Raw genomic sequence first — 218,839 nt, 5'->3', positions numbered from 1 at the left:
TATGTCAGGGGGTTGCCGAAGAACGTGCCGCTGAGGGCGGCCAGAATATTTCCCTTGATCAGCCGCGCACCAAGTGCCGCAACCAGAAAGTGCAGCCCGTAAAACGGCGTGAAGGATGCGAAAACGCCCGCCCCTATGCCACGGGCGATCCGGTCAGGGGAATCCGGAAGGCGGCGGACACGGTGTTTGACATAGTGGAAGGCGCGGGTCCATCCGCCACGCGGATAGACGAGTTCCGATGCGACCTGAACAGGAGAGCGTCGGTCTCGGCGCTTGAATACCACCCGTGATCACCCCTTCTCAGCCAGCCGCAGTCGCGGTTTTGGTCCGGTCCCGATAACGCTCGACCGCTGCAACGTCGCTTTCAGCCTCAAGCATCAGCATCAGCGAATGCAACTGTTCAAGGTCGCGCAGTTCGACATTGATCAGCAGGCGGTAAAAATCCGGTTTGCGGTCCACAAATTCCAAGTTTGAGATATTGGCCTTTTTCTCGCCGATCAATGTGCAAATGCGCCCCAGAACCCCGGCATCGTTGCCGATGGTCAGATCCAGTGTCGCCCCATAAACGGCCGGGTGCGTGCCCGAGTGCCAATGCAGATCGACCCAGCGTTCCGGTTCGCTTTCATATTGGCTGAGCTTGTCGCAGTCGATGGCGTGCACCACAACACCCTTGCCCCGGTAGGTGATGCCGACGATCCGTTCCCCCGGCAGCGGTTGGCAGCAGGGCGCGCGGTCGAATTTCTGGCCGGGCTCAAGCCCGATCACCGCGCGCCGCAGCGGGATGGCGTCGCCTTCATCCTTGGCCAGTTCGGGATAGACGGCCTCGACCACCTCATGGGCAGTCAGTTCGGCACTGCCTAGACGGGCCAGCAATTCATGCCGGTCTTTCAAGCGCAGGTGCTTGGCGGCGGTATCAAGCGCCTTGTCCGTGGCCTTGCGCCCCACATGGTCAAAGCCCGAGCGCGCCAGTTCCTTGCCCAGCTTGATGAACCGTTCGCGATCCACCTCGCGCAGGGCGCGGCGAATGGCGGTGCGGGCCTTGCCGGTGACGGCGATCTCAAGCCATGTGACCTGCGGTGTCTGCCCGTCAGCGGTGATGATATCCACCGACTGGCCGTTCTTCATCCGCGTCCAGAGCGGCACGCGAATGCCATCGACCTTGGCCCCCACGCAGGCATGGCCGATCCGGGTGTGGATGGCATAGGCGAAATCGATCGGGGTCGCGCCCCGCGGCAGTTTCACCACGTCGCCCTTGGGGGTGAAGCAGAAGACCTGATCCGAATACATCTCGAGCTTGACGGCTTCGAGGAAATCTTCGTGATCATCCTCGGTGTCGAACTGTTCGGTCAGGTTGGATATCCATTTGGCCGGATCGACGGCAAAGGGGTTTTCCGTGCGCACCCCGTCCCGGTAGGACCAATGCGCCGCAACGCCGGTTTCGGCCACATCGTGCATCTGGCGGGTGCGGATCTGAACCTCGACCCGTTTGCCATCGCGGCCTGAAACGGTGGTGTGAATCGAGCGGTAGCCATTCGATTTCGGCTGGCTGATATAGTCCTTGAACCGCCCCGGCACCGCACGCCAGCGTTGATGAATGGCCCCAAGCGTGCGATAGCAGTCTTCTTCCGTCTGGGTGATGATGCGGAACCCGTAGATATCGGACAGGCGCGAAAAGCCCTGATCCTTTTCCTGCATCTTGCGCCAGATCGAATAGGGTTTCTTGGCGCGGCCAAAGACTTCGGCTTCGATGCCCGCCTTTTCCAGCTCGTGGCGCATGTCGCCGGTGATGCGGTGGATCACATCGCCGGTTTCACGTTGCAGCGTGATAAAGCGACGGATGATCGACTGGCGGCCTTCGGGGTTCAGGACGCGGAACGCGAGGTCTTCCAGTTCCTCGCGCATCCATTGCATCCCCATGCGGCCCGCAAGCGGCGCGTAGATATCCATCGTCTCGCGCGCTTTTTGAACCTGCTTTTCGGGCCGCATCGCCTTGATGGTGCGCATGTTGTGCAGACGGTCGGCCAGCTTGACCAGAATGACCCGCAGGTCCTTGGACATGGCCATGAACAGCTTGCGGAAATTCTCGGCCTGCTTGGTTTCGCGGCTGGACAGTTGCAGGTTGGTCAGCTTGGTGACGCCGTCGACCAGCTTGGCGACCTCATCCCCGAACAGATCGGACACCTTGCCGTAATTGGCCTTGGTGTCTTCGATCGTGTCATGCAGCAATGCGGTGATGATCGTCGCATCATCCAGACGCTGTTCGGTCAGGATGGCGGCAACGGCAACAGGGTGGGTAAAGTAGGGCTCGCCTGAGTGGCGGAATTGCCCTGCGTGCATCTGCTGGCCAAACTCATAGGCCAGCGCGAGACGTTCAGCATTCGTCTTGGGATTGTAGTTGCGGACCAGCGCAATCAGATCGTCAGCAGAAATCATCCGGTCCGCACCTTCGTCTTTGGAGCTTACCCCTGCCCTTGAGCCTCCATCAGAGCGCGCAGGAGCTTTTCTTCGGACATGTCGTCCATCGCAGGCTTGTCCGACTCGGCACCCATCAGCAGCGCCATCTGATCTTCTTCCGGCTCATCAACCTCGATCTGGGTCTGGTTGGCCTCGATCAGGCGTTCGCGCAGGGCGTCCGCGCCTTGGGTTTCGTCGGCGATTTCACGCAGGGACACGACAGGGTTCTTGTCGTTGTCACGGTCAACGGTAATCGCGGCACCGGCAGAAATCTCGCGCGCCCGATGGGCGGCCAGCATCACCAGTTCGAACCGGTTTGGAACCTTGTCTACGCAATCTTCAACCGTCACGCGGGCCATTGGGCGCTCTCCGTTTCTGAGTCCATGTCAGGAAGGGGTTTATCTAAGCGCGATTCCGCGCCTTGACAAGCAGGAAATGCTGCATTTGCAGGGATCACAGCGGCGTAACCGCTGCAACCTCGGGCGGGGGCAGGTCGGCAACCATCTGGGAAACCGTGCGATCAAGCACGGGGTGGCGCCAGTCGGGCACAATATCCGCCATCGGCACAAGCACAAAAGCGCGGTCCTGAAGGCGCGGATGCGGAAGGATCAGCTGATCCGGTGCCTCTTGCCGTTGCGCCTCGGGCGGCAGGGTCAGCCAGCGGTCGAACAGGGCGCGGTCGGGCAGAATCTGATCGCCATAGCACACAAGATCCAGATCCAGCGTCCGCATTCCCCAGCGCTGCACCCGTTCACGGCCGAACTGGTTTTCAACCTCGTGCAGCAGGCGCAAAAGCTGGGCCGGGGATTTGTCGGTTTCGATCAGCACAGCCGCATTCACGTAATCCGGACCAGCGCCAGCGGGGAAGCAAGGCGTCGCAAAAAACCGGCTGACAGAGCGAATCACTACGCCCTGCTGCGAAAGTGCGTCAATTGCGCGCTGTAGCGTTACAGCGGGCCCATTTCCTCTCAGATCGAGATTTGCGCCCAATGCCACAACAGCGTTTGGCAATGAATTGTGCATATGCTACCCTATATTCGACACATTGCATACTTGCGATAACGGCCAAAAGTTCTAACTATAAGCCCACCAGATTGCGTCAATTTATAAAACACCCACTCACTCACGTAACGCGGCGCAGTCTGGATTATACCGGAAGGACCTATTTATGTTTTATAAGGACGAACGGCTAGCGCTGTTCATCGACGGCTCGAACCTTTATGCCGCGGCAAAAGCACTCGGTTTCGACATAGACTACAAACTTCTGCGGCAGGAATTCATGCGCCGTGGCAAGTTGCTTCGGGCTTTCTACTATACAGCGCTGCTTGAAAACGACGAGTATTCACCGATCCGCCCATTGGTTGACTGGCTTCATTACAACGGCTTCACCATGGTCACAAAACCGGCCAAGGAATACACCGACAGCATGGGGCGTCGGAAAGTCAAAGGAAACATGGATATCGAACTGACTGTCGATGCCATGGAACTGGCACCGCGTGTGGATCATATCGTGCTGTTCTCGGGTGACGGGGATTTCCGCCCGCTGATCGCCAGCCTGCAACGTCAGGGCGTTCGCGTGTCGGTCGTGTCAACGATCCGCAGCCAGCCGCCAATGATTTCGGACGAGCTGCGCCGTCAGGCCGACAACTTCATCGAGTTGGAGGATCTGCGTGACGTGATCGGTCGCCCGCCGCGTGAAATGCCGGCAGAGCATCGCAGCGTCGCGGTTGCAGGCGGCAGCTGATCCGGCACCACTGCCTGTTGATGGGAAAAATTCGCGCGGTCAGGACCGGGGTCCTGGCCGCGCTTCTTTAACTAAGGATTGGTGCTGAAACATCCTCTGACTAACAACGATTCGTGTCAGATGAATGACAATGTCCTGTCTGGACCAAGGCCGGGAAAAGACTTACCTGTGCCCTAAGGAGACAGCCGAATGACCAAGCCGCCACTGACACTTTATCTGGCCGCCCCCCGCGGGTTCTGCGCCGGTGTGGACCGCGCCATCAAGATCGTTGAAATGGCCCTGCAGAAATGGGGGGCACCGGTCTATGTGCGCCACGAGATCGTGCATAACAAATTCGTGGTCGACGGGTTGCGGGCCCAAGGTGCTGTGTTTGTCGAAGAACTGCATGAATGCCCCGATGACCGCCCGGTGATCTTTTCCGCCCATGGTGTTCCTAAATCGGTACCAGCCGAAGCCGCGCAGCGTGAGATGATCTATGTGGATGCCACCTGTCCGCTAGTGTCGAAGGTTCATGTCGAGGCGCAGCGCCATGCGGATGCGGGATTGCAGATGATCATGATCGGCCACAAGGGCCATCCCGAAACCGTTGGCACGATGGGACAGCTGCCAAAGGGTGATGTGCTGCTGGTCGAAACGGTCGAGGATGTGAGCACCGTGCAGGTGCGCGACCCCGACAAGCTGGCCTTTGTCACCCAGACCACCCTGTCGGTGGATGATACCAAGGACATCATCGCAGCCCTTCAGGCCCGGTTCCCGGCCATTGTCGGCCCGCATAAGGAAGACATCTGTTATGCCACCACCAACCGGCAGGAGGCCGTGAAGGCCGTGGCCCCCAAGGCCGATGCGCTGCTGGTTGTGGGGGCTCCGAACTCGTCCAATTCCCGCCGTCTGGTCGAGGTTGCATCGCGCGAGGGGTGCAAATACGCGCAACTGGTCCAGCGCGCGACCGAAATCGACTGGCGCGCTTTGCAGGGCATCAAAAGCGTTGCGGTGACCGCTGGCGCATCGGCCCCGGAATTGCTGGTGAACGAGGTGATCGACGCCTTCCGCGATCACTATGATGTCACTGTCGAGCCGGTCGAGACCGCAACCGAAAACGTCGAGTTCAAAGTACCGCGCGTGTTGAGGCAACCGGCGTGATCGGCGTGCCGAAGGCGCCGCTCTATCTGGGGCTGGCGGGACTGGTCCCGTTTGTCTGGGGCGCGCTGACCTATCTGAACGGTGATCTGAACGCCTGGGGCACGCGCAGCTTTGGCCCACGCTTTGTTGGCCCTTATGTGCAGCTGTTCTATGGCTCGGTCATCCTGAGCTTTATGTCAGGTGTGCTGTGGGGCTTTGCCACCAAGACCTCGGGCAGCAAGGCGGCGCTGTGTTATGGGCTGTCGGTCCTGCCTGCGCTGTGGGCCTTTGCCATGACAGGCGGCGGGCCGGTCACTGCAGGCACCAATCTGATCTACGGGTTCACCGGCTTGCTGCTGCTGGACGCCCTGTTTTCATACTGGCGGCTGACGCCGGTCTGGTGGATGCAGCTGCGTATCCTGCTGACCGCAATCGTTCTGGCCAGCCTAGCCGTAGGAGTGTACCTGTGAGCGACAAACGCACGATTGATGCCTATACGAACAGAGTAAACGAATATCTGGCCATTCCTCTGCCAGCCGAACAGCTCAAGACCCGTCAGGATTTTGCCGATGCGGTCGGTGCGGGCGGCTATGTGCTGGATCTGGGGTCAGGCCCCGGATCGGACAGCGGTTTCCTGATGCGTCAGGGGCTGAAGGTGCGGGCGCTGGATGCCACCCCCGCCTTTGTCGAACATGCCCGCCAGAACGGGGTGGACGCGCATCTGGGTACGTTCGACGATGTTACCGAAACCGCCGAATATGATGGAGTTTACGCCAGTTTTTCCCTGCTGCACGCGCCGCGTGCGGATTTTCCGCGTCACCTGAAAGCGATCCACACGGCCCTGAAGCCCGGCGGCCAGCTGTTTCTGGGCATGAAGCTGGGCACGGGCGAGCATCGTGACGATCTGGACCGCTATTACACCTATTACTCGGAAGCCGAGATCCGAGAGGCGCTGACCCAGGCCGGGTTCACGGTTGACCGCACGGTCGAAGGGATGGGCAAGGGTCTGGCCGGGTCGTACGACGGGTTTATTCTGGTGTTCGCCCATGCCTGAGTTGTTTGCCTATACAGATGGCGCCTGTTCCGGCAATCCCGGCCCCGGAGGCTGGGGCGTGCTGCTGCGCGCGATGGACGGGGACAGCGTTCTGAAAGAGCGGGAACTGAACGGCGGCGAGGCCGAGACCACCAACAACCGGATGGAGTTGCTGGCTGCCATCAGCGCGCTGGAGACGCTGGAGCGCCCGTCAAAGATCACCATTGTCACCGACAGCGCCTATGTGAAGAACGGCGTCACCGGCTGGATATTCGGCTGGAAGCGGAATGGCTGGAAAACCTCGAACAAGAAGCCGGTCAAGAATGTCGATCTGTGGCAGCGACTGGACGAGGCACAGGGTCGCCACGACGTGACGTGGGAATGGGTCAAGGGCCATGCGGGCCATCCCGAAAACGAAAAGGCCGATGAACTGGCCCGCGCAGGCATGGCGCCCTTCAAGCCGAAAAAGGCGCAGGCGTGAGCGCGCTGACGCTGCTGGATTATGCCTCGGTTCTGATCTTTGCGCTGACCGGGGCGCTGGTGGCCAGCCGGGCTCAGCTGGATCTGGTGGGCTTTGCCTTCATGGCCTGCCTGACCGCAGTTGGCGGCGGCACGGTGCGCGACCTGCTGCTGGACCGGCACCCGATCTTCTGGGTCGGCCAGCCGGATTACATCCTGATTGCCGTCGCGGCGGCGGTGTTTGTGTTCTTTACCGCGCATCTGGTGGAAAGCCGCTATAACTGGCTGGTCTGGCTGGACAGTTTCGCGCTGTCGGTCGCCGTTGCGGCCGGAACCGGTGCCGCGCTGTCACTGGATCAGCCCGGTATCATCGTCGTGCTGATGGGAGTGACGACCGGGTGTCTGGGCGGGCTGATGCGCGACGTGGTCTGCAACGAGGTGCCGCTGGTGCTGAAACAGGGCGAACTTTACGTCTCGTGCGCATTTGTGGGGGCGTTGACGGCGGTACTTGCGGTCAGGCTGGGGCTGGAGCCTGCCTTTGTGCTGGGCCTGTGCGCCCTTGTGTGCTGGGCCTTGCGGGCCGGGTCGCTGGTGTTTGGCTGGCAGTTGCCCGTCTACAAAAGCCGCCCGCCCCGCAACTGAACCTGTCGGTGGACGCGACCGGGGCGGGCTGATAGCTGTTTGGAACGCGCAGCCCGGAGGCCAAATGCCGTTCAGACTTACATCGATTGCGGTCTCACTGGCTTTGCTGGCCTCCTGCGGCGCATATTATGCGCCTGTCCACTTTGTTGCCGAGGGTGACCGGATCATCGCCTCGGGCACGATTGACGAAACGACGCTGTCCGCTTTTGAAGACGTCACCGCCGAAAATCCCGAAGCGCGCACGCTGGTGCTGCAATATATCGAGGGATCGGTGGATGACGACGCCAATGTCATCTTCAGCCGCGAGGTGCGCAAGGCCGGGTTCGATACCATCGTGCCCTCGGACGGTCTGGTTGCCAGCGGCGGCACCGATCTGTTTCTGGCCGGACATCGCCGTGTTTTGCAGCCGGGGGCCTGTGTCGGTGTTCACAGCTGGGCCGGGTCGGGGCTGGTGGCAACGGAGCTGCCCGAGGATGACCCGGAACATGACCGCTATCTGGATTATTTCAGGGACATTGGCGTCGATGAGTCGTTTTACTGGTACACGCTGTATGCGGCCCCGGCCGACAGCATCCACTGGATGACTGCCGCCGAGGCGAACCGGTTCGATATGACGACGAAAGCCGCCCCGGCGCTTGGTTCAGCGCTGGAGTGCGACGAGCGCTGATCTGCTGCGCTATCTGTCGAGTGAAGGTTTGCGGGACGGAATGCGCAGCCAAGGAATATGCTAACGGCGCAGGTAGGTCTGCCAGATCCAGATCACCAGCAATGCGCCCAGAACCGCGCCCACAAAGCCCGACATCCAGCCAGCGTCGGGTATCAGAGACCACAGAAAGGGCCCACCGATCATAGCCCCAACAATACCGATCAGCATCGTCGCCGGGAGCAACCTGGCGAGCAAAACTTCAAGCGCAGCTTGGATGATGATCAGAGCGACGATGGGCATGTCACTTCCTCCAATGCGTCGGCACGATGATCAGGGCGCCGACAGACGAGATCACCGCATCCAGACCGGGAGGGCCAAAGCTGATCCCGAACATGATGCGGATGAAGTAGAACAGGAACGCCCCGCCCACGCAGATGATGATCGACTGAAGATAGCCGTTATGAGTGAACCCGGTCTGTTCGGACAGATATCCGACGATCCCGGCAATCACGACGGTCCCCATCATCACCATGAACATCGGGCTTCTCCTAGGTCAGGCGGGTGCCGGTGGGAATGGGCCAGCCCCGCAGGAAGGTTTCCCTATCCTGCGCGCCTTTGCCCGCCCGTTGCAAGCGCAGCAGTTCGACCGCGCCCTGACCACAGGCCACGTGCAGGTCGTTGTTCAGAACCTCACCCGCTGCGCCCTGCCCGTCTGCCAGCCGCGATGCCAGCAGCTTGACGCGTTCGCCATTCATTTCGGTCCATGCGCCGGGAAAGGGTGACAGCCCGCGGATTTGCCTGTCGACCTCGACCGCCGGGCGTGCCCAGTCGATGCGGGCCTCGGACTTGTCGATCTTGGCGGCATAGGTCACGCCATCCTCGGGCTGCGGTTCGGGTATCAGGTCCGGCAGCTTGGCCAGCGCCTCGACGATCAGCGCGGCCCCCATGGCCGAGAGCCGGTCATGTAGATGCGCGGTGGTTTCTTCAACCTCAATCGCGGTTGCCTGTCGCAGCAGGACCGGGCCGGTGTCCAGACCGGCCTCCATCTGCATGATGCAGATCCCGGTTTCGGCATCGCCTGACAAGATCGCCCGGTGGATCGGGGCGGCACCGCGCCAGCGCGGCAGCAGGCTGGCGTGGATGTTCAGGCAGCCGTGTCGCGGCGCGTCCAGAATGGGTTGCGGCAGGATCAGGCCATAAGCGACGACGACGGCGATATCGGCGTTCAGCGCGGCAAATGCGGTTTGTTCGTCAGCAGATCTCAGAGAGGTTGGGTGGCGAACGGGCAGGCCCAGCGCCTCGGCCCGGGCATGAACCGGTGTCGGGCGGTCTTTCTTGCCGCGTCCGGCGGGGCGCGGGGGCTGACAGTAGACGGCGACGATGTCGTGCCCGGCCTTGACGAGTGCGTCCAGAACCGGGACCGAAAAATCGGGAGTTCCCATGAAGATGATGCGCATCGTTGGCTCCGGCAGTTGGGACGGGTGCCGGGCTGAAGCCCGGCCTACGGACGTCAGGGTTGTTTGCGTGCCTTGCGCAGCAGCATGTCACGTTTGACCTTGCTGAGCCGGTCGAAATACATCCGCCCGTTCAGGTGGTCGATCTGATGTTGTACGCTGGTCGCGTCGATCCCGACGAAATCGCGGCGATCCAGCATGCCATGTTCGTTCCGGAACTTCACGGTCACCGCGCGCGGGCGTTTGATTGTGGCCGAGACGCCGGGCAGGTTCGGGCTGGCCTCTTCATGTTCGCGCAGTTCGATCGAGCTGTGCAGGATTTCCGGGTTTGCCAGACGCACGGCCCGGCCCCGTTCGGCAGAACCGTCAACAACGGCCAGCCGCAGCATCACCCCGATCTGTGGCGCGGCAAGACCGACGCCGGGCATCGCCTCCATCGTGTCGATCATGTCGTCCCAGATGGCGCGGACCTCATCAGTGATCTCGGGCACCTCATCCGCCTTGGTGCGCAGGCGTTTGTCAGGCCATGGCAGGCAGGTACGAACGGTCATGCACGGGCCCGTTCGCGTTTGAGCTTTTGCATCTTGCGGGTGATCATCTGCCGTTTCAGCGGCTTGAGATAGTCGATGAAAAGCTTGCCGTCCAAATGATCGATCTCGTGCTGAACGCAGGTGGCCCAGAGCCCGTCAAAGGTTTCCTGTTGCAGGTTTCCGTCGCGGTCCATCCAAGTCACATCGACCACTTTGGGGCGCGTCACCTCGGCGTATTGATCGGGGATCGACAGGCAGCCTTCCTCGTAGACATTGGTTTCTTCCGAGGCCGCGATGACCTGCGGGTTGAACATGATCAGGGGGCGCGGAGCCTCGCCTTCTTCCTTGACGCAATCCAGCACGATCAAGCGATCCAGCACGCCGATCTGTGGCGCGGCAAGGCCAACACCGGGGGCGTCATACATCGTTTCCAGCATGTCATCGGCCAGCGCGCGCAGGTCGTCCGTGAGGTCGGCCACGGGGGCGCAGACCTTCTTGAGACGGGGGTCGGGATAGATCAGGATGTTACGTTTCATGAGGCTGATTTAGGCCATCCCGCCCCGCGCCGCAACGCCCCCCTTGCACCTGCCTGAATTGCGGTTAGCTTTCGGTCGAGAAAATGGAGCAGACATGACTTTCAACGACCTGATCGACCGCCGGGGCACCAACAGTTCCAAATGGGACAAGATGGAGATGCTGTACGGCGTCTCGCCCGAAGACGGGCTGGCCATGTGGACGGCCGATTCCGATTACCCGACAGCCCCCTGCGTGATCGACGCGGTGCGCAAGGCCGCGGATCACGGCGTGTTCGGGTATTCCTGGGCGCACCCGGAGTATCTGGCCTCGGTCCAGTGGTGGATGAAAACCCGCCACGACTGGGAGATTGACACGGACTGGGTTCTGACCACTCAGGGCTTGGGCAATGCAATCGCCCTGTCGCTGGATGTCTGGACCGATCACGGTGATGGCATCGTGATCTTTACCCCCGTTTACCATGAGTTTGCCCACAAGGTGAACAAATCGGGCCGCCGGGTCGTGGAATGCCCTTTGGTGCGGGACGGGGAAAGTTATGGCCTTGACCTGGACGACGCCCAGTCGCGGCTGGACGGGTCCGAGAAGATGTTGCTGTGGTGTTCGCCGCAGAACCCGTCGGGCCGCGTCTGGACGCCGGAGGAACTGCGCGCTGTGGCCGCATTTGCCGAGAGCAACGGGCTGATCCTTGTGTCAGACGAGATTCACCACGATCTGGTCTATCCCGGCGCCAAATTTGTGCCGATGGATGTGGCAGCCCCGGATGCACGCCCGTGGACAGTGACGCTGACTGCGGCATCGAAGACCTTCAACATCGCCGGGCAGCGGACCGGCAACATGATCATTCCCGACCCCAAACTGCGCGAGGCGATGAAGCATCGGCTGGCAACGCTGGATTATGGCCCTAGCGCGTTGGGTGTGGCGATGATCACCGCCGCCTACAGCCCGGCCGGCGCGGATTGGGTGGATGCGCAGATCGCGCATCTGCAAGGAAACCGGCGTCTGTTCGATCAGACCATCGCCGAAATTCCGGGCCTGTGGTCGATGCCCTTGCAGGCGACTTATCTGGCCTGGGTCGACTTTTCCGGCACCGGCATGGATCACGCTGAATTTGTCCGCCGATTGCGCGAGGATGCGCGGATTGCAACCTCGTCCGGGCCGGGCTTTGGCACTGGCGGAGAGACCTTCGAACGGTTCAACCTGGCCACGCAACGGGCGCGGGTCGAGGAAGCTTGCGCGCGGCTGAAACGGGCCTTTGGTGACCTGCAATAATCCAAGCGGTGGCTGGGTTGGCTGGCCTCACAATGGACCGCGCCTGTTGGCCGGGCGCGGACCTGAATGGCGAAATCCATAGCGATAGCCAGCCTAACGGCCTGTTGGGCGTTACCCTGACCTAACCCGGTACTACGATAGAACTCCGATCCTAGTCTTCGTAGCCCAGCAACGCGATGGGCGCATCCGGGGCGCGGTAGAAATCCAGCGGTGCCTTGTCATGGGCGGCGGTGCTGCGTTTGAATTCATACCGCATCTCGCCGCCTTCATCCTGATCGGCAATGATCAGGCATTGATACAGAAGGTTGGCCCCATCATAGATATCGACCAACCCGCGCAGGCGCGGTGTTGTTTCCGCCTCAACCGTGAAACCATCTTTCCACAATTTGAGAATTTTATAGGTATTGTCACCCATCTGGACACGAAGGCGACTGGCCTTTTTCAATGTGGCGATTCGAGCGGCGTCCAACTCGGCGCGTATTTCCTTTGAAACATAAGTACTCATTAAATCATTCCCCCGCTAATGACCTCTATTGTGCGGGAACTGTTGTAAAAATCCAGTGAACGCGTTCACGCAACAGGCTGTGCCTGCGGTTTGTTGCACAGAAATCCCATCATTGCCTGTGCGCGCATGCAGGTCTTGTGCGCGGGCAAATGCATAGGAACAGGCGGGGCTTGGACCTATCTTTGGCCAAACGCCTATGCGGAGGATGAGATATGGGCCTGCTGGTCGATGGAAAATGGCAAGACACCTGGTATGACACCAAATCCACGGGTGGCGCATTCAAACGCAGCGCGGCGCAGTTTCGCAACTGGCTGACCGCCGATGGCCGCGCGGGACCGTCGGGCAAAAGCGGGTTCCGGGCCGAAGCCGGGCGGTATCACCTGTATGTCAGCCACGCCTGCCCCTGGGCGCATCGCACCCTGATCTTTCGCGCGTTGAAGGGGCTGAGCGATCTGGTTCCGGTTTCGGTCGTACATCCCGACATGCTGGATCACGGCTGGACCTTTGAGGCGGATGATCACGGTGCCACGGGTGACCGTCTTTACGGGCTGAGCTATGCACATCAGATCTATACCAAAGCGGATCCGTCCTATTCCGGTCGCGTCACAGTGCCGATCCTGTGGGACAAGGCGCAAGAGACCATCGTTTCGAACGAAAGTTCGGAAATCATCCGCATGTTCAATTCGGCCTTCAACGACATCACTGGCAATACGGACGATTACTGGCCCGAGGCGATGCGGGACGAGATCGAGGAGGTCAATGCGCGCATCTATTCAGATGTCAACAACGGCGTCTACAAGTCGGGCTTTGCCACCTCCCAAGCGGCCTACGACGCCGCCGTGGGCCCGTTGTTCGACACGCTGGACTGGCTGGAAGGGCGTTTGGCGCGGAACCGGTATCTGATGGGGGACCGGATCACCGAGGCCGATTGGCGGTTGTTCACAACCTTGATCCGCTTCGACCCGGTCTATCATCTGCATTTCAAGTGCAACAGGCAGCGCCTGATCGATTATCCAAACTTATGGGCCTATACGCGTGAGCTGTATCAATGGCCCGGTGTCGCCGAGACCGTGAACATGGATCACATCGTGCGCCACTATCACTACAGCCATGACAGCATCAATCCGCACCGCATCATTCCGGTGAACCCGGTGCTGGATCACATGGAGCCGCATGGGCGCGATCAGCGCCCGGCGGCGTAATGCTCGACCATCGCCGCCAGATCCTCTGGCGGCGTTTCGCTTTGAACATAGGCACAGGCATTGGGACTGTGCGCAAAAATCGACCCGTCGGAAAAGAAGGTGGTGTTGGTGACAAATATCACCCGCGCCTCGGGGCGGCGATAGCTGGCAAAATCGGCCACAGCCAATGCGCTTCCGGTTTCCAGAACCAGATCCAGCACGATGATATCAAAATCCGTGCCATAGAGCGCCAGAATGGCGGCCTCCTGAGCGTCAACCAGCGTGACTTCGGCGTCTTGCCGCTCCAGATGTCTTTTCCAGACCCGACCAAGGTCGGGGTTACTCTCAACAATCAGAACTTTCATTTGCAACAACCTCGGCACTTGGTATGGTGAGTGGTGCCGACCCCCGTGGTCCGTGATCTCGTTATTTCCTTAACAAAGTGTTAACAGCAGCCGCACGCTTGCGTGTTCGGGCGGATTTGCTTGTGTAAATGGCAAAAATCCGCTTGAAGCACCCCGAAACCGGTCAATCCCCGCAGAGAGAGCAGATGAGTACACTTGATCACGGCTTGGACCCCCGCGCAGTTCGCGACCACGGCGGGGGGCTGGACAGGGCGATTGTCAGGTATGGCGGAGCGCGTGCAGATTGGATCGATCTGTCGACCGGAATCAATCCGCATCCTTACGCCGTTGCGGGCCTGACCGCCGGGGATTGGGCCGAATTGCCGGATCACGGTGCCTTTGAACGGCTGAGTGATGCGGCCCGCAGGTTCTGGAACGTGCCGCAAGGGGCTGCAATCCTGCCGGCACCCGGTGCATCGGCTGTCATCTCTCGCATTCCGGCGCTGGCCGCGCCAGGGCGTGTCCAGATCACACCGCCTACCTATAACGAACACGCCGCCGCCTTTTCGGCGCAGGGGTGGCGTGTTCAGCCTGAGGGCGTGGCTGACGCCCGCGTGATCGTGCATCCCAATAACCCGGACGGGCGCATCTGGCAGGAACGCGATGTCTCGGCCCCGCTGACCGTGATCGACGAGAGCTTTTGCGATGTCACGCCAGAGGCATCGTTGATCCATATGGCGGAACGTCCCGGCGTGATCGTGCTGAAGAGTTTTGGCAAGTTCTGGGGGCTGGCCGGGATGCGGCTTGGGTGTGCCATCGGGCGGCCTGAGTTGATCAACCGCCTGAACGACCTGACCGGACCCTGGTCGGTGTCCGGCCCGGCCCTGCGGGTTGGAACGCAAGCCCTGTCGGACGATGACTGGGCCGATGCCACACGCGCGCGACTGGCGGATGAGGCGGCCCGGCTGGATGCGCTGATGCTGACCAGGGGCGCGGAAATTGTCGGTGGCACCAGCCTGTTTCGTCTGTATCGGGTTGATGACGCCTTGGGGTGGCAGGACCGGCTGGCCCGCGCCCATATCTGGAGCCGTATCTTTCCTTATTCAACAACCTTTCTGCGTCTGGGTCTGCCACCGGAAAAGGGGTGGGACAGGCTGGAGGCCGCGCTGTGAGCCCTGCCCTGATGCTGGTCTGCGCCATGTGTCTGGACGCCACTCTGGGAGAGCCCGACTGGCTCTGGTCCCGCGTCAAACACCCGGCGGTGATGATCGGCAACCTGATCGGATGGCTGGACAAACGCCTGAATTACGGGCGCGGTCGGCGGTTGAAGGGGGTGGCGGTGCTTGCCCTTCTGATCTGCGGCGCATGGGGCCTTGGGTGGGGTCTGTCCCTACTGGGGCCGGTGGTTGAAATTCTTGGCTGCGCGATTCTGCTGGCGCAAAAGTCGCTGGTTGCCCATGTCCGCGCGGTTGGTGACGGGTTGCAAACCTCGCTGGAAAACGGGCGGGCGCAGGTGGCTATGATCGTCTCGCGCGACACGCAGGATATGACCGGGGCACAGGTGGCGCGTTCCGCCATCGAAAGCGCGGCTGAAAACCTGAGCGACGGGGTCATTGCCCCTGCATTCTGGTTTCTGGTCGCCGGGCTTCCGGGGTTGCTGGTGTACAAGGCGGTGAACACCGCCGACAGCATGATCGGCTATCGCACCGAAACGTACCGTGATTTTGGTTGGGCTGCGGCCCGGTTCGACGACCTGCTGAACCTGATCCCTGCCCGCCTGACCTGCGTGATGATCGTGGCACTGTCCGGCCAATGGTCGCGCTGGGTTGAGATGGTGCGGGATGCGCGGCGTCATATCTCGCCCAACGCTGGCTGGCCCGAAGCCGCCATGGCCCGCGCCCTGAATGTCGCGCTGGCAGGGCCGCGCAGCTATGACGGGCAGGTGCGCGATCTGGCCTGGGTCAATGGCGACGCCCCGCGCGAGATCGGTGCATCAGAAGTTTTTCGCGCATGTGACATGCTCTGGCGGGTTTGGGGGCTTGCGCTTGCGCTCGTGTCAGTGTGGGTTGGGGCCGAACTGATATTCTGACGGACCCTTTCATGCGTATACTCTCTGGCCTGATCGCCGCCGCCCTGTTTACCTCACCTGCGCTGGCGCAATGTGGCGGTGGATTTAACTCCTTTGTCAAAGGGCTGAAGACCGAAGCCGTGCAGCAGGGTTTGGACAAATCAGCGGTGAACGGGTTTTTTGACGGGGTGCAGCAGGACAGCGCTGTGCTGAAGGCCGACCGGGCGCAGGGCGTGTTTCAGAAGCCCTTTATTGAGTTTTCCCGTCGTCTGATTTCGCAAAACCGGATCGAACGCGGGCAAGCGATGTCGCGCAAATACGATGCGGTCTTTGATCGGATCGAGCGCGAGTATGGCATTTCCCGCGGGGTGCTGCTGGCCTTCTGGGCATTTGAAACCGATTACGGATCGTTTCAGGGCGACTTCAACACCCGCAACGCCTTGGTGACGCTGGCCCATGACTGCCGCCGCCCGGAGTTGTTCCGGCCGCAGATATTCGCCGCCATCGAGCTGTATCAGAACGGTGATTTCGACCCGGCCCGCACCACCGGCGCATGGGCCGGAGAGATCGGCATGGTGCAGATGCTGCCGCGTGACATACTGGAAAACGGCGTCGATGGTGACGGTGACGGGCATGTCCGCCTGAAGAGCTCGGCCCCTGATGCGCTGATGTCGGGGGCCAGAATGCTGTCTCATCTGGGATGGCGCGCGGGTGAGCCTTGGTTGCAGGAGGTCACCGTGCCCGCGCAGATGGACTGGTCCCTGTCCGGCCCCGGCAAACCGCGTTCGGTGGCGGAATGGCAGGCGATGGGCGTTCAGGCGCGTAGCGGGTCCTTGGCCAACCTGCCCGCCTCGCTGATCCTGCCACAGGGGCGCAACGGGCCTGCCTTTCTGGCCTACCCCAATTTCGACGTCTATTTCGAATGGAACCAGAGTTTTGTCTATGTTCTGACCGCCGCATATTTCGGAACACGGCTTGAGGGCGGCCAGATCTATGACGCGGGCAATCCCGCGCAGGGCCTGAATGGCGCACAGATGAAACAGTTGCAGACCAAGCTTCAGGCCAAAGGATATGATGTAGGCAAGATCGACGGGATCCTGGGGGCCGGAACACGGGATGCAACGCAGGCCGAACAGAACCGTCTGGGCCTGCCTGCGGATGCGTGGCCAACGATGGAGTTGCTGGAAAAACTCTGAGCCAGCGGCTCGCACTGCTGCGGTATGGCGCAAAACCCCAAGATTATTCGACGATATCGGCACCGACGCCGCTGATTATGTGACCGGATATTTCTCGGGGTCAATTCCATGTCTTTGACAAACAATATCAATGTAACTTCCCTTTGGAGGAATACCGCCGAACTTGCTGCGAATACCACTGCGGGTTTCGCCCTGGAAGTGGTGAAACCGGGCCCAATCGGGTTCGTAGTCTTCAATGTTCTCGACCGGGTCCAGAAACCCGCGACGCGGCCAATACAAATGCCAATGCTGGCCTCGGTCGATTTCACCGGTGACCCCCAGCGCCCAGCGGGTCACACTTGGGCCGGTTGTCGTCCACGGAAGATCGTAGAGCGTGATTGTCTCGCCCGCCTCATAGCGTTTGACCAGTTTTTCGATGTGATCACTGCCCAACCAAAACGGGATCGGGACTTCTGATTCAAGGAAATTCAGGATCAGCTTCAAGGCCAGAGATGTCTTGGGAAGGCGCAAGACGCAATTGTTCATCGCCTTGTTGCGCCAGACGACACCAAACAGATAGTCCGGTGGAACATCCAGCGGCCGGACGCAGTAGATATCCAGATCAACCCACACATAGTCGGTTTTTTGCAACATGTGGATCCGGAAGATGTCTGAATAGACCGCCATCCGTCTCCGGCCACCGGTCAGGTTTTCCGTGGTTTCATCTGTATAGATTCCGCGGGCATCATGAACGACGACGCCGTCGGGAACATCTATGTTCATATCCAGCACGTACAGGTTGAAGACATAGCCATGATCCAGAAAGGACTGAATGCATACTCTTTCAACGCAAGATAACGGCGCACCAAACCAGAAACTTGCAACTTGAAAATCCAAAACAGCACCTCTTGCCCAAAGCCGAAACGGGATCGCTGCTGCACTAACGAAGCGGTGCGTGGGTCGTCAACCGCGGCTGCTGTTTTGGCGCGACTTACCCTGCCTTGCGTCAGCGCGTTGTGTCGAGGTGCCCACAGTTTGGTTCTGGCCCCTCATTGGGCGCGCAATTTTAGGCTGGTGTTCCCAACAAAGCCGTTGACGTCTGCCGCGGGTTCAGATTGCTGCGCGGGTTGGTCCGTTGCCAACATGGCCGGCCCAAATTGTGACTTCTTTATTTGGGCCGCACCGGGTACCTATCCCCTTTCTGATCGATCAGGATCAGCCGCTCGCCACTGTGGACATACAGGTCGCAGCGGCTGAACCCGTTGCGATACGCGATGCAGACGGAACCGTCATCGGCGATGGAGTAGGTTCCGAATGCAGACCCCCCGCCCGCGTAGGTATAGGAATAAGCGCCCCCCGCCGAAAACTTGGCCTGACCATCATCGTAGAAGGTCAGCGTCTGGCCCGCGAGGGCGTCAAGCTCGGCCACTGTCAGCGGGACATCGCCAGATTTGACGGGCCAGTCAGCGGCGACAACCGGAGTGGCGGCGATGAGGGCGGGGATCAGGAAACGCGTCATGAGGCCAAGGTAGCGCGTTATGCCTGCAATCATCATAACGTTGCAGTGAGCGGTCAGGCCACCATCTGCTCGGCCTTCTTCAGGTCAACCGAGACCAGCTGGCTGACGCCCTGTTCCTGCATGGTGACGCCGAACAGACGATCCATGCGCGCCATGGTCACCGCGTGGTGGGTGATGATCAGGAAACGGGTGTCGGTCTGGCGGCACATCTCGTCCAGCAGGTCACAGAAACGGGTGACATTGGCATCGTCCAGCGGCGCGTCAACCTCGTCCAACACACAGATCGGGGCCGGGTTGGCCAGGAAAACGCCGAAGATCAGCGCGGTCGCTGTCAGGGTCTGTTCGCCGCCCGACAGCAGGCTGAGGGTCGACAGTTTCTTGCCCGGCGGCTGGCACATGATTTCCAGCCCCGCATCCAGCGGGTCGTCGCTTTCGACCATGACGAGATTGGCCTCGCCACCGCCGAACAGGTGCTTGAACAACATCGCGAAATTCGAGTTCACCTGTTCAAACGCGGTCAGCAGACGTTCGCGGCCTTCGCGGTTGAGGCTGGAGATGCCGCTGCGCAAGGCTTTGATCGCCTCTTCCAGATCGGCCTTTTCACTGCTGAGCGTGTCGAATTCTTCCTGAACGTCCTTACTGTCTTCCTCGGCCCGCAGGTTCACTGCGCCCATGGCGTCACGCTGGCGCTTGTGGCGGTTCACTTCGGCCTCCAGCGCATCCGCGGCGGGCATCTGGTCGGGGTTTACGTCCAGCTGGTTCAGCAGCTGGTTCGGGGTCAGTTGCTGGTCTTCGGCAATTCGTTCTGCTGCCGCAAGCACGCTTTCCTTTGCCGCGTCACTACGCGCCTCGGCTGCGGCGCGGTTTTCGCGAGCTTCCGAGGCCAGGCGTTCCGCCTCACGCTCGGCCATCACCACTTCGCGCAACTGTGTTTCTGCTTCGGCCAGCTTGTCGGCGGCATCGGCCCGCCGGGCTTCGGCGGCTTCGATCAACTCGTTGAGCTCTTCCCGTGCCTCGGCGATTTCGCCGGGGGCGGCCATGGCCTCGGTCAGTTCCTCTTCCGAGCTTTCCTTGCGCTCGGCCAGTTCCGAAATCCGTTTCTCGGCCGTTTCCAGACGGTGCCGCCAGCCGCTGAGATCCTTGGTGACCTCCTGCGTGCGGCGGGTGCGGGCGTCGCCTTCACGGCGCAGCTCATCATGGGTCGAGCGGTGGGTCAGCATGGTGATCCGCGCCGCCTCGACTGTCTGTTTGATGTCCTCAACCTCAGCGCGGGCGCTGTCGAGGTCACCCAGATCGTTCAGCGCCGCCTCGGCCTCGCGCAGCTGCACGCGGGCGGACATGGCGTCTTCCTTGTGACGGTCCACGGCAAGGGTCAGGGTTTCCAGCTTGCCCTGCGCGAGGTTGCGATCCGCCTCGGCGCGGCTGAGCTGGCGTGCGGTTTCGGCCATGCGCTGATCAGCGGCGCGGCGGGCTTCGCGCGCGCGGCGGTCGGCCTCGGTCACGTCCGCCAGTTGCTGCGACAGGGTTTCATGCGCGGCGCGGGCGCCATCGGCCTGCGCCTCGGTGCGGGCCAGTTCCTGTTTCAGCGCCTCAAGTTTATTGAGCTGCTCCAGCCGCAGCGCCGCCGCACTTGGCGCATCCTCGGCCCAGGCGCGGAACCCGTCCCAGCGCCACAGGTCGCCCGAGCGGGACACAAGACGCTGGCCCGGCTTCAACGACGCCTGCAGCCGCGCGCCCTGATCCGCATCGACCAGCCCGATCTGCGCGATGCGACGGCTGAGCCTGTCCGGCCCCGACACGTGCAGCGCCAGCGGGTCGACCCCATCGGGCAAGGGTTGATCGCTGTCATACCCTGCCACCTGAACCCAGCCGGACGGGCCGTCACCTTCGACCAGCGGTGCACGGAGGTCATCGGCAAGCGCAGCACCCAGAGCCTTCTCAAAACCCGGTTCCACGCGCAGCAGGTCCATCACCTGCCCGCCTTCGGCCGTGTCGCGTTCCACCAGCTTGGCAAGCGCGGTGGTTTCGGCGCGGATTGCACCCAATTCACCTTCGGCCTCGGACCGTTGCGCGCGTGCCTCGGCTTCGCGGGCCTGCGTTTCATTGCGCAGCTCATCTGCGGCGGCCAGCGCCTCTTCGGCGGCCTCGGCGGCTTCGCGGGCTTCTTCCTCACCCTCCTGCGCGGTTTCAAACGCCTCGCTGGCGCGGGTCAGGGCTGTTTTGGCCTCATCCACGGCCAGCCGGGCTTTTTCCTCTTCCCCCTCAGAGCGCGCCAGTGTCTTGCGGCTGTCTTCGACCAGACGCTGCGCCGACTGGTGACGGGCGACAAGACGCGCCATATCTTCGGTCTGCTGCGACAGGTGGTCTTCGCGGTCCTGAAGGATCGAAGCCGCTTCGCGGGCAATTTCTGCGGCTTCCGCCACCTTCGCGTCATGCCCTTCTGCAGCCTTGGCCAGTTCGCGGGCTTCCCATTCCAGCCGTTCGATCATCTGGCCCGCATCGCGGTTCAGGCCGGTTTCCCGTTCGATATCCTTGCCGAGCTGATGGATGCGGCTGGTCAGCGTCTCAATGGTCTGGCGCGCGCGGGTTTCCTGATCGGTCAGTTGATCGCGCTGCACCTGCTGGCGTTGCAGGACAGCGGCGGCGATGGCCTCTTCCTCGCGCAGGGGGGGCAGGGTTTCTTCGATCCCGGCCCTTTTTGCTGCGGCGGCGCGGGCTTCGGCCTCGGCGCGGGAGGCCTCGGAAATCCGGTCCCTCAGCTTGTCTTCGGCCTGCTGGCGGGCCATGTCGGCCTCTTTCCAGCGGCGATAGAGCAGCATCCCCTCGGCCTGACGCAGCTGTTCGCCGATTTCGCGATAGCGTGCGGCCTGACGGGCCTGACGGGCCAGTTGCGCAAGCTGCCCGCCCAACTGCTCGAGCACGTCATCGACGCGGGTCAGGTTGGACTCGGTCGCTTTCAGCTTCAGCTCGGCCTCATGCCGGCGTTGGTACAGCCCCGAAATCCCGGCGGCCTCTTCCAGAATGCGGCGGCGGGCGCGGGGTTTGGCGCTGATCAGCTCGGCGATGCGGTTCTGCCCTACAAGCGCCGGGGAATGGGCACCGGTCGAGGCATCCGCGAACAGCATCTGCACATCGCGCGCGCGCACATCCTTGCCGTTGGTCTTGTAGGCGCTGCCGACATCGCGGGTGATCCGGCGCACGATTTCAAGCTGGTCGGTGTCGTTGAACCCCGCAGGCGCCAGACGTTCGGAATTGTCCATGGTCAAGACAACTTCGGCGAAATTGCGGGCGGGCCGTGTGGCGGCACCGGCAAAGATCACATCCTCCATCGCGCCGCCGCGCATGGATTTGGGGCGGTTTTCACCCATCACCCAGCGCAAGGCTTCCAGAAGGTTGGACTTGCCACAGCCGTTCGGACCCACCACACCGGTCAACCCGTCCGCGATGATCAGATCGGTCGGATCAACAAAGCTTTTGAAGCCGGTCAGTTTGAGCTTGCTGAAACGCAATGGCCGCGTGTCCCGTGATTCCTATGAATTGAAAGTCTGCGCAAGGGATGGGGTCCGAGTCAACGCAGTTGCGCAGGATATGGGAGATCAGTGCAAGTTATCCACAACATCTTGCCGAAATGCGCAGGAACACGCGTATGTCAGTATGGGCTGCATTCGAAGACCTGATAGCCGCTGTCGCCCCCGACATTTTCATAGATACCATAGTCGATACATTCATACCGGGGCGTCGAGACAGCGGTCAGCAACAGCCGTTCCCCCGCCTCGCGGTCACACCCCAGTACACCAACCGTGACAGCCGCGTCACCCAGCACGTCGAGGATCGGGCAGCCTGAAACCTGCGCCATGGCCAGCGCGGCGCGATCCCGAACAGGGCCAAGCCGCGGGGCGTATTGCGCGTTGATCCGCACCGCCTCGGCCAGATCGCCGCGCACGCGCACGTCGAACACACTACCGTTCACCGCCACGCGGGTGGCCGGAACGTCGCGGAAATGCGGGGTCCCGGCGGCGCAGGCGGCCAGCAGGAGCGGAGCGAGAAACCGGATCATGCCGCAGAGTTGCAGCAATTTGGTTAACAGAACCTTTCTGGACGTCAGGCGCGCAGAACTTCGCCTAACCGGCGGATACCTTCGCGGATCGTCGCCTCGTCCGAGTTCGAGAAGCTGAGCCGGATCGTGTTTGCCCCGCTGCCGTCTGGGAAAAACGCCTGCCCCGGCACAAAAGCCACTTTCACCGTATCCAGCGCATGCGCCAGCAGGTCAGACCCACTGATCCCGGCGGGGAGTGTCACCCAGACGAACATGCCGCCTTCGGGGCGCGTCCACGCCACCCCGTCAGGCATGTGCTGTTGCAGCGCATCCAGCATCGCATCACGGCGCGCGCGGTAAGTGTCGCGCACTTTCGGGATATGGGTGTCAAAGCACGCTTCCGCCACCTGATGCACGGCCATCTGGTTGATGGTCGCCGAATGCAGATCCGCCGCCTGTTTCAGCAGAACCATCTGCGAGATGATCGGCTTGGCCGCAACCACCCACCCCATGCGCAGACCCGGTGACAGGGTTTTCGAGAAGCTGCCACAATAGATCGTCCGGCAGTTTTCGATCGACCCCTTTCGTGCCTGTTCCAAAGCCAGGATCGGCGGGATCGGATCACCGTCATAGCGCAGTGCCTGATAGGCGCCGTCTTCGATCAACGCGCAGTCCAGTTCGTCGGTCAGTTCCAGCAAGGCCTCACGACCCGGGCGGGTCAGGGTTTCGCCTGTCGGGTTGGCAAAATCGGGCGACAGATAGGCGAATTTCACGGCGCCATCCCCTGCCGCAGCTCTGAATTCATCGGCCCCCTTGTTGCCATTAAGCCGGTCAAAGCGCGGCTCATACGCGTTGAACGCGGCAAGAGCACCCAGATAAGTGGGCCACCCGACCAAGGCCGTGTCGCCGGGGGACAGGAACAGCTTGCCCAGATAATCCAGCGCCTGCTGCGAGCCCGAGGTGATCAGGACGTTGTCCATGTCACATTCCACTCCGATCTCGCGCATGTGCTGCACCAGCCACCGGCGCAGGGGGGCATAGCCTTCGCTGACCGAATATTGCAGCGCCTGCGCCTGCATGTCCGGCCCCAATGCCTGCTGAAACGCTTGCGCGAAAGCCTCGGCGGGAAAAAGCGCGGGGTCCGGAATGCCCCCGGCAAAGGAAATGATGCCGGGCTGATCGAGCAGTTTCAGCAGCTCGCGGATTTCTGACGCCTTCATCCGGGAAGCCCGGGTGGCAAACAAAGGGTGATGGGACATGAGGCTCCTCCGATCTCATTTCGGCGCAGCCTATGCTTTCTCAAATTAAAGTCAACACTTCTGACCTAATATTTCAGCGGATGTGACCGGGTATTCTTGAACAGCCCCCCTGTCCATGGTCAAATGAGTTGACCAATTTCGGAACGGACCATGCCATTTCAGAAAGTTCAGACGGAAAAACTGTCACTTGCGGTCGTTCGCCAGATCGAGCTGTTGATCCTGCGCGGCATCCTGCGCCCCGGGGAGCGCCTGCCGCCCGAGCGTGAGTTGGCCGAACGGATGGGTGTGTCGCGCCCGTCCCTGCGCGATGCGGTGTCCGAGCTTCAGGAACAGGGGTTGCTGACAACAAAAGCCGGCTCCGGGATCTATGTGGCCGAGGTTTTGGGCTCGGCCTTTTCGCCGGCGCTGATCCGGTTGTTCAGCAGCCATGACGAGGCCGTATTCGATTACCTGTCCTTTCGCCGCGACATGGAGGGGCTGGCGGCGGAACGGGCCGCGCGGCTGGGATCAGAAAGCGACCTGAAGGTTGTTCAGGCGATCTATGACAAGATGCGGGCGGCCCATGACCGGAACGCTGCGGACCAAGAGGCGCAGCTGGATGCCGAGTTTCATATGGCCATCATCGAAGCCAGCCACAATGTGGTGATGCTGCATATGATGCGGTCAATGTATGACCTGCTGGTGCAGGGTGTGTTCTATAACCGGCGGACAATGTTCCGGCAGCGCGCGACCCGCGAGGCCATTCTGGACCAGCACAGCACTATCAACGCAGCCCTTCAGGCCCGCGATCCGGCAGCCGCACGTCAGGCCGTCGAAACGCATCTGAGCTTTGTCGAACGCTGCATGATCGATCAGCAGAAGGCCGAGCGGAACGAGGCTGTTGCGCAGCAAAGGTTGCAGCACGAAACCCGTCAGGCCTAGCGCTTTCCAAGTGCCCTCAGGGATCAGGCGGCCCCGGTCTCGGGCTGGATCAGGTGTGACGGGAAAGGTGCGCCGCTGCCTTCGCCCAGATCGTCATTCGGGGCGATGGTTGTCAGGGCCGGGTCGATGAACAGCCGCGCGCCCCGGTCCCTGAGGTGTTTGTGCAGCATCACATGTTCGCACACGAGGTCGCCTTTTTCATCCCGGCAGGAATAGCGCAGGCCACGCAAGGCGCGGGTCTTGTACAATCCTGCACCGCCAAAGGCGCTGTCGACCGGTATCAGGGGCATATCGGACGGAATGTGGTACTGCCGGTCGAAAACCGCTGATTTCAGAAGAACTTTCCGCCACTTTCGGCGCCCGAACAGCGGTTTGCGCGTTGTCCGAATTCTTTGCCAGACGTCTTCGTCGCACCAGCCTGCGCAGCGCAGGGCATAGATATCGTAATAGGCCGGTTTGGAATTGGCGAAGACACCTTCCCAGCGTGGTACGGAACGTTGTGCGGCCGTCAGAACCGTCTGAGCGTCCAGACAGACATTCGGCCCGTTCAGATCAAGCACCAATGTCAGGTCGTGACCGCTGTCGCGTTCTTCCAGCCTGTTGAGGACAGCGTTTCTGGCCGCCGTGATCCGCTCGACCCGGCCCGGCAGTCTGGAGGCCAGACCATCCATGCGGACAAGGTCCACATTCGGGTCGCGGCGCGCGAATTCGGACAGAACCCGATCCGTACGATCGGTGTTGTCGTTTGTCGCAATGGTCACGGAATAGCGGTACAAGCGGGTGGTCAGGTCTTCGATCCTGTTGATGCTTTCGATCAGCGCGGCCCCGCCGTTTCTGACCACCCCAACAATATTCATCGAAACGTTTTCGCCTGCCACGGCCCGTCTTTCCCTGTTCTTTTTGCACCCGTCGGCCCCGAGCGGGACATTCCGACCCAAAGACGGGTACAGAATCCGGGTGATGTTCCGGTCAATACAATCAGCCCCGCCCCCAAAACAAAAGACCCGACAGCGCAATGCTCTCGGGTCATCTGCGTTTTTTACCTGTCGGTGTCCCCGTCAGTGCAGCTTGGCGCCCACATCTGCGATCGAGACCTCGATCAGCTTGTTCGCCTGCGCGGCTGTCATCTGCTTGGCCAGAACCGAGCCGGCAGCGGCAATCGCAACCGAAACGGCCTGATCGCGCACGTCTTTCACAGCCGAGGCTTCGGCCGAGGCAATCTGGTCCTGCGCAGCAGCCAGACGGCGTTCGATCGACTTTTCGAGATCGACCTTCGCCTGGTCCGCAGCCAGAGCCGCGTCCTGTTTGGCCGCCTCGACAATCGCATCAGCCTGTGCCTGCACTTCACGCTGCTTGCGCTCGTACGAGGCCAGCAGGCTGCGTGCTTCTTCATGCAGGGCGCGGGCTTCGTCCAGCTCGGCCTTGATGCCTTCGGCACGGTTGTCCAGCGCACCGCCGATCATGCCCGGCACCTTGAAGTAGAACAGGACCGCGATGAAAACGATGAAGCCCAGAAGGACCACAAAGTCGGTGTTGCCAAGCGAGAAGAACGGGCCGCTTGCAGCCAGCGCGGGGCTGGCGGCACCAACGATCAGGATAAGGGCAAGAGTGTTCCGCATGTCACTTATCCTTTCATCTGCGTGTCAATGGCACTGTCGATGGCTTTGGCATCCGCCTCGCCGCCCAGCGCGGTGACCAGTTCAGCCGCCGTATCCTTGGCGACCACTTGAATGCTTTCCAGCGCACCGGCACGGATTTCGGCAATTGCCTTTTCCGATTCAGCCGCCTTTGCAGCGATTTCCGCATCCGCCCTGGCAATCGCGTCATCCAGACCAGCCTGGATTTCAGCACGGGCTTCGGCCGCGATACGCTGCGCTTCGGCACGGGCATCGGCCAGCGCCTTGTTATAGGCCTCTTCGGCCTCGACCGCTTTGGCCTTCAGATCTTCGGCCGCAGCCAGGTCATTTGTAATGGTCCCCCGGCGCTCGGCCAGGATCGCCGCGATGCGGGGCAGAGCCACGCGAGACAGGACCAGAAAGATGACGACCAGCGTAATGACCAGCCAGAAAATCTGGTTGGGGAACCAATCGAAGCAGAGCTGCGGCATCCCGATGGCAGAGCCATGCGAGTCGACGCACGCGCCAACTACTTCTTCGCTAATGGGTTCAGTCGCCATGATGTCCTCCGTCGGAACGTTGTCTTTACAACAGGTGGGCCGCTATGGCTTGGACCCACCTGCGCGTAAGGATCAGGTTCCGCAGATTAGACGGCGAACATCAGCAGCAGCGAGACCAGGAATGCGAAGATCCCCAGGGCTTCTGCGAATGCGATACCGATGAACAGGGTTGCGGTCTGCGAAGCAGCCGCCGAAGGGTTGCGCAGGGCGCCGGCCAGGAAGTTGCCTGCAACGTTGCCCACCCCGATTGCGGCTGCGCCGGAACCGATTGCTGCCAGGCCTGCGCCGATGTGTGCGAGATCGCCTTCCATGATGTTTCTCCTTACGAATTGGAAGTTTCGATGTTGGGTTATCGGACCTTAGTGCGAAGGATGCAGCGCATCTTTCAGATAAACACAGGTCAGAATGGTGAATACGTAGGCCTGAATGAAGGCCACAAGGACCTCGAGACCATACATTGCGGTGATCGCCAGAACTGACACAGGCGAAATCAGGGAAATTGCGGCAAAGCCTGCAAACACCTTGATCACCGCGTGGCCTGCCATGACGTTACCGGCAAGACGAATGGAGTGGCTGACGGGGCGTACGAAGTACGAGATCAGCTCGATGATCGCCAGGATCGGGCGCAGCGCCAGCGGCGCGCTGGAGACCCAGAACAGGCCCAGGAACGCGGCACCGTTCTTGACGAAACCCAGAATGGTCACGGTCAGGAACACGGCCAGCGCCAGCGGGATTGTCACGGCGAAATGCGATGTGGTGGTGAACGAGGTTGGGATCAGACCCAGGAAGTTCGCGGTCACAATGAACATGAACAGGGTCATGACATAGGGGAAGAACTTGACGCCGTCCTTGCCGCAGATGTCTTCCAGCATCTTGTAGATGAAGCCATAGGCCAGTTCCGCAATCGACTGCATCCGGGTCGGGACGATGGCGCGCTTTGACGTGCTGAGAACCAGCAGGCCAAAGATCGCCACGATGGCCAGGAACAGCCACAGGGTCACGTTGGTGGGCGTGTACCAGGCAATCTCGCCACCGAACAGCGGCTTGACGATGAACTGGTCCATCGGGTGAAACACCAGGCTGCTGGCTTCTACTGCGTGGTCTGCGCCTTCGGCGCCGTGTGCTGCGGTGGTCTCGCTTGCCACGTTCAGTCCCTCTCGTCCTTTTCGGCCTGCATATCGGCCGCTTGTTTATCTTGAACCTCTTGCGCGCTGCGGAGCATAACCTTCACGCCCGCGACAAGGCCCAGCAATGTGAACAGCACCAGAAAGATCGGGATCGTCCCGAGCAGGCTGTCCAGCCCGTATCCGATGCCAAATCCGATCCCAAGACCGGAAACCATTTCGATGACCATCCTCCAGGCAAGCTCGCCCCCGGATATGTCACTGTCAGCGCGGGCAGCCGGTTTTCTGGCCTTTTTCGCCGCCTCGATCTTGGCCTCAAGCTGCGCCATACGCTGCTTTTGGTCGTCATCGGTCACGGACGGAATCCTCGCGCTGTCTTGCGCATGGTGCTAAGGCGCGAAAGGCGCAGAGTCAACGGCGTTGATGGTGTGAAATGACGCAGGCTAATAAATTGTTTTTAAACAGTTATTTTTGGCTTGATCGCCCGATCGAATTGCCTGCCTTTGGCCTGAGCGGCAGTAATCGCCCCAAAACCCATATTCAACCTTTTGGTTGATCTTTGCGCGCTAGCTGCGGCCACAGGCGTCGAACGAGACGTCCATCGATCAGCAAGAGCCCGGCAAAAATCGCCGCCATGCCCATCATATGTTCGGGTTGCAGAGTTTCCCCCAGAACCCAGGTTCCAAGTATCAGGGCGGAAACCGGTGCGATCAGCGTTACGGTCGAAATGTTGGTTGGCCCGACTCTGGGCAGCAACCAGTAGAAGGCAATGAAAGCGGCCGAGGTCAGCACAAATCCGATCATCAACAACGAAAGCCATGTTTCAGTGCGCTCGATCATCGGCAAGCCTTCACGCCAAAGTGCCAAGGGTAAAATTGCCAAGGCCGCCCCTGTCAGTGCCAGGGCGACCAGCACCACCGGCTGCATGTCGCGGAAAGCCCGCGCAATGTTGACAGAAAACGCGTAACATATGGGTGCGCACAGGGTCAGCAGAACCGCCCAGAACTGAGATGTTTCGCCATTGTGCAAAATCGGGACGGACAACACGACAATCCCAATGAAGCCGCACACTACGCCAAGGGATTTCAACAGCGTCGCACGCTCACTTCCGGGCCAAAAATGCGAAACGATGACGGCAAAGGCCGGTGTTGTCGCATTCACGATCCCTGCCACGCCGGACGCGATATGCTGCTGCCCAAGCGCATAGAACGCAAATGGAGCGGCATAGCTGAGCGCCCCGAACCCCAGCAGTCCAATGGCGCGCCCGAGTGTCAGGTGAACCGGCATGCGGGCTGCAATCACATAGATCCAACAGCCCAGCGCCCCAAATGCAACGCGTCCCAACGATACGGATAGCGGCCCAAGTTCGCGCAGCAATATGGCGTTGAACATGAAAGACATGCCCCACCCGATGCCAAGGACGCAGATCACCAGCCAGTATTTCAGCGCCATAGCCGCCCCCTTTGCGCATCGCCGCTGCACAGTGACGTGATGGGGGAAATTGTCAAACGGGTTCTCGCCCATTAGGAAAGACCCATGTCCAACGATCTCGACACCGTGTTTGCGGCCCTTGCCGACCCCACCCGCCGCGCCATTCTGGCGATGCTGCTGGAGGACGATATGGCCGTGACGGATGTGGCCGAGCCGTTCGAGATGTCGCTGGCGGCGATCTCGAAACATCTGGTCATCCTGACCAAAGCCGGGCTGATATCACAGGAAAAGCGCGGCCGGGTGAAATGGTGCAAGCTGGAACCCGACGCGCTGCGCACCGCTTCGGTCTGGATGCAGGGGTTCGGTCAGTTCGAACCCATCAACCTGGATGCGTTCGAACGGTTTCTGGAAGTCGAGCTTCCGATCTCGGACGAGACCTAGCGCACCACAAAGACCGACATGCTGGCATGTTTGGCCAGATATCCGGCGTGGCTGGAAAAGATGTAGTCGGTGATCCGGGGCGCATGGGTGCCCACGATGATCAGATCTGCACCGATCTCTTCCGCTGCGCGGGTCAGGTCGCTGTCCACTTCGGCAGCAACATCGACCGAGTGTATCTTGCGCACCGCAACTTCGGCCGCGCCTTCTGATGCAAGCTGTTCGGTGAAGTCGGCCAGTTGCTTGTCTATCTCGGCCTCGGTTTCCGAGGATGCACCCATATGGGCCCCGCTGACACTGACCAGAGTGATCTTGGCGCCCTGCCATTTTGCCACCTGCGCGGCGACATCTGCGGCCTTGCGAACCTCGGGCGGCAGGTGGCGGTCAATCGGCAGCATGATATGTTTGAACATAATCTCCTCCTTTTGTCCGCCTTCCAAGGTAGTCCTGAGACCAAGGGCCTGCCTTGATCTGGCTCAACAGATTTTGCCTTTGGAATTCGTGGGCAATCCGTTCCGGTTTCAGACCGGAAGCGGCCTTATTCAGCTGCCCGGCGTTGAGGGCTGGGGCGCGGGGCCTCTTCTTTCAGCAGCATCAGCAGGGCGATGACCGTCAGCGCCACACCGCCCAGGATCAATCCCGTCGGGACAGGTTTGCCCAGCGCGATTTCCCACAGGATCACCCAGCTTGGCACCAGATAGGTGTAGGCCATGACCTTGGCCGACGGCAGCCGAAGCGAGGAGAATTGCACCAGGACGAAACTGGCCGCTGTTGCGAAGAACGAGATATAGAACAACCCGATCCAGACGATGGCGGGAAGGGCTGCCCAATCGGTCGCTATCAGGTCGGACCAGCCGAACAGGACCAACAACAGGCACCCGGCGACCAGCGTTCCAAACGTGAACACGACGGCAGGTTCTCCGCGGTTCAGCCTGCGGATCATGGGGGTGTAAATCGCGTGCGCGACGCATCCCCAGAAATAGATGATCTCGCCCCCGCCGATCTGGAAGGCGCGGAACATCTGCCAGTCGGCCCGAAAGATCACCCATAGCGCCCCAATCGCACCGATGGTCAGGGCCATTGCCATGCGCGGCGTGGTGATCTGGCGCAGCAGGACCCAGCCCGCAATGGCCGAGACAACGGGGGTCAGGGTGAAAACCGCGGCAGCGCTGACCGGCGGGGCGGTTTGCAACCCGTAAAACATCAGGACAAAGTATGTGGCGAACAACCCACCCAGCACCAGAAACCGCCAGGGCGCCTGCGCGGCACTGCGGGGCAGACCGGTTGTCGCCAATGCCGCCACACCAATCACCACAGCCGCGATGGCAAAGCGCACCGCGTTCAAGGCAGCAGGGGCAATTTCGTTGGCAATCATCGACCCAAGCGAGAAACTGCCTGCAACAAGGGCCGAAAAAGTCAGCATGGCCAGATGGCCGCGCATCTGCGGATTCATGGGCACCAGCCTTTGGAGGCCTCTTTCAAAAAACTCAGGAACGTTTGCACCTTGGTGGTTCGGTGCAGGTCCACATGGGTCACCAGCCACAGGTTGCCGAACCATTCCGGAAGCGGGTCGATCACTTCGACCAGAGTGTCATGACGGGCGGCCTCCCAACGGGCCATAAAGCCGATACCGGCACCGGCCAGAACGGCCTCGCGCATACAGAAATTGTTGGTGCAGCGAAAGGTGATGCGGTCGGCGGATACCGTGTTGCGCAGCCACCGGGTGAACGGCGCGCGGCTGCTTTCATCGTCAGAGCTGACGAAGTGGTGGTTTCCGAAATCCTCGATGCCCGAAGGTTTGCCGTGCCGTTCGATATACGAGATGCTGGCATAGAGGCCGACTTCTTCCTGCCGGAAGGGCTGCACAACGTTGTCGGGTTGATCCGGGGCCGATCCCGCACGGATTGCAACATGCGCCTCGCCATATTCCAGCCGGAACAGACGGTCTCCGGTCAGGTAGCGCACGATCAGCTCGGGGTGCATCTTTTGAAATTCGGTCAGCGTCGGCACCACCAATGGCGCGATGGAGCCCAGCGACGTCACCACCAGTTCGCCGGACACATCGTCACCGCGCCCCTTCATCCGGCCGACAAGCTGGTTGAACTGGTCTTCGGTAGCCTGCGCCACGCGCAGCAAATCGTCGCCCGCTTCGGTCGGGGTGTATCCCCGCGCATGGCGCTGGAACAGTTTGACACCCAACCGGGCCTCGATCGCGTCGATGTGGCGGATCACCGTGGCGTGGTGCACGCCCAGAACCTCGGCGGCACCGCTGACGGTTCCCATGCGTGCCACCTGATAGGCGGTCCTCACCTCATCCCAATTGTCCATCGTCACACCGTTCTGTGCAATTTCCAACAATAACTGTTGATGTATCCGAGTTTTGTTCGCAAACGCAACAGCCATATTGGGATCAGAACAAGATTACCCTGACCTTAAGGACCCAGAAAATGGCTAAAACCATCCTACATATCGACGCCTCTGCCCGCCGCGTGGCTTCGACCACCCGCGACCTGTCTGACAGCATCGTCCGGCAGTTGGGTGCGGACCGCATCATCCGCCGCGACCTGGCTACCCCCCTGCCCCTGCTGACCGAAGACTGGATCGCCGCCAACTTTACCCCGGCCGAGCAGCGCGACGACCTGCAGCGCGACCGGCTGGCCCTTTCGGACGCGCTGGTGACCGAATTGCAAGAGGCCGATACCATCGTTATCGGCCTGCCGATCTACAACTTCTCGGTCCCCGCTGCATTCAAGGCCTGGATCGACCTGGTCGCCCGCGCGGGCCTGACCTTTTCCTATTCGGAGAACGGCCCAAAAGGGTTGCTGGAGGGGAAACGCGCCATTCTGGCAATCGCGTCGGGCGGTACTGCCGTCGGATCCGAGATCGACTTTGCCACCAACTATGTGCGTCACGTTCTGGGCTTTATCGGCATCCATGATGTAGCGGTCATCGCTGCGGATCAGATGGCGGTGAACCCCGAAGCCGCGTTGGAAAGCGCCAAAAAGGCGGTGACAGAACTGGCGGCCTGATCGCCTCTGGTCATTGAGCCCTGAAACGTCCAGTCTGCTGGTCAGATGGAACTGGCGGACTGGATGGCGCGCATGAAAAAGATCGGAATTCTGGGCGGTGTGGGTTGGGCCTCGACCGTGGACTATTACCGTGCCATTGCCGAGGGTGCCGGGCGTCACTTTGCGGCGCGCGGCCACGGCGCGCCCCTGCCGATCCCTGCCATGACCATCGAGTCCGTCACACAGGCCAAGACCCGCGCCTTGCGGGGTGTCGCCGGGGACGAAGCCAGCTGGGCGGCGTTTGATGCGGTGTTTCGCGACGCGCTGCTGACGCTGGAGCGCGCAGGATGCGATTTTGGCATCATAGCGTCCAACACCCCGCACGCGCGGCTGCACGCGATCAGACAGGGTGTTTCCATGCCCATCCTCAGCATTTTCGATGCAACGGCAGAGGCCACGGCCAGCACAGGCGTGTCAAACGCATTGGTGCTGGGAACAACCGTGACAATGCAGGCCACCAACTATGCGGATCGTCTGGCGGCCGAGGGCATCACCGCAAATGCGCGGCTGCCCGACCCCGAGATTTCCGAGATGCAGGCGATGATCGACAGTGATTTCTACGGTGGTGCCTCTGATGCGGCGCGCGCAAGGCTGCTGGCCTTTTGCAACAAACACGCCCGTCCCGGAACCGCCATCCTGCTGGCCTGTACCGAACTGCCGCTTGCCTTTCCAAAGCATCTGGATGACCCGGTATTCGAGGCCGACGGGCACCTGTTCATCAACCCGTCCGCCGCGCATGTCGCCGCCGCGCTGAAACTGGCGCTAGAGTGATCAGGGCAGCCACGTAACGGTGCAACCGATGCGATCGAAGAACGCCATCACGTCGGATTGATTCATCAGAACGGTACGGTCATTGACCAACGGGTGCATATAAATCATCTCGGCCCCTTGGGCGGCGGCGTCCATGAAGAACTGCACATCGTTCTGCACACCGTTGATCATCGCCAGCGGGCTGACCGCGCCGGGGCGAATACCTAGGTTCTGCAACAGCCGGTCTGCCGACCCAAAGGACAGGGCGCCGACACCCAGTTCTGCGCCCAGCGCCTTGAGGTCAATCTCGCGGCTTTGTTCCAGCGTCACCAGGTAGTTGCGCTTTTTCTTGTCGCGCAGATACAGGTTCTTGACCCGCAACGCGTTCTCGCCCGGCACCATGAACTGGCCTTCTACGGCCTTGGAGTCCTCGACCGTGCGCAAGGGAACATGGGTATGCAGGCGGTAGGGCAGCCCCCAATCATCCAGCTGCGCCAACAGCGCGTCAGAACTGAGCGGCAATGTATCCTGAAATGTGGATGATGCGTCCATGGGGCCCTCCTGTTTGTAGCGCTCATCGCGCAACATGGCGGCGAATTCAAGCTGGGGCAGAGCAGAAAACGGTGCTAGCGTGCCGCCATGAAAGTCACACGAAACACTCCGACCCAACTGATCCTTGCCGACACGCCCTGGTTCATCGGAATCATGCTGGTCTTTTTCATACTGGCCTTTGTCGGCGCAGGGCTGGTCATGGTCAGTGACGGCGGCGAGAATATCTGGTTCGGGCTGTTCTTTGCACTAATCGGCGGCGGGCTAGGTGTCGGGGCGTTCTGCGTTTTCGTGCGGCGGGTTCAGGTCATTCTGGACCGCACAAAGAACCGCATTCTGATCCGCAGGCAGTCTGTCTTTGGCTATGAAGCGGTCGAGCATCAGCTGTCCAGCCTGTCCCATGCCGAAGTTGAAAGCTCGACTTTCCGCAGCGACAGCAGCAGTTCGACGCTGTATCGCCCGGTTCTGGTGCTGGACAAGGGAATGAGCGAAGGGCGTCATCCGATTGTCGATGCGTTCTCGAACGGGCGCGGCGCGCATAAACTGGTTGACGCGGTCAATGCATGGCTGCCCGCGCAGCAGGAAGACACGAAGGAACAGGCCTGACGATTACAGGACTTGTCCGTGCTCCAGCCAGGCTCGATCGGCCGGTGTCACCATTTCGGACAGGCGCGCGTCGTATCGGGCCATGTCATCGGCGGTCAGCTTGCCCTCCCATTTGTTGCTGGTCCCGGACGAGAAGAACTGCGCGTAGTCCTGAAACGCGCTTTTGAAACCAGGCTGCTGCGAAGCGCGCCGGGCGTTTTCCTTCATTGAACCAAAGCTTGCGGCCTCAGCGATATCGTCGATCATTTCTGGCGCGATCTCGGTCCCCAAGATGTTTGCGATCCGCGCCACCTGCCCCGGCAAATCGCGGCTGAGTTCGGCGTAGTGCAGGAAATGGATGTTTGGCAGATGCCGGAACGCGCAGAATGAACGGTAATGGTGGACGTATGAGGCCAGCGTCAGATCGTCGGTGCCCTTTGACGAGGCGGGCCGGTCCAGAAACATCGCGAAGGCTTCGGAAAGATCATCGGGAAACAGGTAGTCCAGCCAGTCGTCTTTCATGTTTTCCACATGGCGGCGCAGCGAGAAATGCACGTCAACCGGATGACGATGCACCACCAGATAGGTCGCATCCGGGGAATAGGTGATCCCGTCCAATGGCGTGTGGGTCTTGATGCATCGCCTGTGCGTTTGTGCGGCAAGTATTCTGTCCTGCTCCTCACGATTTCTGAAACCGCAATCCAGCCAGGGTGAGACCGCGTTGTTGTACACGGCTGGATCCGCGGTTTTGGTGATCAGCATTCGTACCAGCGTCTGCGTCCACGTGGTGCCGCATTTGGGAGGCGTGCAGACAAAGATGTCGTCGGGACGGATTATGAAGTCGGACCAGATATCGGTATTCGTGACTTCACCGACATAATCCTTGGTGCGCTGCGGCAATGGTTGACTCATGACCAAACTCCAAAACTGACCCCGACCTTTGGACGCTACACCAAGTGGCCAGATGCTCAAAGCGTTTGCCTTGACTCGCAGCGCCCAGAGGCGTAGATGACCTCCAAACATCCGGAAGCGTCTTGATCTTCCGGTCCCTTGAGTCGTTCAGGGATCGCCCCCCACCAGCGAGTTTCGCCCGTGGGGGCGTTTGTGCATTTAACCGACGCATCCTATCTAGGGCGCGCCATCAGATAACCGGCTAAGGAGGCCGAAGGCATGTTTGAAAATCTATCCGAACGCCTTTCCGGCGTCTTTGACCGGTTGACCAAACAGGGTGCTCTGTCTGAAGAAGACGTCAAGACCGCCCTGCGCGAGGTCCGTGTTGCCCTGCTTGAGGCCGACGTCTCGCTGCCGGTGGCGCGTGAATTCGTCAAGAAGGTGCAGGACCAGGCAACCGGTCAGGCGGTGACCAAGTCGATCACCCCCGGCCAGCAGGTCGTCAAGATCGTGCATGACGCGCTGGTCGATACCCTGCGTGGCGAGGAAGACCCCGGCAAGCTGAAGATCGACAACCCGCCTGCCCCGATCCTGATGGTCGGTTTGCAGGGTTCGGGTAAGACCACCACCACCGGTAAGCTTGCCAAACGCCTGAAAGAGAAAGAGGGCAAGAAGGTCCTGATGGCCTCGCTCGACGTTTATCGCCCGGCGGCGATGGACCAGCTGGCGGTTCTGGGCGCGCAGGTCGGCGTTGATACGCTGCCGATTGTACCGGGCCAGAAACCCGTCGACATCGCCAAGCGCGCCAAGCAGCAAGCCACTTTGGGCGGCTATGACGTCTATATGCTGGATACCGCCGGTCGCCTGCATATCGACGAAGTGCTGATGGACGAGGTCGAGCAGGTCCGCAATGCGGTTGACCCGCGCGAGACCCTGCTGGTGGTTGACGGCCTGACCGGTCAGGTCGCCGTTGAAGTGGCCGAAGAATTCGACGCCAAGGTCGGCATCTCGGGCGTGGTCCTGACCCGGATGGACGGGGACGGGCGCGGTGGTGCGGCGCTGTCGATGCGCGCAGTGACTGGCAAGCCTATTCGCTTTGTCGGTCTGGGCGAGAAGATGGACGCGCTGGAGACCTTCGAGCCGGACCGGATCGCCGGACGTATTCTGGGCATGGGCGACATCGTTGCCCTGGTCGAAAAGGCCCAGGAAACGATGGAGATGGAACAGACCGAGCGCATGATGAAGCGCATGGTCAAAGGTCAGTTCAACATGAACGACCTGAAGATGCAGCTGGAACAGATGATCCAGATGGGCGGCATGCAGGGCATGATGGGCATGATGCCGGGTATGGGCAAAATGGCCAAGCAGATGGATCAGGCGGGTCTCGACGACAAGATCCTGCGCCAGCAGATCGCCTTGATCCAGTCCATGACCAAACGCGAACGCGCCAACCCGCAGCTGCTGCAAGCCAGCCGCAAGAAACGGATTGCAGCTGGTTCGGGGATGGAGGTCAGCGACCTCAACAAGCTGCTCAAGATGCACCGGCAGATGTCGGACATGATGAAAAAGATGGGCAAGATGGGCAAAGGCAAGATGCTGAAACAGGCCATGAAGGGCATGTTCGGCAAAGGCGGCCCAAGCCCCGAAGACATGGCAGCCGGCATGGACCCCAAGGCACTGGAACAGGCGGCCAAGGCGATGGGCGGCAAGATGCCCGGCGGTCTGCCCGGCCTGGGCGGTGGCATGGGGCTGCCACAGGGCCTGAGCGGGTTTGGCAAGAAGAAGTAATGAACGCCATCGCCCAACATATCCCCCGGCTTGAAACCGAGCGCCTGATCCTGCGCGCGCCGTCCGAGGCTGATCTGGACGCCGATACCGCGTTTTTCGCCAGCGATGCGGCGAAGTTCGTCGGCGGGCCACTGCGCCGGGATGAGGTCTGGCGACTGATCGCTTCGCTGCTGGGCCACTGGTCCCTGCGCGGTTACGGGTTCTGGAGCGCCGAGGAAAAAGCCTCGGGCAGTTATGTCGGGCGGATCGGGCTTTGGTGCCCCGAAGGCTGGCCCGAACCCGAGATCGGCTGGACGCTGATGAACCATGCCACCGGCAAGGGGTACGCGACCGAGGCGGCACTGGCCGCGCGGTCTTATGCGTATGATGTTCTGGGGTGGGAGACGGCGATCTCGTTAATTGATCTGGACAATCATGCCAGCAAGGCGGTGGCGAAACGGCTGGGCGCGCAGTTCGAGTATCACTATGACCACCCCAAATTCGGCAGGTCCGAAATCTGGCGGCACCCCGCGCCTGCCGATCTGGTGAATGGCGGGATGGAGGCCTACGCATGACCGCGTTCACCATCCCCACCGTTGAAACCGAACGTCTGATCCTGCGCGCGCCGCATCTGGATGATCTGCCTGCGCTGACCGCATTCTTTGCAACCGAGCGCAGCCATATGGTAGGCGGCCCCCGGGACGCGCTGGAAAGCTGGGGCATGTTGGCCAGACGCCTTGGGCACTGGGCGTTGAAAGGATTTGGCCTTTGGCACCTGACCGAGAAATCCAGCGGTCGGTTCGCAGGCGGCGTCGGCCTGATTGACGCCCCCGGCTGGGACGAGCCTGAACTTGGCTGGACCGTGATGGAAGATTTCGAAGGCAAAGGCTTTGCCTACGAGGCGGCGCTTGCCGCCCGGTCCTATGCGGCGCGGCATCAGGGCCTGAACGGGGTGATTTCGTATATCGCCCACGAAAACGACCGTTCGCGCGCTTTGGCCGAGCGGTTGGGTGCAACGCTGGAGCGTGACAATGCCGAACTGCTGGGCCAGTCCTGCCAGGTGTGGCGGCACCCCAAGATTGACGTTTCGACAGCCGAAAGGACCGGCCAATGAACAACCCCGTGACACGCGCGGCTGCATTGCTGAAAGAGCATCGCGAAAGCATCGACCGGCTGGATGCGATCCTTGTCTATACGCTGGGCGAGCGGTTCAAACACACACAGGCCGTTGGCAAGCTCAAGGCCGAACACAACCTTCCCCCGTCCGATCCCTCGCGTGAGGCCACGCAGATCGCACGGCTTGAAGACCTGGCGAAAGAGGCCGATCTGGACCCCGATTTCGCCAAAGCTTTTCTGAATTTCATCATTCAGGAAGTCATCCGACACCACAGGAAACACCAAGGGTGAACCAGAGGTTCAGCAAGTTGAAAGTGAACCAGAGGTTCAAAAAACACCAGAATTAACCGGAAAAGACACCGGCCAATCAAATACACGCCTCCGGCGTGATGCCATTCAAAGGAGATACCACCATGGCAATGAAAATTCGTCTCGCCCGCGCAGGCTCGAAAAAACGTCCGTTTTACCGCATCGTGGCGGCTGACAGCCGGATGCCGCGCGACGGCCGTTTCATCGAGAAACTGGGCACCTACAACCCGCTGCTGCCGAAAGACAGCGAAGAGCGTGTGAAAATGGACATGGAACGCGTTCAGCACTGGCTGGATCAGGGCGCCCAGCCCACCGATCGTATCGCGCGTATGCTGGAAGCAGCCGGCACCCGTGACAAAGCCGAGCGCAACAACCCCAACAAGGGTACCCCGGGCAAGAAAGCTCAGGAACGCGCGGAAGAGAAAGCTGCAAAGGCTGCGGAAGCTGCCGAAGCGGCTGCTGCACCGGCTGAAGAAGCGGCTGCAGAAGAATAAGCAGGCCGAAGCGTGCGGGATCAGACCTTTACTGACGCATTTCGCACGCAGTTCGATCTGTTGTTGCGGCTCCGACGCGATGTGCGCCGGTTCCGCGGCGACGCGGTAGACGAGGCAGTGCTTTCGCGCTGCCTCGACGCGTTTCGGCTGGCCCCGTCGGTGGGGTTGAGCGAGCCGTGGCGCGTGATCCGCGTCGAAAGCGCGGCGGCCCGGGCTGCGGCGCTAAGGAATTTCCAAACCGCCAATGATGACGCCCTGGCGGGATATTCCGGCGACAGGGCGCAGCTTTACAGCCGCCTGAAACTGTCAGGGATGCAGGAAGCGCCGGTGCAACTGGCCGTCTTCTGCGACGACAGCACCGACAAGGGATTGGGTCTTGGCGCGGGCTCGATGCCCGAGATGCGGCGTTATTCCGTAGTCTCTGCCATCACCCTGTTCTGGCTGGCCCTGCGGGCCGAGGGGCTGGGGCTGGGCTGGGTATCCATTCTGGACCCCGAACAGATGGCGCGCGATCTGGATGTGCCGGGAAACTGGCGTCTGATCGGGTATTTCTGTGTCGGATGGCCGGAACAGATATCTGACACCCCCGAACTTGAACAGGTTGGCTGGGAAAACCGGGCCGACAGCCTGAAGATCGAAACAAGGTAGGGCCGCATGTTCGGATTGATACGCCTTCCCATTCTGCTGCTGATCGCCTTTATTGTGGGCGTGTTCTTTGAGCGCAACAATCAGCGCGAAGCCTGCGAAGGGCTTGGCGAGTGGAGAAACGGGATCTGTTTGACGACGGGGGCTGCCAATGAATGATCTGATCTGCGTCGGCAGCGTCGCGGGGTCTTATGGTGTACGCGGTGAAGTGCGCCTGAAAAGCTTCTGCGCCGTTCCCGAAGATATCGAGACGTATTCGCCACTGACGGATGAAACCGGCAAGGAACGCTATCCGGTGGTACTGACGCGTACGATCAAGAACGGTTTTGCCGCCCGTCTTGGCGGGGTTGAAACCAAGGAACAGGCAGATGCCCTGAACGGTTTGCGCCTGTTTGCGCGGCGCGATCAGTTGCCCTCGTTGCCCGATGACGAGTTTTACCACACAGACCTGATTGGGCTTGATGTCTATGACACCGGCGGCACCCTTCTGGGCAAGGTCAAATCCGTGCAGAACCACGGGGCCACGGACCTGTTGGAACTACACGGGCCGGGCCTGAAGGCGACGGTTCTGCTGCCGTTCACGATGCAGGTGGTGCCAACCGTCGATCTGGAACAGGGCCGCATTGTGGCCGACCCGCCCGAAGGCCTGATCTGATGCGACGTGTTCTGCTGCATCTGGGTTTTCACAAGACCGGCATGACGGCAGCACAGTCCTTTCTGCATGAAAACCGCGAGCTGATCTGGCCTCATTTCGCTCTGGTCCTTCCGTATAAGACCCGCAAGGCCGGTTTGAGCGAAGCGGCCACGCGCCATTCGATCTATCGACTGGATGACACGCTGGCGGGTTTTGGCGGTCAGCTGCACACTTTTTTCGGCGGTCTGGATTTCGGAGCACGCCGGGGATTGATCCTGAGCGAGGAGAATTTTCTGGGCCTACGCCCCAGCAGGAACAAAATCGAAGGATACGGGGCCGCACCCGAACTGGCGGAAACGGTCGTCAGCGTGCTGCGCCGCCGTCTGGTGGGCGAAGAAACCGACATTACCGTCTACCTGTCGTTGCGCAATCGCGATGTGTGGTTGCGCAGCCTTTGGGCCCACGATCTGCACCTGTCGCGCATGGTTCAGGACCTGGACGGCTATTGCGCTGATCTTGCGCACCTGCCATCGCTACAGAACACGGCAGACCGGATCAGGGACCGGTTGCCAACTGTCACGGTACGGACCGCGTGGATGGAAGCGCTGAAAGGCCACCACCTTGGATTGGGCGCACCATTTGCCGAATTTCTCGCCCTGCCACCCGGGAAATCTGCGCAGCTTGTGAAGCCCGTGCATGAAAGCCCTCAGCTGTCCGACGACGTTCTGAGGGAAATGCTAGCCCTGAACCGATCATCGCTGGACGAAGCGGCATTGATCACTCAGAAAAAGGCCCTGATTCGAACCGACCAACATGAACTGGCCCGCCAGAAATGACTGACAAACCCGGCAAATCCCATGGTCGCAAGGCGATCCGGGCCACGCTGAAACCGCGTGAGCTGATGACACCCACCCCGGACCTGCACGGCGTCTGGAAAGCCAAGGTTATCACCCTGTTTCCAACTGCCTTTCCGGGCGTTCTGGGGGAAAGCCTGACCGGCAAGGCCCTGCAGGAGGGGTTGTGGCAGCTGGAAACCGTGGATTTGCGGCAATTCGGCGTCGGCAGGCATCGCAACGTGGACGACACGCCCGCCGGGGGCGGCGCGGGTATGGTTTTGCGGCCCGATGTGTTGGGCGAAGCCATCGAGCACACCATGGCGGGCATTCAGGGCGACTGGCCGCTGATTTACCTCAGCCCGCGCGGGCGGCGCATGGACCAGCGCATGATGCAGACCCTTGCACGCTGCGATGGCATGACCCTGCTGTGTGGCCGGTTCGAAGGCGTGGATGAGCGCGTGCTGGAGCATTACGGTGTGCAGGAGGCCTCGTTGGGGGATTTCGTGATGACCGGCGGTGAGATTGCAGCACAGGCCCTGATTGATGCCACGGTGCGCCTGATCCCCGGCGTTCTGGGCAATCAGGCCTCGACCGAAGAGGAAAGCTTTTCCTCGGGCCTGCTGGAGCATCCGCAGTACACCCGTCCTGCGGATTGGAAAGGCCGCCCGATACCCGAGGTTCTGATGTCGGGCCACCACGGCCGCATCGCCGAATGGCGTCACAAGATGGCTGAGGACGTTACCCGCGAGCGGCGCCCGGATATCTGGGCCGACTATGTAATATCCCGATCGGATTCGTCTGATTAGAACGCCCGAATGTTGCAGACATGCCGCAGGTTCTGTATTTGCCGGAATTCTATTTGCAGTTGATCGTCCTCCAAAATATGCACGTTTGAAAGCCCTGCTTTTTCAGGACCTTAAAACGAAAGACTAATTGCATAATGAAGAAGTTATTGCTTGGCGCTTTTCTGGTTGCCTCTGCCTGTGCGACCAAACCACTGGGGATGTCCGTTCCAACACAAGCCGGTCACAATCTGCATTCGGCGCGGGTAGCGGTCGATTCCTGTTCTCTGGAAGCTGACGAAGGCGGAAACAGCGCCGTCATCGGGGGATATGCAACGAATATCCTTTTATGGGGTATCCTCATCGGCCCAGCGATTACCGCCCCGATCCAGGACGAACTGCGCACGCAGGGCGAAATCGATCAGGTGGACCGCTGCCTGCAAGAGCGCGGTTTCGAACGCCGGGAACTGAGCGCAGGTGAATCGTTCTGGGTGCGCAACGCCTTTGGGGAAGAGCGTGAGCGCCGGTTGGACCATCTGGTTAGCGGCGGCACCATTGAAACCTACGGCGCACCAAAGACCTAACCCCCGGCCTTCCATCTGGCCCAGACGTCTGGCGTGCCATTGAAAGTGTTGATGTCCACCCGGCCCTGAACGCCCGGCACCAGACCAGTGCCGGTATATTGCCAGAATCGCCAGACCGCGCGGGGATAGACAGTGCGTGGGTGGCCTGCGACCGATCTCAGCCAGAACTCGGTCTTGGGCAGGCGCCCGATATCGGTGTCTTCATAGAAATCCACCGTGGTATAGACGATCGGGCGGCGGCCATAATGTCGTTCGAGAATGTCCAGAAAATGCTGCGCCTCGGCCCGGACGGTTCTGCCATCGGGGCGCAGCGTACAGGTCTTGGAATGCGGCGTCCATTCCATATCCAGCACATGCGGCAGGTCTGCCCCTTTGGGCACGTTCTGGATGAACCAGCGGGCCTGTTCCCGGGCCGAACGGCAGAAATAATAATAGTGGTAGGCGCCCCAGGGCACACCGGCCGACTGCGCGCCGCGGCGGTGATCGTCGAACAGGGGATCTGCCACGTCACCGCCTTCAGTGGCTTTCAGAAACACAAAGCTGACACCTGATGCCCGGGCCGTGCGCCAGTCAATCGGCCCCTGCCAGCGTGACACGTCAAGGCCATGGATCGGGTATTGTCCGGGGTGGCTCCCTTCCCAGTCATGGGGATCCGCGTCGCCAAAATCGGGGTAGATCACAAGTGGTGCTGTCCTGTCCACGCCCGGAACGGGTTCGACGGCCTGAGGTTTCGGGCCGCCTCGCCCGCAAGACATCAGCGCAACGGCCGTAATGGCCAGCATGAATGCCAATCGCATCATAGGGTCCTGTCTGAAATATCTGCTCATATTATTTGCCTCAGAATGCCTGATCTGGGCCGCTTGGCAACGCCTTAGTTTCAGGCTGGCGGATTCCTACCGGCCCGTTGGGCAAGACAGGGCGTTTTTCCCTTGATCCCTGCCTGCAATACCCTTAAACGACCGCAATCCGGTGCCGCGTTCTGCGACTCCGGTGTTTTGGTTTGCACCATGGCGTGATGTCCCGTTTTCTTCGGCAGGGATGCGCCGGGTCAGGCCAGACCAAAGGAACATTCGATCTGACCTCTGGCGGGCTGTACGCAGGACCCGGTGAAGACCAAGAGCTCTCAGGCCGTGCCCAACTTCGTGGACCAACCACGAGCAGATAGGAGAAAATGCGATGGACCTGATCGCACAGCTTGAGGCGGAACAGATTGCCGCCCTGGGGAAAGACATCCCCGATTTCAAAGCCGGTGACACTATCCGTGTCGGCTATAAGGTGACCGAAGGGTCGCGCACCCGTGTGCAGAACTACGAAGGCGTCTGCATCGCGCGCAACAACGGCAGCGGCATTGCCGGTTCGTTCACCGTTCGCAAGATTTCGTTTGGCGAAGGCGTGGAGCGTGTATTCCCGCTGTATTCGACCAATATCGACAGCATCACCGTTGTCCGCCGCGGCCGCGTTCGTCGCGCCAAACTGTACTATCTGCGCACCCGTCGCGGTAAATCCGCGCGTATCGCAGAGGTTTCCAACTACAAGCCCAAAGCTGGCGCCGAAGCGTAAGGAGCGGAAAGATGAAAAAAGACATCCATCCCGATTATCACGTCATCGACGTCAAGATGACCGATGGCACCATCGTTCAGATGAAATCCACCTGGGGCAGCGAAGGCGACCAGCTGGCACTGGAGATCGACCCTTCGGTACACCCTGCATGGACCGGTGGTTCGTCGCGCCTGTTGGACGCTGGCGGCCGCGTGTCGAAGTTCAAGAAGAAATACGAAGGTCTGGGTTTCTAAACCTTTGCCAAAGTCTTTCAAAGGAAGGTCGCCAACGGGCGGCCTTCTTTCGTTTCAGGCCCCTGTTTTCCCCGGTTTCTGATCCTTTGGTTTTGTAAGTTCAGCCGCGTCGTGCAATGGCGGAACCGGACCGCGCAACAGCAGCAGCGCGATCACCAGCCCTATACTGGCGGCGATCGCGGCCATGAGCATCGCCGCATCAAAGGCATTATCCCGCAGATCACGCAGCGCCCCGGCCAGCGCTGAACCAGTTGACGGGTCAAGCCCGGCAATCAGCTGTTCCACCTGTGTTGCCGTGCCATGTGTCAGGGCGCGCGCAAGGTCGTCGCGCTGCGTCGATCCGGCGGGCAGCGCGGTGATGACTTCTGACAGGCCCGAGCGGATGGTCAGAGCTTCGGCCAGACCGCCGACAACCGATCCCATCGTGGCCCCGAAATACAGGAATGCGTTGATCACTCCGGACCCCTGTCCGACATGTTCGTCGGGCAGCAACCGAAGCCCAAGACGGGGCAGCAACGAAAAACAGATGCCGATGCCAACCCCCACAATGATCAGTTTCCACCAGATTTCAGCATAGCTGTCGATATTCGAGGTTGTTGTCAAAAGCAGGAAGCCGCAGGCCATCAACCCCATTGCAGCACTCACCGGCCATTGGAAACTGTAAGGTGCAAGCAGGCGCGGCGCGGTGACGGAAATGACAAACATGCTCAGGCTCAGCGGCAGGATTGCCACGCCCGCCTCAACCGGTGAATAGCCGAACGCATCCGGGGACTGGACGAACACGTTGAAGTAGACAAAGAAACAGAACAACGCAAATCCCGCAAAGAACATCCCCGTTGCCGCCATAAGATAGCGCGGGTGCCGGAAGTACCGGAACTCGACCAGCGGATCGTCGCTGCGCCGCGAGGTGTAGACCAGACCGACAACTGCCAAAGCGGCGACACCCAAAGGAACGATGGTCAGGGCATTGCCCCATCCGTGTGCCTCACCGTTGCTGAGTGCGAAAGACAATGGACCCAGCAGCAACACAATGGCAATCGCCCCTGCGGTATCGAATTTCGCACCCTGAAGGCGCGTATCCGGGACATAGTTTTTCCTGCTGACCTGCAGGCCGATCACAAACGCAATGGCAAGCAGCACAAGGTCTGTGGCGAATACCCCGCGCCAGCTTAGAAAGTTGGCAAAGCTTCCTCCGACTATGGGCCCGACGCCTATCGCAAGGCCCACGATTGCGCCCCACACACCGGTCACACTGGCCCGTTGTTCCTCGGGTGTTGCGGCCGTCAGCAGGGACAATGAGGTGCCGAACAGGGCCGCAGCCCCTGCCCCCTGCGCGCCACGCCCAATCAGCAGCATCGCCGCGTTCTGTGAAAACAGCACAGAAGCAGAGCCACAGGCAAATACGATCATGCCAAAGAAAAAGACACCCATCTTGCCCGTGATATCCCCAAGCCGGCTTACAATCGTCACAAGGGTCGCACTGGCCACCGTATAGATCGCCATCACCCATTGCAGACCCGAGGGCGTCAGATCGAACTCGGCCTTCAGATATGGAAGGATGGTCGCAACAGCAGTTGTGTTGAAGCCAACGACCATCATGCAAATGGCCGTCATTGCAAGAACAACGCGTGAACCGCCTGAACTGTCCGCAGCAGTGTCCGGCATGCCTATGCCCCTTTCACCTGCTTTGAAGATGAACCAAAGAGGACCTGCGCAAAGCCTGCGAGGTTATTCGATGTAAATCTGTTTGGTATTTAATCAAATTTTCCGTCCCCCGCATAGTTTTCACGATCCGGCCCAACCGGCGCCACCGCGAAAGGACCCATTGGGCGGGCGATCTGTGCGTGTATGAATCAGGCAAAAGGCGCGATTGATTCCGACGCGGATCGTTGCAGGCAGCGGTTGGTGTATGCGTTCGGAAACAGGCACTGACGCGGCGATTTCGCCGCCAAAACCGCGATCGGCTAGCCGATCAAGGCAGATCACTCGACAGGCGCCTTCGTGTAACCCGCGCACGGCGCTGTGTTTTCCAAAATAGAGTCCGATAATGCCTAAAAGCGCCGCTTGAGGTTCTTTTCATCGCAGGCGACACAACATATAGTGGGTGCCAACAACGTGTAGTCAAACACGGCAAGACTTGGGAATACAAGCATGGCACATATCATTGTGGTCGGTAACGAAAAAGGCGGCGCTGGAAAATCGACCGTGTCGATGCATGTGGCAACCGCACTGGCCCGACTGGGGCACAAGGTCAGCACGCTGGATCTGGACCTGCGGCAGCGCAGCCTTGGACGGTATTTCGAGAACCGGAACAACTTTCTGAAAAGCGCGGGCCTGACGCTGCCCGGCCCCCGCCATCACGACCTGCCCGAGATCGATGCCAGCACGCTGAAGCCGGGCGAGAATATCTATGACCACCGCCTGTCTGCTGCCGTGTCGCAACTGGAAAGCGACAGTGACTTTATCCTGATCGACTGCCCCGGCTCTCATACCCGGCTGAGTCAGGTGGCCCATTCGCTGGCCGACACGCTGATCACCCCTTTGAACGACAGTTTCATCGATTTTGACCTGCTGGCGCGGATTGATTCAAAGGGTGAGAAAATCCTTGGCCCGTCCGTCTATTCCGAGATGGTCTGGAACGCCCGGCAATTGCGGGCGCAGGCCGGGCTGAAGCCCATCGACTGGGTCGTTGTGCGCAACCGCGTCGGTACCCAGCGCATGGTCAACAAGGAAAAGATGCAGCGCGCGATCGAAATGCTGTCGCAGCGCATCGGCTTCCGCGTCGCTTCGGGCTTTTCCGAACGGGTGATCTTTCGCGAACTGTTTCCGCGCGGCCTGACCCTGCTGGACCTCAAGGATATTGGCGTCAAACAGCTGAACATCTCGAACATCGCAGCACGGCAGGAACTGCGCGACATGATGCGAGAGCTGAACCTGCCGGGTGTCGAAGTCGATTTCTGATCAGTTGTATTGGAGGCAGGTCTGAGGGGAAAACGGGCAATTCAAAACGCGAAACTCTCAGCCCCTAAGCCAGTCAGTGCTGGGTAATGTCGGGGCCATAACTGACTGATTGGTCCGAAAAGACTACGTGACCACGTCTTTTCAACTCATCAACCAGCCTTTCCAGCTCTTCCTGCTCCAAGGTCTTTAAAAAAAGGGCGTTCATCGTTCCCTTAAGGGTTTTGATCTTCCTAGGACGCGAAGTTCCTCTAGACTTCAAGCTGTCAACAATCGCATCAATTTTTTGATCCAGCGAGCTTGCATTCGAGATTTTGACGAATGGAATCTCGGATAGGTCTGCATGACGGAAAGCGGGGAGCTTCCTTTGTCGCAGATGTGCAATCAATGGGTCGAAGCCTTTGTCACGAGAAATAACATGGAAGTACGCATTGGCGTCTTTAGCAGAGAGTTCTCCTAAGTAGAACGCAATATGAAAGTCCAAGGCGTTCGAGCCATTCCCTGCTATCTTCTGATAAACAGCATTTTCTCCCAAGCTTTGCAGTGCTTGTGCAAAGTCATAAGGTATGCTTTTTTGATTGGCTCCTACGAAAACAATCAAGGTGCAAACATGTCCCCGAAGGAGTTCGAGGTTCTTGGGTTGAACATTTTCAAAGTCGATTAGTATGTAGTTGTTTTTGAAAGGCTGCACTCCGATTCGAGCTCAATGCAAATACAGGACGCCGGATCAGGTCAATATGAAGGTTTCCCTGATTACCCTGCTTAAAACCGCATTGTCGGCAATGGCCTCAAACCAGTTATTCGTTCAAATCCTCACCATTCTCGAACATTCGCTCCAACCCGCCGCTCGTACCCAGCTAAACAAAGGTGTTCCTTCACGACTTTCAGTTTCGGAATCGCTGAACAGAATAGCCTCGGTTTCACCCGGAATCTGATGGCCCGCCGGAACTGTATACCGTGAACAGCTCTTTGGGTTCGTTCACCCCGCGCAGCATGTAACGCCCGACCGAGATGAGGTCTTGCGCGCAGGGGCGTGCCGCGACCGCGACGTCGTCCGAGATCAGGATTCGCTGACCCAGCGACCGGTGCATTCCCGCGATGCGGGCGGCCTGATTGACGGCGGGGCCGATCACCGTGAAATCCAGCCGTGTTTCGGACCCGATATTGCCATACAGGATTTCGCCGGAATGCAGGGCCAGCGTGAAATTCGCAACCGGCAGCCCCTGCGCCTGACGTCTGGCGTTCAATTCATCCATACGGGCTTGCAGCAAGGGCACCGCGCTGAGCGCGGCACGGGCGTCCTCGTCGATTTCGCCGACATCGAACATGGCCATCAGCCCATCGCCCATGAATTTCAGGATATTCCCACCCTTGTCGTGCACAACGCCCACGGCCACGGCCAGGTAATCATTGAGCATGTCGATGATTTCGTGACCCGGCAGGTCTTCTGACAGGTTGGTGAACCCTTCCAGGTCGAAATTCCAGATCACCGCATCGATCTGCTGCAATGATCCGCGACGAATCTCACCCGACAGGACGCGGCGCCCGGCATCACGACCCAGATAGACCCGCATCAGGTCTTCGGTCAGGTTCTGGTTCTTGGCGGATTTAAGCGCCAGCCCCAGATGCGGCAATACCGCATGAATGTGCCTGAGATCGCTGTCATCAAACCCGGACGGCGCATCGCTGGCCCAGGACATCAGGACGCCATCACTGACTTTTTTGGTACCGTCGGGGTGCATCTTCCCCGACCCCTCATACGAGATGCCGGTGGCATAATAATCGGTCGCCCCAACCTCTCTCAGGTCGTTCAACAACGGAAATCGGCTGGGTTCATTATGGTCCACCAGTTTGACCCGGATTTCATCCAGATCCTCGTTCAGCAGCGCATAGAGCGGGCTTTGTTGCCACATCGGGCTGGGCGTATCCGTGTTTTCAAACTTCTCGGACTCACCGCCGGTGCTTTTGTACCAGCTATATCCGGTTCCGCCATAAACCGGGTGCAAGGTCGACTGCGCCGCATGAAACCGCATCAGCGGAATGCCCATATCGACCAGGCTGGTGCAGAAGCCTTCCAGCAACTCTTCCTGCCCGGCACCCTCAAGCCCCTTCTGGACCAACCAGTCAATCAGGGTGTGTGTGGATACCTTGGCAGGTTCGAATGACGTCATTTCAAATTCCGTATCAAGCATGAAACACATCTGGGGACGGCAGGTGCTAATTACCAGTGGTCAATCCACGCCAGCCAACCGTCGCAACATCTGGCGCAGCAAGGCGGCCTCTTTTTCGCTGAACAGGTCCGACAGCCTTGCGTCATAGCTTGCAGCCACCCCGTACAAGTCACGATACACGGCTTGCCCGGCGGGTGTCAGTGTCAGCCATTCCGCCCGACGATCAGCCTCGTCCCGTGTGCGTTTCAGGTATCGGCGCTCCTCGAGCTTGGCAACTGCACGGCTGATCTTGGTCTTGTGCATTCTGGCCCGTTCACCAATTTCCTTGGCGGTCATTTCGCCAAACAGCCCCAGATGGAACAGCACTCGCCATTCGGTTCTGAGCATTCCGTACCGCCCCTTGTAGACAGCCTGAAATTCCAACGAGGCGCGCTCGGCCGCCTGGTTCAGCAGGAACGGCAGAAAATTCTGCAGGAAAAAGTCATCATTTTTTTCAGATTCGTCATGTGTCATGCTTGTTAGTTACAAAATCAACTATTAACCGACAAGCAGCAAACGGAGGAATACGTAATGAACCGTCCGACGGATCCGCATTCATTGACGCAAGCAGCAACGCCTGTTGGTACCCACGCCGGTTACATGCCCGGCTTTGGCAACGACTTTGAAACCGAGGCGCTGCCCGATGCGCTGCCGCAGGGGATGAACAGCCCGCAAAGGTGCAACTACGGGCTTTACGGTGAACAGCTGAGCGGCACGGCCTTTACCGCCAACCCGCCTGAACGCACCTGGTGCTATCGTATTCGCCCGTCGGTAAAGCATTCGCACCGTTACGAAAAAATCGACCTGCCCTATTGGAAATCGGCCCCCTGCATCGACCCGGATGTGATCAGCCTGGGCCAGTATCGTTGGGATCCGGTGCCGCATTCCGACGAAGGTCTGAACTGGATGACCGGGATGCGGACCATGACGACGGCGGGGGACGTGAACACCCAGGTTGGCATGGCCTGCCATATCTATCTGGTCACCGAATCCATGGTCGACGACTATTTCTTCTCGGCCGATTCCGAGTTGCTGGTGGTGCCACAGGAAGGACGCCTGCGCTTTGCGACTGAACTGGGAATCATTGACCTTGAGCCCAAAGAAATCGCGATCATCCCGCGTGGACTGCTGTACCGGGTTGAAGTTCTCGAAGGCCCTGCACGTGGCTTTGTGTGCGAGAATTACGGCCAGAAATTCGAACTGCCGGGTCGTGGTCCGATCGGGGCCAACTGCATGGCCAACCCGCGCGATTTCAAGGCTCCGGTCGCTGCCTATGAGGATCGTGAAACCCCGTCGACCGTGACGATCAAATGGTGTGGGCAGTTCCACACCACCAAGATCGGACACAGCCCGCTGGATGTGGTGGCGTGGCATGGCAATTATGCGCCCTACAAATACGACCTGCGCAACTATTGCCCGGTTGGCGCGATCCTGTTTGACCATCCAGACCCGTCGATCTTTACCGTTCTGACGGCGCCCTCGGGCCAGCCCGGCACCGCAAATATCGACTTTGTCCTGTTCCGCGAACGCTGGATGGTGATGGAGGATACGTTCCGCCCGCCCTGGTATCACAAGAACATCATGTCGGAACTGATGGGCAACATCTATGGCCAATACGATGCGAAACCGCAGGGCTTCATTCCCGGTGGCACCAGCCTGCACAACATGATGATTCCGCATGGTCCCGACAGGGAAGCGTTTGACAAGGCATCCTATTCCAATCTGGGGCCGGAAAAGCTGGACCAGACGATGTCGTTCATGTTCGAAACCCGGTTCCCCCAGCACCTGACGCCGTTTGCCGCCAATGAGGCACCGTTGCAGGACGACTATATCGACTGCTGGACATCGCTTGAGAAGAAGTTCGACGGCACACCAGGCAAGAAATGACCCTCAGACTGGGTTACCCAGACGGCACTCGTCCTGATGGCGAGGAACATTCCCATTCCGGTTGCAGGCGTACTGCCGCCGCAACCGGAAAACAAAGGCGGGGCCTTGGCAGCCAACCTGCTGCAACCGCGCCCGCTCTGGGCTTTGGCGCCTGTCTATTCGGGGTTATGATCGTTTCGAACTACGTACCAAATACAACAAAATAGGGGCAAAATATGCCTTTGATGAAATCCTGGGTGGCCTCGGCCAACGACGCGGCGCATCCGTTTCCACTGAATAACCTGCCTTACGGTGTTTTCTCGACCGAAGGAGATGATCCGCGCTGCGGCGTGGCCATTGGCGACATGATCCTCGACATGGCCGCGGCCGAGGCCGAGGGTCTTGTCGCGCTGAACGACTATCCGCTGTTCGACGTGCCCTATTGGAACGATCTGATGGAAGAAGGCCCCGCCGTCTGGGCCGCCCTGCGCGAGCGGCTGACCGCGCTTCTGTCCAAAGGGTCGAAAGAGCAGGAGACTGTTGAACCGCTGCTGGTGCCGATGGCCAAAGCCACGCTGCATATGCCGCTGGTTGTCAGCGAATACACAGACTTTTACGCCGGCAAGCAACACGCCCAGAACATGGGCGCCATCCTGCGCGGCTCGCCCGATCTGCCGGCAAACTGGCTGCATATCCCGATCGGGTACAATGGACGAGCCTCCTCGGTCGTGGTGTCGGGCACGCCGATCCACCGCCCCAATGGCCAGACCAAGGCCTCCGATGCCGAGATGCCGTCCTTTGGCCCCTCGAAACGGCTCGATATCGAGCTGGAGATGGGCGCCATCGTCGGCACCGGGTCGGAGTTCGGCCAGCCGATCACGGTGGACGAGGCCGATGCGATGATCTTTGGCTATGTGCTGCTGAACGACTGGTCGGCGCGCGATATCCAGGGCTGGGAGTATCAACCGCTGGGGCCGTTCCAGGGCAAGGCATTCGGCACCTCGATCTCTCCGTGGATCGTGACGGCTGCCGCGTTGGAGCCGTTCCGCGCGCCCACCCCCCCGCGTGAGAAAGAGCTTTTGCCCTATCTCAAGGGCAGCAAGGACGGGCTATACGACATCGAGCTTGAGGTTCTGATGCAGCCCGAAGGCGCCGACCGCGCCTCGGTCATCGCCAGGACCAACTATAACCGCATGTATTATTCGGCGGCTGAGCAGCTGTGCCATCACGCCATTGGCGGCTGCGCGATGAACCCGGGCGATCTGTTGGGCTCGGGCACCATCTCGGGGCCGGAACGCAGCGAATTCGGCTCGCTTATGGAACTCAGCTGGGCCGGGCGCGAGCCATTTACGCTTGAGACCGGCGAGACCCGCAGCTTTATCGAAGACGGCGACACAATGACCCTGACCGGCGCTGCCAGGGGCGATGGCTATACCATTGGCTTTGGCGATTGCACCGGCACCGTTCTGCCTGCACTCAATTCCCCATTCGGGCGATGACGCACTGAGCTTCATCTTTTTCCAAATACTCCCGCCGGAGGCATCCAACCTCTGCCTTCCGCGCAACCGCAAAAGGACAAAACCAAGATGGCCAAAGCATTCGCGTCCCAGGGGGACATGTCGGAAAAGAAAATCTCGTTCACTGAAGTGGGCGAAGGGCTTTATGCTTTCACCGCCGAGGGTGACCCGAACTCGGGCGTGATCATTGGCGATGACAGCGTGATGATCGTCGAGGCACAGGCGACCCCGCGCCTGGCCAACAAGGTGATCGAATGCGTGCGGTCTGTGACCGACAAGCCGATCACCCATGTGGCGCTGACCCATTACCACGCAGTGCGGGTTTTGGGTGCCAGCGCTTTTGGCGCGCAACAGATCCTGATGTCCGACATGGCCCGCGCCATGGTGGTGGAACGCGGTCAGGAAGACTGGGACAGCGAATTCCAGCGCTTCCCGCGCCTGTTCGAAGGGCATGAAAGCATCCCCGGCCTGACCTGGCCCACCACCACATTCAGCGACACGATGACCGTTTATCTGGGCAATCGCCGGATCGACCTGATGCATCTGGGGCGCGCCCATACCGCCGGCGATATCGTCATCCACGTGCCAGACCAGAACGTGATGTTCACCGGCGACATCGTCGAATATCACTCGGCCTGCTATTGCGGTGACGGGCATTTCAACGACTGGGGAGACACGCTGGACGAGATCAAGTGGTTCGATGTCGACGCCATCGCACCGGGTCGCGGCGATGCGCTGGTTGGCAAGGACATGGTCAATGCCGCCATCGAAAACACTCGCGATTTCGTCGAAAGCACCTACCGCCCGGCGGCCAGGGTTGCGGCGCGCGGTGGCAGCCTGAAAGAGGCATGGGATGCAGTCCGCGCCGAATGTGACCCGAAATTCGCCAGTTACGCGATCTACGAACACTGCCTGCCGTTCAACGTCGCCCGCGCCTACGACGAAGCCCGTGGCATCGACACACCCCGCATCTGGACCGCACAGCGCGATCTTGAGATGTGGGAGGCCCTGCAGGGGTAAGGAAAAACGACCCAGTTTGATCCAGATCGTTTTAGGCGGCGGGATTCAATGAAACCATATGCCAAAGGCTTCGGCACATGTTGCCGGGGCACAGGACATGCAGCACTTTGGCGCATCTGCTTGGGGGGAAGCCCATGAACAAGATCTTTGAAACTCCGCTTTACGGCTATGAACGCAGTCCGGATCAGGACAGCCCGACGCCAGTTCGGCGCAAGGTTATCGTGATCGGCGCGGGCCCGGTTGGTCTGGCCGCCGCGATTGATCTGGCGCAGCAAGGGGTTGACGTCGTGGTTCTGGACGAGAATGACAAGGTCAGTTTCGGCAGCCGCGCCATCTGTTTCTCGCAACGCACGCTGGAAATTGCCGACCGGCTGGGATGCGGGCGCCGACTGGTCGACAAGGGCGTCCTGTGGGATCGGGGCAAGGTCTTCTTCGATGATCGGCAGGTCTATGACTTCAACCTGCAACCGGATGAAGGTTATGCCAACCCTGCCTTCATCAACCTTCAGCAATACCATTTTGAGAACTATTTCGTTGAACGGGTCCGCGAGTTGCAGGCAGAAGGCGCACCGATTGAGATACGCGGGCGCAACAAGGTCGAGGCGATTGGCACGCATGACGATCACGTGCGGCTGGAGGTCGAGACGCCTGAAGGACCTTACACAATCGAAGCCGATTGGCTGATTGCCTGTGATGGCGCGACATCGCCCGCCCGGCGGATGTTGGGCATTGATTTCGAAGGACGGATATTTGAAGACAACTTCCTGATTGCAGACGTGATCATGGATGCGGATTTTCCGTCTGAACGCTGGTTCTGGTTCGATCCGCCGTTCAATCGCGGGCAATCCGCGTTGTTGCACAAACAGCCCGACAATGTGTGGCGCATCGACCTGCAACTGGGTTGGGACATCGACAAGGAACGCGAAAAGCGCCCCGAGAACGTGATCCCCCGCCTCAAGGCGATGCTTGGGGATGATGTCGAATTTGAGCTGGAATGGGTCTCGATCTATACGTTCCAGTGCCGTCGCATGGAAAGCTTCCGCAAGGGCCGTGTCCTGTTTGCGGGCGACAGCGCGCATCAGGTCAGCCCCTTTGGCGCGCGCGGGGCCAATTCCGGCCTTCAGGACACCGACAACCTGTGTTGGAAACTGAAGCTGGTTCTGGACGGGAAAGCACCTGAAACTCTGCTGGACAGCTACAACGCCGAACGCGTGTACGGGGCGGACGAGAACATCCTGAATTCCAGCCGGTCGACCGATTTCATCACCCCGAAATCCGAGATGTCGCGGATCCTGCGCGATGCGGTACTGGACCTGAGCGAGCATTATGACTTCGCGCGCCCGCTGGTGAATTCTGGCCGCCTGAGCCAGCCCTGCACCTATGATGGATCTTCGCTGAATTCTGCGGACGCGCTGAACGGCCCCGCCGGAACGCGCCCGGGTTCGGCCTGTCCAGACGCTCCGCTTGGTGACGAGTTTCTGCTGCCCAAGCTTGCAGGCAAGTTCACGCTTTTGACTATTGATGCAGACGCCCCAGATACCCTGGAAGAAGATGGGATCGAGGTCACGCGACTGGCGCTGTCGGTCAAGGATGATATGACGCTGGCCCTCAAACGCCGCTATCTGGGCGACGCGACCAGCGCAGTCTACCTGATCCGCCCGGACCAGCATGTGGCCGCCCGGCGTGACAGTTACGAAGAAAACACCTTCCGGCACGCGATCCGCAGAGCCTGCGGTAAGGAGTAAGCCCCATGTCAGACCTGATCCTAACCCCGAACATCAAAAACGCCGATGACTTCTATGCCGAACTTCTGGCCGCGCATGAAGGCCTGGAAAAAGCAGACAGCGACGCGCTGAATGCGCGGCTGGTACTGGTGTTGGCCAACCACATCGGTGACAGTACGGTGCTGACGGACGCCCTTCGCGCTGCCGCTTTGACTGACAGTTGACAGGCCCGGACGTGAGCGACGTCGTCCTTTATGACTATTGGCGATCCTCGGCCAGTTACCGGGTGCGGATCGCCCTGAATCTGGCCGGGATCGCGTATCGCCCGGTTGTTGTCGATCTGGTGGGCGGCGCACAAAAGGGCGATGAACATATCGCGCGAAACCCGCAGGGCTTTGTGCCGGTTCTGGATATTGACGGGCTGCGGTTGACGCAATCGCTGGCCATCCTCGACTATCTGGACCGGACCCGGCAGTTGAACCTTCTGCCTGATGATCCGGCGGAACGCGCGCGTGTTCAGGCGCTGGCTTATGCGATCGCCGTCGACATCCACCCAGTCTGCAACCTGTCGGTTGCGCGCTATGCCACGACCCTGAGCCATAACGCCCCCGACATGCCCGGCGACTGGATGCGGAATTTCATCAAACCCGGGTTGCAGGCGTTCGAAACCATGTTGGGTGATTTCGAACAGGCCCCCTACTGTGTTGGGTCAAAGCCCGGTCTCGCCGACCTCTGCCTGATCCCGCAGATCTATAACGCGCGCCGGTGGCAGGTTGATTTGTCGGATATGCCCCGCCTGCTGCGGGTTGAAGAGGCCTGCGCCAATCACCCGGCCTTTGTCGCGGCACATCCCCACGCACATGCGCCGGGTTAACATTGCACAGACCCTGTGTGCATGCGCAGCTAGGTTTTTTTCCTTTTAGGCCTTAGCTTTGAGCCAACAAAGCAGACGAGGTTCCTATGCCCGAGATCACCGGCTATCACGCCCATGTCTATTTCGACGCCGACACGCAGGACACCGCGCGGCAGGTCTGTGAAGAGGCGGCCCGCCTGTTCCATGTTCAAATGGGCCGGATGCACGCCCGAAACGTCGGCCCCCATTCGCGCTGGAGCTGCCAGCTGGGCTTTGCTGCCAGCGCATTCGACCAAGTCATCCCATGGCTGATGCTGAACCGGCAGGGCCTGACGGTCTTCACGCACCCGGAAACCGGTGAACATCTGGAGGATCACCGCGACCGCGCGATCTGGATGGGTGAGATGCTGGCGTTGGACCTGTCGATCTTCGACAATCTTTAACCCAGCGCCCGTGCCTGATCCCGCAGAACGAATTTCTGCACCTTGCCGGTAGATGTCTTGGGCAGAGTGCCGAACACAACCGTTTTGGGTGCCTTGAAATGGGCCATCCGGTCTCGACAGAAGGCGATAAGCTCTGCCTCGGTTGCGGCTGCGCCGGGTTTCAATTCGACAAAGGCGCAGGGCGTTTCGCCCCATTTCTCATCGGGACGGGCCACCACGGCGGCCTCCATCACCGCCGGATGCTTGTAGAGGATACCTTCGACCTCGACAGATGAGATATTCTCGCCGCCCGAGATGATGATGTCCTTTGAACGGTCCTTGAGCGCGATATAGCCATCGGGGTGCATGACACCCAGATCACCGGACGCGAACCAGCCGCCGTGAAAGGCCTTGTCGGTAGCGTCGGGATTCTTGAGGTATCCTTTCATCACCACGTTGCCCTGCATGAATATCTCACCCATGGTTTCGCCATCCGCCGGAACCGGTTCCAGAGTTTCCGGGTCGGCCACCATCAGTCCGGACAACGCGGTATAGCGCACGCCTTGCCGCACCTTAAGCGCGGCGCGGTCTTCAGGTCCTTTGCTGTTCCATTCGTCTTTCCATGCGCAGACAACCGAAGGCCCATAGGTTTCGGTCAGGCCATAGACATGCGTGACCTCGACACCCATCGCCTCCATCGCTTCGATCACGGCCGCAGGCGGCGGGGCACCTGCCGTCATCACCTTGATCTGGTGGTCAAAGTCCTTCAACTCATCCGGAGCGTGGGCCAGCATGTTCAGAACGATCGGCGCACCGCAGAAATGGGTCACTTTCTCGTCCCGGAAAGCAGCATAGATCGGTTCGGCCCGCACCGCGCGCAAGCAAACGGAAACACCTGCATTGGCTGCCATGGCCCACGGGAAGCACCAGCCGTTGCAGTGGAACATCGGCAGGGTCCACAAATAGACCGAATGCTTGGGCATATCCCAGTCCAGCAAATCGGACTGCGCATTCAGGGTCGCGCCGCGATGGTGGTAAACCACGCCCTTGGGGTTGCCCGTGGTGCCCGAGGTATAATTCAGGGTGATCGCGTCCCATTCGTCCGCTGGCAGTGACCAGTCAAACGCGGGGTCGCCTTCGGCCAGCAGGGCATCATAGGTCAGGCGGCCCAGCTTTTCACCGCCGTCGAAGGTGGGGTCTTCGATATCGATGACCAGAATGTCATGATCGACCTGTTGCAGCGCATCTTTCACCACATCCGAAAACTCGGGGTCGACCAGCAGCGCCTTGGCTTCGGCATGGTTCAGGATGAATGCGACAATCGGCGCATCCAGCCGCGTGTTGATTGCGTTCAGAACAGCGCCCGTCATGGGCACGCCAAAATGCGCCTCGTACATTTCCGGGATGTTGGCCGCGATTATCGAAACGGTATCGCCCCGTCCAATCCCACGCGCTGTCAACGCACTCGCCAGACGCCGGCAACGGGCATAGGTTTCAGCCCAGGAATACCGGCGATCCCCATAAACCACGGATGGATAATCCGGGTAGACCTGCGCCGTCCGTTCAATGAACGTAAGGGGCGACAGGGGTGTGTAATTTGCCCGGCATTTGTCCAAATGACGCTCGTAGATATGTGTCGCTGCCATCCGCTGTCCTCCCGAAACGCAGTTTGGGCGAATTGAGCACAAAGTTCGCGTTCTGACAAACCCGTAGAAATACGGCGGCAAAACTGACTGGCGATACGGGATGATACGATCTGGCCCTATCTACATCCGGGCTTTCGCGGTGATCTGAAGCATCTTAAACACATGCCGGGATGAGGCATTTCCATATCCCGTGCACCGCTTCCTCACTGAAAGGACATGTCATGGACGGCACGTTCAACGAAAACGATCTTTCCCGCGTGGTCGAGGCCGACCGCGCCCATATCTGGCACCATCTGATCCAGCATAAACCCTTTGAAACCAATGACCCACGCATCATTGTCGAGGGCAAGGGCATGCGTGTCTGGGACCAGAAAGGCAAAGAGCATCTGGATGCGGTTTCCGGCGGCGTCTGGACCGTCAACGTCGGCTATGGCCGCGAATCGATCTGCAAGGCGGTTTACGACCAACTGATGAAGCTGTGCTATTTCGCCAATTCGGCCGGTTCGATCCCGGGTGCGCTGTTTGCCGAGCAACTGATCGACAAGATGCCGGGCATGAGCCGGGTCTATTACACCAACTCAGGTTCCGAGGCGAACGAGAAGGCGTTCAAGATGGTGCGCCAGATCGCGCACAAGAAATATGGCGGCAAGAAAACCAAGATCCTGTACCGCGATCGGGACTATCACGGCTCGACGCTGGCGACCATGTCGGCAGGCGGTCAGGACGAGCGCACGGCGCAATACGGCCCCTTCGCACCTGATTTCGTGCGCGTGCCGCATTGCATGGAATATCGCAAGCATGAGCTGGATGGCGCACCCGAAGAGAATTTCGGCGAATGGGCCGCAGATCAGATTGAAGCCGTCATCCTGCGCGAAGGCCCCGATACCGTAGGTGCGCTGTGCCTTGAGCCTGTAACAGCGGGTGGTGGTGTAATCGAAGCGCCTGAAGGATACTGGCAGCGCGTGCAGGAGATCTGCAAGAAATACGATGTGCTGCTGCATATCGACGAGGTTGTCTGTGGCGTGGGCCGCACCGGCACGTGGTTCGGTTACCAGCAATACGGTATCAAACCCGATTTCGTGACCATGGCCAAGGGTGTGGCGTCAGGCTATGCCGCGATTGCCTGCATGGTCACCACCGAGGAAGTCTTTGACTTGTTCAAAGACGATGCCGCGGACCCGATGAACTATTTCCGCGATATCTCGACCTTTGGTGGGTGCACCGCTGGTCCGGCAGCGGCCATCGAGAACATGCGCATCATTCAGGATGAAAACCTGTTGCAGAACTGCACGGACATGGGCGCGCGTATGACGAACAACCTTCTGGCGCTGATGGACAAGCACAAGGTCATCGGCGATGTGCGCGGCAAAGGCCTGTTCCTGGGGGCCGAACTGGTTGTGGATCGTGGCACCAAAGAGCCGGTGGACGAGAAACTGGCGCAGGCCGTTACCGCCGACTGTATGGCGCAGGGCGTGATCATCGGCGTGACCAACCGCTCGATCCCCGGTCGCAACAACACGCTGTGCTTCTCGCCTGCGCTGATCGCTACGGCCGACGACATTGACCAGATCACCGACGCGGTTGACGGCGCACTGGGGCGTGTTTTTGGGTAAGATCACCGATATTGGCTAAAAAAGAAACCGGCGCATGTTGCGCCGGTTTTTTTGTCGGGATGCCGGTCGTGAATGTGTACGCTCAGCCGTGATTATTCAGCCGCAACACCAACCTTTTCGCCAGTTGCGATCAGGCTGTCCGGAAGAACGAATGCAACCAGAACAAAGACGGCACCCAGTGCGATACCGAGGATATCGCCGGACAGTGACAAAACACCTTCGTAAGCGGATCCCGGAACTGTACCCAAGGTGACTTTGCCGCCAGCAATTTCATCGAGCAGGCCCGTGGCCTTCCAGGCCGGATATGTCGCCATATAGGCCGCAGCGCCTAACAAACCGCCGACGATGAAGAACAAGGCGTCACGGCGACCGGACGCAGCGGCGCAGACCCCTGTTCCCGGACAGTAGCCCGATGCAGCCCAGCCCGCACCCAGTAACAATCCGCCAATGAAGACACCGACATAGGCCGATTTCACCGACATATGGCCGACATCCACAAACCCCAACATCTGCCCGCCGAACATGAGGATCGAACCGGTTCCGATTGCCAGGAGGATCGTTTTCATCAGGTGGAGTCGACGCAGTGTCAACATGCCCACAATCCAATTTGGATTCGCCGCACCAATCCGGTCAAGTACGGCTCCGAAAGCGGCACCAATGATGATCGCAAGAATGATTTCCATCGCCTTATCCTTTCCGGTAGATCAGCATTGCCGTGGGAATTGCCGCCGCAAATGCCCCGGCTGCAAAGATGTAACCTGACAGGGCTGTCTGCATCATACCGGACATCATGTGACCGGATGTGCACCCTCCTGCCAACCTGGCGCCATAGAGGACGACAAAGCCGCCCAATAGCGCGACCAGGTTTCGGGCCAAGGGCGTATCGCCATAGTTTTCGCGCCAGATCATGGGCAGCTTGCCCTCACCGCGTTCCAGACCACCGCGCGCCTTGACCGACAAGAACGCGCCCGCGGCCATAGCCAAAACGAAGACAAAGCTGTAGTTCAACGGATTGGATACGTATTTGGCGTATTTGCCATTGGATTTCGCCATGTATGCGTTGGTTGAACTGTAACCGTCATCCGTCTGTGTTACGAATTCTGAATTGACGGTGTCCGCGATAATTCCGTCAAGGATGACGAATTGGGTCGAAACACCGATCGGCTTCACCAGAAGAACCGCCCCGAAGAACACGAGCCCTAGCAAAACACCTCCAACTTTCCAGTTTAGTGTCATGATTTCACCCTTCTCACATATATTCACAAAATCATATATAATGTATCCGAGGAATGTTACATGATCTAGATCAAACCGGTCATGCCTGAAACTGGTTGGCGTCATCCCAATGCATAAGGGGTGGATGTCCTGATCCAAGAAGCGCCTGGAATGCGCCGCATGTTGCAACAAAAAAGACCGCCCCAAGGGGACGGCCTTTCTTTCACTGTCTCTTTTCAGAGGTTCAGGCAGCCAGAGCAGCCTGAGCTTTGGCGACGATCGCGCCGAACGCTTCCGGTTCGTGCACGGCCAGGTCGGCCAGAACTTTGCGGTCCACTTCGATACCGGCCAGGTTCAGACCGTTGATGAAGCGGGAATATGTCAGAGCCTCGTCATGGCTGCGCACAGCAGCGTTGATCCGCTGGATCCACAGCGCGCGGAAGTTGCGCTTGCGGTTCTTGCGGTCACGGGTCGCGTACTGGTTGGCCTTGTCGACGGCCTGAGTTGCGACTTTGAAGTTGCTCTTGCGACGACCATAATAGCCTTTTGCGGCCTTGATGATCTTCTTGTGACGGGCGTGAGTTACGGTTCCACCTTTAACGCGGGACATCTCTTACATCTCCTCTTAGCGGTCGTAGGGCATGTAGCCCTTGACGATCTTTGCGTCGGGGGCGGACAGGGTGGTGTTGCCACGGGCGTCGCGGATGAATTTCTTGGTCCGCTTGATCATGCCGTGCCGTTTGCCGGCCTGGCCAGCAAGGACCTTACCGGTCGCAGTCACCTTGAAGCGCTTCTTGGCGCTTGATTTGGTCTTCATCTTAGGCATTTCCGTCTCCTTTTTCGGGTTCGGTTTCAGACGCGACTCGGCATGCCATCTCGGCCGGTCACGCGATCAGAAGCGCCGTTTACGCAAGTTCGGTCATACTGGCAAGGGGGTTTGGACCAGAATCTGTGCTTTTTGCAGCCTGGTCAGGCACCGGGGCGACACAAGCCGCCCCGGTGATTGGATTTAGTGTTCGAATTTACGGATTTCACCGCTCTTCAGCCTTGCGGAGTAGGACGCCAGTTCCTGCCGCACCACTTTCATCAGGAAGTAGAGGGCAAAGACGTTCACAACCGCCATCGCAAAGATCGCCGCATCCGAGAAGTCGATAACGGGGCCGAGGTTGGCCGCAGCGCCGATCACCACGAAGACACAGAAGATGACCTTGAAGATCAGCTCTTTTGTGTGTCCTTCTCCGAACAGGTAGGTCCAGGCCTTGAGGCCATAGTAGGACCAGCTGATCATGGTCGAGAAGGCAAACAGGATCACCGCAATCGCAAGGATGTACGGGAACCAGCTGAACGCGCTGCCAAACGCGGCAGAAGTCAGGCTGACACCGGAATTTCCATCCACTGTTGCGATGGCGGAACCCGCTTCGTTCAGCATGTAGTTGCCGGTTTCGGGATCGATGATCAGCTGTTGCGTGATGATGATCACCAGCGCCGTCATGGTACAGATCACGACGGTATCGATGAAGGGTTCAAGCAGCGATACAAAACCCTCGGTGATCGGCTCCTTGGTCCGAACCGCCGAGTGCGCGATGGCTGCAGAGCCCACGCCCGCCTCGTTCGAGAATGCCGCGCGCTTGAAGCCTTGGATCAGCGCACCGACCATGCCCCCTGCAACGCCCAGCCCCGTGAAGGCACCGGCAAAGATCTGACCAAAGGCCCAGCCGATCATGTCCGCATTCATCGCGATGATGACCAGTGCGGTTGCGACATACAGCACACCCATGAACGGCACGACTTTTTCAGTCACCCGAGCGATGGATTTCAGACCGCCAACAATGACCATGAACACGACCGCAGCAAAAACAATGCCAGTAATCCAGCCCGGATAGTCGCCAACGATACCCGCGATCTGCTGATGTGCCTGGTTGGCCTGGAACATGTTCCCGCCGCCCAATGCGCCCAGAATACAGAAGATCGAGAACAGCACCGCCAGGATCTTACCGCCCGGCAGGCCCAGCTCGTCAAAGCCCTTGGACATGTAATACATCGGGCCACCTGAAACGGTGCCATCTTCGTATTCGTTGCGGTATTTCACGCCCAGCGTACATTCGGTGAACTTTGATGCCATACCCAGAAGGCCCGCAAGGATCATCCAGAAGGTTGCACCCGGCCCACCGATGCCAATGGCAACGGCCACACCTGCGATATTCCCCAAGCCCACAGTGCCGGACAGCGCCGTGGCCAATGCCTGAAAGTGGCTGACCTCGCCCGCGTCGTTGGGATCGGAATAGTCACCTTTGACAAGGCTGATCGCGTGACCAAAGAACCGCAACTGCACAAGCGCGAAATACAGTGTGAAAACCGATGCAGCAATCACCAGCCACATGACGATCCACGGAAAGCTGGTTCCGGGCAGCGGTGCAAAGATGAAGCTGACAAACGGTCCGGTCAGGTTTGCAAAGGCCTGATTGATTTTTTCATCCAGTCCCGGCGCCTCTTGTGCAAGGGCAGGGCTGGCGGCAATGGTGGCGGCCGTTACGGCGCCAAGTGTTTTTAGCGTTCTCATTTTAGCCCTCCCCTCAGTTCACGACCGTAACCGGAACGTCGGCATGCATTACCAGATATTGCGTCGAACTGCCGAACAGGCGTTTCTTGATCCCGTCCGCAGATGCCCGACCCACGACGATTTGCGAGCCTCCGTTTTCGACCGTGATGGCGTTCAGCGTTTCCGCAACATCGCCATGGCGCACAATGCCCTGCGCTTCGAATCCCGCAGCCCTGAGGGCCTCAACAGCAGGTGTCACGACACGCGACATTGCCAGATCAACCTCTTCTTCGCGGCGCTTGTGGCGCTGGGCGTTTTCTTCAGGTGTCTGGAATGTGTAAGGTGACCATTCGATCACATAAGCGACCAGCAAATCGCACGTTCCGATCAGCTTTGCCAAATCCTTGGCAAAGGCAATCGCACGCTCGCCGGTTTCAGTCCCGTCGAGTCCTATGACAATCTTTGTTGTCATTTCGTTCCTCCGTTTTTGTTGTTAAGGCCGGGGCCCACGCCCCCGGCAGGGCGGCCGGAACTTGGAACTTTTCAACAAGACCGCCCTTTGGTAAGTATTAGGAAATTTCACTAGGAATTGGAGATTTTTTTGGGCCAATTTCAGTGTAATTTATCGTATTACGCCAAAAATACAGGGAATTTTACTGATTAGCAGAGATTTAGACAATATCGATCAACGCATCCTGCACGAGCTGGAGGCCAATGGCAGGCTCTCGATAGTTGAGTTGGCGGCGCGCGTGAACCTGACCAATACACCCTGTTCCGAGCGTGTAAAACGACTTGAGAAGAATGGCTATATCAAAGGGTACAGAGCCGTTGTCGACAAGGAAAGAATGGGGCTGGCACTGCTGACCGTGGTGCAGGTATCCCTGGTCGCAACTGCGGAACAATCCCTTGTGAAATTCAATGAAGCCGTTCGGAGTGTTCAGGAAATCGAAAGCTGCCTGATGGTGGCGGGCTCGTTTGATTATCTTCTGACCGTTCGAACGCGCGATATTGCGCATTTCCGGCTGGTGCTGGGCGAGAAGATCAACAAGCTGCCGGGGATACACCAGACCAGCTCTTTTACAGTTATGGAGATTGTAAAAGAGCCGGTTGGCTGACACGACACTCGGGCCCGAGTGTCGGCCTTCCGTTATTCCGGATCCGTGCTGTAGATCAGCCGTTCATCACACGGGGCCACGCGCAGAATGTTAGTCGTGCCCGGTACGTTGAAGGGGACACCGGCCGTAACCACGATCTGATCGGTTTCGGTTGCAAACCCCCCTGCCCGCGCCGCGCGGGCTGCGTTGACAACGGCGCTTTTGAACCGCTGGAGTTCGGGCGTCATGACGCAATTGCAACCCCAGCTCAGGCAAAGCCTGCGCGCAGTTCCCATCAGCGATGTCATCGCAATGATCGGAACACCGGGACGTTCGCGGGCTGTCAATGAGGCGGTCGTTCCGCTTTGCGTAAAGCAGCAGATGGCCTTGATATCGGTCTTTTCAGCAATCTCGCGGGCAGCCGCGACGATGGCATCGGCCACAGTGCTTCCTTTTGCCGTGCGGGACGCGGCGATAATCTGGGAATAGGTCGGGTCGGCCTCGACCTCGATGGCGACCTTATTCATGGTCTGCACAGCCTCAACCGGATAAGCACCTGCCGCCGATTCCGCGCTGAGCATAATGGCGTCCGTGCCCTCATAGATCGCGGTGGCCACATCCGACACTTCGGCGCGGGTGGGCATCGGGCTTTCGATCATGCTTTCCAGCATCTGGGTGGCGACAATGACCGGCTTGGCGGCACTACGGCACTTGCGGACCAGCCTCTTTTGAATGGGCGGCACCGCAGATACCGGCAGTTCCACACCCAGATCGCCCCGCGCCACCATAATCCCGTCCGACGCATCAAGGATGTCGTCGAACGCCTCGACCGCCGCCGGCTTTTCGATCTTCGACAGGATCGCAGCGCGTCCATCAGCCAGCGCCCTGGCCTCGAACACATCCTTGGCGCGTTGCACGAAACTCAGCGCCAGCCAGTCAACGCCCAACTGGCAGACAAACTCAAGATCACCACGGTCCTTCTCCGACAAGGCCGCAAGCGGCAGTACCACATCCGGGACGTTCACACCCTTGCGGTTCGAGATCGCACCGCCGACCTCAACTGTGCAATTGGCAAAGTCCTGACCACAATCTTGAACGATCAGACGGATCTTGCCATCATTGACCAGAAGGCGCGCGCCCGGTTCAAGGGCCGCGAAAATCTCGGGGTGCGGCAGGCACACGCGGGTGGTGTCGCCGGGAGCTGGATCAAGGTCCAGACGGAACGCCGCGCCCTCTTCCAGATCCTCCGCATCATTTGCAAAAACACCAACCCGCAGCTTGGGACCCTGAAGGTCAGCCAGAATGGCAATCGGGCTGTCCAGATCCTTTTCAACCTGCCGAATGATCTTGTGGCGTTCACGTATCTCGTCATGGCTGCCGTGGCTCATGTTCAGACGGAACACATCCGCCCCGGCCTCGTGCAGGGCGCGAATGGTGTCATAGTCACTGGACGCCGGTCCCAGCGTCGCCACGATTTTTACATTCCTCAGGCGTCGCATTGGTCTTGACCTCCTCATGCCGGTTCAGATTGCGCAGATCAGCTTTTGCAAAATGTTACCGCAAACACTGCTGTGGCGCTTATTGCGCAATTCCCTTTTTAAAGCAACTGCCCTACACCTGCGACAAACTAGATGACAGGCTTATGACTTACACCCCGTTTTTTGTTCACGGCGCGGATCGCCCGTCCCGATGGCTGATCACATGCGACCACGCAACCAACATCGTCCCCCCCGAGGTCAATGACGGAGACCTTGGCCTGCCGCGCGAGGATATGGAGCGCCATATCGCCTATGATGTCGGCGCGTATGAGGTATCAAAACATCTGGGCGAGATTCTGAACGCGCCAGTGATTGCCGCCAATTTCTCGCGCCTTGTAATCGACCCGAACCGAGGGGAAGATGACCCCACGCTGTTGATGAAACTGTATGACGGGTCGATCATTCCCGGCAACCGCCACGCCGATGCCGCCGAGCGCGAACGCCGCCTGAACATGTGTTATCGCCCCTACCACACAGCGTTGGCCGAGTTGGCGGCACTGCCACATGCGGTAATTGTGTCGATGCACTCCTTCACGCGCCAGTTGCGTGGACGTGACCCCCGACCATGGCACATTGGCGTATTGCACACCCCGGACGAGCGGTTCTCGCGTCCTTTGATCGAACGGCTGCAACAGGAAGATGACCTGTGCGTTGGTGTCAATGAACCCTATACCGGCGTTTTGCCGGGTGATGCGATTGACAAACACTGCACCGCTTTTGGCCGTCCCAATGCATTGATCGAGCTGCGCAACGACCTGATCGCCGACCATGCCGGACAACGGCATTGGGCCGAGCGGCTGGCGATAATCCTGCAAGAAGCGCTGGACACTAGCGACCTTTGACCGCAAGGTTTGCAGGGACATTCCACCCGTCACGCCATTGTGAGCAATGCCTCTGATCCCCATATAATGCGGGAAAGGGGATCGTCATGACACATGAGTTTCTGACAACGTTTTTCGGTTGGATGGCCACGCTTAATATCGCGGTTTTGCTGTTCACCACCGTCATGATTCTGCTTTTGCAGGACTGGATCGCTGGCATTCACGGCAGGATGTTTCAGATGGATCGCGCCGACGTGAAACGTGCCTATTTCAAATACCTTGCCAACTACAAGATTCTGACACTGATCTCTTGCATCATGCCCTGGCTGGCTTTGAAACTGATGTAGATGGCACCGACCACAAGCGCCGTTGTTGTAACGACACGGCAGGATTGTTAGGTCAGACGCAACACACACTGCCTTTCGGAGCCACACTATGGACAAGCAAACCGAAATCGAACTTCAGGCTGCGGCCTTCCGCCGGCTGCAAAAGCACCTGATGGAAGACCGTACCGATGTGCAGAATATCGACATGATGAACCTTGCTGGATTCTGCCGAAACTGCCTGTCGCGCTGGTATCAGGAAGCGGCCAATGAAAAAGGCATCGAGATGGGCAAGGAAGAAGCCCGCGAAGTTTTTTACGGCATGACCATGGATGAGTGGAAGACCAACTACCAGACCGAAGCCAGCCCCGAGAAACAAGACGCCTTCAAGGTTGCCTTCGAAGAAAATGTCACCAAAAAAGGCTGACGCCTGAGAAAAGGCCCGCCGCTGCAGCGGGCCTTTTTCTTCAGATCGCCGCCTTGCGGCTTTCGTCCAGATAAATCTCGCGCAAACGCTTGGCAATCGGACCCGGTGTTCCGTCGCCCAGCGCCACACCGTCGATCTCGACCACCGGCATCACAAAAGCACTGGCCGAAGTTGTGAATGCCTCGTCCGCCTCTTTGGCCTCGTCGATGGTGAACAGACGCTCTTCCACCACCATCTGCGCCTCAGCCGCCATCCGCAGCACGGCCTTTCGGGTAATACCGTGCAGGATATCGTTGGACAGAGGGCGGGTAACAATCTTGCCGTTCTTGACGAAATAGGCGTTGTTGCTGGTGCCCTCGGTCACAAAGCCGTCCTCGACCAGCCATGCGTCGTCGCACCCCGCTTTCTTGGCCATCATCTTGCCCATCGACGGGTAAAGCAATTGCACCGTTTTGATGTCACGGCGGCCCCAGCGGATGTCTTCGATCGAGATGATCTTGGCACCTTTCCTTGCCGCCGGGCTGTCAGCCAGCCCCGGCTTGTTCTGCGTGAACAGAACGAGGCTGGGCTGGGTATCTGCCGACGGAAACACGAAATCCCGGTCGCCATCGCTGCCGCGCGAAACCTGCAGATAGACCAGACCTTCCTCGATACCGTTCAGCTCAATCAGCTTACGGTGGATTTCCAACAGTTCATCCTTGGTGCAGGGCTCGGCCATCTCCAGCTCGTTCAGCGAGCGCTTCAGACGGACTGAGTGACCTTCGAAGTCGATCAGCTTGCCGTCCAGCACACTGGTGACTTCGTAGACCGCGTCCGCAAACAGGAAGCCACGGTCAAAAATGGAAACCTTGGCCTCGGTCTCCGGCAGATATTCGCCATTTACGTAAACGGTGCGGGTCATGTTCGTCTCCTCAACCCCAAAGTGCGGCCGCAGGCGGGTGCACTCCGGCGTCGTCAAAATCCAGCGGGGTGTCGCGGTCTTCGGCCAACAGAAGCGGGCCGTCAAGGTCCGTTACCATCGCACCCTGTGCCAGCAATGTCGCAGGTGCCATGGCTAGCGAGCTGCCGACCATGCATCCCACCATAATGTCATAGCCTTCGGCAATCGCCGCTTTGCGCAACTCCAGCGCCTCGGTCAGGCCCCCGGTCTTGTCGAGCTTGATGTTGATGACATCATATTTGCCCTTCAACTTGGGCAGGCTGGCGCGGTCATGGCAGGACTCGTCAGCACAGACTGGCACCGGGCGCTTCATCCCGATCAATGCGTCGTCATCTCCTGCGGGCAAGGGCTGTTCCACCAACGCCACGCCCAGCCGCACCAGATGCGGGGCGAGGTCGGCGTAAACCTCGGCCGACCAGCCTTCGTTTGCATCCACAATGATCTTGGAGTTCGGCGCCCCTGCTCGCACTGCCTCAAGTCGGGGCATATCATCGGGCGTGCCCAGCTTGATCTTCAGAAGCGGGCGATGCGCGTTCCCGGCGGCCTGCGCCTGCATTGCCTCGGGGGTGTCCAGCGACAATGTATAGGCGGTGATCTCGGGGCCGGGCTTGGGCAGACCTGCCAGGTCCCAGGCGCGTTTGCCGGTTCGTTTGCACTCCAGATCCCACAAGGCGCAATCCACGGCGTTTCGCGCGGCACCTGCTGGCAGCAGACCCATCAGCGACCGGCGGTTGACATCCGCGGGCAGACCGGCAATCTCGGCCTCTACGGACTCCAGCGTTTCGTCATAACGCGCATAAGGAACGCATTCGCCCCAGCCCTGATGAGTTCCGTCCGACACCCGAACCGTCAGCACCTTTGCTTCGGTTCGCGACCCGCGCGAGATGGTGAAGACCTGCGCCAGCCGGAACACATCGCGAGAAACCTCAATCTGCACGCACCCGTTCCTTCATCTTTTCCCAAATACTCACGCCGGAGGCGAAACAGCCCCGCCTCCGGCGCATTGTTCAGATCACATTGCGGCCAGCGCGTCCACCAGCTTGCCCGAACCAAAGCGGAACGGGTCGGTCGCAGGCAGGCCCATATCCGCTTCGATCTTGGCCAGGTAGGCGGTCGCGTCAGCCTCGGACATGTGCTGCGTGTTGACCGAAACGCCAACAACCTGACAATCCGGGTTTGCCACTTTGGCCAGTGCCAGCGCGGTGTCGCGCAGGGCCTCCAATGTCGGCAGTTGATAGGTTGGCAAGCCGCGCATATGCGCACGGGTCGGTTCATGGCTCAGGATCAGGGCGTCCGGCTGGCCGCCATGGATCAGTGCCATGGTCACGCCGGAATAGGATACGTGGAACAATGACCCCTGCCCTTCGATCAGGTCCCAGTGATCATCGTCATTGTCCGGTGTCAGCCATTCGACCGAACCCGCCATGAAGTCAGCAATGACTGCATCCAGCGGCACACCGTCACCGGTGATCAGGATGCCGGTTTGGCCGGTCGCGCGGAAGGTCGATTTCATCCCGCGCTCACGCATCTCGGCGTCCATCGCCAGCGCGGTGTACATCTTGCCAACCGAACAGTCTGTTCCGACGGCCAGACACCGCTTGCCCTTGCGCTTGATCCCGTTTGCAATCGGATAATTGATTTCAGGCACCCGCACGTCGTGCAGTTTCCGTCCTGTTGCTTCGGCAACCGCTACCAGGTCCGGCTCATCCCGCAGCAGGTTATGCAACCCCGAGGCCAGGTCGAACCCTTCCTCAAGCGCCATGACCAGAACCTTTTTCCAGTCCTGGCTGATCACACCGCCGCGGTTTGCCACACCGATCACCAGTGTCTTGGCACCGGCTTCCTTCGCTTCGGTCAGGGTCATGTCAGCCAAGCCCAGATCGGCCTTGCAGCCGTCCATTCGATACTGGCCCACGGCGTTTTCCGGACGCCAGTCCTTGATCCCAACAGCCACTTTGGCCGCCAATTGGTCGGGCGCATCGCCCAGGAACAGCAGGTACGGTGTCTCGATCATTGCGGTCACTCCTTTGATTCCGGGGCAGGCTAGAGAAGCGGTAAAACGAGCGCTTCGCGTTTTGGCCCGTCAACCACGGCCTATGCGCGAGTTTCTTGCGCAGTGTTCTCGATGTGCGCAAAAATCTTCGAAGTTTTTAAAGTGATTAAACTTTAATCACCCCACTCGGGCAGTTTTGAAGCTGCTTTCTGCAACCGCATTGCCGCATGTGCACAATCGCTCTTGCGCCGCACCGCGCAATTTAATACCTCATTGAGCAGGAAAATCGTAATTTCATTACTTAGACGAGGTCCAGATGAGCTTTCGCATCCAACCTGCCGCACCGGCGCGTCCCAATCGCTGTCAGCTGTTTGGCCCGGGGTCGAACACCAAACTGTTCCCGAAGATGGCAGCATCCGCTGCGGATGTGATCAACCTCGATCTTGAAGACTCGGTTGCACCTTCGGACAAGGATGCGGCCCGCGCCAATGTCATCGAAGCACTGAACACCGTGGATTGGGGCAACAAATACATGTCCGTTCGCATCAACGGATTGGACACCCCGTACTGGTATCGCGACGTTGTCGATGTACTGGAACAGGCGGGCGACCGTCTGGATCAGATCATGATCCCCAAAGTCGGCTGCGCGGCGGATGTCTATGCGGTAGACGCACTGGTCACTGCCATTGAACGCGCCAAAGGTCGTGCCAAACCGATCAGCTTCGAGGTTATCATCGAATCCGCAGCTGGCATCGCCCATGCCGAAGAAATCGCGGCCTCCTCGCCCCGTTTGCAGGCTATGAGCCTGGGAGCTGCGGATTTTGCTGCCTCGATGGGGATGCAGACAACCGGCATCGGCGGCACGCAGGAAAATTATTACATGCTGCACGAGGGTGCGAAACACTGGTCCGACCCATGGCATTGGGCACAGGCCGCCATCGTTGCCGCGTGCCGCACCCATGGCGTGCTGCCAGTCGACGGGCCCTTCGGTGATTTCAGCGATGACGAGGGGTACATTGCGCAGGCCAAACGCTCGGCCACGCTGGGCATGGTCGGTAAATGGGCGATCCACCCCAAGCAGATCGCGCTGGCCAATCAGGTGTTCACCCCATCAGAAGAAGCCGTGTCAGAGGCCCGAGAAATTCTCGCCGCGATGGAACAGGCCAAAGCCAATGGCGAAGGTGCGACAGTTTACAAAGGACGTCTGGTCGACATCGCGTCGATCAAGCAGGCCGAAGTGATCGTGGCACAGGCCGAACTGATCGCGGCCAACGGCTGAGAAACAAAAAAAGGCGCCTGCCCTGGCGCCTTTTTCAGGTGTTTTCTGGCGTCACCGCCCAAAGACAGCATTCGGCGTCCAGGTGAACCTTTCGCCTTTTTTACCCGACTTCATCATCAGGCAGGATGTTCCAAGCTTCTGGAAATAGATAATCTTGAGCGGGTACCACCCGGCCTTGGGCACTTCGACTTCGGTCCGCTGGTTGGCCTCGCAGCCCTGAATACCCGTGACATAGCCGATATTCTGGCCTCCGACGAATGCTTCTATCCCGTCATTCGACCAGGTTTCCAACTCGTAAACCCCAGGCGAGTCGAACCGCATATATCCCGTAATCTCGGCGGCAACATTGTAAGCTCCGTCAAATGTCATGACATTGTCACCCTGATTGGTGTCCCTGTAATCCAATCCCTGCAGCGGTTGCCCAGGCTGTGCTTTGGACAGCATGCTTTTTGCCTGACTCAGATCGCGGATCTTCTTGTGTTGATTGCCCGTGCCAATGTATTTCACATTCAGCCCTGCCTTCGGAGAAGGCTGCGGGTTGGCAGGTTGCAGTTTCAGCGGGGCAGACAAGGCAGCCCCGGCAACCACTGACAAGGCAACTGCGGCCGCCACTGTTCGAACGCGTTTCATCGTAATCTCCCTGTTTGCGTGCCGTTATGGCTGTGCATATCCCCTGGCAACGTCATTTCCACGACATTAGGCCGTGAGTTTTCGCCCTGCAAGTGAGTGTGCCTTCACAATTCAAGACGTCACGCCCGTAAATTCTTGGGCGAACCCATAACCACATAGGATGTGATCGAGGTGACATGCGGCAGCGTTCCCAACACCTCGGTATGGAAGGTCTTGTAAGACGGCAGGTCTGCACATTCGACCCGCAGCAAGTATTCGATTGTTCCTGTTATGTTGTGGCACTCGACAACTTCCGGCGCTTGTTGGAGCGCGCGTTCAAACCCCTCCTGCGCGGCCTTCGTATGCTCGCCCAGCCCTACACCGATGTAGGCGACAAAGCCGATACCCATCGCCGCCGGGTCCAGCACCGCGCGATACCCCGTGATCACCCCGGCCCGCTCAAGTTCTTGCACGCGGCGCAGGCAGGCCGAAGGGGAAAGGCCCACACGCTCGGCCAGATCCAGATTGCTGATCCGTCCGTCGCGAGATAGCTCTTGCAATATCTGGCGGTTTATCCGGTCATTTTTCATCATTGATTGCACAACTACAGGAAACACGCACAAAAAAGCAATTTCATTTGCCGCAGCGCGGACAATACTTCGCCCCATGACTTATGACATCCTGATGGCCCTGATCGCCTTTGCCTTCGTAACCTCGATCACACCGGGGCCGAACAACCTGATGCTGATGGCTTCGGGGGCGAATTTCGGCTTTCGACGCTCGATCCCGCATATGTTGGGCATTGGGCTTGGCTTTACCTTCATGGTATTGCTTGTCGGCGCCGGTCTGGTGCAGGTCTTCGACCGGTATCCCGTCAGCTATACAGTGCTGAAAATCCTGTCGGTGATCTATCTGCTCTATCTGGCCTGGAAGATTGCACATGCCGCGCCGGCAAACAGCGCCGAGGCGACCGGCGTGCCGATGACATTCCTGCAAGCCGCAGCGTTTCAATGGGTAAATCCAAAAGCCTGGGCCATGGCCCTGACCGCCACCACGGCCTATACGCCAGATCGAACGATGTATGCGATTGCCATCGTTGCGTTTGTCTTCGGAGCCGTCAACTTACCATCGGTCAGCACATGGACCGTTTTAGGACAGCAGATGGCACGAATGCTGACGAACCCGCGCAGATTGGTCATATTCAACTGGACAATGGCTGTGCTGCTTGTGGTTTCGCTCTATCCCGTGCTTTAGCAGGGGTGAATTTCCTCAAAGGTCGATATCAGCGATTGTTTTGCTGGGCATGTCGGGAATGTGCTGGCAAGCAAATGAATCTCTCAATCTGATCAACGGCTTTTGACATGAACGACGCCGCTTCAGTGTCATCTAGTTGCATCTGAGGCCAGCCAGCGGCATATAGCTAGGAAATTTTACGCAGATGAGGCGTCATGACCCAGTATCTGGATTTCGAAAAACCGCTGGCCGAGATCGAAGGCAAAGCTGAAGAGCTGCGCGCGCTGGCTCGTGCCAACGAAGAAATGGATGTGGCCGAAGAAGCCGCCGCGCTGGATGCCAAAGCCTCCAAGCTGCTGGATGAACTCTATCGCGACCTGACACCCTGGCGGAAGTGCCAGGTGGCGCGTCACCCGGAACGCCCGCATTGCAAGGATTACGTGGACGCACTGTTCACCGAATTCACTCCTCTGGCCGGAGATCGCAATTTTGCCGATGATTTGGCCGTTATCGGTGGTCTTGCGCGCTTTAACGATCAGCCGGTGATGGTGATCGGCCACGAGAAAGGCAGCGATACCAAGTCGCGTATCGAACGTAATTTCGGGATGGCCCGCCCCGAGGGCTATCGCAAGGCCGTGCGTCTTATGGAGATGGCGGGGCGTTTTGGACTGCCTGTCATTACCCTGATCGACACCGCTGGCGCCTATCCCGGCAAAGGGGCCGAGGAACGCGGCCAATCCGAGGCGATTGCCCGGTCGACTGAGATGTGCCTGAAAATCGGCGTGCCGCTGGTTTCGGTCATCATCGGCGAAGGCGGCTCGGGCGGCGCTGTGGCGTTTGCGACCGCCAACCGCGTGGCGATGCTGGAGCATTCGGTCTATTCGGTGATCTCGCCGGAAGGCTGCGCATCGATCCTGTGGAAAGATGCCGAAAAAATGCGTGAAGCGGCCGAGGCACTGCGTTTGACGGCACAGGATTTGCACAAGCTGGGCGTATGTGATCGGATCATCCCGGAACCCAAGGGTGGTGCACATCGCGATCGTCCGGCAACGGTTGAGGCGGTGCGCAAGGCCATCACCGCCATGTTGACTGAACTGGACGGCAAGGATGGGGCGGCCCTGATAAAGGACCGCCGTCAGAAATTCCTTGATATCGGATCTAAAGGGCTGGCGGCGTAACCGTCAGCCACCCAACCTGCGCAACAACGCAACCGAAGGCTCACCTGTCACGGGCAGACCATTGGCGCTCTGATACGCGCTGATGGCTGTGGTGGTGTTGTTTCCGATCACGCCATCTGCACCTTGCGTGTCATACCCCGCAGATGTCAGGCGGCGCTGCAATTCCTTGCGGTCGTCCAGTGTCAGCCCGTTTGCATCCGGCCCGAACGAGGCCTGAAACGGCGCGCCGCCCGCGATCCTGTCCGCCAGATGACCGACACCAATCGCGTAGCTGTCCGAGTTGTTGTAGCGTTTGATCACCTGGAAATTGCGGAACACGGCGATGCGGGGGCCAGGTTTTTGCGGCTGCAATACGGCCACCGGAGTACCGGAAACGGTTCCGGCCTCTCCGCCCCAGGGTTGGCCCCGCACCCAACCTGCACGCGCCAGATAAGCAGCGGTCGAAGCCAGCGAATCTGTCGGGTCGTCTGACCAGATGTCGCGCCGCCCGTCGCCGGTGAAATCCACGGCATAGGCAAGATACGAGGTCGGAATGAACTGCGTGTGCCCCATCGCCCCGGCCCAACTGCCAGTCATGTTAGCGGGCGTGGTATCGCCGTTCTGGAGGATTTTCATCGCCGCGATCAGCTGGCTTTCAAAGAACTGCCCGCGCCGGCCATCATAAGCCAGCGTCGACAACGCCGATACAACAGGCACATCACCGCGGCGCGCGCCATAGCGGCTTTCCAGCCCCCAGACGGCCACGACGATTTCCTTATCCACGCCATATTGCGCCTCGATCCGTGACAGAGTGCCGTTATGTTGCCGCAGCATCTGCTGGCCGGTGCTGATCCGCTCGTCCGACGCCGCGATGGCTAAGTAATCTTCGAGGCTGCGCTTGAATTCGACCTGATTTCGATCGCGTTCGATTACGTCGGGCAAATACCCGGCCCCCTGAAAGGCGCGGTCAACGGTCGTCCGGGAAATCCCCTGCGACACTGCCCTGCCCTTGAAACCGGCAACCCAGGCATCCCACCCGGCATTGGGGACTGCCCGCATCCGGGATGCAGGCGTGCTGGACGGAGTGGCGCCACCCGTGCAGGCGGCCAAAAGCGTTGATCCGAGGCAAATGGAAAAGGTCCGGCGAGTAATCATGGTTTGGGTCTGCTCTTGTTTGTGATTTGCCGCAAGAATAACCCAGCCGGGTTGCGCAGGCCAGAACCGTGACACCTTGGAAGGGCGCTGTGTCGATGTCGGCAGGAAGCCGCTCAGCTGACCAGCAAACGCAGCCCTTGCGTCACATCCGAACGCACTGCCAGCCGCAAGCCTGGCTCGTCGCCTGCCTTGAGCGCGGCGATGATCAGCTTGTGATTATGTGGCGGCTCTGCGCGTCTGAGACGCCCATAAAGCGCCCGCATCGTCGGCCCAAGTTGCAGCCAGACGGTTTCAGCAATGGCCAGCATCGCAGGGGCCTGAGCGCGCAGATACAGGGTTCGGTGAAATTCCAGGTTCGAGCGGATATAGCCAACCGCATCCCGTTTGGTCACCATCTCGGCAACCGTCATGTTGATGCTCTGCAACCGGTCTATCAGGGCCATGTGTGCCCTGGGCAAGGCCCGGCTTGCCAGTTCGACCTCAAGCAATGCGCGCAAGGCAGCCAGTTCCTCAATCCGGTCATTCGTCAACTCCGGGGTTGAAACCCGGCCCGATGTGGACAAGAACAATGCCCCTTCTGCGGCCAGGCGGCGCACCGCCTCTCTCGCCGGGGTCATTGAAACACCGAATTCCTTGCCGATGCCCCGCAGGGTCAGGGCCTGCCCCGGTGCCATCTCACCATGCATGATCCGGGATCGCAGCGCCCGGTACACCCGGTCATGTGTTGCGGTCTGGGTTTCGGAAGGGCGCGCGGTCAACATATGCTCATGTGATCACAAAAAGGCGCCACGTCAACTCGGCTCGGTATCAAATCTGTAGCGATGCAACTCGGCCCCGTTGTCGCGCAACCAGCGGCGGGGCGGCTTATACGGGCCAAATATCTTTTCGACCTGCGCCCAGAAGGCAGGTGAGTGGTTCATCTCGGCAAGATGTGCCACCTCATGCGCCGCAACATAGTGCAACACATCAGGAGGCGCCAGAATAAGGCGCCACGAAAACATCAATCCGCCATGCGAGCTGCACGACCCCCAACGCGACCGCGTGTCACGCAGGCTGAGTGTCGTGTACGAACGCCCCAGCATGGCTGCATAATCATCACAGGCTCCGGTCAACCGGTCCCGCGCCAGTTCCTTCAGGAACCGGCCCAACCTGCGGGCCTCGGCTCCTGTGGGCACGGCAACCTCATCTGCATTCAGCAGAACCCGCCGCCCGGTTGCAGGAACGATTCGGCGCGCTTTCCCTTCGATCGGGATCACTTGCCCAAACTGCACGGTGGTCATATCGGGCCGACCCTGAAGATGCTGCCGGATCCACCCTTCTTTGGTGCGCGCAAAACTCAAGGCCTCAGATTCCGGCACGCCATTCGGGTAAGTCAACGTGACGCGCCCATCCAGCTGGGAGATTCGCAGGCTGATACGCCGCGCCCGAGCCGATTTGCGCAATCTCAGTGGCACCGGCGGTGTCCCTGGCAATGCGTGCTCTCCCATATCGCGACCTCTCTTGCGCAAAGACTTTGACAGTGCCCTCTGCCTGTGGCAGGTGAGCTGAATCATTTAGACGACTCACCTGATATCAAGGGGATTTGACATGCCCAAGGAAGAATGGGGCGTAAAGCGTGTTTGCCCGACAACCGGTAAGCGGTTTTACGACCTGAACAAGGACCCGATCATCAGCCCCTACACTGGCGAGATCGTGGAGCTTGAAACATCCAAAAGCCGTATGATCTCGGCGGATGCAGAAGACGCAGCTTCGGTCAAAGCACGTGAAAACACGGCGGATGACGATCTGGTTCTGGACGATGATGACAACGTCGACGTGGATTTGGATGACGATCTGCTGGACGATGATGATGACGACAATGATGATGTTTCTCTGGACGACATCACCGACATGTCATCAGACGACGACAACTGACCAAGTAAAAGGCGATCCCCAGGGTCGCCTTTTTCACCTGAGGAGCAGCCCGGGTGAAAATTCGCGCCCGATTCAAACTTTGGACTTGCACTCGCTGCCGCTGTCTCCTAAACGTCCGTCCACCGTACCGATGGTACAATGATGGGGCCTTAGCTCAGTTGGGAGAGCGCTTGCATGGCATGCAAGAGGTCAGGGGTTCGACTCCCCTAGGCTCCACCAAAACCTAACAATACAACCAGATAGCAAGCATTAGAGCGGTGTGACACACAGGTGTGACACAAAATGAAGCTGTATGCATATCTCTCTCTGTCCCGACACGGCATCTACTACTTCCGTTGGCCCTTGCCCGACACAAGACCAAGCACCAAACGTCGGGCAGTGCATTGATCTGTCGCCCACCAGCCCCGGAAAACATCATTCCAACGGATCAGAGGCCGACGATGCACTAACAATCAAACTGGACCAGTCAGATGAGGCTGTTCACTATCAACAGCGGCCTCGTGATCACCAAACATAAACTGGCTAAACTGGTTGTTTGCGAGTGCGCCTTTGCTAAGTAGCTTACTCAAACGCCCCACAACGAGCTTCGCCGATAGCGTCATGGTGAGGTCCATAGCAACCCTCTGCACCATGGCCGTGCCAGTCACCGTGGTGATGCCTGTCCGTGCATGCGGCCATAGCTATGAGTATAGCCAAAAACGCCACCGTTCCCCGGGTTGCTTTTATGCTGATGCTCTGACCCATTTGCGAAGCACCTTGCCAACAACTTGGCAAACTACGCTTTGACACATGTCAACACTCAACCACAGCGTCGCCCAAATCACTGCAGTTAGGGGGGTATTAAGACGGTCCTTCTCGTGTTGCTGTCTAGGAAAAGGGGAAGCTTCAATCAATTGTCCGAACAAAAAACTGGTCGTGATCCGAAAAACCAAAGGGCTGGCGTTGTCATGCTTGGTCTACTGCAGTAGCGTCCTGAACCATGGTCATCCGACGATACTCACTATTGGTACTCGCTGGCATTCTGGTCATCCTGACCGGGCTTGTTGGCGTTGCTCACGCGCGATCGGATGGCTGCATCGGTCTTGGCTGTGAAAGCCACATGCAATCGGCAGAACACATTTTCGTGGCGAATAACAGCATCGCCAAATCGACCCTACACAGCCACCACGACCCGGACAATTCAGGAACCGGCGAGTGTAATCCCACTATCTGCCAAGCAGTTGTTTTGCTCGCCCAAATCGGGGAAGCCGCGAAGAGTCAACGTGAAATTGCACCCGAGTTCCAGGTTGGAGCCCAAGCCAAGCCGATTGAGCCGGATAACCCTTACAAGCCCCCTGACTTTTGAAGCAGCGTAAATCCTTGCGAAATTCTGCGACCTGCGCGTGCCGCTGTTCGCAGTGAATCGCAGCACTACCAGCTTCCAAAAGTCAGGATCAACTCATGAGAAAAAGTCTCTTATTCATCGGCGCAGGCACCGTCGCAGCCGTCGCCGCTTTCATAACCCTTCGGCCCGGCCCAATCGAAGAGGCCACATCGCCAGAGACAGGCACAGGCGGCGCCATAGTCGCAATTCAGATGCCGCCAATCGAGGGCAACGCAGTAATCGGTCAGCGTGTCTTTGATGTCTCTTGCGCTGCTTGCCACGGCGTCAATGCGGTCGGTGTAGAAGGCGCGGGACCGCCTCTGATCCACAAGATATACGAGCCCAGCCACCACGCTGACGAAGCCTTTCAGAGGGCGGTTTCACAAGGTGTAAGAAGCCATCATTGGCAGTTTGGTGACATGCCGCCGGTCGAGGGATTGACGCGAGGTGACGTTGCCATGGTGATCGCGTACATTCGTGAAATTCAACGTGCCAACGGAATAAATTGAGGACAGGACCATGAAAAAGATCGTAACTCTCGCAATCATGGCTGCTATTCCCAGCGGGGTACTGGCGCATTCCAAGGCCGAAGAAACGACACCTGCCAATGGGGCGACTGTAACCTCTGTGCCCGCTGAAATTGGCCTCAGCTTCACCAAGGACATCCGGCTGACGCGGATAGAGATGGCCCATGAAGAACACTCGGCAGTAAGCCTAGATTTGGGGGACCAGACAAGTTTTAGTCAGGAGTTCACGATCCCACTGCCGGGCAATGGAACCGGCACCTATGTCATCGAGTGGCGTGGTTTAGGTAAAGACGGCCATGCGATGCAGGGCGAGTTTTCCTTTTCCGTGGAATGAGCATGCCAGACATTTGGGGAGTTGTCGCAATCCTCGCAAAGCTGGTGCTCTACATCGGCTTTGCTGGGTCCACCGGGCTTGTCGCCGTTAAGTGCCTTTTTTCCGAACTAGTCGCGCCGGTAAGCCTTGCGATGAAACGCCAAGCCTTGGTCTTGGCGTGGCTTTCCCTCGCAGCAACGGTATTTGGTTTCATGCTCCGAGGAGCCGCCTTAACGGGCGGAGTTGACGGCATGGTCGATCCAGAGATGCTTGGCTTGCTTTGGCAGACCTCCGTAGGCGACGTACTTGCTTATCGCCTTTCAGGCGCAGTTTTGATCCTTGTGGGACTGTCTGTTCCTCGCTTTGGTCTATGGATCGCGCTGTTGGGTGGCACATTGGCCATGTGGTCCTTTGCACAGATCGGACATGTACCGGAACTGGAGAGTGTTGGCGTCCAATTGTTGCTGCTGTTGCACCTGCTGTGTGTGGCCTTTTGGGTGGGTATATTTGGCCCGCTGCGGAGTATGGCTCTCATGCCTGAACACCTGACAGATGCAGCAGTGTTAGGGCACAGGTTTGGACAGGCTGCTGCACTTATTGTGCCAACGCTAGTCACGGCGGGTCTGTGGATGGCTTGGTTGCTTGTCGGCAATCTCCAAGGGCTCTTGTTCACCGGCTACGGGCAGACGCTTTTGATCAAGGTGTTTCTTGTGGCACTGCTGTTGATCCTCGCCGCTGCCAACAAGCTCCGATTTGTTCCGGCCATGCAAAGTGGAGAGGCAATAGCAGCGCAACGCCTCGCCCGATCCATCGAGGTTGAGGCAATAATCGTATTAGTGGTGCTGGCGACAACGGCGACACTCACGAGCGTACTAACGCTTCCGAGTTAAGGTAGGTAGAGATGAACAATCACCTTTGCGCACTGGCTATATGCAGCATTGGTACGAGCCTTGCTGCAGATCATGAGTTGATAGATAGAGACCTAGCGAATGGGCAGGAACTCTACGCAGTGCACTGTGCCTCATGCCATGGAGTGAATCTGGAAGGACAACCTGACTGGCAAACACCCAACGATGACGGGGTGTTGCCCGCGCCACCACATGACGTGACAGGGCACACTTGGCACCACGACAACCAGTTACTGTTCGAGTACACCAGACTAGGTGGGACAGACGCATTGGCAGCACGCGGCATTAAAGACTTCAACAGTGGTATGCCGGGTTTCGAGGGCACGCTGACTAACGAAGATATTTTGGACGTGCTGGGTTACATACGCTCCACATGGCCCGACGATGTTCAGCAAATGCAGGCCAGCCGCAACCTTCCCCACCAGTAAAAGACAGCTGGCCTCGTAAAGGTTTGGACGTACACAGTACACCGTAGCAGGTTGTGCAACTTCAAGTGTGACTTCAAGAGAAGCCACAGTGCAAACAAGAAATCTACAATAGTATTTACGATCAGTGTATCAGGCGTTCGGCGGCGTTTCCCGCAGGCTCCACCATATCCAAACAGAAAAAACAGAGGGCAAACACTGGAGCGGCGTGGCACACAGGTGCGACCCAAAATGAAGCTGCATACTTATCTCTCACTTTTCAGACACAGCGTTGAACGATTGAGGTCGGCACCTTGGCGATATCCATCGAGCCTATGTTCCCCGCATATGGAAAGATGGGGTTACTCGACCCGAGAAAGCAGCAGAAAAACAGGTAAGAGGTCGTCGAACAATTCTATAGTTCTTTCAATGAGGTTTGGTTCGATTGCAAAGGCGGGATTTCCCAGATCCGTCCAGACGGTAAAGCCTTTGCGGCGCAATGCTTCTTCATTTGGATGATCTTTGTCAAAAGCGGAGGGAACACGTTTCAATTCAGGATCCCCGACCCGGAATCCACGCTTTCGCATCTCAGCGGCAAGCTGTATCACCACTGCCCCCTTGGGGCCTGCCATCTCTGTTCGAAAGGCATCCAACGCTTCCTTTTCGTACTGAAACACCCCGCAGCCAAGCGCCAGATCGTCAGGTGAGAGCCCAAAGAACCACATCGGTGGCTGATCCGCATTCCCGTCAGGGATAAACGCAATATGCAGGTGTGCGTTGTAAGGTGTTTTGTCCTTGGAAAATCGGACATCCCGATGAACACGAAAAATCTTGCTGCTGTGGGTCTGGCCAGTCAGATCACGCAAGGCATCCGCCATGTTATCCGCGAAGTGCCTGCTGGCCTCCTTCAAATGGGTCTCGTAAACTGCCTTGTTGGCTGCAAACCATTCCTTCGTGTTATTGGCCCGCAAGTCCCTTAGAAAACCAAGCGCTGCGGGTGAGAAACTTTCAAATTTGGCCATTGATTTCTCCGTTCAGTCTTTCGCGGGAAGGGCTGCGGCGTGTTCGAGACAAAGGTGTAACCAGCGCAGCAAAGCGGCGTCATCGCAATCACTCTCATCCACGCGGATAAAACCACCCAGTTTGCGTGCGCCGTGAATCACTTCCTGAGCCTCAGGGTCCGCCAGCGCAATGCTTTCGTTGTCCTTGCCCACCCGGAACATGAAACGGCCCAGCCCGTCGTTATGCCGCCGCGCCCCGCACAGCATGTTGCCGTTCAAGAAAAAGCAATTGCCACCCATCATGCGCTTTTCTGAAATGCCCACATGCGCGGCCAAAGCGTCACGAATGCATGCGTTGAGGGTTTCATCCACCGGCATCAGCTGGATGCCTCAGGCTGCCGGTGGATCGACGGCGTGAACGAAACATATTCGACGAAGTTTCCATGTGACCGCATTACGCGCAAGAGCCTGTTGCCCCCATCCCATAACGGATGGATACCCGCCCTGGACCGACGCAGGCCAAAAGCAGTCGCCAGTGGAACGGTTACCCAGACAAATACCGCCGCAATAACCTGCACGATGTGCGAATATTGTTCCATCTGCGCCCTCCTTTCAGGCAGTTCTCAGGGTCTCATGCTTTCATAAGTGATCAATGCAAAGCGGGCACCTTGCGGGTCGTTCAGCGTGGCCATGCGCCCGACACCCGGCATATCCATCGCGGGTTGAAGAACTGTGGCGCCTTTGGCTTCGGCCTTTGCAACACTCGCATCCACGTCGGCCACTGTGAAGAAGATCGTCCAGCTTCCACGCTCTTCCGGCATTGGTGAAAAGCCTCCGATAGCGGTCTCGCCCACAACTGCGGCCGAATAACTTGACCCATCCTGCATCGGCATATCGCTGATCGTCCAGCCCAGCACATCCTGATAAAAGGATTTGGCCTTGCTCTGATCCGGCCCGGAATGCCCGATCCATCCTGAATTTCCGACAGCCGTCATCTCAAGTATACTCATGGGTACCTCCGTTGGTTACGCCCGCCACATACGGGTCTGACCCAAGGACGTATGAGGAGTGTGTTTTCCTACAGGCCCTCCAATTCTTCTTTGCTAATTTTGATTTTTTCGTTGATCACGTCGCATTCCAACGCGGTGGGAGAAAGCGCCAACACGGTTTCAAAGGCGGAAATGGCGTCTTTATGATCCCCCGCTTCTTGCAAAAGGCCACCTCGCATCGCGTGAAACCAACGATAGTTGGACAGCTCCTGTGACAGAGGATCCATTGCCTTCAAAGCATATTGTGCGCCGTGTAGCTTGGCCTGTGCGGCAATCTGGTTGAGCCGGATCACAGGTGTCGGCTGCAATGCGTAAAGGGCGGCGTAGTGGCTTTCGATTAACGCCCAGTTGGTTTCTTCGGACGAGGTTGAACAGGCATGTGCCTGGGCGATTGCAGCCTGGATGACATAGACCCCGCGGTGGCCAATCCGCTGGGCTTTTTGCAACAGGGATGTAGCCTCAGCGATATTCGAGCGATCCCAAAGATCGCGGTTCTGATCGTCGAGTGCGACGAGCTTGCCTTCCGCGTCAATCCGGGCCCGGCGCCGGGCGTGTTGAAACAACAACAGCGCCAGCAATGCGGCCTGCTCGCCCATTGCAGGGAACAATGCGGCAAGAAGGCGGGCAAGCCGGATCGCTTCTTTGCACAGCGTGAGCTTGATTTGCTGCGGCCCGGCCGAGGTCGACCACCCTTCGCTGAACATCAGATAAACCATTGTCGAGACTTCGCCCAACCGGGCTTGTCTTTCAGCCGGGCTTGGCGTTTCAAAGGCGACCGGGTTATTTGCTATTTTCTTTTTGGCGCGGGTAATGCGCTGTTCCATGGTCTTGGACTTGACCAGAAATCCGCTGGCGATCTCATCGACGCTCAGCCCCGCGACCACCCGCAAGGCGATGGCGATCTGATCCCGCCGGTCCAGTTCCGGGTGACAACAGATGAACAGCAAGCGCAGGACATCATCCCGCATCTCGTCAGGGTCGGGTGTTTCCGCCGGCATCGGTTGAAACTCCTCTGCGTGGCGCGACAGGATTGCCGCGCGCCGCCGGGATTTGCGTAAATCATCCAGACCCGCATTCCGAGCCGTGGCCAGAAGCCATGCCAATGGATCACGAGGCGCCCCGTCCTGAGGCCAAACCGCCAAGGCTTTCAGGCAGGCGTCGGCAAAGGCCTCCTCTGCGGTGTCCAGATCCCGAAAAGCCCGCGTCAGGGCAGCAATGGCGCGCGGGCGTTGTTCAGCAAATGTGGCCTCCAGCCAGTCTGACATGATCTATTCCGACGATATGGCACCCCCGGCCCAGGCCACAGGCCGAACTTCCAGCCGCGCGACCGGTGAAGAGATCAGTTTTGCATGTTCCAACGCTTCTTCAAGATCTTTGAAATCAGCGGCGTAAAACCCAAGGAAGTTTTCCTTGGTCTCGGAAAACGGACCATCGGTGATCAGGGGGGCAGCACCTTCGGACGCCGCCGGTTCGACCATTACCGCTGACGTTGGCGGCATCAGTTTTATCGACACAAACTCTCCGCGTTCCGACAAAACCGCTTGCAGGGCGCGATGGCCTGACATCACTTCGTCCTGGCGATCTTTCGGCAATGCCTCGAACACGCCCGGTTCCCCATAAATTGTGATTGCGTAGATCATTTTCGCCTCCATGCGTTGGTCGCATTGTGCAAGGACGCGCGACGCCATGCAAATCCGACAACACGCAGAGCCGACAGATTGCCCAGACCGCTTTTGTCTAAAAACCCAGCAGTCCGGGCTTCCATTGCCATCCAGATAACAGGTCGGGGGATTTCAAAAACCGGAGCAAAACCGGTACCTTGAAAACCGGTTCCCAGAAAAATGGCTAAATGGTAGGCTGCGAGACTATGGAAAGCCGGCCAAATCGTCGATTAGCAGCCATCTTAGCCGCCGATATCGCAGGCTATTCAAGATTGGTTGGCTTGGATGAAGAAGGCACCATCGACAAGCTGCGCCGGATCCGCGCTGAAGTTATCGAGCCCTTGATCGCCGGGTATTCAGGGCGCATTGCGAACACAGCCGGTGATAGTTTTCTGATCGAATTCCCCAGCGCAGTCGATGCGGTTCGCGCTGCAGTCGAGATACAGGCCGAACTGTCGAAAAGAAACTCGGATACCGAACCTGATCGCGCAATCGTTTTTCGGATCGGTTTGAATGTCGGCGATGTCGTCTCGAACGCCGATGACATCCTGGGTGATGGTGTCAACGTTGCCGCACGGCTTGAGGCGCTGGCAGAACCTGGGGGGATTATCGCCTCGCAGGCGATTGTCGGATACGCGCGCAACAAGGTGCCCTTCGCCTTTACGCCAATTGGCCCGCAATCCGTCAAGAATATCGCGGACCCCATTGAGGCGTTCCGCGTCGAAACAGATGCGTTGACCCCGGCGGTAAAGCAAAAAACGAAGAAAGCGCCGCGTTTAATGAAGCTAGCTGCAATCCTGATCGTGTTGGGCGCGACCGGGTATATCGGGACAAAGACATGGGAAAAGGGTCAGTTGCGCGCTTCTGAAGCACAGATGGCTTACCCTCTGCCGGACCTGCCCTCGATCGCCGTGCTTCCCTTGACGAATTTCACCAGCGACGCGTCCAACAAGATGTTGATAGATGGCGTTTCCGAGGATCTGATAACGGACTTGTCCCGCATATCAGGGTTATTTGTCATCGCCGGAAACACATCCTTTGCATTTCAGGACCGCGACATTGATGTGGCAGGTTTTGCCGAGAAACTGGGCGTTCGCTATGTCGTTGATGGAAGCCTTAGACGTAGCGGAGAAGGTTTTCGGGTCAACATCCGCCTGACGGACACGTTGAACGGCAGATTGATCTGGGCGGAACGTTTCGACGGTGAAATCGATGAGATCTTCGACCTGCAAAACAACATTGTACTGGCGATTGCGCGCGAGTTGGATGTCCCGCTCGACACGCAAAGCCGGATTGCTATCGAAAACATAGAGACTGAAAAGATCGAGGCGCGCGAAGCGTTCCAGCGCGGGTGGGCGCTTTATTCACGCTTCAATGAACAGGACAATCTGGCCGCAATTCCGCATTTTGAGCGGGCTGTCGAGTTGGACCCGAATTATGCGCGCGCCTGGGCGATGTTAGCTATGGTACATTTGCGACCGCACATCTTCCACCACTGGTCAGGCTTTGCGAATGCTGAAGAGCAGATGCATATCGGGCTGTTCTATAAATACTACCGTGAACTGACGCATCAGGACACCTCGCTTATCCACGTCATCAGGGCAATAGTCGCTCTCAACCTTCCGGACTGGGACAGCGCCGAGGGTGTAAGTCGGGGAACAGAAGAAGCGAGACAAGAAGCCGCGAAAGCCATTGCCCTGCAACCAAGCGACCCTGAAGCGCATGTGACAATGGGATGGGCCTTGATCGCGGGTGGCGAGCCAGAAGAAGGGCTGGCATTTGTACAGGCTGCAATGCGCCTCGACCCGGAATACCCCAGCCACTACGCGCTATTTCAAGGTGCTGCGCTGTTTGCGATGAATGATCTGAAAGGTGCAGAGGCCGTTATTAGGTCTGAGCTGGACCGAAACCCGCAGGCAGTTGAGTTGATGCCATTTTCAGCGTCGGTTCTGGCCTTGAATGGCGATCGAAGCAGCGCGCGTGCAATGATCGAACAATGGCAGAATGGAAAAAACGAGAAGGTTCTGGGCGAAGCGGTGCGCGATTATTTCTTTATCGTGCGATGGATCGGCGAGCATCAGCATTTGAACAATCGCTTGAAAAACGGCCTTCAATTGGCCGCGCTTCCGCCGAGCACGACAGTTGCGAGCCTCAAAGCTGATCTGATGCGCGGAGATGCCAAGGAACAACGTGACGCGGCTCAGTCTTTGGCGCTCTTTGGAGCTGACGCAGCCCCAGCCGTTCCGGAACTGATCATGCTGTTGGGCAGCCCTTCGGTTTTTGTCAGAAAAGAAGCCGCCAACGCATTGGGTGAAATCGGCGGGAAAGCATCCCCCGCTTTGCCTGCATTGGAAGCAGCCGCAGACGGGTCTTTGTCGGGTAGATTTGCCGCCCGAGCCATTGAACAGATACGCGGAGCCTCACAATAACGACGACTTTGGGCGTATTCGATCCCTTGGCTCCTGCTTTTTCTGGAGAGTGTTGGCTGGAAACGCGGGCAGGTATCCTTCGTCCCGGTGACCGCAGCCTCACGCAAGTGTTCTGAACGCATTCAGACTTTCGCTGAAATGCTCGATGAACTCCAGTGTTATCAAAGACGGCTGCTTCAGAACCGGGCGTACCAGCGAAAGTGTATGCGGCAAAAACGGCTTGAATGGCCTGTAGCTTAGCCCCCGGTCTGTGTAATGGACAGCGTCCAGTTCGCTGACGATTGAGACACCAACGCCTTTTATGGCCAATTCACATGCCGCCGTGAATTGCCGGACTTCGATATGAGAGTTGAGTGTAACATTGGCCTGCTGAAATGCCTTCGAAAGCCGTCCGAAAAAGTCGCTGTCGCGCCGCGTATGTATGATGTTCTCATCTGCAAGATCGGATGGCGTCACCTCCGAGAGGTTCTCAAGCGCGTGATTTTTCGGGAATACGCAAACCGTGCGCACATCTACATTTCTGCTTTCGACCCCCGGATGACCGTTAAAGCCATCGGTGATTCCAAAGTCATATTGTTCGCCAACCATCCATTCCAATATCCGTTCCGGCCTGTCCGGTTCGATCGTCATGGTGACACCTGGCCGGTCTTTCAGAAAACTTGCCACAACATCCGGCAGATGGCTGGTGGCGAAACCGGGCAGGCAGGCGACGCGGATATGCCCGGCTTTACGCTGTGTGATATTCTGACTCGCGTCCGATATCTGCTTCATCAATTCCAGGACACGGTCCACGCTGGGTTGCAGATAGCGAACTTCCTGGGTTGGCACCAATCGCCCTTTGCGGCGATCAAAAAGTTGAAAACCAAACGATTTTTCAAGATCCGACAGCAACCTGCTGACAGCTGGTTGGCTCACCCCCAAATCGGCGGCCGCTGCTGTGACCGAACCATTGGTGGTCACCGCCATGAGTGCTTCCAATTGCCGAATTCTCAAAGTTTGTCTCATTGCAGACCCAGTTCCGCTTTTTTATTCACACTGTATAACATTGTATTATGTTTTTTGCCAATAAGTAGGGCTTGAATTATATTTCTGTAACGGTAACGTCGTGAAATCGTCATGTGTGTCGAATACGCGTTGCAGTCGGTACTCAACGAAGCATCAAACCTGATGCATGGGAGGAATCATGAAAAAGAATTTGCTTGGCGCTCTTGCCGTTACAACTGCCTTGTCCCCCTTGGCGGCAATGGCACAAACCGAAGTTCAATTCTGGCATGCCTTTACCGGCCGCCTTGGCGAACTTGTCAAAGCGCAGGTTGAAGAATTCAACGCCGGTCAGGATGAGTTTGTCGTGGTCGAAAGCCACAAGGGCAACTATTCAGAAACCCTGAACGCTGGCATTGCCGCTTTCCGTGCTGGCGAACAGCCACACATCCTGATGGTTTTCGAGGTTGGCACCGCAACGATGATGTCAGCAAAAGGCGCGATCAAGCCGGTCTACGAAGTCATGGCTGAAAGTGGCGCGTCTTTTGATCCCGATGCCTATATCGGCGCGGTGAAGGGTTACTACACCACCACCGACGGTGATATGTTGTCGCTGCCGTTCAACTCGTCCACGCCGGTCTTGTGGGTCAACCGCGACGCCATGCAGGCGGCAGGTGTTGATCCTGATACTGACCTGTCAACTTGGGAAAAAGTCGGCGATGTGCTGGAGCAACTCAAAGCCGGAGGCGAGGACTGCCCGCTGGTGACGGCATGGCAAAGCTGGATTCACCTGGAAAACCTGTCAGCCTATCACAACGTTCCGTTTGCATCGCAGGACAATGGTTTTGCCGGTCTGGACACAGAACTGATGCTGAACGGCCCGGTACAGGTCGCGCACCTGAGCGCCATGGGTGACTGGGCCAAGGATGGGAAATTCATCTATACCGGTCGCAGAAATGAAGGCGGCGCAAACTTCAGGGCCGGAGAATGTGCCTTGTTCACCGAAAGCTCGGCCGGGTATGCCGGGATCAAAGCCGAGGCCGAGTTCGACTTTGATGTGCGCCCGCTGCCGTATTGGGAAGCGGTCACAAGCGAGCCTCAAAACACCATCATCGGCGGTGCATCCCTATGGGTGATGGAAGGTCATGATCCCGAAGAATACAAAGGCGTTGGCGAGTTCCTTAGCTTCTTGTCCTCGTCCGACGTTCAGGCGGCATGGCACCAGAATACCGGCTATCTTCCGATTACCGCAGAAGCCGGTGAAGCGACTCGTGCGGCCGGTTTCTATGATGAAAACCCGGGCACCGATATCGCTGTGATCCAGATGACCGCGAAAGAGCCGACAGCAAATTCGAAAGGTCTGCGTCTGGGATCGTTCGATCAAATTCGCGGTATAATCGATGAGGAACTTGAGGCCATCTGGGCCGGTGAGAAAACTGCCCAGGAAGCCATGGACAGCGCAAAAGAACGCGGTGACGCGCTTCTGCGCAGGTTCGAATCGGCGAATCAATAAACCTCTGAAATCCGGTGCGGGCTCGGCAGAGCCCGCATCCACTTTTCCCGGCGGGTCATCAGGATGGAAAAACGCGTCACATTCCGCGGCTGGCTGTTGCCATTGGCGCTGATCGCCCCACAGGTCGTCATTTCTGCCGTATTCTTCTTTTATCCCGCTGCACAAGCTGTGTGGCAGTCGCTGTTCATCCCAGATCCGTTCGGGTTGTCGTCCAAGTTCGTCGGTCTGGGCAATTTTGAATTTCTGCTAAGCGACAAGTTTTATCGCGCATCCTTTGTAACCACGGCCGTGTTTTCGACGCTTGTTACGCTCTGCTCCATGATCCCGGCCCTGTTTCTGGCAGTCATTGCAGATCGGCTGATCAAAGGATCCGGAGCTTATCGGACGCTGCTGATTTGGCCTTATGCAGTCGCACCGGCGGTTGCGGGTGTGCTATGGCTGTTCATGTTCAACACGCGCGTCGGTGTCGTGTCGTGGTATCTTGGACAGCTGGGCTATGACTGGAACCACGTCTTGAATGGCACCGAGGCGATGGGGCTTGTGGTCGTCGCTTCGGCCTGGGGGCGCATCAGTTATAACTTTTTGTTCTTCTTCGCCGCACTCCAGTCGGTTCCGCGGTCGGTCATCGAGGCCGCAGCGATCGATGGCGCACGGTTCTGGCGCAGGTTTTTCACGATTGTCCTGCCGTTGCTGTCACCGACAGCGTTTTTCCTGCTTGTAGTGAATGTGGTCTATGCGTTCTTTGAAACTTTCGGCGTAATCCACACAATCACCGGTGGCGGTCCGCAGCAGGCCACGACCATTCTGGTTTACAAAGTCTTTTCAGACGGGTTCGTCGGTCAGGATCTGGGCTCGTCTTCGGCGCAATCGGTCATTTTGCTGATTGTCGTCGGCCTTCTGACCGTCATTCAGTTCAAGTACGTGGAAAAGAGGGTGCATTACTGATGGCAGCCCAACAGCACGGAATGGTCGAAAAGCGCGGAGCGGGTATCTGGCTGACACATGCCCTGATGATCCTTGGCGTCCTGGTCATCTTCTTTCCGATTTGGCTGGCATTTGTCGCCTCAACCGTTACCCAGCCGGAAGTTGTATCACCACCCATGCCGCTTTTGCCGGGTGATCAGTTCTGGGAGAACTACAAGGCAGCCTTGTTTTCCGGCGTGAATGTCCCCGTCGCAACGATGCTGTTCAACAGCCTTGTGATGGCCATCGGGATCGCAGTGGGCAAGATCGTCATTTCACTGCTGTCGGCATTTGCAATCGTCTATTTCCGCTTTCCCGGTCGAACAACGTTCTTTTGGCTGATCTTCCTGACCCTTATGTTGCCGGTCGAAGTGCGCATCGTTCCGACATTTGAGGTCGTGGCCGGGTTCGGCATGCTCAACAGCTATTACGGGCTGATCTTTCCGCTGATCGCCTCGGCCACGGCGACCTTCCTGTTCCGTCAGTTCTTTCTGACAATCCCGGACGAGCTGGCCGAAGCTGCGCGTGTGGATGGTGCCCGGCCTATGCGGTTTTTCATCGATATCGTCGTACCGATGAGCCGGACAAACATCGCGGCACTGTTCGTCATCCTGTTTATCTATGGGTGGAACCAGTATCTGTGGCCGCTGCTTATCACCACCGACCCTGAAATGAACACCATTGTGATGGGCATCAAGCAGATGTTCCCGTCTGGCGATGATGTAGCTGATTGGCCGGTCATCATGGCAACCTCCATTCTGGCGATGATCCCGCCGGTCATCGTGGTGGTGTCGATGCAAAAGCTTTTTGTCCGCGGCCTTGTCGATAGCGAGAAATAGAAAATGGCAACAGTAACCCTGGAGAATGTCAAAAAGAGCTTTGGCCCGACAGATGTCATACATGGCATCGACATCCACATCGAAGATGGCGAGTTCATTGTCATCGTTGGCCCTTCGGGCTGCGGAAAATCCACGCTGTTGCGGATGGTGGCAGGGCTTGAGACCGTGACCGCGGGTGAAATCCGGATTGGTGCGGAACGGGCCAACGAAAAAGAGCCGATGGATCGCGACATTGCCATGGTGTTCCAGAACTATGCGCTCTACCCGCATATGTCGGTCCGGCAGAACATGGGTTATGGCCTTAAGATCGCAGGGTTGCCCAAGGCTCAGATCGATCAAAAAGTGACCGAGGCGGCCAGGCTATTGCAGCTTGAACCATTGCTGGATCGCAAACCCAGGCAACTGTCAGGCGGCCAACGACAGAGAGTGGCTATGGGTCGCGCGATTGTCCGCGAACCTGCTGTGTTCCTGTTTGACGAGCCTCTTTCGAACCTGGATGCCAAGCTTCGCGTGCAGATGCGGCTTGAGATTCGTGAGCTTCAGGAAAAACTGGGGATCACGTCGCTTTATGTAACCCACGATCAGGTTGAAGCCATGACAATGGCCGACAGGATGATCGTCATGAACGGCGGTATCGCCGAACAGGTAGGCACACCGCTAGAGGTATACGAAACACCAAGAACCCTGTTTGCGGCGCAGTTCATCGGCAGCCCCGCGATGAATGTCTTTGAGGCCCGACGCGAAAACGGAACCGTCATGATTGGTGGGGTCGCGGTTGGTTCGTCGCAGGGCCCTGATACTGCCTTCAAACTGGGGGTACGACCCGAGCATCTATTGCTGGATGACAATGGCCCGATTGACGCCATGATTCAGATGGCTGAACCACTGGGGGCAAACACGCTGTTGCACGGTCAACTGACCGGCTCGGGCGATCCGATCACGATCAGCCTTCCGGGCGTGCACCCGATTGAAGGCCGACATCCGAACATGCGGTTTTCTGTGTCCTCAAACCATTTGCATCTGTTTGACCGATCTACCGGTGAAAGGCTGGAAGGCTGATGGCGTTCCCTCAGGTCGAGGCTTTCCGGGGGGGCGACAATCTGATCCGCATCGTAGGCCACCGGGGTGCGCGAGGTGTGTTGCCTGAAAACAGCATGGTTGGTTTTGACTTTTCGCTGTCCATTGGCGTGCCGCTTCTGGAGTTTGATGTTGTCCTCACGGCTGACGACATCCCCGTCATAACCCATAATCACCGGCTGCACGCCCCCAGTTTTCGCGATGCTGACGGCCAGTTCTTGACCGGGGAAGAGCCGAAGGTTTCAACTCTGACGTTTGAGCAGATTCAGAAGTTCGATATCGGGCGGTTGGATGGGAATTCTGCCTATGGTCGGCGATTTCCAGATCAGGCGCTAATGGATGGCGTTCGCGTTCCAAGACTACTTGACCTGCTGGATCTGGTGAGTGACCCCCAACATAGCGATGCCTGTCTGATGCTCGAGCTGAAATCGGACCCCGATTTGGCCCATGACGCGCGCTACAGAGAGACGTTTGTCAGTCTTGTCCTGCAAGAGGTTCGTTCCAAGGCGCTGTCGTCGCGTGTGGTGCTGCACAGTTTCGACTGGAATCTGTTGGAAGAATGTCAGCGGCAAGCGCCGGATATACCATCTTCTTATCTGACCCAGCTTCCCGAAAACGCCGAGGATGTAGGGGAGGATTCTTCCAAAGCAGTCTGCCCGGATTTTCGCGGCCGCGAGGGCGATATTCCGCGATTGGTCAAGCAAGCGGGCGGCTCACTGTGGTGCCCGTATTATGCGGATGTAACTGCTGAAAACGTCGAACGGGCCAAGGATTTGGACCTTTGCGTTGCGGTCTGGACGGTCAATGACCCTGAAGCTATTGCCAGTATGATCGACCTGCGTGTGGATGCCATTGTTTCTGATTATCCGGGTCGGGTTCAAAGGCACTTGTCAGACCGGGGTATGAGCTGGCGCTAAATCGTCCTGAAGGCCGGGGCTGAATGCCACGCCCTTCAGTTTATTAAATTTCCTTCGTAAGAGCAGAGAACCGTTAGAACAGTTGCAAATCCTTCGCGCCGCTTTGGATTTCAGCAAAGTTCGGCATGTTCTGGATCGTAACAGGTGCGGGTTTCGTGCCCGGCATCGCAACCGTCGGTTTCGCCACGTTCGCCATTCCAAAGACCGGTTTTTCCAGCTCACCCCGGATATCGCGCAGCAGCGTTTTATGATCCGGCATCACTTTGACTATCTGCGCAAGATCCTCTTTCGCGCGCTGCATGCCCTGGAACCAGATCACTTTCTTCAACGGCCGCAAACGATCTCGTATGCCGGTACCGTAACCCGTATCATAGACCTGTTTGCCCAACAGAACCGTCTGATAAACGCGATGGTCAAACAGCGTGGCAAATTCCACATCGTGATCCATCGGCAGACGGTGCTGCCACAACTCCAGATTCTCGGCCAGCCGATCCGGTATCTTCATCTCTGTCCGCGCGTCGATCCAATAGGGATCATCCTTTCGGTTGCCCAATCGGTAGTGCAGGCAGATGAATTCCAGAACCTCGTTATAAAGCTTGTCCATCTGCCGGTTGTATCTTGCCCGCAGTGAAGGGGCGACGTCGCGCGTCGGCAAGTGTTCTGCAAACCAGCGTACTGCGTGGTCAATCATGTGGATCGCGGTACTTTCCAACGGCTCGATAAACCCGCCTGACAGACCGATTGCCACACAATTCTTGACCCAGGCATTGCGCACGCGCCCGACGCGCATCGGGATGATCCGCGGCGTCAAACCCTTGCCGCTGTCACCCAGCCATTCAAGATATTCGTCGGCCGCCTGATCATCCGTTCGATGCGCCGAGGAGAACACATAGCCCGTACCCACTCGATTGTAGAGCGGCACCCGCCACGTCCACCCTGCGCCCAGCGCGGTCGACCGCGTGAGGCTTTCGATTTTATTGGGATTGCGGTGTTCGACCTGCAACGCCATGGCGCGGTCATTGGGCAAATAGTCCGAATAATCCAAAAACGGCTCGCCCAGTGCCTGATTGATGATCAGGCCGCGGAACCCGGTGCAATCGATGACCATTTCGATGTCATGACGTCCTGCCCGCTCCAGCATCAGATGGCTGACGTTGCCTTGTTCATCCAGCTCGACCTTCTGTACCTCGTCCTGGATATGCTCGACGCCGCGCTTTTTGCAGACCGTGGTAAGCATACCCGCAAACTTCACCGCATCCAGATGATAGGCATAGCCAAAACGCTGTTCAAACTCGGGCTGACCCAGCTGCCGCGCGCCTTTGCACAGACGTCCCAGATGATCGTGGGGCGAGATGGACTGTGTAAAGTCCCTCTCTCCATTGCCAAAGCGCAGGAAATACTCGGCGGCGTCCAACCCTTCCAGCATCTGGCCATGGGCAAAGGGGTTCACGTAATCGATGCGTTTTCCTTTGGGGTCTTTGTTCCAGTTGCAGAACTTCACACCCAGCTTGAAGGACGCGTTTGTCTCGCGGAAAAAATCCCGTTCGGAAATGCCCGCCTGACGGAGCGTGACCGGCATGCGCGGCACCGTAGCCTCACCCACACCTACAGTCGAGATATTGGGGCTTTCGATCAGGCAGATATGTGGTCGGTCTTTTGTTGCTGAAGTGCGTGAAAACACCATGTCCAGGATCAACGCGGTCATCCAGCCTGCCGTGCCGCCACCTACGATGGTGATTTTGCGCAAACGATTGTTCATATTCTTCTGTCCCCATTGGTTTTGAGGACTATATCAAGTTTCCGACGCTTATCTAGGCTCTGCCATTATGTGCCTTGTGACCCGGCTTTGAACATGTCCCTGAACTGGTCACGCAAGATGTTCTTTTGGACTTTTCCCATTGTATTGCGGGGCAATTCATCCAGTTGAATAAGCGTGCGGGGATGTTTGAACCGCGCCAGGCTGTCGCGCACTACTTCCATGACCGCGTCGAGATCCGGAGACTGCCCGGGTTCGGCAACAATCAGGCCCAGCACGGTTTCACCGAAGTCGGGATGCGGCACGCCGATCACTGCGCTCTCCAGAACACCGGGGTGGCTGTCCAGAACCAGCTCAATTTCCTTGGGGTAGATATTGTAGCCACCCGAGATGATCAGGTCCTTGTTGCGCCCGACGATATGGACATACCCATCTTCGTCGACCCGTCCCAGATCACCGGTGATGAAAAACCCGTTTTCGCGCAGCTCGGCAGCCGTCTTTTCCGGCATCTGCCAATATCCCTTGAACACGTTTGGGCCACGCACTTCGATCTCACCGATTTCACCCTTCGGCAAGGGGTCGCCGACTGCATCGCATATCTTCAGTTCGACCCCCGGCAAGGGAAACCCGACCGTGCCCGCGCGACGTTCGCCGTCATAGGGGTTTGAGGTGTTCATATTGGTTTCAGTCATGCCATAGCGTTCTAGGATACGATGCCCGGTACGCTCCTGGAATTGTGCATGGGTATCCGCCAGCAATGGGGCCGAACCCGATACGAACAAGCGCATATGTTTGGTCAGCTCGCTGGTAAAACGCGCGTCTGCCAGCAGGCGCGTATAGAAGGTCGGAACGCCCATCATCGACGTAGTGTCGGGCATCCTGTTAATGATCTGATCAGGGTCGAATTTTGGCAGCCAGATCATGCTTCCGCCGACAGCCAGAATGATATTGGTGGCCACAAACAGCCCATGCGTGTGAAAGATCGGCAGCGCGTGCAACAGAACGTCTTCCGACGTGAACCGCCACTCTTTGACCAGTGTCCGTGCATTGGACAACAGGTTGTTCTGGGTCAGCATCGCGCCCTTTGAACGTCCGGTGGTGCCCGACGTATAAAGAAACGCTGCCAGATCCTCACCATCCCGATCCACAGTCGCAAAGCTGTCTGGCATTGCTGCCGCCAGATCCATCAGCGAGCCCGAGCCATCCGCATTCAGCGTTTCCACCCTGCCCCCAAAACGCTCGGCAATCGGGGTCAGTTGGTCTTTGCTTCGGCCATCGCAGACAACAAGTGACGCGCCGCTGTTTTCGATGAAATACGTCAGCTCGTCCACGGTATAGGCGGTGTTCAGCGGCAGGAAAACCAGACCGGCCTGCGCGCATGCTGCGTATAGCGCCAGCGCCTCAGGCGATTTATCGACCTGAGCCGCAACCCGGTCCCCGGGTTTTAGGCCCAGTTGCGTGGCCACATGGGCGATCCGGGCGGCTGTGCTCAGAAAGTTTTGATAGGTGACGGTCGTCCCGTCTGTCAGGTGCAGGAAAGCCGTATCTTTGTCGGCGTGAATGCCAAACAGATCATCATAGAGAGGGTTAGCCATGTTCGATCCTCCGTTTCCCCAGCCATAACGGCGAACCGCTTCTCAGGGGAAGGTTCAACTGTGTCACACTGCGCTTTTGCTTGCAGTTCAATGTCTGGACACGTCGCATTTATTGCGCGGCGCGAGTTGCAGCTCGGAAATCGTGGTTGGTAATGCCTTTCACCGCCTCTGCACATTTTCTGCACGAAAGCCCCATGAAGGCTGCGGATACGTCGCGCCAAAGATGCAAGCGCCGCAGGCAATCTGCCGGGAAAGGAAACCTGCAAGCAGGAGACAGGACATGAGGCAGGAACTGACAATTCGCGGCGTGCCGGACAGCATCGAGCTGGACGCGTGGTGGCTGGGAAAGATGGACGAAGCCCCCCGATGGGGAGGCAACAGACGACAGCAGAGTGGCTCTCTGATGTCCACGCTGAAAATGCGCCATGCGATCCCGCTTCTTGCATCGCTGGTTGCGCTTGCAGATTGGTTGTTTTGGGAACAACCGCTAGGCATTTCTGTCTCAGTCTTCGCGCTGGTCTTGTCCGCCGCGATCATGGCGATGAAACCCCGGCGGGCGACTGCAACGGAATGGCTCATAGCCGCCGCATTTGCCTTGTTCACCAACCTGCCGGTGGCCATCGATTTGCAGCTTCTATCTTTATTGTTCAGCCTTGCTGGTTTGGTCAGTCTGGCCACCTGGGCGCTATTCGGTCAGGCCGTAAACGAACGTCTGCTGCTGCGCTCCGCCCTGCGCCTGCCTTCCATCGGCGCGACGCTTTTGCTGCGCGACACATGTCGCACCGCAGTGGCCGCCGATCTTGGGTCCGACAGCCGCCGCCACGCAGCATCGCTGGCCTTGCCCCTGCTATTGGGTACGGTCTTCCTTGCGTTGCTGGCCGCCGCCAATCCGGTGCTGGAAGACCTTCTGGCCGAGCTGGACCCAAGTCTCCTGTTCGAAGGGTACTTCTGGCTGCGACTTCTGTTCTGGAGCGTGATGGCCTCGCTGCTGTGGCCGTTCCTAAACCTCAGCGAACTATGGCTGGGCGGCATTGCCCGCCCCGCCACCATGCCAAAGACAGGCCCAAGCCGGGCCGCATTTCTGATCAATCCAATCTCGGTGCGCAATTCGCTGTTACTGTTCAACCTGATGTTCCTTGTACAAACCGTGATGGACCTTGGTATCCTGACCGGGGGTGTATCCCTGCCTCAAGGGATGAGCTATGCCGCTTATGCCCATCGGGGCGCTTATCCGCTGGTGGTTACGGCCCTGTTGGCGGGCGTATTCACTCTGGTCACTCACAGCATGATCGGTGCGGACCGGACGTTGCGCATTCTGATCTACACGTGGTTGGCGCAGAACGTGTTCCTGGTGATGACAGCTGCTATCAGGCTGCATCATTACGTCGACGCCTATGCGCTAACCTATTTGCGGGTGGCCGCCTTTATCTGGATGGCACTGGTTCTCACCGGATTGCTGCTGACCGTGGTGCAAATCCATCGCGGCTTCGATACAATCTGGCTTCTGCGGCGTTGTTTTGCAGCGCTTCTGGTAGTCTTGTATACTTGCAACTTTGTGAATTTCGCATCAGTCATTGCCAGCTATAATCTGAGCCACGGCAGCGCTCTGATGCAACAGGACACTGGTTACATATGCAGCCTTGGTGCTGATGCTTACCCAGCAATCCGTGATCATGAAACCAGAACCGGACAGCAAGTCTGTGACGCGTGGATGCGATATGATCTGAAAAAGGATGCAATCACCAACTGGCGCGAATGGGGCTTTCGGAGATGGCGGATACAAGCCTATTATCGGCAGCAGAGTTGAAGGACCCCATTTGATGCCTGCACGCATTCTTGTTGTCGACGATGATCCGGATATCCTTGAGGTAACAAGGTTCGCGATTGAAAAGGCAGGCTATGCGCCACTTCTGGCCAGCGACGGCCTGACCGCGCTTGATACAAACCGCCAGGAAAGCCCCGATCTGATCGTGCTGGATATCGGGCTGCCCGAAAAGGATGGTCTGGAAGTATGCAGGGAAATCCGCAAATCCTCGGACGTGCCGATCCTGTTCCTGACCGCCCGCGATGACGAGGTCGACCGTATCGTCGGGCTGGAGCTGGGCGCCGATGATTATCTGACGAAACCCTTTTCCCCACGCGAATTGGTGGCCCGGATCAAGGCCATTCTGAAACGCAGCGCTCCGACACCTGCCCAGCCCGATCCAGTGTTGTCGCAAGGCAGCCTGCACCTGGATGCAGAGCGTCACCTGTGCAGGTTCGCTTCAACGCCCGTGACGCTGACCGGTTCGGAATTTCGGCTGCTGGCAACTCTGATGGCCCGTCCCGACCGTGTTCTGTCAAGGGCGCAGCTGATCGATGCGCTTTACGGCTACAACATCCACGTCTCGGACCGCACCATTGACAGCCATATACGCAATGTCCGTGCCAAGCTGGCCCAGGCCGGCTGTGCCGAAGGGATCGTGACCATTCACGGTGTCGGCCTCAGGATGGGTGCATGCACGCCCGGCTGAACCGCAAATGGCGCCCCAGATTGTGGACCATCGTTCTGCTGGTGCTGGGCATTGTCCTGTGCCTGCCCTTTGCCGGGCTGATCCTGTTCCGTTTTTACGACAGTCAACTGGTGCAACAGACCGAAGAAAGCCTGCTGACACAGGCTGCGGTCATGTCAGCGGCGTATGCCGAGCTTTATGCAGATGCAGCCGGGATCAAGCCGCCCCGCCCGAGTGCAATCTCAACCGAGCACGCGGTGTTTCCATCGCTGTCGGTCAATCGCGAAACGGTTCTGCCGCCGCGCCCGGACGCGCGACCGGCAACCGTTCGACCCGGTTCGGTTTATCAGGCCATCGCCGCCCCACTTAGCCGCATCGCCAACGCTGCCCAGGCGCAAACCCTTGCGGGTTACCGGATGCTGGACGTCGATGGGAACGTGTTTGCCGGTACTGCGGAAATCGGCCAAAAGCTGGGCCATGTTGACGAGGTTCGCGAGGCCCTTTCAGGGAAAACCGTCTCGGTCGCGCGCACCCGCGTGCGAGAGGATGCAACGCCTGCGCTTTATACCCTCAGCCGCGGTGCCCGCGTGCGCGTTTTCGTGGCGATGCCAGTGTTCGTGGATCAGACCCTTATCGGGGCGGTTTACCTAAGCCGTACCCCGAACCATATTTTCCGCTTTCTGTACGGCGAACGTTTCAACCTTGCCAAAGCCGCGGCATTTGTTGCTTTGTCCACGGCGCTAATCGGGTACGTGTTCTGGCGGTTCATCACCCGGCCGATCCACCTGTTGATCCAGCGCAGCCAGATGGCGGGCCACGGTGGTCAGGCATGGGAACCACCAGACCAGCTTGGCACGCGGGAAATTGCGGATCTGAGCCAGAGTTTTCAATCGCTGACGGAACGCTTGCAGGACAAGCAGGACGGATTGAAAACGTACACCGCCCATGTCACCCACGAGCTGAAGTCACCCCTCACCGCCTTGAAAGGCGCGGCAGAGCTGCTGCGCGACGATGATTTGTCACCAGCGCAGAAACACCGCCTGCTGGACACTGTGGACAAGGGCGGAAAGCGGATGGAGGATCTGCTGGCCAACATGCGCGCCTTCAGCCTGGCCGATCAGAGCGCCATTAACGGTACATGCTGTCTGAACGACATCACTGATCAGGTCGTCCAGACTTTCCCCGCGCTTGCGATCAAGACTGAGAACGATCACCTGCCCTTGCCCGTCGCGGCACCCACCCTGCACATCATGCTGACACATATGCTTGAGAACGCTCAGCAACACGGCGCGCAGAATGCCGTGCTGACAGCCTATCAGGTCGACGGTGTCATCTGCCTAAAAATCGCAGATAATGGCGCCGGTATCAGTGAAGGGAACAAGGACAAGGTTTTGCAGCCCTTCTTTACGACAAAAAGAGAGGCCGGTGGCACAGGTATGGGCCTGAATATTGTCAAAGCGACCATGGAAGCAATTGGTGGGCAACTCAGTGTTGTGCCAAGCAACCAAGGCGCTTGTTTTCTTCTGATTTTTAATTAATCGGGCGCGCAAGCCGCCTGTAAAAGGGGCAACATTCGCTGTTCAGAAGCTCGGAGGTTCTGTCTATCGAACCGCAGTCGCAGACTTTGCGCTTAGCCGCCATTCGCTCTGACACCGCTGCGCGTTTTGGCACATCAATGTCCGAGTGGCGTCAACTTTGCTAAGGATTAGTTCGGGTTGATCACCAAAAGTGAGACAGGTCCGACGCTTTCCAAATGGCTCTTTCCGAACGCCGCCGCCAGCATATTGTTCAGGTTGTGTCGTGTCTTTCCACCGAGACCTGTTTTCGCACGAGAGGCGGTACCACTCTCAACCGCACCATCGAACAGTCGATCGCGTTATTTTCAACCCAAACTTGGCAATCAGTCAGCCTTGCGGCGTGTACCAGATTGGAGACGTGTAGGCACGCTCCTGCTGCGAAGTAGGAGCGCCTTCAGGGATGTCGATACCGTAGCGGTATGCGTCGTAGACGTACCAGGGTGGTGTCGGAATCTCGAGCACACGCGCGTAATAGAAAGCCGGGCGCGCCGGGTCGAATTCAGGATCAATCCAGATTGTCGCAAGTTCCGCGGCACCAATGGTGTTGGTCCAGGTTGCGGAAGCAACATCCACAGTATCACCAACGGGCGGAACCTTTCCGTCGCTGCCAGTTTCGCGTTCGTCTGACCAGGCGACGTCAAAGACTTTCTCATCGGTCGTCCCGTCCTCATTGAGCCAACCTTTCACGATTTGCACGCGGTCGAGGTTAGCGCCAATTGGATCACGAAGGGCTGCCACCATGAACCTTGGTGCCTGTGCACCTTCGGAGGGGGCCCTAAGGTCGGCACCCATCGGTACGCCTTTTGCATATCCAACCGTCGCCGGAATGCGGGCTGCGACCGCGGCTTCCGACTTGGGCAGTGGATGGCAGGAGTGGGCCGTCACGCGAAACGCTTTGCCCCCGCAACGCAAATCACCACAAAGATCGTGACACTGATCATGGATGGCGCAACGGGCTCGGCGAGCAAAAGAGCCGCAAGAGTCAAACCGAAGAACGGCTGAAGAAGCTGAAGCTGTCCAACGCCTGCTGTGCCGCCAAGTGCAAGGCCACGATACCAGAATATGAAACCGATTAGCATCGAAAAGATCGAGACGTAGCCTAGACTGAACCAGACCGGCAAGGTCAGCTCGTTTAACGTGGGTGGCCATGTCAGAATCGCGAAAGCAGCCATAATAGGTAAGGATAGAACCAGCGCCCAGGAAATCACCTGCCATCCGCCCAATCGGCGCGACAACTGCGCTCCCTCAGCATAGCCCAACCCGCATGCCACGATCGCCGCTACCATAAAGAAACCGCCAATGAGCGAACCGCCAGCGCCTTGGGAGAGCGCGAAACCAACGACGGCGGAGCTGCCAAGGATTGAGAATACCCAGAACAACGCGGTCGGACGCTCACCACCACGCAGCACGCCAAAAGCAGCGGTGCTCAAGGGCAATAAGCCGATAAAGACGATCGAATGCGCAGCTGTGATGTGTTGCAGTGCCAGTGCCGTCAAAAGCGGAAAGCCGATCACCACACCGAAGGCAACTACAACAAGAGAAATCAGATCCGTGCGCAAGGGTCGCTTCTCTCTGAAAAGGGCCAACAAGAAAATTGCAAGAACCGCCGCCAGAACCGCACGGGCTGATGTCAGGAAGAGCGGGTCTAGGCTACTTACAGCCACCCGCGTGGCGGGTAGTGATCCGCTGAAGATCAACACACCGAGTAGTCCGCTGCCCCAGCCAGAAAACGAGGAGTTCATAAAGAAAGATCCCTTTTGGGACCTTGTAGCTGGAGTGGTGGGAAAAATGCAGATACAAAGCGATACAATTCACGTAAACTGTACTGTTCATCAGTCCCATACAAAGGCAATCTTATATGGCCGTTGCAACCCGTAGAGCTCTTGTGATGGAACACATAACGCGTCTCATCCGATCGCGGGCACTGGGTGCGGGTGAAAAACTTCCCTCGGTCCGGGGCCTCGCAACGCGCTTGGGCGTGTCACCTTCGACAGTGGTTGAGGCCTATGATGTCTTGGCTGCAAAAGGAGCTATTTTTGCTCGACGCGGCTCAGGTTTCTATGTGTCAGACCGCGTACAGCCGTTCGAGGTTTCACAGACCGGGCCGCTGCTTGAGCGCGAGATTGATCCGCTCTGGGTTGCGCGACAATCGATTGACGCCAGCGAGGGCATGGCAAAGCCTGGATGTGGCTGGATGCCTGCCGATTGGATGCCTGTCGAGTCGCTCCGGCGAGCGATGCGCCGAGTGGCACGTGGCAACGACAATATGCTTACAGATTACAGCTGTGCACAGGGCCATTCTGGTCTGCGCCAGCATGTGGCACGAATGCTGTGCGACCAGAACATAGAGGTAGATCCCGATACTGTTTTGCTCACCAATTCCGGATCGCTGGCGCTGGACTTGATTTGTAGATTGCTTCTCAAGCCCGGTGATACCGTTTTGGTAGATGATCCTTGTTATTTCAACTTTCAGGCCCTTCTAAGAGCGCACCAGATTTCCATTGTCAGTGTGCCCTACACGCCTATCGGCCCCGACCTTGCCGCATTTGAAAACGTGCTTTTGAGAGAGCGCCCACGGCTCTACCTGACCAACTCGGCATTGCACAACCCAACGGGCGCGACACTCACTGCAGCGACTGCACACCGTGTGCTGTCTTTGGCCGAAACCTATGATTTGCAGATCGTGGAAGATGCTATTTTCTCTGAGTTCGAACCTGATCTTTCGCCAAGGCTGGCTTCACTGGATGGGCTGAATAGGGTTCTCACGATTGGGAGCTTCTCCAAAACCCTTTCTGCATCGTTGCGATGTGGATACATAGCAGCGCGCCCTGACTGGATTGCGTCTCTGACTGAGCTTCAGGTTGCGATCAGCTTCGGAGGCCCCAGCCCAATGGTGACAGAATTGCTACATTCAGCGCTCACTGATGGCAGCTATCGCAAACACATGGAGGCGCTTAGGGACAAATTGGATCGCGTCCGCGCGCGTTCAATCGAAGAATTAAATACGCTGGACATAAGGCCTTTCGTGAAGCCCAGAGGTGGATTTTATCTATGGTGCGAACTGCCCAACGGGCAGGATGCTGCTGCGATGGCGCGAAAAGCTCTTAAGAAAAATGTTGTTTTGGCACCCGGAAATGTCTTTAGCCCAACTCAATCAAAGAACTCGTTTCTACGTTTTAACGTAAGCCAGATGGCCGGAAAGACACTATCGCAAGTACTTCGTGATCTGATGAGTGACGCTCAATAAGAACGTCTGCTTCAAGGAACGGTCAAAGACTTTGCCCCTCTAGGTAAATGTCCGGTTAGGGCCGCAAGGAGTTCGGCCTTGGGTTAATCGGTATTGGCAGCAATGACTTCTATTACATTACCGTCCGGATCCTGAGCAAAGAACGACCGACCATTCCAGGGCAGACTGTCGGGCCATGAGCGTTCGCGAATGATCATTTTCAGGCCTTCGAAACGGGACCGCTCCAGATCGTATTGGGCGTCGGGAACCTCAAAGGCGATGTGGTCGAGCGTTGAAAGCGAAGCATCGATGGAGTGTCCTCTCTCGAATAGAGCGAGAAGTTGCGGGTGCCCGACTTTGCCCAGCGGCGAATTCAGTGCGCCGACTTCCAGAAAAACCACACCGGCTTCGCGGTGATGGAATTTGAAGCCCAGAAAATTTTGATAGAACGCAATTGCCCGGTCCAAGTATTCAACACGAATGGCGATTTCTGCGATGCGAAACATGGTAGTGGTCCTCTCTTGCGGGCGCACACGCGATGCCATTGTGACATTCAAAAAAACGAAGCATTGACCATAAGCAGCCGCTGATAGCCGTCGATTCATCGCTCTTTAGGCGCGGTGATCTGCAACCTCCGGCGCGAGTATCGTCATGCCCAACGAAGATGCTTTTGCAACCAGGGCCGGGATATCTGGAGGACCGCTCGGCGGCAAAGGCCGCGTTGCGCCCTCGGGCAATTCGGATCCGACGGACGTAAAGAACCGCTCGTGCATCACGCCGGGGGCGTTCACTATCAGTAGTTTCGCTTCCTCTGAGACACCGGAAAAGGCGTGTATCGCTCCATCAGGGACTGTTAGAAACATGCCTTTCTTCGCAACGATGTCTTCTCCATCGACGTGAAAAGCAACTTCACCATCCAGTACGTAGAATGCTTCCATTTCGCCGGCGTGCATATTTGGTGGGGCACCTGCGCCCTTTGGAACAATGCACTCTATGACGCAGTACTTGCCGTCGGTTTCGTCAGGATACGCCAGAAATTTAACGACATTTCCCAAGACATCGTAGGTGCGGTGACGTTGGACGTTCATTGGCTTCTCCTTGTTGATTCTAGTTCGCATTTACGCAATTATGATACATATGTCTCATTATGAGGCAAGTGTCTTATTTTGGAGTGCTTGATGGCGCCAAGTCTCAGCAAACGATCCAGAACCCGCGAAGCGATTCTTGAGGGCGCGCGAAGTCTGATGTTGCGTGGCGAAACCGTAACTGTTGCGGCCGCAGCGGCAGAGAAAGGAATTTCGCGCGCGACTGCGTACCGGTATTTTTCGGACCCGCAGATTTTGGCCAACGAAGCAGGACTTGCCGTGGCTGTGCGTCCTTACGAAGAGGTGGTCGCAGGACATGAGGGCGCACGGAAAAAAACGATTGCGGTCGCTCTGTATATTTTCGACCTCTCAGTCGAAAATGAAGCGGCCTTCCGTCAGTTCCTTGCGCGTAGCTTGGATGCCTGGCTCGTGCATGGTCCCGGCGACAGGCGCGGCGCGCGGCGGGTCGAAATGTTCAGAAACGCCCTTTGCTCGGCAAATCTTTCACCCACTGAGAAGACCCGTTTGGTGAACGGGCTGACAGCAGCATCAGGTTCGGAGGCCATGATAGCTTTGTATGATATTGCCAAAACCGACCCAAAAGCGGCGCGCGCTGCAATCCGCGATGTCGCCGAGGCGCTCCTAGACAAGTTCGGAGTCACCGAATGAAGTGCGCCGCTTCCGACCGCCAAACGTGATCGAGCTAAAGACTGCGCGCCAGGCAAGACATCAACGCCAAACCAAATTGACCATCTTCCGCACAAGCTGCGCGGTGTTCAACGAAGTACTGAGCGCACAGCCAAGGTCTGCGAGACTGGCTGCGGTCGCAGCGTCAGACCAGAGCGCTGAGTGTCTGTTGGGGGCCGCGAGTGATGGTGTTGCGCAGTGCACAAATATCCACTTCTTGAATAATGTCGCCCAGGGCAAACGCCTTTTGATTGACGCACAACCGCGGCCCATTGCGCTGCAAACAGCTCCGCATGCCGTGGCGGTAAAACTCGATTCAATCGCCCAGACCAATAGCCACCAAACCAGCCAGAACGCACTGAATATCATCAGGACCGGCTGCGCCGGACACACCCATAGCACCGATCAATACACCGTCTTCAAAAATGGGAACTCCGCCATCCCAAGCACACAGGCCCGGACGGTTCAGCAGACCCATCTCCAAATTCGGATGCGAGGACATGCGTTCAGCAAACGCCCGCGTGGTTTTTCCCAGACCTCGAATACCATGGACAGGTGCCATGTCTTGAACCCGATGTAGCTGGCCAAAATAGATGCTGTGATAGATGTCATCCCGGTCGCCCCCAAAGATCCAACTTTCATCACCCAAATCTGGCGCGCCGATTTCATACCCCCGCGGCCGTCACCGCCGCGACACGCCGCGCAGTTTTCCTCGAAAATCAATCCATCGGCTTTAGCCGCCGTCGCATCATGTTGCTGTCCAGACAGGGACAAATCAAATTCCTTGACACCTTTGACCTGCTGTTTTCGATCATGCCATCCGCTCCAAAGGCAAGCATCTGTGCAATCCTTGTACCGTCATGACGCGCGTTACTGTCCCCTTGTGGGCCAGTGGGATTTGGGCAAGCCAAACGCCCCTGCCCATCAGGGGTAAGACGCTGCCTTCCCCCTCGGGCAACCTATTAGACAAAACCGTGTCCTCGGCTGTGCCTGCGGGCCGCACCACTATTGTCGAATAGCATTGCCTCGCCCCCATCCGTGTCGCCATGTGGCAGATCAGCAGGAACAGGCGCTTTCGGCGCCTTATCTGCAAATCAGTCCTGATTTTCCCAATAGGAAGTCAGGATCAATGAAATCGGTCTAAGTGCTGGCTGAAGGAAGTGAGGCGAAAATGGCAAGGTCCTGTCGCTGGTGCAGAACTAATGTCGCCTTTTAGGGAAACCAGTGGCGGACCGAGGAGGATTCGAACCCCCGACCCCTTGATTCGTAGTCAAGTACTCTATCCAGCTGAGCTATCGGTCCGCGTTGGTGAGGCGCTGTTTAGACCTGTGGTCAAAGACGTGCAAGCCGATTCTTCAAAAAAAAATCAAAAAGTCATGTCTCCACGCGGAAGCCTGATTTCAAAGATCGTTCCATCGGGTCCGGTCTCCTTCAGTGTCAGGTTACCGCCATGCCCGCGCACCAGTTCCTGTGAGATTGCAAGGCCCAGGCCAGAGCCTCCTTTGCGGACCCCACCCTGAAACGGTGTGAACAGGTTTTCACGTGCTTTTGGCGGAAGACCCGGCCCGGTGTCGCGAATTTCAAGACACCAGGCATCCTGATATTCACACCCGACGATGGTGATGTGACCCGGCTTACCCGAGGCTTCCAACGCCTGTCTTGCGTTACGCACGAGGTTCATGATGACACGAAACAACTGCTCGGGGTCGGCGCGGGCGATCAGATCTTCCGGCACTTCGTTCACGATCTCGACGCAGCCCCCTGCGACCGCCAGCTGTTCGCTGGTGGCGACATCAGCCGCAATTGTCCGCAGGGGCACCATCGTCAAGGTGGGCGCAGGTTCTTCTGCACGGCCGAATGCCAATGTGCTTTCACACAGCGATACAGCACGGGTGATCGAATTCACCAACTTCGGAGCCATTCGCCGGACCAGCGGGTCATCACTGGATTCGATCCTGTCCGTGAACAGCTGCGCCGATGTCAGAATGTTGCGCAGGTCATGGCTGACCTTTGCAACCGCCCCACCCAGTTGCGCCAACCGCTCGCGCTGTTTGAGAGCCTGCGTCAGTTCCGTTTGCAGCATCTTCAGCGCTTCTTCCGCCTCGCGCAATTCTGTCACTCTGGAATTCGGAGAGATGATGCCGCGCGCATCTTCGGGTGCGCTGGCATAGCGCTGCATATATCCAACCACGCTTTTGATGGGCCGGACAAGAACCACGCGCACCGCAAGGAACAGTAAGGACGCCGTGATGATCGAGATGACAAAGGACAGCCCCAGAATGCGCAGGCCGTAATCAACCATCGCCATACGGAGGGGAGCGCTGTCGATGGTGACCTCGATCAGCAGTCCCGCGCCCTTGACCGGCTCGCCAATGATACGAATGACTTCATTTTCAGGTATGAATATCCGGCTCACCGCATCCCGGATCAAAATCCATGGACCGGCATCCCGTAGATCAAATGTTTTGGTGATTGCCTCTGGAATCGGAGACGACAGCATGAGTTGGCGGACTTCATCCCGACGCAACACAACGTTGTAGACACCGGCATTCGCCAGCAATTCCGCCTCAAGATCTTCGGCCAGCATATCATCTGCCAACAAAGCCAGCGATGCGATCTGAGCGCGTTCCAGACGGTTCAGTAGGAAATCCTCGCGGAACCGGGCTATCGACGGGACAAAGATCAGGATTTCGGCCAACATAACGAAGACCGTCGTCAGGATCAGAAATCGGCCCGACAGCGAGTTCAATTTACGCTCCTTTACAGGTCAGGGAATCCAACGCTGAACAAACCTGACCACACGTTTAACTGTCTGATTCTCAAACAGCCTTGGAGAGAAATAAGCGCCAGCAACGCGTTTGTTAAGCTCTCCGATTGTCGGATAGGGTGAAACCATAGCAGCGATCTGTCCCATCTTCAGATTATTGGCCAAAGCCAGCGACCACATGTTTATCAACTCGCCCGCCTGATGGCCCACAATCGTGGCGCCGACGGGCCTGCCCTTCACCACCATGACCTTTATGAACCCTTTGGTTTTGCGCTCGGCCAAAGCGCGGTCATTGTGGTGAAAATCAAAGCGCGCAACCTCCAGCCTGTCGCCATGCCGGTCGCGGGCCTGAGCTTCGGTCAGACCTACCTGTGCCAGTTCAGGATCGGTGAACGTTGCCCATGGGATATGCGCCGTTTTCGCCCTGGTGGGCAGGCCGAACAAGGCGGATCGAATGATGATACCCGCATGATACCCGGCAACATGGGTGAATTGCAGCCCCCCCACGACATCGCCAATCGCATAGACCCGGCGGTTTGACGTCCGCAAGCTGCCATCCGTCTTGATTCCGTTTCTGGTGCGGTCAATTCCCGCCGCAGTCAGTTTCAGACGCTCGATATTGGCTTTGCGCCCTGCGGCGATCAAAAGGTGAGAGCCCCGGTGAATATCGCCGTTCTCGGTCACGACCTCCACAACGCCATCCTTTCCGCGAATCTGGGCCACCACGGCGTTTTCGTGGATCACGACACCTTCACTGCGCAAAGCCTCCAGCACAACGGACGCGGCCTCGGGGTCGTCTTTGCCCAACGCCTTTTGCCCTTCAACGACTGTTACTTTACAGCCCAAACGGACATGAGCCTGCGCCATTTCCATACCCACAGGACCACCGCCAATGATCAGCAGGTGTTCCGGACGCTCGCGCAGGTCGAAGATGGTTTCGTTTGTTTGATAAGATACAGTGTCCAGACCAGGGATTGGCGGAACCATTGGCGACGACCCGGTCGCAATCACGATCCGGCGCGCGGTGATGACATGATCTCCGGCCTGCACTTTGGTCGGGGAGATAAAGCTGCCATATTCGCGGATCACCTGGACACCAAAACCTTCAAAGCGTTCCTGGCTGTCCATCGGTTCGATCTGGGCAATCACATCCCGCACATGATCCTTCGCCGCCGCATAGTCGATCTGAGGGTTTACATCGGCCACGCCAAACGCGGCGGAATGCGCCTGACCAAAGGCCGCTTTGCCGCTTGCGATCAGCGCTTTCGACGGGACGCAGCCGAAGTTCAGGCAGTCGCCGCCCATCTTGTGCCCTTCCAGAAGGATCACCTTCGCACCCATCTGGCTGGCACCGGCCGCAACCGATAACCCACCGGACCCGGCCCCAATGACCAGGATATCTGTCTTGAGGTGTTGCATGGGTCAGGCGTCCTTTCCGCCACGCAGGGACTTGATGACAATCGGCAAAGCAGCCAGCACACACAAGCCGACAATGGGGCCAATGACGAAGGGTTCCCACAACAAAGATACGTCCGGTGTTTCGCCACGGTCGAACACACCGCCCAGCCCAACGCCGATCCAGGTGTAAACGATACCCCCCGGAATAATGCCCAGCGCCGTCGTGATCAGAAAATTGCGAAATTTGACGCCCACCAGCGCAGGCACCAGATTGGCCACAAAGAACGGCACAACCGGGACAAGCCGCAGCAGGAACAGCACCGAGATTTCGTTCTCGCGCAACCTGTCTTTCAGCTTCCCAATCGTCCCCTTTGAAGCATCCAGCCGGGCCGTCAAAGCATTGCCCAACCCCCAGCGGGCAGCCAAAAAGATGGCCGATGCGCCAATAGTGGCCGAAAATACATTGAACACCGTTCCGGCAAACAGTCCAAACAGGAACCCACCTGTCATCGAGGCGACAGCAGCCCCGGGCAGCGAAAACGCGACGATTACGATATAGACGGCAACGAACCCGGCCACCATGGCCCAATAGTTTGCGTCCCGCCACGCCAGCAACGCTTCGCGGTTGTCGCGCAGGGTTTCGAAAGTCAGGTAATCACCCAGCGTGAAAAACCCCACCGCGGCGACACCGAGAATCACCAGCAAGGGGATATGACGCGCCAACCCGTTTCGTGGAGCGTGGCTTGTTTCGGACATCTGGCCTTCCGGTTCTTCTTGCTTCATCTTACGCCCAACATGCGCTGCTTGCGCTTTTGGCAACAGGGGGTTCACGGGGCCTTGATCTATGTGGCCGCGAACGTGACAGTTTCAGACGATAATCGACCGATTTGAAATCTTTTCTGCATCCGGTTTACAGAATTGTTGCAAAAGCCGCGAAAACCGGACCGTTGGGGTTTGACTTACACTTCGCTTGGCAGTAGAGGACGGGCTTCGAACACTAGGGCCAGGCGAATCCGCGCCGCACCCGACCGCTATAGATTGGAGACGGAGCGATGAAACGCACCTATCAGCCTTCGAACCTGGTTCGCAAACGCCGCCACGGTTTCCGCGCGCGCATGGCCACCAAAGCCGGCCGCAAGATCCTGAACGCACGCCGCGCCCGCGGCCGCAAATCGCTGAGCGCGTAAAACCGCCCACCGATCAGGGTATGAACATGACGCCGCCGGAGGCCCCTGAGGATGGTAAGAACCACCCCGGGAATACGCCCCCGGCGGCTTCTGTTTGTCTACCCACATCCCTGACGATCCTGAAAAAAAGAGCCGATTTCCTGAAAGCCGCCCGCGCGCGCAGGCAGGGAACGTCTTCGATGATGGTGCAGGCCCGCAGACGCGCTCCGGATGAAGCGGTGGGGCTGCGCGTTGGCTTTACCTGCTCAAAGAAAGTCGGCAACGCCGTGGCCCGCAATCGTGCCAAGCGCCGCCTGAGAGAAGTCGCACGGGCCGTCTTGCCTGTGTCTGGTCTTGAAGGTTGGGACTATGTGCTGATCGGGCGGGCTGATGTAACCGCCGATCTTCCTTATGACGTCCTGCTGAGCGACTTGCGGTATGCGCTTCGCAAAGTGCATGCGGATCGCAAATGACCTTTCTGTCCCATATCGTCGCCCTGCCCGTTCGCGCGTACCGGCTGATTTTCAGCCCCTGGGTTGGTTTCAACTGCCGCTATCAGCCCACATGCTCGGCCTATGCACTGGAAGCATTGGAAAAACATGGCGCGATCCGGGGATCGTGGCTGGCTGCACACCGGATATGCCGATGCCACCCCTGGGGCGGTGACGGTTACGATCCGGTGCCCGACAATTCCGACCCTTAAATCAACGCCAGGTTGCCGCGGTCGGTGAAGCTGCGGGTCGGAATGACCTCTCGGTCCAGTTTCCCCATCAACGTATGGTGCAAGTCTTCGAAAAACCGAGGCGAATCAAAATACCAATTGTGTGTCGCCGAAGGCCCATCCCCGTATTCATCGCGGGTATTCTTGAAATGGGACCCGCAATACAGATTGACCGCTTTCTCAGGCCGGTCGTTTGGCATTCCGACACGGCCCAGTCGGCGCGATACTCCGACACGCTTGACCTCTGAAATCGACAAAACCTCGTCAAAGGGGCTGTAATAGCATGTCAGCCTGGTACAACGTCGCATCAGAGAGGACGTCTTGGAACTGCCGTCACGGAACGATTTCGCGGATACATCCGCCGCGACAAACGCGATCTGACTGGTCATCCAGCTGTGTTGCGCGGTTTCATGGTCGTCATCGGCATAATCCATGGCTTCGCGCACCAAGAACGTGCCCATGGAATGCGCCAGAACATGGACGTTATACCGGCAATCCGCGGTCTGCATCCTGGACAGCCGCGTGATCCCGTGACTGAACAATTTTTCTGCCGCACGCCGCGCGTCAGCCCGGTCAACGTTATAGCCCAGAACCGATCCATCGCTTGGCCAATCATAGCTGATGACCACACCGTTAAAGCCATGCGCCTCGAGACCGGTGCGTATTTTGCGGTGACGTTCCAGCATCTGATATTGCTCGGTATTGAACCCGTGCACGAAGACGACAATATGCCCATTCTCGGTAGCCGTCGCCCCGGCTTCGGCCTGAATCCGGCTTATCCATTGAGACTGCGGTATTTCATGCTGCCGTGCCGGTTGCCCGACATTTCCCGGAATAGCCAGATATCGCGCGGCACCCATCTTGTTTGAATAGTGATCGCCGCTGCGGGCGCGGACCGAAAAGAAGTAGTCCATAATATACCTCCTGAAAAATACGCGCAGGGTAACACGGGTGCAACTACGCTCCAAACGCGGTTGATCCTGCTTCTACGCCTTGCCCGGGCCTTCGGTCCACTGTAACCACGGCGCATGTTTGATGATGCAGACGATATCCACCCCCTGTTTGCCGGCGCGCCCTCGACAACCGAGTTCAAGAAGCTGCGCAAACGTATTGTGCGCCAGACCCGTGAAGCGATCGAGCAATACGGGATGGTGGATCCGTCCGCCCACGACAAGGATGGCAAGCCACCCCGCTGGCTGGTCTGTCTTTCGGGTGGCAAGGACAGCTATACATTGCTGGCCGTTCTCTACGAGCTCAAATGGCGGGGCCTGTTGCCTGTCGATCTGCTGGCCTGCAATCTGGATCAGGGCCAGCCGGGCTTTCCGGCCACGGTCCTGCCCGAGTTTCTGGGTCGAATGGACGTACCGCATCGGGTCGAATATCAGGACACATATTCCGTTGTGATGGACAAGGTCCCGCAGGGCCGGACCTTTTGCGCCCTGTGTTCCCGTTTGCGCCGTGGCAACCTCTATCGCATCGCGCGCGAGGAGGGATGCTCGGCGGTCGTTCTGGGGCACCACCGCGACGATATCCTTGAGACGTTTTTTATGAACCTGTTCCACGGCGGTCGTCTTGCCACGATGCCGCCGAAACTGGTGAACGAAGAAGGCGATCTTTTTGTATTCCGCCCGCTCGCCCATGTCGCCGAAGCCGATTGCGAGAAATTTGCAAAGGCGATGCAATACCCGATCATTCCCTGTGACCTGTGCGGCAGTCAGGATGGGTTGCAGCGCCAGCAGGTCAAACAGATTCTGGATCAATGGGAAAAGAACAGCCCGGGTCGGCGACAGGTTATGTTCCGAGCGTTAACAAATGCGCGGCCATCGCACCTTCTGGATGGAAAGCTATTTGATTTCATTAACCTTTCGCTAAATTCCAACGAAAATTCCGGGAATTTGGAAGAGATTCCGCTTCTGCGTTAACGACTGACTCAGACTGGTTTCATAGGCTTTGCCTTGTGCAGATCATGCCCAAGGCCAGAAAGCTGATGCGGAACCATCCCCTTACCGACCGTTTTGTCCATTCGTTGAAAACCGTTCTGGGCGGCCCAGCCGCGCTGGCCTTTGTTCCGGCGCTTTGTCTGAGTGCATTCTGGATTGGGGGTGAACAGGCCCTGGTTGCACTGGCCCTGATTTTGCCTCTGATCGTCGCAGGCATCAATGCGTTCGCAGCCAATCCGTCGCGTAAGGGGCTTTGGCGTCCAGGCGGTCTGCTGTCAAAGGACCAGTTTGAAACAGTTTTGGAGAAGGTATTTGCCGACGCCCGCCTGAAGGGGGAAAACTCGGCCTGTTTCGCGGTGGTTCTGGATGACTTTACGCAATTGCTTGATCTGCACGGACAGGCGGCGGCAAACCACGTTGCACAGCAATTCTGCTCGCGCGTTTTGTCCATGATCCGCTCAAATGATTGCGCAACCCGGATGGGTGGAAACAGGATGATGGTTGTTCTGCACCCGGCACGGCAACTGGATTTGGAAGCTTGTATTCAGATGTCGGGCCGTATGCAAAACGCCGTAGAAGATCCCATCATGCTGAATGGTACCGGCGTGTATATGTCCTGTTCCATCGGCTTTTGCCTGAGCAGCAATATCACTGACGGCTCTGCAATCGATTGGCAGGAGGCCGCAAATAACGCCCTTTTGGAGGCACAACAAAACGGGCCATCCACGATTCGCGCTTTTTCCTCTCAGACGCGCAGACGGGCACAGGTCAGGATCAACTTGCGCAAAGAATTCGAAGCGGCGCTGGACAGCGGTGAGATCCGTCCATGGTTTCAACCCCAGATCTCAACCGATACCGGGCGTATCAGCGGGTTTGAAGCTCTGGCCCGCTGGGAACATCCGAAAAAAGGGGTTCTTGCCCCCAATGTGTTCCTGCCCTTTGCCGAACAGGCCGAACTGATGGACCGGTTGGGTCAGGCCATGCGGCATCATTCCTTTTCCGCAATGCGCGACTGGGATCGGTCCATGCTGTCGGTGCCGCGCATCGGGATCAACTTTTCATCTGACGAACTGCGCAATCCGGGCCTGATCGACCGTCTGAAATGGGAACTGGATCAATTCGATCTGACCCCTGACAGGTTGGCGGTCGAGGTGTTGGAGACCGTGTTCTCCAGACGGCCCGACGATGTCATAACCCGCAACGTCACCGGGCTTGCCGCAATGGGGTGCTGTATTGATCTGGACGATTTCGGGACAGGACATGCCTCGATCGGTTCTATCAAACGGTTCAACGTATCGCGCATCAAGATCGACAGGTCTTTTGTTGCCAAAGCGGATCTGGACCCAAGCCAGCAACAGCTTGCCAGCGCCATTCTGATGATGGCAGAACGTTTGCATCTGGAAACTCTGGCCGAAGGTGTCGAAACGCCGGGTGAGCACGCTTTGATGGCCCAACTGGGTTGCGATCATGTTCAGGGATTTGGCATCGGCAAGCCCATGCCATTCGAAAAAACCAAGGATTGGATCACGTCTTACCGCAACAAGGTCGACGGTGTTCCCAAAATCGGGCGGAAAACGCGGTAGGGAACCGGAAATCGCGGTAAAGAAGACCCCTCCGTGACGAAATGACGGGCGATTCCGCTTGACCTTTGGGTCTGCACTCTGTTGAACCCTGCGGGTGTCTTTCACTGCTCAAGGTGGCTGTCCCCGATGGACGATCAGAACAAGAACCTTATCCTCGCAACCGCGCTCAGCTTTATCGTGATCCTGGTCTGGTTCGTGCTGTTCCCCCCTCCGGAACAGACGACAACCCCGGATCAGGCTGAAGTAACCAGCGTCGAAGGCAGTGAGGTTCAGACGCCCAGTGCGGCCGACACCAGTACTGTCGGAGAGGCAACTGCGGCAGCTGCCGAAGCTGAACCCGAGGCCGAAGCGCCCCGCATCAATATCGACACGCCCCGCCTGACCGGTAGCCTGTCGCTTGCTGGCGGTCGGATCGACGAGCTGTCATTGAAAGACTACAAGGTCTCGCTGGCCGAGGATTCTCCGATTGTCGAGTTGTTGTCGCCAGTCGGATCGCAATCCGCCTATTACGCCCTCTATGGCTGGGCTCCTGGCGCGGGCCTGACCGGTGCAGATGTTCCCGGACCAAATACCATCTGGACGCTTGAGCAGGGCGAAACCCTGGGTGTTGACACACCTGTGACGCTGGCCTGGGAAAACGGCAATGGACTGACGTTCCGCCGCACCATCGCGGTTGACGAGAACTACATGTTCACGGTCACGCAATCTGTCGAAAACGCCACCGGGGTTGAAATTGGATTGGCACCTTATGGCATTCTTGCGCGCCACGGCATTGGCGAAGACGGGGACCTGCCGGACCTGAAGAACTTCTTCATTCTGCATGAGGGTGTGATCGGTATGGCCGACGGCACTCTGACCGAAGTGGACTATGGCGACGTTCGTGATTTCGATATCGACCCGGACGAGCGCGCTCAGGCCGAGGTGTTTCAGGTCAAGGAAAACGGCTGGATCGGGTTCACTGATCACTTCTGGATGACCACGCTGATCCCGGAACCCGGTTCTGCGTTCAAGGCGGCTGCCAAATACGACTCGCGTCGCAAGATTTACCAGACAGAAACGGTACTTCCGACGCTGACCGTGGCACCGGGTGCGACCGAGCAGGTGACAACCCAGCTGTTTGCGGGTGCAAAAGAGTGGGAGACCATCCGCGAATACCAGGCTGACGGTGTGCAGAAATTCATCGACAGCATCGACTGGGGCTGGTTCTTCTTCCTGACCAAGCCGATTTTCTGGCTGCTGCACAACATTCATGCACTGATCGGCAATATGGGTTGGTCCATTATCGGCCTGACGCTGATCATCAAGGCAATCCTGTTCCCGCTGGCCTTCAAATCCTACGTCTCGATGGCGAAGATGAAGGAACTGCAGCCGCAGATGGAAGCCCTGAAGGAAGCCGCGGGCGACGATCGTCAGAAGATGCAGCAGGGCATGATGGAGCTGTACAAGAAGGAAAAGGTGAACCCCGCTGCCGGTTGTTTGCCGATCCTGTTACAGATCCCGATCTTCTTTTCACTGTACAAGGTGATCTTCGTCACGATCGAACTGCGTCAGGCACCGTGGTTCGGCCCGTTCAGGGACCTGAGCGCACCTGACCCGACCTCGATCATGAACCTCTTTGGCTTGCTGCCCTGGGCTGGCCCGCAGCCGGACACCCTGATGGCGCTGATCTTTATCGGTATTCTGCCGCTGCTGCTGGGGATCTCGATGTGGCTGCAACAGAAACTGAACCCGGCACCAACCGATGCCACACAAGCGATGATCTTCGCGTGGATGCCGTGGGTCTTCATGTTCATGCTGGGCGGCTTTGCCAGCGGTCTGGTCGTGTACTGGATTGCGAACAACACGATCACATTTACGCAGCAATATCTGATCATGCGTAGTCAGGGGTATACGCCGGATGTGTTCGGAAACATCAAATCCGGATTTAAGCGATTGCCGAACACGGACAAGAAATGAGCGGAACAGTTTCAGGCCTTTGGCGTCACCCGATCAAAAGCCATGGGCGCGAAGCCCTGAGCCAGATTACCCTCAACCCCGGGCAGACCATGCCCGGGGATCGCGTTTGGGCCGTTGCCCATGAAGCGGCCAAGACCGACGGAACGGAATGGGCCCCATGTGTAAATTTCAGCCGCGGTTCAAAAGCCCCCAAGCTTATGGCGATTTGGGCGAAACTGGACGGCGAGCAGGTCACGTTGCGCCACCCGGACCGCCCGGATCTGAGCTTTCACCCCGACACGGAGCACTCGGTTTTCCTGAACTGGGTAAAACCGCTTATGCCCTCGGATCGCGCTGCGTCCGCCCGAATTGTCCGGGTGCCCGGGCGCGGCATGACCGATACCGATTTCCCGTCAATCAGCCTGTGCAACATGGCCTCTCATCGCGCTGTTGAACAAAAGCTGGGCCAGTCTTTATCTGCGGCACGGTGGCGGGGAAACATCTGGTTCGAAGGCCTGCCTGAGTGGGATGAATTCGACTGGCTGGGCCGTGACCTTCGCATTGGCGAAACCGTACTCCGGGTTCGCGAGCGTATCATTCGCTGTCTGGCCACCACTGCAAATCCGGAAACCGGCGAACGCGACGCGGATACTCTGGGCGCGCTGAACAGCTGGGATCATCAGGATTTCGGTGTCTATGCAGAAGTCATTCAGGGTGGTGAAATCCGCCTGAATGATACGCTGGAGTTGCTATGACCACGCTTCCGTTTCCGCTGGCCGAAGAGCCGGATGACTTCGCCAAAGAACGCGGTCGCAAACTGTTTGCCGGCCCGTCTGAATTTATCAAAGGCGTGGTCGCCATGACGGGCCTGCCCGCCCCTGACCGGTTGGAGGTTTGCTTTGCCGGGCGCTCGAATGTCGGCAAATCCAGCCTGATCAACGCGCTAACCGGAACCAAGGGTCTGGCGCGTGCCTCGAACACACCTGGCCGCACGCAAGAAATCAACTTCTTCACGCAAGGCCCAGACCTCTATCTGGTGGACCTGCCGGGCTATGGGTATGCCAATGCACCGGTTAACGTGGTTGAAAAATGGCAGAAGCTTCTCAAGCAATACCTGAGCGGTCGTCAGACACTGCGCCGTGCCTTTGTCCTGATCGACGCGCGACACGGGGTAAAACCGGTCGACGCTGAAATCATGAAATTGCTGGATACCAGTGCCGTGACCTTTCAATGCGTCCTTACTAAGGCCGACAAGGTCAAGGCCAACGAGCGCGAGAAGGTTCTGGAACAAACCCGTGCGGCTTTGTCCAAACATCCCGCAGCATTCCCGGAAATCGTCCTGACCTCGTCCGAAAAAGGCGACGGGATTCCGACCCTGCGCTCGATCATTGCGCATCTGGAATAGCTTCGCCCTTGGCAGCGCGGTGCAAAGGCCCTAACACGGACGGTCAGAGGGACCCTAGCAATGAAGACACGTGACATGAACCGGGACTGGATCGCCACCGCAGCAACCCTGAACAGCGCATTGCCCTATCTGCAGCGCTATGATGGGGCCATCGTCGTCATAAAGCTGGGCGGGCATGCCATGGGCAGTGACGAGGCGATGGAGAGCTTTGCCCGCGATGTCGTCTTGATGCGGCAGGTCGGCGTGAACCCGGTTGTCGTGCATGGCGGTGGTCCGATGATCAACGCGATGCTGAACAAGCTTGATATCCAGTCCGACTTTGTGAACGGCAAGCGCGTGACCGACACGGCAACCGTCGAAGTTGTCGAGATGGTTCTGTCTGGCCTGGTGAACAAGCGCATCGTTCAGGCGATCAATGGTCAGGGCGGCTCGGCCGTGGGTTTGTCGGGCAAGGATGCAAACCTGATGATCTGCGACCAGACGGATGCGTCTCTGGGTTATGTCGGCACCCCGTCCGAGATGAACCCGAAAATCCTGCATGATCTGTTCTCACATGATGTGATCCCGGTTATCGCCCCTCTGGGCGCGGGCCGTGAGGGCGAAACGTTCAACGTGAACGGCGATACGGCGGCCGGGGCGATAGCCTCGGCACTAAAAGCAGACCGCCTTCTGCTGCTGACAGATGTCTCGGGCGTCAAGAACGCGGCAGGCGATGTGGTGACCGAGCTGAAAGCCGGCCAGATTCGCGAGATGACCCGCGAAGGCACCATCGCAGGTGGCATGATCCCCAAGACCGAAACTGCCCTCGATGCCCTGCACAGCGGCGTTCGGGCCGTCGTGATACTTGACGGGCGCGCGCCAAATGCGGTTCTGCTTGAACTGTTCACGGAACATGGCGCCGGGTCGCTGATACGGCCAGACTGATCGCAGCAACAGCCGAGGGAAGATGACAGAGCTTGCGCAACCTTCCTCAGTTCCGGATGCGGCAACCTATGGCCGCGTAGAACACGCGGCGCGTCAGGCGGGGTTGATTGTCATGGGTGCGCTGCATCCTCATCGCGTGGCGGCCCGGCAACTTGACACTGGCACGCTGGTCTTGCTGGGCGCGGGTCCTGATTTCTGGCCTGCTCTGAAAGCCTCGCCGGAATGGCAGGGGCCTGATCCAGTAGACCGCTGGTCAACCAGAGTCGTTGGCCAGATGGCACGTGCGTTCGGTGCACAGGCCTATTTCCCCTTTGGTGGTCCGCCCTATGCGCCTTTCATCGACTGGGCCCTGAAATCGGGACGTACCTTCAGCAGCCCGGTGGGGGCTTTGGTACATGACACAGTCGGTATGATGATCTCATATCGCGGCGCACTGCATTTCGCCCATGAGCTTGCTATCCCTGAGGCGTCTAGCGTTTCCCCCTGTGACACCTGCGCCGCCCCGTGCACGACGGCCTGCCCTGTCGGCGCGCTGAACGCGCAAAACTTCTATGACCTTGCAGCCTGCCACGACCATCTTGATACCACTGAGGGTCAAACCTGCATGACAGGCGGCTGTCTGGCCCGCCTCGCCTGCCCGCTCAGCGCGGGCGCAGGGCGCGACCCCGAACAATCAGCCCATCATATGAGGGCTTTTCACCCGTCATGACCCGCACTTTGATCCTGACGCGTCACGCCAAATCCAGCTGGGATAACCCAGGACTTGGCGATCATGAACGCCCCCTGAGCAAGCGCGGGCGCAGGTCAGCCCCGGCCATTGGTGCATGGCTGCGCGATAGCGGCTGGCTGCCGGATGAAGTGCTAAGCTCGACGTCAACCCGCACCCGCGAGACATGGGACCGGATGGGGTTAGCGGCCGATAAGGTCCGCTTTCACAATGCGCTCTACCACGCCGACGCCGAAGACATGTTGCGCGCGTTGGCTAGCGCTACGGAGCCGACTGTGTTGATGCTGGGTCATAACCCCGGAATCGCCGAATTCGCCAACCGCCTTGTGCAACGGCCACCGGATCACATGCGCTTTTTCGATTATCCGACTTGTGCAACCACTGTGATGACATTCAACGCCGACAGCTGGTCGGACGTGCGATGGCATATGGGCACCGTGCTGGGCTTCACCACCGCGCGAGAGTTGCTGGAATAGAAAAAGGCGGGGCAAAACCCCGCCTTTCCACCATTTTGAGCCGTTCAGTGTCCCAGAATCTGGCTGAGGAACAGTTTGGTCCGCTCGCTTTGCGGATTATTGAAGAACTCTTCCGGTTCGTTCTGTTCCACGATCTGGCCCGCATCCATAAAGATCACACGGTTGGCAACCTGACGGGCAAAGCCCATCTCGTGCGTCACGCACAGCATGGTCATGCCTTCTTCGGCCAGCTCGATCATGGTGTCGAGCACCTCTTTGATCATCTCGGGGTCCAACGCCGATGTCGGTTCATCGAACAACATGATCCGCGGCATCATGCACAGCGAGCGGGCAATTGCCACACGCTGCTGCTGACCACCCGAAAGCTGACCAGGATACTTGTCGGCCTGCTCGGGGATTTTCACCTTTTCAAGGAAATGCATCGCGCGCTCTTCGGCCTCTTTCTTGGGCGTCTTGCGCACCCAGATCGGGGCCAGCGTGCAGTTCTCCAAAATGGTCAGGTGCGGGAACAGGTTGAAGTGCTGGAACACCATGCCAACCTCGGACCGGATCTTGTCGATGTTCTTGAGGTCATTCGACAGCTCGGTCCCATCCACGATGATCGTGCCCTGCTGGTGTTCCTCCAGCGCGTTCAGGCAGCGGATCAGAGTAGATTTCCCTGACCCGGACGGACCCGCAATAACAATCCGCTCGCCCTGATTGACGGTCAGATTGATGTCGCGCAGCACGTGAAAGGAACCGTACCACTTGTTCATGTTGGTGATTTCGATGGCGACCTCGTCGCTCACCTGCATTTTGGAACGGTCGATTTCGCGGTCAATTGCAAGTTCAGACATGTGTTGAACTCCTTAACGGTGGCCAGTCTGAAGCTTGCGCTCCAGATACATGGAATAACGGGACATAGAGAAGCAGACGATGAAGAACAGGAACGCGATGAACGCGAACAGTTCCCAATAGATGCCGTTCCAGGCTGTGTCGGCGCGGATAGCAGATGCCAATCCGATCACGTCGAACAACCCGATAATCGACACCAGCGTCGTATCCTTGAAGATCCCGATGAATGTGCTCACGATGCCCGGAATTGAGATTTTCAGGGCTTGTGGCATGATGATCAGCCTTTGCGCCTGCCAGTAATTCAGGCCCAGACTGTCGGCGCCTTCGTACTGTCCTCGTGGCAGGGCAGCCAGACCACCCCGGATCACCTCGGCCATGTAGGCCGCCGAGAACAGGGTCATCATGATCATCACCCGCAGGATGATGTCAAAGTTGGTGCCCGGTGGCAGGAACAGGTTCAGAAGCAGCGACGCCACGAACAACAAGGTGATCAGCGGCACACCGCGAATGAACTCGATAAAGCCCACGCACAGGTATTTGACGATCAGCAGGTCCGACTGACGCCCTAGCGCCAGAACGATACCGATCGGAAGTGAGACACCAATGGCCACAACGCCCAGCAGGATCGCCAGCATGAAACCACCGAACTGACGGCTTTCAACAGCTTCGATGCCAATCGGCAGAACCGAGTCCATCGCGCCCGTGAAATAGCTGGATAGCACCAGCCACCAGATCACTGCGGCAACGACCGCACCGATCATACCCACCAGTTCACTCACCTGTTTGCTGAGAACCGAATACGCAAACCAACCGACGACAAACCCAAGCGCGGCCGAGATTGGCCCCCAGATGGTTCCGCCCCACATCAGGAACGGCATCAGGAACGGGTAGATTGCCGTGAAGATCAGCATCTTGGTTGGGACGCGGTCCGAATACAGAACCGGCGCCAATGCGACCAGCAACAGAACCAGCGCAAGGATCGGTCTCCAGTACAGATGGCTTGGATAGAAGCCGAACAGCAACTGTAACCATCGGTCATTGATAACCGCCCAGCAGGCGTGCCCATGGGTCGACCCCCAGGTGGCCATCATGATCTCGCGGCACTCGTTGAGAGAGTCGGCATTCCACACGGACTGGAAAATCCATGGCAGAACACCTGACAGCACGTAGTAGATCGCATAAAGCGAAACCACCGTCAGGATCGTGTTAAACCAACTTGAGAACAGGTTGTGCTTGACCCATCCCAGCGCACCGACCTCGGAAGCAGGCGGTGCCTGCTCGGGCAGCATTTCCGTGCGGACAAATGAAACATCACTCATATTACCGCTCCACCAGTTTTACACGGTTGTTGTACCAGTTCATCACCCCTGAGATGCTCAGCGAGATGGACAGATAGACCAGCATCAACAGCAGAACACATTCCAGCTCGCGACCGGTCTGGTTCATGGTGATGCCGCCAAGGGTCCCCGTGATGTCCATATATCCGACCGCGATCGCCAGTGACGAGTTCTTGGTCAGGTTCAGGTAGTTCGAGATCATGGGCGGAATGATCACCCGCAATGCCTGCGGCAGGATCACAAGGCGCATGGTCCGGCCCGGGCGCAGACCCAGCGCCGATGCGGCTTCGGTTTGGCCTTTTGAGATGGCCAGGATACCCGCACGAACGATCTCGGCGATGAAGGCCGCCGTGTAAAGCGACAAGGCCAGCCACAGCGCGATCAACGAGTTACGCAAATGTGTGCCGCCGGTAAAGTTGAAGCCTTTCAGCTCAGGGAAACCAAGGTGAAACCCCAGGATGGTGAGAAGGACAATCATCGGCACAAACAGAATACCCAGCTGGATGTGCCAGATAGTCGGACGATCACCGGATGCCTCTTGCTTGGCTTGTGCCCAGGCGGACACCTTGCGCATCGCAAAGATGCTGCCACCAAGCACGATCAGAATGGCGATCAGGTCCAGCGAGATATCGAACCGCAGGCTCGACGCACCGAAGATGTGTATATCACCCAGGCTGCGCGAGAACAGGAACTCCGGGATATAGACCCCGCGATTGGTCACCGCGACAGAATCGAACAGATTCATCGTGGCTTCTGGGTTTTCTCCGCGGAACGCCCTTGGTGCTGGCAGGCTTTCGATCAGAATGGCCATGGCCAGAACGATCCACAGCAGCACAGGTACGTTGCGGAACATCTCGACATAGACGGTCATGATCCGCGCAACCAGCCAGTTGTTGGACAGGCGCAGAACACCAACCAAAACACCGACTATCGTTGCTGTGATACAACCAAGAACCGCCACAACCAGCGTGTTCAGCAAGCCGATAAAGGCCGCGCGCAAGTGACTGTCGCGCGAATCGTATTCAAGCAAGCGCTGGTTGATATCGTAACTGGCCGGTTCTGCGAAAAAGCCGAACTCAACCGGTTTTCCAAGCGCTTCGAGGTTTTGGATGGTATTGGAGATGATCCAGGCTGCCAGAAGCATAAAACCAATCATTGCAATGACCTGGATGGTCGCAGATCGGTACCGCGTATCATAAAGGAGCATGGACAGCCGGAACTGCTCCTTCGGCGGGTCAGTGAGAGTCGTCATGACCTATGTATATCCCCGTGCATCCCGTAAATATGTCGGCAGAGTTGATCCCTGCTCAAAACCGTACGGGCGTGATTCTTATGGATGGAAAAAGGGCGCAGGTTGCCCTGCGCCCTTCTCCGTCGATATTAGCGGAACGGCGGCGAGTACAGCAGGCCGCCTTCGGTCCACTGTGCGTTCAGGCCGCGTGCCAGACCAATCGGGGTTTCTTCACCGATGTTCTTGGCAAACACTTCGCCATAGTTGCCGCCGGCTTTGATCGCCTTGGCTGCCCAGTCAGCGTTCAGACCCAGCATCTCGCCCAGGGTGCCTTCGGTACCCAGCAGGCGGTTGATTTCGGGGTTTTCGGTGCCAGCGGCCAGTTCATCGATATTGGCCGAGGTTACGCCCAGTTCTTCAGCCGAGATCAGCGCGTTCAGAGTCCAGCGCACAACGTCGCCCCACTCGTGGTCGCCGTGACGGACCAGCGGGCCCAGCGGCTCTTTCGAGATGATTTCAGGCAGCAGGATGTGATCACCGGGGTTTTCGAATGTGGCGCGGGTTGCCGCCAGACCCGAAGCGTCGGTGGTGTAAACGTCACATGCGCCAGCCAGGTACTGCTGCTGTGCTTCGGCGTTGGTTTCGATCGGAACCGGTTCGTAGCTGATGTTGTTCGAACGGAAGAAGTCCGCCAGGTTCAGCTCGGTTGTGGTGCCGGTCTGGATACAAACGGTTGCGCCGTCCAGTTCCTTGGCCGAGCTTACGCCCAGTGCCTTGGGAACCATAAAGCCCTGACCGTCATAGTAGTTCACACCGGTGAATTCGAACTTCAGGTCGACGTCGCGGCTGAAGGTCCAGGTGGTGTTCCGCGCCAGCATGTCGATCTCGCCCGAGGCCAGAGCGGTAAAACGTGTCTTACCGGTGGTCGGAACGAATTCTACCGCGCTTGCATCGCCCAGAACAGCAGCAGCAACGGCACGGCACAGAGATACGTCAAAGCCCTGCCATTCGCCATTGGCGTCAGGAGCAGCAAAGCCAACCAGACCGGTGGTCACACCACAGTTCAGCTTGCCGCGCGCTTTAACGTCGTCAACGGTCCCTGCCACGGCTGCGCCAGCAGCAAGACCGGCAATCGTTGCCGCGCCCAAGATTACGGATTTTTTCATTTTTACCTCTTCCTGATTTCCCGCCCCATCAGAGGCGGCTCTGCCCGGCAAGTGGATGCCGGATAGGTTACTCCAAAGGTGTCTCCCCTTTAGTGGCACTGAGTTTGGGCGTATTCATAAACAAACGTCAAGGGTCGGATCATCGAAAACGATGGATCAGACCCCAACCAATTTGAACATTTGGCCAAAAATCGGAAAATAAGGATCAAACCGACATATCAAAGAAGCGTTTAGCATGCAGAAATGCGGCTTTCTTCGTTTCGGCAACCGCATGGGCCTCGTCATCGTGACCCCATTGTTCGATCTGCCAGGTTTCGTCCAGCCTCGAAATGCGCCATATTTCGGCCGGTTCGCGCCAATCCATGGCCGCCGCAAACCCGAGAATCAATGACCCTGACAAGCTGACCAGATCGTGGAACGCCGCCAGTTGAAACGCATCCAGCGCATGGACGCGAGCACGCAGCGCCGACAGGGCAGCGGCAGATTGCGGCTTGTGCAACACACCTATAACCGGCTGCAAGCGAGCAGACAGCGCAGCCTCGGCCCAGTCCAGTGCCGGATCCCATTCGGCGCTTTGACGTTCCTGCAACTCTGTTGGATGTGTCGCTCGATAGCACAGCAGATCAGAATCGCCGTAATCCGCAAGCATATCGGCAACTTCCCCGTGCTGGGACCGAACCTTGTCGATTGCCGCATTCGCCGAACGGGTGCATGGCATCGTCGACGGATCTACCTCTTTCTGCTGGGCATCCCATTCTGACGCAACCGCTTCGGCCATGGCGCGGGTCGGCAGGATCAACGCCGCTTTGGCAGGGGTCTTGACGCGGCGGCCATCCAGTTCAACCGTAAACCCGCCGTCGACCTCGGTAATCCGGCTTTCTTTCCAGACGCGTTTCGGTTTCCAGTCACTCATGTTTCAGTTCCATATCCCGGCCAGCGCAGTGGGCAACTGGTCAAAGGTCTCAATCACGCAGAAGGCCGAGGTCAAAGCAGACCGATCATGGTACCCCCATGCCACGCCGATGCCGCGCACCCCGGCAGCGGCAGCCATGTCCATGTCATAGCTTGTATCGCCGACCATCACCGCGCAGTCGGATTCGACTCCGGTCTCGGCCAACGCGGCCTGCACCATGGAAGGATGCGGTTTCGACGGATGGTGGTCGGCGACCTGCCGGGTGACGAAGTAGCGCTCAAGCCCATGCACTTCGATCAACGCATCAAGTCCGCGCTTGGATTTGCCGGTTGCCACCCCAAGAAGCACTTCGGGTACGGCGTGCAAGGCTTCAATCGCCTCTCGCGCGCCGGGATAGAGCGGAGAGCTGGCAGCGCCCAAATCCAAGCGATGCGCGTGATAAGCTTCCTTGTACCCTTCAACGAGATCGTTCTGTACCGAGGAAGGTTGGTCCGGCACCAATCGTGCGATGGCATGTGGCAGGGACAATCCGACAATGGACAGGATCACCTCTCGCGTCGGTACAGGTACCGACGCGGCCTGAAAGCTGGTGGTCATGGCGTGAACGATACTGCCCTGACTGTCGACCAGAGTGCCATCGACATCAAACAGAACCAACCGCAGGGGTGCTCTCATTGCAGCGCCTCAAACGGGTCGTCTGCGGCCAGATCTTCGGTCCAGCCAAAGGTGTCCCAGCTGTGTTTCATATGTTCCGGCAAGGGCGCTGTCACGGTCACTGGTTTGCGCGTGATCGGATGCAGGAATGACAGTCGCCGCGCGTGCAGATGCAGCTTTTTGCTGATGATCCCACCCAATTGTGCGCCCCAGCCATCACCCAGGTTTTCCTGCCCCGAGCCACCGTATTTGCCGTCGCCAATGATCGGATGCCCGATCGCTGCCATATGCGCGCGCAGTTGGTGGGTGCGGCCCGTGATTGGCTCCATCGCCACCCAAGCGGCGCGTCCGGCCACGCGGTAGAGGGTCGCATAATGAGTATGTGCCCGTTTCGCACCGGGGGTGCTGTCGATCTCGTTCATATGGACGGGGATCATCTTTTCACCCTCGCCGTGGGCGCCATGACCGGCTGCTTTCACAAGACCCGTCTTGATTTCACCCAGATATGGCGTGGGAACACCTGCAACCAGCGCCCAGTAAATCTTGCGCGTGTCGCGGTGACGGAAAGCGGCTGTCAGCCCCTTCGCGGCTTCGCGCGTGCGGGCCAGCAGCAGAACACCTGACGTATCCTTGTCCAGGCGGTGAACCAGACGCGGGTTTTCGTCATACCCAAACCGCAACGCCTCGGACAGGCTGTCGACATGCCGGGTCTGCCCGCTGCCGCCCTGTACCGGCAGGCCCTGCGGCTTGTTCAGGGCCAGAATGTGATCATCACTGTAGATCACGCAGGACTGGATCATCTTGGCATCCGCATCCGAGATACGATGCTTGACCTCAACCGGTTTGTGATCAGGCCCCGGCAATGGCGGCACACGAACCACCTGCCCGACCTCCAATCGGGTCGAGGCCTTGGCCCGGCTGCCATCCACACGCAGTTCTCCCTTGCGGCACATCTTTTCGATGCGGCCCTGGCTGACATGCGGGAACAGGCGGCGCAACCAGCGGTCCACACGCTGATCGCCGTCCCCTTCAGCGACTGTAATCATCTGTACGCCACTCATGCCATTGCCCCTTGCGCCGCGCGGGTGATCCGCCCGGATTGCGTCTTTGTCCGTGTCCCAGAAATCATGGGGGTCTCTCGCGCGCAACGCGGCAAGAGTCAAGGTATCAGACAGGAACCTTTGGCGTTCGTGGGGGCTCAGCGCCACCCGCCACTTCTCGGCGCGGTCAATACATTCCCAGCCAGCCTAGCTGTTGCGCTGGGTCCGAAGCTTGGCGAAGTAATCGAGGCGCTTTTTCAGCTCACGCTCGAACCCGCGCTCGACCGGTTGATACAAAACCGGGCGTTTCATCGTTTCGGGAAAATAGTTCTGACCGGAAAACCCGTCTTCGGCGTCATGGTCATACGCATAGCCAGCACCATATCCCTGATCCTTCATCAGTGATGTGGGGGCATTCAGGATATGTTTGGGTGGTGGCTCGCTGCCTGATTGCTTGGCCAGCCGCATCGCTGCCTTATAGCCGACATAAGCACCGTTGGATTTCGGGGCCAGGGCCAGATAGACCAGCGCCTGCGCCAGCGCCAGCTCACCTTCGGGAGAGCCGAGCCGCTCATACGTTTCCCAGGATTGCAGGCAGATGGCCTGCGCCTGCGGGTCGGCCAGACCGATATCCTCGACCGCCATCCGTGTGATCCGACGCGCCAGATAGCGCGGGTCTTCGCCCCCTGTCAGCATTCGCGCAAACCAGTACAGCGCCGCGTCCGGGTCGGACCCGCGCACCGATTTGTGCAGGGCTGAAATCAGGTTGTAATGTTCATCGCCCGACTTGTCATATTTCGCCGCCCGCCGCATCAGCCGCGTCGACAGCGCGTCCGTGTCCAGTGGCGCATCCACCTTCCAGGCCGAGACCTGTTCGATCAGGTTCAGCAACGCCCGCCCGTCACCATCGGCCATTTCCTGCAACGCATCGCGGGCTGCGGGTGTCAACGGCAGCGCGCGGTCCAGCTCTTTTTCGGCGCGCTGGGTCAGGCGTTCAAGATCGGAAAGGCCAAGCCGTTCCAGCACCAGAACCTGCGACCGGCTGAGAACCGCGGCGTTCAGCTCAAAGGACGGGTTCTCGGTCGTTGCCCCGACAAGAAGGATCGTGCCGTCCTCCATATGCGGCAGAAAACCGTCCTGCTGTGCCTTGTTGAAGCGGTGAATCTCGTCCACGAACAGCAAGGTCCCCTGCCCATTCTGACGCCTGATCTTGGCCGCTTCGAAAACCTTCTTCAAATCCGGCACACCGGTGAAAATCGCACTGATCTGAACGAAATGCAGATCGGTTTCCTGCGCCAGCAACCGTGCGATCGTCGTCTTTCCGACACCGGGCGGCCCCCAGAAGATCAGGCTGGACAGACTGCCCGACGCCAGCATGACCCCCAGCGGCGCATTCGGGCCAAGAACCTGTTCCTGACCGATGACCTCGGCAAGAGTCTGCGGGCGCAACCGGTCCGCCAGGGGACGGTGTGGCGCAGCGGTGGGTTCCGTTGGCCCGGTATCGAACAGATCGCTCACGGGTTACAGCCGGAACCGCAATGAGACTGACCGGCCACCGCGCAGAAGACCCATCTGCACACGACGACCCGGATCTGTCAGCGCATTCTCTACATCCCCAGGACGTTCGATGTCATTGGAATTGATGCTTTCAAGAATATCCCCCGATCGCAAACCCGCGCGTCCACCATAGGGGCCGGGATCAACAACAACGACACCTGTCTGGGACAGTGGCAAGCCCATGTCAGAGATCACCGAAGGGTTGACGCGGGACACCACCAGCCCCGGCAGGACAGTGTCTTCATCCAATGTCGTCTCTTCAGCCGCCGGGACTTCGGGCGCTTTGATCAGTGCCACCTCAACCTCTTCGCTCTGGGTGCCACGCAGCCGTGTCAGAACCGATGTTCCCCCAACCCCTGCGACAGACATGCGAAACTTCATCTCGGCAGGCGAGTTCACTTCGTCCCCGTCCACATGGGTCACGACGTCCCCCACCTTAAGCCCCGCCTCGCGCAGCGGGCTAAGGTCATGAAGGTCCGAGATGACAACACCCAGCGGGATGGCAAGACCAAGGGATTCAGCAATATCCGCGCTCATATGTTGACCGGTCATGCCTGCCCAGGGGCTGATAAAACTGTCATTGCCCTGCTGGGCCTGTTTCAGAAACTCGGCCACAAGATTTGCGGGGATGGCAAAACCGATGCCATTCGACCCGCCCGAGCGTGTTAGAATAGAGGTGTTGATCCCGATAAGGTCCCCGTTCACATCAATCAGCGCACCACCGGAGTTGCCCGGGTTGATCGCTGCATCTGTCTGAATGAAATACCCGCGTGCATTGCCTGTCGCAGTACCTGTGCGCGCCAAGCCCGAGATGATACCAGAGGACACCGTTTGCCCCACCCCGAACGGGTTGCCGATGGCAAGGGCCAGTTCGCCAACCTCGACCTGATCGGAATCGCGCAGGGTCAGGTAGGGCAGGTCTTGCGCCTCTTCCAGACGCAGAATCGCAATGTCGCTTTCTTCGTGCCCCAGTACGACTGTGGCAGAAAACTCGCGCCGGTCGGTTGTCACGACCCTGATTTCGGTCGCCGAGCCTACAACATGGTAGTTGGACACAACGTAGCCATCTTCAGACAGGATGACCCCGGAGCCCAGCGAGTTCTGAACCCGCGGCTGCGGCGTTCCCAGGCTGCCGCCAAAGAAATCCCGAAAGAACGGGTCCGAGTAAAACGGGCTGGCCCGCCCCTGCCGCACGATCTTGGCGTAGATATTCACCACCGCAGGCGAGGCCTTTTTGACCACCGGAGCAAAGCCCAGAGAGATTTCGGACTGCGATTGCGGGACGCGGGTTTCGGCAAATGCTGGCAGGGCCATGACAAGCATAAGAGAGATAAAGGATGCGCGGATCATGGGGGCTCCGGATTTGATTATCTTTGGGATATGCGGGGCAAAGGCAATAAATGCAAGCCGCGCGCTCAGCTTCGGCGGCGCAGGAACTTGAGCCCGGACCAATCGGCGTCAATCGCGCAAACCTTCACGTCGACCCAGCCCAGCGGCAGGATTTCACTGCGCAGCATATCCTCGGTCACACCTGCGTGCAGGGGCGAAGATTTCTTGGCCCAGGAGACCCACAGCATTCCTCCGCTCCGTATGTGGGCGATTTGCTCAGCGGCCAATTCGGCGATCTGGTCCGGATGGTTCAGGAACATGTGAACCGCATCCGCAGGATCGGCTGCAGGGTCGAACAGAACACCGTCGGCACCTGCAGTCAGGTTGGGATAATGGGCAGGAGCGTTGAGCGTACGGACCGCATATCCGGGTTTGAAACCCAGTTTCGACCAGAGCGGTTTGCCTGAGTATCCTGCTGCGGGTTCACTTGCCATAACAGCCTGAACTTATGGCGCAAATCGAATGAAGGCAATTGGTTAGCTGAGGCACAAAAAAGCCCGCCCGATTGCTCGGGCAGGCGCATCAGGTCGATGACCGTCGTGCTTATTCTTCGGCTGCGGCCTCTTCGGCGGCAGCGCGGGCTTTGTCCGCGGCGCCTTTGGCATCGATGTCGCGATCGACGAATTCGATGATCGCCATCGGAGCCATGTCACCATAGCGGAATCCGGCTTTCAGGATGCGGACATAACCGCCCTGACGCTCAGCATAGCGGGGGCCCAGAACTTCGAACAGCTTGGCGACGTCTTTGTCTTCTTTCAGCTGAGCTGCGGCCTGACGGCGGGCGTGCAGGTCGCCGCGCTTGCCCAGGGTGATCAGTTTTTCGATGATCGGGCGCAGTTCTTTTGCTTTGGGCAGAGTTGTCTTGATCTGCTCATGTTCGATGAGCGAGCCAGCCATGTTTGCAAACAGAGCCTTGCGGTGCTCATGAGTACGGTTCAGGCGGCGGTAACCACGTGCGTGACGCATTTTTCAATTCCTTCTTTCGCGTTTTGCTTTGTCCGGCCTCCGATGCGTGTCAGAGGCTCACCTTGGGGCGGGATTGCCCGGATTGTACGTTTTGTACCGGCTTTCAGACCCCATTGGTCCGAAATGTACAAAACCTGCGACGGCAGGTTGGCCCCGCCGCCGCAGCCGAAGATGCTTAGAACGCGTCTTCGAATTTCTTTGCCAGATCTTCGATGTTGTCGGGCGGCCAGTCCTCGACATCCATGCCGAGGTGCAGACCCATGCCGGACAGCACTTCCTTGATCTCGTTCAGCGACTTGCGGCCGAAGTTCGGGGTGCGCAGCATCTCGGCTTCGGTCTTCTGGATCAGGTCGCCGATATAGACGATGTTGTCGTTCTTCAGGCAGTTTGCCGAACGGACCGACAGTTCCAGCTCGTCCACTTTCTTGAGCAGCAGCGGGTTGAACTCCAGACCATCGTCTTCGTCCTGACGGTTTGCCGATTCCGGCTCGTCGAAGTTGACGAAGATCGACAGCTGATCCTGCAGGATGCGCGCGGCGTAGGCCAGTGCGTCATCGGGGGTGATCGAACCGTCGGTGTCGATCTTCAGGGTCAGCTTGTCATAGTCCAGAACCTGACCTTCGCGGGTCGGCTGCACGTCATAGGCGACTTTCTTGACCGGCGAATAGATCGCGTCGATCGGGATCAGGCCGATGGGCGCATCTTCCGGCTTGTTCTTTTCAGCCGAAACGTAACCCTTACCGGTGTTGACGGTCAGCTCCATGAACAGGTCGGCGCCGTCGTCCAGGTGACAGATGACGTGATCGCGGTTCAGAACCTCGATACCTGCGCTTTCGCTGATGTCACCTGCGGTAACGATTGCCGGACCTTTGGCATTGATCGACAGGCGCTTGGGGCCTTCGACTTCCATGCGCAGGGCAACCTGCTTGAGGTTCAGGATGATGTCGGTGACGTCTTCGCGCACGCCCGCAACCGAGGAGAACTCGTGCAGGACGTTGTCGATCTGGACGCTGGTGATGGCCGCGCCTTGCAGCGAGCTCATCAAAACGCGACGCAGGGCGTTGCCCAGGGTCAGACCAAAACCACGCTCCAGCGGTTCGGCAACCAGGGTCGCCTGACGCGCAGGGTCGTTGCCCGGCTTGGCTTCCAGCTGGGTCGGCTTGATCAATTCTGCCCAATTCTTGTGGATCATGTAATCCCTCCATTCCTGCCCGCGCCCCATGACCAACAAGGTGCAGACGCCCGAGGTTCAAAATGACGTGCTGGGGCCGTGTAAAAACACAGCCCCAGCTTAATTTCAGATCGCTTAGACGCGACGACGCTTCGGCGGACGGCAGCCGTTGTGAGCAATAGGGGTCACGTCACGGATCGACGTGATGTTGAAGCCCACGGCAGCCAGTGCGCGCAGAGCCGACTCACGACCCGAACCGGGGCCCTGAACTTCGACTTCCAGCGTCTTGACGCCATGTTCCTGCGCTTTCTTGCCTGCGTCTTCCGCAGCCATCTGCGCGGCATACGGGGTAGATTTCCGCGATCCCTTGAAGCCCATGGTACCGGCAGACGACCACGAGATGGCGTTGCCCTGTACGTCCGAGATCAGGATCTTGGTGTTGTTGAAGGTCGAGTTCACATGGGCAACGCCCGATGCGATGTTCTTGCGCTCTTTGCGCTTGATGCGAGTCTTATCGCGTGCCATCGGTCAGACCCTCCCTTATTTCTTCTTACCGGCAATGGCCTTTGCGGGGCCTTTGCGGGTACGAGCGTTGGTGTGGGTACGCTGACCGCGAACCGGCAGGTTGCGGCGGTGACGCAGACCGCGATAGCAGCCCAGGTCCATCAGACGCTTGACGTTCATCTGAACTTCGCGACGCAGGTCACCTTCGACGGTGTAGTTGGCGTCGATATGTTCGCGGATGGCCAGAACTTCGGCATCCGACAGTTCATTGACGCGGCGGTGCGCTTCAATGCCCACGGCTTCGCAGATTGCGTTGGCCGAGGTGTTGCCGATACCGGTGATATATGTGAGGGCGATTGGAACCCGCTTTGCAGTCGGGATGTTTACGCCGGCAATACGTGCCACGTGTCACTTTCCTTTTTGTTGCGGTTCCGTAACTCCGGAACCTTTTTTCACAACACTTTACCGTGGCAGTGACGCCAGAGGGTCCAGTATTATTCGAGGTGGTCGGGGCATTTGGGACGAATCCCGCATGCGGTCTTGATTCCCTTTAGGGATGGGGGTCGATATGGGCTTTTGGTGGGGCCGTCAAGCCCCAACTTTCGGTCAACCCAGTATCGCCTCGATCGAGGCCGTCACTTCCTTGATATCCGCCAGCCCGTTCACGGGGCGCAGATCGCCCTTGGCGTAGTAATAGCCAATCAGCGGAGACGTCTTCTTGTAGTATTCCATCAGGCGCGTGCGCAGGCTGTCTTCGTTGTCATCGGCGCGGCGCTGGAAGTCATTTTCCTTGCCGCAATTGGTGCATTTGCCATCCGCCGGGATCGGCTTGGTGTTGTCGTTATAGACTTCACCACATCCGCCGCAGGTTGAGCGTGCGGTGATCCGGCCCACCAGCGCGTCGTCATCAACGCGCATCTCGATCACGGTGTGCAGCGACTGGCCCAGCTTGGTCAGCAGAGCGGCCAGCGCATCGGCCTGCGCCAGCGTTCGGGGAAAGCCGTCAAAGATGAAACCGGCGCCTGTTTCGGTGGTCAGTTTCTCTTCGATCAGGCCGATCACGATTTCATCGGTGACCAGCTTGCCCGCATCCATGATCGCCGCAACCTTCCGGCCCATCTCCGTGCCCGAGGTTTTGGCTTCGCGCAGCATGTCGCCCGTGCTGAGCTGCACCATGCCGCGTGTTTCAACCAGATGACGCGCCTGCGTTCCTTTCCCTGCCCCCGGGGGGCCCAACAGAATGATATTCATCGACGAGAGGGTCCCTTCCTGCCGCGTTTCTTGCTTTTGCCGCGCAGTTGAGACTTTTCGATAAGCCCTTCGTATTGATGCGCCAGAAGATGGCTCTGAACCTGCTGGATCGTGTCCATGGTCACGGAGACGATAATCAGAACCGAGGTGCCACCGAAATAGAACGGGATGGCAAATTGGCCCCGCAGGATTTCAGGCAGCAGACAGACGGCAGCCAGATAGGCCGACCCCAGCACCAGTACGCGGTTGACCACGTATTCCAGATACTCGGCGGTTTTCTTGCCGGGGCGGATACCGGGCACGAACCCGTTCTGCTTTTTCAGGTTGTCCGCCACATCATCCGGCTTGAACGACACGTTGAACGTGTAGAAATACGCAAAGAACACGATCATCGACGCGAAGAACAGCAGATACAGCGGCTGTCCGGGGCCGAAATTGGCCAGCAGCCACGACATGACCGGCCCGTTTGCAGCGCCCGACGAGAAGGTCGAGATCGTCACCGGCAGCAGCAGCAGCGAGCTGGCAAAGATCGCCGGTATCACGCCCGCGGGGTTGACCTTGACCGGCAGGTGGCTGGAGCCGCCTTCGTAGATTTTCATCCCGGCCTGACGGCGTGGGTACTGGATATGGATCTTTCGCAGCGCCCGTTCCATGAAGACCACGAACATGATGACGGCAATCACCATCACGATCACGCCAACAATCACGGCGGGGCTGATTGCGCCCGAACGGCCCGACGCGAAGAACTGCGCCAGGGCGGCGGGAACCTCGGCGATGATGCCGACGAAAATGATCAGAGAAATACCGTTGCCGATGCCGCGCGCGGTGATCTGCTCACCCAGCCACATCAGGAACATGGTGCCGCCGACCAGCGTGATCATGGTCGACATGCGGAAGAACAGGCCCGGATCGGTCGCCAGATCGCCCGATTCCAGCGACACAGCCAGACCGTAGGCCTGCACGGTGGCCAGTGCCACGGTGCCGAAACGGGTGTATTGGTTGATCTTCTTGCGGCCCTGCTCGCCCTCTTTCTTGAGCTGTTCGAGCGCGGGAACCATCGATGTCAGCAGCTGTACGATGATCGAGGCCGAGATATAGGGCATGATGCCAAGGGCAAAGATGCCCATTCGGCCAAGCGCCCCGCCCGTAAACATCGAAACCATGCCGCCGATGCCCTGCCCCGCCTGTTCCATGAACTCGCGCAAGGCTGCTCCGTCGATCCCCGGCACCGGAATGAAGGTGCCCAGACGATAGACGATCAGCAAACCCAGCGTGAACAGGATGCGGTTGCGCAGATCGGTGGCCTTGCCAAGGGCAGCCCAGCTTGTGTTGGCTGCCATTTGTTCTGCTGCTGATACCATAAAGTCGGTCTCTCTTATGCAAACGCCGCCCGGAACCGTTTTCCGGCTCGGACGGCGTCTTGGAAAACTCTGAAGTCTATGTAAGCGGGTCTTTGCCCGCTCACAAGCGCTTACTCTGCCGCAGCGGCTTTTGTGACTTTCAGTGAACCGCCCGCTTTTTCAACTGCCTCGACAGCAGCTTTCGACGCACCGGTCACTTCCAGATCAACCTTGGCGCTGATCTCGCCTTTGGCCAGAACGCGAATACCATCCAGCTTGCGGCGGACCAGACCGGACGCAACCAGAGCGTCTTCGGTGATCGCAGCGTTGGCGTCCAGCTTGCCGGCTTCGACGAATTTCTGGATCAGGCCCAGGTTGATGACGGCGAATTCCTTGCGGTTGGGCTTGTTGAAGCCACGCTTGGGCAGACGCTGGTACAAGGGCATCTGACCGCCTTCATAGCCGTTGATGGCCACACCCGAGCGGGATTTCTGGCCTTTGATACCACGGCCACCCATTTTACCTTTGCCGGAGCCCGGACCACGGCCAACGCGGGTGCGTTTCGGGGCGGCGCCAGGATTGTCGCGCAATTCGTTCAGTTTCATTTCGCTTCTCCTAAGCCGGATATGACCCCCGAAGCGTGATGGGCCAAACACGGCATTTCTTGGTTTTGATTCTCGCGGCCAAAAAGCCACCGCAGGCGTATAGGCCCGATGATCCCCCTTGGCAAGCCTGTAGATCGCCAGCCGCTCGGCCTGACCGGCCAAAGCCCCGGGACCGGCCCCGCAAGGTGAACCCAAAAGGACACCTTCACCGGGGTCTGACCGAAAATTGAGCACGAAATATGGCGATTTTGGCAAATATCGCTTGCCATGACCGGGCGGTAGTCTATCCGGATTGCCACAAACAAGAACTTGGCAGGCGCATGACTGAAACCACTCATTCGACCCGGACACAGCCGGAAACTACCGCTGCACGTGACTGGGTCACAACGCTTGCCAAATATCGCGAACCCGACCAGCTGCGCAGCGCGTTTGAGCTGGGCGTCAGTATCATCCCCTTCTTCGCGCTTTGGGCTTTGTCCTGGATGTTGCTGTCGGTCAGCTATTGGCTTGCTTTTGCGATTTCCGTTCTCAACGCGGCCTTTCTGTTGCGCCTGTTTGCCATCCAGCACGATTGCGGGCACGGCGCGTTCTTCAAGAACCGGACGGTCAGTGACTGGGTTGGACGCTCGATCGGAGTTCTGACGCTGACACCTTATGATGTCTGGCGCCGCACGCATTCCACACATCACAACAGTTCCGGCAATCTGGGCAAACGCGGGATGGGCGATATCCACACCCTGACCGTGGCCGAGTATCAGGCGAAAACCCCGATGAACCGGTTCTGGTATCGTGTGTATCGAAACCCGATCACCCTGTTCGTCTTTGGCCCCGGATATCTGTTCCTGTTTCAGAACCGCCTTCCACTGGGTCTGACAGACAGCGTCCGGTTCTGGGTCAGCGCGATGGCCACCAATCTTGCCATTCTGGTTGCGCTTGTGGCCATCTACTATTTTGGCGGGCTGATGCCGATGGTGCTGATCTTCCTGCCCTCGACCCTGATTGCCGCCACCGCCGGGGTATGGCTGTTCTATGTGCAACACCAGTTCGAGGACACACATTGGGACGCCGATGAAGACTGGCAGTTGCACGAAGCGGCGCTGCACGGAAGCTCTCATTATATACTGCCGTCCGTGTTGCAGTGGTTCACCGCCAATATCGGTATCCACCACGTGCATCACCTGTACAGCCGCATTCCGTTCTATCGCCTGACCGAAGTGCTGCGCGACCATGATGAACTGGCAAACAGCAACCGGATGACCATCCGCGAGAGCCTCGCCAACGCGCGCCTGCACCTGTGGGATGAGCAAAGCCGCCGACTGCTGTCCTTCGCCGAGGCCCGCGCGCTTTATGGGTGAGGTCCTCCGCGGCGTCGAGCGCAGGCGGAGTTTTCAGAGTTACCGGTCCGTGAGCCGCGCCAGCGACTGCCCGTGGGGTGGCGCTGCAACAGCTGATCAGCGCGCTTTATGGTACCAGATACATCCGAATTCCCAGCGAGGCGCTAACGCCCCCAAAGCGCCAGCCCGCCGGGACGGGCAGTCGCTGGCGCGGCGGCCTTCGGCCTTGTCCCGCGCTTGGTCGCGTCAATGAACGGGCTTTGAGGAGGCAGGTTTATAGTTGATAGTTGTAGGTCGATGCTTGGCGAGTTAGCCCTTACTCAATTCTCAATGATTTATGCAGGTAATAATCTTTGCCAATCATCAAACCGGAAGAACTGAGCAAGCTTAAACACCTTAATCCTAAGGCTGTCGGGGAACGTCACGTCGTAATGTGCCCGGTTTGGAATGGTCTAGAATGGACGCTTTGGATGCCGACGCAGGACGGGTTGCTAATCAAAGCGAAAATGCAAGATGCAGCACATTGCACCTACCTAACAAAAGGCGCTTTGGCTGACGAAAACGATCTTTTGTTTTCGTTTTTGAATTTTTCACATCAAAAGCTTAGCTTCCCTGAAATTCGAGGCCTTGTTCATGCGATTGAGGATGATTTTCACCTCCTCGCCGTTCACGCCGCGAAGCTGTCCTTCTTCTTTGAACAAAGAGATACTGTGGCGGCTACGCTATTATCCTCATTTGTTCGCTCAGAGTTAGAAGGCATGCTAGTGACATCAAGATCGGTGTTCGACCTTACTCACGAGGTTTTTAGTAAGATTTGGAATGATCGCGTCGCTTTATTAAACAAACAGGATGACGCCAAGAAACGACAAAACAGATTACCAAGAAAGCTCACGAAATTTGTCCTGCAAGATGACAAGATACGCGCTGCTGTCGATATCACGAATACATATGCCCTCCCGGATAAAATAGCCGAAACCTACAATAAACACGCTTCGTCACTTCAACGGATACGGGGTGCGAGAGATTTGATCGTCCACGGCACTAGGAGTACAGAGCATATATACATTACTGAGCGCGGTTTTGCGGTTAACCCAAACAGCGCTCCGTTTGATGAGATAGAGTGGCAAGACTATCACCGGTATAATGAGAACTTGGTTTCATTGAAGCCTTGGGTGGCGCATCTGGTTTTGGGAACTATCGAGGCATGTAGTGAAATTTTGGAATCGCTTCTTTTGGCTGTGGATTTCGGGCCGGATATGTTTCCAGAATATCAAGTGCGCCTTCGAGATCCGGCCAACTATGCGATTGTCGATTTGTTAAATGCTGCATCGGAAAACATAAAAGTTGCTGAAGCCTCGGCGTTTTGGAATGATACTAGTTAAGCTGAAAGTAACTTGAGTGACAAAAGACGTCGAACTAGCTGATCACCTATAGACACCCACCCCCAACACTGCTAAACGCTCCCAATCTTGCGGCCTCGGATTCGTTCCGGGGCCTTAGATATTTTGCAACCGGGGACCTTCGGGGCCCTATACCTTTGGCACCTACGGGGGCCTATCACATAGCGGGGGACCTCCCCTGCACTTGCTAAACGGAAGACAGAAAGCATGGCACTCAAGTCGTACAAGCCGACGACGCCGGGCCAGCGCGGGCTGGTGCTGATCGACCGTTCGGAGCTTTGGAAAGGACGTCCGGTCAAGTCTCTTACAGAGGGTTTGACCAAATCGGGCGGCCGGAACAACACCGGACGGATCACTTCACGCCGCCGCGGCGGTGGCGCAAAGCGTCTCTACCGGATCGTTGACTTCAAACGGAACAAATTTGATGTCGCGGCAACCGTCGAGCGGATCGAATATGACCCGAACCGGACCGCGTTCATCGCACTGGTAAAATACGAAGACGGCGAGCAGGCGTATATCCTGGCTCCGCAGCGTCTGGCTGTTGGTGACAAGGTCATCGCATCGGCAAAGGCCGATATCAAGCCGGGCAACGCAATGCCGTTCTCGGGCATGCCCATCGGTACCATCGTCCACAACATCGAGATGAAGCCTGGCAAAGGCGGTCAGATCGCACGTGCGGCCGGTACTTACGCGCAATTCGTGGGCCGCGATGGCGGTTACGCTCAGATCCGTCTGAGCTCGGGCGAGCTGCGCATGGTCCGTCAGGAATGCATGGCCACCATCGGTGCCGTGTCCAACCCCGACAACAGCAACCAGAACCTCGGTAAAGCCGGTCGTATGCGCCACAAGGGCGTGCGTCCGTCGGTTCGTGGTGTTGCTATGAACCCGATCGATCACCCGCATGGTGGTGGTGAGGGTCGTACCTCGGGTGGCCGTACGCCGGTTACGCCGTGGGGTAAGGACACCAAGGGTAAGCGTACCCGCAACAAGAACAAAGCGTCCCAGAAGCTGATCATCCGCTCGCGGCACGCCAAGAAGAAGGGACGTTAATCCATGTCTCGCTCTGTTTGGAAGGGTCCTTTCGTCGATGCTTACGTGCTGAAAAAAGCCGAAGCAGCGCGCGAGTCGGGCCGCAACGAAGTCATCAAGATCTGGTCGCGTCGTTCCACCATCCTGCCCCAGTTCGTGGGTCTGACCTTTGGTGTGTACAACGGCCAGAAGCATATCCCGGTAAACGTCTCGGAAGACATGATCGGTCAGAAGTTCGGTGAATATTCGCCGACACGGACCTATTATGGCCACGCCGCAGACAAAAAAGCGAAGCGGAAGTAAGTCATGGGCAAGGAAAAGAACCCCCGCCGCGTGGCTGAAAACGAAGCAATGGCGAAAACGCGCATGCTTCGCACCAGCCCGCAGAAACTGAACCTGGTAGCAGCTATGATCCGCGGCAAGAAAGTCGAGAAGGCCCTGACCGACCTGACTTTCTCGAACAAGCGCGTCGCGCAGGACGTCAAGAAGTGCCTGCAGTCCGCAATCGCGAATGCCGAAAACAACCACAACCTGGACGTTGACGAGCTGATCGTCGCCGAAGCCTGGGTTGGCAAGAACCTGGTCATGAAGCGCGGTCGCCCGCGTGCCCGTGGCCGTTTCGGCAAGATCATGAAGCCGTTCTCGGAGATCACCATCAAGGTGCGTCAAGTTGAGGAGCAAGCCTAATGGGACATAAAGTCAATCCGATCGGCATGCGCCTTCAGGTCAACCGCACCTGGGACAGCCGCTGGTACGCAGATACCAAGGACTACGGTGATCTTCTTCTGGAAGACCTCAAGATCCGTGAGTTCATTCAGAAAGAGTGCAAGCAGGCCGGTGTTGCCCGTGTGATCATCGAACGTCCGCACAAGAAGTGCCGCGTTACGATCCACACCGCACGTCCGGGTGTCATCATCGGCAAGAAAGGTGCAGACATCGAAGTTCTGCGCAAGAAGCTGGCCGCGATGACCGACAGCGAACTGCACCTGAACATCGTCGAAGTGCGCAAGCCCGAGCTTGACGGTCAGCTGGTTGCCGAGTCAATCGCTCAGCAGCTGGAACGCCGTGTTTCGTTCCGCCGCGCGATGAAGCGTGCCGTACAGAACGCCATGCGCATGGGTGCCCTGGGTATCCGGGTGAACGTCGCTGGCCGTCTGGGTGGTGCCGAAATCGCACGGACCGAATGGTACCGCGAAGGCCGTGTGCCGCTGCACACGCTGCGCGCCGACATCGATTACGCACATGCCGAAGCGATGACCCCCTACGGGATCATCGGGATCAAGGTCTGGATCTTCAAAGGGGAGATCATGGAGCACGATCCGCAGGCACGTGACCGTAAAGCACAGGAACTCCAGGACGGCCCTGCACCTCGTGGTGCTGGTGGCGGTCGTCGCTAAGGAGGGAAAGATATGCTTCAACCAAAGCGTACAAAATTCCGCAAGTTGCACAAAGGCCGGATCAAGGGTGAAGCCAAGGGCGGCTCTGATCTGAACTTTGGCACCTACGGCCTGAAAGCGATCGAGCCTGAGCGTGTAACCGCACGCCAGATCGAAGCTGCACGTCGTGCCATGACGCGTCACATGAAGCGTCAGGGCCGTGTCTGGATCCGCATCTTCCCCGACACTCCGGTCACTGCAAAGCCGATCGAAGTTCGTATGGGTAAAGGTAAGGGTTCGGTCGACCGCTGGGTTTGCAAGGTCAAGCCCGGTCGCGTGATGTTCGAGATCGACGGCGTCAATGACGACATCGCCCGCGAGGCCCTGCGCCTGGCTGCGATGAAGCTGCCGATCAAGACCCGCGTCGTGGTTCGCGAAGACTGGTAAGCGATCCGGGGGCACCCCCCGTTCGTGACAAGATTGGCCCCCGTCGGACCACCGGCGGGGGTTTTTCGTCAGGGGCTCTGCCCCCGCCGCGCGTGCCGCGCGCCTCCCCCGGGATATTTTGGGCCAGATGAAGCAGGGGATCCGTTCTTCATCTGGCCGCAAATATCCCGGAGCGCGAGGCAGAGCCTCGCAAAACAGCCATCGCCTTCGCCACGCGGCTGGGTTAAGACGGCGCCATGCCACAGATTGAATCACTCTTCGTCACCCGCCTCTATCGTGCCTCTTTGTCCGAATTCGGTCCCCCGATCGATGCGGAGGAGTTGGAAAGCTCGTGCCTTGTCATCGCCGAGGATGACGAGGCCGGTCAGGACTGGTGCGAAGAAAACGGCTATCCCGGTTACACCAGCTATGCCTCGCTGACCGACCTGCCCTGGCGGTTTCCGATATTCGCCGATCTGGTCAAGGCGCTGGACAGCCATGTGGCGGCTTTTGCCAAGGATCTGGAGTTTGATCTGGGCGAGGGCAAGCTGAAGCTGGAAGACCTGTGGATCAACATCCTGCCCGAAGGCGGCATGCATTCCAGCCACCTGCACCCGCACAGTGTGATTTCCGGCACCACCTATGTGGCGATGCCAGAAGGCGCGAGCGCGCTGAAACTGGAAGACCCCCGTTCGGGCCGCATGATGGCCGCGCCGACGCGGCTGAAAGGCGGGCGGCGCGATTTGCAGCCGTTCATCTATATGAAGCCGCAGGTGGGCGATGTCCTGCTATGGGAAAGCTGGCTACGCCACGAGGTGCCGATGAACATGGCCGAGGAAGAGCGGATTTCGGTGAGTTTCAACTATAAGTGGGACTGACCGTTTCTGGCAGGGCTGACTTCTGCACCTGTTTGATTGATCGGGATCAAGCACACTTAAGCCTGCTCGTTGTAGACTCCGCTCCAATGCGTCGGTCTGCCTGATGAGTCGGACCGGAGTGCCGCGTATCTGGTTTGATCGGACACACCGTGCTGAGATTTGTCACATTGATCATAGGGCTACTGGTCTCAAGCGCGACTGGCGTAGTGGGACAGGAGGTCGACCCGCACCGCATCTACGAAAACAGCTGTTCCGGATGCCACGCCCCCCATTCCGGTGATTTCGTTTGGGATGAGCTTAATGTGTCAGATGGCGTGCTGGTCGGAGCCCGGTCCGGACGGGCGGTCGAAATTTACCTGCGCTCCGGTCATGGCGGGGTGACTCCGGACAAGGCCGAGGTTCTGCTTGCTCATTTCCGAATTATCCGGGACTCGGGCGGGATCTTCATCGAGAAATGCCGTATTTGCCATGTGACCGCCGTGGAGCTCGTGCGAAACAATCTGATCCTTGAGGAAGGGAAGCTGACGGGGCGATATACCGGGCGTGACATCGGAGCGTTCCTGGACGGTCATGGCCGTCTTTCACCGGAAGAGGTTTCCGAGATGCTGTCCGTATTGACCAGAGTGGCAAATAGCCAGGGTCTGACACGGTGACACACGCGAGTTTTTGATTTTGGGAATTTCCCTGTTCCCGCATGGCAAACTTTCCCTTGCCACCCCACCCCTAACCCCCTATAGAGCGGCATCTTGCGGTCTCCCGGCGTTGTCGGGCGATTCGTATGTCTATCATTCATCCACCAGGTCAAAGGTGACCCGTGTACGGGGCCTTCTGGTGTTTTGAGCAAAGGAAAAAGGCGATGAACGCCCAAGAACTGCGTGACAAGACCCCTGATCAGCTCCGCGAGGAACTGGTCAACCTGAAGAAAGAAAGCTTTAACCTGCGCTTTCAACAGGCAACCGGTCAGCTGGAAAACACTGCTGGCATCAAAGCGGCCCGCCGCAACGCTGCCCGCGTCAAAACCATCCTGAACGAAAAGGCCGCTGCCGCGGCATCCGAGGAGTAATCAGATGCCCAAGCGTATCCTGCAAGGCACCGTGACCAGCGACGCCAACGAACAGACCATCACCGTGCTGGTCGAGCGCCGTTTCAAGCACCCGCTGCTGCACAAAACCGTTCGTAAGTCCAAGAAATACCGGGCTCATGACGAAAAGAACGCCTTCAAGGTCGGCGACTCTGTACGCATCATCGAATGCGCGCCGAAATCGAAGACGAAACGTTGGGAAGTTCTGGAAGCGTAAGCTTCCGGGATTTTTCATTTGTCGAAACCCTGGGGGATTTAATCAGACCAGCCCCCACAGGTCGGGAGAAACCACATGATCCAGATGCAGACCAATCTGGATGTCGCTGACAACTCTGGCGCACGCCGAGTTCAGTGCATCAAGGTCCTGGGTGGTTCCAAGCGTAAATACGCCTCCGTTGGCGACATCATTGTCGTCTCGGTGAAGGAAGCCATCCCGCGCGGCCGCGTAAAGAAAGGTGACGTCCGCAAGGCCGTCGTCGTACGCACCGCCAAAGAAGTCCGTCGCGAAGACGGCACCGCGATCCGTTTCGATCGCAACGCCGCCGTCATCCTGAACAACAACAACGAGCCCGTAGGTACCCGTATCTTTGGCCCCGTTGTTCGTGAACTGCGCGCGAAGAACTTCATGAAAATCATCTCGCTGGCTCCGGAGGTGCTGTAATTATGGCTGCTAAACTCCGCAAAGGCGACAAGGTCGTCGTGCTGTCCGGCAAGGACAAGGGCAAAGAGGGAACTATCACCTCGGTTGACCCCAAAGCCGGTAAAGCTGTGGTCGATGGCATCAACATCGCCATCCGCCACACCCGCCAGTCGCAAACCTCGCAAGGTGGTCGCCTGCCTCAGGCAAACCCGATCGAGCTGTCGAACCTGGCACTGCTGGACAAGAACGGCAAAGCAACCCGCGTTGGCTTCCGCATGGAAGGTGACAAGAAGGTGCGTTTCGCCAAGACCACAGGGGACGTGATCGATGCTTGATAACGCAACCTACACCCCGCGCCTGAAAGCGCAGTACGCCGAGACCATCCGTGCCGCTCTGAAAGAAGAGTTCGGCTACAAGAACGACATGCAGCTGCCCAAGCTGGAAAAAATCGTTCTGAACATCGGTTGTGGTGCTGAGGCCGTCAAAGACTCGAAGAAAGCGAAAGCCGCTGTCGAGGATCTGACTGCAATTGCCGGTCAACAGGCCGTCTCAACCAAGGCGAAGAAGTCGATCGCGGGTTTCCGCGTCCGGGAAGACATGCCGCTGGGTGCGAAAGTGACCCTGCGCGGTGACCGGATGTACGAATTCCTGGATCGTCTGATCACGATCGCAATGCCGCGCATTCGTGACTTCCGCGGTGTTAAGCCCTCTTTCGATGGTCGTGGCAACTTTGCCATGGGCATGAAAGAGCACATCGTGTTCCCGGAAATCGACTTCGACAAGGTCGACGAGGTCTGGGGCCTGGATATCGTAATTGCCACCACAGCGAAAACCGACGCTGAAGCAAAGGCACTGTTGAAAGCATTCAACATGCCGTTCAACGCGTAAGCGCCGGGAGGATTGAGACATGGCTAAAAAAGCAATGATCGAACGCGAGAAGAAGCGCGAACGCCTGGTGGCCAAATATGCCGCAAAGCGTGCCGAGCTGAAAGAAATCGCGAATGACGAGAGCAAGCCGATGGAAGAGCGTTTCAAAGCGCGTCTGAAACTGGCGAAACTGCCGCGCAACAGCTCGGCTACCCGTCTGCACAACCGTTGTCAGCTGACCGGTCGTCCCCACGCTTACTACCGTAAGCTGAAGGTCAGCCGTATCATGCTGCGCGAGCTGGGTTCTGCTGGTCAGATCCCCGGCATGGTGAAATCGAGCTGGTAAGGGAGACATAGATATGAATGATCCTATCGGCGATATGCTCACCCGTATCCGCAACGCGCAAATGCGCGGCAAGTCCACCGTTTCCACTCCGGCGTCGAAGCTGCGTGTTTGGGTTCTGGACGTGCTGGCGGACGAAGGTTACATCCGTGGCTATGAAAAGACGACCGGTGAAAACGGTCATCCGGCCATCGAAATCAGCCTGAAATACTACGAAGGCACCCCTGTCATTCGCGAACTGAAGCGGGTTTCGAAACCCGGTCGCCGCGTATACATGGGCGTCAATGACATCCCACAGGTCCGTCAGGGTCTGGGCGTGTCGATTGTCAGCACTCCGAAAGGTGTGATGTCGGACGCAAACGCTCGCTCCAACAATGTTGGCGGCGAAGTGCTCTGCACCGTCTTCTAAGGAGGTCTGCAATGTCTCGTATTGGTAAAAAACCGGTCGAGCTGCCCAGCGGCGTAACCGCCTCTGTGTCGGGTCAGACCATCGAAGTCAAAGGTCCGAAAGGCACCCGCAGCTTCACCGCCACCGACGACGTGACGCTGTCGGTTGAAGACAACGTGGTCAAGATCGACCCTCGCGGCATGTCCAAGCGTGCCCGCCAGCAGTGGGGCATGAGCCGCACCATGGTTGCCAACCTGGTAACCGGTGTGACCGAAGGCTTCAAAAAAGAGCTGGAGATCCAGGGTGTTGGTTACCGGGCGCAGATGCAGGGCAACACCCTGAAGCTGAACCTGGGTTATAGCCACGATGTTGATTTCACAGCTCCGGAAGGTGTCACCATCACCGCACCGAAGCAGACCGAGATCGTTGTGGAAGGTATCGACCAGCAGCTGGTGGGCGAAACCGCGGCCAAAATCCGCGAGTGGCGCCGCCCCGAGCCGTACAAAGGCAAGGGCATCCGCTATAAGGGCGAGTTCATCTTCCGCAAGGAAGGCAAGAAGAAGTAAGGACGCAGACAATGGCAAACAGCAAAAGAACCCTGTTTCTGAAGCGCCGCCTGCGCGTTCGGAACAAACTTCGCAAGGTCAACGCGGGTCGTCCGCGCCTGTCCGTACACCGTTCGAACAAGAACATCTCTGTTCAGCTGATCGACGACGTACGTGGCGTGACCCTGGCCTCGGCCTCGACCCTGGAAAAAGATCTGGGTGTTGTTGGCAAGAACAACGTCGAAGCGGCGACGAAAGTCGGCGCGGCCATCGCCGAGCGTGCCAAGAAGGCAGGCGTCGAAGAGGCCTATTTCGATCGTGGCGGCTTCCTGTTCCACGGCAAAGTGAAGGCTGTCGCCGACGCTGCGCGTGAAGGTGGCCTGAAGATCTGATGGTGTGCCGGGCTGAAGCCCGGCCTACCGGATACGACGCCGTAGGCCGGGCTTCAGCCCGGCACCGGCACTTTGAAGGCGGGTCCGCCCGCCTCGATGATCGGGGAGCCCCAGAATGTCATTCACGGGTTCACTTCGATTGAGTAATTGGCGCCGCAAGCGCCTCTAGAGGAAAAGGGATGCCAAATGGCAGAACGTGAAAACCGTCGGGGCCGTGGCCGCGACCGTGAAGAAACACCGGAATTTGCAGATCGCCTGGTCGCAATCAACCGCGTGTCGAAAACCGTAAAAGGTGGTAAGCGCTTTGGCTTCGCCGCTCTGGTGGTTGTCGGCGATCAGAAAGGCCGCGTCGGCTTTGGCAAGGGTAAAGCGAAAGAAGTACCTGAGGCCATCCGCAAGGCGACTGAACAAGCCAAGCGTCAGATGATCCGCGTGCAGCTGCGCGAAGGTCGGACCCTGCACCACGACATCGAGGGCCGTCACGGCGCCGGTAAAGTGGTTATGCGCGCCGCGCCTGAAGGTACCGGTATCATCGCCGGTGGTCCGATGCGTGCCGTGTTCGAAATGCTGGGCGTCAAGGACGTTGTGTCCAAGTCGCTGGGCTCGCAGAACCCGTACAACATGATTCGCGCCACCATCGACGGCCTGCAGAAAGAGCAGAGCCCGCGTTCGGTTGCCGCACGTCGTGGCAAAAAGGTTGCTGACATCCTGCCCAAGCGGGACGATGCACCGGCTGCTGCTGAAGCAGAAGCATAAGGAGAGCACGTCATGGCAAAAACCATCGTCGTCAAACAGGTCGGTTCGCCGATCCGTCGCCCCGCCGAACAGCGCGCAACCCTGATCGGCCTGGGCCTGAACAAGATGCACAGAACCCGTGAGCTGGAGGATACTCCTTCGGTGCGCGGTATGATCCGCAAGATCCCGCATCTGGTAGAGATCATCGAAGAACGCGGCTAAGCCCGCAGCTTCGAAGACTTAGAAACGCCTCCGACCTCGGTCGGGGGCGTTTTTTGTTTAATGGCTTGCATGCCGGTGCCGTGAACTGATCCTCCGTCAATTCACCTTGAGCGCATGCCGCCTATGACTCGACGCATATAGTTCATGAATTGTGCGCGCTCAGGGTCATTCAAGACCTGTAATGCATCAGCATTCACGTTCTGAGCTGCCTCGTAGGCGCTGTTACGAAGTGCTGCGGCCTTCTCGGTCAACCAAATCAATTGCGCCCTGGCGTCAGCAGGGTTCTTCGTTCTTTTGATCAAGCCATCACGTTCCATACGGTTAAGCGTGTTGGCCAATGTCGCCTGTTCGACGTCAATTTTGGTCAGCAGATCCTTTTGCGTCACACCGTCTTTGAGCCAGAGTTCCAGCAAGATTGGGAATTGCCCGACGACGATGCCAAAGGGCGCAATGCGTTGCTGCAACTCCTTTGCGAACAATCGTGCCATGTGATTAACCAGATACCCGGCCGAGTTTTCTTTTTCGAAGTCCATGTCCTGGATTTACACTTGAATAGCATGCTATGCAATTTTATATAGCTTGCTATATTTCAGAATCGAAGGGAACCGAAATGGCTCGTATCAAAGAGTTGGACACGATCGTCACGCTGGCAGATCAGATGCAGACCGAGGAAGGACCGGTGGTGCTGATCAACCTGTTTACGGTGGACGCCGAAGACGAAAAGGCGCTGCTTCGGGCATGGGCGCATGATGCGGATTTCATGAAATCGCAACCGGGATATATCTCGACCCAGCTCCATCAGGGTATCGCGGGCAGTTCGACCTTTGTGAACTACGCGATCTGGCAGAACGTGCAAAGCTTTCGCGACGCATTCACTCATCCCGAGTTCCAGCGTCGGATCGCGGACTATCCAGCAAGCGCAGTGGCCCGGCCACATCTTCTTCGCAAGCTCGCAGTCGAAAACCACTGCGTCGCCTGACCCTCATTTGGGAGTAGCAACATGTTAAGAACCATCCACCCCATCGCCGGAGTAGTAGGCTTTCTTACGATCCTCGTATTCTGGACATCCACTTTGTACAGTGAGTTATTTGCAAACCCTGAGACCGTCGCGGCAGTAAAGTCCATGATCGTCAGCGGGCTCTTTGTTCTGGTGCCTGCAATGGTGATTGTCGGTGCATCCGGGGCGACACTTGGGCGTCGCCGAAAAGATGCCCCTGCGCTCGTCAAAAAGAAAAGGATGCCAATCATTGCTATGAACGGGCTCATCGTCCTTGTTCCAGCCGCCGTCTACCTGAGCGCAAAGGCAAACGCGGGCTCGTTTGATACCAGCTTCTATATTGTACAGATCATCGAACTGATTGCCGGGGCGACCAATCTGACACTGATGGGGCTGAGCATACGTGATGGTCGGGCGATGGCCGCCCGCAATAAAACGCGCAAAAGAAATGAAAGCGGCGTGTGATTGACGTGGCCCACGACATGTATAGCCATTCAATAGATGCATATCGGCTAGACCAAAATCTGCGTTGTTAGCGATAGCAAACGCTCCTATCTCTGCCTTGTCCAATGAAGGAACTCAAAAGGAAACGTCAGGGAATACGCCCTGATACGAGAAAGGAATAAAGAGATGACAACTGCAACACTGACCCATACCGGCTTCAACTTCGGCACCCGGATCGCTGACATGATCACACGGATCAAAACAGCCCGCGCACGTGCTGCTGAGTATCAGCGCACCTATACCGAGTTGCAGCGTCTGAGCAACCGTGAGCTGGACGATATCGGCATCCGCCGCTGCGACATCGCAGATATCGCGCACCGGCACGTATATTGCTCGTAACCACTCACACAATTGAAATGACCCAAAGGCGCCTTAACGGCGCCTTTTCTATATACGTCGCAGGCTCTGCCCTGCGTGTAAGCTGCTCAGAGGCCACCAGAGGGTGCGATAACTGTGTTGATGCGGTCAACGTGCCCGTGACGCCAGAACCGCCCTGAGCGGCCGATGGAGGGCGTGTGACCGCCCTGCCCTGACGCGCAAACCCAGAGCTTTGACGTCTGAAACGAAATCGGCCCCGGAGGAGTGATCCACCGGGGCCGAAAAGTGTCGCTGTAAGCGTTGGATCAGAGACCGGTGCTTACGTCGATTGTGTTACCCTCTTCCAGGGTCACATATGCTTTCTTGACGTCTTTCCGACGGCCCAGCTGGCCGCGGAACCGCTTGACCTTGCCTTTGGTCACGGTGGTGTTCACCGCCTTGACCTTCACACCAAACAGCGCCTCAACGGCCTCTTTGATCTGCGGCTTGTTGCTTTCGATCGCCACTTCAAAGACAACCGCGCCATTTTCGGACGCCATGGTCGACTTTTCGGTGATGATCGGCTTGCGGATCACGTCGTAGTGTTCTGCCTTCGCGCTCATTTCAGACGAGCCTCCAGTGCTTCGACAGCCGCTTTGGTGAGCACCAGGGTGTCACGCTTGAGGATGTCATAAACGTTTGCACCCATCGACGGCAGGATATCCAGACCTTCGATGTTGCGCGACGCCTTCAGGAACCCTTCGTTCACGGTCGCGCCGTCGATGACCAGAGCGCGTTTCCAGCCCAGGTTTGCAACCTGTTTGGCCAGTGCGGCGGTCTTGCCTTCGGCTTCGGCGTTCTCGATCACAACCAGTTCACCTGCTTTGGCTTTTGCCGACAGAGCATGGCGCAGGCCAAGCTTGCGGAACTTCTTCGGCAGGTCGTGGCCGTGCGAACGAGGGGTCGGGCCCTTGTAAACACCACCCTTACGGAAGATCGGCGCGTTACGGTCACCATGGCGTGCGCCACCGGTGCCCTTCTGGCGGTAGATCTTCTTGGTCGAGTAGCTGGTTTCCGAGCGGGTCTTGACCTTGTGGGTGCCGGCCTGCGCGTTGTTACGCTGCCAACGGACCACACGGTGCAGGATGTCCGCGCGCGGCTCGAGGCCGAACAGGTCTGCATCCAGCTCGATGTCGCCGGCCTTGCCGCCGTCCAGTTTGATTACATCAAGTTTCATGCTTCACCACCTTCCGCGGATACTTCTTCCGCAGGTGCTTCGGTTGCAGCCGATTTCACAGCAGCCGGGAAAGGCAGGCCTTCCGGTGCTTTCTTCTTCACGGCGTCCTTGACGGTGACCCAGCCCGATTTCGGTCCGGGAACGGCGCCTTTGATGAAGACCAGACCACGGTCGGCGTCGGTTTTGACAACCTCGAGGTTCTGGGTGGTAACACGGGCAGCACCCATGTGACCGGCCATCTTCTTGCCTTTGAACACCTTGCCCGGATCCTGACACTGACCGGTCGAGCCGTGCGAACGGTGGCTGATCGACACACCGTGCGAGGCGCGCAGACCACCGAAGTTGTGGCGCTTCATCGCACCGGCAAAGCCTTTACCGATCGAGGTGCCCGAAACGTCAACCTTCTGACCGGCCAGGAAGTGCTCTGCCGAGATTTCGGCGCCCACTTCGATCAGGCCATCTTCGGAGACGCGGAACTCGGCCAGCTTGCGCTTGGGCTCGACCTTGGCAGCGGCGTAGTGGCCGCGCATGGCTTTCGAGGTGCGTTTTGCCTTGGCAGCACCAGCGCCCAGCTGAACGGCGGTGTAGCCGTCTTTTTCAGCGGTCCGCTGTGCAACAACCTGCAGGTTGTCCAGGTGAAGAACGGTCACAGGGATCTGCTTGCCGTCTTCCATGAACAGGCGGGTCATGCCAACTTTTTTTGCGATAATACCAGAGCGCATAATCTATACCCTCCGATCTTACGACTGCAGCTTGATCTCGACGTCCACACCAGCAGCCAGGTCGAGCTTCATCAGCGCGTCAACGGTCTGGGGGGTCGGATCAACGATGTCGAGCAGACGCTTGTGCGTGCGGATCTCGAACTGGTCGCGGGATTTCTTGTCAACGTGAGGGCCACGGAGAACCGTGAACTTCTCGATCTTGTTCGGCAGCGGGATCGGGCCGCGCACATTCGCGCCGGTCCGCTTGGCAGTGTTGACGATCTCTTGCGTGCTGGCATCCAGAACGCGATAGTCAAATGCCTTCAGCCGAATACGGATATTTTGGCTTTGCATAGTAACAGCCTTTTATCAGGCGTTGAGGTTGAGAGGAGGACAGACGCGCATCGCCAACCCTCATCGAACCCAAAAGGCGGGAATCATCCCGCCTTGATGTTCTTGTTGAGAACCTGCGCGTATTAGTGGGGTTGGCGGGGTTTGACAAGGGGCAAACGTCACAAAGAACACCGTTTTATTCGCCGCCAGACACGCCATTGGTTAGCCATGCGTCTTCTACCTTCATCCCTTGGTAAACCGCATGCAGATACAGATGGGCAATCACAGGATCATTTGAGAACGGCGAGTAATCCAATTTGCCCTCTCGGACACCCACTTCGGCTTCATAAACAATCTCGTCGCCCTTCACGGTTACAAGCACTTCTAATTCCGCCAGTGTTTCTGGGTCAACGGATGTGGGGTCGTCTGACAGGATCACGAAATCCGCAACTTTGCCAACCTCAATGGACCCCTTTTCATCTTCCTCGAAATGCTGCCAAGCGGGCCAGATTGTCATGGCTTTCAAGGCAGTCATAACATCGACCCTTTGATGCGGCCCCAAAATATCTCCAGAGCGTGTGCGTCTAGTAACCGTCGCAGCAAGAACACGCATGCTATCTGGAAAGGCCACCGGGGCATCGTGGTGTGTGCCAAACATCATGTCCCGCTCGAGCAGCCATCCTGTGGGTGAGATATTGTCTGCATTGACCGGCCCAACGGTGTGATCACGATGCCAATCCCCCCAGTAAAACGTGTGCATCGGGAAAAGCGATGGGAATACGCCGAGGCGTTTAAAACTCGCAACCTGATCCTCTCTTAGAAACTGACCGTGGATCAGAACCGGACGATTCCCCGGGTCGCCATACTTCATCTGTGCCTCTTCGAGAGCTGCTATCAGCATGTCAGAAGCCCCTTCCCCGTTAGAGTGCACAAGGATTTGGAACCCATTTTCGTAACACCAATTAACGGCGTCCTGTAGCTGCTCCATCGTAATAGCAGCATACCCTGAATAACCGGCGGAGTAGCTTCCGACTGGATCATAATAGGGCCGATCCCTCAAAGCCGTGAAACCCTGAGGCGAGCCGTCAATCGTTAGCTTGCAGCCCCCGACCCGAACCCGGTCGTCGTAGTTCTTGGAGGTGTTTGCACCTATATATTCCCTAGCCTCAAGAACATCCGGGAAGGCTACCACGTCAATTGGGAGCCCATCTTCGGCGGCAACTTTCTTGAGAACGTCAACAATTTCTCCTGAGGTTCGGCCTTCTTGTCCGGTCGTGTATCCAAACTGTGCCCAAAGTTCGGTTCCAGCTTTGGCAAATGCCGCCAGGCCTTCTTCACCCAGATTTCCCAACATGGGCACAAGGACCGAAAAGAACGCATACTCTTCCAGAACACCGTTTGGCTCACCGGCGTCATCGCGTTGAATCACTCCGCCCGGAGGGGCTTTTGAAGCGGCTGTGATGCCTGCCAACTCTAGAGCTTTCGAGTTTGCTACTCCCAAATGCCCGGACTGATGAACGATAACGACCGGCAAGTCCTCAGACACAATGTCCAGTTCTTGTCGCGTAGGGTGGCGCAGTTCCTTTAATTGAGCATTGTCGTAACCAAAGCCGATGATCATTTTGACCTGTTCAACGGCTTGCGCATTTTCGTCGGCCCAGTCAGTCAACGTGGCTTGCAGACTGGCGATATCAACGACTTTCCCATCAGGCGGCGCAAGAAGGTTGGCGGACAATGCCTGCAACCCCCCCATGACCACATGACCGTGGCTATCTACAAAACCCGGAAGCATCGCGCGGCCTTCCAGGTCAAACGTTTCGGTTTCTTCACCGCGATGCATCGACAAATCAGACAACGACCCCACAGCAAGAACGCGTCCGTCTTTGACTGCGACCGCTTCAGCGGACGGAGCCTTATCGTTCATCGTTAACACAGGCCCTCCGAGATAAATCCTGTCCGCGATCTGCTGTGCGGACGCTGATGTGGATAAATAAACAAGTGCAGCAACTAGACCAACTGAACGCGCCAATAAGTGCATGCTGTGACCTCTTTCTAATTGTGATGCCTCAATATGAGAGAAGTAGCATTACAATCAGCTTAGGCAAAAACGAAAAAAGGGCGTCCCGAGGGAAGCCCTTTTCGTTGGTTCATTCGCTTGTGCGAATTATTCAGTAATCTTCGACACGACGCCGGCGCCGACGGTGCGGCCGCCTTCGCGGATGGCGAAGCGCAGGCCCTGCTCCATCGCGATCGGTGCGATCAGTTCAACGCCGAACGACACGTTGTCGCCGGGCATGACCATCTCGGTGCCTTCCGCCAGGGTCACGGTGCCGGTCACGTCAGTGGTCCGGAAGTAGAACTGAGGACGGTAGTTCGCGAAGAACGGCGTGTGACGGCCGCCTTCTTCCTTGGTCAGGATGTAGGCTTCGGCTTCGAACTTGGTGTGCGGTGTCACCGAACCCGGCTTACACAGAACCTGGCCACGCTCAACGCCGTCACGGTCCACACCACGCAGCAGGGCGCCGATGTTGTCGCCCGCTTCACCGCGGTCCAGCAGCTTGCGGAACATTTCAACGCCGGTGCAGGTGGTTTTCGCGGTGTCACGGATGCCGACGATTTCGATCTCGTCGCCAACGTTGATCACGCCACGCTCGACACGGCCGGTCACAACGGTACCACGGCCCGAGATCGAGAACACGTCTTCGATCGGCATCAGGAACGGCTGGTCAACAGCACGCTCAGGGGTGTCGATGTAGTCATCAACAGCCGCCATCAGCTCGCGGATCTTGTTCTCGCCGATTTCAGGGTCACGGCCTTCCATCGCGGCCAGAGCCGAACCTGCGATGATCGGAATATCGTCGCCGGGGTATTCATACGAAGACAGCAGCTCGCGGATTTCCATTTCCACCAGTTCCAGCAGCTCTTCGTCGTCAACCTGGTCAACTTTGTTCATGAACACGACCATCTTCGGGATGCCAACCTGGCGGCCCAGCAGGATGTGCTCGCGGGTCTGCGGCATCGGGCCGTCTGCAGCGTTCACAACCAGGATCGCGCCGTCCATCTGAGCGGCACCGGTGATCATGTTCTTGACGTAGTCGGCGTGGCCGGGGCAGTCGACATGTGCATAGTGGCGCGCGTCGGTCTCGTATTCCACGTGCGCGGTCGAGATGGTGATGCCGCGGGCTTTCTCTTCCGGCGCGCCGTCAATCTGGTCATACGCCTTGAAGTCACCGAAATACTTGGTGATCGCTGCGGTCAGCGTCGTCTTGCCGTGGTCAACATGCCCAATCGTGCCGATGTTGACGTGCGGTTTTGTACGCTCAAACTTTTCCTTTGCCATGATGGCCTCCTTTTTCTGTAATGAAGGGAGCCCCGGAACGGCGCTCCCTCAAATCGTCGCTTATGCGTATTTCGCCTGGATCTCGTCCGAGATGTTCTGCGGAACCGGATCGTAGTGGTCGAACTGCATGGTGAACTGGGCGCGGCCCGACGACATCGAACGCAGGGTGTTGATGTAGCCGAACATGTTCGCCAGCGGAACAAACGCATCGATCGCGATCGCGTTGCCGCGCGGTTCCTGACCAGACACCTGGCCCCGACGCGAGGTCAGGTCGCCGATGATACCGCCGGTATATTCTTCCGGGGTGATCACTTCGACCTTCATGATCGGTTCCAGCAGCTTCGCGCCAGCTTTGCGCATGCCTTCACGCATACACATACGGGCCGCGATTTCGAACGCCAGAACGCTCGAGTCAACGTCGTGGAACTTACCGTCCAGCAGGGCAACCTTGAAGTCGATCACCGGGAAGCCAGCCAGAGGGCCGCTGTCCATGACCGAGTTGATGCCTTTTTCAACACCGGGGATGTATTCCTTCGGAACGGCACCACCAACGATGCGGCTTTCGAACGAGTAACCTTCGCCTGCCTCGGTGGGCTGGATCTCCAGCTTGACTTCGGCGAACTGACCCGAACCACCCGACTGTTTCTTGTGGGTGTAGGTGTGTTCGACCGGCATCGAGATGGTTTCACGATAAGCCACCTGAGGCGCACCGATGTTGGCTTCGACCTTGAACTCGCGCTTGAGACGGTCCACCAGGATGTCCAGGTGAAGTTCGCCCATGCCCTTCATGATGGTCTGACCCGATTCCAGGTCGGTTTCCACGCGGAAGGACGGGTCTTCGGCGGCCAGACGGGCCAGACCCTGAGACATCTTTTCCTGGTCGCCCTTGGTTTTGGGCTCGACCGCGATCTCGATCACCGGATCGGGGAAGGTCATGGTTTCCAGAACCACCGGATCCTTCGCATCGCACAGAGTGTCACCGGTGGTGGTGTCTTTCAGACCCGCCAGCGCGATGATGTCGCCTGCAAACGCTTCTTCGATCTCTTCCCGGTTGTTGGAGTGCATCATCATCATACGACCGATGCGCTCTTTCTTGCCTTTGGTCGAGTTCAGGATCGAGTCGCCCTTGTTCATGGTGCCCGAGTAAACGCGGGTGAAGGTCAGCGAACCAACGAAGGGGTCGTTCATGATTTTGAACGCCAGACCCGAGAAGGCCATGTCGTCATCGGCACGACGTGCGATGTTACGAACTTCTTCCTCGTCGCCGGGTTTGAAGCCCATGTAATCAACAACGTCCAGCGGGCTGGGCAGATAGTCGATCACAGCGTTGAGCAGCGGCTGAACGCCTTTGTTCTTGAACGCCGAGCCACCCAGAACGGGAACGAAATGCAGCGCCAGCGTGCCTTTGCGCAGCAGTTTGCGCAGGGTCGGAACGTCGGGCTCTTCGCCTTCCAGATAGGCCATCATCGCGTCGTCGTCTTCTTCGACGGCCGCTTCGATCATCTTGCCGCGCCATTCGTCAGCCATGTCTTTCAGGCTGTCGCGGATCGGAGCTTTGACCCAGCTTGCACCAAGGTCTTCGCCCTGCCACAGCCACTCTTCCATGGTGACCAGATCAACCAGGCCTTCCAGCTCGGTTTCGGCACCGATCGGAATACCAACCGGAACAGCGCGTGCGCCGGTGCGGTCTTCGATCATGCGAACGCAGTTGAAGAAGTCTGCGCCGATCTTGTCCATCTTGTTGACGAAAACCATACGCGGAACCTTGTAGCGGTCAGCCTGACGCCACACGGTTTCGGTCTGGGGTTCAACACCGGCGTTTGCGTCCAGAACGCAGACGGCACCGTCGAGAACCGCCAGCGAGCGTTCGACTTCGATGGTGAAGTCAACGTGGCCGGGGGTGTCGATGATGTTCAGGCGGTGCTTGGGGGTATCGGCGGTCTGACCGTCTTCGGTGCGTTCCCAGAAGGTGGTGGTCGCAGCCGAAGTGATGGTGATGCCGCGTTCCTGCTCCTGCTCCATCCAGTCCATGGTGGCTGCACCATCGTGCACCTCACCGATGTTGTGGGATTTACCAGTGTAATACAGGATACGCTCCGAGCAGGTGGTCTTACCTGCGTCGATGTGCGCCATGATACCGAAGTTACGGTATAGTTCGAGCGGATATTCGCGTGCCATTTGGATAAGCCTCTGGGATTACCAACGGTAATGGCTGAAGGCTTTGTTCGCCTCGGCCATCTTGTGGGTGTCTTCGCGCTTCTTCACGGCGGTACCGCGGGACTGTACAGCGTCCAGCAGTTCACCGGCGAGGCGTTCTTCCATGGTGTTTTCATTGCGGCCACGCGCAGCGGTGATCAGCCAGCGGATGGCCAGTGCTTCGCGGCGCTCGGGGCGGACTTCGACCGGAACCTGATAGGTTGCACCACCAACCCGGCGCGAGCGAACCTCGACCGACGGTTTGATGTTGTCGAGTGCTTCGTGGAACACTTCGACGGGCGCGCGCTTGATCTTGTTCTCAACGCGGTCAAACGCGTTGTAGACGATGCGCTCGGCGACCGACTTCTTGCCGTCGATCATCAGGTTGTTCATGAATTTGGTCAGAACCTTATCGCCAAACTTGGCGTCAGGCAGGACTTCGCGTTTTTCGGCGGCGTGACGACGTGACATATCAGCCTCTCCTTCTTACTTGGGACGCTTCGCGCCGTATTTCGAACGGCGTTGCTTACGGTCTTTGACGCCCTGAGTATCCAGAACACCGCGCAGGATGTGGTAACGCACACCGGGAAGGTCTTTCACACGGCCGCCACGGATCAGAACAACCGAGTGTTCCTGAAGGTTGTGGCTTTCACCGGGGATGTACGAGATGACCTCGAATCCGTTGGTCAGGCGCACCTTGGCAACCTTACGCATAGCCGAGTTCGGTTTCTTCGGTGTGGTGGTGTAAACACGTGTGCAGACACCGCGCTTCTGCGGGCACTGCTCCAGGTGCATGGACTTCGAGCGTTTTACTTTGGGCTGCCGCGGTTTGCGGATCAGCTGTTGAATAGTTGGCATTCCGGTTTCTTCCCCGTTTTGCAACACACATGACATGCACGCGGGCTGCGTGCGGCTAACTTCGCTGCGCTTATGCGTCCACAAGCGCAAAACCCACGAGCGTTCCCATTCCGAGGTGAACGTCGCGGTTGTTTCTCAGAGGGCGCGAACTGCAAAATTGTCCGGGCCTTGACCAGCTCATTACTGGAATCGGCTATGGGGCGGCCCCCGTCACCGAGATGACGCGCGTAATAGGGGGAGTCGGCCCGAGTGTCAACAGCACGATACCGGTTGCCCGGCAATAGGCTGATCCGGGCCGTGCCGAAGTGGGTGCGCGGGCTTTACCGGGTTCATAAAACCGCCCTGCACCAGAAGTGCCAATGCCGAACCAAGCCCGCAACCGGAGGCTGGGTTTCGCCTTCGGATAACCAGTGTTCAGAGCCGTGTCACGCAGGTTCACGCCGCTTCCCGACGCGCGCGTTCCCGGAACAGCGTAAACAATCCGGCGGCCACGATAAGTGTCGCACCCAGCATGGTCAGACCGTCAGGCCATTCATCGAATACGGCCCAGCCCAACCCCAGGGCCCAGATCAGGCTGGAATAGCGAAACGGCGCGATGAACCCGACATCGCCCTGACGCATGACCATGACGCTGAACAGATAGCCCATCAGGACGAACACGGCCGCCGCCGCAACCAGAGAACCCGCAGCGCCGGAAACCGGAACCCATCCTTCAAACACCGATGCAATGGCTGCGGCCACCGTGATTGAGAGAGAGGTCGCCAACGTCACCACCATTGACGGAACCTGGGGCGACATGCGTCGCGTCACCAGATCGCGAACCGTGATCGAAGCCACTGCGATCAGCGCGTAGATGGAATACAGGCTGAAGCCGTCAGGACCGGGTCTGACGATCAGAACCATGCCGCCAAAACCAATGGCAATTGCCAATATGCGCCGCCAGCCGACCTGTTCGGAAAAGACCAGTGCCGCGCCCAGCGTCACGGTCAGGGGCAGCGCCTGCAGAATGGCCGTCACATTGGCAAGCGGCATGTTCTTGAGCGCTGTCAGAAAAAAGAAGGTGGCCGACAGTTCGGCCAGACTGCGCAGCGCAACCAGCAACCGGTCGTGGTTTGAGAAATTGAGGTGCAGCGCCCCCAGATAACGGGCAAGACCGTAGACAAGGAAAACGGCCAGGACGCCCCGCATGGCCACCAGTTGGAACAATGGCAGATCCCGAAGCGCGACCTTGACCAAAGTGTCGTTCAGGGTGAAGGCCGCCATGCTGCCCATCATCAGCAAGGCACCTTTGGTGTTTGGGTTCATGTCAGATTTGGCCCTGCGCAGAGTGATCGGGCCATTGGCCCAATCGGACAACCGCCTGTCAACGCATCAAATCAGATCAGCGCAAGAATTACGCTCCGACGCGTTGGGAGCGGGCCGAAAACGCCTTCTGAGCCCCTATCAGAGACCAGAGACCCGACCGCCTCCGATCCCTTCCACAGCCACCCCGGCGCTGAGCGTGTACGTTGCGATCAACCCGCCGGACATGTCCAGAACGCCAAGCTGGTTGCCGTTCTGAAGCGCAACATAAAGCTCGCGGCGTTTGGAATTGATGCCAAGGCCAAAGCGTTCGATCTGCACCGCTGCGCCGACCGATGGATTGGTCGCCCGGATTGTCCTAAGCACCGTGCCGTTCAAATCCACCTCGGCGATCAGGCGATTGCGGATGAACAGCACATAAAGCGTGCCGGTCGTTTCATCAAAGGCCAGCCCGCCAATCGGCCCCTGTGGCTGGCTGAGGGTTATGTTGCGCACAAATTGCCCGTCGCGGGTCAGTTCCGCGATCATCACCCCGTTCGGATGGTCGAGGAACAAATGCCCGTCGCTTCCCCGAATGGCCAACCCGCATTCCTTGATGGGAAACTCGTCAGGTGTGATGCCACCGCATCCGGCCGGAACCCGCTGTGCCGCAAAGGTACGCAGGACACGGCCATTTCGGTCCAACTCCTGTAGTTGGGTGCCGGGAAGATTGCGCAGGAAGATCCGCCGTCGCGGCTCATCATAAGCCAACCCGACGATCGATCCGGAGATCGGGATCAGGCGCGTCGTGCCGTTCGGGATCACGATCTCACGCGATGGCTGGCCCGGTGGCATCCCCACATAGGCATAGTCCGTGCAGGCGGCCATCAGGCCCAGACCGAAAACCGAAAATACGCGCGACAACTTTGTGACAGCTCTCATCATCCACCCCCGTCACCTGTGTGAACTCATGGCGGATGGTAGCACAGTTTAGGCTAAACCAGAAAAACCCTACTGTTATTGCAGGTCTCATACGGCGAGCGCGATATTCCAGTGGTCTGGAACCGCCTTAAGCGTGGTGCGCGTTTCAGCCCTGCAAAAACGAAAGGCCCCGCGAAATCGCGGGGCCTTCCTAAACTTGTCAATCGGGCGATTACTCGCGGCTTTCGGGTGTTTCCACCAGAACGTCCAGCTCATCCCCGACCAGATCATCATCCATGATCGGCGCAGCCAGGGCAGCGGCCGCTTCGGCCTCTTCCCGACGGGCTTCGATCACCACATTGTCGCGCGACTGCGCGATGTGGCGGACGGCCTGTGTGGCCCCACCGGTACCGGCGGGGATCAGGCGACCAACGATGACGTTCTCTTTCAGGCCGACCAGCTTGTCCTTTTTGCCCTGCACGGACGCTTCGGTCAGTACGCGGGTGGTTTCCTGGAACGACGCCGCCGAGATGAACGAACGCGTCTGCAACGAAGCCTTGGTGATCCCCAGAAGGATCGGCTCGCCCTGTGCCGGACGACCACCGCGGGCGATGGTCTTTTCGTTGGCTGCGTCGAACTCCTGCTTGTCGACATGTTCGCCTTTCAGCAGGGTGGTGTCGCCTGAATCCAGGATCTCCCACTTCTGCAGCATCTGGCGCACGATGACTTCGATGTGCTTGTCGTTGATCTTCACGCCTTGCAGACGATACACGTCCTGCACTTCGTCGATCATGTAGTTCGCCAGCGCCTCGACACCCATGATGGACAGGATGTCATGCGGGGCCGGGTTACCGTCCATGATGTAGTCGCCCTTCTGTACGAAGTCGCCTTCGACAACAGGGATGTGCTTGCCCTTGGGTACCATGTACTCGATGGGTTCCAGCGACTCGTCAGCCGGTTCGATGCTGATGCGGCGCTTGTTCTTGTAGTCGCGGCCAAAGCGCACGTAACCATCAGCTTCTGCGATGATCGCGTGATCTTTCGGACGGCGGGCTTCGAACAGTTCGGCCACACGCGGCAGACCACCGGTGATGTCCTTGGTCTTGGCACCTTCACGCGGAATACGCGCAACAACGTCACCGGCTTCGATCTTCTGGCCATCTTCGACCGACAGGATCGCATCCACCGACATCGGATAGTGAACCGGGTTGCCCGCATCGTTGCGGACCGGTTCGCCATCGTCACCGACCAGAATGATCTCGGGCTTGAGGTCGCTGCCACGGGGGGCGGCGCGCCAGTCGATCACGATCTTCTGGGTCATGCCGGTTGCTTCGTCGGTCTCGTCACGGACGGCAAGGCCCGAAACCAGGTCGACGTATTTGGTGGTACCGGCTTTCTCGGCGATGATCGGCAAGGTGTAGGGATCCCATTCGAACAGCTTGTCGCCGCGGGCCACCTTGGTGCCTTCCTTGACGAACAGCTTGGAGCCGTAGCCCAGCTTGTGGCTGGCGCGCTCTTCGCCGTGATCGTCCTTGATCACCAGCTTCATGTTCCGGCCCATGACAAGGCTTTCGCCTGCGGCATTGACCAGGATCTGCGGGTTCTCGAAGGATACGACACCAGCCTGGCTGGCTTCCTGGAACGACTGCTGACCACCTTGCGCAACACCACCGATGTGGAAGGTCCGCATCGTCAGCTGTGTACCGGGTTCACCGATGGACTGGGCGGCGATGATGCCGACAGCCTCACCCGTGTTCACCATGGTACCGCGAGCAAGGTCACGACCGTAGCAGGTGGCACAGACGCCTTCCTCGGACTCGCAGGTCAGAGGTGAGCGGATGCGGGTCGACTGAACGCCCGCTTCGTCGATGGTGTCTGCCATACGTTCGTCGATCAGCTGACCAGCTGCAACAAGCACCTCATCCGTACCCGGACGCAGGATATCGTCAGCCGCCACACGGCCCAGGATACGCTCGGCCAGCGAGGCGACAACCTCACCATCGTTGACCGCAGCTTCGGCAGTGATTGCGCGCTCGGTGCCACAATCGATCTCACGAACGATGCAGTCCTGCGCCACGTCCACCAGACGACGGGTCAGGTAACCCGAGTTCGCGGTTTTCAGAGCGGTATCCGACAGACCCTTACGGGCACCGTGGGTCGAGTTGAAGTATTCAAGAACGGTCAGACCTTCCTTGAAGTTCGAGATGATCGGTGTCTCGATGATGTCACCGTTCGGCTTGGCCATCAGGCCGCGCATACCGCCCAGCTGTTTCATCTGAGTGACCGAGCCCCGCGCACCGGAGTGGGCCATCATGTAGACCGAGTTCGGTTCCTGCTCGGCGCCATTTTCGTCACGCGCGGAAGCCGAGATGGTGTTCATCATCGCCTCGGTGACGCGGTCGTTACACTTCGACCAGGCATCGACAACCTTGTTGTACTTTTCGCCTTGAGTGATCAGGCCGTCCATGTACTGCTGTTCAAAGTCTTTCACCTGGTCGCGGGTGTCATCGACGATGCCCCACTTGTCGTTCGGGATGACCATGTCGTCCTTGCCGAACGAGATACCGGCCCTGAAGGCCTCCTTGAAGCCCATCGACATGATCTGGTCACAGAAGATAACCGACTCTTTCTGACCGCAGTAGCGGTAGACGGTGTCGATCACCTGCTGCACTTCTTTCTTCCGCAGCAGGCGGTTTACCAGATCGAACGGCGCCTTGTTGTTCATCGGCAGCAACGCACCCAGACGCAGACGGCCCGGAGTGGTCTCATAGCGCTTCTGAACTTCGTTGCCTTCCTCGTCGATCTGCGTGATCCGGGCGGTGATTTTCGAGTGCAGATGCACCTCACCCGCGTCCAGCGCGTGCTGAACTTCTTCGATCGAGCCAAAGACCTTGCCTTCGCCCGGCATGCCTTCACGTTCCAGGGTCACGTAGTAGAGACCCAGGATCATATCCTGCGACGGAACAATGATCGGCGCGCCGTTTGCAGGCGACAGAACGTTGTTTGTCGACATCATCAGAACACGGGCTTCCAGCTGTGCCTCAAGGCTCAGCGGGACGTGAACGGCCATCTGGTCGCCGTCGAAGTCGGCGTTGAAGGCCGAACAGACCAGGGGGTGCAGCTGAATGGCTTTGCCTTCGATCAGAACCGGTTCGAACGCCTGAATGCCAAGACGGTGCAGCGTCGGCGCACGGTTCAGCATGACAGGGTGTTCGCGGATCACTTCGTCGAGGATATCCCACACTTCGGGGCGTTCTTTCTCGACCAATTTCTTCGCCTGTTTCACGGTCGAAGACAGACCTTTGGCTTCAAGGCGCGAGTAGATGAACGGCTTGAACAGCTCCAGCGCCATCTTCTTGGGCAGACCACACTGGTGCAGCTTAAGCTCCGGACCGGTCACAATGACCGAACGGCCCGAGAAGTCGACGCGTTTCCCCAGAAGGTTCTGACGGAAGCGGCCCTGCTTACCTTTCAGCATGTCTGACAGCGATTTCAGCGGACGCTTGTTGGCGCCGGTGATCACGCGGCCTCGACGGCCGTTGTCGAACAGAGCGTCCACGGATTCCTGCAGCATCCGCTTTTCGTTGCGGACGATGATGTCAGGCGCACGCAGTTCGATCAGGCGCTTCAGACGGTTGTTCCGGTTGATCACGCGGCGATACAGATCGTTCAGATCCGAGGTCGCGAAACGGCCACCATCCAGCGGAACCAGCGGGCGCAGTTCCGGCGGGATGACCGGGATCACGGTCATGACCATCCATTCGGGACGGTTGCCCGACTCGAGGAAGGATTCAACAACCTTCAGACGCTTGATGATCTTCTTGGGCTTCAACTCGCCTGTGGCTTCGGCCAGATCAGCGCGCAGCTGCTCGGCTTCGGCTTCCAGATCGATCTGGGCCAGCATCTCACGGATGGCTTCGGCACCGATATTGGCGGTGAACGCGTCCATGCCAAAGGCATCCTGCGCATCCATGTACTCTTCTTCGGTCAGCATCTGGCCGTAGGTCAGGTCAGTCAGACCGGGCTCGATGACGACATAGTTTTCAAAGTACAGAACGCGTTCCAGATCGCGCAGCGTCATGTCCAGCATCAGACCGATGCGGGACGGGAGCGATTTCAGGAACCAGATATGTGCAACGGGCGCGGCCAGTTCGATGTGGCCCATACGCTCGCGGCGGACTTTCTGCAGGGTGACTTCCACACCGCATTTCTCGCAGACAACGCCGCGATACTTCATCCGCTTATACTTGCCGCACAGACATTCGTAGTCTTTGATCGGGCCAAAGATACGCGCGCAGAACAGACCGTCACGTTCAGGCTTGAACGTCCGGTAGTTGATGGTTTCGGGTTTCTTGATCTCGCCATAGGACCAAGACAGGATCCGTTCGGGCGACGCCAGCGAGACTTTGATTTCGTCAAAGACCTTCGGGGGCGTCAGCGGGTTGAACGGGTTGTTGGTGATTTCCTGGTTCATCTCTTTACCTCAGAGTTAGAGGGTGCGGGGGTCACGCAGTGCCGGGCTGAAGCCCGGCCTACGCCGGATCAGATGGTAGGCCGGGCTTCAGCCCGGCATCCCTTCGTCACTCATCGACCTCCGCATCCAGGAGTTCCATATTCAGGCCGAGGCCGCGGACTTCTTTCACCAGAACGTTGAACGATTCCGGTACGCCCGCTTCAAAGTTATCCTCGCCCTTGACGATCGACTCATAGACCTTGGTCCGGCCGGCGACGTCATCCGACTTCACCGTCAGCATCTCTTGCAGGGTGTAGGCGGCGCCGTAAGCTTCCAGAGCCCAGACCTCCATCTCACCAAAGCGCTGACCACCGAACTGCGCCTTACCACCCAGCGGCTGCTGGGTAACCAGGCTGTAGGGGCCGGTCGAACGCGCGTGGATCTTATCGTCCACAAGGTGGTGCAGTTTCAGCAGGTACTTGATGCCCACGGTCACCGGACGCGCAAATTGCTCACCCGTACGACCGTCGAACAGAACCGACTGACCGCTTTGCGAGAAGCCCGCACGCACCAGCGCGTCGTTGACGTCAGCCTCTTTGGCACCGTCAAAGACCGGGGTTGCGATCGGAACACCGCGGGTCACGTTGCCCGCTGCTTCGACCAGCGTTTCCTCGTCCATGCCGGTGATGCCTTCTTCGTAGACATCTTCGCCATAGGCCAGCTTCATCGCCTCGCGCACCGGGGTCAGGTCGCCGGAACGGCGGTATTCACCCAGAGCTTCATCGATGTTCAGACCCAGACCGCGCGCGGCCCAACCCATGTGGGTTTCAAGGATCTGACCAACGTTCATACGCGAAGGCACACCCAGCGGGTTCAGACAGAAGTCGACCGGGGTCCCATCGGCCAGGAACGGCATGTCTTCCATCGGAACAACCTTGGAGATCACACCTTTGTTCCCGTGACGACCGGCCATCTTGTCGCCCGGCTGCAACTTGCGCTTCACGGCGATGAAGACTTTGACCATCTTCATCACACCCGGCGGCAGGTCGTCGCCACGGCGGACTTTCTCGACCTTATCCTCGAAACGGGCGTCCAGAGCGCGCTTTTGCACTTCGTATTGCTCGTTCAGGGCCTCGACGATCTGTGCGTCCTGCTCGTCTTCCAGCGCCAGCTGCCACCATTGACCACGGGTCAGGGTGTCCAGCAGATCCTCGGTGATCACCGACCCTGCCTTGACACCTTTCGGGCCTTTGACAGCGGTTTTACCCAGGATCAGACCTTGCAGACGCGCATAGATGTTGCGGTCAAGGATCGCCAGCTCGTCGTCCCGGTCACGGGCCAGACGTTCGACTTCCTCACGCTCGATCTGCAGCGCACGCTCGTCTTTCTCGACACCGTGACGGTTGAAGACGCGAACCTCGACGACCGTACCGTAATCGCCCGGCTTCACGCGCAACGAGGTGTCGCGCACATCAGATGCTTTTTCACCAAAGATGGCGCGCAGCAGCTTTTCTTCCGGGGTCATCGGGCTTTCGCCCTTCGGAGTGATCTTGCCGACCAGAATATCGCCCGGCTCAACATCCGCGCCGATGTAAACGATGCCCGCCTCGTCGAGGTTGCGCAGCGCTTCTTCACCGACGTTGGGGATGTCGCGGGTGATCTCTTCCGGGCCCAGCTTGGTGTCACGGGCGGCGACTTCGAATTCCTCGATATGGACCGAGGTAAAGACGTCGTCACGCGCGATACGTTCCGAGATCAGGATCGAGTCTTCGTAGTTGTAACCGTTCCACGGCATGAACGCGACGACCACGTTCTTACCCAAGGCCAGTTCACCCATATCGGTCGACGGACCGTCGGCAATGACCTCGCCCTTCTGGACGGTGTCACCCACCTTGATCAGCGGACGCTGGTTGATGCAGGTGTTCTGGTTCGAGCGCTGGAACTTACGCAGACGATAGATGTCAACGCCAGCGTCACCCAGTTCCAGATCCTCGGTGGCACGGATAACGATACGCTGGGCATCGACCTGGTCGATGATGCCGGCGCGTTTCGCCTGAATCGCAGCGCCTGAGTCGATTGCGACCTTCTCCTCGATCCCGGTACCGACCAGCGGTGCCTCGGCCCGCAGCAGCGGAACCGCCTGACGTTGCATGTTCGAGCCCATCAGAGCGCGGTTGGCGTCGTCATTTTCAAGGAACGGAATCAGCGAAGCCGCGACCGAAACCAGCTGTTTCGGCGACACGTCGATCAGGTCCACATTCTCGCGCGGGGCAAGGGTGTAGTCGCCTGCCTGACGGGTCGAAACCAGATCGTTGATGAACTTGCCGTTCTTGTCCAGCGTCGCGTTCGCCTGCGCCACGGTGTGACGCATTTCCTCGGTCGCGGACATGTAGTGAACCTCATCGGTCACCTCGGCGTCCTTGACGACGCGGTAAGGTGTTTCGATGAAGCCATACTTGTTCACGCGGGCGAAGGTGGCCAGCGAGTTGATCAGACCGATGTTCGGGCCTTCCGGCGTTTCAATCGGGCACATCCGGCCATAGTGGGTCGGGTGCACGTCGCGCACTTCAAAGCCCGCACGCTCACGCGTCAGACCACCGGGGCCAAGCGCCGAAAGACGGCGTTTGTGGGTGACTTCCGACAGCGGGTTGGTCTGGTCCATGAACTGCGACAGCTGCGACGAGCCGAAGAATTCACGCACAGCAGCAGCAGCCGGTTTCGCGTTGATCAGGTCCTGCGGCATGACGGTGTCGATCTCGACCGACGACATACGCTCTTTGATCGCGCGCTCCATGCGCAGCAGACCGACGCGGTACTGGTTTTCCATCAGTTCACCGACCGAACGCACACGACGGTTGCCGAGGTGGTCGATATCGTCCACGTCGCCTTTGCCGTCGCGCAGTTCGACCAGAGCCTTGACGCAGGCCACGATGTCTTCGCGGCGCAGGGTACGCAGGGTATCCGGCGCGTCCAGTGCCAGGCGCATGTTCATCTTCACGCGGCCAACGGCGGACAGGTCATACCGCTCGCTGTCGAAGAACAGGGTGTCGAACAGGGCCGACGCCGCTTCGACGGTGGGCGGTTCACCCGGACGCATGACGCGGTAGATATCCATGAGCGCGCTTTCGCGGTTCATGTTCTTGTCCTGCGCCATGGTGTTGCGCATGTAGGGTCCGACATTGACGTTATCGATGTCGAGAACCGGAATATCGGTGATGCCCGCGTCGATCAGTTCCTTCGCGGTACCGCCGATCAGGTCGCCATCCTTGTCATATTCCAGCGTCAGTTCGTCACCGGCTTCGACATAGATCGCGCCGTTTTCTTCGTTGATGATGTCCTTGGCGACAAACTTGCCAACGATGTGATCGAACGGAACCAGCAGTTCTGTGACGGTGCCCTCGTCGATCAGCTTCTTGACCGCGCGCGGGGTGACTTTTTTGCCTGCCTCGGCAATCACCTCACCTGATTTCGCGTCGATCAGGTCATAGGTCGGACGGGTGCCGCGAACACGCTCGGGGAAGAACGGCGTGACCCAGCCCTTCTTCTTGTCCAGCTTGTAGGACACGGTTTTGTAATACGCGTCCATGATCGCTTCCTGATCCAGACCCAGCGCATAAAGCAGGGTTGTCACAGGCAGTTTGCGGCGGCGGTCGATACGGGCGAACACGATATCCTTGGCATCAAACTCGAAGTCCAGCCAGCTGCCGCGATACGGGATGATGCGGCAGGCAAACAGCAGCTTGCCCGAGGAATGGGTTTTACCCTTGTCGTGGTCAAAGAACACACCGGGCGAGCGGTGCATCTGGGAGACGATCACACGCTCGGTGCCGTTGACGACAAAGGTGCCGTTCGGGGTCATCAGGGGCATGTCGCCCATGAAGACATCCTGTTCCTTGATGTCTTTTACCGATTTCGCGCCGGTGTCCTCATCAACATCGAACACGATCAGGCGCAGGGTAACCTTCAGCGGTGCGCTGTAGGTCATGTCGCGCTGCATGCACTCTTCGACGTCGTATTTGGGTTTCTCCAGATCGTATTTCACGAACTCCAAAACAGAGGTTTCGTTGAAATCCTTGATCGGGAAAACCGATTGGAACACGCCTTTGATGCCTTCGCCGTCTGTGGGCTGTTCTGCATCGCCGGAGCGCAGGAAAAGATCATAAGAAGATTTCTGTACCTCAATGAGGTTCGGCATCTCCAGTACTTCGCGGATTTTGCCGTAATATTTACGAAGACGTTTCTGGCCAAGGAACGTTTGAGCCATGTCAGATGTCACCTTTCGATGTTCTCAGCGGGCAAAGACACCGTCGGGCCCCGGCATCTTGCACAATCGAGACAACACGTCCGGATCAATTCGTGGCCACCGTCCCGAAGGCGGCCTCCCGATCCGAAAACCGTGTCTTAGAAAACGCCCCATTCCGTGAGGCCCTTTCTAAGACAGGTTCGGCTGGACCCGGATTTCTCCGGATCCAGCCAGAATTTTCGGCGCATCAGCGATGCGCCTGAGACCAGGCTTAGGCCAGCTCGACTTCGGCGCCAGCTGCTTCCAGCTTGGCTTTGACGTCTTCGGCTTCGTCTTTCGACACGCCTTCTTTGATCTTGCCGCCGGCTTCGACCAGTTCCTTGGCTTCTTTCAGGCCCAGACCGGTGATGCCGCGAACTTCTTTGATCACGTTGATTTTCGAAGCGCCGGCGTTCTTCAGAACGACGTCGAATTCGGTTTTTTCTTCCTCAGCTGCGCCACCGGCGTCGCCACCAGCTGCTGCGACCATTACGGCGCCGCCAGCTGCGGGCTCGATGCCGTATTCGTCTTTGAGGATGGTTTTCAGTTCTTGTGCTTCCAGCAGGGTCAGACCCACGATGCTTTCTGCGAGTGCTTTCAGATCAGCCATTTTATCAGCTCTTTCCGTTTACAATGTGTGTTCCAACGTCAGGGTAGGTACCCTACGCAGATCATTCAGTGCCAACCGCTTACGCAGCTTCCGCCTTCTCTTCGATGGTGGAAAGGATGCTTGCGATATTGCTTGCAGGTGCGCCAATCGCGCCGGCGATGTTCGAAGCAGGTGCGCCAATGCAGCCCACGATCGAAGCAATAAGCTCCTCGCGAGACGGCATTTTCGAAACGGCTTCAACGCCTTTGCGGTCCAGAGCGTTCTCGCCCATTGCACCGCCGAGGATTTCAAATTTCTTGTTATCCTTGGCGAAGTCCTCGGCCACCTTGGCTGCTGCCACGGGGTCCTCGGAATAGGTCAGAACGGTCATCCCTGTCAGCAGGTCGGCCATGCTTGCACACGGCTTACCCTCGAGGGCGATTTTGGCGAGCCTGTTCTTGGCAACACGCACGGAGCCACCCGCGTCACGTGCACGTGCGCGAAGGTCCTGCATCTCGGCAACTGTCAGACCGGCGTAGTGGGCAACCACTACGACGCCAGAGCTTTCGAAGATTTGGCCGAGTTCCTCGACCACTTTCTCTTTCTGGGCTCTATCCACAGTTCTCTCCAAGTTAGGGGTGAGTTCTCACCCCGGCTCATATTTGCCGCGGCTTGCGCCCCGGCGTTCAGGTCCGTTGTTACGGGATTGGCCAAAACTCGCCCGAGGGTGGGACCCTCAGAATTCTTTGGTCTTACCCGTCTCAGGCAGGGAATTAAGGGGCCAGATGGCACCACCCACCGTCTTGGACGAAACAAAATAAAGCGCACGACGAATCGCACGCTTTATTCCGCAGGTCTACTTAGGACAGATGGCTGGGGTTTCCAAGAGGTAAATTGGGATAAATCAGACGCAACAAGGGATGACCAGAACCACAAGATAAAGTGCGGTGACGAGCAATTGATTTGGTCGAATTTCAGGGCTGACGGCAAAATAGTTCGTGACATTGTTCCAAGTTCAAGACTACAACCCGACAATTTTTCTCAGAAACAAGAAGAATCAGAACAAATGTGCAGAATTGCCGCCTATTGCGGACCAAGTATCCCGCTTGAAAACATCGTCATCCGGCCCCAGCATTCCTTGCTGGAGCAAAGCCAGCACGCGGCCGAAGCTAAACTTGCCGTCAATGGCGATGGCTTCGGTATGGCCTGGTACGCAGACCAGGATCGCCCTGGCCTGTACAGGGATGTCCTGCCCGCGTGGTCGGATGGTAACCTGGTCGATCTTTGTAGGATGATAAAATCCTCGCTGTTTCTGGCCCATGTCCGCGCGTCGACGTTCGGCGAAGTGTCGCGCGCAAACTGCCACCCTTTCACGTTTGGCAAATGGTCCTTCATGCATAATGGCCAGATTGGCGAGTTCGGGCGTTTGCGAAGACGGCTTGAATCCTCACTGCCGGACGAACTTTATGCGGCGCGGCGCGGGTCGACGGATTCAGAGCTTCTGTTTCTGCTCCTGCTGGCAAACGGGCTGGATGATGCGCCGCAGGACGCTGTTGTCGCAACTCTGCGTCAGATCGATGCGCTTGACGGTCATCGGACGCAACCGGATCGCATGGCCGTCGCCTTTTCAGATGGGCAGAGCCTGTATGCGTTTCGATATTCCAGCGACCAGCGCAGCCCGTCCCTGTATTTCGGGGAAGGGCTGGACCACGGCGGCAGGGTCATCGCGTCCGAGCCTCTGGACAAGGGCACAGGAAAATGGGTGCCCATTGAAGACCGGAGCTTCTTCACCCTGACCGGCGATACAGCCAGCCACACAGCGTTGCAGTTCAGCTAAAAAAAACGGGCGGTCCGAAGGGACCGCCCGCAACATTGCTTTGGCGTAGGTCAGGCTTATTCGCCCGAAGCTTCTGCCACATCAACGGTCACACCAGGGCCCATGGTCGAGCTCAGCGCGATTTTCTTCATGTAGGTGCCCTTGGCGCCCGACGGCTTGGCCCGTGCAACAGCCGAGACGAAAGCGCGAATGTTTTCGACCAGCTTGGCTTCGTCAAACGACGCTTTGCCAACGCCTGCGTGCACAACGCCGCCTTTTTCCGCCTTGAACTGAACTTCACCGCCTTTGGCTGCTTCCACGGCTGCTTTCACGTCCATGGTCACAGTGCCAACCTTGGGGTTCGGCATCAGGTTACGGGGGCCAAGAACCTTACCCAGACGACCGACGATCGGCATCATGTCCGGGGTTGCAATGCAGCGATCGAATTCGATGGAGCCGCCCTGAATGGTTTCCATCAGGTCTTCTGCACCAACGATATCCGCGCCTGCTTCTTTCGCTTCGTCAGCCTTCGCGCCACGTGCGAAGACAGCAACGCGCATGTCTTTGCCTGTGCCGTTCGGCAGTCCGACAACGCCGCGCACCATCTGGTCTGCGTGACGGGTGTCAACGCCCAGGTTCATCGCGATTTCGATAGTCTCGTCGAATTTCGAAGTTGCATTGGCTTTGACCAGGGCAACAGCTTCGTCCACCGACAGGTTTTCCTTGCCAGCGACGGCTTCGCGCGCAGCGCGGGTACGTTTACCGAGTTTTGCCATCTTACTTCACCTCGATGCCCATGGAGCGGGCCGAGCCCAGGATGATCTGCATTGCGCCTTCGACGTCGTTGGCGTTCAGATCTTTCATTTTGGCTTCGGCGATTTCACGAACCTGCTTGGAGGTCACGGTTGCCACGGTCTCGCGACCTGGGTTTTCCGCGCCGCGGGGGCGGTTACGCTTACCGACCGGCTTAAGACCAGCAGCTTTTTTCAGGTAATAAGACGCGGGCGGCGTCTTGATGTCCATGGTGAAGGACTTGTCCTGATAGTAGGTGATCACGGTCGGGCACGGCGCGCCGGGCTCCATATCTGCGGTCTTGGCGTTGAACGCCTTGCAGAATTCCATGATGTTGATGCCGCGCTGACCCAGCGCCGGACCAACTGGCGGCGACGGGTTCGCCTGACCTGCAGGAACCTGCAGTTTCATTGTACCAGCAAGCTTCTTGGCCATTTGGTTTTCCTTTCAACTAGGGTGAAACGCGTCTCACCCGGATTTTGTTGCGTGGTCCGGCCCGGGATCGCGACCCCGGTAACCTCCCACGAGAGAATCTCGCCCGAAGACGATAGAGGCGGCGTTTACAGGGGATCATGGGGGTTGGCAAGTGGCCTGCCTTTCAATTCGGGATCACCGAATCGAGTTTAAAGTCGATGACCAACATCATTGAAACCCGTGGGCAAGAAACTGCCACCCTTTCCGGCCAACCCAAGGAGTTACAAGTCGGCATGAACCCCAAGGTATCACTGGATGTTAAAGGCTTAAATCGCTTGAGCAATATCGGCGAATCCGTCGCCTGGCGGTAATCCCCTCAGGGCGTCGATCTTTGAAGTAGTATAAATGACCGAGCCATGCCGTAGCTGTGCTATACTTGGGCAGAACAAATTTGTTCGGAGGTTCGTCATGATATTTCGTTTATTAACTACTCTAATCGCTGCGCTGTCTTTTGCAGCGGCCGTTCCCCAGACCGCGCGGGCCGATGCGGGCGACTTTATCGGCGGTGCTGTCGTTGGCGGGGTCGTCGGATACGCGATCGGCAAAGACCAGCAAAAGAAAAAGTCCCGGTCTTCGAGCCAGACCTACCGGTCGGGCATTCCATCGACCTCGCAAGGGGCGCAAACGCAGACCGCGCTCAACTATTTCGGCTATAACGCCGGGCGTGTCGATGGGCAGGTCGGGCATGGAACCCGGTCGGCGATCGAACGCTACCAGGTGTCCATGGGCTATCCTGTGAATGGCTATGACTTCCAGCCCTATCAGTATGACTTTCTGATGCAGGCCTATTACTGGGCGACAAGCGGTGGGCAGGCGGCAACCCAGCTTTCGGGTCAACCGCTTTTGATGGCCTATCGCCAACAGGTGCAAACCGGCTCTGCCTTGGCGGCTGCACCTCAGACCCAGGCACCGGCCATCCCGGTTATCACGCCTCAACAGGCCGAACCCGCAACAAGCGCCACTGAAACCACGACAGCCAGCCTGCCGAGCCTGTTTTCCGGCGGAACCGGAGGCCCGTCGCTGGCCAATCGGTGCAGCGGGGTCATGCTGCAAACGTCGACCAATGGCGGCTATACGACCCTGTCTAACATGTCCGATCCTGACTTTGCGCTCAGCGAACAATTCTGCCTTGCCCGCAGCTATGCGATGGCACAGGGCGAAGAGCTGATGCAGGGCATTCAGGGTCTTACACCCGATCAGGTCGCAGACCAGTGCGCCGCCTTTGGCGACATGTTGGCACCGCAAGTTGACGCGCTGTCTATCAACTCGAAATCAGAGGCTGAAACCCAGGTGCGCAAGCTTGCCTTGGATTCGGGTCTTAGCCCTGCTGATCTTGCCGCAACCAGCAAGGTCTGCCTTGCGATGGGATATCGTCAGGACAACATGGATACCGCAGTTGGGTCTGCGCTGATGCTGGTTGCCATGGGTGAACCCGCATACGGAGAACTGGTCGGTCACCATCTGCGCGAAGGCTTTGGTGTTCAGGCGCGCCGCGATCTTGCGATGCAATGGTATGATGCAAGCCTTTCGGCGCTGGATGCCGGGTCGCAGGCGGTCTTCCTGCCGTCCCAGACCGACCGCCCGCAGCTTTTGCGCGCAGCCATGGTTCAGTCGCAGTAAGCCCAAACGCGAAACGGCGTCGAGACTCCGCGTCTTAAACTAAACCGCCGCGGTGCCAAATGCACCGCGGTGTTACGCTTCCATAATCAAACAAGAACCCGGCCTACAAAAGGCACTGCGTTCTGGTCGTCAAAAGCTTGCTGGGCGTTCTTTGGGGCGAAACATTGCTGGCTGTACGCCCCTCTGGCTTATCACAATGATCTGACACAAGAATACGAGCCCTGAAATCACGTGCGAGTGGAACTTATCCGACAACGTTGAAGGCCGCATTCGCCAATATTCTAGAATTTCACATTGTGTTTGCTAAAGAACTCTTTCATTTTTTCGTCGAGAAACCCTTTACCAGTCGCAATTTGCACAAGTTCAAAAGCGCAGCCATTGTTCACTTCAACCACAACCGGGCCATTCTCAGTAAGAGCGATATCCGTTGATCCAAAGTGATTTTCTGCGTGCAACAAAGCGATTTCTTGGTTCAGCTTTTTCAGTTCAGCCCAGAATGGCAGTTTTTCACCAATAAGAGTGCGGTCGCATTCCGGCAGAGAGCTAAGTTCAACTCGGCGACCGTCTTCAACTGAGGCTATGGCCTTAACCTCGCCGGTTTCCGGGTTCAGGTTGCAAAGAAGGTTGCCGGGCCGCCAGAAGTTGTCCGCAACATTCCCCGCAAGTGGCAGCTTTAGCATTGTAAACGGAACGGAAAGTTGATTGTCGTCGATAATGTTCAAACTGCGCACGGTCGCAATAGCGTCGGTAATACCGTCAAAAAAACCATGTGGTTTCAGACAGTCCTGAAAGATGTAGGGGATTTCACCAAGTGTCGAATTTGCGAAGTCCTCGTAGGTTTGAGGTTCCTGCCCGTCCAGAATGACATGCGTATCAGTATGCCCCGAAATGCGCATGGCACCTGCGCTCCACATCCCGACGATAGGTTTCGCGAAAGCCGAGCATGACGCGTGGGTCGAAAAGAAGGACTTCAAGTCTTCGGCGTTTGTCAGTTTTGGCGTTCCACCGAACTGGCGCGCGCTGCGATCAAAGACAGCCAAAGTTTTCGGCACGGGCAGCCTGTTGTGTTCGAGGAAACACGCAGACAACCATTTGTCTTCGGTGAGGGCCTGCCATTGACTGTTGTTGCAAGCATTTACAAGCGGCCAGTGGACATGAGATGAAACGAACTCCTCACGCTCAATATCAGACCAACGCTCCCGATCATAAAGCTCGTAAAGAAAGTACTCGTAAAACCTCAGCTTTCCGCGTTTCTTGCGAAGCTTGAAAAAGTCAAAGGCCAGCGAAAATGGACTTCTCCCGGTCCGTCGAGCAACTTCGACAAGAAGACTGGAAACATTGGGTGTTTCTTTGCTTTTGACGGCCAACACATCTTGCGCAAAAGCTGTCATTTTCAAGTAATCCCTCAATTGTCGCCGTTCTGGAAATAATCAACAAATTGTGTCGATACTTTGGCGCAGGTAGATCGTTGTGCTTTCTGCGGCACAGATACGAAAACGCCGCTATGCTTTCACATCGCGGCGTTTCGAATTTCTTTGGAAGCGCGCTTAGCTTTGCTTCGTGACCTGAGTAAAGTCCAGCTCAACTGGCGTTTCGCGGCCGAAGATCGAGACCGATACTTTCAGCTTCTGCGCCTCGTCGTCCACGCCTTCGACCATGCCGTCGAAATCCTCGAACGGGCCGTCGTTGACCTTGACCTTCTCGCCGATCTCGAAGGTGATCATCAGCTTGGGCGCTTCTTCGCCTTCCTGAACGCGGTTGAGGATCTGGTTCACCTCGGCGTCGCGCATCGGCATCGGGCGGCCCTGCGGACCCAGAAAGCCGGTGACGCGGTTGATCGAGTTGATCAGGTGATAGCCCTGATCCGACATTTCCATATGCACCAGCACGTAACCCGGCATAAAGCGGCGTTCGGTGGTGACCTTCTTGCCCCGGCGCACTTCGATCACCTCTTCGGTGGGAACCAGAACTTCGTCGATATCGTTCTCAAGGCCCTGTTCAGCCACCGACGTGCGGATCTGCTCTGCGATCTTCTTTTCGAAATTCGAAAGAACGCTGACCGAGTACCACCGTTTCGCCATGAACCTGTCGTCCTTGTTTGTCTTCGGGGCATCACATATTGCGGACACACCCGTCATTTAAATCCTGTCACGTCATCCGGAATAAAAAGCGGCGCGTGACCCGAATCGCCACACGCCCATTCCGAATATGCGTCACCTACTCTGACATCGCGCGAGGTGCAAGGGGCAGTCGTATTTGCCGCCGCCTGAACCGGCTTAGCCGAAAGCGCCCAGAATCAGCTGAAGGCCGCCCCGGATACCCAGATCGACCAAAGCAAAAAACACAGCTGTCAGCGCCGCCATGATGAAGACCATGACCGTGGTCAACAGCACTTCGCGCCGGGTCGGCCAGACAACCTTGGAAACTTCGGCACGGACTTGCTGAATGAACTGGATCGGGTTGGTGGTGGCCATTTGGCGTGTTCTCTCTGCTTGCGGATGGGCCGGACATAGCCGGGCATTGCGGCAATTTCAAGGGCGCTTGGATGAACTCAGCGCTTATCGGGCGATTGGTCAGGGTTTGGGTTTGTCGTCCCACTCGTCATTCAGGATGCGGCGCGCGTCGCCATCGGGGTCTTCGTACTGATTGGAACGAACGGTATAGATAAAGGCGACCAGACCAACGCCCCCCAGAAACAGGGAAATCGGGATCAGATAGGCAAGCACTTCCATCAGGGTTACCTCAGCCGCAATGCGTTCAGCGATACGGTAATTGACGAGGTCGACATCGCCAAGGCCGCGATCAGCGGTGTTGCCAGTCCGATCACGGCCAGCGGAACGGCAATCACGTTGTAAACGGTTGCGATCTGGAAGTTCTCGCGGATGCGACGGGTGGCCTTGATGGCCGTATCGCAGGCATCCGCAATGGGCAGAAGGTCATTGCCCAGAAGAACGATGTCCGAGGCAACCCGCGCCGCATCCAACGCCGAGGCCGGAGAGATCGACACATGTGCCGCCGCCAATGCAGCCGTGTCGTTCAGGCCGTCCCCCACCATCAGAACTTTGCGGCCCTGATCCCTGAGGTCCTGAATGCGCTGTGCCTTGTCCTGCGGCAAAGCCTCGGCGACCCAATCCGTTATTCCCAGCTTCTCGGCCAAAGATTGCACGGCGCCCTTCGAATCCCCCGAGATCAATAGCACATGCTTGCCTGACGCCCGCAACGCTTCCACCGCCTCGGCCGCGCCTGGGCGCAACGCGTCCGAGAAGCGGAACGCCAAGGGCGCATCGTCGCCAATTGCAAGCCAGGCAGACGTTTCCGCGCCCTGCTGTGCGCCGAGCCATGCGGCCCGGCCCAAACGAACGCGTTGACCGCGGTATTCCCCTTGGGTGCCGTATCCCGGCACTTCGGTTATGTCCCGAACATTTGCAGGCTTGATCCCGGCCTGTCGCGCGGCTTTGGCCAATGACACGGACAAGGGATGCGCAGAGGCCTCGGTCAGGGCCAGCGCAACCTCGACCTGCGCGCGGGCGTGATCGCCAAGATTGACCAGTTCCGGCGCACCCGAGGTCAGCGTGCCCGTCTTGTCGAACACCACGGTGTCGGTCTCGGACAACCGTTCTAGCGCGGTTGCGTGCTTGATCAGCATACCCTTGCGGAACAATCGGCCCGAGGCAGCGGTGGTCACTGCCGGAACAGCCAGACCCAAGGCGCAGGGACAGGTGATGATCAGAACCGCCGCGGCGATGTTCAGAGCGGTGCGCAAATCGCCCGAATAGATGTACCACCCCACAAAGCTGAGCGCTGAAAGGATGTGGACACCGGGCGCATAAAGCTTGGCGGCCTTGTCGGCCAGCGAGGTATAGCGGGACCGCCCCGATTCAGCGATGGCCACCAGATCCGCCATCCGGTGCAGCGACGTATCCTGACCCACTGCTGTGGCGCGCAGGGTTAGTGGACCTGTCAGGTTGACCTCGCCCGCGCTGACCAGCTGGCCGGCTTCGGCAAACACCGGCAGTGTTTCCCCCGTCAACAGCGAACGGTCCAGTTCGGATTGGCCAGACACAATCTGACCGTCCACCGGCATTCGGCCACCGGGGCGCACAAGGATCAGATCACCAACCTTCAGATCGGCCACCGCAACTTCGGCCTCTAGCCCGTCCACGATGCGAATGGCGCGCGGCACTTCCAGAGCGGTAAGCTCTTCTGCCGCGGATCGGGCTGCGGCGCGGGTGCGGTAGTCCAGATATCGGCCCGCCAGCAGGAAGAATGTCAGGGTCAGCGCGGCATCGAAATAGGCATGCTCTCCGCTCAGTGCGGTCTCCCACAGGGATGTGACCAGCGCCAGCAGGATCGCCAGCGTGATCGGCACATCCATGTTCAGCCGCCGCACCCGCAGGGCGCTCCAAGCGTTGGCAAAGAACGGTTGCGCCGAAAAGGCAATGGCGGGCAGCGCGATTGCAGCGGAGATCCAGTGGAACATGTCACGCGTCGCGTCTGTTGCGCCGGACCAGACCGACACCGACAACAGCATCACGTTCATGGAAGCAAACCCGGCGACGGCCAGTCGCATCAGCAGGTCACGTCCCGCCTTGTCCGCCTGTGTTGCCGACAAAGCGCCGGGGTCAAGCTCGTGCGCTTCGAAACCTGCCCGTTCAAGCACCGGGATCAGATCGGCCGCGCGGGTATCCGGCGCGGCTTTGATCATCGCCCGTTTCAAAGTCAGGTTGACGCGCGCGTCTTCGACACCGGGATGGGCGTTCAGTTCACGTTCGACCGTCGCGATACAGGCCGAGCAGTGGATGCCCGGCAGCGACAAGGCGATCTGCACATCGTCCGGAATCGGGCGCGCGGGCTCTGCCGGGGTTGCCAGACACCCCGGACAGGCCGCCGTACCGGATGAAAGCTGCGCCGTCATCGGCTACCCTTTCACGTACAGCGGAACGCGCTGCGAAAACTCGGCACCACTGCCGTCACGCGCGACCAACCGGATGTTCCAGTTGCCCTTGCCCAGCGTGGCAGGCGTGGCATAGGCCGCGCCGTCAAAGGTGAAATCCGGCGCGAAATCGTCCCGCACATGGGTCGCGCGGCCAACCACCGCCTGCAATTCGCTGACCTGAACCGGTGCGCCGGTCGCGTCCGTAATATGCAGGATCAGAAGACCACCTTTGGTTTCTGCCCGAACCGTCCAGCCCAATGCCTGCTGCTCTTTCAGGCGATCGTTGAACTCCTGGCTGGCAACGTAGGAATTCTTGACCTCCAGCCCCGGAAACGTCTTCACCGCATTATAAGCCAGCACGAGGTTCACCGCGATGATCACGCCAAAGGCACCGACAAACACCGCCAGAGCGTGCTTTCCGGTGAATTTACGTTCGGCCATGATCAGTTCCCCCGTCCGTTGAACGTGGTGTCTTTGTAAGCGCGTTCGCCGCTGCTGAGGTCTTCGACCCAGATCCGCACTGGCGTCGCTTCTGCTGCCGCCGGACCGCTGTCACGGGACGCCACGATATATACACGGGTCAATTGTGCCGTATCCGCCGTGACATTCACAGTATCTATCTTGGTTCCCTCAATTTCCAGTCGCATCGACGGATCGCCCGCCAGAGACAATTTGAACAGGCGGTCCTCACCGTGCTTGTTGCGCAGCCTGACGTCATAGGTGTTTCGAATGGTGCCATCTGACAGGGTGACAAAGGTCGGGTTGCGCACGGGTGCTACGGTCAGATCGATGTCAGAGCGAATGAACAGGGCGAACAGCAGCGCAACCCCCACCAGTGACCACAACGAGGTGTACAGGATCGTACGGGGCCGGAAGATGTGTTTCCAGACATTCTTGGGCGGTTGTCCCGAGCGTTCGCGCGGCTCGTCGCTGAGCGCCATATAGTCGATCAGCCCGCGTGGTTTGCCGATCTTGGCCATCATGTCATCACACGCGTCGATACACAGGGCACAGGTAATACATTCAAGCTGCTGACCATCCCGGATATCGATTCCGACAGGGCAGACATTCACGCAGGCCATGCAGTCGATGCAATCCCCCAATTCGGAATCGGCTGTTCGCTTGCCTTTGCCGCGCGGCTCGCCGCGCCATTCGCGGTATCCCACGACCAGCGTGTCTTCGTCCATCATCGCGGCCTGAATGCGCGGCCAAGGACACGCGTAGATACAAATCTGTTCGCGGGCGAACCCGCCGAAGAAGAAGGTCGTACCAGTCAGAACCAGCATCGTCGTGTAAGCGATGGGATGCGCGTTACCCGTCACAAGATCGCGGAGCAGCGTCGGCGCATCCGCAAAATAAAACACCCAGGCGCCGCCGGTGGCCAGACCGATCAGGAACCAGGTCACCCATTTCGTCACCCGGAGCCGTGCCTTGCGGAAATCCAGCTTTTCCTGACGATGCAGGCGCAAACGGGCGTTCCTGTCGCCTTCGATCCAGCGCTCGACCAGAATGAAAAGGTCAGTCCAGACCGTTTGCGGGCAGGCATACCCGCACCAGACCCGCCCCAGCGCAGATGTGAACAGGAACAGACCCAGCCCCGCCATGATCAGCAGGCCCGCCACGAAATAGAACTCGTGCGGCCAGATTTCGATCCAGAAGAAATAGAAGCGCCGGTTTGCCAGATCCAGCAGCACGGCCTGATCCGGCAGGCTGGGGCCACGATCCCATCTGATCCAGGGCGTTACATAGTAAATGCCCAGTGTCACGATGAGGATGATCCATTTCAGGTTTCGAAATGGCCCGGAAACGCGTCTCGGAAAGATCGGTTCTCGTGCGGCGTATAGGCTGGGGGTGGGGTTGGAATCGCTCACAGGCTGGCTCCGGTACTGGCTCTTCTGAGTGTGTGTTCTTCCAGATCACGTGCATAGCAACTTTGACATGGGTCAAAACGCGCATCGTACAGACACCTTTTATCACATTTCCCGTGCCTGACGCCTCAACCACGTCACAAATGTCTTTACTGCGGGTCTAAGTGCCGAATTTGGCGTCACAATATGGTAACCGCGCGTATCCGGCTCTGCATAAAGCTCAACGATGCGACCGGCCTTGATGTCCGGCTCGACGAAATGTCGCACTGTGACAGTGACCCCCTGCCCGGCCCGCAGACCGTCCAGTACCAGGTTTCCCGGCAGCTCGGTCCGGCCTGCACCGCGTTCAGGACCGGCACCATGTTCGGCCAGCCAGGTCGTCGCCTCGGTGGTGCCGATTTCCTCAAGCCAGGGCAGCTGGGCCAGCTCGGTCGGAGTCCATGATGTCTTTTCCCCCAGCAGTTTCGGGGCGGCGACGATGACCACGGGCGACTGCAACAGCATTTCAGATTGCACACCGGTCCAACCGCCGGGGCCGTACCGAATGGCAATATCGATCCCACCCGGTCGCAGTTCGACAATTTCCGCGGTGGGATCAAGGATCAGGTTCACCTCGGGGTGGGTATCGCGAAAGGCCGGTAGGCGCGGCATCAGCCATGAGGCTGCAAAAGAGGATGTCAGCGACACGTGGACCGGGCGATCCTGACCAGACCGCGCCAAATCCCCCACTGCCGCCTCGATCGCGCCAAACCCCAGTTGCAGGGCTCGGGCCAGGTGTTCACCATCGGCGGTCAGGGTCAGGGCTTTGCCGGTTCGATCCAGCAAGGCAGCACCCAGATGTTTCTCAAGTACGCGCAACTGTTGGCTAATCGCCGCATGGCTTACGTTTAGCGCAGCCCCAGCTTCGACCACATTGCGCTTCTCAGAAAATGCCGCAAACGCCCTCAGCGCGGCCAACGGGGGAAGCGACAACCAATTCATATGTAACCCTGACTTACACCATGGAATGGTATTTGAGTCGCATTCAGCACCTCAAAGGTCAATCTTTATTGCAGAGATACCCATGCAGAGGAGACCAACCATGCTGACTGTTTTTGCCAGATCTTTCATGACCGCAACGCGGATCAATGCACCGCATATTCGCGATGCGCCAAAGCCGGGTCGCCACAAACGCCGTTGGCTGCCGGAAGGTCATTGGTGGATTAAAAACCCGCGCGAGGTGGATCCGAGCAACTTTTGACGCAGGGAACAGTAAACCTGAATCTGGACCACAGGTTTAAGTGGCCTTATTGTTGGAAAAAAGCACCGGCTGTTCAGGAAACGCGCGAACAGATGGAACAGCCGGTGCCCCAGCCTTCGGGCGGCGAACCGCCCGAAGGTGTTCTTTATATTTTACTGACCGCCGCCCAACTGGTGGACATAGGCAGATACGGCGCGAATCTGCGCCTCGGTCAGGCGGGTATCCCAGTTCGGCATGACGCCAAAGCGGCTGTAAGTTACGGTTTCCGTCAGCGTTTCTTCGCTGCCACCGTAAAGCCAGATCGCGTCAGTCAGGTTCGGCGCTCCCTGGAAGATATCACCTGTGCCATCCTCGCCGTGGCAGGCCGCGCAGTTGTCTTCGAAGACAACTTTGCCTGCCTGCGCTGCCGCATCGTCGGTCTGGGCATTGCTCAGCGACATGACGTACTGGACCACCTGCGTGATTTCGTCGTGTTCGAGGATTTCGCCAAATGCCGGCATCTCGGAATAGCGCGCATCGTCGCTTTCTTCGTTCCGGACACCGTAGCTGACGGTGTAGACGATGTCGTCCAGCGTTCCGCCCCACAGCCAGGCATCATCCAGCAGGTTCGGGAAACCCGGCGCACCCTGCGCACCCGAACCATGGCATTGTGCGCACCAGGTCCGGAACACCGCACCGCCCGAGTTCACGGCATATTGCTGAAGCTCTGCATCCTTAGAGATGTCTTCCAGCGAAGTTTCCACCAGCTTGGCGTTCCAGGGCGCGTTTGCCTCTTCGAAGGCAACCATGTCCTGCTGTACGTTTTCACGGGTTGACCATCCCAGCACACCGGCTGTCGCGCCATGGACCAGGGGCCAGGCCGGAAACATGATCGTATAGATCACGCCCCAGAAGATGGTGGCGTAGAAGGTCCATAGCCACCAGCGCGGCATGGGGTTGTCGAATTCCTCGATTCCGTCCCAGCTGTGCCCGGTTGTATTAGGATCGCCCGGCTGTTTATCAGGTGTCTTGCTCATTGCCGCGCCTCCTTGGGTGTGGCGGGTTTGTCTTGGTGCCGGAAGGGGATGTTGGCGGTGTCCTTGTATTCCTTGCTGGCACCGGGGCGGAAAACCCAGATCACGATGCCAACGAAGAAGACAAACAACACAAGCAGCATCCAGCTATCCGCGAACTGTCGAAGCAGTGTGTATTCTTCCATCACACCCTCCTGTTAACGGCTTGCATCCGGGGTAAAGGTCGAGAAATCGACCAGCGTACCCAGCATCTGCAAATAGGCGATCAGCGCATCGGCTTCGGTCAGTTCAGGCTGACCATCGAAGTTGCGCACGTTGACCTTGTCACCGTACCGCTCGAGCAGACCGTCGTAGTCACTGTCAGGATCGGCCTGCGCGCTGAAATCGGCAACCGCGTTTTCCAGCATCTCCTCGGTATATGGGGTGCCGACAACCGCATTGGTCGCCATGATGTCACCGATATACTTGCCGTCGATCTTGCGATGTTCGAGGAAGCCGTATTTCGGCATCACCGATTCAGGCACCACAGACTGAGGGTCGCGCAGGTGGTCCATCTGCCACTGATCCGAATAGCGACCACCGACACGCGCCAGATCAGGTCCGGTACGCTTTGATCCCCACTGGAACGGGTGATCATACATCGACTCAGCCGCCAGCGAGTAGTGACCGTAACGCTCGACCTCGTCCCGCATCGGGCGGATCATCTGGCTGTGGCAGACATAGCAGCCTTCGCGGATGTAGATCTCACGCCCTGCCATTTCGAGAGGGGTGTAAGGGCGCATGCCCTCCACCTTCTCGATGGTGTTCTCAAGATAGAACAGCGGGGTGATCTGCACCAGGCCACCGATGGTCACGACCAGAAAGCTGAAGATCAGCAGGAGGGTCGCGTTGGTCTCGAGGATCTTATGTTTGTCGAGAATTGCCATTGCTCCGGCCCTCCCTCTATTCAGCCGGGACCGCGACGGTCAGGCTGGCCTCTTTGGCCGGCGCTTTCCGCACAGTCATCCACAGGTTGTAGCACATGATCACGGCGCCAGCGACGAACATCACGCCACCCAGAGCACGCACCACATACATCGGGAACTTGGCGGCCACGGTGTCAGCGAACGAGTTCACCAGGAAGCCGTTTGCATCCACTTCACGCCACATCAGGCCTTCCATGATACCGGTGACCCACATCGACGCGGCATAAAGCACGATGCCGATCGTGGCGAGCCAGAAGTGCCAGCTGACCATTTGCAGCGAGTACAGACGCTCGCGCTTCCACAGGACAGGCACCAGGAAGTACAGCGCGCCAAAGGTAATCATGCCGTTCCAGCCCAGCGCGCCCGAATGCACGTGACCAATGGTCCAGTCGGTGTAGTGGCTGAGGCTGTTCACAGCACGGATCGACATCATCGGACCTTCAAAGGTGGACATGCCGTAGAAGCCGACCGAGATGACCATCATGCGGATGATCGGATCGGTGCGCAGCTTGTCCCAGGCCCCCGACAGGGTCATCAGACCGTTGATCATACCACCCCAGGACGGCATCCACAGGATCACCGAGAACACCATGCCCAGCGTCGACGCCCAGTCAGGCAGCGCGGTATAGTGCAGGTGGTGTGGACCGGCCCAGATATACAGGAAGATCAGCGCCCAGAAGTGGATGATCGACAGCTTGTAGGAAAACACCGGACGTTCGGCCTGTTTCGGGATGAAATAGTACATCATGCCCAGGAAACCCGCGGTCAGGAAGAAGCCCACAGCGTTGTGGCCATACCACCACTGGATCATGGCATCCTGCACGCCTGACCAGACGATGACCGATTTCGAACCCCAGATGCTGACCGGGATGGTCATGTTGTTGACCAGATGCAGCATGGCGACGGTGACGATAAAGGCCAGATAGAACCAGTTGGCCACATAGATGTGGGGTTCTTTCCGCTTGATGATCGTACCCAGGTAGACAGCCAGATAGGCGACCCAGACAATGGTCAGCCACAGATCGACATACCATTCAGGTTCGGCATATTCCTTGGACTGCGTTCCGCCCAGCACATAGCCGGTCGCGGCCAGCACGATGAACAGCTGATAGCCCCAGAACACGAACCACGCGAGGTTGCCGCCCCAAAGCCGCGCCGCGCTGGTACGCTGAACCACGTAGAACGAGGTTGCGATCAGTGCGTTGCCGCCAAAGGCAAAAATGACTGCCGAGGTGTGCAACGGACGCAGACGACCAAAGTTCAGATAACCCTGCGCCCATTCGAAGTTCAGCACCGGAAACGCCAGCTGAAACGCGATAAAGGTCCCTGCAAGGAACCCAATCACGCCCCAAAAGGCGGTTGCGATCACGCCATAGCGGATCACGCCATCCATGTATTCGCCCGAGCGGTCGATCTGAATATCTGGCTCGTCAGTGTTTCGAAGCGTCCAGATGAACAGGCCACCGGCGATGAGCATCACCAGCAGCGCATGTACCTGATACGCCAAATCGCGTGCATAATTGGTTCCGATCGCTGCAAACAGCGCGATCAGACCAAGCACGATCAGCTTGATGTAATTCGACATATTGCGTCCCTTTGCCATGCTCCGCACGTTTTTGATTCTTGTGACGCGCGAAACCCATTTGACTGGCTGCCGTTCTGAAGCACGGCCACCTTCATTGCTTTGATCTGTATCAAGACAGTCCAGCGTTTTCTATGACACGCATGGTAGTAGAAAAGGGCTAACAGGTCACATGAGACCAATTGCCCGAAACATGAGGTCAAAATGGCGTACAAATCTCTTCTCACAGTCATGACCGAAACGCAGACTGCACAGGCTGCTTTGGCGCAGATTGTGGCCCTGGCTGAGGCTCAGGATGCCCATGCCGAAGTCCTGTGTCTGGGCGTCGATCGCAGTCAGACAGGTTACTATTATGCGGGTGCCAATGCTTTGATCGTTCAGGAAACGCTGAACCGGGCCAATGCCGAGGCAAAGGATTTGCTGGCCTTTGCCAATGACTATCTCGGCAAATCCGGTGTGCGTTGGTCCGCCGAACACGGCGTTGCACAAATTGCCGATATCGGGCGCCACGTCGCGCACCGGGCCCGGTTTTCCGACCTTGTGATCCTGCCACATCCGTATGGTGAAGGTCGCGGGGCCGAGGCCGAACCCATTATCGAAGCGGCCATGTTCGAAGGACATTGCCCGGTTCTTGTAGTTCCCGACAGCGGCGCGCCGTTGAAAGCCCCGGGCAACATCATGATCGCCTGGAACGAAAGCGTCGAGGCCATGTGCGCCATCCGGCGGGCCCTGCCCTTCCTCAAACAGGCCGAGATCGTCCGTATTGTAGTCATCGACCCGCCACAGCATGGGCCGGACCGGTCAGACCCGGGTGGGATGCTGTCCCAGATGCTGGCCCGCCATGGTGTCAAATGCGAGATCGACGTGCTCAGCAAAACCATGACCCGCGTCTCGGATATCCTTAATCGCCACGCGACGGATACCGAATCGGACATGATCGTGATGGGTGCTTATGGTCATTCCCGCTTTCGCGAAGCCATTCTGGGCGGGGCGACCCGGAACATGCTGGAACAATCCTCGGTTCCGGTGTTTCTGGCGCACTGATCCAATCAAGTTAAAAAGCCGCCTCGACAGGCGGCTTTTTTCACCCCCGGCGGATGAGGCCGATCAGGAACAACAGGATCACGGCCCCAATTGTCGCGAAAAAGATCGACGACAACAGGCCCCCGCCAACAGAAAATCCTAGCGCCGGAAAGATCATGCCCGACAGGAACGCACCGACGATGCCGACGATAATGTTGCCGATCAGGCCGAACCCACGGCCCTCCATGATCTTTCCCGACAGCCATCCGGCGATTGCGCCAATGAACAGCATTGCCAACAGACTGCTGAACCCCATGCCACACTCCTATGTTAGTTCGTGAACCGACCGGATGGTCGCGGTAAGCGAGTTCTGCCGAGCGAAAGACCGGTCAGACCAGAAACCCGCCATCGGAATCGTCGCCTGCTTCTTCCATGAGCCGGCCAAGATCGGGGATGGTCACGTGACGTTTGCCTTCCAGCAAGATCAAACCGTCCTTTTTCAGAGCTGAGATCTGGCGGCTGACCGTCTCAAGCGTAAGTCCCAGATAATCCGCCATGGCCTCTCGAGTCAGGGGCAGATCGAACACGATCGGTCCCGACAGGCCCTTTTGACCAATCGACGCATCCCGGCGGGCAATGATCGATATCAGGCTGGCGATTTTTTCGCGCGCTGTTTTGCGACCCAGAACCAGCATCCATTCACGGGCAGCATCAAGCTCGTCCAACGTCATCTGTAGCAGGCGATGCGCGATGTGAGGCGTTTCGTTCATCAGCTCTTCAAATGGTTTCTTGCGGAAACAGCACATCACGACATCCGTTGTCGCCTGCACATCGTAAGGCGCAACGTCGCGCCCCGGGCGACCGACGAAATCGCTGGGCAGAAGCAGGCCGACCATCTGGGTGCGCCCGTCTTCCATGGTTTGCGTCAGCGAAGCGATCCCCGATACGACCGAGCCGACGAAATTCATCTGGTCACCCGACCAGATGATGGTCTGACCCGCCTCGAAACTGCGGTAATATTTAATGCCGTCAAGCGCTTCCAGCTCGTCCGCGTCACAGCGGGCACAGACCGCGCGATGTCGTATCGGGCAGTCTTCGCAATTTGAGTGATCGAACTGTGCTTTTATTGTCATCTGCGTTTCCACTTGATCTCCGTCAAAGCACCTAAGTCGCCTGCCCCCTAAGGGTATCGTCATGATAGTGAAACCACAATTGGCAAAGCTTGGACTTTTTGACGCGAAAGTACCGCGTTACACAAGCTATCCCACAGCTCCCCATTTCAACAATGACGTGGGGGCGGACATGTTTGGCGACTGGATTTCGGGAATCGAGCCCGGCAGCGCCATATCCCTTTATATCCACGTCCCGTTCTGCCGCAGGCTGTGCTGGTTTTGCGCCTGCAGAACGCAAGGCACACAAACCGACAATCCGGTGATTGCCTATGTGGATGTTCTGAAAGCCGAGCTGGACCTGCTGGCGGCGCGCCTGCCCGCGGGTGTGGTCCTGTCGCGCCTGCACTGGGGCGGCGGTACGCCAACGTTGCTGAATGCCCAGCTGATGCGCGATCTGGCACAGCACATTCTGGGGATCGTCCCCATGGGGCCGGACGCCGAGTTTTCGGTTGAAATCGATCCGAACGAGATTGACGAGGCGCGTCTGGATGCGCTGGCAGAGGCAGGCATGAACCGCGCCTCGATTGGAGTGCAGGATTTCGACGATGAAATCCAGAAAACCATTGGCCGCATTCAAAGCTACGATACAACGCGCGACGCGATCGACATGATCCGCGCACGTGGCATTGCCAGCCTGAACGCGGATATCCTTTACGGGCTGCCCCATCAGACCAAGGCCCGGATGACGGAAAGCGTGCAGAAGCTTTTGTCGCTCAGCCCGGACCGCGTGGCGCTTTATGGGTACGCCCATGTGCCGTGGATGGCCAAACGGCAGCAACTGATCCCGTCGGACGCACTGCCAACGCCCGAACAACGGCTGGAACTGTTCGACACCGCCCGCCGCCTGTTCCTGTGGGACAACTACGCCGAGATCGGCATTGACCATTTTGCCACGCAGGATGACGGGCTGACCCATGCCCTGCGCGCGGGTCGTCTGAAGCGGAACTTCCAGGGTTATACCGACGATCAGGCCGATGTTCTGATCGGTGTCGGGGCCAGCTCGATCTCGCGCTTTCCACAAGGCTATGCGCAGAATGCCCCGGCTACGTCTGCTCATACCAAGGCCATTCGCAACGGGCAGTTCTCGACATCCCGCGGGCACCTGTTCAAAGGTCAGGACATTCTGCGCGCCCGTCTGATCGAAGCATTGATGTGCGATTTCCGGATCGATTCGTCTGAAATCCTGCGCGATCACGATATCTCAGCCGCAGCGCTGAACGAGATGTATCGTGCCGCCAACGCCTCATTCGACGGGCTGCTGCAAATCAGCGAGGAAGGGCTGTTCATTCCCCCCGAGGCGCGCGCGCTGACCCGGATGGTTGCCCGCAGCTTTGACGCATACGACCTCAGCAAAGCCGGGCACAGTTCGGCGATCTGACCTCTCTTTTTGCGGGCAACAATCAGCCCGTAAAGCACAAAACACATCGGGGGCTTGACGCACGCCTGCGGTTTTTCCCACACTCAAGCTGTGGGGTGATGTTTCGCCCTGCGGCCTGAGGCGGGCAAATTACAGACAGTCCTAGCTGACGCGACTGCGTCGGATGGCCCTTTTCGTGCAGCCATTCTGCAACCTGAAAGAGGGACAACACTCATGCGCGTATTCACCGTCCTCGGGCCCAGCCAGTCGGGCAAATCTACCCTGGTCGAGGCCATCAGCCGCCTCGACGGGCGCCCGACCACATTCGATGTTTCCGGAACCGTGCACTTGCACGGTTTTTCTTACCTGGACGAGCCCTGGTGCGCGATCGATGTGGATGGGGGTGGCGATTCCCTCGCTTATGTCGGGCCTGCCATGGCAATCTCGGATGCAGCCGTTATCGTGGTACCGCCCGATCCAAATGCCGCCGTGCTGTGCGCGCCTTATCTTCGGCTGGTGGAAGAGGCGGGCATTCCCTGTTTTCTTTTCATCAACCGCATGGACAACCCCAATGGCCGCATCCGCGACATCATCGCGGCGCTGCAAACCTATTGCACACATCACATCGCCCTGCGTCAGGTCCCGATCCGCGAGGGGGACACGATCATCGGCGCGGTCGATCTGATCTCGGAGCGGGCGTGGAAGTATCAGGAGGGCCAGCCGTCGGCCCTGATAGAGCTGCCCAAATCTGTCGAGGATCGCGAGCAGGAAGCCCGGACCGAGTTGCTTGAAACACTTTCCGATTTCGATGACCACCTGCTGGAACAGCTGATCGAAGACAAACAGCCCCCAAGCGATGAGGTTTATGAGCTGGCCGCGCAGGTTTTGCAGAATCATCAGTTGATCGCCGCCTGTCTGGGCGCCGCAAGCCACGGCAACGGGCTGACGCGCCTGATGAAAGCGCTGCGTCATGAGGCCCCCGAGTTTGATATCGCCGCCGGACGGGACGAGGCCGCCGAAAGCGCCCGTGCCATCGCGGGATTTGCGGATGTCAAAAAGCATATCGGAAAGATCATCGTTCTGCGCGGCCTTGGGGACGGGGTAAAAGCGCATGAGGCGTTGGGCGGTGAAACCGTCGGCAACCTGACAACACTGGACGCCAAGACCCAGATCGCCACGCTGGAGGCCGGGCAGATCGGACTGGCGGTCAAATCCGATCACCTCAACCCCGGATACATTTATGACAGTTCCTCTGCGACGGAACTGCCGGAATGGGCGTCTTCTCATCCGGTTGCGCATCGACAAGTCGTCTCGCCCGCGCATGAGCGGGACGATGTGCGCCTGTCAAACGCCCTGAGCCGTCTGGCCGAAATCGATCCGGGCCTGCACCTGCAACAGGATGAGATGAGCGGCCATTCGATTCTCGGCTCGCAGGGACCGCAACATATGCGCCGCGTGACCGCCAAGCTGGCCGAGGATTTCGGGATCGAGATCGAGGCGGAACAGGTGGAAACCGCCTATCGCGAAACCATTCGCACAACGGTTGAGCATCGCCATCGCCATCGCAAACAGTCCGGCGGCGCGGGGCAATTCGCAGATGTGGTGATTTCGGTTGCGCCATTGCCGCGCGGATCGGGGTTCCAGTTCGATGAGGTGGTCAAGGGCGGTGCCGTTCCCAAGAACTACATCCCGTCGGTGGAACACGGGGCCAAGGACGCATTGGAACAAGGCCCCGAAGGCTTTCCCGTGGTTGATGTCAAAGTGACCCTGAGCGATGGCAAACACCACAATGTGGACAGTTCGGATTATGCCTTCCGGACCGCAGGCAAGAACGCGGTGCGCGAGGCATTGCCACAGGCCAAACCTGTCGTCCTGCAACCGATCCTGAGCGCCGAGATACACCTGCCCTCGGCTTTTGTGGGCGATCTCGTACCAACGATCAGCACCCTTCAGGGGCAGGTTCTGGGATTTGAGGGCAACCCGAATGCGACGGGCTGGGAGATATTCAACGCCCAGTTGCCCGCCGTTGCCGAGGACGAACTGCACCGCACCCTTGCCAGTGCCACGCGCGGGACCGGGTGGGTAAAGCTAACCTTTGATCACTACGAAGAACTGCGCGGACCGGTGCCGAAAGCGGCGACCAAAGAAAAGGCAAGCGCTTAACTTGCCCACGTTTACTCAGTCGGTGTTGAGACTGTCGAAGGCACAAGTGCCTTCGACCCTATCTCGGTACAGTCACCACTTGGACTTGAGCCATTCCCAAAGCGACGCGCCAAACAAAACCGCGAAAACTGCGAGACCTAGACCAACTTGAGCTTTGAAAGAGGTTCGGAACTCTTGGCTGCTGAATGCAACTAAGCAAGAAATCCCGACGAAGAATGCCTTACCGACGTAGTCATTTCTTTGTTTTTTCATGCTATCCCGCCGCTGCAATCAGCTCGCGGGTATAGTCGGTCTGGGCGTTTTCGAACAAATCCTCTGCCGCGCCCATTTCGACCACATCGCCGTTTCGCATGACGATCACGTTGTGCGACATGGCACGGACCACTTTCAGGTCATGGCTGATGAACAGATAGGCCAGCCCGTATTTCTGTTGCAGATTGCGCAGCAGATCGACGATCTGAACCTGAACGGTCATATCCAGCGCGCTGGTTGGCTCGTCCAAGACCAGCAGTTTGGGCCGCAGAACCATCGCGCGGGCAATGGCGATGCGCTGACGCTGACCGCCGGAAAACTCGTGCGGGTATCGATCCATCGTTGCCGGATCAAGCCCCACTTCGGTCATCACCTCGGCCACAAGTTCGCGTGGCGCGCGGTCCGGGTCGACTTTGTGAATGGCCAGACCTTCCGCAATGATCTGCTGACAGGTCATCCGCGGGCTGAGGCTGCCAAACGGGTCCTGAAACACGATCTGCATGTCCTTGCGCAACCGGCGCAGTTCCCGCGTGGACCATTTGCGCACGTCCTGATCGCGAAAGGTGATGCCACCCTCGGACGCAATCAGCCGCATTATGGCCAGTGCCAGTGTGGTCTTGCCCGACCCGCTTTCGCCAACAATCCCCAACGTCTCACCCGCGCGCACGCTGAGGGTCGCGTCGTTCACCGCTTTCACATATCCAACCGTACGCTTCAGAAACCCGCGCTGGATCGGGAACCAGACCTTAATGTGGTCGGTGCGTGCGACCTCTTCCGCATCTGTGGCAACGGGTTCAGGCTGACCCGACGGTTCTGCCGCCAGTAGTTTGCGGGTATAGGGGTGCTGCGGGTTTTCGAATATCTCGGCCGTCACGCCGGTCTCGACAATCTCGCCGTCTTTCATCACACAGACCCGGTCGGCGATGCGGCGCACGATGCCCAGATCATGAGTGATAAACAGCATCCCCATGTTTTCCGATTTCTGCAATTCAGCCAGCAGCTCGAGGATCTGCGCCTGAATGGTCACATCCAGTGCCGTTGTCGGCTCATCCGCGATCAGGATGTCCGGTTTGTTGGCAAGGGCCATGGCGATCATCACCCGCTGCCGCTGACCGCCCGACAACTGATGCGGATAGCTGTCCAGCCGGTCTTGAGGATCGCGGATACCGACCTTGGTCAGCAATTCGACAATCCTGTCCCGTGCCACATCGCCAGCGACACCCTGATGCAGGGCCAGCGATTCAGCCATCTGTTTCTGGATCGTGTGCAAAGGGTTCAGCGATGTCATCGGCTCTTGAAAGATAAAGCTGATGTCGTTGCCCCGCACATCCATCAGACGCTGTTCCGAGGCGCCAATCATCTCTTGCCCGTCATAGGTGACCGAGCCTTCGACCAACGCGCTGTCGCCCAGCAAAGATACGGTGCTGAGCGCGGTGACCGATTTGCCCGATCCGGATTCGCCCACCAGCGCGACGGTTTCCCCGCGGTCCACAGTGAAGGACACGCCTTTGACGGCCGCGTTGACCTGCCCATCCTGACGGAACGAGACCTTGAGGTTTTTCACATCCAGCAAGCTCATGAGAAGGTCTTTCTGGGATCGAACGCATCCCGCACGCCTTCAAAGATGAAGACCAGCAGCGACAGCATGATGGCAAAGGTGAAGAAGGCGGTGAAGGCCAGCCATGGGGCCTGCAGGTTCTGTTTGGCCTGCAAGGTCAGCTCTCCCAGCGAGGGGGCCGAGGATGGCAAGCCAAAGCCCAGATAATCCAGCGAAGCCAGCCCGCCGATGGTTCCGGTGACGATGAACGGCATGAAGGTCAGCGTGGCCACCATCGCATTGGGCAGCATATGGCGGAACATGATCGTCATGTTGCCCACGCCCAGCGCCCGCGCGGCGCGCACATATTCAAGGTTCCGCGCCCGCAGGAACTCGGCGCGCACCACGCCAACCAGCCCGGTCCAGCTGAACAGGATCATCAGCGCGACCAGCAACCAGAAACTTCGCCCCAGCACCGCAAACATGATGATGATGACATAAAGCGACGGGGTTGCGGACCAGATCTCGATGATCCGCTGAAAGATCAGGTCCAGCCACCCACCAAAGAACCCTTGGATGGCGCCCGCGAAAATCCCGATAAGGCTTGCCGCGCCCGTCACAAGCAGCGTGAACAGGATCGAAAGGCGAAAGCCGTAAATCACGCGGGCCAGCACGTCGCGCTTGGTATCATCGGTACCCAGCAGATTCTGGCCGTTGGGCGGCAGGGGCGCCGCGCCGGGGCGGTCCACCGAGGTATTGAAGGAATAGGGGATCAACGGCCAGAGCGACCAGCCGCGTTCAAAACCCTCGGCCTGGAATTTGCCGGCGTCGATCTGTTCGATGATGCCTTCGGGATCGTCGAAACAGTCTTCCAATCCACCGCTGTCGATAAGGCACTGAACCTCGGGGTCGCGATAGATCGCTTCGGTCTGGAAATCACCGCCAAATTCGGTTTCGGCATAGAAGTTGAAAACCGGCGTAAAGTACTCTCCCCGATACTTTACAAGGATGGGTTTGTCGTTGGCGATGAACTCGGCAAACAACGACAGGCCGAACAATACCGCGAAGATGATCAGCGACCAGAAGGCCCGTCTGTTGCGGCGGAAGTTGCTCCAGCGGCGCTGGTTTAGCGGGGACAAAGCCATTTACCCCTCCCGCTTTTCGAAATCGATGCGCGGGTCGACCAGCACATACATCAGGTCGCTGATGATGCCGACGACCAGCCCCATCAGACCGAAGATGAACAGCGTGCCGAAGATCACCGGATAATCGCGGGCCACGGCGGCCTCGAACCCCAATCGGCCCAGACCATCCAGCGAGAAGATCGTCTCGATGATGATCGACCCGCCAAAAAACACCCCGATGAACACGGCCGGGAACCCTGCAATCACGATCAGCATCGCGTTGCGGAAGACATGACCATAGAGAACCTTGCGCTCGCTCAGCCCTTTGGCACGGGCGGTCATGACATATTGTTTCTTGATCTCATCCAGAAACGAGTTCTTGGTCAGCAGGGTCAGTGTCGCAAAGGCCGAGATTGTCAGCGCAATCGTCGGCAGTGCTATGTGCCAGAAATAATCCGTCATCTTGCCAAAGAAACTCAGGCTATCCCAATTGTCCGACGTCAGGCCGCGCAGCGGGAAGATTTGCCAGTATGACCCGCCAGCAAAAAGCACCAGCAGCAGGATCGCAAACAGAAAGCCCGGAATGGCATAGGCCACAATAATCGCCCCGCTTGTCCAGGTATCGAATTGCGATCCATCCTTGACCGCCTTTCGAATACCCAGCGGGATCGAGACCAGATAGGCAATCAGGGTCGACCACAGCCCCAGCGAGATCGAGACCGGCATCTTTTCCAGCACCAGGTCGATCACACTGATCGAGCGGAAATAACTCTCGCCGAAATCAAACGTCAGATAGTTGCCCATCATGATCACGAACCGTTCAAGCGGGGGCTTGTCGAAGCCGAATTCTTTTTCAAGTTCGGCAATAAACTCGGGCGGAAGGCCGCGTGCGCCGACATATTTGTCGTCGAAGACACCGCCCGCCGGTTCGGAACCCGCTCCGGCATCGCCCCCACCGGCGAACCCGGCGAACACGTCACCCTGACCTTCGATTTGCGCGATGATCTGTTCGACCGGCCCGCCAGGTACGAACTGGACCAGCGTGAAGTTGACGATCATGATACCCAGAAGGGTCGGAATGATCAGCAATAAGCGTCTTAGTATATAGGCGCCCATGTTATCGCAGCGCGCCTTTCGCTTTCAACGCAGCCTGTTTTTCCGGATTGATCCACCACAGATCAAGATAACCCAGCGAATAGGGCGGCAGGTTTTCCGGGTATTCGTACATATCGTAATATGCTGTCCAGTATTCTGCGATGTACCCCACGGGGATTACGAAAAACTCGTACCGCAAGGCGCGATCCAAAGCCATCAACGCCGTGTCCTGATCGGCCTGATTGTCCGTTTCAAAGGACGCTTCGATGATTGCGTCGACCAAGGGGCTGGCCAGACCTGCCGGATTGAACAGGCTAAAGGCCGCTTCTTCCGATCCGTACATCTGGCTCAGACCGCCCCCGGTAGACAAGAACGATCCGTAGCGCGTGGAATAGACCATGTCATAATCCCGCTCGCGGCTGCGCAACGTGTATTGCGCCGGATCCACTTTCTCGGTCGAGGCATCCACCCCGATGGATTGCAGGTTCTGGACATAGGTTTCGATCATCGTTGCAGTCGAGGTCGGCAGGTTTGAAGGATATGGAATATTCACCTTCAAAGTCTGCCCTTCGGCATTGCGACGAATATTGCCTTCGCCGACGGACCAGCCTGCCTCATCCAGCATGTTGGCAGCTTTGCGCAGGTTTTTTCGGTCATTCAGGCGTGCAGGGTTTGATTCGTGCGCCACAACAGCGGGTTCCGTCAGGACATCTTCGGGAACAACGTCGCCAAGCGCCTGCAGGAACGCCAGCTCCGCCCCTTCAGGCAGGCCTTGCGCCTCGATCGGGGTTCCTTGCGTGAAAGAATTCCGCGGCGTGTTAAGGCCGAACAACAATGACTCGTTCGTCCATTCGAAATTGAAGGCCAGGGCCAGGGCCTTGCGAACATTCTTGTCGGCAAATTGCGGCTTTCCAAGGTTGAAGACAAAGCCCGAAGGTGTCGGCGGGCTGCCATCCGCGATCTCATCCCGAATAACTGTGCCTTCATCCAGCTTTGGGAAATCATACCCGGTCGCCCAAAGCTTAGGGTCACTTTCGATCCGGAATGTGTATTCACCTGCCTTAAAACCCTCGAACGCTGCCGTCTGATCGGCGAAATACTCAACCCGGATTGTATCGAAGTTGTTGCGCCCGACATTGAAAGGCAGGTCCTTGCCCCAATAATCGTCCCGGCGTTTGTAAACGATGCGGCGATTGATGTCGTAGCTGTCGAGCTTGTAGGGGCCAGAGCCCACCGCCACTTCCAGCCGCGGTTCATCCAATCGCCGTGTCTCATCCGCCTCGAACCATGCTTTTGAGAAAACAGGAGTTGAGCCGACGGTTTCGATCAGGCTGCGGCGGGTGACTTCGGGATTGAAGGTAAATTTTACGGTATGGTCATCCAACGCCTCGGCTCCTGTCACCATACGGCCAACGGCCTGCGCATAAGACGGCAGGCCCTGTTCGATGAACAAACGGTGGCTGTAGACAACATCTTCCGCCGTGACAGGCGTGCCATCCCAAAAAGTTGCTTCGGGGCGCAAATGGAAAATGACGTAATTGCGCCCTTCGTCATATTCCAGACTTTCCGCAACTACGCCGTAATACTGCCCGACACTGTCTTCGGTACTTTCAAACAGACGGTCATATTGCAATGTGGTCAGCGCACCGGCGCGCCCTTTGCGTGAATAGGGGTTGAGAGAATCGAACGTTCCAGAGGCTGCCAGCGAAAGCTCGCCACCCTTGGGGGCGTTGGGATTCACATAATTCAGATGCGAATAATCCGCCGGGTAATCCAGATTTCCGAAATACGAATACCCGTGACTGCGGGTGACGCCTTCATCCAGCGCCTGTGCTGCATGCGGAGCAATCAGAGCGGCGCAGAGCCCCAAAATGCCAACCCATGGCCTTACCTCAAGATCACGTGCAGCAGGCATCAGGGATATCATATTGCTCATCCTCTCGGTCATTGTCACCGTCAATGTCGTAACCGCTAGCTAAAGTGCCAGCACGTGCAGATTCAAGTTTAGAATGCGTGAGCACTTTGTGAAGGTTTCTTCAGACAAAAAAGCCGCTGCGTTGCGGCAGCGGCTTTGAATGGTTCTGATCGGTCAGGCAATCAGTTGCCGATTGTCTGCAGATAGGCAATCACGTCGGCGCGATCCTGCGGCTTTTTCAGGCCGGCAAAGCTCATCGATGTGCCCGAGATATAATTGCCGGGCTTGGTCAGGAAAGCATCCAGTGCTTCGGGTGTCCAGTTGCCGCCATGCGCCTGCATACCGGCCGAGTACCCGGTGAAGCCGTTGGCGGAGGCGACGGGGCGATTAACCACACCGTACAGGTAAGGGCCGGTGCCGTTTGCGCCGTCTTCCAGCTTGTGGCACGCGGTGCATTTGCGGAACACTTTTGCGCCGCTCTCGACGTCTGCGGCGGCCAGCAGGTCCTCAAAGACCACTTCTTCACCGTCGGCGCTTTCGCCCGAGCTTTCGGTTTCGATAATGTAGGCGGCCTCAGCCGAGCCATGGCCACCGGAAGAATAGAGGACATCCGCCCCCCACTTGGCCAGAAGCAGCACCAGGAATGTGCCGAACAGGCCTGCGGCGGCCTTGGTTACTGTCATCGTGTCGAACATTGATCGCGAGTCCATTTCAGCTGTCTGGGCAGCTGTCTAAGGCTTCCCCTTGCGAGAGGCAAGGTATAGACACCGCGACGAAACGACCAAATCGCGAACTTGTTGCATGGAATCGACCAAATGACCAATCGCATTGCTTTTCAGGGGGAACCCGGCGCCTACAGTCACGAGGCCTGCCGCAACGCTCGGCCAGATATGGAAGCCCTGCCCTGCCGCACCTTCGAGGATGTGATCGAATCGGTCCGCTCGGGTGCTGCGGATCTGGCAATGCTTCCGGTCGAGAACACGACCTATGGGCGGGTGGCCGATATTCACCGGCTGTTACCCCACAGCGGGCTGCATATCATCGATGAGGCCTTTGTCCGGGTTCATATCAACCTTCTTGCCGTGCCGGGTGCAAAACTGGAAGACATAACCGAGGCGCATTCGCATCTGGTGCTGCTGCCGCAATGTGCGGGTTTCCTTAAGGAACACGGCATCCGCGGCCGCGTCAGCCCCGATAACGCCCGCGCCGCTCGCGAAGTGGCCGAGGAAGGCAATCCGCATTCAGCCGCGCTGGCCAGTGAGCTGGCCGGTGAGATCTATAACCTGAACGTTCTGGCCCGCCATATCGAGGATAATGACGACAATACGACCCGCTTTCTTGTCATGTCGCGCGAAACGGATTTGTCCCGCCGGGGCGATCATGGGATGATCACCAGCTTTGTGTTTCAGGTCCGCAACATCCCTGCTGCGCTTTACAAAGCGATGGGCGGGTTTGCCACCAATGGGATCAACATGACCAAGCTGGAAAGCTATATGGTCGACGGCTCCTTTACCGCGACGCAGTTTTACGCGGATATCGTCGGGCATCCCGAAGACCGCAACGTGCAGCTGGCCATGGACGAGCTTGAGCATTTCACGACAAATGTCGAGGTTCTGGGCGTCTATCCGGCAGCACATCCGCGTGGATAATCACGGTTCACGACGGCATTCCTTTGGGCTTGTTTGGATGTTGCCCGTTTTTCGAAGCTGTTTGCAATGCCGGTGGCTCCCAATGTCCCGCGCCGCTGCGCCTGGAATCGTCGCTCTCTAGCGGTTAATCCGGTAGACCTTTGACACAGACCCATCTTGCGTGCGGTAGGTCCGGAAACCCATGGCTTCGTAGTAGGCCAGACCTTCGGTATTGCCTGCGCCAATTGTTGCATCGATAGCAGGGAGACTATGCGCGCGGGCCGCGTCCAGAGTGTGCGCGAAAAGTGCGCGCCCGATCCCAAGCCGGGCGGCTGATGGTCGGATATGGGTTCCAATCACGCCCCACCCGACTGACACGTCGTAGGGGTGGTTTTCGACCGCATATTTCAGGGATTGGAACCCAAGCACGTGACCATTCGGGTCCGTGGCGATTGTACACCGTATTTGATCCGGGTGGCGAACATAGTGCCTTAGGGCAAAATCGACATCGTGGGCTTTGCGCCGCTTGCCAACCAAGACCAGATCGTGAAGAACGCCAGCGACCCCTTCGGCATCGCTTTCGGATGCGGGTTTGAAACTCAGGTGGTCCGGGCCCATCGCACCTGCCGTGCGATCATGTGTCTTACCCGCCATGCAGGTGCCTTTGCTCCAACTCGCGTGCGAATTCGCTGAGACGCACCTGGAACTGTTTGCGAAACCTCGACTGCCCCAGCTTCATGGATTGCAACAGCAACCGTGCCGGCAGGGACCTGGCGGCGAGTGACATTTCAACGCTCAGGCGCGTCCGGCGCGGGGACAGGGCCAGAAAATCCACGGTCGTGAACCCGGTGATACCCTTGCTGGCAGCGTCAAATCGCATTTGCGAAGGCCTGTCGAAATCCGTCATCACCACCGACATCTGACGCGGCTTTCCGCGCAGTTTGAACTCCGTATTCCATTCGGTTCCGGCCGTCACCGCCGCGCCACCGCCCAAACGGCGCACATCGATGCCACGGCGCATTGCCATACGCTCGAATCTTTCGAAATCCGACACCATGTCGAATACCGATTGGATGGGGGCCTCGATATCTTCTCGCGCTGAAAACTGCATAATGACCTTTGCTGTTTTATTGCTGAGCCAATGTTTCCTCAGTCCAGAGTATCTGCAAGCCAGTTCTGAAGCAGAAAATGAGCGATTGCCCCCTTGCGCGCTGGTAACAACCGGGGATGATCCCCAGCAAAGGCCTGCATCATTTCGGATTTGCTGACCCACATCGCCTCTTCTATTTCGACCGGATCGATCACGATGTCGCGTGACAGCGCCTCACCCGCACATCCAAACATCAATGAGGCCGGGAACGGCCAGGGCTGGCTGGACAGGTACGAAACCGCACCCACCGGCACGCCCGCCTCTTCCATCACTTCGCGGCGCACTGCTGCCTCAAGCGTTTCGCCGGGCTCAACAAATCCCGCCAGCAAGGAGAACATCCCGTCAGGCCAGCCCGGAGACCGGCCCATCAGCACGCTGTCACCATGCGTGATCAACATGATCACAACCGGATCGGTGCGCGGAAAGTGCTGCCCGCCACAGGACGGGCAACTGCGCTGCCATCCCCCCTGCGACACCTCGCTGGCGGCACCACATCGGGCACAGTAGCGATGCGTTTCATGCCAGCCGATTATTGCCTTTGACGTTGCCGCCAGTTCCGCGTCGCGCGCCGACAGCCGTGTCATGATCCGGCGCAGTTCGGCAAACACGTGGCCTTGCGGTAAATCCGGGTGTTGTTGTTCGGACTTGTCCACGAAGGCGCCCAGACTGGTCAGATCCAGCCCCTCGGCTGTCCATGCGGAAAAATCAACGGCAAACACGGGGGCGCTGTCAGCGCTCAGACCCAAAAACACCGGGGATTCAATGACGCCACCGGGACCATTGCTGATCAGCGAGTGCGTCATCGGGATCATGGCAAGCTGGTCCAGCCCCTCACCCTGTACCAGCAGTTTTCCACGCCACAGCAAGACACAGCGGGCGGCCGGGTTGTGCATCGCCTCGGCCAGCTTGTCCGCATCTCCGCGATACTGCGCCGCCCGATCAAGGCCCGAACCCCCGAAGGTTACCTGCTCTGCGTTTTTCATTGGATTTCCTTTTGGTCTTGCGCACAGGGCTGCCACGTCTCAGCCCGTGTTGCAATGGCTATTCAGGGATAGAAAATCCACCACCCTGCCGCTGAAAAGCCGCATGGTGGCCTCGGAAAAATCATCTAGAGTGAATTTTGATGGATTTAATCAATACACACATTCAATAGCAGAATACTCAAAGTGAAGATCCCCTCCTCGACGCAGGTACAGCCCATTGGTGACATTGGGAAAATTCGCATTCTGGCCACAACCGACCTGCATATGAACCTCACCGGTTTTGACTATTACACTGACACGCCAGACCAGACGGTTGGATTAACGCGCACTGCCAGCCTGATCCGCGCTGCCCGACAAGAGGCCAAGGACGCGCTGGTGCTGATGTTTGACAACGGGGATTCGTTGCAGGGAACCCCAATGGGCGATTGGGCGGCAAAGAGTGGCACTGCCCATCCGATGATGAAGGCGTTCGAAGCCCTGGATTATGACGCGATCGGGCTGGGCAACCATGATTTCGGGTTCGGGCTGGTGTCATTGGGCAACATCCTGACGCAAGCCCCCTGTCCGGTCGTTTGCAGCAACCTGTATCGCACGCGCGGCCCACAGCTCTGGCAGCGATACACCGTTCTGGACCGCACTGTATCTTTGAACGGTGAAGACATTCCCGTTCGCATCGGCATCTTCTCGGTTCTTCCGCCGCAAACGGCCTGTTGGGAGGCACATAATCTGGATGACGATATCGTCGTCGAGGATATCCTGGTTGCGGCAAAGTCCCTGACGCAGACATTGCGCGACGAGGGGTGTGATATCATCGTGGCGCTTGCTCATTCCGGCCTTGGGGGCACCGCACCGGTGGCAGGGATGGAAAACGCCGTGATACCCTTGGCCGCGATCAAAGGCATCGATGCCATTGTGGCCGGGCACACTCACCTGACACTTCCAGGAGAGGGCCATGCCAATACCCCGATGGTCGATCACCTGACGGGGCTGGTACATGGAACACCCGTTGTCATGCCGGGATCAGCGGGCTCTTACCTGGGGGTTATCGATTTGGCCGTGACCGCCGGGCCGGACGGCAAAGTGCAAATCCGGGATTGCTGCGTCGAACTGCGCCCGGTTATCAGCAACGGCACAGCCGTCGGGGAAGACAGTGAAATTGCGGGCTTGTGTGAGGTGGCACATCGTATGACCCGTCAATCCGTTGCCGCACCGGTGGCACATATCCCGGATACATTGCACAGCTATTTCAGTTGCTGTGCGCCGGATCGCGGGCTGACCCTTGTAGCTGCGGCGCAAGCCGCCGCACTGCGCCCGTTTTTGCAGGGACCAGACCTGGCGGGTCTGCCGACATTGTCGGTTGTTTCGCCTGCCAAATCCGGCGGGCGCGCAGGACCCCGCCATTATACCGAGGTACCCGCCGGAGAGATATGTCTACGCCATGTCGCGGATCTGCATGTGTTTCCAAACGAGCTGCGTGCAATCCGGATCAGCGGTGCGCACCTGCTGGACTGGTTGGAGATGTCAGCCAGCGTATTCAACCAGTTAAAGTCTGGTTCCGAACCCGAACTGATCAACCCTGAACGGGCCGGGTACAATTTCGACATCGTGTTTGGACTGTCTTATCAGATCGACCCCACGCAGCCGCCGCGATACGATGCGCAGGGGAAAATGATCCATCCCGACCACAGGCGGATCAGTGATCTGACATATGCAGGCCATCCCGTTCGACCGGAGCAGATATTCGTTATGGCGCTGAACAATTACCGCGCCAGCGGAGGCGGGCATTTTCCGCATGCGACAACGTCTGAGCTGATCAGCCTGCCACCGCTGAGCATCAAGGACCTTGTGCAGGATTACCTGGCGCAGCACCTTCCGCCCGATCCAATCGCCACGCAGCCCTACCCGTTCTCGCTGATGCCGCAGCGGGGCGTGGCGACAATTCTTCGAACAGGTCCGGGCGCCCTGAAATATCTGGATGAGTTACGCAGGTTCGATCCCGTGCTGCTGGGCTCGGATGGCAGGGGATTTGAACGAATCCGCCTGACGCTCTGACGGGTTGTCTTTTCCCGATGCCTTCCCTATATCCGCAGTCGAGAGGTTGGCGCGGGCGAGCGCCTCGCCAACCTGGTCAGGTCCGGAAGGAAGCAGCCACAACGAGCCCCGCTTGGGTCGATGTCCAACCTCTCACTTCGTGAACCATAGCCGCAGGAGGGCTTTATGATTGTATTGAAAACCCTTCGGGCAGACTGGTTCTGATTCACCGGAATCACCTGACTGCCTGAACACACGACCTGCGGATGCGCGATTGCCATCCGTTGGCATTGCTGTTTCTGAAAACAGGCAGATAAATGTCCTATACGCTTTCGGACCTGGGATGGTCCTCTCACTTTGCCGCGCAACACGCGGCTTTTCCTTCTGACACGCCCTTTCGTATCGCATCGGTACATCGGGACCGTCTGATCGGGCTGAGCCCGGATGGTGAAATCCCTTTGCTGACACCGGATAATCCGACCGGTTCATATGCCGTCGGAGATTGGGTCCTTGCAGACGCCGAAAACCGCGTGCGCCACCTTCTGGACCGGCGCAGCCTGCTGCAACGCAGAGCTGCCGGTACAGGCGCCGCAACCCAACTGATTGCGGCCAATGTCGATGTATTGTTCATTGTCAGCTCGTGCAATGCGGACTTCAACCTTCCCCGACTGGAACGTTATCTGGTTCTTGCGCACCAGGCCGGATGTTATCCGGTCGTTGTCCTGACGAAAGCTGACCAGTCGGATGATCCCGGAAGTTTCTCGGGACAAGTGGAATCTCTGGACCCGTTTTTGACGGTTTTGGCGATCAACGCTCGGGATCCGGCAGATGTCGAAAAGGTTCTGGCATGGTGTCCCAAAGGCCAGACCGGCGCGCTGGTCGGGTCGTCGGGCGTGGGTAAAACGACGCTCAGCAACACCATGACAGATCAAAACCTCGCCACGTCTGGAATTCGCGAAGACGACGCACGGGGCAGGCACACGACAACGGTGCGTGCGTTGCACCCGATGAGAAACGGTGGATGGTTGATCGACACGCCCGGAATGCGCGCATTGCGCTTGCTGGACGCTCAGGACGGGATCGACGACGTATTCTCGGACATCACAGAGCTTAGCCAAAGCTGCCGCTTTTCGGATTGTCAGCACGAGACCGAGCCCGGCTGTGCCGTGCAGAACTCAATCGACGAAGGCGTGCTTGATCCGGCGCGGCTGGACCGTTGGCGCAAGCTGCGGCGTGAAGATCAGCGAAACTCGGAAACCGTTGCGCAATCGCGGGCGCGGGACAAGGCGTTTGGCAAGATGGTGCGCGGTGTCATGCAGGACAAGAAACTTCGCAAACGGCCATAACTGCAAGGTGTTAGGAAAACCTGCGTCGCGTCTGATCAGGCGATCAGGCGCGGCCAGACCGCTGCATTGCGACGGGCAAATGCTCCGATATGGCCTATTTCCGGCAGTCCGAATTCAGCAGGCTTCATAAGGTGGCGTCTGGACTCGGGGCCGTACAGGTCGGCAAGGCGCCAAACTGCCTCGGGCGGAGCCATCTGGTCATCTTCGAACGTGAACAGATCCACAGGTGTTCCAGAACTGCCCCAATGCGCATCAGGCAAATTCTGCCCGATCTCGGGAATGTAGCTAAGAGGAGCTGTACACCATTTGCGCCATTGCCAGTAGACCGAGGCGGGCAGGTCCGAACCAAACCCGATCGCTTTGCCGGGCAGATACCCAAGCGCCCGCACCATCAGCGGTGCATGGCCATACCAGAACAGCCCTGCCAACCCCCGATAGGGCCATGGGTGATCTTTCAAAGTCACCAGCCCCGAACACACACCGATCATTCGGTCGATCTGGTCGATATCCGGCTGCACCGGCCCCAGCATCGCACCGACGGAATGGCCGATGGTCCACTGCTGCGCCTTTGGAAACCGCCTGCGCATTTCGGCCCGTGCCGCTGGCATGTCGATCAACGCCCAATCCGCCATTGTTGCAGTTGCGTCTTTCAGGCGGCCGACCAAAGAAAGCCCGTAGTCCCGATAGTCATAGGTCAGGCAAGCTATCCCCCGCTCGGTAGCCAGCCATCGCGCAAAGTGTTGATAATAGTCACGCGGCACACCCGTGGCACTGTTAAGTACGACAACGGTTTCCGGCTCACCCACTGGCCGGTACAGCCGTGCCGACAAGGTCACGGACCCTGACGGAAAGCGGAAATCTTCGATCAACACCGTCTGTTCCGTATCCAACATGATCCCCGGCTTTCGCTGAAACAATGGTTTGCCTGCCTTCGATGCCGACGAAACTAAGCCGGAACGTAAACCGCATCCAGCATGACCAAACGTCCGGCCTAAAGATCGGCTTGACTCGGAACGCGATCAGGCGCTAGCGGTTGTGTGATGGTTTCCGGCCCCCACAAGAGGTCGGGATGAAAAGGGAACACGGTGCGGTTTGTCTGGTCACACAGATATCAACCAAGTCCGCGACTGCCCCCGCAACTGTAAGCGGTAAGCAATGCCGAAATACCACTGGCCCACGGGCTGGGAAGGTCGGCAGAGCAATGACCCGCAAGTCAGGAGACCTGCCATCGGAACTGAAACCGAAACTCGGGCGGGGTGTCCGGGCAGGTCCTGACAGCGAGATGCTGTCCCACCTGCCCCAATATCCAGCCCACCACGCGCGGAGGGCGCAGGATGATCTGGAAGACAAAGTCACACGAATACAGCGCAACTGTGTGCCAGCGGACGGGCAATACCTGCCCGGCTTTGGCGCGACTGGCCCGCTCGATTTCCGAAGCCATGGCGCAGGCGGTTTCGGCCACCAGCGAAGATTTCGAATTTGAAGGCAACAGCGCGCTGTCACATTGCGCGGAAGGGTGCATGGCAACGATCCGAGCGCGATCCGACAGCGTTCGCGTTTTCTGCGGGGCGCACCCTGATACGGCAATTCGGGACCTTGATGCCTATGCCGATTTGATCTTTGGACCTACATTCAGCACGCTGCCCTCGGGCATTGTCGCGAACCCGCCTTGCGCCATGATCGAGGTTTCAACGATCCGGCCCCGGAAAACCGGCTACGCACCCCAGCAGCTGTCAGCTTGATCCCACTTCCACCTGTGCCGGGGTGATCCGGGACGCCCAGGCCAGCTGCGCATCGGTTTCGACAGCGCAGGGGCGCACGGCCCGCAGGCGGTCCAGTGCGTCGCTGGCGCGTTCACCGCATTCAACCATCAGTCGCAGAACAATCATCCCGGATCTGCCGCACCCCCCACGGCAATGCACAAGAACCCGGCCACCGCCCGACAGCGCATGTCGGGCCGTGGCGCTGACCTCTGGCCAGGCCTTCTGAACCGCCTGCGTCGGTGCTCCAAAATCTTCGATCGGCAGGTGAACCCACCGGCTGGCACGGCTTTGGATGTCGCTGCCAAAGTGCTGCGCGCCATCCTGAAGCATTTCAACATCCGTCGTCATTGAAATCACAAGGCCCGGTTTCCAAGCCGCAATCATATCCAGATCGCCGACGTAATCCCCGCCACGCCCGGGCATTGAAGTAAGGGCAAGCGTTCCGCCTCCGACCTGCAGAGCAAAAATGACCAGCTGCGACATGAAGTGCGTCCTCCCCCAAGGTACTCTTTAAGAAATGAGTCATTAAATCCGCTGGACCAGTTTAGTTGGAAACCAGCCCGTTTCCGAAACAAAAAATCATCACGCCCCACAGTGGACGCGGAGTGCCGCCGCCACTACGCTGTGCCGAAGCACCGAATCCGAGCGAGAAGACATGACAGACACGCCAAGCCCCGCCTATCAGGTTCTCGCCCGCAAATACCGCCCGGAAACCTTTGCCGACCTGGTGGGTCAAGATGCTATGGTGCGCACCCTAAAAAACGCCTTCGAGGCCGACCGGATTGCGCAGGCCTTTATCATGACCGGCATTCGCGGAACGGGAAAAACCACCACGGCGCGGATCATCGCCAAAGGCATGAACTGCATCGGACCGGATGGAACCGGAGGACCGACAACCGAGCCTTGCGGTCAGTGCGAGCATTGCGTCGCAATCATGGAAGGTCGCCATGTCGATGTGATGGAAATGGATGCGGCCAGCCGTACCGGCGTCAACGATATCCGCGAGATCATCGACAGTGTCCGCTATCGCGCCGCCAGTGCACGCTACAAGATCTACATCATCGACGAGGTTCACATGCTCTCGACCAGCGCATTCAACGCGCTGCTCAAGACGCTCGAGGAACCGCCCGCACATGTGAAATTCATCTTCGCGACCACCGAGATTCGCAAAGTGCCGGTCACGGTTCTGTCGCGGTGTCAGCGCTTTGACCTGCGCCGGATCGAGCCCGAAGACATGATCGGCCTGCTGCGCAAGATCGCCGGGGCCGAGAGCGCGCAGATCGCCGACGATGCGCTGGCGTTGATCACCCGCGCCGCAGAAGGATCGGCCCGCGACGCGACCTCATTGCTGGATCAGGCAATCTCGCACGGGGCCGGAGAGACGACGGCAGATCAGGTCCGTGCGATGCTGGGTCTGGCCGATCGTGGACGGGTTCTGGACCTGATGGACATGATCCTGCGCGGTGACGCGGCAGGGGCGCTCACTGAACTGAGCGGTCAATATGCGGAAGGCGCAGACCCTCTGGCCGTGCTGCGCGATCTGGCCGAAATCACGCATTGGGTGTCCGTCGTAAAGATCACACCTGACGCGGCCCAGGACCCGACGGTTTCCCCCGACGAACGCACACGGGGCCAGCACATGGCCGAGGCCTTGCCAATGCGGGTTCTGACCCGGATGTGGCAAATGCTGCTGAAGGCGCTGGAGGAAGTCTCTGCCGCGCCCAACGCGATGATGGCCGCCGAAATGGCTGTTATCCGACTGACGCATGTCGCCGATTTGCCCAGCCCCGAAGAGCTGATCAAACGGCTGCAAGACGCCCCACCTTCGCCACCCGGCGGGCCGGGCGGGGGCATGTCACCGTCCCGGCAGGCCCCGGTGGCAACGCAATCCAACGCGACCCCGCCGCCTGCCTATACATCGCCCCCGCGCGGCGCGGGTGGCGCACCGGTTGCTGCACTGGCGCAGGATGCACAGACGGCCCTGGCCCGCTATCCAACCTTCGGGCATGTGGTGGAACTGATCCGCACAAACCGCGATGTGAAACTGCTTGTCGAGGTGGAAAGCGGCGTGCGCCTTGTGTCGTACCAGCCTGGCCGGATCGAATTCACCCAGACACCTCAGGCACCGTCGGATCTGGCGTCGCGATTGGGCTCTGCCCTGCAACGCTGGACCGGCAATCGATGGGCCGTCTCCATTGTCTCGGACGGGGATGCCGCGACCATCGCGGAAGTGCGGGACCGGGCCGAGCTGGCCCTGAAAGCCGAGGCCGAAGAACACCCGCTGGTTCAGGCCGTGCTGACGCAATTCCCCAAGGCAAAGATCATTCGGATCGAAACACCGGAGCAGCGCGCCGCCAAGGTTGTGACCGAAGCCCTTCCCGAAGTCGAAGAGGAATGGGACCCGTTCGAAGAGGATTAGGCCTCAGCCCGTGGGTCCACGTTTCAAGAAACCGGCATACTCACGCCCCTCCACCATGCAACTGAGGGAGGGATTGCAGGCACATAAATGATCGGTCCGCGACGCTCTGATCTGGACAGGCGGGAGACCTCTTGTGCCACCTGCCTGCGGTCCGTATTTAGAACCAAACAGAAACACAGGAGACGACTGATGCTGAAAGGACTCGGCGGGCTTGGCGGACTGGGCGACATGGCAAAGATGATGAAATCCGCACAAGACCTGCAAACCAAGATGACCGAAATGCAGGAAGAGCTGAACAACATGATGGTTGTCGGCGAATCCGGTGCAGGGCTGGTCAAGGCAACGGCCACAGCCAAGGGTGAACTCAAGGGGCTGGACATCGACCCGTCGATCTTCAACGGCGATGACAAGGAAGTGGTCGAAGACCTGATCCTGGCAGCCATCAAGGATGCTCAGGCCAAAGCCGCCGAACGTTCACAGGAAGAGATGGGCAAGCTGACCGAAAGCATGGGCCTGCCCAAAGACATCAAGCTACCGTTCTGAGCTTCATCTTTTCCCAAATACTCCCGCCGGAGGCTTCCTCCGGTGCAAAGCAGGACAGGCCATGGGAACGAACAGCGAAATCGACAATCTGATCGATCTGATGGCCAAACTGCCGGGGCTGGGCCCGCGCTCGGCCCGCCGCGCGGTGCTGCACCTGATCCGCAAACGCGCTCTGCTGCTGACGCCCCTGTCAGACGCCATGCAGCAAGTGGCCGTCACCGCCCGCGAATGCCTGAATTGCGGCAATGTGGGCACCACGGATATCTGTGACATATGCAATAGCGAGGCCCGAGCGACCGGCGAACTCTGCGTGGTCGAAGACGTCGCCGACCTCTGGGCGATGGAGCGGTCAGGGGTCTTCAAGGGCCGCTATCACGTGCTGGGTGGCACGCTGTCTGCACTGGACGGGGTCGGCCCGGACGAGCTGCGCATTCCCCGCCTCAAGGATCGGGTCCTGGCCGAAGGGATCACCGAAGTGATCCTTGCCCTGAACGCCACCGTCGACGGCCAGACCACCGCCCATTACATCGCGGATCAGCTGGAAGGCCAGGTGCGCCTGACCTCGTTGGCGCAAGGCGTGCCCATCGGTGGAGAGTTGGATTATCTGGATGACGGGACGATCACGGCGGCGCTCCGGGCGCGCAAGGAAATTTAGGTCAGCATCTATAAATCAGCGTCCTTAAAAAGAGGCAACAAGAACGGCACCTCAAACGGTATTCAATTCAGGTACACATCTTGAACAAGTATCCAGATCTTTTTGTGCTGCGACATGGCGAAACCGAATGGAACACACTGGGGAAGTTCCAAGGGCGCAAGAATTCGCCGTTGACGGAAATTGGCAAGTCTCAGGCCCGGAAACAAAATGAGATACTCAGGCGAATACCGAATGCACCTTTGCGCGTTTTCGTCAGCCCGCAAAAGAGAGCAATGCATACCGCCCGCTTGGCAACGACGCCTCATCATGAGTTGATACATGATGAACGGCTTATGGAAATCGCGTTTGGGCAATGGGAAGGCGCAACGCGTGATTTCATCCGAGAGCAAATCGATTGTTCCTATGAAAGCTATCATTGGTTCTTCCGCAGCCCGGGTGGGGAAAGCTTTGATGACATCTGCGGTAGAGTAGACTCATTTCTGAAGGAACAAGATGAACCTGCGATCATAGTAACCCACGGCGTCACGTCCTTGGTGCTGAGAGGGCTTTGGTTGGGTCTCGATCTGGACAAGTTGCTACAGCTACCCCGAACTCAGGGTTGCGTGTTTCATCTTTCAAACGGAGTTGAAACCATAGTGACCTGAACAAATTGCTTGGGTTCGAAACTCATGTTGTACTCATCATCGTTGTCAGAACAGTCGCGGTGACAAAAAAGCGACTTTGGATGACCATGGAACTACTCTAAGGATAGGTAAACTCAGCGATTATTTTGGAGCCGCCCATGACCCGCCTTCTCGCCATTACCTTCGCCGCCTTCACCGCAACCGCTGCCCTGTCGCAGGAACTGGTCGACAAGGGCTTTGTCGAAGGCTGGAACATCATGATGGACCCGGCGCTTGGGAACGGGTGTCTGATCCAGACGGTGTATCAGGATCTCTCGGTCGTGCGGCTGGGCTATGACGCGTTGGACAATCGCGGGTACTTCGCCGTTTACAACAAGGCCTGGGGCAATATTGAACAGGGCAAAAGCTATCCCATCCGGTTCGAACTGGACGGCAAGAGCTTTGATGCCACCGCTATCGGGTTCAATGAACGCAAAGTGCCGGGTGCGACGGTGTTTTTCACCGACCGGAATTTCGTCACCGCGATTGCCCAGAACAAGACGATGACAGTTTACAATCCCGCAGGCGAGGTGGTGATGGCGATTGATCTGAAAGGCACCGCCAAGGCGCTGGACTATGCGCGGGACTGCCAGAACAAGAAGCTCTAGCGAATCGGATCGAACAGCGCGTCCTTGGCGGTGCAGTCGCGAATTACATCGCGGCCGCATGGCACCGGATCAAGGTCGCGCGACAGGCATAGGCGGACCTCTTCGATATAGCCCTGTTTGCAGGTGACCGTGATCATATCGCGCTCCAGTTCCGGATTGGCTTTCAAAAACGCATCCTCGACCACCGAAGCCGGCAGTTTGACGGATGCGTCCAGCTTGCGGAAGACCTGCGGGCGTTCGACAGCGTCATAGGCACGCCGGGACAGGGCGAAATAGTCGGGCGCAGATAGCCCCGAACAGGTGCCGTGTTTCTTCCACTGATGCCATGCAAGGCCCGCACTACCCTGAATATCTTCCATTTCCCGCGTCATGCGGCGTGTTGGCGGCGCCTCGGGCGAGCGGCAGAAGGATGGCCAGCCCTGATGAAATTGCGGCCAGAGCCCGTGCAGGATCCATCCGTGGTCGTGCCGGTCGTCACATTGGTCTGACCCGCGCGCGTCCCCTTCACGGGCGCACCAGTTGGGCGACCAGCTGAGAGACAGGACGTAATAGTCGAACTCACCTGCTTTTTCACCTTCGGCCAGCGCTGTCATCGCGCTGAAGACCCACAATACGACCCAGCGCATTCGCCTCTTCCCTTCTTGCTGCGTGGCGACTATATACGGGCCAAGTTCCCCGACAACGGAAACCTGCCCCAAGACCAAGGGGCCGCCGAATTCCGGCGACGGGAAAGATGTATGTATAGGAGACGGGCTGATGGCAAAACCGCTTATGGCCAAGGCAACCGCCGTATGGCTGGTGGACAACACCACGATCAGCTTTAAGCAGATCGCGGATTTCGTAGGAATGCACGAACTGGAAGTGCAGGGCATCGCCGATGGCGATGTGGCCGCAGGCGTAAAGGGCTTTGACCCGATCGCAAACAACCAGCTGACACAGGATGAGATCGACGCCGCGCAGAAAAACCCGCTGCACAAGCTGAAGCTCAAGTTCAATCCGGCGGCATCCGGCGAAGAAAAGCGCCGTGGCCCGCGGTATACCCCGCTGTCCAAGCGTCAGGACCGTCCGAACTCGATCCTGTGGCTGGTCAAGTTCCACCCCGAACTCAGCGACGGCCAGATCGCCAAGCTGGTTGGCACCACCAAGCCGACCATCCAGTCGATCCGCGAGCGCACGCACTGGAACATCTCAAACATGCAGCCGATCGACCCGGTTGCTTTGGGCCTGTGCAAACAGTCCGAACTGGATGCGATCGTGCAGAAGGCCGCTGCCAAGAAAGCAGCCGAAGGCGGCGTGATGAGCGATGACGAGCGTCGCAAGCTGGTTTCGACCGAGCAATCGCTGGAAATGGACGCTGCGCCGAAAATCCCGACCGCGATCGAAGGTCTGGAAACCTTCTCGCTGTCCGATGATCGGTCGGATGAAAAAGACGACGAGCCTATCATCGACGCCGACAGTTTCTTCAACCTGCCCAAAGGCGGGGCGGATGATGAAGACGAGGATGATCCTCGTCTGTAACAGACAATCAGCCCCGGTCGGAACGGCTGGGGCTTTTTTGACGGACTTGTCATGCTGAGCATTCTTTCTGCGATTTTCGGCCCGCACCGCGCCGTAACGATCTACGCCTTTCTCAGGACATGGGGGCTGGGTCTGGCGGGTGGTGTTGTCATGATCGCCATCGTCACCACCTTGTTTCTGCTGGGGGACGAAGGCGAACACGAACACGAGGCTTTCCTGATCGTACCGGTTCTGTCCGCAACCCCGGTGAACGGGGACTTGAAGAACGGCGTCGTAGCCTCGGTTCGCCTGCCCGATGGATCGGCCACGTCGATTACGTCGACCGAGTCGCAGATTTCACAAACCGTTGGAACGACGGCCTGCGTGGAAAAACGCATCTACGTCAAAAGCGGCGAAGCCCGGTATCGGTTCAAACTGCCCCGTCTCTGCGAATCCGGTTGATCGAAATTTCAGACAAAACAAGGCCGCCCGATGCTGACACCGGGCGGCTTTTTCGTTCATACCACCTGAAAGATGATGCCTGCGATTATTGCGCCCCCCACACCAAGGCTCAGGTAAGTCGCAAACACGCGCGGTTTGACCAATGACCAGACTGCGGCCATTGCCGGTATGGAACTGACGGCACCGGCAACCATGAACGACATCGCAGCCCCCGCGGTCATGCCCTGATCGATCAAACCCGCCAGCAGCGGCGGCGCGACGTAAGAGTTCAGATAGGCCGGCATCCCCACCAGAGAAGCAACGATGATCGGCAGCACGCCTTCTCCGCCAACGACGCCAGCGATCAGGTCCGCAGGCACATAGTTGACCAACAAAGCTTCGAGCACATAGGCCAGTGCCAGCCACTTCAGCAGGAACAGCCCGTTGTGTGCGAATTCCGAACGAAACCGAACGCGACGCTCAGGCTCTTGCCAGAACTTCCAGACCGGCTTGTCATCCGCTTTCGGACCACATCCGCAACACCCGGCAGGTTTGTATTCGCGCAAGGGCTGGGCAAATGCCCCCTGCCGCATCAGTAACCGAACCGCGAACCCGCCGAACAGGCCAAGCGCAACGGCGGCAACCGCCTTACCGATGGCAAAGGGCCATCCCAGCGCGGCAGCCGTAATCAAAAGCGTCGGCGGGTCGATCAACGGCGAGCTGAGCCAGAACGCCATCACGGCCGACAGCGGCGCTCCGAGTGCAAGCAAGCCCGCAATAAAGGGAATGACTTCGCAAGAACAAAACGGTGCGAGGCCGCCGAACAGGGCGGCCAGAAAGATCATCCGGGTTTCGCGCCCTTCAAAAGCGCGCGCCACCATCACCTCGGCCCCGGTTGCCTTGAGATATGACAACAGAAGCACAGCAAACAGGATGTATTGTCCTGTATGCGCCAAGGCCCTGACTGCAAAACTCGCAACCTCACGCAGGTTGCCGGGGTCGAGAACGGCCACCGCCACAAGAATGACCATGATCAATGCCCAGGGTGTCTTGATCATCTCAAGCGCACCTTTGGCGGTCAGTCGGGGCGATTGCGTCAATTCAGCCATCGTTGGCCGCCTTTCCAACCGCGTCAGCGCAGCATTCGCTAAGAATGAACTGCGCCAGCGTCTTCAATTCGTCATAACAGGCCCGGTTGATCGTGGTGCGACCGATCTTTTCCTGCTCAACCACACCTCCGGCTGCAAGAAACCGCAGGTGGTGCGCCAAAGTCGACGGGGCAATCCCCGTCCGGTTCTGGATTTCGCCAACGGTCAGACCGGCCTCACCAGCCCGCACTAGCGTCTTGAGGACTTTCAGCCGGGCTTCCGAACCCATGGCGGAAAATCCGGCAGCAGCAGTTTCCCACATGAGTTGCCTCCATTAAACTAGATCTCTAGTTTTGTAGTTTCACAAAGGACCCTGGTCAACCCACCTTGGGAAAATTTTTCATGACACTGTAAGTCCAGATTGCCCCTGCCTTAAGTCCAACCTATAAGCAGGCATGGGGATATCGGTCGAAACATTCTTTCTTGAGCTCAACGGTCAGGGCACGTTGCAGGCCCAGATCCAGCAGATGATTGCCGAGGGCATTCTGTCCGGTCGCTTTCACGTGGGGGAAAAACTGCCATCCTCGCGAAAGCTGGCCGCACATCTGGGCGTCAGCCGCATCACGGTGACGCTTGCCTATACCGAGTTGCTGGCCAATGATTATCTGACGGCAAAGGGCCGGTCAGGATATTACGTCTCGCAAAACGCACCGGTTCCGCCCAAATACTCGCCCGTGCAGCGCGGCACGGAATCTGTCGACTGGGACAGGGCATTGGCGCGCCGCTTTCTGGACAGCGACGTCCTGCCGAAACCCAGCAATTGGCGCGAATACCGCTATCCGTTCATCTACGGTCAGGCCGACCGAACCCTGTTTGATCACGCCAACTGGAGATTATGCGCGGTTCGCGCATTGGGGCACAAAGACTTCGATTCGCTGACAGGGGATTACGTGGATCAGGATGATCCGTTGCTAATCGAATTCATCGCGCGCCACACCCTGCCGCGCCGTGGTATCGTCGCCCGCCCCGAAGAGATCTTGATCACCCTGGGCGCGCAGAACGCGCTTTGGCTGGCCTCACGCATCTTGCTGACACACAAACGCACGGCTGTAATCGAAGATCCCTGCTACTACGCGCTGCGAAGCCTTTTGAACCACTGGGACTGCGCTGTGACCCCCCTGAGCGTCGATCGCGACGGCTTGCCACCAGAAGCGATCCCCGACGAAGCAGATGTCATCTTTACCACCCCCAGCCATCAAAGCCCGACAACCGCGACGATGCCGATCGACCGCCGCAACAAGCTACTGGATCGGGCACGCGATCTGGATGCAATGGTTGTCGAGGACGACTATGAATTCGAAATGGCCTTTCGCAGCGCACCTTCACCTGCACTCAAGTCCATGGATCGGGATGGGCGCGTGATTTACGTCGGCAGTTTTTCCAAGTCGCTGTTTCCGGGATTGCGGCTTGGATACATGGTCGGATCCGAGCCTTTCATCCGCGAAGCACGTGCTCTTCGCTCGTTGGTCCTGCGCCACCCTCCGGGTCATATTCAGCGCACGGCAGCGTATTTTCTGTCATTGGGCCATTACGACGCGCAGATCCGACGTATGTCGAAAGCCCTGCAAGAGCGGCGCGATGCGATGGACAAAGCCATCGAAGAAAGCGGGCTCACAGTGGCTGGACGGGGCGTAATGGGCGGCTCATCAATGTGGATGTCGGCCCCCGAGCACGTCAACACCACGCAGCTTGCGCTAAAGCTGCAGAACCAGGGTGTTCATATCGAACCGGGTGCTCCGTTTTTCTCGGGGCCCGACAGGCCGCAGAATTTCTACCGCCTCGGGTACTCTTCTATTTCGACCAACCGCATAGGCCCCGGCGTCGAACTGATCGCGGATGCCATCCGGTCTGCCTGAGATCGCACTGGACATATTCCGCAGACGCGTCTGGCCCTAACGCAGGTCGCACCCTTACGCCAAAACCATATCAACCCCCGGGTCCCGGTGCCCGGTTTTCTCACTCTTGCTTGGAGAACACCCCTATGAAGATGACGACGGAAGAGGCCTTTGTTAAGGTTTTGCAGATGCATGGTATTGAACATGCGTTTGGGATCATTGGCTCTGCGATGATGCCGATTTCGGAT

At 58.3% G+C, this 218,839-nt stretch carries 245 protein-coding genes, 2 tRNA genes, 1 other RNA gene and 1 riboswitch (1 of these 249 cut by a window edge); of the genes, 118 read left to right on the top strand and 130 right to left on the bottom strand.

The window, feature by feature from the left end; genetic code table 11:
- The 4 genes from ACR0DY_RS04415 to folK all read right to left on the bottom strand — a co-directional run.
- Nucleotides 1-284, bottom strand: partial view of a DUF2062 domain-containing protein gene (locus ACR0DY_RS04415; protein ID WP_480897855.1) — the 5' portion only. It extends 409 nt beyond the left edge of the window; the window shows 284 of its 693 coding nt (coding positions 1-284); the start codon lies at nt 282-284; its stop codon lies beyond the left edge, outside the window.
- Between the two features lie 16 nt (nt 285-300).
- Nucleotides 301-2,433 (bottom strand): RelA/SpoT family protein, encoded by a 2,133-nt coding sequence (locus ACR0DY_RS04410; RefSeq protein WP_480897853.1) that lies wholly within the window; start codon nt 2,431-2,433, stop codon nt 301-303.
- Between the two features lie 26 nt (nt 2,434-2,459).
- Nucleotides 2,460-2,813 (bottom strand): DNA-directed RNA polymerase subunit omega, encoded by a 354-nt coding sequence (gene rpoZ, locus ACR0DY_RS04405; RefSeq protein ID WP_209506215.1) that lies wholly within the window; start codon nt 2,811-2,813, stop codon nt 2,460-2,462.
- A 94-nt stretch (nt 2,814-2,907) separates the two neighbouring features.
- The gene (gene folK, locus ACR0DY_RS04400; protein WP_480897852.1) at nt 2,908-3,477 is read right to left on the bottom strand and encodes a 2-amino-4-hydroxy-6-hydroxymethyldihydropteridine diphosphokinase; all 570 of its coding nucleotides are present in this window, start codon (nt 3,475-3,477) and stop codon (nt 2,908-2,910) included.
- Nucleotides 3,478-3,622: 145 nt separating this feature from the next.
- Here folK and ACR0DY_RS04395 point away from each other — a divergent pair, with 145 nt between their 5' ends.
- From ACR0DY_RS04395 to ACR0DY_RS04365, 7 genes are all read left to right on the top strand, one after another.
- The gene (locus tag ACR0DY_RS04395) at nt 3,623-4,198 is read left to right on the top strand and encodes a LabA-like NYN domain-containing protein (RefSeq protein WP_209506211.1); all 576 of its coding nucleotides are present in this window, start codon (nt 3,623-3,625) and stop codon (nt 4,196-4,198) included.
- Nucleotides 4,199-4,387: 189 nt separating this feature from the next.
- Nucleotides 4,388-5,338 carry a 4-hydroxy-3-methylbut-2-enyl diphosphate reductase gene (ispH, locus tag ACR0DY_RS04390; protein WP_480546198.1) on the top strand — a complete coding sequence of 317 codons (951 nt, stop codon included), beginning with the start codon at nt 4,388-4,390 and terminating at the stop codon, nt 5,336-5,338.
- Nucleotides 5,335-5,787 carry a DUF3429 domain-containing protein gene (locus ACR0DY_RS04385; RefSeq protein WP_480546197.1) on the top strand — a complete coding sequence of 151 codons (453 nt, stop codon included), beginning with the start codon at nt 5,335-5,337 and terminating at the stop codon, nt 5,785-5,787. The genes ispH and ACR0DY_RS04385 overlap by 4 nt, the downstream gene beginning before the upstream one ends.
- A complete protein-coding gene (locus ACR0DY_RS04380; RefSeq protein ID WP_480487147.1) occupies nt 5,784-6,371 on the top strand; it encodes a class I SAM-dependent methyltransferase in 588 nt (195 codons plus the stop codon). The genes ACR0DY_RS04385 and ACR0DY_RS04380 overlap by 4 nt, the downstream gene beginning before the upstream one ends.
- Nucleotides 6,364-6,831: a ribonuclease HI gene (gene rnhA / locus ACR0DY_RS04375; protein WP_480487149.1), complete on the top strand. Its 468-nt coding sequence runs from the start codon at nt 6,364-6,366 to the stop codon at nt 6,829-6,831. The genes ACR0DY_RS04380 and rnhA overlap by 8 nt, the downstream gene beginning before the upstream one ends.
- Nucleotides 6,828-7,451: a trimeric intracellular cation channel family protein gene (locus ACR0DY_RS04370; RefSeq protein WP_267364069.1), complete on the top strand. Its 624-nt coding sequence runs from the start codon at nt 6,828-6,830 to the stop codon at nt 7,449-7,451. The genes rnhA and ACR0DY_RS04370 overlap by 4 nt, the downstream gene beginning before the upstream one ends.
- Nucleotides 7,452-7,515: 64 nt before the next feature.
- A complete protein-coding gene (locus tag ACR0DY_RS04365; RefSeq protein ID WP_209598782.1) occupies nt 7,516-8,118 on the top strand; it encodes a COG3904 family protein in 603 nt (200 codons plus the stop codon).
- A 60-nt stretch (nt 8,119-8,178) separates the two neighbouring features.
- Here ACR0DY_RS04365 and ACR0DY_RS04360 read toward each other — a convergent pair whose 3' ends face one another.
- From ACR0DY_RS04360 to def (ACR0DY_RS04340), 5 genes are read right to left on the bottom strand one after another with little or no spacing between them, the layout of a single operon-like run.
- Entirely contained in the window at nt 8,179-8,397 is a 219-nt protein-coding gene (locus tag ACR0DY_RS04360; RefSeq protein ID WP_480483766.1) for a GlsB/YeaQ/YmgE family stress response membrane protein, read from the bottom strand.
- Nucleotide 8,398: 1 nt separating this feature from the next.
- A complete protein-coding gene (locus tag ACR0DY_RS04355) occupies nt 8,399-8,635 on the bottom strand; it encodes a hypothetical protein (RefSeq protein WP_209506192.1) in 237 nt (78 codons plus the stop codon).
- 10 nt (nt 8,636-8,645) lie between these two features.
- Entirely contained in the window at nt 8,646-9,554 is a 909-nt protein-coding gene (gene fmt, locus ACR0DY_RS04350; protein ID WP_480897849.1) for a methionyl-tRNA formyltransferase, read from the bottom strand.
- Between the two features lie 53 nt (nt 9,555-9,607).
- Nucleotides 9,608-10,102: a peptide deformylase gene (gene def / locus ACR0DY_RS04345; RefSeq protein WP_480897847.1), complete on the bottom strand. Its 495-nt coding sequence runs from the start codon at nt 10,100-10,102 to the stop codon at nt 9,608-9,610.
- Nucleotides 10,099-10,617: a peptide deformylase gene (def, locus tag ACR0DY_RS04340; protein WP_209506185.1), complete on the bottom strand. Its 519-nt coding sequence runs from the start codon at nt 10,615-10,617 to the stop codon at nt 10,099-10,101. The genes def (ACR0DY_RS04345) and def (ACR0DY_RS04340) overlap by 4 nt, the downstream gene beginning before the upstream one ends.
- Before the next feature lie 94 nt (nt 10,618-10,711).
- Between def (ACR0DY_RS04340) and ACR0DY_RS04335 the strand changes: the two genes are divergently transcribed.
- Nucleotides 10,712-11,884, top strand: coding sequence for a MalY/PatB family protein (locus tag ACR0DY_RS04335; RefSeq protein ID WP_480546195.1), 1,173 nt, complete (start codon nt 10,712-10,714; stop codon nt 11,882-11,884).
- A gap of 151 nt (nt 11,885-12,035) precedes the next feature.
- Here ACR0DY_RS04335 and ACR0DY_RS04330 read toward each other — a convergent pair whose 3' ends face one another.
- Complete coding sequence (locus ACR0DY_RS04330; RefSeq protein ID WP_209506181.1) at nt 12,036-12,389, bottom strand: hypothetical protein; 354 nt, start codon at nt 12,387-12,389, stop codon at nt 12,036-12,038.
- Between the two features lie 212 nt (nt 12,390-12,601).
- Between ACR0DY_RS04330 and ACR0DY_RS04325 the strand changes: the two genes are divergently transcribed.
- Complete coding sequence (locus ACR0DY_RS04325) at nt 12,602-13,591, top strand: glutathione S-transferase family protein (RefSeq protein WP_480546194.1); 990 nt, start codon at nt 12,602-12,604, stop codon at nt 13,589-13,591.
- Here the strand turns inward: ACR0DY_RS04325 and ACR0DY_RS04320 are convergent.
- Nucleotides 13,573-13,935, bottom strand: a complete 363-nt coding sequence (locus ACR0DY_RS04320; RefSeq protein WP_209506176.1) for a response regulator transcription factor — start codon at nt 13,933-13,935, stop codon at nt 13,573-13,575. The two genes, ACR0DY_RS04325 and ACR0DY_RS04320, sit on opposite strands and share 19 nt — an antisense overlap.
- 185 nt (nt 13,936-14,120) lie before the next feature.
- Here ACR0DY_RS04320 and ACR0DY_RS04315 point away from each other — a divergent pair, with 185 nt between their 5' ends.
- Genes ACR0DY_RS04315 through ACR0DY_RS04305 form a run of 3 tightly spaced genes read left to right on the top strand, consistent with a single transcriptional unit; the run spans nt 14,121 to nt 17,178 of the window.
- Nucleotides 14,121-15,086, top strand: coding sequence for a threonine-phosphate decarboxylase (locus tag ACR0DY_RS04315; protein WP_480546193.1), 966 nt, complete (start codon nt 14,121-14,123; stop codon nt 15,084-15,086).
- The gene (gene cbiB, locus ACR0DY_RS04310) at nt 15,083-16,003 is read left to right on the top strand and encodes an adenosylcobinamide-phosphate synthase CbiB (protein ID WP_480546192.1); all 921 of its coding nucleotides are present in this window, start codon (nt 15,083-15,085) and stop codon (nt 16,001-16,003) included. The genes ACR0DY_RS04315 and cbiB overlap by 4 nt, the downstream gene beginning before the upstream one ends.
- 11 nt (nt 16,004-16,014) lie before the next feature.
- Nucleotides 16,015-17,178: a lytic murein transglycosylase gene (locus ACR0DY_RS04305; RefSeq protein WP_480546191.1), complete on the top strand. Its 1,164-nt coding sequence runs from the start codon at nt 16,015-16,017 to the stop codon at nt 17,176-17,178.
- Nucleotides 17,179-17,253: 75 nt separating this feature from the next.
- Here ACR0DY_RS04305 and ACR0DY_RS04300 read toward each other — a convergent pair whose 3' ends face one another.
- From ACR0DY_RS04300 to ACR0DY_RS04280, 5 genes are all read right to left on the bottom strand, one after another.
- Entirely contained in the window at nt 17,254-18,054 is an 801-nt protein-coding gene (locus tag ACR0DY_RS04300) for a hypothetical protein (RefSeq protein WP_480487168.1), read from the bottom strand.
- Between the two features lie 271 nt (nt 18,055-18,325).
- Entirely contained in the window at nt 18,326-18,676 is a 351-nt protein-coding gene (locus ACR0DY_RS04295) for a hypothetical protein (protein WP_480487333.1), read from the bottom strand.
- Nucleotides 18,677-18,729: 53 nt separating this feature from the next.
- Complete coding sequence (locus ACR0DY_RS04290; protein WP_480546190.1) at nt 18,730-22,185, bottom strand: chromosome segregation SMC family protein; 3,456 nt, start codon at nt 22,183-22,185, stop codon at nt 18,730-18,732.
- A gap of 140 nt (nt 22,186-22,325) precedes the next feature.
- Nucleotides 22,326-22,733 carry a hypothetical protein gene (locus ACR0DY_RS04285; RefSeq protein WP_480483776.1) on the bottom strand — a complete coding sequence of 136 codons (408 nt, stop codon included), beginning with the start codon at nt 22,731-22,733 and terminating at the stop codon, nt 22,326-22,328.
- Nucleotides 22,734-22,777: 44 nt separating this feature from the next.
- The gene (locus tag ACR0DY_RS04280) at nt 22,778-23,971 is read right to left on the bottom strand and encodes an aminotransferase-like domain-containing protein (RefSeq protein ID WP_480483777.1); all 1,194 of its coding nucleotides are present in this window, start codon (nt 23,969-23,971) and stop codon (nt 22,778-22,780) included.
- 150 nt (nt 23,972-24,121) lie between these two features.
- Here ACR0DY_RS04280 and ACR0DY_RS04275 point away from each other — a divergent pair, with 150 nt between their 5' ends.
- Nucleotides 24,122-24,892: an FCD domain-containing protein gene (locus ACR0DY_RS04275; protein WP_267365974.1), complete on the top strand. Its 771-nt coding sequence runs from the start codon at nt 24,122-24,124 to the stop codon at nt 24,890-24,892.
- 23 nt (nt 24,893-24,915) lie between these two features.
- Here ACR0DY_RS04275 and ACR0DY_RS04270 read toward each other — a convergent pair whose 3' ends face one another.
- From ACR0DY_RS04270 to ACR0DY_RS04240, 7 genes are all read right to left on the bottom strand, one after another.
- Nucleotides 24,916-25,770 (bottom strand): hypothetical protein, encoded by an 855-nt coding sequence (locus ACR0DY_RS04270; RefSeq protein ID WP_480483778.1) that lies wholly within the window; start codon nt 25,768-25,770, stop codon nt 24,916-24,918.
- A 180-nt stretch (nt 25,771-25,950) separates the two neighbouring features.
- Nucleotides 25,951-26,511 carry a F0F1 ATP synthase subunit B gene (locus tag ACR0DY_RS04265; protein ID WP_480494680.1) on the bottom strand — a complete coding sequence of 187 codons (561 nt, stop codon included), beginning with the start codon at nt 26,509-26,511 and terminating at the stop codon, nt 25,951-25,953.
- Between the two features lie 5 nt (nt 26,512-26,516).
- Complete coding sequence (locus ACR0DY_RS04260) at nt 26,517-27,068, bottom strand: F0F1 ATP synthase subunit B' (RefSeq protein ID WP_480494682.1); 552 nt, start codon at nt 27,066-27,068, stop codon at nt 26,517-26,519.
- A gap of 86 nt (nt 27,069-27,154) precedes the next feature.
- Entirely contained in the window at nt 27,155-27,379 is a 225-nt protein-coding gene (locus ACR0DY_RS04255) for a F0F1 ATP synthase subunit C (protein ID WP_005981269.1), read from the bottom strand.
- Between the two features lie 48 nt (nt 27,380-27,427).
- Nucleotides 27,428-28,213, bottom strand: a complete 786-nt coding sequence (locus ACR0DY_RS04250) for a F0F1 ATP synthase subunit A (protein WP_480546189.1) — start codon at nt 28,211-28,213, stop codon at nt 27,428-27,430.
- A 2-nt stretch (nt 28,214-28,215) separates the two neighbouring features.
- Nucleotides 28,216-28,548, bottom strand: a complete 333-nt coding sequence (locus tag ACR0DY_RS04245; protein ID WP_480473911.1) for an AtpZ/AtpI family protein — start codon at nt 28,546-28,548, stop codon at nt 28,216-28,218.
- A gap of 184 nt (nt 28,549-28,732) precedes the next feature.
- Nucleotides 28,733-29,644, bottom strand: a complete 912-nt coding sequence (locus tag ACR0DY_RS04240) for a DMT family transporter (protein ID WP_480546188.1) — start codon at nt 29,642-29,644, stop codon at nt 28,733-28,735.
- An 84-nt stretch (nt 29,645-29,728) separates the two neighbouring features.
- On the opposite strand from ACR0DY_RS04240, the gene ACR0DY_RS04235 reads away from it, so the two are divergent.
- Entirely contained in the window at nt 29,729-30,064 is a 336-nt protein-coding gene (locus tag ACR0DY_RS04235; protein WP_480507349.1) for an ArsR/SmtB family transcription factor, read from the top strand.
- Here ACR0DY_RS04235 and ACR0DY_RS04230 read toward each other — a convergent pair.
- The 3 genes from ACR0DY_RS04230 to ACR0DY_RS04220 all read right to left on the bottom strand — a co-directional run bounded on the left by ACR0DY_RS04230 (nt 30,061) and on the right by ACR0DY_RS04220 (nt 32,389).
- Nucleotides 30,061-30,474 (bottom strand): universal stress protein, encoded by a 414-nt coding sequence (locus tag ACR0DY_RS04230; RefSeq protein WP_267367733.1) that lies wholly within the window; start codon nt 30,472-30,474, stop codon nt 30,061-30,063. The two genes, ACR0DY_RS04235 and ACR0DY_RS04230, sit on opposite strands and share 4 nt — an antisense overlap.
- 125 nt (nt 30,475-30,599) lie before the next feature.
- Entirely contained in the window at nt 30,600-31,514 is a 915-nt protein-coding gene (locus ACR0DY_RS04225; RefSeq protein WP_480546187.1) for a DMT family transporter, read from the bottom strand.
- Nucleotides 31,511-32,389 carry a LysR family transcriptional regulator gene (locus ACR0DY_RS04220; protein ID WP_480487335.1) on the bottom strand — a complete coding sequence of 293 codons (879 nt, stop codon included), beginning with the start codon at nt 32,387-32,389 and terminating at the stop codon, nt 31,511-31,513. Before ACR0DY_RS04220 ends, ACR0DY_RS04225 begins: the two co-directional genes overlap by 4 nt.
- 119 nt (nt 32,390-32,508) lie before the next feature.
- On the opposite strand from ACR0DY_RS04220, the gene ACR0DY_RS04215 reads away from it, so the two are divergent.
- Together ACR0DY_RS04215 and ACR0DY_RS04210 are read left to right on the top strand one after the other, a co-directional pair.
- Complete coding sequence (locus ACR0DY_RS04215) at nt 32,509-33,090, top strand: FMN-dependent NADH-azoreductase (RefSeq protein WP_480487184.1); 582 nt, start codon at nt 32,509-32,511, stop codon at nt 33,088-33,090.
- Nucleotides 33,091-33,162: 72 nt separating this feature from the next.
- A complete protein-coding gene (locus tag ACR0DY_RS04210) occupies nt 33,163-33,900 on the top strand; it encodes an aspartate/glutamate racemase family protein (protein WP_480538732.1) in 738 nt (245 codons plus the stop codon).
- Here ACR0DY_RS04210 and ACR0DY_RS04205 read toward each other — a convergent pair whose 3' ends face one another.
- Entirely contained in the window at nt 33,901-34,431 is a 531-nt protein-coding gene (locus tag ACR0DY_RS04205) for a prolyl-tRNA synthetase associated domain-containing protein (RefSeq protein WP_480546186.1), read from the bottom strand.
- 87 nt (nt 34,432-34,518) lie between these two features.
- On the opposite strand from ACR0DY_RS04205, the gene ACR0DY_RS04200 reads away from it, so the two are divergent.
- A complete protein-coding gene (locus ACR0DY_RS04200) occupies nt 34,519-35,034 on the top strand; it encodes a hypothetical protein (protein WP_480538736.1) in 516 nt (171 codons plus the stop codon).
- Nucleotides 35,035-35,037: 3 nt separating this feature from the next.
- On the opposite strand, the gene ACR0DY_RS04195 is transcribed toward ACR0DY_RS04200, so the two are convergent.
- Nucleotides 35,038-35,925: a sulfotransferase domain-containing protein gene (locus ACR0DY_RS04195; RefSeq protein ID WP_480546185.1), complete on the bottom strand. Its 888-nt coding sequence runs from the start codon at nt 35,923-35,925 to the stop codon at nt 35,038-35,040.
- A gap of 258 nt (nt 35,926-36,183) precedes the next feature.
- Here ACR0DY_RS04195 and ffh point away from each other — a divergent pair, with 258 nt between their 5' ends.
- From ffh to ACR0DY_RS04140, 11 genes are all read left to right on the top strand, one after another.
- Nucleotides 36,184-37,692 (top strand): signal recognition particle protein, encoded by a 1,509-nt coding sequence (gene ffh, locus ACR0DY_RS04190; RefSeq protein ID WP_209506127.1) that lies wholly within the window; start codon nt 36,184-36,186, stop codon nt 37,690-37,692.
- Complete coding sequence (locus ACR0DY_RS04185) at nt 37,692-38,246, top strand: GNAT family N-acetyltransferase (protein WP_480538741.1); 555 nt, start codon at nt 37,692-37,694, stop codon at nt 38,244-38,246. The genes ffh and ACR0DY_RS04185 overlap by 1 nt, the downstream gene beginning before the upstream one ends.
- Nucleotides 38,243-38,785, top strand: coding sequence for a GNAT family N-acetyltransferase (locus tag ACR0DY_RS04180; RefSeq protein WP_267365321.1), 543 nt, complete (start codon nt 38,243-38,245; stop codon nt 38,783-38,785). Before ACR0DY_RS04185 ends, ACR0DY_RS04180 begins: the two co-directional genes overlap by 4 nt.
- Nucleotides 38,782-39,078 carry a chorismate mutase gene (locus ACR0DY_RS04175; RefSeq protein WP_209506121.1) on the top strand — a complete coding sequence of 99 codons (297 nt, stop codon included), beginning with the start codon at nt 38,782-38,784 and terminating at the stop codon, nt 39,076-39,078. The genes ACR0DY_RS04180 and ACR0DY_RS04175 overlap by 4 nt, the downstream gene beginning before the upstream one ends.
- A 122-nt stretch (nt 39,079-39,200) precedes the next feature.
- The gene (gene rpsP, locus ACR0DY_RS04170; protein WP_209506119.1) at nt 39,201-39,590 is read left to right on the top strand and encodes a 30S ribosomal protein S16; all 390 of its coding nucleotides are present in this window, start codon (nt 39,201-39,203) and stop codon (nt 39,588-39,590) included.
- A 12-nt stretch (nt 39,591-39,602) separates the two neighbouring features.
- Nucleotides 39,603-40,238, top strand: a complete 636-nt coding sequence (gene bluB / locus ACR0DY_RS04165; RefSeq protein ID WP_480538743.1) for a 5,6-dimethylbenzimidazole synthase — start codon at nt 39,603-39,605, stop codon at nt 40,236-40,238.
- Nucleotides 40,239-40,244: 6 nt separating this feature from the next.
- The gene (locus ACR0DY_RS04160; RefSeq protein WP_209506115.1) at nt 40,245-40,394 is read left to right on the top strand and encodes a hypothetical protein; all 150 of its coding nucleotides are present in this window, start codon (nt 40,245-40,247) and stop codon (nt 40,392-40,394) included.
- Entirely contained in the window at nt 40,387-40,890 is a 504-nt protein-coding gene (gene rimM / locus ACR0DY_RS04155; RefSeq protein ID WP_480538745.1) for a ribosome maturation factor RimM, read from the top strand. Before ACR0DY_RS04160 ends, rimM begins: the two co-directional genes overlap by 8 nt.
- The gene (locus ACR0DY_RS04150; RefSeq protein WP_480897842.1) at nt 40,890-41,705 is read left to right on the top strand and encodes a hypothetical protein; all 816 of its coding nucleotides are present in this window, start codon (nt 40,890-40,892) and stop codon (nt 41,703-41,705) included. The genes rimM and ACR0DY_RS04150 overlap by 1 nt, the downstream gene beginning before the upstream one ends.
- Nucleotides 41,702-42,511 (top strand): tRNA (guanosine(37)-N1)-methyltransferase TrmD, encoded by an 810-nt coding sequence (gene trmD / locus ACR0DY_RS04145; RefSeq protein WP_480546180.1) that lies wholly within the window; start codon nt 41,702-41,704, stop codon nt 42,509-42,511. Before ACR0DY_RS04150 ends, trmD begins: the two co-directional genes overlap by 4 nt.
- Before the next feature lie 134 nt (nt 42,512-42,645).
- The gene (locus tag ACR0DY_RS04140; RefSeq protein WP_480546179.1) at nt 42,646-43,071 is read left to right on the top strand and encodes a hypothetical protein; all 426 of its coding nucleotides are present in this window, start codon (nt 42,646-42,648) and stop codon (nt 43,069-43,071) included.
- Here ACR0DY_RS04140 and ACR0DY_RS04135 read toward each other — a convergent pair.
- Nucleotides 43,068-43,868, bottom strand: coding sequence for a glycoside hydrolase family 25 protein (locus ACR0DY_RS04135; protein ID WP_480473934.1), 801 nt, complete (start codon nt 43,866-43,868; stop codon nt 43,068-43,070). The two genes, ACR0DY_RS04140 and ACR0DY_RS04135, sit on opposite strands and share 4 nt — an antisense overlap.
- A gap of 379 nt (nt 43,869-44,247) precedes the next feature.
- Between ACR0DY_RS04135 and rplS the strand changes: the two genes are divergently transcribed.
- Entirely contained in the window at nt 44,248-44,631 is a 384-nt protein-coding gene (gene rplS, locus ACR0DY_RS04130; RefSeq protein ID WP_480473935.1) for a 50S ribosomal protein L19, read from the top strand.
- 11 nt (nt 44,632-44,642) lie between these two features.
- Nucleotides 44,643-44,864, top strand: a complete 222-nt coding sequence (rpmE, locus tag ACR0DY_RS04125; RefSeq protein ID WP_480473936.1) for a 50S ribosomal protein L31 — start codon at nt 44,643-44,645, stop codon at nt 44,862-44,864.
- Nucleotides 44,865-44,918: 54 nt separating this feature from the next.
- Here the strand turns inward: rpmE and ACR0DY_RS04120 are convergent, their stop codons facing one another.
- A complete protein-coding gene (locus ACR0DY_RS04120) occupies nt 44,919-46,529 on the bottom strand; it encodes an MFS transporter (RefSeq protein WP_480473937.1) in 1,611 nt (536 codons plus the stop codon).
- Nucleotides 46,530-47,015: 486 nt separating this feature from the next.
- Here ACR0DY_RS04120 and ACR0DY_RS04115 point away from each other — a divergent pair, with 486 nt between their 5' ends.
- The gene (locus ACR0DY_RS04115) at nt 47,016-47,825 is read left to right on the top strand and encodes a division plane positioning ATPase MipZ (RefSeq protein WP_480483795.1); all 810 of its coding nucleotides are present in this window, start codon (nt 47,016-47,018) and stop codon (nt 47,823-47,825) included.
- Nucleotides 47,826-47,898: 73 nt separating this feature from the next.
- On the opposite strand, the gene ACR0DY_RS04110 is transcribed toward ACR0DY_RS04115, so the two are convergent.
- The 3 genes from ACR0DY_RS04110 to ACR0DY_RS04100 all read right to left on the bottom strand — a co-directional run bounded on the left by ACR0DY_RS04110 (nt 47,899) and on the right by ACR0DY_RS04100 (nt 50,506).
- Complete coding sequence (locus ACR0DY_RS04110; RefSeq protein WP_480897840.1) at nt 47,899-48,513, bottom strand: PIN domain-containing protein; 615 nt, start codon at nt 48,511-48,513, stop codon at nt 47,899-47,901.
- Between the two features lie 229 nt (nt 48,514-48,742).
- Entirely contained in the window at nt 48,743-50,014 is a 1,272-nt protein-coding gene (locus tag ACR0DY_RS04105; protein ID WP_480507320.1) for an adenylate/guanylate cyclase domain-containing protein, read from the bottom strand.
- Between the two features lie 39 nt (nt 50,015-50,053).
- Entirely contained in the window at nt 50,054-50,506 is a 453-nt protein-coding gene (locus ACR0DY_RS04100; protein WP_480507318.1) for a MarR family winged helix-turn-helix transcriptional regulator, read from the bottom strand.
- 57 nt (nt 50,507-50,563) lie between these two features.
- On the opposite strand from ACR0DY_RS04100, the gene hmgA reads away from it, so the two are divergent.
- The 7 genes from hmgA (at nt 50,564) to ACR0DY_RS04065 (ending at nt 57,455) form a co-directional block, all read left to right on the top strand.
- Nucleotides 50,564-51,919: a homogentisate 1,2-dioxygenase gene (hmgA, locus tag ACR0DY_RS04095; protein WP_480507316.1), complete on the top strand. Its 1,356-nt coding sequence runs from the start codon at nt 50,564-50,566 to the stop codon at nt 51,917-51,919.
- A gap of 215 nt (nt 51,920-52,134) precedes the next feature.
- Nucleotides 52,135-53,397 carry a fumarylacetoacetase gene (fahA, locus tag ACR0DY_RS04090; RefSeq protein ID WP_480546177.1) on the top strand — a complete coding sequence of 421 codons (1,263 nt, stop codon included), beginning with the start codon at nt 52,135-52,137 and terminating at the stop codon, nt 53,395-53,397.
- A gap of 87 nt (nt 53,398-53,484) precedes the next feature.
- Nucleotides 53,485-54,435, top strand: a complete 951-nt coding sequence (locus ACR0DY_RS04085) for an MBL fold metallo-hydrolase (RefSeq protein WP_267365050.1) — start codon at nt 53,485-53,487, stop codon at nt 54,433-54,435.
- 134 nt (nt 54,436-54,569) lie between these two features.
- Nucleotides 54,570-56,180 (top strand): FAD-dependent oxidoreductase, encoded by a 1,611-nt coding sequence (locus ACR0DY_RS04080; protein WP_480546176.1) that lies wholly within the window; start codon nt 54,570-54,572, stop codon nt 56,178-56,180.
- Between the two features lie 5 nt (nt 56,181-56,185).
- Nucleotides 56,186-56,383 carry a DUF2783 domain-containing protein gene (locus ACR0DY_RS04075; RefSeq protein WP_209506076.1) on the top strand — a complete coding sequence of 66 codons (198 nt, stop codon included), beginning with the start codon at nt 56,186-56,188 and terminating at the stop codon, nt 56,381-56,383.
- An 11-nt stretch (nt 56,384-56,394) separates the two neighbouring features.
- The gene (gene maiA, locus ACR0DY_RS04070; protein ID WP_480546175.1) at nt 56,395-57,033 is read left to right on the top strand and encodes a maleylacetoacetate isomerase; all 639 of its coding nucleotides are present in this window, start codon (nt 56,395-56,397) and stop codon (nt 57,031-57,033) included.
- Nucleotides 57,034-57,119: 86 nt separating this feature from the next.
- Complete coding sequence (locus tag ACR0DY_RS04065; RefSeq protein WP_480546174.1) at nt 57,120-57,455, top strand: DOPA 4,5-dioxygenase family protein; 336 nt, start codon at nt 57,120-57,122, stop codon at nt 57,453-57,455.
- Here the strand turns inward: ACR0DY_RS04065 and ACR0DY_RS04060 are convergent.
- Nucleotides 57,452-59,080 carry an acyl-CoA synthetase gene (locus tag ACR0DY_RS04060; protein ID WP_480546173.1) on the bottom strand — a complete coding sequence of 543 codons (1,629 nt, stop codon included), beginning with the start codon at nt 59,078-59,080 and terminating at the stop codon, nt 57,452-57,454. The two genes, ACR0DY_RS04065 and ACR0DY_RS04060, sit on opposite strands and share 4 nt — an antisense overlap.
- A gap of 221 nt (nt 59,081-59,301) precedes the next feature.
- On the opposite strand from ACR0DY_RS04060, the gene ACR0DY_RS04055 reads away from it, so the two are divergent.
- Nucleotides 59,302-60,693: an aminotransferase family protein gene (locus ACR0DY_RS04055; protein ID WP_209506068.1), complete on the top strand. Its 1,392-nt coding sequence runs from the start codon at nt 59,302-59,304 to the stop codon at nt 60,691-60,693.
- A gap of 92 nt (nt 60,694-60,785) precedes the next feature.
- Here ACR0DY_RS04055 and ACR0DY_RS04050 read toward each other — a convergent pair whose 3' ends face one another.
- The 6 genes from ACR0DY_RS04050 to ACR0DY_RS04025 all read right to left on the bottom strand — a co-directional run bounded on the left by ACR0DY_RS04050 (nt 60,786) and on the right by ACR0DY_RS04025 (nt 64,919).
- Complete coding sequence (locus ACR0DY_RS04050; RefSeq protein WP_209506066.1) at nt 60,786-61,376, bottom strand: YeeE/YedE thiosulfate transporter family protein; 591 nt, start codon at nt 61,374-61,376, stop codon at nt 60,786-60,788.
- Nucleotides 61,377-61,380: 4 nt separating this feature from the next.
- Nucleotides 61,381-61,929 carry a YeeE/YedE thiosulfate transporter family protein gene (locus ACR0DY_RS04045; RefSeq protein WP_480538759.1) on the bottom strand — a complete coding sequence of 183 codons (549 nt, stop codon included), beginning with the start codon at nt 61,927-61,929 and terminating at the stop codon, nt 61,381-61,383.
- 223 nt (nt 61,930-62,152) lie between these two features.
- Nucleotides 62,153-62,518, bottom strand: a complete 366-nt coding sequence (gene rplT, locus ACR0DY_RS04040; protein WP_039523695.1) for a 50S ribosomal protein L20 — start codon at nt 62,516-62,518, stop codon at nt 62,153-62,155.
- Between the two features lie 15 nt (nt 62,519-62,533).
- A complete protein-coding gene (rpmI, locus tag ACR0DY_RS04035) occupies nt 62,534-62,734 on the bottom strand; it encodes a 50S ribosomal protein L35 (protein ID WP_010443552.1) in 201 nt (66 codons plus the stop codon).
- A 183-nt stretch (nt 62,735-62,917) separates the two neighbouring features.
- Nucleotides 62,918-64,468 carry an alanine/glycine:cation symporter family protein gene (locus ACR0DY_RS04030; protein ID WP_480487220.1) on the bottom strand — a complete coding sequence of 517 codons (1,551 nt, stop codon included), beginning with the start codon at nt 64,466-64,468 and terminating at the stop codon, nt 62,918-62,920.
- A 13-nt stretch (nt 64,469-64,481) separates the two neighbouring features.
- A complete protein-coding gene (locus ACR0DY_RS04025) occupies nt 64,482-64,919 on the bottom strand; it encodes a universal stress protein (RefSeq protein WP_209506060.1) in 438 nt (145 codons plus the stop codon).
- A gap of 148 nt (nt 64,920-65,067) precedes the next feature.
- Between ACR0DY_RS04025 and ACR0DY_RS04020 the strand changes: the two genes are divergently transcribed.
- On the top strand, nt 65,068-65,562 hold the full coding sequence (locus ACR0DY_RS04020) for a winged helix-turn-helix transcriptional regulator (RefSeq protein ID WP_324169989.1): 495 nt from the start codon (nt 65,068-65,070) through the stop codon (nt 65,560-65,562).
- Between the two features lie 32 nt (nt 65,563-65,594).
- On the opposite strand, the gene pyk is transcribed toward ACR0DY_RS04020, so the two are convergent.
- On the bottom strand, nt 65,595-67,040 hold the full coding sequence (pyk, locus tag ACR0DY_RS04015; protein ID WP_267365133.1) for a pyruvate kinase: 1,446 nt from the start codon (nt 67,038-67,040) through the stop codon (nt 65,595-65,597).
- A 143-nt stretch (nt 67,041-67,183) separates the two neighbouring features.
- Between pyk and ACR0DY_RS04010 the strand changes: the two genes are divergently transcribed.
- The 3 genes from ACR0DY_RS04010 to ACR0DY_RS04000 all read left to right on the top strand — a co-directional run bounded on the left by ACR0DY_RS04010 (nt 67,184) and on the right by ACR0DY_RS04000 (nt 68,650).
- Nucleotides 67,184-67,921, top strand: a complete 738-nt coding sequence (locus ACR0DY_RS04010; RefSeq protein ID WP_480546171.1) for an N-formylglutamate amidohydrolase — start codon at nt 67,184-67,186, stop codon at nt 67,919-67,921.
- A gap of 86 nt (nt 67,922-68,007) precedes the next feature.
- Nucleotides 68,008-68,247 carry a DUF6868 family protein gene (locus ACR0DY_RS04005; protein WP_480546170.1) on the top strand — a complete coding sequence of 80 codons (240 nt, stop codon included), beginning with the start codon at nt 68,008-68,010 and terminating at the stop codon, nt 68,245-68,247.
- 88 nt (nt 68,248-68,335) lie between these two features.
- A complete protein-coding gene (locus ACR0DY_RS04000; RefSeq protein ID WP_480546169.1) occupies nt 68,336-68,650 on the top strand; it encodes a DUF1244 domain-containing protein in 315 nt (104 codons plus the stop codon).
- Between the two features lie 40 nt (nt 68,651-68,690).
- Here the strand turns inward: ACR0DY_RS04000 and ACR0DY_RS03995 are convergent, their stop codons facing one another.
- The 3 genes from ACR0DY_RS03995 to dgcN all read right to left on the bottom strand — a co-directional run bounded on the left by ACR0DY_RS03995 (nt 68,691) and on the right by dgcN (nt 71,604).
- On the bottom strand, nt 68,691-69,551 hold the full coding sequence (locus tag ACR0DY_RS03995; RefSeq protein WP_480546168.1) for a D-amino-acid transaminase: 861 nt from the start codon (nt 69,549-69,551) through the stop codon (nt 68,691-68,693).
- 10 nt (nt 69,552-69,561) lie between these two features.
- Nucleotides 69,562-70,527, bottom strand: coding sequence for an N-acetyl-D-Glu racemase DgcA (dgcA, locus tag ACR0DY_RS03990; RefSeq protein WP_480483812.1), 966 nt, complete (start codon nt 70,525-70,527; stop codon nt 69,562-69,564).
- Nucleotides 70,528-70,602: 75 nt separating this feature from the next.
- Nucleotides 70,603-71,604, bottom strand: a complete 1,002-nt coding sequence (gene dgcN, locus ACR0DY_RS03985) for an N-acetyltransferase DgcN (RefSeq protein WP_480546167.1) — start codon at nt 71,602-71,604, stop codon at nt 70,603-70,605.
- Between the two features lie 295 nt (nt 71,605-71,899).
- On the opposite strand from dgcN, the gene ACR0DY_RS03980 reads away from it, so the two are divergent.
- Nucleotides 71,900-72,862 carry an L-malyl-CoA/beta-methylmalyl-CoA lyase gene (locus ACR0DY_RS03980; RefSeq protein ID WP_480483813.1) on the top strand — a complete coding sequence of 321 codons (963 nt, stop codon included), beginning with the start codon at nt 71,900-71,902 and terminating at the stop codon, nt 72,860-72,862.
- A 51-nt stretch (nt 72,863-72,913) separates the two neighbouring features.
- Here ACR0DY_RS03980 and ACR0DY_RS03975 read toward each other — a convergent pair whose 3' ends face one another.
- Nucleotides 72,914-73,492, bottom strand: a complete 579-nt coding sequence (locus tag ACR0DY_RS03975; RefSeq protein ID WP_480487229.1) for a PA14 domain-containing protein — start codon at nt 73,490-73,492, stop codon at nt 72,914-72,916.
- Between the two features lie 119 nt (nt 73,493-73,611).
- Nucleotides 73,612-74,064, bottom strand: coding sequence for an Lrp/AsnC family transcriptional regulator (locus ACR0DY_RS03970; RefSeq protein WP_480483815.1), 453 nt, complete (start codon nt 74,062-74,064; stop codon nt 73,612-73,614).
- Between the two features lie 73 nt (nt 74,065-74,137).
- On the opposite strand from ACR0DY_RS03970, the gene ACR0DY_RS03965 reads away from it, so the two are divergent.
- Nucleotides 74,138-74,725: a LysE family translocator gene (locus ACR0DY_RS03965; RefSeq protein WP_480483816.1), complete on the top strand. Its 588-nt coding sequence runs from the start codon at nt 74,138-74,140 to the stop codon at nt 74,723-74,725.
- A 194-nt stretch (nt 74,726-74,919) separates the two neighbouring features.
- On the top strand, nt 74,920-75,882 hold the full coding sequence (locus tag ACR0DY_RS03960; RefSeq protein WP_480483817.1) for an acetyl-CoA carboxylase carboxyltransferase subunit alpha: 963 nt from the start codon (nt 74,920-74,922) through the stop codon (nt 75,880-75,882).
- Between the two features lie 3 nt (nt 75,883-75,885).
- On the opposite strand, the gene ACR0DY_RS03955 is transcribed toward ACR0DY_RS03960, so the two are convergent.
- The 3 genes from ACR0DY_RS03955 to ACR0DY_RS03945 form a co-directional block, all read right to left on the bottom strand.
- On the bottom strand, nt 75,886-77,016 hold the full coding sequence (locus tag ACR0DY_RS03955; RefSeq protein WP_480483818.1) for a lytic murein transglycosylase: 1,131 nt from the start codon (nt 77,014-77,016) through the stop codon (nt 75,886-75,888).
- A 113-nt stretch (nt 77,017-77,129) separates the two neighbouring features.
- Nucleotides 77,130-77,777: a GntR family transcriptional regulator gene (locus tag ACR0DY_RS03950; RefSeq protein WP_480483819.1), complete on the bottom strand. Its 648-nt coding sequence runs from the start codon at nt 77,775-77,777 to the stop codon at nt 77,130-77,132.
- Between the two features lie 30 nt (nt 77,778-77,807).
- On the bottom strand, nt 77,808-78,503 hold the full coding sequence (locus tag ACR0DY_RS03945; protein WP_480483820.1) for a M48 family metallopeptidase: 696 nt from the start codon (nt 78,501-78,503) through the stop codon (nt 77,808-77,810).
- Nucleotides 78,504-78,603: 100 nt separating this feature from the next.
- Between ACR0DY_RS03945 and ACR0DY_RS03940 the strand changes: the two genes are divergently transcribed.
- From ACR0DY_RS03940 to ACR0DY_RS03910, 7 genes are all read left to right on the top strand, one after another.
- Nucleotides 78,604-78,930, top strand: a complete 327-nt coding sequence (locus ACR0DY_RS03940) for a TIGR02300 family protein (protein ID WP_267366159.1) — start codon at nt 78,604-78,606, stop codon at nt 78,928-78,930.
- Between the two features lie 143 nt (nt 78,931-79,073).
- Nucleotides 79,074-79,149, top strand: a tRNA-Ala gene (locus ACR0DY_RS03935).
- An 880-nt stretch (nt 79,150-80,029) separates the two neighbouring features.
- Nucleotides 80,030-80,275, top strand: coding sequence for a hypothetical protein (locus tag ACR0DY_RS03930; protein WP_480483821.1), 246 nt, complete (start codon nt 80,030-80,032; stop codon nt 80,273-80,275).
- A gap of 95 nt (nt 80,276-80,370) precedes the next feature.
- On the top strand, nt 80,371-80,802 hold the full coding sequence (locus tag ACR0DY_RS03925) for a c-type cytochrome (RefSeq protein WP_480483822.1): 432 nt from the start codon (nt 80,371-80,373) through the stop codon (nt 80,800-80,802).
- Between the two features lie 10 nt (nt 80,803-80,812).
- Nucleotides 80,813-81,154, top strand: a complete 342-nt coding sequence (locus ACR0DY_RS03920) for a copper resistance CopC family protein (protein WP_480483823.1) — start codon at nt 80,813-80,815, stop codon at nt 81,152-81,154.
- 2 nt (nt 81,155-81,156) lie between these two features.
- A complete protein-coding gene (locus tag ACR0DY_RS03915) occupies nt 81,157-82,023 on the top strand; it encodes a copper resistance D family protein (protein ID WP_480483824.1) in 867 nt (288 codons plus the stop codon).
- An 11-nt stretch (nt 82,024-82,034) separates the two neighbouring features.
- Complete coding sequence (locus tag ACR0DY_RS03910) at nt 82,035-82,469, top strand: c-type cytochrome (RefSeq protein WP_480897835.1); 435 nt, start codon at nt 82,035-82,037, stop codon at nt 82,467-82,469.
- 338 nt (nt 82,470-82,807) lie between these two features.
- Here the strand turns inward: ACR0DY_RS03910 and ACR0DY_RS03905 are convergent, their stop codons facing one another.
- The 6 genes from ACR0DY_RS03905 to ACR0DY_RS03880 all read right to left on the bottom strand — a co-directional run bounded on the left by ACR0DY_RS03905 (nt 82,808) and on the right by ACR0DY_RS03880 (nt 86,135).
- Nucleotides 82,808-83,467: a DUF2461 domain-containing protein gene (locus ACR0DY_RS03905; RefSeq protein ID WP_480483826.1), complete on the bottom strand. Its 660-nt coding sequence runs from the start codon at nt 83,465-83,467 to the stop codon at nt 82,808-82,810.
- Between the two features lie 12 nt (nt 83,468-83,479).
- Entirely contained in the window at nt 83,480-83,824 is a 345-nt protein-coding gene (locus tag ACR0DY_RS03900; RefSeq protein WP_480897833.1) for a TfoX/Sxy family protein, read from the bottom strand.
- Complete coding sequence (locus tag ACR0DY_RS03895; protein ID WP_480487245.1) at nt 83,824-84,045, bottom strand: MAPEG family protein; 222 nt, start codon at nt 84,043-84,045, stop codon at nt 83,824-83,826. The genes ACR0DY_RS03900 and ACR0DY_RS03895 overlap by 1 nt, the downstream gene beginning before the upstream one ends.
- 24 nt (nt 84,046-84,069) lie before the next feature.
- The gene (locus ACR0DY_RS03890; protein WP_480483829.1) at nt 84,070-84,456 is read right to left on the bottom strand and encodes a VOC family protein; all 387 of its coding nucleotides are present in this window, start codon (nt 84,454-84,456) and stop codon (nt 84,070-84,072) included.
- A 68-nt stretch (nt 84,457-84,524) separates the two neighbouring features.
- Nucleotides 84,525-85,760, bottom strand: coding sequence for an RNA polymerase sigma factor (locus ACR0DY_RS03885; RefSeq protein WP_480487247.1), 1,236 nt, complete (start codon nt 85,758-85,760; stop codon nt 84,525-84,527).
- A 3-nt stretch (nt 85,761-85,763) separates the two neighbouring features.
- On the bottom strand, nt 85,764-86,135 hold the full coding sequence (locus tag ACR0DY_RS03880; RefSeq protein WP_480483831.1) for a YciI family protein: 372 nt from the start codon (nt 86,133-86,135) through the stop codon (nt 85,764-85,766).
- 209 nt (nt 86,136-86,344) lie between these two features.
- On the opposite strand from ACR0DY_RS03880, the gene ACR0DY_RS03875 reads away from it, so the two are divergent.
- Nucleotides 86,345-88,585 carry a HEAT repeat domain-containing protein gene (locus ACR0DY_RS03875; RefSeq protein ID WP_480492737.1) on the top strand — a complete coding sequence of 747 codons (2,241 nt, stop codon included), beginning with the start codon at nt 86,345-86,347 and terminating at the stop codon, nt 88,583-88,585.
- Between the two features lie 99 nt (nt 88,586-88,684).
- Here ACR0DY_RS03875 and ACR0DY_RS03870 read toward each other — a convergent pair whose 3' ends face one another.
- Nucleotides 88,685-89,590 (bottom strand): LysR substrate-binding domain-containing protein, encoded by a 906-nt coding sequence (locus ACR0DY_RS03870; RefSeq protein WP_209598847.1) that lies wholly within the window; start codon nt 89,588-89,590, stop codon nt 88,685-88,687.
- Nucleotides 89,591-89,768: 178 nt separating this feature from the next.
- On the opposite strand from ACR0DY_RS03870, the gene ugpB reads away from it, so the two are divergent.
- From ugpB to ACR0DY_RS03845, 5 genes are all read left to right on the top strand, one after another.
- Entirely contained in the window at nt 89,769-91,079 is a 1,311-nt protein-coding gene (ugpB, locus tag ACR0DY_RS03865) for a sn-glycerol-3-phosphate ABC transporter substrate-binding protein UgpB (protein ID WP_480483833.1), read from the top strand.
- Nucleotides 91,080-91,142: 63 nt separating this feature from the next.
- Nucleotides 91,143-92,024, top strand: a complete 882-nt coding sequence (gene ugpA / locus ACR0DY_RS03860; RefSeq protein WP_209505975.1) for a sn-glycerol-3-phosphate ABC transporter permease UgpA — start codon at nt 91,143-91,145, stop codon at nt 92,022-92,024.
- Between the two features lie 20 nt (nt 92,025-92,044).
- Entirely contained in the window at nt 92,045-92,881 is an 837-nt protein-coding gene (gene ugpE, locus ACR0DY_RS03855; RefSeq protein WP_267365578.1) for a sn-glycerol-3-phosphate ABC transporter permease UgpE, read from the top strand.
- 3 nt (nt 92,882-92,884) lie between these two features.
- On the top strand, nt 92,885-93,940 hold the full coding sequence (ugpC, locus tag ACR0DY_RS03850; RefSeq protein ID WP_480546164.1) for a sn-glycerol-3-phosphate ABC transporter ATP-binding protein UgpC: 1,056 nt from the start codon (nt 92,885-92,887) through the stop codon (nt 93,938-93,940).
- Complete coding sequence (locus tag ACR0DY_RS03845; protein ID WP_480546163.1) at nt 93,940-94,875, top strand: glycerophosphodiester phosphodiesterase family protein; 936 nt, start codon at nt 93,940-93,942, stop codon at nt 94,873-94,875. Before ugpC ends, ACR0DY_RS03845 begins: the two co-directional genes overlap by 1 nt.
- Before the next feature lie 73 nt (nt 94,876-94,948).
- Here ACR0DY_RS03845 and ACR0DY_RS03840 read toward each other — a convergent pair whose 3' ends face one another.
- Together ACR0DY_RS03840 and ACR0DY_RS03835 are read right to left on the bottom strand one after the other, a co-directional pair.
- Nucleotides 94,949-96,634, bottom strand: a complete 1,686-nt coding sequence (locus ACR0DY_RS03840; protein ID WP_480897831.1) for a tryptophan halogenase family protein — start codon at nt 96,632-96,634, stop codon at nt 94,949-94,951.
- A 65-nt stretch (nt 96,635-96,699) separates the two neighbouring features.
- Nucleotides 96,700-98,226 (bottom strand): malonate--CoA ligase, encoded by a 1,527-nt coding sequence (locus ACR0DY_RS03835; RefSeq protein ID WP_480897829.1) that lies wholly within the window; start codon nt 98,224-98,226, stop codon nt 96,700-96,702.
- A 280-nt stretch (nt 98,227-98,506) separates the two neighbouring features.
- Between ACR0DY_RS03835 and ACR0DY_RS03830 the strand changes: the two genes are divergently transcribed.
- Genes ACR0DY_RS03830 through ACR0DY_RS03820 form a run of 3 tightly spaced genes read left to right on the top strand, consistent with a single transcriptional unit; the run spans nt 98,507 to nt 102,256 of the window.
- Nucleotides 98,507-100,033: a DUF4153 domain-containing protein gene (locus ACR0DY_RS03830; protein WP_480897828.1), complete on the top strand. Its 1,527-nt coding sequence runs from the start codon at nt 98,507-98,509 to the stop codon at nt 100,031-100,033.
- A 13-nt stretch (nt 100,034-100,046) separates the two neighbouring features.
- On the top strand, nt 100,047-100,739 hold the full coding sequence (locus ACR0DY_RS03825) for a response regulator transcription factor (RefSeq protein ID WP_209505965.1): 693 nt from the start codon (nt 100,047-100,049) through the stop codon (nt 100,737-100,739).
- Entirely contained in the window at nt 100,724-102,256 is a 1,533-nt protein-coding gene (locus ACR0DY_RS03820; protein WP_480483838.1) for a sensor histidine kinase, read from the top strand. The genes ACR0DY_RS03825 and ACR0DY_RS03820 overlap by 16 nt, the downstream gene beginning before the upstream one ends.
- A gap of 366 nt (nt 102,257-102,622) precedes the next feature.
- Here ACR0DY_RS03820 and ACR0DY_RS03815 read toward each other — a convergent pair whose 3' ends face one another.
- Complete coding sequence (locus ACR0DY_RS03815; RefSeq protein ID WP_480483839.1) at nt 102,623-103,180, bottom strand: DUF3604 domain-containing protein; 558 nt, start codon at nt 103,178-103,180, stop codon at nt 102,623-102,625.
- Entirely contained in the window at nt 103,177-104,037 is an 861-nt protein-coding gene (locus tag ACR0DY_RS03810; protein WP_480483840.1) for a DMT family transporter, read from the bottom strand. Before ACR0DY_RS03810 ends, ACR0DY_RS03815 begins: the two co-directional genes overlap by 4 nt.
- Nucleotides 104,038-104,153: 116 nt before the next feature.
- On the opposite strand from ACR0DY_RS03810, the gene ACR0DY_RS03805 reads away from it, so the two are divergent.
- Nucleotides 104,154-105,542 (top strand): aminotransferase-like domain-containing protein, encoded by a 1,389-nt coding sequence (locus tag ACR0DY_RS03805; protein WP_480483841.1) that lies wholly within the window; start codon nt 104,154-104,156, stop codon nt 105,540-105,542.
- Nucleotides 105,543-105,625: 83 nt separating this feature from the next.
- On the opposite strand, the gene ACR0DY_RS03800 is transcribed toward ACR0DY_RS03805, so the two are convergent.
- Both ACR0DY_RS03800 and ACR0DY_RS03795 read right to left on the bottom strand, forming a co-directional pair.
- A complete protein-coding gene (locus ACR0DY_RS03800; protein WP_480492723.1) occupies nt 105,626-106,027 on the bottom strand; it encodes a VOC family protein in 402 nt (133 codons plus the stop codon).
- 105 nt (nt 106,028-106,132) lie between these two features.
- Entirely contained in the window at nt 106,133-106,609 is a 477-nt protein-coding gene (locus ACR0DY_RS03795; protein ID WP_480483843.1) for a cupin domain-containing protein, read from the bottom strand.
- A gap of 90 nt (nt 106,610-106,699) precedes the next feature.
- Here ACR0DY_RS03795 and ACR0DY_RS03790 point away from each other — a divergent pair, with 90 nt between their 5' ends.
- On the top strand, nt 106,700-107,275 hold the full coding sequence (locus tag ACR0DY_RS03790) for a hypothetical protein (protein ID WP_480483844.1): 576 nt from the start codon (nt 106,700-106,702) through the stop codon (nt 107,273-107,275).
- 334 nt (nt 107,276-107,609) lie between these two features.
- On the opposite strand, the gene ACR0DY_RS03785 is transcribed toward ACR0DY_RS03790, so the two are convergent.
- The 5 genes from ACR0DY_RS03785 to ACR0DY_RS03765 form a co-directional block, all read right to left on the bottom strand.
- A complete protein-coding gene (locus ACR0DY_RS03785) occupies nt 107,610-107,942 on the bottom strand; it encodes a GlcG/HbpS family heme-binding protein (RefSeq protein WP_480483845.1) in 333 nt (110 codons plus the stop codon).
- A gap of 576 nt (nt 107,943-108,518) precedes the next feature.
- A tRNA-Arg gene (locus ACR0DY_RS03780) sits at nt 108,519-108,595 on the bottom strand.
- Between the two features lie 64 nt (nt 108,596-108,659).
- Entirely contained in the window at nt 108,660-110,042 is a 1,383-nt protein-coding gene (locus ACR0DY_RS03775; RefSeq protein WP_480484751.1) for an ATP-binding protein, read from the bottom strand.
- 18 nt (nt 110,043-110,060) lie between these two features.
- A complete protein-coding gene (locus tag ACR0DY_RS03770) occupies nt 110,061-111,479 on the bottom strand; it encodes a dihydrolipoyl dehydrogenase family protein (RefSeq protein WP_480547307.1) in 1,419 nt (472 codons plus the stop codon).
- Nucleotides 111,480-111,482: 3 nt separating this feature from the next.
- On the bottom strand, nt 111,483-112,241 hold the full coding sequence (locus tag ACR0DY_RS03765; protein ID WP_267366121.1) for a TVP38/TMEM64 family protein: 759 nt from the start codon (nt 112,239-112,241) through the stop codon (nt 111,483-111,485).
- A 269-nt stretch (nt 112,242-112,510) separates the two neighbouring features.
- Here ACR0DY_RS03765 and rpmH point away from each other — a divergent pair, with 269 nt between their 5' ends.
- From rpmH to yidD, 3 genes are read left to right on the top strand one after another with little or no spacing between them, the layout of a single operon-like run.
- The gene (gene rpmH / locus ACR0DY_RS03760) at nt 112,511-112,645 is read left to right on the top strand and encodes a 50S ribosomal protein L34 (RefSeq protein ID WP_005980833.1); all 135 of its coding nucleotides are present in this window, start codon (nt 112,511-112,513) and stop codon (nt 112,643-112,645) included.
- A gap of 26 nt (nt 112,646-112,671) precedes the next feature.
- Nucleotides 112,672-113,097: a ribonuclease P protein component gene (gene rnpA / locus ACR0DY_RS03755; RefSeq protein ID WP_267366122.1), complete on the top strand. Its 426-nt coding sequence runs from the start codon at nt 112,672-112,674 to the stop codon at nt 113,095-113,097.
- Complete coding sequence (gene yidD, locus ACR0DY_RS03750) at nt 113,094-113,327, top strand: membrane protein insertion efficiency factor YidD (protein WP_480484753.1); 234 nt, start codon at nt 113,094-113,096, stop codon at nt 113,325-113,327. The genes rnpA and yidD overlap by 4 nt, the downstream gene beginning before the upstream one ends.
- Here the strand turns inward: yidD and ACR0DY_RS03745 are convergent.
- Nucleotides 113,324-114,259 carry an alpha/beta fold hydrolase gene (locus tag ACR0DY_RS03745; protein ID WP_480484754.1) on the bottom strand — a complete coding sequence of 312 codons (936 nt, stop codon included), beginning with the start codon at nt 114,257-114,259 and terminating at the stop codon, nt 113,324-113,326. The genes yidD and ACR0DY_RS03745 overlap by 4 nt on opposite strands.
- 114 nt (nt 114,260-114,373) lie before the next feature.
- Between ACR0DY_RS03745 and ttcA the strand changes: the two genes are divergently transcribed.
- The 8 genes from ttcA (at nt 114,374) to ACR0DY_RS03705 (ending at nt 122,335) form a co-directional block, all read left to right on the top strand.
- Nucleotides 114,374-115,267 carry a tRNA 2-thiocytidine(32) synthetase TtcA gene (gene ttcA, locus ACR0DY_RS03740; protein WP_480484755.1) on the top strand — a complete coding sequence of 298 codons (894 nt, stop codon included), beginning with the start codon at nt 114,374-114,376 and terminating at the stop codon, nt 115,265-115,267.
- Nucleotides 115,268-115,332: 65 nt separating this feature from the next.
- The gene (locus ACR0DY_RS03735) at nt 115,333-116,868 is read left to right on the top strand and encodes a putative bifunctional diguanylate cyclase/phosphodiesterase (RefSeq protein WP_480487301.1); all 1,536 of its coding nucleotides are present in this window, start codon (nt 115,333-115,335) and stop codon (nt 116,866-116,868) included.
- Nucleotides 116,869-116,994: 126 nt separating this feature from the next.
- Nucleotides 116,995-118,824 (top strand): membrane protein insertase YidC, encoded by a 1,830-nt coding sequence (gene yidC / locus ACR0DY_RS03730; RefSeq protein WP_480897825.1) that lies wholly within the window; start codon nt 116,995-116,997, stop codon nt 118,822-118,824.
- On the top strand, nt 118,821-119,558 hold the full coding sequence (locus tag ACR0DY_RS03725) for an MOSC domain-containing protein (protein WP_480897824.1): 738 nt from the start codon (nt 118,821-118,823) through the stop codon (nt 119,556-119,558). Before yidC ends, ACR0DY_RS03725 begins: the two co-directional genes overlap by 4 nt.
- Entirely contained in the window at nt 119,555-120,208 is a 654-nt protein-coding gene (gene yihA / locus ACR0DY_RS03720; protein ID WP_480474029.1) for a ribosome biogenesis GTP-binding protein YihA/YsxC, read from the top strand. The genes ACR0DY_RS03725 and yihA overlap by 4 nt, the downstream gene beginning before the upstream one ends.
- 60 nt (nt 120,209-120,268) lie before the next feature.
- Complete coding sequence (gene argB, locus ACR0DY_RS03715) at nt 120,269-121,132, top strand: acetylglutamate kinase (RefSeq protein ID WP_267363778.1); 864 nt, start codon at nt 120,269-120,271, stop codon at nt 121,130-121,132.
- A gap of 22 nt (nt 121,133-121,154) precedes the next feature.
- Nucleotides 121,155-121,841, top strand: coding sequence for a ferredoxin (locus ACR0DY_RS03710; protein WP_480897822.1), 687 nt, complete (start codon nt 121,155-121,157; stop codon nt 121,839-121,841).
- Complete coding sequence (locus ACR0DY_RS03705; protein ID WP_480897820.1) at nt 121,838-122,335, top strand: SixA phosphatase family protein; 498 nt, start codon at nt 121,838-121,840, stop codon at nt 122,333-122,335. The genes ACR0DY_RS03710 and ACR0DY_RS03705 overlap by 4 nt, the downstream gene beginning before the upstream one ends.
- A gap of 44 nt (nt 122,336-122,379) precedes the next feature.
- Here the strand turns inward: ACR0DY_RS03705 and ACR0DY_RS03700 are convergent, their stop codons facing one another.
- From ACR0DY_RS03700 to rplO, 17 genes are all read right to left on the bottom strand, one after another.
- On the bottom strand, nt 122,380-123,171 hold the full coding sequence (locus ACR0DY_RS03700) for an amino acid ABC transporter ATP-binding protein (RefSeq protein ID WP_480484762.1): 792 nt from the start codon (nt 123,169-123,171) through the stop codon (nt 122,380-122,382).
- A gap of 12 nt (nt 123,172-123,183) precedes the next feature.
- A complete protein-coding gene (locus ACR0DY_RS03695) occupies nt 123,184-124,488 on the bottom strand; it encodes an amino acid ABC transporter permease (RefSeq protein WP_480547313.1) in 1,305 nt (434 codons plus the stop codon).
- A gap of 1 nt (nt 124,489) precedes the next feature.
- Nucleotides 124,490-125,758 carry an amino acid ABC transporter permease gene (locus ACR0DY_RS03690; RefSeq protein WP_480474035.1) on the bottom strand — a complete coding sequence of 423 codons (1,269 nt, stop codon included), beginning with the start codon at nt 125,756-125,758 and terminating at the stop codon, nt 124,490-124,492.
- 128 nt (nt 125,759-125,886) lie between these two features.
- A complete protein-coding gene (locus ACR0DY_RS03685) occupies nt 125,887-126,903 on the bottom strand; it encodes an amino acid ABC transporter substrate-binding protein (RefSeq protein WP_480474036.1) in 1,017 nt (338 codons plus the stop codon).
- 205 nt (nt 126,904-127,108) lie between these two features.
- Nucleotides 127,109-127,816: an ATP12 family chaperone protein gene (locus ACR0DY_RS03680; RefSeq protein ID WP_480897818.1), complete on the bottom strand. Its 708-nt coding sequence runs from the start codon at nt 127,814-127,816 to the stop codon at nt 127,109-127,111.
- Between the two features lie 3 nt (nt 127,817-127,819).
- Nucleotides 127,820-128,491: an HAD-IA family hydrolase gene (locus tag ACR0DY_RS03675; protein ID WP_480547314.1), complete on the bottom strand. Its 672-nt coding sequence runs from the start codon at nt 128,489-128,491 to the stop codon at nt 127,820-127,822.
- Entirely contained in the window at nt 128,488-129,531 is a 1,044-nt protein-coding gene (locus ACR0DY_RS03670; protein WP_480487339.1) for an RluA family pseudouridine synthase, read from the bottom strand. Before ACR0DY_RS03670 ends, ACR0DY_RS03675 begins: the two co-directional genes overlap by 4 nt.
- A 186-nt stretch (nt 129,532-129,717) precedes the next feature.
- Entirely contained in the window at nt 129,718-131,028 is a 1,311-nt protein-coding gene (locus ACR0DY_RS03665) for a replication-associated recombination protein A (RefSeq protein ID WP_480547315.1), read from the bottom strand.
- A gap of 3 nt (nt 131,029-131,031) precedes the next feature.
- Nucleotides 131,032-132,417, bottom strand: coding sequence for a trypsin-like peptidase domain-containing protein (locus ACR0DY_RS03660; RefSeq protein ID WP_480547317.1), 1,386 nt, complete (start codon nt 132,415-132,417; stop codon nt 131,032-131,034).
- A gap of 65 nt (nt 132,418-132,482) precedes the next feature.
- Nucleotides 132,483-132,890, bottom strand: a complete 408-nt coding sequence (locus ACR0DY_RS03655) for a hypothetical protein (RefSeq protein ID WP_480487313.1) — start codon at nt 132,888-132,890, stop codon at nt 132,483-132,485.
- A 109-nt stretch (nt 132,891-132,999) separates the two neighbouring features.
- Entirely contained in the window at nt 133,000-133,422 is a 423-nt protein-coding gene (gene rplQ / locus ACR0DY_RS03650; RefSeq protein WP_480474043.1) for a 50S ribosomal protein L17, read from the bottom strand.
- A 175-nt stretch (nt 133,423-133,597) separates the two neighbouring features.
- Nucleotides 133,598-134,614 carry a DNA-directed RNA polymerase subunit alpha gene (locus ACR0DY_RS03645; RefSeq protein ID WP_480474044.1) on the bottom strand — a complete coding sequence of 339 codons (1,017 nt, stop codon included), beginning with the start codon at nt 134,612-134,614 and terminating at the stop codon, nt 133,598-133,600.
- Between the two features lie 114 nt (nt 134,615-134,728).
- Nucleotides 134,729-135,118 carry a 30S ribosomal protein S11 gene (gene rpsK / locus ACR0DY_RS03640; protein WP_170462414.1) on the bottom strand — a complete coding sequence of 130 codons (390 nt, stop codon included), beginning with the start codon at nt 135,116-135,118 and terminating at the stop codon, nt 134,729-134,731.
- Between the two features lie 15 nt (nt 135,119-135,133).
- A complete protein-coding gene (gene rpsM, locus ACR0DY_RS03635; protein ID WP_209505862.1) occupies nt 135,134-135,502 on the bottom strand; it encodes a 30S ribosomal protein S13 in 369 nt (122 codons plus the stop codon).
- Nucleotides 135,503-135,703: 201 nt separating this feature from the next.
- Entirely contained in the window at nt 135,704-136,348 is a 645-nt protein-coding gene (locus ACR0DY_RS03630; protein ID WP_209505861.1) for an adenylate kinase, read from the bottom strand.
- Nucleotides 136,345-137,709 carry a preprotein translocase subunit SecY gene (gene secY, locus ACR0DY_RS03625; protein WP_209505860.1) on the bottom strand — a complete coding sequence of 455 codons (1,365 nt, stop codon included), beginning with the start codon at nt 137,707-137,709 and terminating at the stop codon, nt 136,345-136,347. The genes ACR0DY_RS03630 and secY overlap by 4 nt, the downstream gene beginning before the upstream one ends.
- A gap of 110 nt (nt 137,710-137,819) precedes the next feature.
- Nucleotides 137,820-138,293, bottom strand: coding sequence for a 50S ribosomal protein L15 (gene rplO / locus ACR0DY_RS03620; protein WP_480484771.1), 474 nt, complete (start codon nt 138,291-138,293; stop codon nt 137,820-137,822).
- 320 nt (nt 138,294-138,613) lie between these two features.
- On the opposite strand from rplO, the gene ACR0DY_RS03615 reads away from it, so the two are divergent.
- The 20 genes from ACR0DY_RS03615 (at nt 138,614) to rpmD (ending at nt 149,949) form a co-directional block, all read left to right on the top strand.
- Nucleotides 138,614-139,648: a fatty acid desaturase gene (locus ACR0DY_RS03615; RefSeq protein WP_480897815.1), complete on the top strand. Its 1,035-nt coding sequence runs from the start codon at nt 138,614-138,616 to the stop codon at nt 139,646-139,648.
- A gap of 332 nt (nt 139,649-139,980) precedes the next feature.
- Nucleotides 139,981-141,009, top strand: a complete 1,029-nt coding sequence (locus tag ACR0DY_RS03610; RefSeq protein WP_480547321.1) for a hypothetical protein — start codon at nt 139,981-139,983, stop codon at nt 141,007-141,009.
- A gap of 225 nt (nt 141,010-141,234) precedes the next feature.
- Nucleotides 141,235-142,077 carry a 50S ribosomal protein L2 gene (rplB, locus tag ACR0DY_RS03605; RefSeq protein WP_170531634.1) on the top strand — a complete coding sequence of 281 codons (843 nt, stop codon included), beginning with the start codon at nt 141,235-141,237 and terminating at the stop codon, nt 142,075-142,077.
- 3 nt (nt 142,078-142,080) lie between these two features.
- The gene (rpsS, locus tag ACR0DY_RS03600; protein WP_005980699.1) at nt 142,081-142,359 is read left to right on the top strand and encodes a 30S ribosomal protein S19; all 279 of its coding nucleotides are present in this window, start codon (nt 142,081-142,083) and stop codon (nt 142,357-142,359) included.
- A gap of 3 nt (nt 142,360-142,362) precedes the next feature.
- The gene (rplV, locus tag ACR0DY_RS03595) at nt 142,363-142,743 is read left to right on the top strand and encodes a 50S ribosomal protein L22 (RefSeq protein WP_209505855.1); all 381 of its coding nucleotides are present in this window, start codon (nt 142,363-142,365) and stop codon (nt 142,741-142,743) included.
- Entirely contained in the window at nt 142,743-143,453 is a 711-nt protein-coding gene (gene rpsC / locus ACR0DY_RS03590; RefSeq protein WP_209505853.1) for a 30S ribosomal protein S3, read from the top strand. The genes rplV and rpsC overlap by 1 nt, the downstream gene beginning before the upstream one ends.
- Before the next feature lie 12 nt (nt 143,454-143,465).
- Entirely contained in the window at nt 143,466-143,879 is a 414-nt protein-coding gene (rplP, locus tag ACR0DY_RS03585) for a 50S ribosomal protein L16 (protein ID WP_267364819.1), read from the top strand.
- A 236-nt stretch (nt 143,880-144,115) separates the two neighbouring features.
- Entirely contained in the window at nt 144,116-144,736 is a 621-nt protein-coding gene (locus tag ACR0DY_RS03580; protein WP_480897813.1) for a 2OG-Fe(II) oxygenase family protein, read from the top strand.
- 149 nt (nt 144,737-144,885) lie between these two features.
- Entirely contained in the window at nt 144,886-145,389 is a 504-nt protein-coding gene (locus tag ACR0DY_RS03575) for a hypothetical protein (RefSeq protein ID WP_480538830.1), read from the top strand.
- Between the two features lie 203 nt (nt 145,390-145,592).
- On the top strand, nt 145,593-145,799 hold the full coding sequence (gene rpmC, locus ACR0DY_RS03570) for a 50S ribosomal protein L29 (RefSeq protein ID WP_209505847.1): 207 nt from the start codon (nt 145,593-145,595) through the stop codon (nt 145,797-145,799).
- A gap of 4 nt (nt 145,800-145,803) precedes the next feature.
- Nucleotides 145,804-146,034 carry a 30S ribosomal protein S17 gene (gene rpsQ, locus ACR0DY_RS03565; protein WP_209505845.1) on the top strand — a complete coding sequence of 77 codons (231 nt, stop codon included), beginning with the start codon at nt 145,804-145,806 and terminating at the stop codon, nt 146,032-146,034.
- Nucleotides 146,035-146,109: 75 nt separating this feature from the next.
- Nucleotides 146,110-146,478, top strand: coding sequence for a 50S ribosomal protein L14 (rplN, locus tag ACR0DY_RS03560; RefSeq protein ID WP_005621870.1), 369 nt, complete (start codon nt 146,110-146,112; stop codon nt 146,476-146,478).
- Nucleotides 146,479-146,480: 2 nt separating this feature from the next.
- On the top strand, nt 146,481-146,792 hold the full coding sequence (gene rplX / locus ACR0DY_RS03555; RefSeq protein ID WP_480474055.1) for a 50S ribosomal protein L24: 312 nt from the start codon (nt 146,481-146,483) through the stop codon (nt 146,790-146,792).
- The gene (gene rplE, locus ACR0DY_RS03550) at nt 146,785-147,345 is read left to right on the top strand and encodes a 50S ribosomal protein L5 (protein ID WP_480484777.1); all 561 of its coding nucleotides are present in this window, start codon (nt 146,785-146,787) and stop codon (nt 147,343-147,345) included. Before rplX ends, rplE begins: the two co-directional genes overlap by 8 nt.
- A 19-nt stretch (nt 147,346-147,364) precedes the next feature.
- Complete coding sequence (gene rpsN / locus ACR0DY_RS03545; protein WP_142639784.1) at nt 147,365-147,670, top strand: 30S ribosomal protein S14; 306 nt, start codon at nt 147,365-147,367, stop codon at nt 147,668-147,670.
- Nucleotides 147,671-147,683: 13 nt separating this feature from the next.
- Nucleotides 147,684-148,076 (top strand): 30S ribosomal protein S8, encoded by a 393-nt coding sequence (gene rpsH, locus ACR0DY_RS03540; RefSeq protein ID WP_209505841.1) that lies wholly within the window; start codon nt 147,684-147,686, stop codon nt 148,074-148,076.
- 11 nt (nt 148,077-148,087) lie between these two features.
- Nucleotides 148,088-148,621, top strand: a complete 534-nt coding sequence (gene rplF, locus ACR0DY_RS03535) for a 50S ribosomal protein L6 (protein WP_039523384.1) — start codon at nt 148,088-148,090, stop codon at nt 148,619-148,621.
- Nucleotides 148,622-148,632: 11 nt separating this feature from the next.
- Nucleotides 148,633-148,992 (top strand): 50S ribosomal protein L18, encoded by a 360-nt coding sequence (gene rplR, locus ACR0DY_RS03530; RefSeq protein ID WP_010437103.1) that lies wholly within the window; start codon nt 148,633-148,635, stop codon nt 148,990-148,992.
- A 186-nt stretch (nt 148,993-149,178) separates the two neighbouring features.
- Nucleotides 149,179-149,748: a 30S ribosomal protein S5 gene (rpsE, locus tag ACR0DY_RS03525; protein WP_209505839.1), complete on the top strand. Its 570-nt coding sequence runs from the start codon at nt 149,179-149,181 to the stop codon at nt 149,746-149,748.
- 12 nt (nt 149,749-149,760) lie between these two features.
- Complete coding sequence (rpmD, locus tag ACR0DY_RS03520; RefSeq protein ID WP_267364815.1) at nt 149,761-149,949, top strand: 50S ribosomal protein L30; 189 nt, start codon at nt 149,761-149,763, stop codon at nt 149,947-149,949.
- Between the two features lie 101 nt (nt 149,950-150,050).
- Here the strand turns inward: rpmD and ACR0DY_RS03515 are convergent, their stop codons facing one another.
- Nucleotides 150,051-150,482: a MarR family winged helix-turn-helix transcriptional regulator gene (locus tag ACR0DY_RS03515; RefSeq protein WP_267364814.1), complete on the bottom strand. Its 432-nt coding sequence runs from the start codon at nt 150,480-150,482 to the stop codon at nt 150,051-150,053.
- Between the two features lie 77 nt (nt 150,483-150,559).
- On the opposite strand from ACR0DY_RS03515, the gene ACR0DY_RS03510 reads away from it, so the two are divergent.
- The 3 genes from ACR0DY_RS03510 (at nt 150,560) to ACR0DY_RS03500 (ending at nt 151,789) form a co-directional block, all read left to right on the top strand.
- Nucleotides 150,560-150,928 (top strand): antibiotic biosynthesis monooxygenase family protein, encoded by a 369-nt coding sequence (locus ACR0DY_RS03510; protein WP_171638091.1) that lies wholly within the window; start codon nt 150,560-150,562, stop codon nt 150,926-150,928.
- A 21-nt stretch (nt 150,929-150,949) separates the two neighbouring features.
- Nucleotides 150,950-151,411 (top strand): hypothetical protein, encoded by a 462-nt coding sequence (locus ACR0DY_RS03505; protein ID WP_480547325.1) that lies wholly within the window; start codon nt 150,950-150,952, stop codon nt 151,409-151,411.
- Between the two features lie 165 nt (nt 151,412-151,576).
- A complete protein-coding gene (locus ACR0DY_RS03500) occupies nt 151,577-151,789 on the top strand; it encodes a DUF1127 domain-containing protein (protein ID WP_209505835.1) in 213 nt (70 codons plus the stop codon).
- A gap of 284 nt (nt 151,790-152,073) precedes the next feature.
- Here ACR0DY_RS03500 and ACR0DY_RS03495 read toward each other — a convergent pair whose 3' ends face one another.
- From ACR0DY_RS03495 to rplJ, 15 genes are all read right to left on the bottom strand, one after another.
- Nucleotides 152,074-152,370 carry a 50S ribosomal protein L23 gene (locus tag ACR0DY_RS03495; RefSeq protein ID WP_170609990.1) on the bottom strand — a complete coding sequence of 99 codons (297 nt, stop codon included), beginning with the start codon at nt 152,368-152,370 and terminating at the stop codon, nt 152,074-152,076.
- Nucleotides 152,367-152,984 carry a 50S ribosomal protein L4 gene (rplD, locus tag ACR0DY_RS03490; RefSeq protein WP_480474058.1) on the bottom strand — a complete coding sequence of 206 codons (618 nt, stop codon included), beginning with the start codon at nt 152,982-152,984 and terminating at the stop codon, nt 152,367-152,369. Before rplD ends, ACR0DY_RS03495 begins: the two co-directional genes overlap by 4 nt.
- A complete protein-coding gene (gene rplC / locus ACR0DY_RS03485) occupies nt 152,981-153,706 on the bottom strand; it encodes a 50S ribosomal protein L3 (protein ID WP_171638102.1) in 726 nt (241 codons plus the stop codon). The genes rplD and rplC overlap by 4 nt, the downstream gene beginning before the upstream one ends.
- 18 nt (nt 153,707-153,724) lie before the next feature.
- A complete protein-coding gene (rpsJ, locus tag ACR0DY_RS03480; RefSeq protein ID WP_008756422.1) occupies nt 153,725-154,039 on the bottom strand; it encodes a 30S ribosomal protein S10 in 315 nt (104 codons plus the stop codon).
- Nucleotides 154,040-154,214: 175 nt separating this feature from the next.
- Nucleotides 154,215-155,942 (bottom strand): amidohydrolase, encoded by a 1,728-nt coding sequence (locus tag ACR0DY_RS03475; protein WP_480484782.1) that lies wholly within the window; start codon nt 155,940-155,942, stop codon nt 154,215-154,217.
- A 240-nt stretch (nt 155,943-156,182) separates the two neighbouring features.
- Nucleotides 156,183-157,358: an elongation factor Tu gene (gene tuf / locus ACR0DY_RS03470; RefSeq protein ID WP_480897810.1), complete on the bottom strand. Its 1,176-nt coding sequence runs from the start codon at nt 157,356-157,358 to the stop codon at nt 156,183-156,185.
- 60 nt (nt 157,359-157,418) lie between these two features.
- The gene (gene fusA, locus ACR0DY_RS03465) at nt 157,419-159,536 is read right to left on the bottom strand and encodes an elongation factor G (protein ID WP_480484702.1); all 2,118 of its coding nucleotides are present in this window, start codon (nt 159,534-159,536) and stop codon (nt 157,419-157,421) included.
- Nucleotides 159,537-159,554: 18 nt separating this feature from the next.
- Nucleotides 159,555-160,025, bottom strand: coding sequence for a 30S ribosomal protein S7 (gene rpsG, locus ACR0DY_RS03460; RefSeq protein WP_039529242.1), 471 nt, complete (start codon nt 160,023-160,025; stop codon nt 159,555-159,557).
- A 15-nt stretch (nt 160,026-160,040) separates the two neighbouring features.
- Nucleotides 160,041-160,412 carry a 30S ribosomal protein S12 gene (rpsL, locus tag ACR0DY_RS03455; protein ID WP_005621086.1) on the bottom strand — a complete coding sequence of 124 codons (372 nt, stop codon included), beginning with the start codon at nt 160,410-160,412 and terminating at the stop codon, nt 160,041-160,043.
- Nucleotides 160,413-160,847: 435 nt separating this feature from the next.
- Nucleotides 160,848-161,717 carry a DMT family transporter gene (locus ACR0DY_RS03450; protein ID WP_480484704.1) on the bottom strand — a complete coding sequence of 290 codons (870 nt, stop codon included), beginning with the start codon at nt 161,715-161,717 and terminating at the stop codon, nt 160,848-160,850.
- Between the two features lie 138 nt (nt 161,718-161,855).
- Nucleotides 161,856-162,635 carry a hypothetical protein gene (locus ACR0DY_RS03445; RefSeq protein ID WP_480484701.1) on the bottom strand — a complete coding sequence of 260 codons (780 nt, stop codon included), beginning with the start codon at nt 162,633-162,635 and terminating at the stop codon, nt 161,856-161,858.
- 211 nt (nt 162,636-162,846) lie between these two features.
- Nucleotides 162,847-167,088: a DNA-directed RNA polymerase subunit beta' gene (gene rpoC, locus ACR0DY_RS03440; protein ID WP_480484700.1), complete on the bottom strand. Its 4,242-nt coding sequence runs from the start codon at nt 167,086-167,088 to the stop codon at nt 162,847-162,849.
- A gap of 106 nt (nt 167,089-167,194) precedes the next feature.
- On the bottom strand, nt 167,195-171,331 hold the full coding sequence (rpoB, locus tag ACR0DY_RS03435; RefSeq protein ID WP_480547329.1) for a DNA-directed RNA polymerase subunit beta: 4,137 nt from the start codon (nt 171,329-171,331) through the stop codon (nt 167,195-167,197).
- A 250-nt stretch (nt 171,332-171,581) separates the two neighbouring features.
- Nucleotides 171,582-171,959 carry a 50S ribosomal protein L7/L12 gene (rplL, locus tag ACR0DY_RS03430; protein ID WP_209507787.1) on the bottom strand — a complete coding sequence of 126 codons (378 nt, stop codon included), beginning with the start codon at nt 171,957-171,959 and terminating at the stop codon, nt 171,582-171,584.
- A gap of 79 nt (nt 171,960-172,038) precedes the next feature.
- On the bottom strand, nt 172,039-172,557 hold the full coding sequence (gene rplJ, locus ACR0DY_RS03425; protein ID WP_209507785.1) for a 50S ribosomal protein L10: 519 nt from the start codon (nt 172,555-172,557) through the stop codon (nt 172,039-172,041).
- 447 nt (nt 172,558-173,004) lie between these two features.
- On the opposite strand from rplJ, the gene ACR0DY_RS03420 reads away from it, so the two are divergent.
- Nucleotides 173,005-173,775: a class II glutamine amidotransferase gene (locus ACR0DY_RS03420; protein WP_480547331.1), complete on the top strand. Its 771-nt coding sequence runs from the start codon at nt 173,005-173,007 to the stop codon at nt 173,773-173,775.
- A gap of 56 nt (nt 173,776-173,831) precedes the next feature.
- Here the strand turns inward: ACR0DY_RS03420 and rplA are convergent, their stop codons facing one another.
- Both rplA and rplK read right to left on the bottom strand, forming a co-directional pair.
- Nucleotides 173,832-174,530 carry a 50S ribosomal protein L1 gene (rplA, locus tag ACR0DY_RS03415; protein WP_480484697.1) on the bottom strand — a complete coding sequence of 233 codons (699 nt, stop codon included), beginning with the start codon at nt 174,528-174,530 and terminating at the stop codon, nt 173,832-173,834.
- Between the two features lies 1 nt (nt 174,531).
- The gene (rplK, locus tag ACR0DY_RS03410; RefSeq protein ID WP_010440985.1) at nt 174,532-174,981 is read right to left on the bottom strand and encodes a 50S ribosomal protein L11; all 450 of its coding nucleotides are present in this window, start codon (nt 174,979-174,981) and stop codon (nt 174,532-174,534) included.
- A 137-nt stretch (nt 174,982-175,118) separates the two neighbouring features.
- Between rplK and ACR0DY_RS03405 the strand changes: the two genes are divergently transcribed.
- A complete protein-coding gene (locus tag ACR0DY_RS03405) occupies nt 175,119-175,331 on the top strand; it encodes a hypothetical protein (RefSeq protein ID WP_480484696.1) in 213 nt (70 codons plus the stop codon).
- A gap of 97 nt (nt 175,332-175,428) precedes the next feature.
- Nucleotides 175,429-176,640 (top strand): peptidoglycan-binding domain-containing protein, encoded by a 1,212-nt coding sequence (locus tag ACR0DY_RS03400; protein WP_480484695.1) that lies wholly within the window; start codon nt 175,429-175,431, stop codon nt 176,638-176,640.
- Nucleotides 176,641-176,921: 281 nt separating this feature from the next.
- On the opposite strand, the gene ACR0DY_RS03395 is transcribed toward ACR0DY_RS03400, so the two are convergent.
- From ACR0DY_RS03395 to ACR0DY_RS03360, 8 genes are all read right to left on the bottom strand, one after another.
- Nucleotides 176,922-178,031, bottom strand: coding sequence for a sugar-transfer associated ATP-grasp domain-containing protein (locus ACR0DY_RS03395; RefSeq protein ID WP_480484694.1), 1,110 nt, complete (start codon nt 178,029-178,031; stop codon nt 176,922-176,924).
- A 156-nt stretch (nt 178,032-178,187) separates the two neighbouring features.
- Nucleotides 178,188-178,721 carry a transcription termination/antitermination protein NusG gene (gene nusG / locus ACR0DY_RS03390; protein ID WP_209507773.1) on the bottom strand — a complete coding sequence of 178 codons (534 nt, stop codon included), beginning with the start codon at nt 178,719-178,721 and terminating at the stop codon, nt 178,188-178,190.
- A 195-nt stretch (nt 178,722-178,916) separates the two neighbouring features.
- A complete protein-coding gene (gene secE / locus ACR0DY_RS03385; RefSeq protein ID WP_170427365.1) occupies nt 178,917-179,114 on the bottom strand; it encodes a preprotein translocase subunit SecE in 198 nt (65 codons plus the stop codon).
- A 99-nt stretch (nt 179,115-179,213) separates the two neighbouring features.
- Entirely contained in the window at nt 179,214-179,372 is a 159-nt protein-coding gene (gene ccoS / locus ACR0DY_RS03380) for a cbb3-type cytochrome oxidase assembly protein CcoS (protein WP_480547333.1), read from the bottom strand.
- 5 nt (nt 179,373-179,377) lie between these two features.
- Nucleotides 179,378-181,555: a heavy metal translocating P-type ATPase gene (locus tag ACR0DY_RS03375; protein ID WP_480897809.1), complete on the bottom strand. Its 2,178-nt coding sequence runs from the start codon at nt 181,553-181,555 to the stop codon at nt 179,378-179,380.
- Nucleotides 181,556-181,558: 3 nt separating this feature from the next.
- On the bottom strand, nt 181,559-182,017 hold the full coding sequence (locus ACR0DY_RS03370) for a FixH family protein (protein WP_209507766.1): 459 nt from the start codon (nt 182,015-182,017) through the stop codon (nt 181,559-181,561).
- A 2-nt stretch (nt 182,018-182,019) separates the two neighbouring features.
- Nucleotides 182,020-183,447, bottom strand: a complete 1,428-nt coding sequence (ccoG, locus tag ACR0DY_RS03365) for a cytochrome c oxidase accessory protein CcoG (protein ID WP_480547337.1) — start codon at nt 183,445-183,447, stop codon at nt 182,020-182,022.
- A gap of 102 nt (nt 183,448-183,549) precedes the next feature.
- On the bottom strand, nt 183,550-184,425 hold the full coding sequence (locus ACR0DY_RS03360; protein WP_480547339.1) for a LysR family transcriptional regulator: 876 nt from the start codon (nt 184,423-184,425) through the stop codon (nt 183,550-183,552).
- Nucleotides 184,426-184,525: 100 nt separating this feature from the next.
- Here ACR0DY_RS03360 and ACR0DY_RS03355 point away from each other — a divergent pair, with 100 nt between their 5' ends.
- Nucleotides 184,526-184,684 (top strand): hypothetical protein, encoded by a 159-nt coding sequence (locus tag ACR0DY_RS03355; protein ID WP_480488890.1) that lies wholly within the window; start codon nt 184,526-184,528, stop codon nt 184,682-184,684.
- 152 nt (nt 184,685-184,836) lie between these two features.
- Here ACR0DY_RS03355 and ccoP read toward each other — a convergent pair whose 3' ends face one another.
- The 4 genes from ccoP to ccoN are packed head-to-tail and all read right to left on the bottom strand — an operon-like array spanning nt 184,837 to nt 188,247.
- The gene (ccoP, locus tag ACR0DY_RS03350) at nt 184,837-185,700 is read right to left on the bottom strand and encodes a cytochrome-c oxidase, cbb3-type subunit III (RefSeq protein WP_480484689.1); all 864 of its coding nucleotides are present in this window, start codon (nt 185,698-185,700) and stop codon (nt 184,837-184,839) included.
- Nucleotides 185,697-185,882, bottom strand: coding sequence for a cbb3-type cytochrome c oxidase subunit 3 (locus tag ACR0DY_RS03345; protein ID WP_267363526.1), 186 nt, complete (start codon nt 185,880-185,882; stop codon nt 185,697-185,699). Before ACR0DY_RS03345 ends, ccoP begins: the two co-directional genes overlap by 4 nt.
- Before the next feature lie 12 nt (nt 185,883-185,894).
- Complete coding sequence (gene ccoO, locus ACR0DY_RS03340; protein WP_209507754.1) at nt 185,895-186,623, bottom strand: cytochrome-c oxidase, cbb3-type subunit II; 729 nt, start codon at nt 186,621-186,623, stop codon at nt 185,895-185,897.
- A 16-nt stretch (nt 186,624-186,639) separates the two neighbouring features.
- Nucleotides 186,640-188,247 (bottom strand): cytochrome-c oxidase, cbb3-type subunit I, encoded by a 1,608-nt coding sequence (gene ccoN / locus ACR0DY_RS03335; protein WP_480508578.1) that lies wholly within the window; start codon nt 188,245-188,247, stop codon nt 186,640-186,642.
- Nucleotides 188,248-188,448: 201 nt separating this feature from the next.
- Here ccoN and ACR0DY_RS03330 point away from each other — a divergent pair, with 201 nt between their 5' ends.
- Complete coding sequence (locus ACR0DY_RS03330) at nt 188,449-189,288, top strand: universal stress protein (protein WP_480508576.1); 840 nt, start codon at nt 188,449-188,451, stop codon at nt 189,286-189,288.
- A 40-nt stretch (nt 189,289-189,328) separates the two neighbouring features.
- Here ACR0DY_RS03330 and ACR0DY_RS03325 read toward each other — a convergent pair whose 3' ends face one another.
- Both ACR0DY_RS03325 and fnrL read right to left on the bottom strand, forming a co-directional pair.
- A complete protein-coding gene (locus ACR0DY_RS03325) occupies nt 189,329-189,583 on the bottom strand; it encodes a GlsB/YeaQ/YmgE family stress response membrane protein (RefSeq protein WP_267363530.1) in 255 nt (84 codons plus the stop codon).
- Nucleotides 189,584-189,656: 73 nt separating this feature from the next.
- A complete protein-coding gene (fnrL, locus tag ACR0DY_RS03320; RefSeq protein WP_480547341.1) occupies nt 189,657-190,400 on the bottom strand; it encodes a transcriptional regulator FnrL in 744 nt (247 codons plus the stop codon).
- Nucleotides 190,401-190,461: 61 nt separating this feature from the next.
- Here fnrL and hemN point away from each other — a divergent pair, with 61 nt between their 5' ends.
- Nucleotides 190,462-191,817 (top strand): oxygen-independent coproporphyrinogen III oxidase, encoded by a 1,356-nt coding sequence (hemN, locus tag ACR0DY_RS03315; protein ID WP_480547343.1) that lies wholly within the window; start codon nt 190,462-190,464, stop codon nt 191,815-191,817.
- 213 nt (nt 191,818-192,030) lie between these two features.
- On the top strand, nt 192,031-193,959 hold the full coding sequence (locus ACR0DY_RS03310; protein WP_480897806.1) for an elongation factor G: 1,929 nt from the start codon (nt 192,031-192,033) through the stop codon (nt 193,957-193,959).
- A gap of 253 nt (nt 193,960-194,212) precedes the next feature.
- On the opposite strand, the gene ACR0DY_RS03305 is transcribed toward ACR0DY_RS03310, so the two are convergent.
- From ACR0DY_RS03305 to ACR0DY_RS03285, 5 genes are all read right to left on the bottom strand, one after another.
- Entirely contained in the window at nt 194,213-195,790 is a 1,578-nt protein-coding gene (locus ACR0DY_RS03305; protein WP_480897805.1) for an ABC transporter ATP-binding protein, read from the bottom strand.
- Entirely contained in the window at nt 195,787-196,893 is a 1,107-nt protein-coding gene (locus ACR0DY_RS03300; protein WP_480547347.1) for an ABC transporter permease, read from the bottom strand. The genes ACR0DY_RS03305 and ACR0DY_RS03300 overlap by 4 nt, the downstream gene beginning before the upstream one ends.
- A complete protein-coding gene (locus ACR0DY_RS03295) occupies nt 196,894-197,988 on the bottom strand; it encodes a microcin C ABC transporter permease YejB (RefSeq protein WP_480508568.1) in 1,095 nt (364 codons plus the stop codon).
- A 1-nt stretch (nt 197,989) separates the two neighbouring features.
- Nucleotides 197,990-199,894, bottom strand: coding sequence for an extracellular solute-binding protein (locus tag ACR0DY_RS03290; protein WP_480547349.1), 1,905 nt, complete (start codon nt 199,892-199,894; stop codon nt 197,990-197,992).
- 170 nt (nt 199,895-200,064) lie between these two features.
- Nucleotides 200,065-200,577: a c-type cytochrome gene (locus ACR0DY_RS03285; protein WP_480547365.1), complete on the bottom strand. Its 513-nt coding sequence runs from the start codon at nt 200,575-200,577 to the stop codon at nt 200,065-200,067.
- A 120-nt stretch (nt 200,578-200,697) separates the two neighbouring features.
- On the opposite strand from ACR0DY_RS03285, the gene ACR0DY_RS03280 reads away from it, so the two are divergent.
- Nucleotides 200,698-201,531, top strand: a complete 834-nt coding sequence (locus tag ACR0DY_RS03280; RefSeq protein ID WP_267363539.1) for a prephenate dehydratase — start codon at nt 200,698-200,700, stop codon at nt 201,529-201,531.
- 117 nt (nt 201,532-201,648) lie between these two features.
- Here ACR0DY_RS03280 and ACR0DY_RS03275 read toward each other — a convergent pair whose 3' ends face one another.
- The 3 genes from ACR0DY_RS03275 to nudC are packed head-to-tail and all read right to left on the bottom strand — an operon-like array spanning nt 201,649 to nt 203,643.
- On the bottom strand, nt 201,649-202,164 hold the full coding sequence (locus ACR0DY_RS03275) for an N-acetyltransferase family protein (protein ID WP_480547351.1): 516 nt from the start codon (nt 202,162-202,164) through the stop codon (nt 201,649-201,651).
- The gene (locus tag ACR0DY_RS03270; protein ID WP_480495970.1) at nt 202,154-202,621 is read right to left on the bottom strand and encodes an SRPBCC family protein; all 468 of its coding nucleotides are present in this window, start codon (nt 202,619-202,621) and stop codon (nt 202,154-202,156) included. The genes ACR0DY_RS03275 and ACR0DY_RS03270 overlap by 11 nt, the downstream gene beginning before the upstream one ends.
- Nucleotides 202,622-202,659: 38 nt before the next feature.
- Complete coding sequence (gene nudC / locus ACR0DY_RS03265; RefSeq protein WP_480547353.1) at nt 202,660-203,643, bottom strand: NAD(+) diphosphatase; 984 nt, start codon at nt 203,641-203,643, stop codon at nt 202,660-202,662.
- 183 nt (nt 203,644-203,826) lie between these two features.
- Between nudC and ACR0DY_RS03260 the strand changes: the two genes are divergently transcribed.
- From ACR0DY_RS03260 to rsgA, 3 genes are all read left to right on the top strand, one after another.
- The gene (locus tag ACR0DY_RS03260; protein WP_480547355.1) at nt 203,827-205,695 is read left to right on the top strand and encodes a bifunctional 2',3'-cyclic-nucleotide 2'-phosphodiesterase/3'-nucleotidase; all 1,869 of its coding nucleotides are present in this window, start codon (nt 203,827-203,829) and stop codon (nt 205,693-205,695) included.
- A 39-nt stretch (nt 205,696-205,734) separates the two neighbouring features.
- Nucleotides 205,735-205,833: signal recognition particle sRNA small type (gene ffs, locus ACR0DY_RS03255), an RNA gene on the top strand.
- 158 nt (nt 205,834-205,991) lie between these two features.
- Nucleotides 205,992-207,020, top strand: a complete 1,029-nt coding sequence (gene rsgA / locus ACR0DY_RS03250) for a ribosome small subunit-dependent GTPase A (protein ID WP_480897802.1) — start codon at nt 205,992-205,994, stop codon at nt 207,018-207,020.
- A 35-nt stretch (nt 207,021-207,055) separates the two neighbouring features.
- On the opposite strand, the gene ACR0DY_RS03245 is transcribed toward rsgA, so the two are convergent.
- Nucleotides 207,056-207,913: an alpha/beta hydrolase family protein gene (locus tag ACR0DY_RS03245; protein ID WP_480484676.1), complete on the bottom strand. Its 858-nt coding sequence runs from the start codon at nt 207,911-207,913 to the stop codon at nt 207,056-207,058.
- A 132-nt stretch (nt 207,914-208,045) separates the two neighbouring features.
- A riboswitch (cobalamin riboswitch) is annotated at nt 208,046-208,264 on the top strand.
- A 90-nt stretch (nt 208,265-208,354) separates the two neighbouring features.
- Here ACR0DY_RS03245 and ACR0DY_RS03240 point away from each other — a divergent pair.
- Nucleotides 208,355-208,762: a hypothetical protein gene (locus tag ACR0DY_RS03240; RefSeq protein WP_480484675.1), complete on the top strand. Its 408-nt coding sequence runs from the start codon at nt 208,355-208,357 to the stop codon at nt 208,760-208,762.
- Here the strand turns inward: ACR0DY_RS03240 and ACR0DY_RS03235 are convergent.
- Nucleotides 208,754-209,266 (bottom strand): protein-tyrosine phosphatase family protein, encoded by a 513-nt coding sequence (locus ACR0DY_RS03235; RefSeq protein ID WP_480488864.1) that lies wholly within the window; start codon nt 209,264-209,266, stop codon nt 208,754-208,756. The two genes, ACR0DY_RS03240 and ACR0DY_RS03235, sit on opposite strands and share 9 nt — an antisense overlap.
- 172 nt (nt 209,267-209,438) lie before the next feature.
- Here ACR0DY_RS03235 and ACR0DY_RS03230 point away from each other — a divergent pair, with 172 nt between their 5' ends.
- The 5 genes from ACR0DY_RS03230 (at nt 209,439) to ACR0DY_RS03210 (ending at nt 213,670) form a co-directional block, all read left to right on the top strand.
- Complete coding sequence (locus ACR0DY_RS03230; RefSeq protein WP_480484673.1) at nt 209,439-211,202, top strand: DNA polymerase III subunit gamma/tau; 1,764 nt, start codon at nt 209,439-209,441, stop codon at nt 211,200-211,202.
- Nucleotides 211,203-211,391: 189 nt separating this feature from the next.
- Nucleotides 211,392-211,745: a YbaB/EbfC family nucleoid-associated protein gene (locus ACR0DY_RS03225; RefSeq protein WP_209507712.1), complete on the top strand. Its 354-nt coding sequence runs from the start codon at nt 211,392-211,394 to the stop codon at nt 211,743-211,745.
- Nucleotides 211,746-211,806: 61 nt separating this feature from the next.
- Nucleotides 211,807-212,400, top strand: coding sequence for a recombination mediator RecR (recR, locus tag ACR0DY_RS03220; protein WP_480484672.1), 594 nt, complete (start codon nt 211,807-211,809; stop codon nt 212,398-212,400).
- A gap of 104 nt (nt 212,401-212,504) precedes the next feature.
- Nucleotides 212,505-213,044 (top strand): histidine phosphatase family protein, encoded by a 540-nt coding sequence (locus tag ACR0DY_RS03215; protein ID WP_480484703.1) that lies wholly within the window; start codon nt 212,505-212,507, stop codon nt 213,042-213,044.
- 137 nt (nt 213,045-213,181) lie between these two features.
- Nucleotides 213,182-213,670 (top strand): hypothetical protein, encoded by a 489-nt coding sequence (locus tag ACR0DY_RS03210; RefSeq protein ID WP_480897800.1) that lies wholly within the window; start codon nt 213,182-213,184, stop codon nt 213,668-213,670.
- Here ACR0DY_RS03210 and ACR0DY_RS03205 read toward each other — a convergent pair.
- A complete protein-coding gene (locus ACR0DY_RS03205) occupies nt 213,667-214,296 on the bottom strand; it encodes a ribonuclease T2 family protein (RefSeq protein WP_480488860.1) in 630 nt (209 codons plus the stop codon). The two genes, ACR0DY_RS03210 and ACR0DY_RS03205, sit on opposite strands and share 4 nt — an antisense overlap.
- Nucleotides 214,297-214,426: 130 nt before the next feature.
- Between ACR0DY_RS03205 and ACR0DY_RS03200 the strand changes: the two genes are divergently transcribed.
- Entirely contained in the window at nt 214,427-215,188 is a 762-nt protein-coding gene (locus ACR0DY_RS03200; RefSeq protein ID WP_480547361.1) for a DUF1013 domain-containing protein, read from the top strand.
- A gap of 51 nt (nt 215,189-215,239) precedes the next feature.
- Entirely contained in the window at nt 215,240-215,629 is a 390-nt protein-coding gene (locus ACR0DY_RS03195; protein ID WP_267363610.1) for a hypothetical protein, read from the top strand.
- A 56-nt stretch (nt 215,630-215,685) separates the two neighbouring features.
- Here the strand turns inward: ACR0DY_RS03195 and ACR0DY_RS03190 are convergent, their stop codons facing one another.
- Both ACR0DY_RS03190 and ACR0DY_RS03185 read right to left on the bottom strand, forming a co-directional pair.
- The gene (locus tag ACR0DY_RS03190; RefSeq protein WP_480484667.1) at nt 215,686-216,717 is read right to left on the bottom strand and encodes a permease; all 1,032 of its coding nucleotides are present in this window, start codon (nt 216,715-216,717) and stop codon (nt 215,686-215,688) included.
- Nucleotides 216,710-217,018 carry an ArsR/SmtB family transcription factor gene (locus tag ACR0DY_RS03185; RefSeq protein ID WP_209507696.1) on the bottom strand — a complete coding sequence of 103 codons (309 nt, stop codon included), beginning with the start codon at nt 217,016-217,018 and terminating at the stop codon, nt 216,710-216,712. Before ACR0DY_RS03185 ends, ACR0DY_RS03190 begins: the two co-directional genes overlap by 8 nt.
- A gap of 133 nt (nt 217,019-217,151) precedes the next feature.
- Here ACR0DY_RS03185 and pdxR point away from each other — a divergent pair, with 133 nt between their 5' ends.
- Nucleotides 217,152-218,612 carry a MocR-like pyridoxine biosynthesis transcription factor PdxR gene (gene pdxR, locus ACR0DY_RS03180; protein ID WP_267363605.1) on the top strand — a complete coding sequence of 487 codons (1,461 nt, stop codon included), beginning with the start codon at nt 217,152-217,154 and terminating at the stop codon, nt 218,610-218,612.
- Nucleotides 218,613-218,839 lie beyond the last annotated feature (227 nt).

The organism is Ruegeria sp. O6 (assembly GCF_056535045.1).
This window is presented reverse-complemented; position numbering and strand designations above follow the sequence as displayed.

What these genes read in the sequence shown, in the direction of transcription:
- ACR0DY_RS04410 (WP_480897853.1), bottom strand. Translation starts at nt 2,433, where the DNA reads ATGATTTCTGCTGACGATCTGATTGCGCTGGTCCGCAACTACAATCCC.
- rpoZ (WP_209506215.1), bottom strand. Translation starts at nt 2,813, where the DNA reads ATGGCCCGCGTGACGGTTGAAGATTGCGTAGACAAGGTTCCAAACCGG.
- folK (WP_480897852.1), bottom strand. Translation starts at nt 3,477, where the DNA reads ATGCACAATTCATTGCCAAACGCTGTTGTGGCATTGGGCGCAAATCTC.
- ACR0DY_RS04395 (WP_209506211.1), top strand. Translation starts at nt 3,623, where the DNA reads ATGTTTTATAAGGACGAACGGCTAGCGCTGTTCATCGACGGCTCGAAC.
- ispH (WP_480546198.1), top strand. Translation starts at nt 4,388, where the DNA reads ATGACCAAGCCGCCACTGACACTTTATCTGGCCGCCCCCCGCGGGTTC.
- rnhA (WP_480487149.1), top strand. Translation starts at nt 6,364, where the DNA reads ATGCCTGAGTTGTTTGCCTATACAGATGGCGCCTGTTCCGGCAATCCC.
- ACR0DY_RS04365 (WP_209598782.1), top strand. Translation starts at nt 7,516, where the DNA reads ATGCCGTTCAGACTTACATCGATTGCGGTCTCACTGGCTTTGCTGGCC.
- ACR0DY_RS04360 (WP_480483766.1), bottom strand. Translation starts at nt 8,397, where the DNA reads ATGCCCATCGTCGCTCTGATCATCATCCAAGCTGCGCTTGAAGTTTTG.
- ACR0DY_RS04355 (WP_209506192.1), bottom strand. Translation starts at nt 8,635, where the DNA reads ATGTTCATGGTGATGATGGGGACCGTCGTGATTGCCGGGATCGTCGGA.
- fmt (WP_480897849.1), bottom strand. Translation starts at nt 9,554, where the DNA reads ATGCGCATCATCTTCATGGGAACTCCCGATTTTTCGGTCCCGGTTCTG.
- def (WP_480897847.1), bottom strand. Translation starts at nt 10,102, where the DNA reads ATGACCGTTCGTACCTGCCTGCCATGGCCTGACAAACGCCTGCGCACC.
- def (WP_209506185.1), bottom strand. Translation starts at nt 10,617, where the DNA reads ATGAAACGTAACATCCTGATCTATCCCGACCCCCGTCTCAAGAAGGTC.
- ACR0DY_RS04335 (WP_480546195.1), top strand. Translation starts at nt 10,712, where the DNA reads ATGACTTTCAACGACCTGATCGACCGCCGGGGCACCAACAGTTCCAAA.
- ACR0DY_RS04330 (WP_209506181.1), bottom strand. Translation starts at nt 12,389, where the DNA reads ATGAGTACTTATGTTTCAAAGGAAATACGCGCCGAGTTGGACGCCGCT.
- ACR0DY_RS04325 (WP_480546194.1), top strand. Translation starts at nt 12,602, where the DNA reads ATGGGCCTGCTGGTCGATGGAAAATGGCAAGACACCTGGTATGACACC.
- ACR0DY_RS04320 (WP_209506176.1), bottom strand. Translation starts at nt 13,935, where the DNA reads ATGAAAGTTCTGATTGTTGAGAGTAACCCCGACCTTGGTCGGGTCTGG.
- ACR0DY_RS04315 (WP_480546193.1), top strand. Translation starts at nt 14,121, where the DNA reads ATGAGTACACTTGATCACGGCTTGGACCCCCGCGCAGTTCGCGACCAC.
- ACR0DY_RS04305 (WP_480546191.1), top strand. Translation starts at nt 16,015, where the DNA reads ATGCGTATACTCTCTGGCCTGATCGCCGCCGCCCTGTTTACCTCACCT.
- ACR0DY_RS04295 (WP_480487333.1), bottom strand. Translation starts at nt 18,676, where the DNA reads ATGACGCGTTTCCTGATCCCCGCCCTCATCGCCGCCACTCCGGTTGTC.
- ACR0DY_RS04285 (WP_480483776.1), bottom strand. Translation starts at nt 22,733, where the DNA reads ATGATCCGGTTTCTCGCTCCGCTCCTGCTGGCCGCCTGCGCCGCCGGG.
- ACR0DY_RS04280 (WP_480483777.1), bottom strand. Translation starts at nt 23,971, where the DNA reads ATGTCCCATCACCCTTTGTTTGCCACCCGGGCTTCCCGGATGAAGGCG.
- ACR0DY_RS04275 (WP_267365974.1), top strand. Translation starts at nt 24,122, where the DNA reads ATGCCATTTCAGAAAGTTCAGACGGAAAAACTGTCACTTGCGGTCGTT.
- ACR0DY_RS04265 (WP_480494680.1), bottom strand. Translation starts at nt 26,511, where the DNA reads ATGCGGAACACTCTTGCCCTTATCCTGATCGTTGGTGCCGCCAGCCCC.
- ACR0DY_RS04260 (WP_480494682.1), bottom strand. Translation starts at nt 27,068, where the DNA reads ATGGCGACTGAACCCATTAGCGAAGAAGTAGTTGGCGCGTGCGTCGAC.
- ACR0DY_RS04255 (WP_005981269.1), bottom strand. Translation starts at nt 27,379, where the DNA reads ATGGAAGGCGATCTCGCACACATCGGCGCAGGCCTGGCAGCAATCGGT.
- ACR0DY_RS04240 (WP_480546188.1), bottom strand. Translation starts at nt 29,644, where the DNA reads ATGGCGCTGAAATACTGGCTGGTGATCTGCGTCCTTGGCATCGGGTGG.
- ACR0DY_RS04235 (WP_480507349.1), top strand. Translation starts at nt 29,729, where the DNA reads ATGTCCAACGATCTCGACACCGTGTTTGCGGCCCTTGCCGACCCCACC.
- ACR0DY_RS04230 (WP_267367733.1), bottom strand. Translation starts at nt 30,474, where the DNA reads ATGTTCAAACATATCATGCTGCCGATTGACCGCCACCTGCCGCCCGAG.
- ACR0DY_RS04225 (WP_480546187.1), bottom strand. Translation starts at nt 31,514, where the DNA reads ATGAATCCGCAGATGCGCGGCCATCTGGCCATGCTGACTTTTTCGGCC.
- ACR0DY_RS04220 (WP_480487335.1), bottom strand. Translation starts at nt 32,389, where the DNA reads ATGGACAATTGGGATGAGGTGAGGACCGCCTATCAGGTGGCACGCATG.
- ACR0DY_RS04215 (WP_480487184.1), top strand. Translation starts at nt 32,509, where the DNA reads ATGGCTAAAACCATCCTACATATCGACGCCTCTGCCCGCCGCGTGGCT.
- ACR0DY_RS04210 (WP_480538732.1), top strand. Translation starts at nt 33,163, where the DNA reads ATGAAAAAGATCGGAATTCTGGGCGGTGTGGGTTGGGCCTCGACCGTG.
- ACR0DY_RS04205 (WP_480546186.1), bottom strand. Translation starts at nt 34,431, where the DNA reads ATGGACGCATCATCCACATTTCAGGATACATTGCCGCTCAGTTCTGAC.
- ACR0DY_RS04200 (WP_480538736.1), top strand. Translation starts at nt 34,519, where the DNA reads ATGAAAGTCACACGAAACACTCCGACCCAACTGATCCTTGCCGACACG.
- ACR0DY_RS04195 (WP_480546185.1), bottom strand. Translation starts at nt 35,925, where the DNA reads ATGAGTCAACCATTGCCGCAGCGCACCAAGGATTATGTCGGTGAAGTC.
- ffh (WP_209506127.1), top strand. Translation starts at nt 36,184, where the DNA reads ATGTTTGAAAATCTATCCGAACGCCTTTCCGGCGTCTTTGACCGGTTG.
- ACR0DY_RS04185 (WP_480538741.1), top strand. Translation starts at nt 37,692, where the DNA reads ATGAACGCCATCGCCCAACATATCCCCCGGCTTGAAACCGAGCGCCTG.
- ACR0DY_RS04180 (WP_267365321.1), top strand. Translation starts at nt 38,243, where the DNA reads ATGACCGCGTTCACCATCCCCACCGTTGAAACCGAACGTCTGATCCTG.
- ACR0DY_RS04175 (WP_209506121.1), top strand. Translation starts at nt 38,782, where the DNA reads ATGAACAACCCCGTGACACGCGCGGCTGCATTGCTGAAAGAGCATCGC.
- rpsP (WP_209506119.1), top strand. Translation starts at nt 39,201, where the DNA reads ATGGCAATGAAAATTCGTCTCGCCCGCGCAGGCTCGAAAAAACGTCCG.
- ACR0DY_RS04160 (WP_209506115.1), top strand. Translation starts at nt 40,245, where the DNA reads ATGTTCGGATTGATACGCCTTCCCATTCTGCTGCTGATCGCCTTTATT.
- rimM (WP_480538745.1), top strand. Translation starts at nt 40,387, where the DNA reads ATGAATGATCTGATCTGCGTCGGCAGCGTCGCGGGGTCTTATGGTGTA.
- ACR0DY_RS04150 (WP_480897842.1), top strand. Translation starts at nt 40,890, where the DNA reads ATGCGACGTGTTCTGCTGCATCTGGGTTTTCACAAGACCGGCATGACG.
- trmD (WP_480546180.1), top strand. Translation starts at nt 41,702, where the DNA reads ATGACTGACAAACCCGGCAAATCCCATGGTCGCAAGGCGATCCGGGCC.
- ACR0DY_RS04140 (WP_480546179.1), top strand. Translation starts at nt 42,646, where the DNA reads ATGAAGAAGTTATTGCTTGGCGCTTTTCTGGTTGCCTCTGCCTGTGCG.
- ACR0DY_RS04135 (WP_480473934.1), bottom strand. Translation starts at nt 43,868, where the DNA reads ATGCGATTGGCATTCATGCTGGCCATTACGGCCGTTGCGCTGATGTCT.
- rplS (WP_480473935.1), top strand. Translation starts at nt 44,248, where the DNA reads ATGGACCTGATCGCACAGCTTGAGGCGGAACAGATTGCCGCCCTGGGG.
- rpmE (WP_480473936.1), top strand. Translation starts at nt 44,643, where the DNA reads ATGAAAAAAGACATCCATCCCGATTATCACGTCATCGACGTCAAGATG.
- ACR0DY_RS04120 (WP_480473937.1), bottom strand. Translation starts at nt 46,529, where the DNA reads ATGCCGGACACTGCTGCGGACAGTTCAGGCGGTTCACGCGTTGTTCTT.
- ACR0DY_RS04115 (WP_480483795.1), top strand. Translation starts at nt 47,016, where the DNA reads ATGGCACATATCATTGTGGTCGGTAACGAAAAAGGCGGCGCTGGAAAA.
- ACR0DY_RS04105 (WP_480507320.1), bottom strand. Translation starts at nt 50,014, where the DNA reads ATGCTTGATACGGAATTTGAAATGACGTCATTCGAACCTGCCAAGGTA.
- ACR0DY_RS04100 (WP_480507318.1), bottom strand. Translation starts at nt 50,506, where the DNA reads ATGACACATGACGAATCTGAAAAAAATGATGACTTTTTCCTGCAGAAT.
- hmgA (WP_480507316.1), top strand. Translation starts at nt 50,564, where the DNA reads ATGAACCGTCCGACGGATCCGCATTCATTGACGCAAGCAGCAACGCCT.
- fahA (WP_480546177.1), top strand. Translation starts at nt 52,135, where the DNA reads ATGCCTTTGATGAAATCCTGGGTGGCCTCGGCCAACGACGCGGCGCAT.
- ACR0DY_RS04085 (WP_267365050.1), top strand. Translation starts at nt 53,485, where the DNA reads ATGGCCAAAGCATTCGCGTCCCAGGGGGACATGTCGGAAAAGAAAATC.
- ACR0DY_RS04080 (WP_480546176.1), top strand. Translation starts at nt 54,570, where the DNA reads ATGAACAAGATCTTTGAAACTCCGCTTTACGGCTATGAACGCAGTCCG.
- ACR0DY_RS04075 (WP_209506076.1), top strand. Translation starts at nt 56,186, where the DNA reads ATGTCAGACCTGATCCTAACCCCGAACATCAAAAACGCCGATGACTTC.
- ACR0DY_RS04065 (WP_480546174.1), top strand. Translation starts at nt 57,120, where the DNA reads ATGCCCGAGATCACCGGCTATCACGCCCATGTCTATTTCGACGCCGAC.
- ACR0DY_RS04060 (WP_480546173.1), bottom strand. Translation starts at nt 59,080, where the DNA reads ATGGCAGCGACACATATCTACGAGCGTCATTTGGACAAATGCCGGGCA.
- ACR0DY_RS04055 (WP_209506068.1), top strand. Translation starts at nt 59,302, where the DNA reads ATGGACGGCACGTTCAACGAAAACGATCTTTCCCGCGTGGTCGAGGCC.
- ACR0DY_RS04050 (WP_209506066.1), bottom strand. Translation starts at nt 61,376, where the DNA reads ATGGAAATCATTCTTGCGATCATCATTGGTGCCGCTTTCGGAGCCGTA.
- ACR0DY_RS04045 (WP_480538759.1), bottom strand. Translation starts at nt 61,929, where the DNA reads ATGACACTAAACTGGAAAGTTGGAGGTGTTTTGCTAGGGCTCGTGTTC.
- rplT (WP_039523695.1), bottom strand. Translation starts at nt 62,518, where the DNA reads ATGTCCCGCGTTAAAGGTGGAACCGTAACTCACGCCCGTCACAAGAAG.
- rpmI (WP_010443552.1), bottom strand. Translation starts at nt 62,734, where the DNA reads ATGCCTAAGATGAAGACCAAATCAAGCGCCAAGAAGCGCTTCAAGGTG.
- ACR0DY_RS04030 (WP_480487220.1), bottom strand. Translation starts at nt 64,468, where the DNA reads ATGAGAACGCTAAAAACACTTGGCGCCGTAACGGCCGCCACCATTGCC.
- ACR0DY_RS04025 (WP_209506060.1), bottom strand. Translation starts at nt 64,919, where the DNA reads ATGACAACAAAGATTGTCATAGGACTCGACGGGACTGAAACCGGCGAG.
- pyk (WP_267365133.1), bottom strand. Translation starts at nt 67,040, where the DNA reads ATGCGACGCCTGAGGAATGTAAAAATCGTGGCGACGCTGGGACCGGCG.
- ACR0DY_RS04010 (WP_480546171.1), top strand. Translation starts at nt 67,184, where the DNA reads ATGACTTACACCCCGTTTTTTGTTCACGGCGCGGATCGCCCGTCCCGA.
- ACR0DY_RS04005 (WP_480546170.1), top strand. Translation starts at nt 68,008, where the DNA reads ATGACACATGAGTTTCTGACAACGTTTTTCGGTTGGATGGCCACGCTT.
- ACR0DY_RS04000 (WP_480546169.1), top strand. Translation starts at nt 68,336, where the DNA reads ATGGACAAGCAAACCGAAATCGAACTTCAGGCTGCGGCCTTCCGCCGG.
- ACR0DY_RS03995 (WP_480546168.1), bottom strand. Translation starts at nt 69,551, where the DNA reads ATGACCCGCACCGTTTACGTAAATGGCGAATATCTGCCGGAGACCGAG.
- dgcN (WP_480546167.1), bottom strand. Translation starts at nt 71,604, where the DNA reads ATGATCGAGACACCGTACCTGCTGTTCCTGGGCGATGCGCCCGACCAA.
- ACR0DY_RS03980 (WP_480483813.1), top strand. Translation starts at nt 71,900, where the DNA reads ATGAGCTTTCGCATCCAACCTGCCGCACCGGCGCGTCCCAATCGCTGT.
- ACR0DY_RS03975 (WP_480487229.1), bottom strand. Translation starts at nt 73,492, where the DNA reads ATGAAACGCGTTCGAACAGTGGCGGCCGCAGTTGCCTTGTCAGTGGTT.
- ACR0DY_RS03970 (WP_480483815.1), bottom strand. Translation starts at nt 74,064, where the DNA reads ATGATGAAAAATGACCGGATAAACCGCCAGATATTGCAAGAGCTATCT.
- ACR0DY_RS03965 (WP_480483816.1), top strand. Translation starts at nt 74,138, where the DNA reads ATGACTTATGACATCCTGATGGCCCTGATCGCCTTTGCCTTCGTAACC.
- ACR0DY_RS03960 (WP_480483817.1), top strand. Translation starts at nt 74,920, where the DNA reads ATGACCCAGTATCTGGATTTCGAAAAACCGCTGGCCGAGATCGAAGGC.
- ACR0DY_RS03955 (WP_480483818.1), bottom strand. Translation starts at nt 77,016, where the DNA reads ATGATTACTCGCCGGACCTTTTCCATTTGCCTCGGATCAACGCTTTTG.
- ACR0DY_RS03950 (WP_480483819.1), bottom strand. Translation starts at nt 77,777, where the DNA reads ATGTTGACCGCGCGCCCTTCCGAAACCCAGACCGCAACACATGACCGG.
- ACR0DY_RS03945 (WP_480483820.1), bottom strand. Translation starts at nt 78,503, where the DNA reads ATGGGAGAGCACGCATTGCCAGGGACACCGCCGGTGCCACTGAGATTG.
- ACR0DY_RS03940 (WP_267366159.1), top strand. Translation starts at nt 78,604, where the DNA reads ATGCCCAAGGAAGAATGGGGCGTAAAGCGTGTTTGCCCGACAACCGGT.
- ACR0DY_RS03930 (WP_480483821.1), top strand. Translation starts at nt 80,030, where the DNA reads ATGCAATCGGCAGAACACATTTTCGTGGCGAATAACAGCATCGCCAAA.
- ACR0DY_RS03925 (WP_480483822.1), top strand. Translation starts at nt 80,371, where the DNA reads ATGAGAAAAAGTCTCTTATTCATCGGCGCAGGCACCGTCGCAGCCGTC.
- ACR0DY_RS03920 (WP_480483823.1), top strand. Translation starts at nt 80,813, where the DNA reads ATGAAAAAGATCGTAACTCTCGCAATCATGGCTGCTATTCCCAGCGGG.
- ACR0DY_RS03915 (WP_480483824.1), top strand. Translation starts at nt 81,157, where the DNA reads ATGCCAGACATTTGGGGAGTTGTCGCAATCCTCGCAAAGCTGGTGCTC.
- ACR0DY_RS03910 (WP_480897835.1), top strand. Translation starts at nt 82,035, where the DNA reads ATGAACAATCACCTTTGCGCACTGGCTATATGCAGCATTGGTACGAGC.
- ACR0DY_RS03905 (WP_480483826.1), bottom strand. Translation starts at nt 83,467, where the DNA reads ATGGCCAAATTTGAAAGTTTCTCACCCGCAGCGCTTGGTTTTCTAAGG.
- ACR0DY_RS03900 (WP_480897833.1), bottom strand. Translation starts at nt 83,824, where the DNA reads ATGCCGGTGGATGAAACCCTCAACGCATGCATTCGTGACGCTTTGGCC.
- ACR0DY_RS03895 (WP_480487245.1), bottom strand. Translation starts at nt 84,045, where the DNA reads ATGGAACAATATTCGCACATCGTGCAGGTTATTGCGGCGGTATTTGTC.
- ACR0DY_RS03890 (WP_480483829.1), bottom strand. Translation starts at nt 84,456, where the DNA reads ATGAGTATACTTGAGATGACGGCTGTCGGAAATTCAGGATGGATCGGG.
- ACR0DY_RS03885 (WP_480487247.1), bottom strand. Translation starts at nt 85,760, where the DNA reads ATGTCAGACTGGCTGGAGGCCACATTTGCTGAACAACGCCCGCGCGCC.
- ACR0DY_RS03880 (WP_480483831.1), bottom strand. Translation starts at nt 86,135, where the DNA reads ATGATCTACGCAATCACAATTTATGGGGAACCGGGCGTGTTCGAGGCA.
- ACR0DY_RS03875 (WP_480492737.1), top strand. Translation starts at nt 86,345, where the DNA reads ATGGTAGGCTGCGAGACTATGGAAAGCCGGCCAAATCGTCGATTAGCA.
- ACR0DY_RS03870 (WP_209598847.1), bottom strand. Translation starts at nt 89,590, where the DNA reads ATGAGACAAACTTTGAGAATTCGGCAATTGGAAGCACTCATGGCGGTG.
- ugpB (WP_480483833.1), top strand. Translation starts at nt 89,769, where the DNA reads ATGAAAAAGAATTTGCTTGGCGCTCTTGCCGTTACAACTGCCTTGTCC.
- ugpA (WP_209505975.1), top strand. Translation starts at nt 91,143, where the DNA reads ATGGAAAAACGCGTCACATTCCGCGGCTGGCTGTTGCCATTGGCGCTG.
- ugpE (WP_267365578.1), top strand. Translation starts at nt 92,045, where the DNA reads ATGGTCGAAAAGCGCGGAGCGGGTATCTGGCTGACACATGCCCTGATG.
- ugpC (WP_480546164.1), top strand. Translation starts at nt 92,885, where the DNA reads ATGGCAACAGTAACCCTGGAGAATGTCAAAAAGAGCTTTGGCCCGACA.
- ACR0DY_RS03845 (WP_480546163.1), top strand. Translation starts at nt 93,940, where the DNA reads ATGGCGTTCCCTCAGGTCGAGGCTTTCCGGGGGGGCGACAATCTGATC.
- ACR0DY_RS03840 (WP_480897831.1), bottom strand. Translation starts at nt 96,634, where the DNA reads ATGAACAATCGTTTGCGCAAAATCACCATCGTAGGTGGCGGCACGGCA.
- ACR0DY_RS03835 (WP_480897829.1), bottom strand. Translation starts at nt 98,226, where the DNA reads ATGGCTAACCCTCTCTATGATGATCTGTTTGGCATTCACGCCGACAAA.
- ACR0DY_RS03830 (WP_480897828.1), top strand. Translation starts at nt 98,507, where the DNA reads ATGAGGCAGGAACTGACAATTCGCGGCGTGCCGGACAGCATCGAGCTG.
- ACR0DY_RS03825 (WP_209505965.1), top strand. Translation starts at nt 100,047, where the DNA reads ATGCCTGCACGCATTCTTGTTGTCGACGATGATCCGGATATCCTTGAG.
- ACR0DY_RS03820 (WP_480483838.1), top strand. Translation starts at nt 100,724, where the DNA reads ATGCACGCCCGGCTGAACCGCAAATGGCGCCCCAGATTGTGGACCATC.
- ACR0DY_RS03810 (WP_480483840.1), bottom strand. Translation starts at nt 104,037, where the DNA reads ATGAACTCCTCGTTTTCTGGCTGGGGCAGCGGACTACTCGGTGTGTTG.
- ACR0DY_RS03805 (WP_480483841.1), top strand. Translation starts at nt 104,154, where the DNA reads ATGGCCGTTGCAACCCGTAGAGCTCTTGTGATGGAACACATAACGCGT.
- ACR0DY_RS03800 (WP_480492723.1), bottom strand. Translation starts at nt 106,027, where the DNA reads ATGTTTCGCATCGCAGAAATCGCCATTCGTGTTGAATACTTGGACCGG.
- ACR0DY_RS03795 (WP_480483843.1), bottom strand. Translation starts at nt 106,609, where the DNA reads ATGAACGTCCAACGTCACCGCACCTACGATGTCTTGGGAAATGTCGTT.
- ACR0DY_RS03790 (WP_480483844.1), top strand. Translation starts at nt 106,700, where the DNA reads ATGGCGCCAAGTCTCAGCAAACGATCCAGAACCCGCGAAGCGATTCTT.
- ACR0DY_RS03770 (WP_480547307.1), bottom strand. Translation starts at nt 111,479, where the DNA reads ATGCAACACCTCAAGACAGATATCCTGGTCATTGGGGCCGGGTCCGGT.
- ACR0DY_RS03765 (WP_267366121.1), bottom strand. Translation starts at nt 112,241, where the DNA reads ATGAAGCAAGAAGAACCGGAAGGCCAGATGTCCGAAACAAGCCACGCT.
- rpmH (WP_005980833.1), top strand. Translation starts at nt 112,511, where the DNA reads ATGAAACGCACCTATCAGCCTTCGAACCTGGTTCGCAAACGCCGCCAC.
- rnpA (WP_267366122.1), top strand. Translation starts at nt 112,672, where the DNA reads ATGACGCCGCCGGAGGCCCCTGAGGATGGTAAGAACCACCCCGGGAAT.
- yidD (WP_480484753.1), top strand. Translation starts at nt 113,094, where the DNA reads ATGACCTTTCTGTCCCATATCGTCGCCCTGCCCGTTCGCGCGTACCGG.
- ACR0DY_RS03745 (WP_480484754.1), bottom strand. Translation starts at nt 114,259, where the DNA reads ATGGACTACTTCTTTTCGGTCCGCGCCCGCAGCGGCGATCACTATTCA.
- ttcA (WP_480484755.1), top strand. Translation starts at nt 114,374, where the DNA reads ATGTTTGATGATGCAGACGATATCCACCCCCTGTTTGCCGGCGCGCCC.
- ACR0DY_RS03735 (WP_480487301.1), top strand. Translation starts at nt 115,333, where the DNA reads ATGCGGAACCATCCCCTTACCGACCGTTTTGTCCATTCGTTGAAAACC.
- yidC (WP_480897825.1), top strand. Translation starts at nt 116,995, where the DNA reads ATGGACGATCAGAACAAGAACCTTATCCTCGCAACCGCGCTCAGCTTT.
- ACR0DY_RS03725 (WP_480897824.1), top strand. Translation starts at nt 118,821, where the DNA reads ATGAGCGGAACAGTTTCAGGCCTTTGGCGTCACCCGATCAAAAGCCAT.
- yihA (WP_480474029.1), top strand. Translation starts at nt 119,555, where the DNA reads ATGACCACGCTTCCGTTTCCGCTGGCCGAAGAGCCGGATGACTTCGCC.
- argB (WP_267363778.1), top strand. Translation starts at nt 120,269, where the DNA reads ATGAAGACACGTGACATGAACCGGGACTGGATCGCCACCGCAGCAACC.
- ACR0DY_RS03710 (WP_480897822.1), top strand. Translation starts at nt 121,155, where the DNA reads ATGACAGAGCTTGCGCAACCTTCCTCAGTTCCGGATGCGGCAACCTAT.
- ACR0DY_RS03705 (WP_480897820.1), top strand. Translation starts at nt 121,838, where the DNA reads ATGACCCGCACTTTGATCCTGACGCGTCACGCCAAATCCAGCTGGGAT.
- ACR0DY_RS03700 (WP_480484762.1), bottom strand. Translation starts at nt 123,171, where the DNA reads ATGTCTGAACTTGCAATTGACCGCGAAATCGACCGTTCCAAAATGCAG.
- ACR0DY_RS03695 (WP_480547313.1), bottom strand. Translation starts at nt 124,488, where the DNA reads ATGAGTGATGTTTCATTTGTCCGCACGGAAATGCTGCCCGAGCAGGCA.
- ACR0DY_RS03690 (WP_480474035.1), bottom strand. Translation starts at nt 125,758, where the DNA reads ATGACGACTCTCACTGACCCGCCGAAGGAGCAGTTCCGGCTGTCCATG.
- ACR0DY_RS03685 (WP_480474036.1), bottom strand. Translation starts at nt 126,903, where the DNA reads ATGAAAAAATCCGTAATCTTGGGCGCGGCAACGATTGCCGGTCTTGCT.
- ACR0DY_RS03680 (WP_480897818.1), bottom strand. Translation starts at nt 127,816, where the DNA reads ATGAGTGACTGGAAACCGAAACGCGTCTGGAAAGAAAGCCGGATTACC.
- ACR0DY_RS03675 (WP_480547314.1), bottom strand. Translation starts at nt 128,491, where the DNA reads ATGAGAGCACCCCTGCGGTTGGTTCTGTTTGATGTCGATGGCACTCTG.
- ACR0DY_RS03670 (WP_480487339.1), bottom strand. Translation starts at nt 129,531, where the DNA reads ATGAGTGGCGTACAGATGATTACAGTCGCTGAAGGGGACGGCGATCAG.
- ACR0DY_RS03660 (WP_480547317.1), bottom strand. Translation starts at nt 132,417, where the DNA reads ATGATCCGCGCATCCTTTATCTCTCTTATGCTTGTCATGGCCCTGCCA.
- ACR0DY_RS03655 (WP_480487313.1), bottom strand. Translation starts at nt 132,890, where the DNA reads ATGGCAAGTGAACCCGCAGCAGGATACTCAGGCAAACCGCTCTGGTCG.
- rplQ (WP_480474043.1), bottom strand. Translation starts at nt 133,422, where the DNA reads ATGCGTCACGCACGTGGTTACCGCCGCCTGAACCGTACTCATGAGCAC.
- ACR0DY_RS03645 (WP_480474044.1), bottom strand. Translation starts at nt 134,614, where the DNA reads ATGATCCACAAGAATTGGGCAGAATTGATCAAGCCGACCCAGCTGGAA.
- rpsK (WP_170462414.1), bottom strand. Translation starts at nt 135,118, where the DNA reads ATGGCACGCGATAAGACTCGCATCAAGCGCAAAGAGCGCAAGAACATC.
- ACR0DY_RS03630 (WP_209505861.1), bottom strand. Translation starts at nt 136,348, where the DNA reads ATGAATATCATTCTGTTGGGCCCCCCGGGGGCAGGGAAAGGAACGCAG.
- secY (WP_209505860.1), bottom strand. Translation starts at nt 137,709, where the DNA reads ATGGTATCAGCAGCAGAACAAATGGCAGCCAACACAAGCTGGGCTGCC.
- rplO (WP_480484771.1), bottom strand. Translation starts at nt 138,293, where the DNA reads ATGAAACTGAACGAATTGCGCGACAATCCTGGCGCCGCCCCGAAACGC.
- ACR0DY_RS03615 (WP_480897815.1), top strand. Translation starts at nt 138,614, where the DNA reads ATGACTGAAACCACTCATTCGACCCGGACACAGCCGGAAACTACCGCT.
- rplB (WP_170531634.1), top strand. Translation starts at nt 141,235, where the DNA reads ATGGCACTCAAGTCGTACAAGCCGACGACGCCGGGCCAGCGCGGGCTG.
- rpsS (WP_005980699.1), top strand. Translation starts at nt 142,081, where the DNA reads ATGTCTCGCTCTGTTTGGAAGGGTCCTTTCGTCGATGCTTACGTGCTG.
- rplV (WP_209505855.1), top strand. Translation starts at nt 142,363, where the DNA reads ATGGGCAAGGAAAAGAACCCCCGCCGCGTGGCTGAAAACGAAGCAATG.
- rpsC (WP_209505853.1), top strand. Translation starts at nt 142,743, where the DNA reads ATGGGACATAAAGTCAATCCGATCGGCATGCGCCTTCAGGTCAACCGC.
- rplP (WP_267364819.1), top strand. Translation starts at nt 143,466, where the DNA reads ATGCTTCAACCAAAGCGTACAAAATTCCGCAAGTTGCACAAAGGCCGG.
- ACR0DY_RS03580 (WP_480897813.1), top strand. Translation starts at nt 144,116, where the DNA reads ATGCCACAGATTGAATCACTCTTCGTCACCCGCCTCTATCGTGCCTCT.
- rpmC (WP_209505847.1), top strand. Translation starts at nt 145,593, where the DNA reads ATGAACGCCCAAGAACTGCGTGACAAGACCCCTGATCAGCTCCGCGAG.
- rpsQ (WP_209505845.1), top strand. Translation starts at nt 145,804, where the DNA reads ATGCCCAAGCGTATCCTGCAAGGCACCGTGACCAGCGACGCCAACGAA.
- rplN (WP_005621870.1), top strand. Translation starts at nt 146,110, where the DNA reads ATGATCCAGATGCAGACCAATCTGGATGTCGCTGACAACTCTGGCGCA.
- rplX (WP_480474055.1), top strand. Translation starts at nt 146,481, where the DNA reads ATGGCTGCTAAACTCCGCAAAGGCGACAAGGTCGTCGTGCTGTCCGGC.
- rplE (WP_480484777.1), top strand. Translation starts at nt 146,785, where the DNA reads ATGCTTGATAACGCAACCTACACCCCGCGCCTGAAAGCGCAGTACGCC.
- rpsN (WP_142639784.1), top strand. Translation starts at nt 147,365, where the DNA reads ATGGCTAAAAAAGCAATGATCGAACGCGAGAAGAAGCGCGAACGCCTG.
- rpsH (WP_209505841.1), top strand. Translation starts at nt 147,684, where the DNA reads ATGAATGATCCTATCGGCGATATGCTCACCCGTATCCGCAACGCGCAA.
- rplF (WP_039523384.1), top strand. Translation starts at nt 148,088, where the DNA reads ATGTCTCGTATTGGTAAAAAACCGGTCGAGCTGCCCAGCGGCGTAACC.
- rplR (WP_010437103.1), top strand. Translation starts at nt 148,633, where the DNA reads ATGGCAAACAGCAAAAGAACCCTGTTTCTGAAGCGCCGCCTGCGCGTT.
- rpsE (WP_209505839.1), top strand. Translation starts at nt 149,179, where the DNA reads ATGGCAGAACGTGAAAACCGTCGGGGCCGTGGCCGCGACCGTGAAGAA.
- rpmD (WP_267364815.1), top strand. Translation starts at nt 149,761, where the DNA reads ATGGCAAAAACCATCGTCGTCAAACAGGTCGGTTCGCCGATCCGTCGC.
- ACR0DY_RS03515 (WP_267364814.1), bottom strand. Translation starts at nt 150,482, where the DNA reads ATGGACTTCGAAAAAGAAAACTCGGCCGGGTATCTGGTTAATCACATG.
- ACR0DY_RS03510 (WP_171638091.1), top strand. Translation starts at nt 150,560, where the DNA reads ATGGCTCGTATCAAAGAGTTGGACACGATCGTCACGCTGGCAGATCAG.
- ACR0DY_RS03505 (WP_480547325.1), top strand. Translation starts at nt 150,950, where the DNA reads ATGTTAAGAACCATCCACCCCATCGCCGGAGTAGTAGGCTTTCTTACG.
- ACR0DY_RS03500 (WP_209505835.1), top strand. Translation starts at nt 151,577, where the DNA reads ATGACAACTGCAACACTGACCCATACCGGCTTCAACTTCGGCACCCGG.
- ACR0DY_RS03495 (WP_170609990.1), bottom strand. Translation starts at nt 152,370, where the DNA reads ATGAGCGCGAAGGCAGAACACTACGACGTGATCCGCAAGCCGATCATC.
- rplD (WP_480474058.1), bottom strand. Translation starts at nt 152,984, where the DNA reads ATGAAACTTGATGTAATCAAACTGGACGGCGGCAAGGCCGGCGACATC.
- rplC (WP_171638102.1), bottom strand. Translation starts at nt 153,706, where the DNA reads ATGCGCTCTGGTATTATCGCAAAAAAAGTTGGCATGACCCGCCTGTTC.
- rpsJ (WP_008756422.1), bottom strand. Translation starts at nt 154,039, where the DNA reads ATGCAAAGCCAAAATATCCGTATTCGGCTGAAGGCATTTGACTATCGC.
- ACR0DY_RS03475 (WP_480484782.1), bottom strand. Translation starts at nt 155,942, where the DNA reads ATGAACGATAAGGCTCCGTCCGCTGAAGCGGTCGCAGTCAAAGACGGA.
- tuf (WP_480897810.1), bottom strand. Translation starts at nt 157,358, where the DNA reads ATGGCAAAGGAAAAGTTTGAGCGTACAAAACCGCACGTCAACATCGGC.
- fusA (WP_480484702.1), bottom strand. Translation starts at nt 159,536, where the DNA reads ATGGCACGCGAATATCCGCTCGAACTATACCGTAACTTCGGTATCATG.
- rpsG (WP_039529242.1), bottom strand. Translation starts at nt 160,025, where the DNA reads ATGTCACGTCGTCACGCCGCCGAAAAACGCGAAGTCCTGCCTGACGCC.
- rpsL (WP_005621086.1), bottom strand. Translation starts at nt 160,412, where the DNA reads ATGCCAACTATTCAACAGCTGATCCGCAAACCGCGGCAGCCCAAAGTA.
- ACR0DY_RS03450 (WP_480484704.1), bottom strand. Translation starts at nt 161,717, where the DNA reads ATGAACCCAAACACCAAAGGTGCCTTGCTGATGATGGGCAGCATGGCG.
- ACR0DY_RS03445 (WP_480484701.1), bottom strand. Translation starts at nt 162,635, where the DNA reads ATGAGAGCTGTCACAAAGTTGTCGCGCGTATTTTCGGTTTTCGGTCTG.
- rpoC (WP_480484700.1), bottom strand. Translation starts at nt 167,088, where the DNA reads ATGAACCAGGAAATCACCAACAACCCGTTCAACCCGCTGACGCCCCCG.
- rpoB (WP_480547329.1), bottom strand. Translation starts at nt 171,331, where the DNA reads ATGGCTCAAACGTTCCTTGGCCAGAAACGTCTTCGTAAATATTACGGC.
- rplL (WP_209507787.1), bottom strand. Translation starts at nt 171,959, where the DNA reads ATGGCTGATCTGAAAGCACTCGCAGAAAGCATCGTGGGTCTGACCCTG.
- ACR0DY_RS03420 (WP_480547331.1), top strand. Translation starts at nt 173,005, where the DNA reads ATGTGCAGAATTGCCGCCTATTGCGGACCAAGTATCCCGCTTGAAAAC.
- rplA (WP_480484697.1), bottom strand. Translation starts at nt 174,530, where the DNA reads ATGGCAAAACTCGGTAAACGTACCCGCGCTGCGCGCGAAGCCGTCGCT.
- rplK (WP_010440985.1), bottom strand. Translation starts at nt 174,981, where the DNA reads ATGGCCAAGAAGCTTGCTGGTACAATGAAACTGCAGGTTCCTGCAGGT.
- ACR0DY_RS03405 (WP_480484696.1), top strand. Translation starts at nt 175,119, where the DNA reads ATGGGGGTTGGCAAGTGGCCTGCCTTTCAATTCGGGATCACCGAATCG.
- ACR0DY_RS03400 (WP_480484695.1), top strand. Translation starts at nt 175,429, where the DNA reads ATGATATTTCGTTTATTAACTACTCTAATCGCTGCGCTGTCTTTTGCA.
- ACR0DY_RS03395 (WP_480484694.1), bottom strand. Translation starts at nt 178,031, where the DNA reads ATGACAGCTTTTGCGCAAGATGTGTTGGCCGTCAAAAGCAAAGAAACA.
- nusG (WP_209507773.1), bottom strand. Translation starts at nt 178,721, where the DNA reads ATGGCGAAACGGTGGTACTCGGTCAGCGTTCTTTCGAATTTCGAAAAG.
- secE (WP_170427365.1), bottom strand. Translation starts at nt 179,114, where the DNA reads ATGGCCACCACCAACCCGATCCAGTTCATTCAGCAAGTCCGTGCCGAA.
- ccoS (WP_480547333.1), bottom strand. Translation starts at nt 179,372, where the DNA reads ATGGAAGTGCTTGCCTATCTGATCCCGATTTCCCTGTTTCTGGGGGGC.
- ACR0DY_RS03375 (WP_480897809.1), bottom strand. Translation starts at nt 181,555, where the DNA reads ATGACGGCGCAGCTTTCATCCGGTACGGCGGCCTGTCCGGGGTGTCTG.
- ACR0DY_RS03370 (WP_209507766.1), bottom strand. Translation starts at nt 182,017, where the DNA reads ATGGCCGAACGTAAATTCACCGGAAAGCACGCTCTGGCGGTGTTTGTC.
- ACR0DY_RS03360 (WP_480547339.1), bottom strand. Translation starts at nt 184,425, where the DNA reads ATGAATTGGTTGTCGCTTCCCCCGTTGGCCGCGCTGAGGGCGTTTGCG.
- ACR0DY_RS03355 (WP_480488890.1), top strand. Translation starts at nt 184,526, where the DNA reads ATGCTGACTGTTTTTGCCAGATCTTTCATGACCGCAACGCGGATCAAT.
- ccoP (WP_480484689.1), bottom strand. Translation starts at nt 185,700, where the DNA reads ATGAGCAAGACACCTGATAAACAGCCGGGCGATCCTAATACAACCGGG.
- ACR0DY_RS03345 (WP_267363526.1), bottom strand. Translation starts at nt 185,882, where the DNA reads ATGGAAGAATACACACTGCTTCGACAGTTCGCGGATAGCTGGATGCTG.
- ccoO (WP_209507754.1), bottom strand. Translation starts at nt 186,623, where the DNA reads ATGGCAATTCTCGACAAACATAAGATCCTCGAGACCAACGCGACCCTC.
- ccoN (WP_480508578.1), bottom strand. Translation starts at nt 188,247, where the DNA reads ATGTCGAATTACATCAAGCTGATCGTGCTTGGTCTGATCGCGCTGTTT.
- ACR0DY_RS03330 (WP_480508576.1), top strand. Translation starts at nt 188,449, where the DNA reads ATGGCGTACAAATCTCTTCTCACAGTCATGACCGAAACGCAGACTGCA.
- ACR0DY_RS03325 (WP_267363530.1), bottom strand. Translation starts at nt 189,583, where the DNA reads ATGGGGTTCAGCAGTCTGTTGGCAATGCTGTTCATTGGCGCAATCGCC.
- fnrL (WP_480547341.1), bottom strand. Translation starts at nt 190,400, where the DNA reads ATGACAATAAAAGCACAGTTCGATCACTCAAATTGCGAAGACTGCCCG.
- hemN (WP_480547343.1), top strand. Translation starts at nt 190,462, where the DNA reads ATGATAGTGAAACCACAATTGGCAAAGCTTGGACTTTTTGACGCGAAA.
- ACR0DY_RS03310 (WP_480897806.1), top strand. Translation starts at nt 192,031, where the DNA reads ATGCGCGTATTCACCGTCCTCGGGCCCAGCCAGTCGGGCAAATCTACC.
- ACR0DY_RS03305 (WP_480897805.1), bottom strand. Translation starts at nt 195,790, where the DNA reads ATGAGCTTGCTGGATGTGAAAAACCTCAAGGTCTCGTTCCGTCAGGAT.
- ACR0DY_RS03300 (WP_480547347.1), bottom strand. Translation starts at nt 196,893, where the DNA reads ATGGCTTTGTCCCCGCTAAACCAGCGCCGCTGGAGCAACTTCCGCCGC.
- ACR0DY_RS03295 (WP_480508568.1), bottom strand. Translation starts at nt 197,988, where the DNA reads ATGGGCGCCTATATACTAAGACGCTTATTGCTGATCATTCCGACCCTT.
- ACR0DY_RS03290 (WP_480547349.1), bottom strand. Translation starts at nt 199,894, where the DNA reads ATGATATCCCTGATGCCTGCTGCACGTGATCTTGAGGTAAGGCCATGG.
- ACR0DY_RS03285 (WP_480547365.1), bottom strand. Translation starts at nt 200,577, where the DNA reads ATGTTCGACACGATGACAGTAACCAAGGCCGCCGCAGGCCTGTTCGGC.
- ACR0DY_RS03280 (WP_267363539.1), top strand. Translation starts at nt 200,698, where the DNA reads ATGACCAATCGCATTGCTTTTCAGGGGGAACCCGGCGCCTACAGTCAC.
- ACR0DY_RS03275 (WP_480547351.1), bottom strand. Translation starts at nt 202,164, where the DNA reads ATGGCGGGTAAGACACATGATCGCACGGCAGGTGCGATGGGCCCGGAC.
- ACR0DY_RS03270 (WP_480495970.1), bottom strand. Translation starts at nt 202,621, where the DNA reads ATGCAGTTTTCAGCGCGAGAAGATATCGAGGCCCCCATCCAATCGGTA.
- nudC (WP_480547353.1), bottom strand. Translation starts at nt 203,643, where the DNA reads ATGAAAAACGCAGAGCAGGTAACCTTCGGGGGTTCGGGCCTTGATCGG.
- rsgA (WP_480897802.1), top strand. Translation starts at nt 205,992, where the DNA reads ATGTCCTATACGCTTTCGGACCTGGGATGGTCCTCTCACTTTGCCGCG.
- ACR0DY_RS03245 (WP_480484676.1), bottom strand. Translation starts at nt 207,913, where the DNA reads ATGTTGGATACGGAACAGACGGTGTTGATCGAAGATTTCCGCTTTCCG.
- ACR0DY_RS03240 (WP_480484675.1), top strand. Translation starts at nt 208,355, where the DNA reads ATGATCTGGAAGACAAAGTCACACGAATACAGCGCAACTGTGTGCCAG.
- ACR0DY_RS03235 (WP_480488864.1), bottom strand. Translation starts at nt 209,266, where the DNA reads ATGTCGCAGCTGGTCATTTTTGCTCTGCAGGTCGGAGGCGGAACGCTT.
- ACR0DY_RS03230 (WP_480484673.1), top strand. Translation starts at nt 209,439, where the DNA reads ATGACAGACACGCCAAGCCCCGCCTATCAGGTTCTCGCCCGCAAATAC.
- ACR0DY_RS03225 (WP_209507712.1), top strand. Translation starts at nt 211,392, where the DNA reads ATGCTGAAAGGACTCGGCGGGCTTGGCGGACTGGGCGACATGGCAAAG.
- recR (WP_480484672.1), top strand. Translation starts at nt 211,807, where the DNA reads ATGGGAACGAACAGCGAAATCGACAATCTGATCGATCTGATGGCCAAA.
- ACR0DY_RS03210 (WP_480897800.1), top strand. Translation starts at nt 213,182, where the DNA reads ATGACCCGCCTTCTCGCCATTACCTTCGCCGCCTTCACCGCAACCGCT.
- ACR0DY_RS03205 (WP_480488860.1), bottom strand. Translation starts at nt 214,296, where the DNA reads ATGCGCTGGGTCGTATTGTGGGTCTTCAGCGCGATGACAGCGCTGGCC.
- ACR0DY_RS03200 (WP_480547361.1), top strand. Translation starts at nt 214,427, where the DNA reads ATGGCAAAACCGCTTATGGCCAAGGCAACCGCCGTATGGCTGGTGGAC.
- ACR0DY_RS03195 (WP_267363610.1), top strand. Translation starts at nt 215,240, where the DNA reads ATGCTGAGCATTCTTTCTGCGATTTTCGGCCCGCACCGCGCCGTAACG.
- ACR0DY_RS03190 (WP_480484667.1), bottom strand. Translation starts at nt 216,717, where the DNA reads ATGGCTGAATTGACGCAATCGCCCCGACTGACCGCCAAAGGTGCGCTT.
- ACR0DY_RS03185 (WP_209507696.1), bottom strand. Translation starts at nt 217,018, where the DNA reads ATGTGGGAAACTGCTGCTGCCGGATTTTCCGCCATGGGTTCGGAAGCC.
- pdxR (WP_267363605.1), top strand. Translation starts at nt 217,152, where the DNA reads ATGGGGATATCGGTCGAAACATTCTTTCTTGAGCTCAACGGTCAGGGC.